Annotated in this window: 143 protein-coding genes, 1 pseudogene and 1 riboswitch; of the genes and pseudogenes, 65 read left to right on the forward strand and 79 right to left on the reverse strand. The window is 51.6% G+C overall.

Going from position 1 to position 166013, the window contains the following annotated elements:
* Positions 1-122: 122 nt before the first annotated feature.
* On the reverse strand, positions 123-1637 hold the full coding sequence (gene dgt, locus DXU84_RS09945; RefSeq protein WP_013576928.1) for a dGTPase: 1515 nt from the start codon (positions 1635-1637) through the stop codon (positions 123-125).
* Between the two features lie 183 nt (positions 1638-1820).
* Between dgt and mtnN the strand changes: the two genes are divergently transcribed.
* The 3 genes from mtnN to DXU84_RS09960 all read left to right on the forward strand — a co-directional run bounded on the left by mtnN (position 1821) and on the right by DXU84_RS09960 (position 3908).
* Positions 1821-2525: a 5'-methylthioadenosine/S-adenosylhomocysteine nucleosidase gene (gene mtnN / locus DXU84_RS09950; RefSeq protein ID WP_013576929.1), complete on the forward strand. Its 705-nt coding sequence runs from the start codon at positions 1821-1823 to the stop codon at positions 2523-2525.
* Positions 2525-3337: a vitamin B12 ABC transporter substrate-binding protein BtuF gene (gene btuF, locus DXU84_RS09955; protein ID WP_131638344.1), complete on the forward strand. Its 813-nt coding sequence runs from the start codon at positions 2525-2527 to the stop codon at positions 3335-3337. Before mtnN ends, btuF begins: the two co-directional genes overlap by 1 nt.
* A 325-nt stretch (positions 3338-3662) precedes the next feature.
* Entirely contained in the window at positions 3663-3908 is a 246-nt protein-coding gene (locus DXU84_RS09960; protein WP_015690401.1) for a hypothetical protein, read from the forward strand.
* Between the two features lie 107 nt (positions 3909-4015).
* On the opposite strand, the gene erpA is transcribed toward DXU84_RS09960, so the two are convergent.
* Together erpA and clcA are read right to left on the reverse strand one after the other, a co-directional pair.
* Positions 4016-4375: an iron-sulfur cluster insertion protein ErpA gene (erpA, locus tag DXU84_RS09965; protein ID WP_013576932.1), complete on the reverse strand. Its 360-nt coding sequence runs from the start codon at positions 4373-4375 to the stop codon at positions 4016-4018.
* 88 nt (positions 4376-4463) lie between these two features.
* The gene (gene clcA, locus DXU84_RS09970) at positions 4464-5927 is read right to left on the reverse strand and encodes a H(+)/Cl(-) exchange transporter ClcA (RefSeq protein WP_013576933.1); all 1464 of its coding nucleotides are present in this window, start codon (positions 5925-5927) and stop codon (positions 4464-4466) included.
* A gap of 186 nt (positions 5928-6113) precedes the next feature.
* Here clcA and hemL point away from each other — a divergent pair, with 186 nt between their 5' ends.
* Together hemL and DXU84_RS09980 are read left to right on the forward strand one after the other, a co-directional pair.
* Positions 6114-7394 (forward strand): glutamate-1-semialdehyde 2,1-aminomutase, encoded by a 1281-nt coding sequence (gene hemL, locus DXU84_RS09975; protein ID WP_013576934.1) that lies wholly within the window; start codon positions 6114-6116, stop codon positions 7392-7394.
* Positions 7395-7536: 142 nt separating this feature from the next.
* Positions 7537-10335: an autotransporter outer membrane beta-barrel domain-containing protein gene (locus DXU84_RS09980; RefSeq protein ID WP_153375579.1), complete on the forward strand. Its 2799-nt coding sequence runs from the start codon at positions 7537-7539 to the stop codon at positions 10333-10335.
* Between the two features lie 47 nt (positions 10336-10382).
* On the opposite strand, the gene fhuB is transcribed toward DXU84_RS09980, so the two are convergent.
* From fhuB to hrpB, 6 genes are all read right to left on the reverse strand, one after another.
* Entirely contained in the window at positions 10383-12371 is a 1989-nt protein-coding gene (gene fhuB / locus DXU84_RS09985; RefSeq protein ID WP_153375581.1) for a Fe(3+)-hydroxamate ABC transporter permease FhuB, read from the reverse strand.
* Positions 12368-13270 (reverse strand): Fe(3+)-hydroxamate ABC transporter substrate-binding protein FhuD, encoded by a 903-nt coding sequence (fhuD, locus tag DXU84_RS09990; protein WP_153375583.1) that lies wholly within the window; start codon positions 13268-13270, stop codon positions 12368-12370. Before fhuD ends, fhuB begins: the two co-directional genes overlap by 4 nt.
* Position 13271: 1 nt before the next feature.
* Complete coding sequence (fhuC, locus tag DXU84_RS09995) at positions 13272-14084, reverse strand: Fe3+-hydroxamate ABC transporter ATP-binding protein FhuC (RefSeq protein ID WP_153375585.1); 813 nt, start codon at positions 14082-14084, stop codon at positions 13272-13274.
* A 95-nt stretch (positions 14085-14179) separates the two neighbouring features.
* The gene (fhuA, locus tag DXU84_RS10000; RefSeq protein ID WP_126125134.1) at positions 14180-16402 is read right to left on the reverse strand and encodes a ferrichrome porin FhuA; all 2223 of its coding nucleotides are present in this window, start codon (positions 16400-16402) and stop codon (positions 14180-14182) included.
* A gap of 296 nt (positions 16403-16698) precedes the next feature.
* Complete coding sequence (gene mrcB / locus DXU84_RS10005) at positions 16699-19332, reverse strand: bifunctional glycosyl transferase/transpeptidase (protein ID WP_112197469.1); 2634 nt, start codon at positions 19330-19332, stop codon at positions 16699-16701.
* A 190-nt stretch (positions 19333-19522) separates the two neighbouring features.
* Positions 19523-21967: an ATP-dependent helicase HrpB gene (gene hrpB / locus DXU84_RS10010; RefSeq protein ID WP_153375658.1), complete on the reverse strand. Its 2445-nt coding sequence runs from the start codon at positions 21965-21967 to the stop codon at positions 19523-19525.
* 96 nt (positions 21968-22063) lie between these two features.
* On the opposite strand from hrpB, the gene thpR reads away from it, so the two are divergent.
* From thpR to folK, 6 genes are all read left to right on the forward strand, one after another.
* Positions 22064-22606 (forward strand): RNA 2',3'-cyclic phosphodiesterase, encoded by a 543-nt coding sequence (thpR, locus tag DXU84_RS10015; RefSeq protein ID WP_153375587.1) that lies wholly within the window; start codon positions 22064-22066, stop codon positions 22604-22606.
* Positions 22607-22654: 48 nt separating this feature from the next.
* Positions 22655-23389: a DNA/RNA nuclease SfsA gene (sfsA, locus tag DXU84_RS10020; RefSeq protein WP_013576942.1), complete on the forward strand. Its 735-nt coding sequence runs from the start codon at positions 22655-22657 to the stop codon at positions 23387-23389.
* A gap of 230 nt (positions 23390-23619) precedes the next feature.
* Entirely contained in the window at positions 23620-24075 is a 456-nt protein-coding gene (gene dksA, locus DXU84_RS10025) for an RNA polymerase-binding protein DksA (protein ID WP_013576943.1), read from the forward strand.
* Between the two features lie 62 nt (positions 24076-24137).
* Positions 24138-25013, forward strand: coding sequence for a tRNA glutamyl-Q(34) synthetase GluQRS (gluQRS, locus tag DXU84_RS10030; RefSeq protein WP_013576944.1), 876 nt, complete (start codon positions 24138-24140; stop codon positions 25011-25013).
* A 513-nt stretch (positions 25014-25526) separates the two neighbouring features.
* A complete protein-coding gene (pcnB, locus tag DXU84_RS10035) occupies positions 25527-26852 on the forward strand; it encodes a polynucleotide adenylyltransferase PcnB (protein WP_037033568.1) in 1326 nt (441 codons plus the stop codon).
* Positions 26849-27328, forward strand: a complete 480-nt coding sequence (gene folK / locus DXU84_RS10040) for a 2-amino-4-hydroxy-6-hydroxymethyldihydropteridine diphosphokinase (RefSeq protein ID WP_037033383.1) — start codon at positions 26849-26851, stop codon at positions 27326-27328. The genes pcnB and folK overlap by 4 nt, the downstream gene beginning before the upstream one ends.
* Positions 27329-27333: 5 nt before the next feature.
* Here folK and qseC read toward each other — a convergent pair whose 3' ends face one another.
* Positions 27334-28692, reverse strand: coding sequence for a quorum sensing histidine kinase QseC (gene qseC, locus DXU84_RS10045; RefSeq protein WP_153375660.1), 1359 nt, complete (start codon positions 28690-28692; stop codon positions 27334-27336).
* Between the two features lie 23 nt (positions 28693-28715).
* Positions 28716-29402, reverse strand: a complete 687-nt coding sequence (qseB, locus tag DXU84_RS10050; RefSeq protein WP_112150943.1) for a quorum sensing response regulator transcription factor QseB — start codon at positions 29400-29402, stop codon at positions 28716-28718.
* A gap of 158 nt (positions 29403-29560) precedes the next feature.
* Between qseB and panB the strand changes: the two genes are divergently transcribed.
* The 3 genes from panB (at position 29561) to panD (ending at position 31713) form a co-directional block, all read left to right on the forward strand.
* Entirely contained in the window at positions 29561-30355 is a 795-nt protein-coding gene (gene panB / locus DXU84_RS10055) for a 3-methyl-2-oxobutanoate hydroxymethyltransferase (protein WP_013576949.1), read from the forward strand.
* Between the two features lie 14 nt (positions 30356-30369).
* Complete coding sequence (panC, locus tag DXU84_RS10060) at positions 30370-31224, forward strand: pantoate--beta-alanine ligase (protein WP_370461762.1); 855 nt, start codon at positions 30370-30372, stop codon at positions 31222-31224.
* 108 nt (positions 31225-31332) lie between these two features.
* Positions 31333-31713, forward strand: coding sequence for an aspartate 1-decarboxylase (gene panD, locus DXU84_RS10065; RefSeq protein ID WP_013576951.1), 381 nt, complete (start codon positions 31333-31335; stop codon positions 31711-31713).
* Positions 31714-31856: 143 nt separating this feature from the next.
* On the opposite strand, the gene DXU84_RS10070 is transcribed toward panD, so the two are convergent.
* Positions 31857-32627 carry an ABC transporter permease gene (locus DXU84_RS10070; RefSeq protein WP_013576952.1) on the reverse strand — a complete coding sequence of 257 codons (771 nt, stop codon included), beginning with the start codon at positions 32625-32627 and terminating at the stop codon, positions 31857-31859.
* Positions 32627-33550 (reverse strand): ABC transporter ATP-binding protein, encoded by a 924-nt coding sequence (locus DXU84_RS10075; protein WP_013576953.1) that lies wholly within the window; start codon positions 33548-33550, stop codon positions 32627-32629. Before DXU84_RS10075 ends, DXU84_RS10070 begins: the two co-directional genes overlap by 1 nt.
* A gap of 135 nt (positions 33551-33685) precedes the next feature.
* Here DXU84_RS10075 and can point away from each other — a divergent pair, with 135 nt between their 5' ends.
* The gene (gene can / locus DXU84_RS10080) at positions 33686-34342 is read left to right on the forward strand and encodes a carbonate dehydratase (protein ID WP_013576954.1); all 657 of its coding nucleotides are present in this window, start codon (positions 33686-33688) and stop codon (positions 34340-34342) included.
* Between the two features lie 148 nt (positions 34343-34490).
* On the opposite strand, the gene DXU84_RS10085 is transcribed toward can, so the two are convergent.
* Together DXU84_RS10085 and DXU84_RS10090 are read right to left on the reverse strand one after the other, a co-directional pair.
* Entirely contained in the window at positions 34491-35498 is a 1008-nt protein-coding gene (locus DXU84_RS10085) for a tyrosine-type recombinase/integrase (RefSeq protein WP_120134967.1), read from the reverse strand.
* 75 nt (positions 35499-35573) lie between these two features.
* Positions 35574-35873, reverse strand: a complete 300-nt coding sequence (locus tag DXU84_RS10090; protein WP_112287003.1) for a helix-turn-helix transcriptional regulator — start codon at positions 35871-35873, stop codon at positions 35574-35576.
* Between the two features lie 108 nt (positions 35874-35981).
* Between DXU84_RS10090 and DXU84_RS10095 the strand changes: the two genes are divergently transcribed.
* Positions 35982-36254 (forward strand): Cox family DNA-binding protein, encoded by a 273-nt coding sequence (locus DXU84_RS10095; RefSeq protein ID WP_112286857.1) that lies wholly within the window; start codon positions 35982-35984, stop codon positions 36252-36254.
* Between the two features lie 36 nt (positions 36255-36290).
* The gene (locus tag DXU84_RS10100) at positions 36291-36626 is read left to right on the forward strand and encodes a hypothetical protein (protein ID WP_112286858.1); all 336 of its coding nucleotides are present in this window, start codon (positions 36291-36293) and stop codon (positions 36624-36626) included.
* Here the strand turns inward: DXU84_RS10100 and DXU84_RS10105 are convergent.
* Positions 36610-36798: a hypothetical protein gene (locus tag DXU84_RS10105; RefSeq protein ID WP_153375591.1), complete on the reverse strand. Its 189-nt coding sequence runs from the start codon at positions 36796-36798 to the stop codon at positions 36610-36612. The two genes, DXU84_RS10100 and DXU84_RS10105, sit on opposite strands and share 17 nt — an antisense overlap.
* Before the next feature lie 140 nt (positions 36799-36938).
* On the opposite strand from DXU84_RS10105, the gene DXU84_RS10110 reads away from it, so the two are divergent.
* The 7 genes from DXU84_RS10110 (at position 36939) to DXU84_RS10140 (ending at position 42574) form a co-directional block, all read left to right on the forward strand.
* Positions 36939-37103: a phage filamentation protein Fil family protein gene (locus DXU84_RS10110; RefSeq protein ID WP_112286860.1), complete on the forward strand. Its 165-nt coding sequence runs from the start codon at positions 36939-36941 to the stop codon at positions 37101-37103.
* A gap of 7 nt (positions 37104-37110) precedes the next feature.
* Positions 37111-37437 (forward strand): hypothetical protein, encoded by a 327-nt coding sequence (locus tag DXU84_RS10115; protein ID WP_223509138.1) that lies wholly within the window; start codon positions 37111-37113, stop codon positions 37435-37437.
* Between the two features lie 66 nt (positions 37438-37503).
* On the forward strand, positions 37504-37686 hold the full coding sequence (locus DXU84_RS10120) for a DUF2732 family protein (RefSeq protein ID WP_112286861.1): 183 nt from the start codon (positions 37504-37506) through the stop codon (positions 37684-37686).
* Entirely contained in the window at positions 37686-37910 is a 225-nt protein-coding gene (locus DXU84_RS10125) for a TraR/DksA family transcriptional regulator (RefSeq protein ID WP_153375593.1), read from the forward strand. The genes DXU84_RS10120 and DXU84_RS10125 overlap by 1 nt, the downstream gene beginning before the upstream one ends.
* A 79-nt stretch (positions 37911-37989) precedes the next feature.
* Positions 37990-39993 (forward strand): replication endonuclease, encoded by a 2004-nt coding sequence (locus DXU84_RS10130; RefSeq protein ID WP_228388989.1) that lies wholly within the window; start codon positions 37990-37992, stop codon positions 39991-39993.
* A 287-nt stretch (positions 39994-40280) separates the two neighbouring features.
* Entirely contained in the window at positions 40281-41723 is a 1443-nt protein-coding gene (locus tag DXU84_RS10135; RefSeq protein WP_153375595.1) for an AAA family ATPase, read from the forward strand.
* The gene (locus DXU84_RS10140) at positions 41723-42574 is read left to right on the forward strand and encodes a DUF4435 domain-containing protein (protein ID WP_153375597.1); all 852 of its coding nucleotides are present in this window, start codon (positions 41723-41725) and stop codon (positions 42572-42574) included. The genes DXU84_RS10135 and DXU84_RS10140 overlap by 1 nt, the downstream gene beginning before the upstream one ends.
* A gap of 303 nt (positions 42575-42877) precedes the next feature.
* On the opposite strand, the gene DXU84_RS24995 is transcribed toward DXU84_RS10140, so the two are convergent.
* The gene (locus DXU84_RS24995) at positions 42878-43078 is read right to left on the reverse strand and encodes a hypothetical protein (RefSeq protein ID WP_194286514.1); all 201 of its coding nucleotides are present in this window, start codon (positions 43076-43078) and stop codon (positions 42878-42880) included.
* 172 nt (positions 43079-43250) lie between these two features.
* Positions 43251-44807 (reverse strand): EAL domain-containing protein, encoded by a 1557-nt coding sequence (locus DXU84_RS10145; protein WP_153375599.1) that lies wholly within the window; start codon positions 44805-44807, stop codon positions 43251-43253.
* A gap of 585 nt (positions 44808-45392) precedes the next feature.
* Here DXU84_RS10145 and DXU84_RS10150 point away from each other — a divergent pair.
* Entirely contained in the window at positions 45393-45698 is a 306-nt protein-coding gene (locus DXU84_RS10150) for a hypothetical protein (RefSeq protein WP_153375601.1), read from the forward strand.
* A gap of 338 nt (positions 45699-46036) precedes the next feature.
* Here DXU84_RS10150 and DXU84_RS10155 read toward each other — a convergent pair whose 3' ends face one another.
* Both DXU84_RS10155 and DXU84_RS10160 read right to left on the reverse strand, forming a co-directional pair.
* Positions 46037-47068, reverse strand: a complete 1032-nt coding sequence (locus DXU84_RS10155) for a phage portal protein (protein WP_153375603.1) — start codon at positions 47066-47068, stop codon at positions 46037-46039.
* A gap of 2 nt (positions 47069-47070) precedes the next feature.
* Positions 47071-47817 (reverse strand): annotated as a pseudogene (locus DXU84_RS10160) (oxidoreductase); the annotation flags it as partial.
* Between DXU84_RS10160 and DXU84_RS10165 the strand changes: the two are divergent.
* Positions 47789-48955 carry a phage late control D family protein gene (locus tag DXU84_RS10165; protein WP_153375664.1) on the forward strand — a complete coding sequence of 389 codons (1167 nt, stop codon included), beginning with the start codon at positions 47789-47791 and terminating at the stop codon, positions 48953-48955. The pseudogene DXU84_RS10160 and the gene DXU84_RS10165 sit on opposite strands and share 29 nt — an antisense overlap.
* A gap of 31 nt (positions 48956-48986) precedes the next feature.
* Here the strand turns inward: DXU84_RS10165 and DXU84_RS10170 are convergent, their stop codons facing one another.
* The gene (locus tag DXU84_RS10170) at positions 48987-49235 is read right to left on the reverse strand and encodes a hypothetical protein (RefSeq protein ID WP_153375605.1); all 249 of its coding nucleotides are present in this window, start codon (positions 49233-49235) and stop codon (positions 48987-48989) included.
* A 161-nt stretch (positions 49236-49396) separates the two neighbouring features.
* On the opposite strand from DXU84_RS10170, the gene DXU84_RS10175 reads away from it, so the two are divergent.
* Positions 49397-49618 carry a DNA-binding transcriptional regulator gene (locus tag DXU84_RS10175; RefSeq protein WP_153375607.1) on the forward strand — a complete coding sequence of 74 codons (222 nt, stop codon included), beginning with the start codon at positions 49397-49399 and terminating at the stop codon, positions 49616-49618.
* A gap of 1669 nt (positions 49619-51287) precedes the next feature.
* Here DXU84_RS10175 and tssD read toward each other — a convergent pair.
* The 11 genes from tssD to cueO all read right to left on the reverse strand — a co-directional run bounded on the left by tssD (position 51288) and on the right by cueO (position 59723).
* Positions 51288-51779: a type VI secretion system tube protein TssD gene (tssD, locus tag DXU84_RS10185; RefSeq protein WP_013576956.1), complete on the reverse strand. Its 492-nt coding sequence runs from the start codon at positions 51777-51779 to the stop codon at positions 51288-51290.
* 1 nt (position 51780) lies between these two features.
* Positions 51781-52281, reverse strand: coding sequence for a hypothetical protein (locus DXU84_RS10190; protein WP_013576957.1), 501 nt, complete (start codon positions 52279-52281; stop codon positions 51781-51783).
* Positions 52278-52637, reverse strand: coding sequence for a tlde1 domain-containing protein (locus DXU84_RS10195; protein ID WP_013576958.1), 360 nt, complete (start codon positions 52635-52637; stop codon positions 52278-52280). The genes DXU84_RS10190 and DXU84_RS10195 overlap by 4 nt, the downstream gene beginning before the upstream one ends.
* Positions 52638-53048: 411 nt before the next feature.
* On the reverse strand, positions 53049-53585 hold the full coding sequence (hpt, locus tag DXU84_RS10200) for a hypoxanthine phosphoribosyltransferase (RefSeq protein WP_013576959.1): 537 nt from the start codon (positions 53583-53585) through the stop codon (positions 53049-53051).
* Positions 53586-53798: 213 nt separating this feature from the next.
* Positions 53799-54572, reverse strand: coding sequence for a DNA-binding transcriptional repressor (locus DXU84_RS10205; RefSeq protein ID WP_013576960.1), 774 nt, complete (start codon positions 54570-54572; stop codon positions 53799-53801).
* A gap of 79 nt (positions 54573-54651) precedes the next feature.
* Complete coding sequence (gene gutM / locus DXU84_RS10210) at positions 54652-55014, reverse strand: transcriptional regulator GutM (protein WP_013576961.1); 363 nt, start codon at positions 55012-55014, stop codon at positions 54652-54654.
* Between the two features lie 86 nt (positions 55015-55100).
* Positions 55101-55880, reverse strand: a complete 780-nt coding sequence (srlD, locus tag DXU84_RS10215) for a sorbitol-6-phosphate dehydrogenase (protein ID WP_013576962.1) — start codon at positions 55878-55880, stop codon at positions 55101-55103.
* Between the two features lie 22 nt (positions 55881-55902).
* A complete protein-coding gene (gene srlB, locus DXU84_RS10220) occupies positions 55903-56265 on the reverse strand; it encodes a PTS glucitol/sorbitol transporter subunit IIA (RefSeq protein ID WP_013576963.1) in 363 nt (120 codons plus the stop codon).
* A 9-nt stretch (positions 56266-56274) separates the two neighbouring features.
* Complete coding sequence (locus DXU84_RS10225; RefSeq protein ID WP_013576964.1) at positions 56275-57264, reverse strand: PTS glucitol/sorbitol transporter subunit IIB; 990 nt, start codon at positions 57262-57264, stop codon at positions 56275-56277.
* A 47-nt stretch (positions 57265-57311) separates the two neighbouring features.
* Positions 57312-57860, reverse strand: a complete 549-nt coding sequence (locus DXU84_RS10230) for a PTS glucitol/sorbitol transporter subunit IIC (RefSeq protein WP_013576965.1) — start codon at positions 57858-57860, stop codon at positions 57312-57314.
* A gap of 258 nt (positions 57861-58118) precedes the next feature.
* A complete protein-coding gene (cueO, locus tag DXU84_RS10235; RefSeq protein ID WP_153375609.1) occupies positions 58119-59723 on the reverse strand; it encodes a multicopper oxidase CueO in 1605 nt (534 codons plus the stop codon).
* A gap of 210 nt (positions 59724-59933) precedes the next feature.
* Between cueO and DXU84_RS10240 the strand changes: the two genes are divergently transcribed.
* The 5 genes from DXU84_RS10240 to yddG all read left to right on the forward strand — a co-directional run bounded on the left by DXU84_RS10240 (position 59934) and on the right by yddG (position 64494).
* Positions 59934-60281 (forward strand): YacC family pilotin-like protein, encoded by a 348-nt coding sequence (locus DXU84_RS10240; RefSeq protein WP_013576967.1) that lies wholly within the window; start codon positions 59934-59936, stop codon positions 60279-60281.
* A gap of 214 nt (positions 60282-60495) precedes the next feature.
* Positions 60496-61371, forward strand: a complete 876-nt coding sequence (speE, locus tag DXU84_RS10245; RefSeq protein ID WP_013576968.1) for a polyamine aminopropyltransferase — start codon at positions 60496-60498, stop codon at positions 61369-61371.
* A gap of 28 nt (positions 61372-61399) precedes the next feature.
* Positions 61400-62194, forward strand: coding sequence for an adenosylmethionine decarboxylase (gene speD / locus DXU84_RS10250; protein ID WP_013576969.1), 795 nt, complete (start codon positions 61400-61402; stop codon positions 62192-62194).
* A 430-nt stretch (positions 62195-62624) separates the two neighbouring features.
* A complete protein-coding gene (locus DXU84_RS10255) occupies positions 62625-63500 on the forward strand; it encodes a hypothetical protein (protein WP_131638356.1) in 876 nt (291 codons plus the stop codon).
* A 103-nt stretch (positions 63501-63603) separates the two neighbouring features.
* Positions 63604-64494, forward strand: a complete 891-nt coding sequence (gene yddG / locus DXU84_RS10260; protein ID WP_013576971.1) for an aromatic amino acid DMT transporter YddG — start codon at positions 63604-63606, stop codon at positions 64492-64494.
* On the opposite strand, the gene yacL is transcribed toward yddG, so the two are convergent.
* Both yacL and acnB read right to left on the reverse strand, forming a co-directional pair.
* Positions 64484-64849, reverse strand: coding sequence for a protein YacL (yacL, locus tag DXU84_RS10265; RefSeq protein WP_013576972.1), 366 nt, complete (start codon positions 64847-64849; stop codon positions 64484-64486). The genes yddG and yacL overlap by 11 nt on opposite strands.
* Positions 64850-64925: 76 nt before the next feature.
* Entirely contained in the window at positions 64926-67523 is a 2598-nt protein-coding gene (gene acnB / locus DXU84_RS10270) for a bifunctional aconitate hydratase 2/2-methylisocitrate dehydratase (RefSeq protein ID WP_013576973.1), read from the reverse strand.
* A 656-nt stretch (positions 67524-68179) separates the two neighbouring features.
* On the opposite strand from acnB, the gene DXU84_RS10275 reads away from it, so the two are divergent.
* Entirely contained in the window at positions 68180-68506 is a 327-nt protein-coding gene (locus tag DXU84_RS10275) for a hypothetical protein (protein ID WP_112150979.1), read from the forward strand.
* A 15-nt stretch (positions 68507-68521) separates the two neighbouring features.
* Positions 68522-69037 carry a hypothetical protein gene (locus tag DXU84_RS10280; protein ID WP_013576974.1) on the forward strand — a complete coding sequence of 172 codons (516 nt, stop codon included), beginning with the start codon at positions 68522-68524 and terminating at the stop codon, positions 69035-69037.
* A 105-nt stretch (positions 69038-69142) separates the two neighbouring features.
* Here the strand turns inward: DXU84_RS10280 and DXU84_RS10285 are convergent, their stop codons facing one another.
* The 8 genes from DXU84_RS10285 to DXU84_RS10320 form a co-directional block, all read right to left on the reverse strand.
* Complete coding sequence (locus tag DXU84_RS10285; RefSeq protein WP_228388992.1) at positions 69143-70126, reverse strand: fimbrial protein; 984 nt, start codon at positions 70124-70126, stop codon at positions 69143-69145.
* Between the two features lie 7 nt (positions 70127-70133).
* Positions 70134-72575, reverse strand: coding sequence for a fimbria/pilus outer membrane usher protein (locus tag DXU84_RS10290; RefSeq protein WP_158537030.1), 2442 nt, complete (start codon positions 72573-72575; stop codon positions 70134-70136).
* 80 nt (positions 72576-72655) lie between these two features.
* On the reverse strand, positions 72656-73297 hold the full coding sequence (locus DXU84_RS10295; protein ID WP_314520561.1) for a molecular chaperone: 642 nt from the start codon (positions 73295-73297) through the stop codon (positions 72656-72658).
* A gap of 166 nt (positions 73298-73463) precedes the next feature.
* Positions 73464-73988: a fimbrial protein gene (locus DXU84_RS10300; protein ID WP_153375613.1), complete on the reverse strand. Its 525-nt coding sequence runs from the start codon at positions 73986-73988 to the stop codon at positions 73464-73466.
* 262 nt (positions 73989-74250) lie between these two features.
* Entirely contained in the window at positions 74251-75306 is a 1056-nt protein-coding gene (locus DXU84_RS10305; protein WP_369794759.1) for an extracellular solute-binding protein, read from the reverse strand.
* Positions 75307-75363: 57 nt separating this feature from the next.
* Positions 75364-76200, reverse strand: a complete 837-nt coding sequence (locus DXU84_RS10310) for an ABC transporter permease (RefSeq protein WP_013576978.1) — start codon at positions 76198-76200, stop codon at positions 75364-75366.
* On the reverse strand, positions 76197-77060 hold the full coding sequence (locus DXU84_RS10315) for an ABC transporter permease (RefSeq protein WP_013576979.1): 864 nt from the start codon (positions 77058-77060) through the stop codon (positions 76197-76199). The genes DXU84_RS10310 and DXU84_RS10315 overlap by 4 nt, the downstream gene beginning before the upstream one ends.
* Positions 77047-78138 (reverse strand): ABC transporter ATP-binding protein, encoded by a 1092-nt coding sequence (locus DXU84_RS10320; protein WP_153375615.1) that lies wholly within the window; start codon positions 78136-78138, stop codon positions 77047-77049. The genes DXU84_RS10315 and DXU84_RS10320 overlap by 14 nt, the downstream gene beginning before the upstream one ends.
* 228 nt (positions 78139-78366) lie before the next feature.
* Here DXU84_RS10320 and DXU84_RS10325 point away from each other — a divergent pair, with 228 nt between their 5' ends.
* Together DXU84_RS10325 and DXU84_RS10330 are read left to right on the forward strand one after the other, a co-directional pair.
* The gene (locus tag DXU84_RS10325; RefSeq protein WP_015690456.1) at positions 78367-79197 is read left to right on the forward strand and encodes a glycerophosphodiester phosphodiesterase family protein; all 831 of its coding nucleotides are present in this window, start codon (positions 78367-78369) and stop codon (positions 79195-79197) included.
* Between the two features lie 22 nt (positions 79198-79219).
* Positions 79220-80332 (forward strand): ROK family transcriptional regulator, encoded by a 1113-nt coding sequence (locus DXU84_RS10330; protein ID WP_013576982.1) that lies wholly within the window; start codon positions 79220-79222, stop codon positions 80330-80332.
* Positions 80333-80356: 24 nt separating this feature from the next.
* Here the strand turns inward: DXU84_RS10330 and DXU84_RS10335 are convergent, their stop codons facing one another.
* The 5 genes from DXU84_RS10335 to pdhR form a co-directional block, all read right to left on the reverse strand.
* Positions 80357-82687, reverse strand: coding sequence for a glycerophosphodiester phosphodiesterase family protein (locus DXU84_RS10335; protein ID WP_153375617.1), 2331 nt, complete (start codon positions 82685-82687; stop codon positions 80357-80359).
* A 330-nt stretch (positions 82688-83017) separates the two neighbouring features.
* A complete protein-coding gene (gene lpdA / locus DXU84_RS10340) occupies positions 83018-84442 on the reverse strand; it encodes a dihydrolipoyl dehydrogenase (protein ID WP_013576983.1) in 1425 nt (474 codons plus the stop codon).
* 211 nt (positions 84443-84653) lie between these two features.
* Positions 84654-86549, reverse strand: coding sequence for a pyruvate dehydrogenase complex dihydrolipoyllysine-residue acetyltransferase (gene aceF, locus DXU84_RS10345; RefSeq protein WP_013576984.1), 1896 nt, complete (start codon positions 86547-86549; stop codon positions 84654-84656).
* 13 nt (positions 86550-86562) lie between these two features.
* Positions 86563-89226, reverse strand: a complete 2664-nt coding sequence (gene aceE, locus DXU84_RS10350) for a pyruvate dehydrogenase (acetyl-transferring), homodimeric type (protein ID WP_013576985.1) — start codon at positions 89224-89226, stop codon at positions 86563-86565.
* 163 nt (positions 89227-89389) lie between these two features.
* On the reverse strand, positions 89390-90160 hold the full coding sequence (gene pdhR / locus DXU84_RS10355; RefSeq protein WP_013576986.1) for a pyruvate dehydrogenase complex transcriptional repressor PdhR: 771 nt from the start codon (positions 90158-90160) through the stop codon (positions 89390-89392).
* A gap of 429 nt (positions 90161-90589) precedes the next feature.
* Here pdhR and aroP point away from each other — a divergent pair, with 429 nt between their 5' ends.
* The 3 genes from aroP (at position 90590) to DXU84_RS10370 (ending at position 94586) form a co-directional block, all read left to right on the forward strand.
* A complete protein-coding gene (aroP, locus tag DXU84_RS10360) occupies positions 90590-91960 on the forward strand; it encodes an aromatic amino acid transporter AroP (RefSeq protein WP_015690460.1) in 1371 nt (456 codons plus the stop codon).
* 216 nt (positions 91961-92176) lie between these two features.
* A complete protein-coding gene (locus DXU84_RS10365; protein ID WP_153375619.1) occupies positions 92177-93619 on the forward strand; it encodes a glycoside-pentoside-hexuronide (GPH):cation symporter in 1443 nt (480 codons plus the stop codon).
* Positions 93612-94586, forward strand: coding sequence for a family 43 glycosylhydrolase (locus DXU84_RS10370; RefSeq protein WP_153375621.1), 975 nt, complete (start codon positions 93612-93614; stop codon positions 94584-94586). The genes DXU84_RS10365 and DXU84_RS10370 overlap by 8 nt, the downstream gene beginning before the upstream one ends.
* A 71-nt stretch (positions 94587-94657) precedes the next feature.
* Here DXU84_RS10370 and ampE read toward each other — a convergent pair whose 3' ends face one another.
* Positions 94658-95512, reverse strand: coding sequence for a beta-lactamase regulator AmpE (ampE, locus tag DXU84_RS10375; RefSeq protein ID WP_112150985.1), 855 nt, complete (start codon positions 95510-95512; stop codon positions 94658-94660).
* A 59-nt stretch (positions 95513-95571) separates the two neighbouring features.
* The gene (gene ampD, locus DXU84_RS10380; protein WP_013576991.1) at positions 95572-96144 is read right to left on the reverse strand and encodes a 1,6-anhydro-N-acetylmuramyl-L-alanine amidase AmpD; all 573 of its coding nucleotides are present in this window, start codon (positions 96142-96144) and stop codon (positions 95572-95574) included.
* Between the two features lie 94 nt (positions 96145-96238).
* Between ampD and nadC the strand changes: the two genes are divergently transcribed.
* The 4 genes from nadC (at position 96239) to hofC (ending at position 100584) form a co-directional block, all read left to right on the forward strand.
* Entirely contained in the window at positions 96239-97132 is an 894-nt protein-coding gene (nadC, locus tag DXU84_RS10385) for a carboxylating nicotinate-nucleotide diphosphorylase (RefSeq protein ID WP_013576992.1), read from the forward strand.
* Positions 97133-97424: 292 nt separating this feature from the next.
* The gene (gene ppdD / locus DXU84_RS10390) at positions 97425-97871 is read left to right on the forward strand and encodes a prepilin peptidase-dependent pilin (RefSeq protein WP_112150986.1); all 447 of its coding nucleotides are present in this window, start codon (positions 97425-97427) and stop codon (positions 97869-97871) included.
* On the forward strand, positions 97871-99367 hold the full coding sequence (gene gspE / locus DXU84_RS10395; RefSeq protein ID WP_131638360.1) for a type II secretion system protein GspE: 1497 nt from the start codon (positions 97871-97873) through the stop codon (positions 99365-99367). The genes ppdD and gspE overlap by 1 nt, the downstream gene beginning before the upstream one ends.
* A complete protein-coding gene (gene hofC, locus DXU84_RS10400) occupies positions 99364-100584 on the forward strand; it encodes a protein transport protein HofC (protein ID WP_131638361.1) in 1221 nt (406 codons plus the stop codon). Before gspE ends, hofC begins: the two co-directional genes overlap by 4 nt.
* A 53-nt stretch (positions 100585-100637) precedes the next feature.
* Here hofC and DXU84_RS10405 read toward each other — a convergent pair whose 3' ends face one another.
* Entirely contained in the window at positions 100638-101681 is a 1044-nt protein-coding gene (locus DXU84_RS10405) for a GMP reductase (RefSeq protein WP_126125175.1), read from the reverse strand.
* A gap of 242 nt (positions 101682-101923) precedes the next feature.
* Between DXU84_RS10405 and coaE the strand changes: the two genes are divergently transcribed.
* The 3 genes from coaE to yacG are packed head-to-tail and all read left to right on the forward strand — an operon-like array spanning position 101924 to position 103505.
* A complete protein-coding gene (gene coaE / locus DXU84_RS10410; RefSeq protein ID WP_037033418.1) occupies positions 101924-102520 on the forward strand; it encodes a dephospho-CoA kinase in 597 nt (198 codons plus the stop codon).
* 25 nt (positions 102521-102545) lie between these two features.
* On the forward strand, positions 102546-103298 hold the full coding sequence (gene zapD / locus DXU84_RS10415) for a cell division protein ZapD (protein WP_112150989.1): 753 nt from the start codon (positions 102546-102548) through the stop codon (positions 103296-103298).
* Between the two features lie 9 nt (positions 103299-103307).
* Positions 103308-103505 (forward strand): DNA gyrase inhibitor YacG, encoded by a 198-nt coding sequence (gene yacG / locus DXU84_RS10420; protein WP_013576999.1) that lies wholly within the window; start codon positions 103308-103310, stop codon positions 103503-103505.
* Between the two features lie 69 nt (positions 103506-103574).
* Here the strand turns inward: yacG and mutT are convergent, their stop codons facing one another.
* The 3 genes from mutT to secM all read right to left on the reverse strand — a co-directional run bounded on the left by mutT (position 103575) and on the right by secM (position 107415).
* A complete protein-coding gene (gene mutT, locus DXU84_RS10425) occupies positions 103575-103976 on the reverse strand; it encodes an 8-oxo-dGTP diphosphatase MutT (protein ID WP_217217340.1) in 402 nt (133 codons plus the stop codon).
* A gap of 113 nt (positions 103977-104089) precedes the next feature.
* Positions 104090-106807: a preprotein translocase subunit SecA gene (gene secA, locus DXU84_RS10430; protein WP_013577001.1), complete on the reverse strand. Its 2718-nt coding sequence runs from the start codon at positions 106805-106807 to the stop codon at positions 104090-104092.
* An 80-nt stretch (positions 106808-106887) separates the two neighbouring features.
* The gene (secM, locus tag DXU84_RS10435; protein WP_037033422.1) at positions 106888-107415 is read right to left on the reverse strand and encodes a secA translation cis-regulator SecM; all 528 of its coding nucleotides are present in this window, start codon (positions 107413-107415) and stop codon (positions 106888-106890) included.
* 26 nt (positions 107416-107441) lie between these two features.
* On the opposite strand from secM, the gene DXU84_RS10440 reads away from it, so the two are divergent.
* Complete coding sequence (locus DXU84_RS10440; RefSeq protein ID WP_119262103.1) at positions 107442-107966, forward strand: DUF721 domain-containing protein; 525 nt, start codon at positions 107442-107444, stop codon at positions 107964-107966.
* Between the two features lie 15 nt (positions 107967-107981).
* On the opposite strand, the gene lpxC is transcribed toward DXU84_RS10440, so the two are convergent.
* The 21 genes from lpxC to leuO form a co-directional block, all read right to left on the reverse strand.
* Positions 107982-108899: a UDP-3-O-acyl-N-acetylglucosamine deacetylase gene (gene lpxC, locus DXU84_RS10445; protein ID WP_015690467.1), complete on the reverse strand. Its 918-nt coding sequence runs from the start codon at positions 108897-108899 to the stop codon at positions 107982-107984.
* Between the two features lie 99 nt (positions 108900-108998).
* A complete protein-coding gene (gene ftsZ / locus DXU84_RS10450; RefSeq protein WP_013577005.1) occupies positions 108999-110153 on the reverse strand; it encodes a cell division protein FtsZ in 1155 nt (384 codons plus the stop codon).
* A gap of 71 nt (positions 110154-110224) precedes the next feature.
* Positions 110225-111481, reverse strand: a complete 1257-nt coding sequence (gene ftsA / locus DXU84_RS10455) for a cell division protein FtsA (RefSeq protein ID WP_009634688.1) — start codon at positions 111479-111481, stop codon at positions 110225-110227.
* A complete protein-coding gene (gene ftsQ, locus DXU84_RS10460) occupies positions 111478-112314 on the reverse strand; it encodes a cell division protein FtsQ (RefSeq protein WP_013577006.1) in 837 nt (278 codons plus the stop codon). Before ftsQ ends, ftsA begins: the two co-directional genes overlap by 4 nt.
* Before the next feature lies 1 nt (position 112315).
* Positions 112316-113236 (reverse strand): D-alanine--D-alanine ligase, encoded by a 921-nt coding sequence (locus DXU84_RS10465; protein ID WP_153375623.1) that lies wholly within the window; start codon positions 113234-113236, stop codon positions 112316-112318.
* Positions 113229-114704: a UDP-N-acetylmuramate--L-alanine ligase gene (murC, locus tag DXU84_RS10470; RefSeq protein ID WP_015690468.1), complete on the reverse strand. Its 1476-nt coding sequence runs from the start codon at positions 114702-114704 to the stop codon at positions 113229-113231. The genes DXU84_RS10465 and murC overlap by 8 nt, the downstream gene beginning before the upstream one ends.
* 78 nt (positions 114705-114782) lie before the next feature.
* Positions 114783-115850 carry an undecaprenyldiphospho-muramoylpentapeptide beta-N-acetylglucosaminyltransferase gene (murG, locus tag DXU84_RS10475; RefSeq protein WP_112150991.1) on the reverse strand — a complete coding sequence of 356 codons (1068 nt, stop codon included), beginning with the start codon at positions 115848-115850 and terminating at the stop codon, positions 114783-114785.
* Positions 115847-117049: a cell division protein FtsW gene (gene ftsW / locus DXU84_RS10480; protein ID WP_013577010.1), complete on the reverse strand. Its 1203-nt coding sequence runs from the start codon at positions 117047-117049 to the stop codon at positions 115847-115849. The genes murG and ftsW overlap by 4 nt, the downstream gene beginning before the upstream one ends.
* Complete coding sequence (murD, locus tag DXU84_RS10485) at positions 117049-118365, reverse strand: UDP-N-acetylmuramoyl-L-alanine--D-glutamate ligase (protein WP_153375625.1); 1317 nt, start codon at positions 118363-118365, stop codon at positions 117049-117051. The genes ftsW and murD overlap by 1 nt, the downstream gene beginning before the upstream one ends.
* Before the next feature lie 2 nt (positions 118366-118367).
* Positions 118368-119450, reverse strand: coding sequence for a phospho-N-acetylmuramoyl-pentapeptide-transferase (gene mraY / locus DXU84_RS10490; RefSeq protein WP_013577012.1), 1083 nt, complete (start codon positions 119448-119450; stop codon positions 118368-118370).
* Complete coding sequence (gene murF, locus DXU84_RS10495; protein WP_119262106.1) at positions 119444-120805, reverse strand: UDP-N-acetylmuramoyl-tripeptide--D-alanyl-D-alanine ligase; 1362 nt, start codon at positions 120803-120805, stop codon at positions 119444-119446. The genes mraY and murF overlap by 7 nt, the downstream gene beginning before the upstream one ends.
* On the reverse strand, positions 120802-122289 hold the full coding sequence (gene murE, locus DXU84_RS10500) for a UDP-N-acetylmuramoyl-L-alanyl-D-glutamate--2,6-diaminopimelate ligase (protein WP_119262107.1): 1488 nt from the start codon (positions 122287-122289) through the stop codon (positions 120802-120804). Before murE ends, murF begins: the two co-directional genes overlap by 4 nt.
* Positions 122276-124039, reverse strand: coding sequence for a peptidoglycan glycosyltransferase FtsI (locus DXU84_RS10505; RefSeq protein WP_013577015.1), 1764 nt, complete (start codon positions 124037-124039; stop codon positions 122276-122278). Before DXU84_RS10505 ends, murE begins: the two co-directional genes overlap by 14 nt.
* A gap of 27 nt (positions 124040-124066) precedes the next feature.
* Entirely contained in the window at positions 124067-124387 is a 321-nt protein-coding gene (gene ftsL, locus DXU84_RS10510) for a cell division protein FtsL (RefSeq protein ID WP_013577016.1), read from the reverse strand.
* On the reverse strand, positions 124384-125325 hold the full coding sequence (gene rsmH, locus DXU84_RS10515; RefSeq protein ID WP_037033435.1) for a 16S rRNA (cytosine(1402)-N(4))-methyltransferase RsmH: 942 nt from the start codon (positions 125323-125325) through the stop codon (positions 124384-124386). Before rsmH ends, ftsL begins: the two co-directional genes overlap by 4 nt.
* A gap of 2 nt (positions 125326-125327) precedes the next feature.
* Positions 125328-125786, reverse strand: coding sequence for a division/cell wall cluster transcriptional repressor MraZ (mraZ, locus tag DXU84_RS10520; protein ID WP_013577018.1), 459 nt, complete (start codon positions 125784-125786; stop codon positions 125328-125330).
* Between the two features lie 708 nt (positions 125787-126494).
* Positions 126495-127499 carry a catabolite repressor/activator gene (cra, locus tag DXU84_RS10525; protein WP_013577019.1) on the reverse strand — a complete coding sequence of 335 codons (1005 nt, stop codon included), beginning with the start codon at positions 127497-127499 and terminating at the stop codon, positions 126495-126497.
* Positions 127500-127665: 166 nt separating this feature from the next.
* Complete coding sequence (ilvN, locus tag DXU84_RS10530) at positions 127666-128157, reverse strand: acetolactate synthase small subunit (protein ID WP_153375629.1); 492 nt, start codon at positions 128155-128157, stop codon at positions 127666-127668.
* A gap of 2 nt (positions 128158-128159) precedes the next feature.
* Positions 128160-129878 (reverse strand): acetolactate synthase 3 large subunit, encoded by a 1719-nt coding sequence (gene ilvI, locus DXU84_RS10535; protein WP_013577021.1) that lies wholly within the window; start codon positions 129876-129878, stop codon positions 128160-128162.
* A 427-nt stretch (positions 129879-130305) separates the two neighbouring features.
* Positions 130306-132102, reverse strand: coding sequence for a long-chain fatty acid--CoA ligase (locus DXU84_RS10540; RefSeq protein WP_153375632.1), 1797 nt, complete (start codon positions 132100-132102; stop codon positions 130306-130308).
* 289 nt (positions 132103-132391) lie between these two features.
* On the reverse strand, positions 132392-133339 hold the full coding sequence (gene leuO / locus DXU84_RS10545) for a transcriptional regulator LeuO (protein WP_121019702.1): 948 nt from the start codon (positions 133337-133339) through the stop codon (positions 132392-132394).
* Positions 133340-134078: 739 nt separating this feature from the next.
* Between leuO and leuA the strand changes: the two genes are divergently transcribed.
* Genes leuA through leuD form a run of 4 tightly spaced genes read left to right on the forward strand, consistent with a single transcriptional unit; the run spans position 134079 to position 138777 of the window.
* Positions 134079-135668 (forward strand): 2-isopropylmalate synthase, encoded by a 1590-nt coding sequence (leuA, locus tag DXU84_RS10555; RefSeq protein ID WP_013577024.1) that lies wholly within the window; start codon positions 134079-134081, stop codon positions 135666-135668.
* A gap of 2 nt (positions 135669-135670) precedes the next feature.
* Positions 135671-136762: a 3-isopropylmalate dehydrogenase gene (gene leuB / locus DXU84_RS10560; protein WP_013577025.1), complete on the forward strand. Its 1092-nt coding sequence runs from the start codon at positions 135671-135673 to the stop codon at positions 136760-136762.
* 1 nt (position 136763) lies between these two features.
* Positions 136764-138164, forward strand: coding sequence for a 3-isopropylmalate dehydratase large subunit (leuC, locus tag DXU84_RS10565; RefSeq protein ID WP_013577026.1), 1401 nt, complete (start codon positions 136764-136766; stop codon positions 138162-138164).
* A gap of 10 nt (positions 138165-138174) precedes the next feature.
* The gene (leuD, locus tag DXU84_RS10570; RefSeq protein ID WP_013577027.1) at positions 138175-138777 is read left to right on the forward strand and encodes a 3-isopropylmalate dehydratase small subunit; all 603 of its coding nucleotides are present in this window, start codon (positions 138175-138177) and stop codon (positions 138775-138777) included.
* Positions 138778-139060: 283 nt separating this feature from the next.
* Here leuD and DXU84_RS10575 read toward each other — a convergent pair whose 3' ends face one another.
* The 3 genes from DXU84_RS10575 to sgrT form a co-directional block, all read right to left on the reverse strand.
* Positions 139061-139753: a hypothetical protein gene (locus DXU84_RS10575; RefSeq protein WP_013577028.1), complete on the reverse strand. Its 693-nt coding sequence runs from the start codon at positions 139751-139753 to the stop codon at positions 139061-139063.
* Between the two features lie 227 nt (positions 139754-139980).
* Positions 139981-141144 carry an MFS transporter gene (locus DXU84_RS10580; RefSeq protein WP_037033441.1) on the reverse strand — a complete coding sequence of 388 codons (1164 nt, stop codon included), beginning with the start codon at positions 141142-141144 and terminating at the stop codon, positions 139981-139983.
* Between the two features lie 160 nt (positions 141145-141304).
* Positions 141305-141490 (reverse strand): glucose uptake inhibitor SgrT, encoded by a 186-nt coding sequence (gene sgrT / locus DXU84_RS10585; protein WP_037033442.1) that lies wholly within the window; start codon positions 141488-141490, stop codon positions 141305-141307.
* A 102-nt stretch (positions 141491-141592) separates the two neighbouring features.
* On the opposite strand from sgrT, the gene sgrR reads away from it, so the two are divergent.
* From sgrR to thiQ, 4 genes are all read left to right on the forward strand, one after another.
* Entirely contained in the window at positions 141593-143254 is a 1662-nt protein-coding gene (gene sgrR, locus DXU84_RS10590; protein ID WP_112197245.1) for an HTH-type transcriptional regulator SgrR, read from the forward strand.
* A gap of 40 nt (positions 143255-143294) precedes the next feature.
* A riboswitch (TPP riboswitch) is annotated at positions 143295-143424 on the forward strand.
* A gap of 43 nt (positions 143425-143467) precedes the next feature.
* Complete coding sequence (thiB, locus tag DXU84_RS10595) at positions 143468-144451, forward strand: thiamine ABC transporter substrate binding subunit (protein WP_013577032.1); 984 nt, start codon at positions 143468-143470, stop codon at positions 144449-144451.
* Positions 144427-146037, forward strand: coding sequence for a thiamine/thiamine pyrophosphate ABC transporter permease ThiP (thiP, locus tag DXU84_RS10600; RefSeq protein ID WP_015690472.1), 1611 nt, complete (start codon positions 144427-144429; stop codon positions 146035-146037). The genes thiB and thiP overlap by 25 nt, the downstream gene beginning before the upstream one ends.
* Complete coding sequence (gene thiQ / locus DXU84_RS10605; RefSeq protein ID WP_013577034.1) at positions 146021-146731, forward strand: thiamine ABC transporter ATP-binding protein ThiQ; 711 nt, start codon at positions 146021-146023, stop codon at positions 146729-146731. Before thiP ends, thiQ begins: the two co-directional genes overlap by 17 nt.
* On the opposite strand, the gene DXU84_RS10610 is transcribed toward thiQ, so the two are convergent.
* Positions 146721-147488 (reverse strand): DedA family protein, encoded by a 768-nt coding sequence (locus DXU84_RS10610; protein ID WP_112150996.1) that lies wholly within the window; start codon positions 147486-147488, stop codon positions 146721-146723. The two genes, thiQ and DXU84_RS10610, sit on opposite strands and share 11 nt — an antisense overlap.
* A gap of 238 nt (positions 147489-147726) precedes the next feature.
* On the opposite strand from DXU84_RS10610, the gene DXU84_RS10615 reads away from it, so the two are divergent.
* The 4 genes from DXU84_RS10615 to DXU84_RS10630 all read left to right on the forward strand — a co-directional run bounded on the left by DXU84_RS10615 (position 147727) and on the right by DXU84_RS10630 (position 157992).
* Positions 147727-150132 (forward strand): DNA polymerase II, encoded by a 2406-nt coding sequence (locus DXU84_RS10615; protein ID WP_276524758.1) that lies wholly within the window; start codon positions 147727-147729, stop codon positions 150130-150132.
* 211 nt (positions 150133-150343) lie between these two features.
* Positions 150344-153241 (forward strand): RNA polymerase-associated protein RapA, encoded by a 2898-nt coding sequence (gene rapA, locus DXU84_RS10620; RefSeq protein WP_013577037.1) that lies wholly within the window; start codon positions 150344-150346, stop codon positions 153239-153241.
* A gap of 66 nt (positions 153242-153307) precedes the next feature.
* Complete coding sequence (rluA, locus tag DXU84_RS10625; protein ID WP_015690474.1) at positions 153308-154009, forward strand: bifunctional tRNA pseudouridine(32) synthase/23S rRNA pseudouridine(746) synthase RluA; 702 nt, start codon at positions 153308-153310, stop codon at positions 154007-154009.
* Positions 154010-154215: 206 nt separating this feature from the next.
* Entirely contained in the window at positions 154216-157992 is a 3777-nt protein-coding gene (locus DXU84_RS10630) for a S6 family peptidase (protein WP_153375635.1), read from the forward strand.
* 68 nt (positions 157993-158060) lie between these two features.
* On the opposite strand, the gene djlA is transcribed toward DXU84_RS10630, so the two are convergent.
* Entirely contained in the window at positions 158061-158882 is an 822-nt protein-coding gene (djlA, locus tag DXU84_RS10635; protein ID WP_013577040.1) for a co-chaperone DjlA, read from the reverse strand.
* Between the two features lie 181 nt (positions 158883-159063).
* Between djlA and lptD the strand changes: the two genes are divergently transcribed.
* From lptD to apaH, 6 genes are all read left to right on the forward strand, one after another.
* Entirely contained in the window at positions 159064-161439 is a 2376-nt protein-coding gene (lptD, locus tag DXU84_RS10640) for an LPS assembly protein LptD (protein WP_013577041.1), read from the forward strand.
* A gap of 86 nt (positions 161440-161525) precedes the next feature.
* Positions 161526-162821: a peptidylprolyl isomerase SurA gene (surA, locus tag DXU84_RS10645; RefSeq protein WP_013577042.1), complete on the forward strand. Its 1296-nt coding sequence runs from the start codon at positions 161526-161528 to the stop codon at positions 162819-162821.
* Complete coding sequence (gene pdxA, locus DXU84_RS10650; protein WP_013577043.1) at positions 162811-163818, forward strand: 4-hydroxythreonine-4-phosphate dehydrogenase PdxA; 1008 nt, start codon at positions 162811-162813, stop codon at positions 163816-163818. Before surA ends, pdxA begins: the two co-directional genes overlap by 11 nt.
* Positions 163819-163823: 5 nt before the next feature.
* The gene (rsmA, locus tag DXU84_RS10655; protein ID WP_013577044.1) at positions 163824-164651 is read left to right on the forward strand and encodes a 16S rRNA (adenine(1518)-N(6)/adenine(1519)-N(6))-dimethyltransferase RsmA; all 828 of its coding nucleotides are present in this window, start codon (positions 163824-163826) and stop codon (positions 164649-164651) included.
* 4 nt (positions 164652-164655) lie between these two features.
* Positions 164656-165033 carry a Co2+/Mg2+ efflux protein ApaG gene (gene apaG / locus DXU84_RS10660; protein WP_013577045.1) on the forward strand — a complete coding sequence of 126 codons (378 nt, stop codon included), beginning with the start codon at positions 164656-164658 and terminating at the stop codon, positions 165031-165033.
* A gap of 5 nt (positions 165034-165038) precedes the next feature.
* Positions 165039-165893 carry a bis(5'-nucleosyl)-tetraphosphatase (symmetrical) ApaH gene (gene apaH / locus DXU84_RS10665; protein WP_013577046.1) on the forward strand — a complete coding sequence of 285 codons (855 nt, stop codon included), beginning with the start codon at positions 165039-165041 and terminating at the stop codon, positions 165891-165893.
* Positions 165894-166013 lie beyond the last annotated feature (120 nt).

Here is a 166013-nt window from a genome sequence, read left to right on the forward strand (position 1 = left end):
GAAGTTCATCAGGGTCGAAATGACAATGGTAAAAAATTATTGTCAGCATTTACAAATGGCGTTTTTTCAAACAGTTCCGTAAAGAAAATTAAAGAGAGTTCAATTTGTCTTTTTAAAACAAATTACTCAGCCGCCATGAGTCTTCTGTATTCATCGTATGCATAAAGGTCAGTCATTCCGCTGATATAATCCTGAATCATTCGCGCACGGTAATAAAACTCCTGCGCGGCATGTTCCGCGACCGGTAATCCTTCCAGCGCCGCCACGGCATTGTTGTAAGCCAGACGATGTTTGGCTGAAATCTTATGCAGCAGACGGGTTTCAATCGGATATTTCCTGTGCGTATCCTCCTGAACTAGCTGGTTAAAATCGGTCAATGGCATATCCAGCAACGGGCTATAAATATCAAGTAATCCGCTGATCACCCGATAGCCTTGTAATTCCAGCTCCTCCACTTCGTGATGATTGAATACCTGTTTGAAGGCCACCGCTTTATAAATCTCTAACAACCGGTTGGCCTGGCTGTCATCTTCCAGCAACGCATGATTAAAGGTGCCCTGATAAATATCTTCTATATTATCAATGAACCGGCGGGCAGCATGCGGCACCAGTTGTTTCACTGTCTGAACGCGCAGCTCCATAAAGAAGTAATCCACCGGATTACGGAACGTTTTCGCTTTATCCATTTTCTCGTAAGCAGTGCGAACCACTTTATCGAAGAAGTCATTTTTCTCTATCGCGCCCCACTCACGGCACAGATAATTATAAAGCTGTTCCACGCTGAAAATACTTTTCTCAACCGCATCTTCCAGATCGGCAATGCAGTAAGAAATATCATCGGCCGCTTCCATAATGTAGGTAAGCGGAAAGCGGTTAAATTCACCCAGCCCGAGTTCACTGCGCAGTTTTTTGATGAACGGCTCTTCCGCCAGATAAAAACCCGGTTTTTTCATCAGGTAATCATGTGAAGGAAGTTTAGTCATTGAATACGCAGGGCGGGTATATTTCAGAATGCAGGCGGTCTGGCTGTAAGTCAGATTGAGTTTCAGCAAGGTGAAGACCAGCCGGATGGCCTGCGCATTGCCTTCAAAATTAGACAGGTCGTAGCGGATTTTACTGCGCAGCTGGTTCAGTTCAGCATCGTCTGGCGTCAGGCGCAAACACGTCACCAGACAGGCATCCGTTTCCTGTGGTGTTTCGCCGCAACCGGCGGTGTCCATCCGCTTAGCAAACCAGTTGTTAATGGCGGATTCACCAAAATGGCCAAATGGCGGATTACCGATGTCGTGCATCAGGCACGCCATTTCTACCACGCTTTCAAAGGGATCGGTCACCTCGTCCAGCCCGTAAGCCTCAAGCTTGTTCTGCCTGCGCAAACGGTGGAGGATCTCTTTGGCGATGTGACGACCAACCTGCTGAACTTCAAGGGAATGGGTCAGACGACTGCGGACGGCAGCATTTTTCTCCAGCGGAAAAACCTGAGTCTTTTGTTGCAGACGGCGGATGGCAGCCGAGTTGATAATGCGCCCGCGATCGCTTTCGAACTGACGGACGACATCATAGTCATCGCGTGCCTCGATCGGGGCGCTGAAAGGACGCTGAAAATTGAATTTCGTTTTAAAATCGATCCCGGACATGATTTCCCACCTTTTCAGCCACTCACACATCAAACCGACGCGCTTTTTGCAGTAGCAACCTGCACCCCAAACGGATTATTTCTTACCTTTAGCCATGATAGACTATCGCACATTGTTTTCGTGATTAAACCGTCAATTCCGCACACGCTGCGGCTCATTCCAACCACATCTGCGAGTATTCATATGAAAGTAGGCATTATCGGTGCAATGGAGCAGGAAGTGACCCTGCTGCGCGACAAGATTATCAACCGTCAGACTATCGAACGCGCAGGCTGCGAAATCTATACTGGCCAGTTAAACGGTGTGGACGTGGCGCTGCTTAAATCCGGCATTGGTAAAGTGTCTGCCGCCATGGGCACCACATTGCTGCTGGAACATTGCCGTCCTGACGTGGTGATCAATACCGGTTCCGCAGGCGGGCTGGCGAAAACCCTGAAAGTCGGTGATATCGTCGTGTCTGATGAAGTGCGTTATCACGATGCTGACGTCACCGCGTTTGGCTATGAACCGGGCCAGATGGCCGGTTGCCCGCCTGCGTTCACTGCTGATCCGGCGCTGATTGAACTGGCAGAAAACTGTATCCGTGAACTCAACCTGAACGCCGTACGCGGTCTGGTTTGCAGTGGCGATGCGTTCATCAATGGCGCAGCGCCTCTGGCACGTATCCGCGCAACCTTCCCGAATGTTGCTGCTGTCGAAATGGAAGCCGCGGCTATCGGTCACGTTTGCCACCTGTTCGGTACCCCGTTCGTGGTCGTTCGCGCAATTTCTGATGTTGCTGATGGTGAATCCCACCTGAGCTTTGAAGAATTCCTGGTGGTTGCCGCACAGCAATCCACCCTGATGGTAGATGCGATGCTGACAGCGCTGGCGGCTGGCGAAGAATAATGATGCGCCGGTTCGGCCTCATACTGAGTTGCCTGCTGCTGCCTGTGGCAGCAACTGCGGCGCCGGCCCAACGGGTGATCAGTCTGGCACCCAATCTGACAGAACTGGCATTTGCCGCCGGTCTGGGCGATCAGGTAATCGGAGTTAGTGCTTACTCCGATTACCCGCCACAGGCCAGCAAGCTTGAGCAGGTGGCGAACTGGCAGGGAATCAACGTCGAACGTATTGTGACGCTGAAACCTGATGTAGTTCTCGCCTGGCGTGGCGGTAACCCGCAACGTCCGCTGGATCAGCTGATTTCGCTGGGTATCCACGTTATCTATCTTGATCCGCAAAATGCGGAACAGGTGGCACAAGCGCTGGAACAACTTGCGGCGTACAGCCCTTCTCCGGAAAGCGCAAAACGCGCCGCTGCTGATTTTCGCCAGCAATGGCAGGCGCTGAAGCTGAAATATCATCGCCAAAAGCCGGTTTCTGCCTTTATTCAGTTCGGCACCCAGCCGCTGTTTACTGCCGCCGCGACCACAATGCAAAGTGAAGTGCTTAACGTCTGTGGTGCAAAAAATATTTTCGCCGACAGTCGTGTGCCCTGGCCTCAGGTCAGCCGGGAACAGGTTTTAAGCCGTCATCCTCAGGTTATTGTTATATCGGGCGGAAAATCACAAAAACAGGTGATCGAGGATTACTGGCGTTCCATGCTCAGCGCGCAGGTTATCGCACTGGATCCTGACTGGTTCAGCCGCGCAGGGCCGCGTATTCTTCTTGCCGCACAACAACTTTGCCCGCAGCTTGCAGCCTTGCCTCAGGGGTGAATGCTTACTAACTATTTAGCCATGCCCCCGCGAAATACCGGCATGGCGCTTTTCCGAATTGTTGCTTTATTAACCGAAATCAATAATTCTGCCCTGTCATCTGGTAACATGTCCGGCGTAAAATCCTACGTACGTTGCCAGCCCTCGATTTAACATTATCTCTTTGTATTACAGACGAAATAATAAGAATAACGGCGCGATACACGATAAAAACGTGACTTATTTCCCGATCATAAGAAATCTGGATTAAAGGCCGTAAAATTTAGACCGATAACCTTTTCAGCCAGGCTGATTTTGTTGAACTACACCAGCAGGAATAACAATAATGAAAGCTCTTTTACTCAGTGCGCTGCTCGCACTGATCCCGCTGTCGGCTGTTGCGGGCATGGCGGGCGGTCAGATTGGCGTCAGCCTGACCATCCTGCCGGGTTGCAAGATTGATGCTGCGCGCACAGGCACTTCCGTCATCTGCGCCAGCCACACGATGATGCAACCGCATATCAGCGAAATCATGCTTAATGCCGTGCCGGGAATTAGCATCGGTTCGAAGCTGGTGACTGTCGAATGGTAACCCCCTTGTGAATGCTCACTTACCTGAGCACCCTGTTCACACCGACGGTTTCAACATAAAAAAAGCCCGTCTGCATAGCAAACGGGCTTTTTCTTTAAGACGGATATTTAGATACTAAAGGAAGAACCGCAACCGCATGTCGTTTTTGCATTCGGGTTGGTCACCACAAAACGTGAACCTTCCAGACCTTCGGTATAATCCACCGAACCGCCAACCAGATATTGCAGGCTCATCGGGTCAACCACCAGCGCCACACCGGCTTTTTCGATGGTCATGTCGCCGTCATTAATTTTGTCGTCAAAGGTGAAACCGTACTGGAAACCGCTGCAACCCCCACCGGTGATGTACACGCGCAGTTTCAGGTTCGGGTTTTCTTCGTCGGAAATCAGGTTTTTCACCTTACGCGCCGCGGCCTCAGTAAACTGTAACGGCAACGCGGTTGTTTCATTCAACAATGCTTCACTCATAATTTCTCACTCCCAATCCGCATTTGTTCAGGCCGCCGGATTGACTGTCTGAATAATATACTCATTATCTTATACCTGAGTTAATGCTTCAAGTATGGGCATTTTTGGCTGCGCTGTCCTGCTTATTGATGCCTTCAGCGGCGATCTCACCCTGCGCTTTTTCCGCGTTCTCACGTTCCTGCCTCTGTAAGGTGCGGGTCAATATGGCGGAATACAAGGGCTTACCCCCCAGAAATTGCGCCAGCAGGGTCGCGCCCAGACAGGTAATGATCATCGGTAAAATCAGCTGATAATTATCGGTCATCTCCAGTACCAGCACGATACCCGTCAGCGGTGCACGCACGCTGGCGGCAAATAACGCGCCCATCCCGGCGATGGCAAAGGTGGCAGGCTGAATACCATATTGCGGAAACCACGCCAGTGCGGCGGTACCGAATGCGGTGCCGAGCAAAGTGCCCAGCGCCAGCATCGGAGCGAAAATCCCGCCCGGTGCGCCGGAGGCAAAGCACAGCAGCGTAGTCACCACCCGGACAACAAAGATCACCAGCAACATCATCAGGCTGTATTTTCCTGCCGCCGCCAGCGGGATCAACGCAAATCCGCCACCGGTGACTTCCTGATGCACCAGCCCGAGCAGGCCGCAGAATCCGCCCAACATGCCGCCGATGATCAGGATTTTTCGCAGATTTCCGCCATGTACACGGGCAAACATATCCTGTGTGCGGAAAATCAGCGCATTGAAACTGACGCCGACCACACCAAAGACCATGCCCAGCACCAGATACAACCACAGCGTATTGAGCGGCGCACTCGCCAGCCTGCCGACTTCAATCACCGCGCCGTCGCCGTTAAAAATACGGAAAACGATACTCGACATGATCACGCCGATAAACACCGCTTTTATCGAGATCAGGCTGTAACGGAACTGCAGGCGCATCTCTTCGAGAATGAACAGGATACCGGCGAGCGGTGCGTTAAATGCCGCAGAAAGCCCGGCCGCCGCGCCGGTAGCCAGCAACGAATGCCGCGCCTCCGCGCTGCGCAGCCGGAAAATATCGACCATCATTTTCCCGACATTCGCGCCCATCTGCACGGTTGGCCCTTCCCTTCCCAGCACCATACCCGCACCCAGCGTGCCCATGCCGCCAAAGAATTTCACCGGGATCACCCGCCACCAGCGCACCGGCCGTAATTCCTCCAGTGCGCCTTCGATTTCAGGGATCCCCGAACCGCCCGCTTCAGGCGCATAACACCGGACCAGATAATAGCCGACCATCGCCAGCGCGGCAGAAAACACAAATGTCAGCGGCCACAGCAGGATCCAGTAATCATTGAAGACGCCCAGCCCGGCAAGCCGGACCGCCATCACCCAGTTCACTGCTTTCTCAAAAGCCACGCCGAGTAAGCCGGCAACCGTACCGACCACTGCGGCGACCAGCAAAATGGTGACCGGCGTTTTATCACGACGCAGTAAAAGGCGCAGGATTTCGCTGCGTTTGCGCGGGCCGCGCACGGGCGCATCCGCTAAAATTTCAGTGTCTGATTCATTCATCTCAGAAAGGGAAATATAAAAAATGTTATGGAAGATGGATGGATTTAATCATACAAATTGGCGTCCTGACAGGATCTGCAACAAAATGCCGCACGGTTAGCGGTTTGATAACGCCGCTCAGTTCACTAGAATGGGCGCATTAATCTTTCCGTGACATATTGAACCCAGCAATTCAGGAGCCGAATAATGAGTAAGTCAGAAAGTCTGTTCACGCAGGCGCAAGCGCTAATCCCGGGCGGTGTTAACTCGCCGGTACGTGCCTTCTCCGGCGTTGGCGGCGTCCCCTTATTCATCGCGCGCGCTGACGGCGCTTTCCTGTTTGATGCCGATGGTAAAGCCTACATTGACTACGTGGGTTCATGGGGACCGATGGTGCTTGGCCATAACAACGCCGAAATCCGCAATGCGGTGATTGAGGCGGCTGAGCGCGGCCTGAGCTTTGGTGCACCGACCGAGATGGAAGTGAAAATGGCCGAACTGGTGACCGGCCTGGTGCCTAGCATGGACATGGTGCGTATGGTGAACTCCGGCACCGAAGCGACGATGAGCGCGATCCGTCTGGCGCGTGGTTTCACCCATCGCGATAAAATCGTTAAATTCGAAGGCTGCTATCACGGCCACGCCGACTGCCTGCTGGTGAAAGCCGGTTCCGGCGCGCTGACCCTCGGCCAGCCGAACTCGCCGGGTGTCCCGGCTGATTTCGCCAAACATACGCTGACCTGTACCTATAACGATCTCGATTCCGTCCGTGCTGCATTCGAGCAATTCCCTGACGACATCGCCTGCATCATCGTGGAGCCGGTCGCAGGCAACATGAACTGCGTGCCGCCATTACCGGAATTCCTGCCGGGTCTGCGCGCAATTTGTGATGAATTTGGCGCACTGTTGATCATCGACGAAGTGATGACCGGTTTCCGCGTCGCACTGGGCGGTGCTCAGGAGTATTACGATGTGATGCCTGACCTGACCTGTCTGGGTAAAATCATCGGCGGCGGCATGCCGGTGGGCGCATTTGGCGGACGCCGCGACGTGATGGAAGCGCTGGCACCGACCGGTCCGGTTTATCAGGCAGGCACGCTTTCCGGTAACCCGATTGCCATGGCGGCCGGTATTGCCTGCCTGACGCAGGTCGCGCAACCGGGCGTACATCAGACCCTGACCGAACGCACCACCCAACTGGCCGAAGGCTTGCTGGACGCGGCGCAGAAAGAAAATATTCCGTTCGTGGTGAACCACGTCGGCGGCATGTTCGGGCTGTTCTTCACCGATGCAGAAACCGTGACCTGCTATCAGGACGTGATGAAATGCGACGTTGAGCGTTTCAAAAAGTTCTTCCATCTGATGCTGGAAGAAGGCGTTTACCTGGCCCCTTCCGCCTTCGAAGCAGGCTTTATGTCTCTCGCGCATACGCCGGAAGATATTCAGCGCACCATCGATGCCGCTCGTCGTTGTTTCGCTAAGCTGTAACTTTAAGTTTTAAAAATAACCAGGGGGAGATCTCCCCTGGTTAATATATTATTAAGTTCATTTAAAAAATTTTAAAAAATATAATTCCAGCCATTCATAATATTCATTCGTAAAATGAATACCATAAAGGAATTATATTTATATGGACTATAAAAAATATTTAATTTCTCCAACAACGGTTAATTTACCTGTTAACTCCAGGCTTTGCTTACTCAGCATCGCACTGTATACCGCACTTCCAATTTTCTTAACACAAAGTCTTTCTTCAGCGATGGCATCCTCACCGTCCGTACAATCGCCCCCCGCAGGAACAGGCCTGACAACGATGTCATACAATGGTACTAACGAATACTTCAGGCCTACCGAAAGCTATACCGACCTCACGGGTGCTGCGATAGTTGTTAACGGTGATGGGAATACGTTAGACATGCGCCCCTATGAAGAGGGCGTATTTCTCTACTCTACTGACGTAACAGGAAAGAGCGGGATTGTATTTAATGGAAACGATTCAACCCTGATTAATAATGTCGATATTACAGCGACCGGAACCGAACTCGGCGGTGTCGATGCGGCTGTAAATATGAAAGGCACCGGGGTAGTCAATAACTCGGGCAATATTGATTCTCAATCCGACGCTATTTATCTCGCGAAATTCTCAACCGTCAACAACCACGGCACAATAACCGCATCGAACCCTGACAGTACACGCACGGCTGTCTATTTTAATAGCGGAGGAGACTTTAACAACAGTGAAGTTGGTCAGGTAGAAAGCACAGGCTATGGCGTGGTTTTCAACGCCAAAACAGCCGGAGATCCGCAAAGCCAGCTGCTGAATTCAGGAATTATCACCGGCAGGGTAAATGGCGTTGTCGGCAGGGGAAATGCCGAAGGGGCAATTATCAATCAGGCCGGGGGAATAATAAGCTCTGAGCAGGGTTCAGGCATTGCAATTTCGGATACCGCAAGTTTCGACATTACTAATTACGGAACTATCACCGGACAAGAAGCCGCTATTCGTTTCTCAGGCACAGGCAGCAACTCACTGGCACTGAGTACCGGATCCATGCTCAATGGCGACGTTATCAGCAGCACCGCCGACACTAACACCCTGATGCTTTATGAAACGGGTACTGAAGATGCCAACTTTACCGGCTCTTCTGCCAGCACGGGGTTCAAAACACTGACGATGGATGGCAATGCCTGGACGCTGTCCGGTGATATCAATCTCACCGGCAGCGATGAATCCACATTGCTTGTTAACAGCGGCGTGCTGACCCTGAGCGGCAATGTCACCTCGGCAGGTAAGACCCTGATTAATAGCGGTGGAGGAATGTTGGTTGATACAACGGGTTCCCTGACGACACCAGAAATTAATATCGCGGAAAGTGCCTGGTTTGCTTCAACGGGTACGGTCACGGGCGACATTCATAACAGCGGTACCGTTATGGCCTATAACGCCCTGGCCGGCAATGAATCGGCAGCAGCAGGTACGACAACGTTACAAGGGAATATGAATAACGCCGGCACATTGTTGCTGGGCGGGGGGCAGACCGGAAATACCTATATCATTGCTGGCGACTATACAGGTGATAACGGCGCTGTTGTTATCAACAGTGAGCTTGGCGGCGATGAATCTCTTACCGATAAACTGGTGATTCAGGGTAATAGCTACGGGCAATCCTCCCTGACCGTCAATAATATCGGCGGAATGGGGTCGGAAACCCTGCAAGGTATGGAAGTGATCAGTGTCGGTGGCACTTCTGCCGGGCAGTTCTCGCTGGGAAATCGTGCGGTTGCCGGGGCTTATGAATACAATTTATTTCAAAATGAAAACGATGGGAGTTGGTATCTGATGTCAGCAGCAACGCCGGATCCGACACCCGCCCCAGACCCAACGCCTGAACCGGATCCTGTCCCTGATCCTGCTCCCGAACCGACTCCTGACCCAATTCCCGATCCGGTTCCGACCCCTGACCCAATTCCCGATCCGGTTCCGGTTCCTGAACCATCGCTTTATCGTCCTGAAACCGGCGCTTATCTCGGTAACCAGCTGGCGGCACAGCGTATGTTCACTTTGCAGTTGCATGACCGGGGCACCGCACAAAAGAGCAGCGATGAACGTGCATGGCTACTGATTCATAATGACGCCACCAGTCTCAATGCTGCGGACGGTGATTTGTCACTGGATACCAACATTACAACCCTGCAATTGGGAACCAGCCTCCTGACTGAGGATACAATACAGGGTGGCCAGTACCAGTTAGGTATTATGGCGGGTATAGGGGACAGCAGAACCAAATCTAATGCTGACGGTAGTCATTACAGAGCAACCGGTAAGGTCAACGGTTACAGCCTCGGCGCCTACGCCACCTGGTATCAGGATGCGAAATATCAGAAAGGCTGGTATGTCGACAGTTGGGCGCAATATGCCTGGTATGACAATAGCGTACAAGGCAACGGTCTGGACCCGGAAAACTACAGCAGCCAGGGTGTACAGGCTTCAGTGGAAACAGGATATCTGTTGGCTTTCGGCCAGTCCTCATCCCGTGAATGGACGGTTGAGCCTCAGGTGCAGGTCATCTATAACCGCTATGACAGTGAAAATCATACCGAAACCAATGGCAGCCGAATCGCTGGTGGCACTGACGATTCATTGCTAAGCCGGACTGGGGTTCGCTTATCAAACCGGAGTATCACGGATAACAATGCCCTGATCCCTTACGTTGAAGCGAATTGGGAAAACGGTCAGTACGTTGACTCCCTGAACTTTAACGGTGATGCCGTGAGTAATGATATGCCGGAAAATCGCTACGGGTTACGTGTCGGCCTGACCGGAAAAGCCGCTGAAAATATGCAGATTTGGGGACAGGCTGGCTCTTATATTGGCGAGAACGATTACACCAATTATCAGGCAGCCGTAGGCGTGAAAGTTAACTTTTAAGTCCACACTGACGATATTAAGGGCGCTCACCGGAGCGCCCTTTTTTGTTAATTCGCCTGCTTTCTCAGCAGATAAATAAAGTACGGCGCACCGATAAAGGTGGCGAGCAGACCAGCCGGGATCTGATCCGGGAAAATGATCATCCGTCCGCACCAGTCCGCAAAGACCATCAACAACCCGCCGAGAATACTGGCGACCATCCACTGCGGAACCGCCCGGCGAAAGCCCATCATGCGCGCCATATGGGGTGCCATCAGCCCGACAAAACTCAGCGGCCCGACAGTCAGCGTTGCCGCCGCAGTCATCACCGCCGCCAGCAGTAAAATCGCCAGGCGGGTAGGCGTCAGCGCCAGTCCGACTGATTTCGCGGTCACGCTCCCCAGCGGTAAAATATTTATCCAGCGGCGGCAGAATGGCACAAGAACCATCAGCACCCCGGCCAGAATCAGCGTTCGCCAGGCGGCTTCAGCGGATACGGAATAGGTTGAACCTGAAAGCCAGGTCAGCAGGCCACCCATTCGCGGATCGCCGCTCGCCAGCAGCAACGTCATCAGCGTGGTGAAAGCTGTACTGAGCGCGATACCGGTCAGTAACATACGTTCGGCCGAAAAACTTCGCAGCCCCGAGGCCACCATAATCACCAGCAACGTCAGCGCCGCACCCGCACTGCCCGCAGGCAGCAGCCAGACAAAGGCATCGCCCGGGACGATAAACATCATCACCACCACGCCGGTCGCCGCACCGGAACTGATCCCCAGCACTTCCGGGCTGGCCATCGCATTACCGGTCAGTTTTTGGATCAGCACACCGGATGACGCCAGCATAATACCCGCAGCCAGCGCCGCCATCACGCGCGGCAAACGCCACGGCAGCAGCGCCTGTAAATCTGCACCGGTGGACCAGCTCCAGCCAGTGGCATTGCGTCCGGCCATCAGTGCAACCATCAGCCCGAGTAACAGCACGGCGAGCGCCAGTGACATCCAGCGCACCAGATGCTGACGTTCAACCGGTACGTGATCGCCCTGATCCATTGGCGGCGGTGTCATGTTATTGCGTAAACGCGGCAGCAGCCATAACAGCAGCGGCGCGCCCACCAGCGCTGTCGCGGCACCGGTCGGAATCTCCATCCAAAATGTGGTGAGGGTTTGCATCACCTGATCGGTAAGCCAAAGCAGCAGCGCACCGATAACCGGCGCAATGATCAGCCGTGCAGCCAGACGACGTGCACCGAGCATTTTCGCCAGAAGCGGGGCAAACAGGCCGATAAAACCGATGATCCCGACCGCATTGACCAGTTGCGCACTCATTAAAATCGCCAGCGTCAGCACAGCAAGACGCGCCGCTGACAGGCCGAGGCCAAGATTTTTGGCGACGCCATCATCCAGCCCCAGGAGCGTCATCGGACGCTGCAACAAAAATGCCAGCAGCCAGACGATAATCACCCGCGGCAGCAGGAAGTTCGCGATATCCCAGTCCTGCTGGTTCAGCGCCCCGCTGCTCCACATGTACAGACTTTGCAGGTTCTGGTAGTTGAAGATGCCAATCAGGCCATTCACCGCTCCGCAATACAAGCCCAGCACCAGACCGGCGAGGATCAGCGTGACCGGTGACATGCGTTTGCCCCAGGCGATGCCGAACACCAGTGCACCAATCACCACCGCGCCAGCCATGGCGGCAAACTGCTGGGTGATCATCCCGCCCGGCAGTGCCCACAACGTGGCGACCGTCAGGCCGAGCTGCGCGCCTGCCGAAACACCCAGCGTCGCGGGCTCTGCCAGCGGATTACGTAATACCTGCTGGAACAGCAAACCAACCAGCCCCAGCCCGGCACCGGCCAGCAAGGCCACAGCGACGCGCGGCAGCAGGCTGTAATGGAAAAGCATCTGCTGGACATTATCGATATCAGGCTGCCACAACGCCCCGCGCCACTGTGCATAAGGCAGTTGCTGATTCAGGTTGTAGAGACTGAGCACACCGGCGGCCAGCGCCAGAAGTATAAGGAGAGTCAGCGAAACGCTGAGTGAACGGCGGTTCATACCGGTTTCCCCAGAGTGCTGGTGAGAATTTTACAGAAATTCATCGCGCTGAAGGTTGCACCGTAATACCAGACGGCGGGCACGATGCTGAACTGGTTCGCGCGCACAAACGGCATGGATTTCCACAGCGGCGTTTTTGCTACTGCCTCCATCATGTCGGCGTTGTCGTGTTCGAAACACAATACGCGGGCGTTTTTAATGCTGGTCAGGCGCTCGACGCCGACCGATACGCTGCCCCAGAAACTGCCTTCCCCGGCCCAGGCGTTGATCAGCCCGAGCTCACCCATCACTTCATGGAACATGCTGCCCATGCCAAACACCAGAACGTGGCGCGTATCAATAAAGGTGATTAACAGCAGCGGCTGCTGCGCGACCGGCTTCAGCTGTTCGCGGGTTTGCAACAGCGTGTCACGGTACAGCTGCAAATGCGTTTCGGCGCGATCCTGTAAACCGAGACGATCCGCCAGTTTATGCAGGGAACTGATGGCCAGATTGAGCGGTTTTGCCGAACCGTCATTGGCTTTGACACCCAGAACCGGCGCGATGGATTCGAGCTGACTGGTCGTCGGACCATAACCGGCGGTGATCAGCAGCAGCGAAGGTTTTAGCTGCTGGATAAGTTCCATATTGGGTTCGGTACGCTGACCGACATCAATCACGCCCGGTGCCAGCGGTGGTTCAACCACCCAGGTGTTGTAATTACGGATATCGGCAATCGCCAGCGGCATCACGCCGAGTGCGATCAGCAGTTCAGCCGGTAACCATTCGAGAGCAATAATGCGGCTGAGATCGGGACGCGATGCCGACAGCGCAGGCAACGAGGTCAGCAACGGAGAAAGCGCCATCATCTGCAACAGACGACGACGGGTGATTCCGGAAAAATTTGAAATATCAGACATATCAGTATACGAAGCTCACCGGCGCGCCACCCGCAGGATGCGGCAGAATACCCATCGGAATGCCATAAATCTGTTCCAGTACCTCGCCGCGCATCATCTCTTCCGGCGCGCCCTGGGCAATCATTTCACCACCGCGCAGCGCCATCAGTTGATCGCAATAGCGGGCAGCCATGTTCAGATCATGCAGCACGGCGATCACGGTTAAGCCCTTCTCACGGCTCAGACGCTGGATCAAGGCCAGCACATCTTTCTGATGGGCGATATCCAGCGCAGAAGTCGGTTCATCGAGCAGCAGGCAACGGCTGTCCTGCGCCACCATCATCGCCAGCCAGGCACGCTGACGTTCGCCGCCGGAGAGGCTGTCCACCAGACGCCGGGCGAACGGTTTGAGGCCGACCAGCGTAATGGCTTCTTCGACCTTTTCTTTATCCTGATGTTTGAAACGACCCAGTGCGCCGTGCCACGGATAGCGGCCAATCGCCACCAGTTCCTGCACGGTCATGCCTTCTGCGGCGGGGAGCTGCTGCGGCAAATAGGCAACCTGACGCGCAAAGGCTTTGCTGTCCCACTGCGCCAGCGGCGTGTCATTGAGGTAAATCGTTCCGGATGTCGCCGCCTGATGCCGCCCGAGCATTTTTAATAACGTCGACTTTCCTGACCCGTTGTGACCAATCAGGCCACACACTTTCCCCTGCGCAAAGGTCAGGGATAATGGCGCGAGAAGCGTGCGTCCCGGGACGCTGAAACTCACGTCCTGCAGGCGGAAGACGCTGTCTGGCAGCGGGGAAGACGGATGTACGTTGTTATCAGGCATAAGATTTTCTACGTCGACATCGGGTTGAGAACAGGAAACGGGCACGACCTGCGTGCCCGGATTTTAGTGCTTACATACTGACTATTCGAAGACTCTTAAAAACGGAAGGTTGCGGTGGCAACCACCTGACGCTCCGCGCCCCAGTAACAGGCGTAATCGCGGTAGCAGCTTGCCACATACTCGCGATCCAGCAGGTTATTGACGTTCACGCCAACGGAAGAGCCCGGCAGACCAAAGCGTGCGAGATCGTATTTGATCGTCGCATCAACCAGTGTGTAACCGGCAACATTAAAGGCTTCGTTAGTCTTATCGCCCGTCGTGTAGAAGCTGGAGGTTGAACCGAAGTAACGAACGCCGGAACCCACAGTCAGGCCGCTCAGTGCAGTTTCGTGGAAGGTGTAATCCGCCCACAGTGATGCCATGTTCGCAGGCACTTCAGCAGGACGCTTGCCTTCATAAGCAAGGTCGTGCGTGTACTTCGCATCGGTATAGGTGTAAGACGCCGTCATGTTGATGTTGGCGTTGAGTGCGGCTTTCGCTTCCAGTTCCAGACCACGGGAACGAATCTCACCTGACTGAACGCTGAAGGTATTCGTCTGATCGGTAGGATCGTTGGTCAGGTTTTTGGTTTTCGTCAGCTGATATACGGCTGCCGTCAGACTGATCGGACGATCGTTCGGAATGTATTTCACACCCGCTTCGTACTGTTTACCGATTGATGGATCAAACGGCTTCCCATCCTTGTTAGAACCCGCTGTCGGTTCAAAGGATTCGCTGTAGCTGAAGTACGGGGAGATACCGTTATCAAACAGGTAATTCAGACCGCCGCGCCAGGTGAACTGTTGGTCATTAATTTGCGTAGCGCTGTTGCTTGAACGGGTAAACGTCGAGCTTTTTGCGAAATCGTAACGACCGCCGACGGTCAGGATCCACTTGTTCCATTCCGCCTGATCCTGTGCGTACAGACCGGTTTGCTCCTGACGGTTGAGAACTTCATACGGGAAGTACAAGGACACATTACTGTTGCCGTACTGCGGGTTGCTCATGTTCAGATTACTGGCGGAACCATAATCGGCATCAATGTCGTTACGCATACGCATGTAATCCACACCCATCAGCAAGGTGTGATCGACATCTGCGGTGGCAAATTTAGCCTGCGCCTGGGTATCCACATCGAAGTTAGCCAGTTTCTCTTTTGACTGAACGTACGCGCGGCTCATCACGCCATTCCCGACATAACCGGTGCCGTAAACGCCTTTGTATTGGGTATCGAGTTTGGTGTAACGCAGGTTCTGACGCACGGTCCAGGTGTCGTTAAAGCCGTGTTCGAAGCTGTAACCGACCATTTTCTGGTTGCGGGACATCTTGTTGCTTTCTTCGCCTTCGTTGAAGTCGGTCGGCAACTTGTGTGCTTTTCCGTTGGCGTCGTAATACGGCACCACGGTGCCCTGACGCGGTAACCAGCCGTAGAAACCGGCATCCGGATCGTTCTGGAAGTTGCTCAGGAAAGTGAAGCTGGTTTTATCATCAGGACGCCAGGTGAAAGACGGCGCGATACCGTAGCGTTTCTCTTTCGCCATCTCCTGCTGAGTATCCTGGCTGTGCGCCACGCCGGTCAGACGGTAGGAATACACGCCCGCGTCGTCGATGGCGTCGCTGAAATCAAAGCCGGTCTGGTACAGGTTGTCGGTACCCATTTTGAACTGCACTTCTTTCAGCGGTTCAGTGGTCGGGCGTTTACTGACCATGCTGACTACGCCGCCCGGATTACTCTTACCGTACAGAACGGAAGACGGCCCGCGCAGCACTTCAACACGCTCGAGCATGTACGGATCCATCGACACTTCAGAATAGTTGTCACCCTGAAGTTTGATGCCATCGAGATACTGGTTGGTGTTCACCGATGTGAAACCGCGGATAGCGATCGCATCATAGGTGGAAGAACTGCCACGGCTGGCGAAAACGCCCGGCGTGTAGCCCAAGGCTTCTTTTACTGAAGCAGGCTGTTTCATGTCCATTTCTTCACGGGTCACCACGGAAATAGATTGTGGCGTTTTCACCAGTGGCGTGTCGGTTTTTGTGCCGGTCGCGCTGTGTTTTGCCGCGATAGTGGCCGCCGGCCCCCACGCAGATTCGGGTGCCGCTTCGGCCATTGCCGAGCTGGTCACGTTTATAGTGTCTTCTTTTGCCGGGGCTGTGGTGGCTGCACTCGCATAAAACGCGGCAGAGCCGAGCGCAGCGGCGAGGGTTAAAGCTAACGTCCGGCGCTTAAATGCACCTTTTTGGACTGAAGTTGAAAGCGAGCATTGAGAAGCCATTGCATAATCTCTGGAAGAGTAATGGGAATGTAAACGATAATTATTATTATGAACGTTGCATATTATGCTCAATGCTTACGCGGCTGCAAGCCTATTTAATGCATGGTTTTTCCGAATGAATAAAAAGTATCCTCATGTTAAACGTGGGTAAAAACGCTTATAAATTAAACGGGAATGAATGTGACTTGCTTGCTGGAAATGTGAAATGGGGTGGGTAAATTTGGATTAAGAATGACAAATAAAAAAGGGCGCAATTTTCATTGCGCCCTTTTTAGGTTTACGGAATCAATTAATTATCAGTTGCCTGAACCAAACATATCCTTGATCCAGCCCGCCACGCCGTTGCTGTCTTTCTTCTCATCCTGAGATTGTGGCTGTTGCTGCTGTCCGGATTGCTGCTGCTGTTGTTGCTGTTGCTGTTGCTGCTGGATCTGTTGTTGCTGTTGCTGAACAGCGCTCACAGAAGCCTGACACATGGCGTCCGGCGAATCAGTCCAGACCGGGATTGAACGCACCGCGCCACTGCCGCCCAGCAAGCCACCGCTGTTGCCACAGACAAAGTTACCGCTGCCATCAATATTCATCGTACTGATGCCTTCCGGCATTTGCAGATCCAGGGGCTGAGGTGTGCCGTTTTCCAGATACCGTCCGTAAAGCACCAGCGCACCGGTAGAACCCCACAGTTTGGACGGGCCGTTGTTGTCGCGGCCTACCCAGGTGATCGCTACCTGATTGCCATCGATACCGGCAAACCAGCTGTCACGCAGTTCGTTCGACGTACCGGTTTTCGCCGCCAGATGCAGTTTCGGGAACTTGTTCGCCAGTGCGCGCGAGGTCCCTTCCTGCACTACCTGCTGCATGGCATACAACGTCAGATACGCTGCCTGAGAAGGGATCACGCGCACAGCCTGCGGGAAGCTCTGATAGAGCACGGTGCCGTCTTCCGCAATCACTGAGCGTACCGCTGACAGTGGCGCTTTGTTGCCGCCACTGGCAATGGTCTGGTATTCCTGCGCAACTTCCATTGGCGTTAACGCAATCGCACCCAGCAACATTGATGGCGTCTGGTTCAGCGACTCTTTAGGGATCCCCAGATCAATCAGCGTTTTGGTGATGTTGTCGAGACCAACGGCCATCCCCAGATTGACTGTCGGGACGTTCATCGAGCGCGCCAGGGCATCCACCAACAGAACCTGACCGCGGAACTGATGGTCATCGTTTTTCGGCGACCATGTCTGACCATTTGCCAGTTTCAACGTCAGCGGCTGATCGGCAAGGATGGTATTGAGCCGGTATTTATCCGGCTGAGACAACGCGGTCAGATAGGTCGCCGGTTTCGCCAGCGAGCCGACCTGACGTCGCGCCTGCATCGCACGGTTGAAGCCCGCGAACTGCGTTTCCGCGCCGCCGACCATCGCCCGCACTTCACCGGTATAACGGTCAACCACCACCATCGCCGTCTCGATATCATTCAAACCGCTTTTCTTGCGCAGTAACGGAATGCCTTCCTCGACCGCTTTTTCCGCCGCATCCTGAGAAATCGGATCCAGCGTGGTGAAGATTTTCACCCCGGACATATCCTGAACTTTATCGCCCAGTTTAGCCTGCAGTTCCTGACGCACCATCTGCATAAACGCAGGCTGCGGCGAAATCACCCCGCCTTTCGGCTGCACGCCCAGCGGACGCGCGCTGAGCATGTCATACAGTTCCTGATCGATAACTTTCTGATCAACCAGCAAACGCAGCACCAGATTACGACGCTGCAAGGCCATTTGCGGATTACGCCACGGGTTATACAGCGAGGCACCTTTCACCATACCCACCAGCAATGCCTGCTGATCCAGACTCAGTTCGTTCACCGGACGGCCAAAGTAATACAGGCTTGCCAGCGGGAAACCGCGGATTTGATCAGAACCGCTCTGGCCGAGATACACTTCGTTCAGATACAGCTCAAGAATGCGGTCTTTGCTGTAATCTGCATCCAGCAGGATCGCCATCACCGCTTCACGCGCTTTACGGCTCAGCGAACGTTCGTTGGTCAGGAACAGGTTTTTCACCAACTGTTGCGTCAGCGTTGACCCCCCCTGCACCGCATGACCGGCGGTGAGGTTAGCCACCACGGCACGACCGATGGAATAGAAGTTGATACCGTCATGCTCATAGAAATGACGGTCTTCCGTGGCCAGCAGCGTATCGACCAGCAAATCAGGGAAGCCGGAACGTGGCACGAACAGACGCTGTTCACCGTTGGCGTTGGACGCCTGCAACATAGTGATCAGACGCGGATCGAGGCGGAACAGACCAAAATCACGCTGGTTATCCAGGTTTTTAATCTCGGAAAGACTGTTGCCGTCAAACATCAGGCGGGCGTTGACCTGCCCTTCTTTTCCTTCCGGAAAATCAAACGGACGGCGCAGCAAATCAATGTAATTCGCGTGAACCGTAAACTCGCCCGGACGGGTGATGCGCGTCACTTCGCGATACTGCGTGCCTTCCAGCAATCCGACCATTTCAGCTTTGCTGATTTGCATGTCCGGCTCAAGATTGACCTGACGGCCATACACCGCCGCAGGTAACTGCCAGACTTTGCCGCCATCGATGCGGTCATGAATTTGCTTGTTGAGATAAACCGCGTAAATCCCCAGCAAAATCAGGAAGACGACAAACAGTTTGACTAATAACCAGAACAGACGGCGCCTGGCGCTTTTCTTCCCGCCTTTGTTCGCTTTACGCGGCGGGGCTTTACGGCTCATGCGTGACTCCCGTTCTTCTTCGTAGTCATCATCATCCTCATACTCGTCATCGATTTCCTCTTCATATTCTTCGTAGTCGTCATCCCGGCGGCTACGGCGAACGGGACGAGCCCGCGCAGGCTTGCGCCCGGCAGGTTTACCTTTACGGCCAATCGGCTCGCGATCATCGCCAGACATCAGTCAATCTCCCAACGTGCTGCTGTGTTCGTCATAATGATTCTGCTTAGCTGAGTCATTTTCATTTTTGATTTCAAATGGATAGTCTATCTGGCCTGAAGTTCAGGCCGCAAGGCGCTTACTCTGTGCCCCGCTTTATGTTTCGCCCAGAAGAAATGTCTGAAAAATTGTTCTTTCCATGCACATTTCATCATGGCGCTGAAGACTTCTTGGTACGGCGCGTCGGCAATGCCTGCGCCGGATTGTCCGGCCACGGATGTTTCGGATAGCGCCCTTTCATTTCTTTCTGCACTTCGCGATAAGAACCCTGCCAGAATGCCGCCAGATCGGCGGTGATCTGCAACGGCCTCTGTGCCGGTGACAGCAGTTCCAGCACCACAGCAACACGCCCTTCCGCCAGTTGCGGGCTACGCTGCTCGCCGAACATCTCCTGCATTCTCACCGAGAGCGCCGGTGGCTGGTCTGCATGATAACGGATTGGCAGACGACTGCCAGTCGGCACGGTGTAATGAGTCGGCAACGCACTGTCCAGACGCTGACGCTGTTGCCAGTCAAGCAGCCTTAGCAAGGCATCATGTAAATCAACCTGCTGCAACGATTTCAGCGAACGAACACCCTGTAAAGAAGGCTGTAACCAGCGTTCCAGACCGTCGAGCAAAGCCTGATCGTCAACCGAAGGCCAGTCGGCTTCCGGCAACCATTTTGCGGCGCAAAGAAGCCGCACGCGCAATTGCTCCACGGCGACCGACCAGTTCAGCGCCTGCAAACCCTGCGTGCGGATCCAGTCGATCAGCGCCTGTTGCAGCTCTCCGTCGTCCGGCTTTGCCAGCGGATTGGCTTTCAGCACCAGACGCCCGATCTGCCAGCGGCGCCAGGCGCGCAGCGTGCCTTTTTCTTCATCCCATTCTACCGCCGTCTGTTCTTTGACGACATCCGGCAGGCGCGACGGAAGTTGCGAAATATCCAGCGTGATCGCCAGCAAAATACGGGCATCCGGGCTGTTGTTGCCCTGTAATAACTGCGGCGCGACCAGCCACGGTGCGCGGGTTAATCCGTCATCCTGCGGCAAGGACGCCCCCAGTCCGTTCGCCAGCAGATAACGGCCATCTTCGCCGCGACGCTGGGCAATACGATCGCTGAACGCCCGCGCCAGTAACCACGGCGCGAGCGAAGCATCAGGCTCACCGCTTTTCGCGCCGGTACGCTGCGCCAGTTGTTTTGCCCGCCGCTGCCAGTTTCCCTGCGGACGGCTGAACCAGTAATCCATATCCGGTAACCCGCCGCGTGGCGGTTCTTCAAGCATTGCCGCCAGCAGCGCCGACGTTGCCAGCGCATCGGGACTTTGTGCTGTGGCAGAAATCAGCATCGCCGCCAGCCGCGGCTCACAGCCAAGCCGGGCCATGCGTTGTCCGGCAGTGGTGAGTTTACCCTGCGCATCGGTTGCGCCAAGCTGCTGTAAAAGATTTTTTGCGGCAGACAGCGAAGCGGGGGGCGGCATATCCAGCCACTGAAGTTGCGCCGGATCCTGACAGCCCCACTGCAACAACTCGAGCCAGAAACTGCTCAGGTCACTTTGCAGAATTTCGGCTTCCGCCTGAGCACTGGCGCGTTCCGCCTGCTCTTTGCTGAAAAGATGCCAGCACAAGCCCGGCTCCAGACGACCTGCACGGCCCGCACGTTGGGTCATCGACGCCTGGCTGATACGTTGTGTTACCAGCCGCGTCAGGCCGCTGCGCGGGTCAAACTGCGCGCTGCGCTCCAGACCACTGTCGACCACCAGACGGATACCTTCGATGGTCAGACTGGTTTCAGCAATATTCGTCGCCAGCACCACTTTGCGGCGTCCGGCCGGTGAGGGCTGAATGGCTTTTTGCTGTTGTTCCAGCGACAGCGCACCGTACAACGGGCAGAGATCGACGTCGTCCGTCAGTCTGCCGGTCAGCAAATTCTGTACACGGGTGATTTCCGCCACACCGGGTAAAAACAGCAGCATCGAGCCGTGATTTTCACTCATCAGACGGCTGACTACCCGCGCCACGCCTTCATCCAGCCGTTCGTGTGTCGCGAGAGAAAGATACTGCCTGTCGACCGGAAAACTGCGGCCTGCGGATTCAATCACTGGCGCATCCGGCAGTAAAGAAGACAGGCGCAGGTTGTCGAGCGTGGCCGACATAATCAGAATTTTTAAATCATCGCGCAGCGCATTCTGCACATCGAGCAACAATGCCAGCGCCAGATCGGCCTGCAAACTGCGCTCATGGAATTCATCGAGGATCACCATCGACACGCCGGTCAGTTCGGGATCAGCCTGTACCATGCGGGTCAGAATGCCTTGGGTCACCACTTCAAGACGGGTCGCCGCGCTGGTTTTGCTTTCTGCACGCATGCGATACCCCACTGTCTGCCCCGGCGTTTCGTTCAGTTGCTGCGCCAGACGGAAAGCGACGTTTTTCGCCGCCAGACGGCGCGGTTCAAGCAGCAGGATCTTACCCGGCAGGTTGGCCTGTTTCAGCAACTGCAACGGCAGCCAGGTGGATTTACCGGCACCGGTTGGCGCAAGCAACAGCACCTGCTGAGCCTGTTGCAGTGCAGCTAAAAGCGGTTCGAGTACGGCGCTGACCGGCAAAGAAGACAATGAATGCTCCATGAGAGTTAACTTTAAACGGCGGGCATTGTAGCATTTAGCCCCACATCCGGCATGTTGCCGTGATTTGTCTTCACAGGAATCTCTATGTCTGCCGAACGCCGCCTGTTTTTCGCCTTATCGCTGCCCGCAAAAATGCAAAAGCAGGTGATTAAGTGGCGCGCGGACCACTTCCCGGCGGACACTGGCCGCCCCGTCACAGCCGCTAATCTGCATATTACGCTGGCGTTTCTCGGTGAAGTCAGCGCCCTCAAAGAGGCCGCGCTGACCCGCGTCGCCGGGCGCATTCAGGGACAGAGATTCAGCGTAGTACTGGATGATATTGGCCACTGGCCGGGCTCCGGCGTGGTATGGATTGGCACAAAACGCGCGCCCAATGCCTTGTTGCAACTGGCGTCCGTATTGCGATCTCACGCTGCGCGCAACGGTTGTCATCAGAGTACACTGCCGTTTCATCCGCATGTGTCGCTGTACCGCAATGCGACCCGTCCGGTCGCGGTTCCTCCGGCCACACCTGGCTGGCAACTGGACGCCACAGAATTCAGTTTGTACGAATCCCTGTTTGAGCGGGGGCGCACCCGTTATCACTGCCTGCAAACCTGGCCGCTGGGCGATACGCAGGCAACCTGATCTCTTTTAGCCCTCTTTTTAACAAGAACATTTCACACGGAAACTTTCATGCACTTCGAGCCTGCGCTTCAATCGGCTACGCTGATCAAACGTTACAAACGGTTTCTCGCTGACGTGATTACGCCGGACGGCACGGAACTGACCTTGCACTGCGCCAACACCGGCGCGATGACCGGTTGCGCGACTCCCGGCGACACCGTCTGGTATTCCACCTCGGACAATCTCAAACGTAAATATCCACACAGCTGGGAACTGACCGAAACCCAACAAAAACACTGGATTTGCGTCAATACGCTGCGGGCCAATCAACTGGTCCGTGAGGCAATCAATGAACAGCAAATACCGGAATTATCCGGTTACAGTAAATTAACAACAGAAGTAAAATACGGCGCCGAAAACAGCCGTATAGACTTGATGTTACAGGCAGAAAATCAACCGGACTGCTATATTGAAGTGAAGTCTGTCACGTTGCTGCAGGAGGGGTTGGGATTCTTCCCCGACGCAGTCACACTGCGCGGTCAGAAGCATTTACGCGAGTTACAGTCGATGGCAGAGCAGGGGCAGCGGGCGGTACTTTTCTTCGCTGTTTTACATTCAGGTATTGAAAGCGTATCCGCTGCACACCATATTGATCCGCGTTATACCGATTTACTGAAGTATGTCCAAAACAAGGGTGTCGAAGTGATGTGCTACAGTGCTGAACTTTCTGCTGAGGGTATGCGCCTCACAAAAAGGTTACCGCTGCTGGCAATATCAGCCAGTGAACATAAAGAGTTCGGATAACCCTGTAATAACCTGTCGGCGGCATAAAAAACAGGTCGCGAATACGCTTTTCCTCACAGGCTTGTCAAGCACCTGCGATGAATAATTGCCAACCTCGTTGCCTTCTGTTATTTATAGCGGCCTGATTTTTTCCCCCGTTGGGGATCGAAATGTTCGAAGCCTGTACGTTGCGGCTATGCCGGAACGGGAAAAGTGGATGAACATAGTGCGTGTTATGTAGGAGAAGCATCATGCAAGAAGGCCAAACCCGTAAGACGTCGTCCTTGAGCATTCTCGCTATCGCTGGGGTGCAGCCGTATCAAGAGAAGCCGGGCGAAGAGTATATGAACGACGCTCAGCTGGCTCACTTCAAAAAGATTCTTGAAGCATGGCGCAATCAGCTCAGGGATGAAGTCGATCGTACCGTTTCACACATGCAGGATGAAGCCGCAAACTTCCCTGATCCGGTAGACCGTGCCGCTCAGGAAGAAGAATTCAGCCTCGAACTGCGTAACCGTGACCGTGAACGTAAGCTGATCAAAAAGATTGAAAAAACACTGAAAAAAGTGGAAGACGAGGATTTCGGCTATTGCGATTCCTGTGGTGTTGAGATTGGCATCCGCCGTCTTGAAGCCCGTCCTACCGCTGATTTGTGTATCGACTGTAAGACTCTGGCAGAAATCCGCGAAAAGCAGATGGCTGGCTAAGTCCCCGGGTTCCACGCGGTGCGTCATGCACCGCGTTCCCTTTTAACGCTGTCCCCATTCGTATGCCGCAAGAACAACACTACACAGGCCGTTTCGCCCCCTCACCTTCCGGTGACCTTCATTTTGGTTCCCTGATCGCCGCTCTCGGCAGTTATCTGCATGCCCGCTCACAAAACGGTATCTGGTTAGTGCGCATTGACGATATCGATCCGCCGCGTGAAATCCCCGGTTCTGCTGACCGTATCCTGAGAACGCTGGAGCGTTACGGGCTGGAATGGGATGGCGATGTGCTCTGGCAGTCAAAACGTCACGGCGCTTACCGCGACGTGCTGGACTGGCTGTATCAGCAGCAAAAAAGTTATTACTGCACCTGTACCCGCCAGCGTATTGCGCAAATCGGTGGCACCTATGACGGCCACTGCCGCAGCCTGCAACTCAGCCCGGAAAATGCGGCCATACGTCTGCATCAGACGTTGCCGGTGTACGGTTTTGACGATGATTTTCAGGGGCATTTACAGGCCAGTCCTAAACTGGCCGAAGAAGATTTTATTATCCGTCGCCGCGACGGGCTGTTTGCCTATAATCTGGCAGTAGTGATCGATGACCATTTTCAGGGCGTGAATCACATTGTGCGCGGCGCGGATCTGATTGAACCGACCGTGCGCCAGATTTCGCTGTACCGGCATCTGGGTTATCCGCAGCCGGGATATCTGCATTTGCCACTGGCCGTCAATGAAGAAGGCAACAAGCTTTCCAAGCAGAATCACGCGCCGGCGCTGCCCGCAGGCGATCCGCGACCGGTTATCATTAAGGCGCTGAAATTTTTAGGGCAAACGTTGCCGGAAAACTGGCAGGATTACACTTTGCCTTTATTATTACGCTGGGCGACAACGCACTGGACACCATCAGCGATACCGCGTCAGAGCGCTAATGCATAGCAGATGTGACTTCGGCATTCTCAAAGCGCCTGTCGTGAGCTATGATTAGCCGCTGTTTTTGCGTCACGTCAATTTTTTCAGTCACTATCGAGGTGTACCATTTTTACCCGAGTAGCCAATTTTTGCCGTAAGGTGCTAGTTCGTGAAGATAAAGTCGTTCGTGAAGAAAAGGCTGTTCATGACGAAGCCGCGCTTCATGGAGAACCTAATCGCGAGGAGAATTCCCGTCGTGATCCGTCTCCTGTGGCCGAAGGCAATGTGAAGGCAAACAATCCTGAACGTCGTGAAAATCGCGGCCGTCGGGAAGACAACGCGAACAGAGGCGAACGCCGCAATAACAACAGCCGCCGCTCTTCTTCATCTTATCCGCCGCGTGGTGAACGCAGCGATAACCGTGGTGATCGTAATAACGAGCCGCGCGCCGACCGCAACGTACAGCGCGCTCCGCGCCCTTCTGTCGAACATGTACAGAAACCGCGCCCCTCATTCGATTACGCCGGTGAAACCCGTGCGATGACCATTATTCCCCGCGATGAGCACAATATTTCTCGTCGTGATATCAGCGAAAACGCCCTGAAAGTGTTGTACCGCCTGAACAAGTCTGGCTTTGAAGCCTTCCTGGTCGGCGGCGGTGTGCGTGATTTGCTGCTGGATAAAAAACCAAAAGATTTCGACATCACCACCAACGCAACGCCGGATCAGGTACGCAAGCTGTTCCGTAACTGCCGTCTGGTTGGTCGTCGTTTTCGTCTGGCTCACGTGATGTTTGGGCCGGAAATCATCGAAGTGGCGACGTTCCGCGGTCACCATGAACAGCACGAAGAAACCGAAGATAAAAACGTATCCCAGCAGGCTGTGAACGGCATGCTGCTGCGCGACAACATTTTCGGCACCATTGAAGACGACGCCCAGCGCCGTGACTTCACCATTAACAGCCTGTATTACGGCGTTGCGGACTTCACCGTACGTGATTACACCGGCGGTCTGCGTGACCTGGAAAACGGCATCATCCGTCTGATCGGTGATCCTGAAACCCGTTATCGTGAAGATCCGGTGCGTATGCTGCGCGCAGTACGTTTCGCTGCCAAACTGGACATGAAAATCAGCCCGGAAACGGCCGAACCGATCCCACGTCTGGCGACGCTGTTACAGGAAATCCCGCCAGCGCGTCTGTTCGAAGAATCCCTGAAGCTGTTGCAGGCCGGTTACGGTTACGAGACGTATAAAAAGCTTTGTGAATACCAGCTGTTCCAGCCGTTGTTCCCGCTGATTGCCCGCCAGTTTACTGAGCAAGGCGACAGCCCGATGGAACACATTCTGATTCAGGTGCTGAAAAATACCGACCACCGTCTGCATAACGATCAGCGCGTCAATCCGGCGTTCCTGTTCGCCGCTATGCTGTGGTATCCGGTGATCGAGCATGCACAGAAGCTGGCGCAGGAAGGCGGTCTGACCTATTACGACGCCTTCGCGCTGGCAATGAACGATGTGCTCGACGAGCAATGCCGTACGCTGGCCATTCCAAAACGTATTACCACGCTGGTACGTGATATCTGGGCGCTGCAACTGCGCCTGTCACGTCGTCAGGGCAAACGTGCGCACAAGCTGATGGAGCATCCTAAGTTCCGCGCGGCGTATGATTTACTGGTACTGCGCGCTGAAGTCGAACAGCACCGCGAATTGCAGAGTCTGGCGCAGTGGTGGGGCGAGTTCCAGGAAGCGACACCGGCATCGCAGAAAAGCATGCTCGGTACGCTGGGTGACGACGCTGTACCTGCACGCCGTGCACGTACCCGCCGTCCGCGTAAACGGGCGCCGCGCAAGGATGGCGGTCAATGATCCGCGTTTACCTGGCTCTGGGCAGTAATCTTGCCCGTCCGCTTGACCAGGTAAACTGTGCGCTGGAGGCGCTGGCACATTTGCCGCGCACCCGCTTTGTGGCCGCATCCCCGTTTTACCGCAGTAAACCGCTGGGACCACAGGATCAACCTGATTATCTGAATGCTGTGGTGGCGCTCGATACGCTACTGCCGCCGGAAGAGTTGCTCGATTGCACACAAGGGATCGAGCAAAATCAGGGACGCGTTCGCAAAGCCGAACGCTGGGGGCCGCGGACGTTAGATCTTGATATGCTGATTTATGGCGATCAGGTGATCAACACCGAGCGTTTAACGGTGCCGCATTACGACATGAAAAACCGCGAATTCATGCTGTATCCGCTGGCCGATCTGGCACCAGAACTGGTGTTCCCTGACGGCGAAACCTTGCAAACTCTGCTCGCCCGCGTGCCGCTTAACGGTCTGACCCAATGGTAAGTCGCTCAGCGACTTATCCGCACTTCCAGCCCACCTTCTGCTCTATTTTGATAAACCACGTTCAGATGATGTAACTGCGCGATCCTTTGTACGATCGAAATCCCCAATCCGCTGCCCGTTTGTTCCTGTCCTGGTGGCCGGTAAAAACGCTCACCGAGCCTTGCCAGATGTTCATTGCTGATGCCCGGCCCCTGATCTTCAACCGTCATTCCCCACGGTTTCAGTCGCACCGTCACGCAGGTTCCGGCCGGAGAATAACGGATCGCGTTATCCAGCAGATTGCGCACCATCAGCGAAAGCAGCAGCGACTGACCACGCATTTCAGGCGGAACGCCCTGCTGTTCAAAACGTAATTCGATACCTTTGCCGTGCGCGCGGTAATCCTGTTCCGCCAGACTTTGAGTGACCAGCGAAGGCCAGTCGATACGTTCCAGCTCTTCAGGCGTGGAAAAACTTTCCAGCCGAGAAAGTGTCAGCAGTTGATCCACCAGCCGCGTAGCGCGATCGATACTGATCGTCAGATTTTCCAGCGCATGGTCGCGCATTTCAGCGTCATCGCCGGAAAGCTGTACGACTTCGGTTTGCACACGTAAAGCCGCCAGCGGACTGCGCAGCTCGTGAGCGGCATCAGATGTAAACCGCCGTTCACGCACCAGCATCTCACTCGTGCGGTCAAACAGAGAATTGAGCGCATTTGCCAGCGGCAACACCTCACCGGGTAACTGATGAGTCTCGATGGGCGCGGCATCTTCCGGCGAGCGCTGACGCAAGCCTTCCGCCACGCGGCGCAGCGGCCGCAGTTCAAGCGTCACCATCACAATCAGCGCCAGTAACAAAATGGGCAACGAAGCCAGCCACGGCGTCAGCTGGCCACTCACCAGGCTCCAGGCCATATCATTGCGGTAATCCTGTTCCTGCCCGACCGCGACGCGATATTGTCCGTCCGGCGAAGTCAGCCAGACCATACGCCAGACATCGCTGTCCCCTCTCAGCTCGACATCGTTAAACCCCTGCGTGTCACCGTCAAAACGGATGCGTTTGCCGTTCTCGCCATCATTGAGCAGCATCTGCCCGTGACGATTGAAGATGGCAAACGTCAGCGCGTCGTCATCGGTATGGCCGCGTGAGCCCTTGCGGACCATTTTTTTAGTGTCCGGCAGCTCAGTGTCTTTTTGCAGATTGAGCCGGTCGCCTAAGCCGGTGGCAGCCAGACGTTTGGCGAACAGCATCTGCTGGGTATCGAAAACTTCGTTGATATGTTTGCGGGTCTGATGCCACGCCACACCGCTGGCAATCAGCCAGGTCAGCAGCGCCAGCAGGGAAAAAAGCAGGATAAGGCGCAGGCGCAGACTCAGATTGTTCAGCTTTTGCAGTTTCTTCAGCCGCCTCACGATTCCCCTCCTTCACCCGGTTTTATCTCATCCCCGAGCGTGTACCCCACGCCATGCACGGTGCGAATAAAGCCTTTGCCAAGTTTACTGCGCAGATGGTGAATATGGACTTCCACCGCGTTACTGCTGACCTCATCTTCCCAGCTGTAGAGCTTTTCCTGAATAAGCGTACGCGCCAGCACACGACCTTTGTTGCGAAGAAACAACTCCAGCACAGTCACTTCACGCGGGGTCAGCGTCACGGCTTCTCCGCTGAGCGTCACACTGCGGGCTGCGGGATCAAATTCCACTGCGCCATGGGTGACCTTCGGCGTTATCACGCCGTGGCGACGGCGGATCAGCGCCTGCAACCGTGCTGCGACTTCCACCAGCGCAAACGGCTTACACAGATAATCATCGGCACCGGCCTGCAACCCGCCGACGCGCTGCTCCAGCGCATCGCGCGCGGTGAGGATAAGCACTGGCGTATCCCGGCCAGCCTTTCGCCATTCACGCAAAAGCTGCATACCATCCATACCCGGCAGGCTTAAATCGAGGATCACCGCATCGTACGGCGCACTGTCAAGCGCGGCCTTGCCGGTCAGCCCGTCGGTAAACCAGTCGAGCGTAAAACCCAGTTTCGCCAGCCCGGCTTTGATGCCGTCGCCAATCATCTTGTCGTCTTCAATCAATAGAATTCGCATGGTTCCCTCCGTTTTTGCCATTATAGCCGAGGCTTCTTAATCACTTCTTAAGACACAGATCATCCTGCCCGTTATCAAACAAGCTGTCTGACTTTCGGCTCATACAGTAGAATACTGGCATCGTATTCATCCGATGAATTATTCAAAGGAACGTGTTCATGAAACCAACCACGCTGAGCCAGCTTCGCCAATGGAAGCAGGAAAAACATAAATTTGCGACCATTACCGCGTATGACGCCAGTTTTGCGCAGCTGTTTGCGGAACAAGGGATCAGCGTCATGCTGATTGGCGATTCTCTGGGCATGGTCGTTCAGGGTCAGGATTCCACCCTGCCAGTGACGGTAGAAGAGATTGCTTACCATACGCGTTGTGTGCGTCGCGGCGCACCTCACGCGTTATTGCTCGCTGACCTGCCGTTCATGAGTTACGCCACGCCGGAGCAGGCGTTTGAAAGCGCCGCCGTGCTGATGCGCGCGGGTGGCAATATGGTCAAACTCGAAGGCGGAAGCTGGCTGTGTGATACGGTCAGAATGCTGACCGAACGCGCAGTGCCGGTGTGTGGCCATCTGGGGCTGACGCCACAGTCGGTGAATATTTTCGGCGGCTACAAAGTTCAGGGTCGCGATGAAGTGGCCGCCAATCAGCTGATCAAAGATGCGATGATGCTCGAAGAAGCGGGTGCGCAACTGCTGGTGCTGGAATGTGTGCCGGTCGATCTGGCACGCCGCGTCACCGAAGAACTCAGTATTCCGGTTATCGGCATCGGCGCAGGCAATGTGACCGACGGCCAGATTCTGGTGATGCACGACGCATTCGGCATTACCGGGGGCCATACGCCAAAATTCGCCAAAGACTTCCTCAGCGAAGCAGGCGATATTCGTGGCGCGGTGCGTTTGTATGTTGATCAGGTCGCGCAAGGCGTGTATCCGGGTGAAGAACATTCCTTTAAATAATCGGGAGAAGGCTGGTGTTGATAATTGACAACGTGGCGCTGCTGCGTCGCGAAATCCGGGATTTTCGTAAGAATAACAAACGTATCGCGCTGGTGCCGACCATGGGCAATCTGCACGAAGGCCATATGACGCTGGTGGAAGAAGCCAAAGCCCGCGGCGATGTGGTCGTGGTGAGTATTTTCGTCAACCCGATGCAGTTCGAGCGCCCGGATGACCTCGAGCGTTATCCGCGCACCTTGCAGGAAGACTGCGAGAAGCTGAACAAACGCGGCGTGGATCTGGTTTTTGCACCGTCACCGGCAGAAGTCTATCCGAAAGGTCTGGCGATCCAAACACAGGTTGATGTGCCAGTGATTTCCACCATTCTGGAAGGTGCGAGCCGTCCGGGACATTTCCGTGGCGTCTCCACCATCGTCAGCAAACTGTTCAATCTGGTGCAGCCGCAGGTGGCCTGTTTCGGGCAAAAAGACTTCCAGCAACTGGCGCTGCTGCGCACCATGGTGGAAGACATGGGCTACGATATTGAGATAGTGGGCGTGCCAATTGTGCGCGCTAAAGACGGTCTGGCACTGAGTTCACGCAACGGCTATCTGACTGCCGAGGAACGTAAACTCGCACCCCAGCTTAACAAAATCATGAATGCGCTGGCTGAACGGCTGAGCCAGGGCGAGCGCCATGTCGATGAAATGTTGCAGGAAACCGCGCAGCAACTTCGCGAAGCGGGTTTCACGCCGGACGAACTGTTTATCCGTGATGCGAAAACCTTGCAGGAGTTGTCCGTCGACAGCACATCTGCGGTGATCCTGATGGCGGCCTGGCTGGGTAAAGCCAGACTGATTGATAATCAGGAGGTTGATCTGACGCAGTAGACAGCGCAGGTCAAATCGGCAACTATGTTGGCCGCCGGAAAACATCAGTATTTGGCTATGTCAGCCCGGCGGGTTCCCAGACTATTTACGCACGAAGGGTCACACGCAATGGTACGTACAATGCTGCAAGGCAAACTGCACCGGGTTCACGTAACTCAGGCAGATTTGCATTACGAAGGCTCCTGCGCCATCGATCAGGACTTTCTCGATGCCTCAGGCATTCTGGAATACGAAGCAATTGATATTTATAACGTTGATAACGGTCAGCGTTTCTCGACATACGCCATCGCGGCAGAACGCGGTTCGCGTATTATTTCAGTCAACGGCGCGGCAGCGCGTTGTGCCTGTGTCGGCGATCTGCTGATCATCTGTTCTTACGTGCAGATGTCAGATGAACAAGCCCGCCAGCACAAACCGAAAGTGGCCTATTTCGAAGGTGAAAACCAACTGAAACGCACCGCCAAAGCCGTGCCGGTTCAGGTGGCTTGATAAAACGCCTTCCCCTGCGAAGGGGAAGGATGGGAGGGGGTTTTAAATACAAAGCAATGAGTTAAAGCACACTTCGAATTTAGTTTTTGACCTTGATACCCCACCCCAGCCCTCCCCTTCGCAGGGGAGGGAGCACAAAAAAATCAACTTCTCAGACCACGCCCGCGCTCGATCAAGTACCACGCCAGCCAATAAAACACCGCGATAAATGCCACCAGCACGCTCATGGTAAACACCAGCGGCACGTCAGAAATCCCCAGGAAACCGTAACGGAAACCGCTGATCATGTAGACGATCGGGTTCAGCTTAGAGATCGCCTGCCAGATTGGCGGCAACAGGGAAAGCGAGTAAAACACGCCACCCAGATAGGTCAGCGGGGTCAGCACAAATGTCGGGATCAGGCTGATGTCATCAAACGTTGTTGCAAACACGGCGTTCAGCAGACCGCCCAGAGAAAACAGGATCGCGGTCAGTAACAGTGTCAGCGCAATGATCCACCAGGAATGGATCACCAGCGGCACGAAGAACAACGAGATCGCCGTGACCAGGATCCCCACGCAGATCCCGCGCGCCACGCCGCCGCCGACATAACCGGCAATAACGACATGCGTCGGCACCGGAGCCACCAGCAGTTCTTCAATATTGCGCTGGAATTTGGCGCTGAAGAACGACGAGGCCACGTTGGCGTAGGAGTTAGTGATCACCGCCATCATGATAAGCCCCGGCACGATAAACTGCATGTAGGTGAAACCGTGCATGTTGCCAATCTGTGCGCCGATCAGATTACCAAAGATGATGAAATATAAGGTCATGGTGATGACCGGCGGAACCAGCGTTTGGATCCAGATGCGACCAAACCGGTTGATCTCTTTCAGCCAGATACTTTTGAGTGCCACCCAATACAATTGCGACATTATTTCTTTTCCTCGCTGCCGTTCACCAGCGTGACAAACAGCTCTTCCAGACGGTTCGCCTTGTTACGCATACTCAATACCTGCACGCCCTGCTTGCTCAGCTGGCTGAACAGGGAATTCAGTCCCTGCTCGCGCATGACTTCCACTTCCAGCGTTGACGTATCCGTCAGCTTACTGCGATAACCTTCCAGCACCGGCAGCGGACTTTTCGCGCCTAAATCCAGAATGAAAGTTTCAGATTTAAGCTTCGAGAGCAGTTCCTTCATGCTGGTGTTTTCCACCAACTGACCGCCCTGAATAATACCGATGTTACGGCACAGCATTTCCGCTTCTTCCAGATAGTGCGTGGTCAGAATGATGGTCGTGCCCTGTGCGTTCAGCTCTTTCAGGAAACCCCACATTGAGCGACGTAATTCGATATCCACACCCGCCGTTGGCTCATCGAGGATCAGCAATTTTGGCTCGTGCATCAGCGCACGGGCGATCATCAGACGACGCTTCATCCCGCCGGACAGCATGCGCGAACGCTCGTTGCGTTTGCCCCAGAGATCCAACTGCGTCAGATATTTTTCAGCACGTTGCAATGCCAGCGGACGTGGCACGCCGTAATAACCGGCCTGATTAACCACCACCTGCATGACGGTTTCAAACGGGTTGAAGTTAAATTCCTGCGGCACCAGCCCGAGCTGACGTTTAGCGTTGACGATATCTTTATCGATGTCATAGCCAAACACCTGCACTTTGCCGGCGGTTTTGTTGACCAGTGAACTGATGATGCCAATGGTGGTGGATTTACCCGCACCGTTTGGCCCAAGCAGGGCATAAAAATCGCCAGCTTCGACGCGCAGATCGATTCCACGCAAAGCCTGTACACCACCGGCGTAAGTTTTGGTTAACTTTTCCAGTTCCAATGCATAATTCATAAAGGGAGCGTACCTTCTTGTGAAAACCCTGTTGTAAGAATGAGTAAACGGAGATGCCGAATCAGTTTGAAAAGTCGGGGCATTGCCCTATATTACTCCATCGCAGTCAGCTCGTAACACAGGCTATTAACATCAATGAATGACATAGAAAGACTCATCAGCAATAACGCAGCCTGGTCCAAAACCATGATTGATGAAGATCCTGGTTTCTTTGAGCGGCTTTCCCAATCTCAAAAACCCCGCTTTCTGTGGATTGGCTGTTCTGACAGCCGTGTTCCCGCCGAGCGCCTGACAGGGCTTGAGCCAGGCGAACTGTTCGTTCACCGTAACGTTGCCAACCTGGTCATCCACACCGACCTTAACTGCCTGTCCGTTGTGCAATATGCTATCGACGTGCTGGAAGTCGAACACGTGATTATCTGCGGTCACTACGGCTGTGGCGGTGTGCAGTCGGCGGTTGAAAACCCTGAACTGGGTTTGATTAATAACTGGTTGTTGCATATCCGGGACATCTGGTACAAACACAGTTCCCTGCTGGGCGAACTGTCGCCAGAGAAGCGCCTCGATAAGTTATGTGAACTGAACGTGGTTGAGCAAGTTTACAACCTCGGCCACTCCACCGTGATGCAATCGGCCTGGAAACGCGGCCAGAAAGTCACGCTGCACGGCTGGGTTTACGGCATTCTGGACGGACGTCTGCGCAACCTAGAAGTTGATGCCACCAGCCGCGAAACACTGGAACAGCGCTACCGTCAGGGCGTCTCCGCCTTGCTGAACGGCGACCCGCAATAACAAGCCGCTCTACTCTACAGAAATTCAAAAAACAAAAGGCACAAAAATGTGCCTTTTTTACCATTTATTTTTCCTGCACTTACAACGCGAACACTATAAATCAATGAGTTATAAATACTGTAAGCAGCTGTAAGACCTACAAAGATGCTTAGGTGTGGACACTATGTGGACACTCCAGCCCCGCTTTTCCCCTCAGTGGATTAAAGGAAATTGCGTCCTGCAGGAAGTCCGGAGCGAAGTGAGCATAGACCATTGTCTGGTTGATATTCGCGTGTCCGAGAATTCTTTGCAGGGTGATTATGTTCCCGCCGTTCATCATGAAATGTGTGGCAAACGTATGTCGCAGCACATGCAATGATTGCCCTTTCGGTAAGTCTGGCTTCACCGATTTCAATAGCAGCCGGAAGGTCAAGTAATCGGCATCAGGAAAAAGTAATCCAGACTTCTGATTTTTGACTGCCTTACATACCTCATCTGAGATCGGGACTGTTCTGGGTTTGCCATTTTTGGTATTGAGAAAAGTCACTCGGTTATTAATGACGTTCTCAACCTTCAAACTGCTTATTTCTCCCCAGCGGCCTCCTGTACTCAGGCTCAGGATCGCAATCCTCTTATTGTCCCCTTCCAAAACAGACAGCAACTCCTCAATTTCATCAGCAGACATAAAAGTCATGGATGATAGCTGCCCTTTTAGCAACGTTACGCCATGCAACGGATTTTCAGCGTGGAATAAACCTGCTTCGTTCAGGTAAGTAAACAGACCACTCAGCAACATCAAATTGCGGTTTACCGTCGTTGCCTTAACGCCCTTCGCCAATCTCAAAGACTTAAATTTTGTAATAGCCAGGCTATCAATTTGGAAAGAACAAGGGTCATCCATCAGGTTGCAGATGAATTCCAGTTTGGCTTTATCGAGCTTGCCGTGTTTCACGTTCTGCCCGTGATAGAGCCACCACAGTTCTATCAGCTCGGATAACGGCCGCTTGTCTGCCGGTTTAGATAGCCATTCTTTGTCGTGATAATTAACCGCTACATATTTTTCGTAGGCGGCTGCTTCATGTTTCTTGTCGAACCTACGCCGGAAGCGCTTTCCGTTGCGCCCCTGCGGTCTGATGTCCACTTCATAACGACCATCATCGAGCTTCTTAATCGACATATTGAAGCCCTCCGGAATCGTGGGTACTGCAAAGACTCTGTGATTCTATAAAACGTAAAAAGTCGAAATGTAGCGTTAACCAGTCTTTTTGTCGGAGTGGGACGACGTTGTTTCGTCCTGCCCAAAGTGTGCGAGAACCGGCGCGATCTGTCCGGCTTCAGGGGAAATTTGATCAGTCATGAACCACATTGTGTATTTTGTGAACTTAGGTTGATTCAGAAGTTTCATCGTCATTTCTAAGCTCATGCCTTTCGTTCCATTTTCATAGCTCGAAAGTGTCGCATATTTAATTCCAGTTAACTCACTGAAATCCTTACGAGTAAGCCTCTCCGACTCACGGATGAGCTTGATTTTCTCCGATACCTCTATTGACATAATTATACCATCGTCAAATAATGTGACCATTGTAAGGCAGAAATTTGCCACCATTGGCAATTAAAAGCAGTTATAGGCAATTAATTACACTATCGGAGAGATTAGCAGATGGGCAAACAAATCGTAAGTGTGTCGGATGTCCTGCCGTATTCGGAATTTGCTAAGGCAATTGGTAAAACGCCCGCAGCAGTAAAAGGGATGATTGAAGCTGGCAAGCTCCCAATTGTCGAAATGCGTAACCCTGAAAATCCTACAGCACGTGCGGAAAACTGGGTTTATCTCCCTGCCTGGAACGCAGGTATGAAGTTGGCGTTTGAAAAGCGTCCAAAAGAGATTCGCGACGGCTGGCTAATGTGGCTTGGCTTGGGCGAGCCGAAGTAATACTTCGTTAGATTGATATTTAAGTTGGAGGAAAGCATGGCTAAAAATATTGGTTCCACAATTCAGGACAGTTTACTTTTTTTAGATTTTCAAGATGTAAATAAAGGAAGGACATTCGTCCTTTTAACTTCAATTATATCTATTCAACGAAATGGCGAAGGTGCTCTTATCACCTTAGATTCGGGACTGGAGATTTCAGTTCATTTAAGTGTCACAGCAGTAATGAGCACAATTGCATATGCCGTTAAGAATTGCCGCAGATCTCACCCCGAAGTAGCAGACACGATTCCTGCAATGTTTATTTTTGCCTTATCTGAGGAAGATAAGGCCAGTCTAGACCGGCCTATGGAAGCTATTAGATACGCTCGATAAAGCTTTTTAAATGCGGTTCTATTGGGAATTTTTGATCAATTAGATGATCAATTTCATTCACAAGACCTTTGAGTTCAGATCCTAAAGCACTCGCCCCATCGGGGGTTTCGATGGATTTTAACAGTTTTACTAAATCTGTCAGTTGAGCGCGAACCTTGGCTTCTCTACTCATAAATGTCTCCTTTTGTAATGTGTTTAAACCTGAGTCATCTCGCGAAAGGTAATCAGGCTGAACAACTTTACCATATGAATCATGGTGAAAGAGTGCATGTTTCCATTTCAGGCACTCGAGCCAACATAGGACAGGTGAAGATGAGTATCTCAGTTGCACCACTGCTGAAAAGACAAAGCCCTTCCCGCAGTTTTGGACATGGCTGGATTGAGCTACCAGGTGGCAAACGCTGGAATCCAGCTAAACCGCAAATGTATTCAACCGGTTCGATCCGGAAGCCCTTCTACAAACGCTTCTTTGGTTGAGGTGTCTATGCAATCGCAAACATTGAGCTATTCGGAAAGTATCCCGAAGGAAAAAAGAGAGGCATGTTTTCAGCATATTATCGGGATCCGAAAAATGCTGACCAGCCAGAAAAATATTGCGCAGGAAACGTTTGATGAAAGTACGCCGACCATGCGCAAATTGATCTGCTTCCATGCTGGATTAAAAAGTCGTCATATCAATATGCGTTTCTTTGAATTGGCGCACAGTGAAAGAATAAAGGTCATTGAAGCACTTAACTCACTCATTGAGTTTGGTAACGCGCTTCCGGCCTTTATTAGTGAAACCGACTCAGTTCTCAACATAGAACATTAATACATCTGAAATTTAATTGGCGTTCAACCCGCCGGGCATTCTTTTGCCTAAAAACAGGATTGGATAATGGAAGAAATCATAAATGAAGCTCGTTCTGACGAACGTTTAAATCGTGCAGCCGTATTCGCTGCACGTCTTGAGGCTATCGCATGTTTCATCATCAAGCAGGCAATGACCGGCACTGAAGCCGCCGAAGCTTTACGCGTTGAGGCTACCCGCATCCAAAACGAAGCGGGAGAATTTCATTAATGGCTGATGTTATTGATGCTGCCCAAGAACGAGCGGACCTGATCTTAGAGTCACAAATTCAAGCTGCCCGCATAAGCACTACGGGCGCTTCCTCCATGTATTGCCTCGACTGTGACCGCCCTATTCCTGAAGAACGCCGCGCAGCTCTGCCTGGCGTTGATCTGTGTGTCTATTGCAAGGAAATCAGTGAGCTAAACGCTAAGCATTACCGAGAGAGTAAATGATTTTGTTCTCGATGGCATTGCTCATTCTGGCTGGCATCAATGCTGGCTATCTGATCATTGATATCAAAGACGGTTTGTAATGCAGAACAATCGCTTTACTTCTCAGACTGAAACGCCCGATGTTTGGGCGTTCCCCTGGAATAAACCCCTAGCCCCAATCGTCCCCCAAGAAAGGCCGAGACCGCTTACTCGTGATGAATACGATCAGGGGCAAGCGGTTTTAATCAAAGTAAAAAATCTCTCTAAAGACCTGCAAGAAATTTTCACTGGCCGCCATAAGTACCTGCTCAAAACTCAGGGCATTCACGCAGCCAATAAATATCTGGTTTATACCCTTGGACGCAGCATCCTGCCGCGTGTCGATGCAGTTAATAAAGCCCATGCAATGAATATCAATGCCACCATGAAATTCATCTCAGAGGCCGATGTTTATCACCAGTTACCAGGCATGAGCGACAAGCCACTGCGTCGTTTCACACATAGCATTGCCGGACAGTTGAAGAGTATTTATGAAGACCGTTGCGATCAGCTGTTGGCTGAAAATGGTGGAGATTACGCAGTACTTCTTCAGTCTGATACGCAGTGCGCTCTGTATCGTGATATTGCAGGAATGTCTCGTGCCTTCAACGTCAGCCCTATGTATTGGACAAAATTCACTAAAGGCAAGCTTGATGCAACGTCTGCCATCGCTGGCATGTCTCGGCTGGTAAATCCCGATTGGTGGTTAAGTCAGTTGAAAGGCCAGCGTACCCGCTGGCGTGAGTCATTGCTGATCGCAATCGGCAAGGTTAACCGTGACGCGTCTCCCTATGCTAGTAAGCAGGCTATCCGTGAAGTTCGTTCCCGCCGACTGTCGAATCTGGACTATCTAAAAAGCCGCGACCTGGAGAATGTCGAAACCGGCGAGCGTATCAGTTTGATCGATAAAGTCATGGCGAGTATTTCAAACCCTGAAATCCGCCGCATGGAGCTGATGAGCACTATCGCCGGCACCGAAAAATATGCTGCCGCGAATGGTGACGTCGGGATGTTTCTGACCATCACCACCCCTTCTAAATTTCACCCGACCCGCATGGTTGGTAAAGGTGACAACAAGCGCGTTCAGCGAAATCACTCCTGGGACAAAGAGGCCTATACGCCTAAAGATGCACAGCGTTATCTTTGCGGGATCTGGAGCAAAATGCGCACCGCGTTCAAAGACAGTGGCCTGTCCGTTTATGGTATGCGTGTAGTAGAGCCTCACCACGACGCGACTCCGCACTGGCACATGATGTTATTCACCAAGCCTGCCATGCGTAAGTCGGTGATCGATATCATGCGCAAATACGCCATGAAAGAAGACGGTGACGAGCGCGGCGCAGCAAAGAACCGCTTTGACTGTAAGCACCTGAACCGAGGCGGTGCTGCTGGCTACATCGCTAAATACATCGCGAAGAATATCGACGGTTACGCACTGGAAGGCGAACGCGACCACGAGACCGGCGAGCTTCTGACGGATTCCGCTGCTGCTGTTACTGCCTGGGCTGCAACATGGCGTATCCCTCAATTCCATCCCATCGGCCTGCCTACTATGGGTTCATACCGTGAGTGCCGCCGCATCCGTTCCATCAGTTTGACTGAAACCTTTGACGAAGAAGTGGAAGCCGTTCGTGCTGCTGCTGATGCCGGTGACTTTATGGCGTACATGACTGCCCAGGGCGGCGCTAATGTACCGCGTGACGATCAGACGGTGCGCGTAGCACGTCGCGTTGCCAATGAGCTGAACGCCTACGATGAAGAAGTGAAAAAAGTTGTGGGCATTTTCGCGCCCCACCTCGGCGAATCACATGTATATGAAACGCGCACCACTGAATGGCGCATCGTTGCTTCTGCCGTTGATTCTGAGGTTTTGACCGCAAAAAGCGCCTCCGGCGCGCCTCGGAGTCCTGTCAATAACTGTGGGTTGGGGGAAGAGATGCAAAGTATATTCGGAACTCTTAGTAGTCGTACTGACTGTTTGATAGCGCCAGACTGCCGTAAACTAGCGATAACCGAATTAACAACCATGCCCTTAGATCGAGGTCATGAGGTCATAAGAGAATGAAGATACTTAAATAAATTATTCTGTGAAAATTGGGAGTGATGGGTAAGACATTCTATAATTTTTTGCAGAATTAGGGGGATTATCAAAGTCTATGAAATTAACCTAGACTGCTTACATATCAGCCATAAACTTGTTGAGAGTGATCATTCCATAGTTTTTTTGAAAATTTAGTTGCTTTGTACCGTAAAAATATACTATACAATATGAAAAACACAATAAATATTAATGCATTAACAATAGTTTGAAAAATCACATGCTTATCAACTATAAAAACTATAGGACTTAAAATGGAAAATTATTTACGCAGAGTTACTATTGATGGACTTTTTCAAAACGGAAATAACTACACTATTGATTTTATTGAAGGTGCAAACTGTATATATGGCAACAATGGCACTGGTAAAACCTCTATTATTAACCTCATAGTAAGTTGTTTAAACTGTGATTTAAATAAACTTAGATCAATACCATTTGAGAAAGTTATTTTATATTTAGCAAAGACGGGGCAAGTAAGACAAAGAAAATTCATGCAAGTTGTAAAAACACCTCATAGCATCATTGAAGGGAAATTTACACCTGGATTTTTTACTTTGAGTACTTCTAACAACCCAGAACCAATTATAATACCTTTTGGCCCATTAAGTGGTTCACAATCTCTCGAAGATACTGATACTGAATTCGTAACTCAATTGGAAATATTTAAGAATAACATTGAGTCTGAGATAACCCTGACGCACGTGCCCCTTCTGCGCATGCATGATAGTGAAATCTTCAGTGAAAATGGTCATGATGAATTCTTACAAATGGCTTTAAGAAAGAGAAGAATAAACCAAAAGCAAATATCTGAAATCATAGATCCAAGTTATCGCGTGATATCTTCAATTCAATCTCAATTTACTGAGGAGGTTAATGTAAGAAGAAAGGAAATAACTGCTTCCTTAGAGACTCTAAAATCAAAAATAATAGAAAAGGTCATGATAGATCAGAAACTCTTAACTCAATCCAAAAAGGCACTTCAGTCAGTATCAAAGGTAATGTCAAGTCCTGATAACACATTAGATGCGAGTAGCTATTTTAAAAAATTAAAAGATGCAAAAATTGACGTACCTGAAGAAAAAGTTATGGAACACTTTCAATTATGGAGTGAACTTGGTTCTAAGTGTAGAGATGAGTGGAAAGAATTAAACAGAATCACTGAAGCCTCTCGAAAAGAAAATAAATCGTTTCAGGACAACGAGGCAAGTCGAAAGGCCCATGAGAAATTTAATAACACCTATATGACATTGTTCTCTATAACAAACATATATGATAGATTTTTATCAATAGTGGAGGATGTCGAAGTAATGCAGATCCAGAAAAACGAAATATGGAAAATGTTTACGGATTATGAAAATGAAGTAAACATGTATTTTTCCCCTTCAAAAAAATTCAATTTAAATGAGGATGGAGAATTCAGACTGAAGGCAAAAAATAGGCCAATACGATTACAGGATCTATCATCAGGTGAAAAACATATTATAACAATTTTAGGCCGAGCCACGTTATCAAAAGCTAACGGTGCCGTGTTTGTAGCCGACGAACCAGAACTTTCACTTCATTTAGACTGGCAAAGAAAGATATTAGGCTCTATAAAAAAACTATCACCTCTATCACAGATCATTGTAGCCACTCATTCACCATCCATTTTCACCAAGGGAGCTAATCTTATCAACCTGGAGGATTGTCGCTAATGCCAACCATTCCTGTTTATGATATCGAAGAAAATTTGCGTAGGGTTGACATGCAGAGGAGGATAAAATTTATTATCGTGGAGGGAAAAGATGATGTTCCTATATATGAGAGTTTAGTCAGTTCAGCAATTGAAGGTATTGAGTTTGACGTAATCTATTCAGGCGGCAAACCTAGAATTAAAAAATTCCTTGAAGATAACCAGGAATTGGTGAATTGCATTGTTATTGTGGATAGGGATTTTGACCTCATTGATATTGAATCAGAACGGCTTGTTTTTTTAGAAAGATACTCCATTGAAAACTTTTACTTTTGTGAAGATGTGATTAAATCCGTTATTGCAATGAGTCTTAAAATGAAAAAAAATGACGCACTAGAAATAGTCGACCTTCATGCTTTCATTGAATACAGCACACCTTTATTATTGAGACTATTTTACGCAATTCATTATTATCAAAGAGTTGTTGTTGCTGAACTTAATATGCAAGGTCTACCATCTCCGGGTTGGAGTGATACGTTCATTTGCATGAATGATTCTTGGAAGGTGTGCCCAGATAAGATAGAAGAGCTAATACATAATTTGTATCAAAATGGATATAATGAGCAACTTGCGAAGGAATATTATGAGACACAGTATATTTCATCAGGTAATATCCTCGCTGACTTCCCTGGTAAAATGTTGAAAGTCGCCTTACAACGCTACCTTAAAGATAGTGTAATTAGAATAAACCCAAAATTTGGAAGTAAGTTCAGCAATACTGATACTACGTGCACACTATTAATGTCAAACTTGCATCACTCATCGACTCTCAAAACCAACTTACAACCTGTATTCAATTTTTTATCGGCATGACCCTCACTAACAACAAACAGGGTCTAAGTTAAAATAATTAGACCTTGTAACAAAATAGGTGTTATTGTCAAAAATATATTTTTCGTATAAGAATCAGAATTAAATATAACAACAACTATGAATTATTGAAAAATACTTATTTTTAACACATTCAATGTTAACATTTACTCCATTCTTGATTACTTACCTTGCCAAGACACTCTGCATGGACTACTTGCATGATTCCGCATGTTTTTAAAACGGGTCAAAAGGCCTGCACCGCCCGCTGACTCTGCTTTAAACGTTTTCTGTCATGCATTAAAATCAGTCAGTCAGGTATGACGCGGGCAGGCGGGTAACATTGCGCGCGCCAAGGTTCAGGATACCAAATCGACACACAGATGCGGTTCCAGACAGATACATTCTGGACATAAAGAGCGCCGCGCATATTGGCATGTAGCGACAACCAATCGGGATGGCAATATCAACAGTGTAAGCGCCCTGACGACGCATTTGCTTTATCATTTAATGGTCCTCTCTGCTCATCATGTGGGTTTACTTTCAGGTATGAGAACCCACAGGAAACAACATGCCGGGTGGAGCGGACAATCTAAATAGCGAATTGAAGTCTTATATCATTGGCGCTGACAGTGCAGTCAATGATCTTCAAGTACTGTGGTTAACGTATGATCACCCTTTAACCCGAGAGGACGGCACTGAGTTCGCTTAAAGGAACGGCTTTTGCGAAATACCATCCCTGAGCACAGCACTCAGGTACATTTTCCTTAAGGAACTGATACTGCATTTCAGTTTCCACTCCTTCAAAGACCACTATTTTAGGAATGTTTTTAAACATTTCTATCAAACCAGGAAGAATGTGTTTGTTAATGGATTCAGTCCCTATCGAGTCAGTTAATGATTTATCTATTTTAATTTCATCCACATCGAGTAATGAAAGCCAGTTCAGATTTGAATAACCGGTTCCGAAATCGTCAAGTGCAAACCTGATACCGGTGCCCTTAAAAAAATCCATAGAACGCTTGATATCATCTGTTCCGGAACTTTGTCTCTCTGTAATTTCAAGAATAATAGAATCGCCCGCAATGTTTTCTTTTCTTAAAGTGCTCAGTAATTTTTCACGGAATTCATCAGAACAGATATCAGCACAACTAACATTGATGCTTAAAGTGATATCGTTGTTCAGCAATATTGGCGCACATTCCCTGATGGCATGCTCAACCACATACAGACTAATCTTGTTTATTAAGCCATTTCTTTCCGCTAGAGGAATAAATACATCAGGACTGATATATCCTATTTGAGCATCCGTCCAGCGTAAAAGAGCCTCTACCCCTAGTATATTCCTGTCTTTAACTTTGTATATAGGTTGATAGACGAAATGTAACTCCCGATTTAGAATTGCATTTTCCAGACGAGAAAGTAATGACTTTTTATGTAATAAATTGTTAATATACAGGGTGCCAATCAAAAAACCGATAATAAAGGATATACTAAATAAAAAAACCAGAATATAAATGTTATTTTTAAAGAAGAGAGAGAATGAGGTTCCTGTAATAACACAGATCTCATTCATACTGTTGCAGGCATGCTCAGTAAAGTACAACAAAGAATGAGATTTATTATGCTCTATCGACTCCAGTAATTGCGTTTTTTTTCCAATCATGAAAAAATGATTGTCATGTTTAAAATCACCTATGACGGCATCGAAATCCATTTTATTGGCTTCCTCCCAGAAACGCTGGAAGGCAAAAGGAGAGACCGTTATGGCGAAGTTATTGGTGTAAAGAACATCTGCGGTAATGTTCTCTTCTATCAGGGCATCAAATACCCAAGTATAGCTCCCCCGATTAACCTTCTTTCTGAACATGTTTAAAGAAATAGGTGAATTCAGTTTTCCCCAGAGGGCCGAACAGATAATTTTCTCATCATGGACATAGGCGATATCCTTGATCAGGGGGTAAGGCCAGAGGCGTTTTCGTAATGCATTCAGATACTGGTCACTGCATGGCTCATAGACTGCGAACTCCTGTCGAAGTCCGTCAATCAGTTTCACCTGCTCGAGCAGACTGTCACTGCGAGCCAGAATTAAATTAGCATAATTTTCCATCTTTTCATGGATATAGTAATAATAAACCCCTAGTCCTGTGCAGTACAGGACGCCGAATGTTAACACTATTGAAAGCGTGTAGATACCGAGCCTGTGGTGGATAATTTTCAGTATTTGTAGTGGCATTGTTGAAGTATTCCCCTGCCATTATATTTATCCGGCGTGAACGCTTTGCATAGTATTGAGCATACTCCAGCCATCGCATTGTGACATGAGAGGTAAATAGCAGTTTCCGTGGTTATCGGCCGTACGGTCCGAGACCGTATCAGTAATGTATATCCTCTCCCTCTTCCGGCGAAACCAGTGACCTGCTCTACGGTAAATTGACATTCCACAATGTTAGGTCATCTATTCGCTGTGAGTTCAACCGATGTTAAAACGTTCTCCGGGTGACTCATAGCGGCCGTCTTACGCTTCGGCCTGGCCTTTGTGTCAAAGCGGACATTGATTTTATTATGCAATAAAATCTCGAAGCTTTCAGTAAAGATCACATACTAGTGAAGGTAGTTCCTTACAATCCCCTCACATTGCTGATATCACTGATGCATTACTCAATGAGTGGCAGGTCATGCCTCGTTTGTAAGGGTACCGAAAACTTGCCACAGTAAATTGTGAATAACTCTTAAATGTGGTTTTTTGCATAAAATTTTCAAACGCCATGCTTTACGTTTATTATGAAATTCCCCGGTGGTTAAAGTGAGGCATGATGATATGAAACAATTAAGAATTTACACATTGAAAGATAAAACAAGTGCTGATAATTACTTCATAAACTACTGGCCAAAGCACATGGTCAGTTTACCCAAGTTTGGTATATATGTTAATGATGTATATGTAGGCGGAAATGAACAATCAAATCAAGTTATAGCTGTCGTAACATTACCTGATGGATGCGATGTTAAGCTTTTAAATGAGGAATATATGAAAAGTCACGACTTCCATGAAGATATGTCAGGATTTAATATATCAGATATTATACGGGTTGATGAAATCTGCATTAGCAAATCTCTTTTTTAATTATCAAATGCAAGTAGATTACTGTTTAAATTAAACGCATAAAGAATCTTTTCAAGAAAATTGAAAACATTTCTCTTCCTATAAGATTACATACTGTGTAACAGGATTGATAAGATTATTTCGCGAGTATCTGTGATTGATTCCCCCGCCTCTCTCATCGCATCTGGAGTATTCACCAGATGCGATGAGCCTGAGAAGTAACTCTACTTGCCCGAATTAAATTAAAAGCTATATTCACTGGTTAGGCCAGCTTTCATAATGTCTGCTTTCGCTCATAGCGGGCTGCTAGAACAGTAATAATAGATAATTTGCCCCCCGTATTACGGGATTTAACAGCCCTAATCCGGCATTAGTTCATAAGAAATAAACGTGATCACCTCTTCACCAAGCCACGCATTCAACTCTTTAAATCTTTCCTGCAAAGGTGTCAGTTCATTCCGGACAAACACCTGCGAGGCTTTCACTGAATCACCAAACCCCCCGTTGTTCTCCGGAATAATGCCCATCATCTGAGGCGGAACGCGGTGCGCGCAAAGCAAATCGTTCTGGCTGGCTTTCTTGATATTAAAAAAATCGTCTTTGGTTGCGACTTCACTTAACGGCAGAATCTTGATCCCGTCCGGTTTGCCGTTTGGCGCGTACATGAACAGGTTGCGGAAGTTGCCCAGCCCTTTCGTGTCCCGCATGGCTTTACGCATCTGCTCGATGTCGGAGCTGCTTTGTGCCGCGTCGGTCATGTAGAGGATGTATCCGGCGTGCGCGCCGTTCTGGTAATACTTGCGACGGAACAGCGTCGCTGCCTCATTCAGCCAGGCAGAATTCAGGGCGCTGAGATATTCCGGCAGGCCGTACAGCTCCTGATTAATGTCCGGCTCAATCAGATGAAACACGCTACCGGCTTCAAACTGGTGTGCGTCCTTCCACTGCTGCACAAACCAGTAAGTATCCGGCTCGACTCCGCGCCGCGCATATTTGGCGGGCACGGTTTTCATCACCACGGCGTCGCCGAGCTGGTTGCGGATCACTTCTAAAAACGCATTCCCGAATACCAGATAATCCAGGGCAAAGCGGCTGAATTCCTGCTGTGATAACAGCGGATGCGGGACATAGGTCGAGGCCAGAATATTACGCTTAACGTACAACGACGAACTGTGATGAACCGCCGCCCGCAGCGTGCGAGCCAGTCCGTCAAAGCTGACCGGCGGCTCGTACCACTGGCCGTTACCCGTGCATTCGATGTAATCCAGGATTTCACGGCGGTCTAATACCGGCGTCGGGTCGCCAAAGCTGAACGCCTCCGCGCCGCTGGTCTGCTGCGCCGTTGCTGTCACTGCTGTTTGTGCCGCCTTGCGGAATTTGCGCTTACTCATAATTAATAAAACTCCAGGATGTTAGGGCTTTGGCCGCCGTTCGCGGCGGTCAGGGGTTCGTTAAGCAGTGCGTGCATGATTGCCCAGGCGACATCGGCGTGGCTGGCTTCCTCACTGCGACTGGCTTCGTAGGTGGAACGGCTGCCGCTGGCGGTCATGGTTTTGCGGATCGCCATGAATGACGAGGTGATGTCTTTATGGTTGGTGTCATATTCCAGGCGTCCGGACGTGATGGTGTCTTTGGCTTTCAGTACCATTTTCGTTTTGGTTTCGGGGCTATACCTGATTTCCATCGCGGCGGGGAAGAACTGCCGGACAAGCTGGAAAACACCCTGGCCGATGCCGGTGGCATCCACGCCGATATATTCCACGCAGTAGCGTTTTGTGAGTTCTTCAATACTTTTCGCCTGGGCGGCAAAATCCATACCCTTCCATTGATGGCGTTCCAGTACGCGGAATTTGCCGCCGTCCACCAGCGGCGGAGCCACCACCGCGCAACCTGCGCTGTCGCCGGTGTGCGACGGGTCGTAACCAATCCAGACGGCGCGATAACCAAACGGACGCACGGCGAACGGGCTGAAATCCTGCCATTCCTCCGCACTTTCCACCATGCAGCGCTGTAGTTCGGCGAACGGGAATACCGAAGTCTGGTCGTCTACAAACTCACACATGAACAGGTTGCGGAAATCCTCCGCGCTGTTCTCCTGTTTCAGCGTGTCGATGTTGAACAGGTTGCAGCCACCGGCTAACGGCGCGCAGATTGCGCCGGACTACAGGGTTCAACTTGCCGGTTCAGATATCACCGCCGATATCAGCAGGCGGCTGATTTCGCTGTCGCTGACCGACAACCGCGGCTTTGAGGCTGACCAGCTTGATATTGCGCTGAACGACGCAGACGGCCTGATGCAGATGCCCCCGCGCGGCGCGGTGCTGAGCATTTTTCTGGGGTGGAAGGGGCAGGCGCTTATCCATAAGGGAGAATTCACCGTGGATGAGGTGGAGCATCGCGGTGCGCCGGATACGCTGACGCTGCGCGCCCGCAGTGCGGACTATCGCGGCAGCCTGAATTCCCGCCGCGATCACTCCTATCACGACACGACGCTGGAGGCGATTGTCTCCACCGTGGCGGCGCGCAACAACCTCCAGCCTGCTGTCGCGGATGCGTTTAAAGGGGTGAAGGTATCGCATATCGACCAGACGCAGGAAAACGATGCCGCATTCATTACCCGTCTGGCCGAGCTGAACGGCGGGGTTGTCGCCATCAAGGCTGGAAAGCTGCTGTTTATCAAACCCGGCGCTGCCGTGACCGCCAGCGGCAAGCCGATACCGAAAACGACGCTGACCCGCAGCGACGGCGACGGGCACACGTTTACTCTTGCTGACCGTGATGCCTATACCGGCGTGTCAGCCACCTGGCTGCACACCAAAGACCCGAAACCGAAAAAGGTGAAGGTGCAGCGGAAGAAAAAAGAACAGCATTTGCGCGCCCTGCAACATCCGGCAGCCAAAAAGACCACCGCGAAGGCACAGAAAACGCCGGAGGCGAAAGAAGGGGAATATCTGGCGGGTAGTGATGAAAACGTGTTTGCACTGACGACGGTCTACGCCACGCAAAAGGCCGCCATGCGCGCAGCCCAGGCGAAGTGGGACAAACTCCAGCGCGGTGTCGCCGAGTTCTCGATCTCCCTGGCTCGCGGACGGGCGGATTTATTCCCTGAGACGCCGGTGGCGGTGTCGGGCTTTAAATCCGTGATCGACGCGCAGCCCTGGCTAATCAGCAAGGTGACACACAACCTGGACGGCAGCGGATTTGTGACGATGTTGAATCTGGAGGTGTTACTGTCGGATGTCAGCTATGAGGCGACGGAAAATCATGACGCTGAGTAAGGAAAAATGTGTATGTACCGAAATGAAGGGATTAGGTTAATCCCATTGCTGCAGCCCATTCCGCCACCTGATTGCGGGAAGTAAAGACAAGTCGTTCAGGTGCATTGGGATTGCCGCTGTAAGCGACATAAACCAGACAAGGAAAGCTGCTCGGCATCATACGCTGTAGCTCTTGTTCTAGTTCGTCCTGGCTCATTGCAGATGATGGGCTATCATCATATTCCAAAAACTCGTCAGTCATCCAGGTCCGGTAGTCGAATTCATTCTGCAGTAGTTTCATTTCTTCTCCTTGATTATTCAAAATAACATAGCAGACATTCAGTGAGTGTGCTGTGTATCCTTTTCAAAGGATGAGTGTAAATCACTGTAATATCGGATGTATGTTTTTGCGGATAACATACAATGATTGCATCTGATTAAAATGATTACATGGTGATTATTATGATGCACTGCCCGAAATGCCAGCACGCCGCCCACGCCCGTTCAAGCCGTTACCTGAGCCTCAATACCAAAGAACGCTATCACCAGTGTCAGAACATTAACTGCAGTTGTACGTTTAAGACCCATGAGTCGATCGCTGACATCATTGTTGAGCCTGGGACGGTTCATGCGGTGCTATTGCATCCAGACAAAAACAGTCAGCAGTCCTTCCAGATTCACTAAAGAAGAAGCCCCGAAAACGGGGCTTCTTCTGTCGATGTGGTCAATGTGTGGACACTGAAATGAAAAAATCCATTTAATTCATGTAATTAACATCTTTTTCAAAGGCACAAAAATGTGCCTTTTTTAGTGCCTTTTTATTACTCAGCGCCGTTCAACAGTATCTGAACCTGTCAGTCCGATGTTCTCAATTGTCGACGGAGATATAAGCACGCACCAGAATAGCGCATCGTTGCTTCTGCCCCTGACCCGGAGGTTTTGACCGCAAAAAGCCTCTCCGGCGCGCCCCGGCGTTCTGCCAATAACTGCAGGTTGATTAAAAGCTCAGTCACGGAGAATCGACGCCTGTCGGTGTTCAACGCAGGGAGAGGAGATTAGTATCACTTGTATCTGTCCAGAAAATCTAATCATAAACAAAGCCCTGAGTAAGTATTACGAAACAAAAATGAGTTTAAATGACACCGGATGCCAGACAAGCGACCAAATAATGTGTAAATAAGAACAATGTCTTGTTCTCTCAGCACATGGGGAGTCAGAAACATTAGCGTATGAGCTTTTTCCAATTCCTGGCCTGTTCTTTTCGCTACCCCTGCCGATTTTTATTTCAGCCGCATCAAGAAGCAGTCAGCAAGGTATTCAATAAAAATTCATATGGCATGCTTACTAGGAAATGTCTTAGCCATAATTTATATTATAAAACCCATCCCCTGTTCAGATAAGGGTTGTATATAGAAATTCAAAATAAGAACAATCTTGGTAAAAGGAGTCATTACTAAAAACTAACAGAACCCCCACATATTCACTTACGGTTTGCAAGAAAAATCCCCTTGCTAATTTCAAAAGAAATTATGTAAAGTACACTCGAGATAAAGAGTAGTAATTAAGATAATAAAATCAAATAAATAACATTAAGCAAGAATTCATACACAGCAAAAGTCAGTCCGAGAGGTTTACGTGAAAAGTAATCATGTTGATGAGCATGCTACATGCGGATTCTGTGATAGTAAATTAAAGGAAAACAGTACCCTATGTCCTTATTGTGGTGCTGAAATAATCATGGCCTATATTGACAGACCTACGAGGAAGTTAATTTTATATTTGCGGATCATCTTGATTTTTATTTCAGCTCTTTTAATCCTGTTACTCTACCAAAACTATAACTTTGTTAATCTATCTGTCATTTTAGCGATACCTTTATTCTTACTTTCCTGGGTTATGCCATGGTTATTTTTCAGAATAAAAAATAAGGATAACTATATTTGGAGGAAAAAGAACCCGCTGATTTAGTTTAAAATATTTTTTTGTAATATAAGGCACTGAGGTTATAGCACTATGATTTAGTTACCTCCTCTTTCTACCCTCTTACTTTATTCAACCAGGCAACATTTTTGCAGACGCAGAGGTCGCTTTGAGCCTGAAATCGTAACGACGGTAAATGAGGAGGTTACTTGAAGTTATTTTCCTGGGAAAACCGCTGCATTCCAACCCCGGCTTTATGGAGGAGTACTGCATGCAGTACCCGCAAGGATTTTTTACATCGAAGGATAATGTCGATGTGGTCAATGCATGGATACTGAAATAAAAACCATTTAATTCATGTCATTAATATCGTTCCCTGAGACAAAGAATAGGTGTTTTTTAGCGAGATTTTACGTCGTCATCTGCGTACTAACTATACCGTCGCCCTTTCGTTCCAGGCATCAGTGTGTTGAATATTTCCATCAAGATAAAGCCAGGTAATTTTCTGATAACGAAATTCTACGATTTCCATATGATTAAATTTTTCTTTTGCGGGATCTTTGATATCGAACATCACGGGCATTAGGTTAACGACTTTCACGTTTTCCAGCAGAATAGTAAAATACTCCGCCTCTTGTCCTGCATCGTTGATCCGATAATATTTCAGTTCTACGCGCTTCAGCGCTTGCCCCATAGAAAGGGCTTTATAGAGATAAGGTGAAGACGAATCGATTTCTTTTTCTATCAGAAATGGGAGATGCCGGCGGGTGCCGGTGAATTTACCGTTATGGTTATCGGTCGGAATATGTACACTGTGATGCAGCCCTAACACTTCCACGCTGTATTCACGGCCTTGAATGTCAATACCTCCCTTAATAATATTACCGCTATCATCATACAAAAACATATAAACAGGAATGCCCATATTAGTTATCCTCAACAAATCCGTTTGATTGACCAATAGTCTTAACAATAGTATCGATACACGCTTTGCTGTTCGAAACCTTATAAAGAGCCTGAATAGCATTAACGATATATTGATTAAATTCCGGTTCTTTGATGCTATAAAAGGGTAAAGCGCATACGTTATCGGTACTGAAGGGTAAAACCTCGCCTTTAAGAAGGGAGAGCACACCCGCTGGGTTATGTGGAATGGCCGTGGCAGCTGCAGTAGCAAGAGACTCCGCCGAATCAGCATCACTACCGGGCGCTAATAATGCGGCCACGTCCAGCCAGTTTTGTTCACCACTGCCTATTTTAGTCAGCACATACTGCCATTGGGATTCATCATCTTTGTATAAATCAGCGATAACTGCCTGAGCCCCCCGATTTTTTATCTGCTGAGTTAACTGCATGGAAGTTATTTGCATCGTGGCGACTGCCGAAAATGAAAACGTTAATAAAAAAGACAGTAAAATTTTCATCATCTGACCACCAGAATCGTGTCACCGCTATTCATGATTTGTTCGCGATTACGTACGCCATCAATAATGATGCAACCATTCGATGCATTGCGTCCGCCACTCCTTGAACCGCCATGGATTCTGAACAGGTCTCGCCCATACGTATTAGTCCCCAAAATAGGTTCCAAAATAATGGTGACAGGCGTAACAGTATTATGCGCTCCTGTTATACGATAATAACCTTTTGGGATTGGACCCTGGCTGCTCACAGACTCCATAGCTGGATTATTTATTCCTGCACCATGTCCGCTATAGCCCTGTTGGAATAGTTGTCCGTTATGCTTCAATTCACCGCTGCTTTGATTATATTCCCACGTCATAATATCCATCCTTGTTTAGTTAATCATGGTGACTTTGTTTGAGACTTTATGAATCAATCATAGATATCATGAATATAAGCCATCGACATCACCCATGAAATAGTGTCATGCATCATTCATATTGATTTCGTTAATCTTCCTGAAGGTTTTCATTTTTTATAATTTCATCCCTGGTGAGTATTCTTTAGTTATTCGCTCAGTTAACAACTTGAACTTATACAAAACTATAATAATAAAAGCTATGATTAAAAATAACCTATACCTAAAAAGCATAATTTTCAATTTTATTTTTACCGGGCATACAACAGATAAGTTGAATAGATTATTTATTATTTGAAATGAATATAAAAAAACGGCCTCCAAATCTGAAGGCCGTTTTTAATTAACTGCTGTGCGGGGCGCAGCCGAACTTTACTCGTCCAGCATCACAACCTTACCAACATACGGCAGATGGCGATAACGCTGGGCGTAGTCGATGCCGTAGCCGACAACGAATTCGTCGGGGATCGGGAAACCGACGTATTCGACTTTTACGTCCACTTCGCGGCGCTCGGGTTTATCCAGCAGGGTACAAATGGCCAGAGATTTCGGGCCACGCAGTTGCAGGATTTCACGCACTTTGCTCAGCGTATTGCCGGAGTCGATAATGTCTTCGACGATCAGCACATCTTTACCGCGAATGTCTTCGTCGAGATCTTTGAGAATCTTAACGTCGCGGGTGGTAGACATGCCGTTGCCATAACTGGAGGCAGTCATGAAATCCACTTCGTGCGGCACGTCCACGGCGCGACACAGGTCAGCCATAAACATGAAAGAACCGCGCAGCAATCCAACCAGCACCATTTCGCTGCCGCTGTCGCGGTAGTGTTCGGTGATTTCACGGCCCAACTCGGCAATTCGGGTTTTGACTTCCTCTTCGGAAATCATGACGTCAACACGATGTTTCATATAAAGACTAACCACCTGATTTAAGAATACTTATCGCTGTTTTTCAGAAAAACAGCGACCATATAGTGGAAAGGATTATATCAAAGAACCCGCCGATGAGTAACGCTGGTGTCAGCTTCCTGTGTAACCGGGTCAGCTAAACTTAATCATTAGATACCGCGATATTTTTTATCCCAAAAGCACCATTTTTCAGATACGTAATTGAGTAATGCGTCACTCGTCGTCTTCCCCGACCAGAATAATGCGGATCCCCAATTTTTCGATGGCATCGCGGTATTGGCTGCTAAGCCCGCTGTCGGTGATCAGCGTATCGACCTTGCCTAAGTGGCACACCACATTCGGGCTTTTGCGGCCAAATTTTGACGAATCCACCAGCAGGAAAATACGCTCAGCCGCTTTACACATCGCCTGACTGACGCCGTGAACTTCGTTGAATGTGGTAACACCGCCGTCGAGATCGACGCCATCTGCGCCGATAAACAGCTTGTCGAAATTGAATTTATCAAACGCGCTTTCGGCCAGACTGCCGTGGAAGGAGGAGGATTTTTTGCGATAGGTGCCGCCCGGCATCAGGATAGTCTGGTCATTATCCAGTTCCACCAGCGCATTGACGATATGCAGGCTGTTGGTCATGACGGTGATGTTATTAAACTGACTGAGGAAAGGCACCATCTGCATCACGGTGCTGCCCGCATCAAAAATCAGCGAGTCGCCGTCCTGAATTTCCTGAATAGCTGCGCGGGCAATGCGCAATTTTTTTCCGGTATTAATGTGGGTTTTACGGTCGATAGGCTGGTCGCCTTCTTCACGGCTGAGCACCACACCGCCGTAAGTGCGGATTACTGCACCCTCTTCTTCCAGCAGGGTGAGATCTTTGCGGATAGTGGTGCCGGTTGTGGCGAAATGCGCGGCGAGATCGTCCACCGCCGTCTTTCCAAATTGCTGTAAATGCTCCAGTATCGCCGCCTGCCGTTGCTTAGGTTTCATCACGATTTTCGCTCAAATTTTAAGATAAATTCACAGCCATCATTCTTTTTGAAAGATAATAGCTTTTAAAGTGAAAATATCATGATTTCGGTTCAATCGCTAATGATAGTGCAGTTTGAATATTCGGATCTTTCGGGAAGATCACACCTGTCATCAATTGTTCCCGGCTCATGCCATTAAGCGACGTTACCGGCCGGGGGCGGGCGAAAATCGTCAGGCCGCGCAGTAAAAAGCCGTCACAGACTTTTTCCTGTTTATCGAAAGCCAGCGCCAGTACCACTCTCGGTTTGAAACGTCCGCCGGAACGCCCGACGCCCACATTTCCCTGTAAACACAATCTGTCGAATGCCCGGTTAAAGCGCTGTAACTGCCACCAGCCGAGCGCGATTTGTGCCACCCAGGCCAGCACCGCACAGAATATTAATGCCGCAGTCGGGGTCATTATTTTCTCCTTAACATGATTTTGTTAATAACATGATTTTGTTAATAACAGAATAATCCGCCCCTGCATAACAGAGGCGGAGCACATCAGAACATCACCTGACCGCCGGTGATATTGATCGACTGACCGGTACAATACGAGGCTTTATCGCTGGCATAAAACAGCAGCATATCCAGCACATCCTGATAGTCGCACCCGCGTTTCAGCGGCACTTTATCGATGTAATACTGCTCGACTTCATCGGCCTGAATGCCCAGTTTTTTGGCGTATTGCGGTAATAATGACTGGAACATCGGCGATTTGAGTAAATTGCCCAGCATCAGCGAATGCACGGTAATACCGTACTCTGCCAGATCCAGCGCCAGAGACTGTGTCAGCCCCACGCCGCCGAATTTGGCCGCGCTGTAACCGGCATTATGTTTGCTGCCCACTTTGCCGGATTTGGAGTTGATCTGAATAATGCGTCCCGGAATACGGTCGCGGATCATCAGGCGCGAAAACTCACGGGCGCAAAGGAAATATCCCACCAGATTGACCTGCAACGACAGATCAAAGTCGTTGAGGGCAAAATCCGTGATTGGCGATGCCTTCGCCATCCCTGCGCTGTATACCAGTAAACTGACCCTGCCGAACGTCTGATCCACCGCTTTCGCCAGTTGTTCTACGCTGGCTTCATTGGTGGCATCGACTGCAAATCCGAACGCCCTTTCCTCGCCAAACTGCCGGTTAATCTGCTCTGCCACCGATGCGGCATTCTTCTCATTCAAATCCGCCACCGCCACGCGATAGCCGGATTCAGCCAGCCCCTGACAGAGAAATGCGCCCAGCGTCTGCCCCCCGCCGATCACGACTGCAACCTGTTCCATAACTGACTCCTGACTCTGATAGTTAATCGATAAATTTCAATACGCTGCCCAGCGGAATATCGTCGGGCGTGGTGCCTTTTACATGTACGCTGCCGGGAAACTCAGCCTCGGCACTGCCGTCAAAACGCAGGGTGATATGCCCCAGCTCGCGCAGATTTTGCATCGCCACCTCTCCCACGGCGGTCACCGGATAACGCACATCAGCCAGTTCCATATACGCGCCACGATGCAATTCCCCTTCCATTTTCCCGGGCTGGTGAATGAAGCAATAATCCTGAATATCCGCTGGTGCCCCTTCACGGAAGGTGATCAGCATCTGGTCGGTTAAGGCTTCACGGGCGAAATCGCCGATTTGCGTAATAGTGGTTTGATAAATGGTTTGCACAGTGACTCCTTACTGGTAAATGAAAGCGGAAGCGGCCCAGGCGATAAGTACCGTCGGTGCGCCGGTCAGAAAACGGCTGACCAGCACCGAAGGCACGCCGACGCGCACGGTGTCCTGTTTGGCTTCGGCGAGCGAAAGTCCGACAGGAATGAAATCGCACGCCGCCTGAGCGTTGATGGCGAAAAGTGCAGGCAGCGCCAGATGTGGCGGGATATTGCCCAGCCCGATCTGCACCCCCACCAGCACGCCGATAACCTGCGCGATCACCGCGCCCGGGCCGAGGAAAGGAGAAAGCAACGGGAAGGAACAGATCAGCGCCAGCATCACCAACCCGACGGGGCTTTTCGCCAACGGCGTCAGCCCGTGCGCCACCAGATCACCCAGCCCGGAGGCCATAATGATGCCGATCAGCGCCGCCACGAACGCCATAAATGGCAGGATGGTTTTGAGCACGGTGTCGATGGTGTCGCGCCCGGCCTGGAATAAAACGGCTACGCCGGAGCCCATCCCCATCCCGACTTTCGCCAGCAGGCCGTCGCTTTGTTCGGTAATTTTTTTAGTGGTGTCGTAGTCGCGTCCTGCCGCAGCCGGTGCGGGTTTAGCCGCTGCGCTTACCGGCTCAGCCGCCTCTGCGCTTTCCAGCACGATGTCATGCTCACGGACACCGGAAACATAAATGTCTTCGGTAATAAACTGCGCCAGCGGGCCTGATTTGCCGGTCGAATGGATATTAACCGTCGGGATGCGTCGCTTTGGGTAGATGCCGCAGCGCAGCGTGCCGCCACAGTCGATTACCGCCACACCGATTTCCTCTGCCGGTGGCTCACCTTCTTTAAAACCGTCTACCGTTTCCCAGCCGGTCAGTTCTGCCAGCTTGTCGACAATCGCCGGGCGGGTGCCCGCCGTGATATACATCACTTTTTTGCCGGGTACCGCCTCAATCAGCAACGGACCACCCCAGCCACCTTCACCCCGGTTAATGCGAATCGTAACGCTCATTTTCTGCTCCGCTTTTTAGAATTTGACCTGATTAGAATTGAACCTGATTACAACTGAACCTCACGATCAAGCTGAATGCCCATCTTGCGTTCAAAGATGCGGGTGGTGAGATCCGTTACCCAGCCGCGGAAGAAGTTAGTCACCATACCGACCAGGAAATAACTGACGGCCAGCGGCCCGAGCGGTAATCCCAGCGTGGTCAGTCCGCTGGCAACGCCGAGATACACAAACAGTTCGCCGGGGTTAATATGCGGGAAGAGTCCGTTCATGGAATGGCAGCTGTAGGAGCCTGCGGCGTAATAGCTGGGTTTGTAGATTTCAGGCATAAAACGCCCGAGGCTGAGGGTCATCGGATTGCAGAAAACAAAGGTGCCAATCACCGGTAACAGCAGATAACGTGAAACCGGATTTCCGGCACAACGCTGCGCCAGACGTTCGATCCGCCGCTGTCCGACAAACACGATCAGCGCGTTCATGACGACCAGCAAACTAATTAAGAGAGGCAGAATGCCGGTGACCATGCCGACAAACACCTCTCCCCCTTTTTGAAACAGGCCGATAAACCACTCGGCACCGTGCGTTATTACATCGATCATCATCTTCTCCTGTAGGGATACGTGGGTTTAAGCTTTCATGTTTTGTTACTCCACGCTGAAAATATAATCATATTGAATTTATATTAATTATATATTGATCACATTTTGAAAGTTTAATCTTTCAAATTGAAAGATAGATGTTCGAAGGAGTAGCACAGGCAAAGAAAGAAACGGGAGGGAAGGGAAAGAGGCGGGCCGGAGGATCGCCCCCGGCCGCTGATTTTTAAGAAATTACAGAAAGGAAAGCAGTAAACCGGATCACGCGGATACCGTAAAGCCGAGCATCATGCCGGTGTCTTCGTGTTCCAGCAGATGACAGTGCGCCATGTAAGCATGTTGTTTATCCGCCAGATGATTAAAGCGCACCAGCACTTCGCTGCGGGCGCCTTCAACGCGCACGATGTCCTTCCAGCCCTGACGATGGGGCGCGACCGGCTGACCGTTTTCAGAAAGAATACGGAACTGTGTGCCGTGGATATGGAAAGGATGCAGCATCATGTCGCCTTCGCCCGAAAGGGTCCATTTCTCATACTGGCCTTGTTTCACATCGAAAGCGGGCAGGTTCATGTCGTAGGCTTTGCCGTTAATTTTGTTGCCCTGCATGAAATCATAACCACCGGACGATTGACTCATGTCCATTCCTGCCATACCGCCATGACCGTCGTGACCGGAACCGGACATACCCGGCATTGCGGCCATCCCGCCCCCGCCGTGATCCATGCTCATGCCGGCCATCGCCTTGTGGCCATAACGTTTCATCAGCGCCGCCATACCCTGCTGATCAAGCTGCGGATCCATCATCAGTTGCAGCCAGCGGGTCGGCAGATTATCCACTGACACCAGCGCCGGAAGCGGCAACAGCGTGTCCGGCAATGAACTGCCGCTTTGGGTCAGCGTCGGCTGAATGCGTAACACCGGCAACGGTTTGTCGAACGGTGCCAGCGTCATGCCCATTTGCTTCACCGGCAGCGTGACCAGATCAAAGGCTTTGCCATCGCTGCAATCAATCAGCACTTCAAAACGCTCGCCCATCAGCAGCGGCAAATCGCTGACTTTCACCGGCTCAGGCAGGAAACCGCCGTCACTGGCGATGACATACATCGGCCGCTGATCGCTGGTGGCGATGTGCAGCGAACGTGCATTACAGCCATTGAGTAAACGAAAACGTACCCAGCCACGGGAAATTCCGTGCTGCGGATACACCGCGCCGTTGGTCAGCATGTGTTGCCCGAACCAGCCGACGGCGGCGGTCATGACGTCCATCTGATAATCGATTTTACCGGCGTCGTTCAGGCGCTTATCCTGCAAAATGACCGGAATATCATCCACGCCCCAGCGTTTTGGGATCTGCAACAGATCACTGCTTTCATCTTCGATCAGCACCAGCCCGGCGAGCCCCATCGCCACCTGATAACCGCTGGTCTGATGCGGATGCGGGTGGAACCAGCAGGTCGATGCGGGTTGATCAAGTTGCAAACTGACTTTGCGATTCTGGCCGGGTTCGATTAATCCCTGCGGCCCGCCATCCACGTCACCGGGAATTTCCAGCCCGTGCCAGTGAACGGTGCTGGCCACATCCAGCCGGTTATTGATGGTGACGCTGACCGGTTTCCCACGACGGATACGCAACGCGGGGCCGAGAAGATTACCGTTTACGCCCCAGGTTTCAGTGTTCACGCCGGGCAGAAACTGGCTCTGCCCGCGCTGTAATGTGAGCGTAATGGCGCTGCGGATATCCGGTTCGAGCAATGCCGGGATGGGCAATGCCGGGCGGTCAGCGGCGAGCGCGAAGCGGCTCCAGCCGGGCAGCATACTGGCGGCGCCCATCAGGGTCGTCCACTTCACGAAATCGCGTCGGTTCATTTTTCGGTCCTTTTGAAGGGTGATAACCAGACAGATGGCGCAGGCGTGCCATAATAGTACGACAGCCTATTCCTTCCCCTAAGGGGAAGGTCAAGCGGTTCAGCGGTAAAAGAAATTTGGTGCCGCTCAGTGCAAATATGGTAACGTCCTTTTAACTGCCTGTGAGCCAAGTCCTTCTGACTTTCAATCTACAAGAACAAGAACACACCCATGAAAAAAACAACACTGTGTTTGTTATTACTGTCGCTGCTCGGTTTCTCCTCCGCCAGTCAGGCGCTGAGTGAATCAGAAGCGGAAGATCTGGCGGATCTGACGGCAGTCTTCGTTTATCTGAAAAATAACTGCGGTTACGAACAACTGCCGAACACCCAAATCAAACGGGCTATCGTGTTTTTCGCCCAGCAAAACCGCTGGGACCTGAGCAATTACAACAGCTTTAACATGCAGTCGATGGGCGAAGAAAGCTACCGTGATCTGAGTGGGATCGCCGTGCCTAAACCGACAAAATGTAAGTCTCTGGCCCGCGACTCGCTGAGTTTACTGGCCTACACCAACTGAATCCTGTCAGCCGTTTTTCAGCCGTGTGCTCCGTCATTCTGATGCCGGAGCCTGTTTGCTTTCCTCCCTGTCCCCCGATTTTTCGCACCACGCCTGCCTCGTCTACACTTAATCTACATTTACCTGTCTGAAATTCAACCGTGCATGGACAGGCAGAGTTAGCTATCATGTGCGCCCATTTTTATGGCTGCGATTGATCAGGAGAAACAACGACATGTCCCGGAACTCGTCATCCAAAGAAATATGGTATGAGACGCTGCACGCCCATTTTGGCCAGTACTTCAGCGTCGATAAAGAGTTATACCGAGAGAAAACCGATCATCAGGATCTGGTGATTTTCGAGAACGCGGCGCTGGGTCGCGTGATGGCGCTCGACGGCGTGGTGCAAACCACCGAGCGTGATGAATTCATTTACCACGAAATGCTGACCCACGTCCCGTTGTTCGCCCACGGCAGTGCCCGCAAGGTGCTGATCATTGGTGGCGGCGACGGCGCAATGCTGCGCGAAGTGTCTCGCCACAAAGGCGTGGAGTCGATCACGATGGTGGAAATTGATGCCGGCGTGGTGGAGTTTTGCCGCCAGTATCTGCCCAACCATAATGCCGGTTCTTATGACGATCCGCGTTTCAAACTGGTGATCGACGACGGCGTGAACTTCGTTAATCAGACCACTGAAACCTTCGACGTGATCATCTCCGACTGCACCGATCCCATCGGTCCCGGAGAAAGCCTGTTTACGTCGGCATTCTACGAAGGTTGTGCCCGTTGCCTCAATCCGGGCGGCATTTTCGTGGCACAAAATGGCGTGTGCTTCCTCCAGCAGGATGAAGCGGTGAACAGCCACACCAAACTGAGCCACTATTTCAGTGATGTCAGTTTCTATCAGGCCGCGATCCCGACCTATTACGGCGGCATCATGACCTTTGCCTGGGCGACCAACAGCCCGGAATATCGCCAGATTGACAGCAAAACCTTGCAGGCGCGTTTCGACGCCGCAGACATAACTTGCCGTTATTACAATCCGGCGATTCATCACGGCAGCTTTGCCCTGCCGCAATATTTACTGAATGCCCTGTCAGCCGCACGCTGATACAGCATCCATAAGGGGGTGAACTAAATTGCAAAAGCTGAAACTGCATGGCTTCAACAACCTGACCAAAAGCCTGAGTTTTTGTATCTACGATATCTGCTACGCCAAAACCGCAGACGATCGTGATGGCTACATTGCCTACATTGACAAAGAATATAACGCCAACCGTTTGACGGAAATTCTCACCGAAACCTGCTCCATTATCGGTGCCAATATCCTCAACGTGGCGCGACAGGATTACGAACCACAGGGCGCCAGCGTGACGATTTTAGTGAGCGAAGAGCCGATGGACCCGCGTGATGTCGATACCACCGAGCATCCGGGCCCGTTGCCGAATTCCGTGGTCGCGCATCTGGATAAAAGCCATATCTGTGTGCATACCTATCCGGAAAGCCATCCCGAAGGCGGGCTGTGTACCTTCCGCGCTGACATTGAAGTCTCGACCTGTGGCGTGATTTCGCCGCTGAAAGCGCTGAACTATCTGATTCATCAGCTTGAATCCGACATCGTCACCATCGATTACCGTGTCCGGGGTTTCACCCGCGACGTGAACGGCGTTAAACACTACATCGACCATTCCATCAATTCGATTCAGAACTTCATGTCGCAGGATATGAAAGCGCTGTACGACATGATGGACGTCAACGTGTATCAGGAAAACATCTTCCATACCAAGATGTTACTGAAAGAGTTCGATCTCAAACATTACTTGTTTAATGCCAAACCGGATGAACTGAGCGCGCAAGAGCGTAAAGAAATCACCGATTTGCTCTACAAGGAAATGCAGGAAATCTATTACGGTCGCAATCTGCCGTCAGTCTGATCAGAGCTGAATAAAGGAAAGGCCGGGCATTTTTGAAATGTCCGGCCTTTCTTTTGTATAGACAAATTCTGATATTGAATATTCCCCCGCCTGAAACTCAATAAGCATTACTTAAGTAAAATATATTTACATGGATGAATACCCGCTATACTCCTTAAGACAAATTAATATCAAAACAGTCATTAAATCTTTATTTAAGCTAAATTTAACGATGAAGGATCTGTTATTTAAGCCAAATTAAAGAAATAATATACAGATATTAAGTCAAACAAAATTGTTATATAACCAATAATTTAGCTTATGGCAGATCAAAAGATCGCTTTTTTACTAAAAACAGACAAATAACTTTAATTATCCCCCTCCTGACATTAGCATCCCCTTATTGCTTACTAAGCAACCAGCTCCATCCACCCGTAAGTAGAAATAAAACATGAAAATGATTAAATTAAAGACCGTATCCAGCTTGCTGGTCGCGAGTTCTTTATTGGTTTCCGGGGTTTCCCGGGCCGGGGAAAGTTTGTTGAGCAGCAATACCGAAGGGATGCGGCACTATGTGAGTTATGGTGCCGAATATTACAAGTGGGACGAATCCGTCAGTAATATGGACGGTAAATATGTTGCTGAACATGGCCCGCGCCTGCGCGTTAATTTCGGATCCAATAACTATCTCGATACCCAAAGCGGCTTATTAAAAGCCTGGGACATGAGCGTGATGTTCGGGATCGTCCGTTATAAAGGCAGTACGCTGGACGATCAGGCCAACGTGCCGAACGGCTCGCTGAAGGGCAAAACCTATTACACCGGCTACAGCGCGGACATGACCCGTGGCTACCGTTACCGGGCATCCGACAGTGTGTCTTTCGATATGAAAAGCGCTGTCGGCGGCCAGGCGTGGGTGCGAAATATCCGCTCTGACGATGTGTATATTGCCTCACAAAACACCACCCGGCAGTACACCGCCGTTGAAGTGTCTTTGCAGCCTTACGCCAAAGCGTCACTGGGGGCGAACTGGCAAATGACCGCAGATTCACGTCTGAGTCTGGAAGGCGGTGCGCTGTATCCGATTAAAACCTGGACGCACAGCAATCAGGGAGGGGTCTGGCTGGAGCCGAAATCCAGGCTTTCGCCATTTACCAGCCTGACCTGGAATATCAACAAAGATGTTTTTGTGAAAGCCAGTTATGTGCATCAGAAATACGGCAAGTCGGACGAGAAACAGGGTGATCTGAACGGACGCACCGTTGGCTATTATCAGCCCGCGACCACCACTTCCACCGTGGGTCTGGAAGCCGGTTTCTACTTCTGATGATTTCAGACAATAAGCGCCTCTCAAGCGGATTGTTCCGGTGTAAATAACCGGAACAATCGCTTATCTTAAAAGTCTCCTTTTCCAGAGGCTTACCTTTCTTATGGATCGTTTTGCAACACTGTCTGGCGTTCTCGCCATTTTATTGTGGAGCATGAGCGTGGCGCTCACCCGCAGTTTGTCCGAATCTCTGGGGCCTTTTGGTGCGGCCGCCTCTATTTATACTGTCAGCGGAATTTTAGTCTGGATGGTCGGCGGCAAACCGTCACTGCGTGGTGAATCTGCTGCATATCTGATCATCTGCGGTCTGCTGTTTATCTTTTATATGGTGGCATTTTCACTGGCGATCGGTCTGGCGCATACCCGTCAGCAAACGCTGGAACTCGGGCTGGTGAATTATCTCTGGCCCAGTCTGACGTTGCTGTTTGCGGTTCCGCTGCTGAAATTACGTGTCCGCTGGTGGATCTGGCCGGGCGCGGTGCTGGCATTTGCGGGAGTGCTGTGGGCAATCAGCGGCGGTCACGGGCTGGATATTCACCAGATGATGCGCAATGTGCGCGGCAACCCGGTGGCCTACGGTCTGGCACTGGGCGCGGCCGTGTCGTGGGCACTGTATTCCAATCTGGTCCGCGTATTGTGTAAAGGCAAAGGCGTGCTGCCGTTGTTTCTGCTGGCAACCGGCGGCGTATTGTGGGCGCTTTACTTCACGTATTCCTCCAGTCGTATCAGCCTGACATTACCTGCCATTCTCGAATTACTGGCGATGGGCGCGGTGACCGCAGTGTCGTATCAGTGCTGGGATATTGCGATGAAAAAAGGCAATGCGACGCTGGTGGCCGCGCTGTCATATTTCACGCCGCTGTCATCGATTCTGATTGCCGGATTGTGGCTGCATACGTTGCCGGGCGCCAGTTTCTGGCCGGGCGTGCTGATGGTGGTCGGCGGTTCGCTGCTGTGCTGGACCGCCTCGCGGGGCAAGTCACTCAGCGGTTAGTCATCACGAAAGAACGGTATTTGGCGAGGACTTGCAAAAAGTCCTCGACGCCGCAAAACGCCAGACTCTCCTCGTCGTAATAACTCATCCCTTCTTCAATCTCATCGCCGTCGAAATCCAGCTGATTGGCACGGATCATCACTTCATCGTCGGCTAACAGCAGCGTGTATTCATGGCCGGCCATCTGCGTCTGGCGTTCGCTGCCCTTCAGATCGCTCAATGCCGCTTCGACGTTATCGAGCACGCTCAGGTCGCCCTTCACTTCTTCATTCAGCCAGTGACCAAGCACTTCATGGCCCATTGAAAAACGCACTTTGACCTCACCGGTGATGTCGCGCAAAAAATCGTAATCCATGGTGCAGTCCTCTGAAAAAATCACAATAAAAAAGGGAGCCGAAGCTCCCTTTCAACACTGGCGCAAATATAGCGACTTAGACTGCGGTTTGGAAGATCACGCCGTCAGCTTTATCGGTATATTCACTCAGCTTGTCGAAGTTCAGATAACGGTAAGTATCCACTGCGGTCTTATCCACTTCCGCCATATAACCCAGATATTCTTCCGGCGTTGGCAGACGGCCCAGCAGGGAGGCGATCGCCGCCAGTTCCGCCGAAGCCAGATAGACGTTAGCGCCGTTGCCCAGACGGTTCGGGAAGTTACGGGTAGAGGTGGAAACGACGGTAGAGCCGTCCGCCACACGCGCCTGGTTACCCATGCACAGTGAACAGCCCGGAATCTCAACACGCGCACCGCTCTTACCAAAGACGCTGTAATAGCCCTCTTCCGTCAGCTGAGCCGCATCCATTTTGGTCGGTGGCGCAACCCACAAGCGGGTTGGCAACGCGCCTTTATGGCTGTCGAGCAGTTTACCCGCCGCACGGAAGTGACCGATGTTGGTCATGCACGAACCGATAAAGACTTCATCGATTTTGCTGTTCTGTACGGAAGACAGCAGACGCGCATCATCCGGATCGTTTGGCGCACAAAGAATTGGCTCTTTGATCTCGGCCAGATCGATTTCGATCACTGCCGCGTATTCAGCATCCGCATCGGCTTCGAGCAGGGTCGGATTCGCCAGCCACTCTTCCATGCCTTTGATACGACGCTCGATGGTACGACGATCGCCGTAACCTTCAGAGATCATCCACTTCAGCAGAACGATGTTAGAGCTGAGGTATTCTTTGATCGGCGCCTGATCCAGTTTGATCGTACAACCTGCCGCTGAACGTTCTGCGGACGCATCCGCCAGTTCAAACGCCTGTTCGACTTTCAGTTCCGGCAAGCCTTCGATTTCCAGAATACGGCCAGAGAAGAGGTTTTTCTTGCCCTTCTTCTCGACGGTCAGATGACCTTCTTTGATCGCGTAGTAAGGGATCGCATGCACCAGGTCACGCAAAGTGATGCCCGGTTGCATTTTGCCTTTGAAACGCACCAGAACGGATTCCGGCATATCAAGAGGCATCACGCCGGTCGCTGCCGCAAAGGCCACCAGACCGGAACCCGCTGGGAACGAAATCCCGATCGGGAAACGGGTATGGGAGTCACCGCCGGTGCCGACAGTGTCCGGCAGCAGCATACGGTTCAGCCAGGAGTGAATGATGCCATCGCCAGGGCGCAGTGAAACACCGCCACGGTTCATGATGAAATCAGGCAGCGTATGGTGGGTGGTCACGTCAACCGGCTTAGGATAAGCAGCGGTATGACAGAATGACTGCATCACCAGATCGGCAGAGAAGCCCAGACACGCGAGGTCTTTCAGTTCATCACGGGTCATCGGACCGGTGGTGTCCTGAGAACCCACGGACGTCATTTTGGGTTCACAATATTCGTTCGGACGAACACCGGCAACGCCACAGGCGCGCCCCACCATTTTCTGCGCCAGCGAGAAACCTTTGTTGCTTGCAGCAACAGGTTTCGCAATGCGGAACACTTCGCTCTGCGGCAATTTCAGGGATTCACGGGCTTTGGTAGTTAAACCACGGCCGATGATCAATGGAATACGGCCGCCTGCGCGCACTTCGTCGAGCAGGACATCAGTTTTCAGTTCGAAAGTCGCGAGCACTTCGTCGGTTTCGTGATTCCGCACTTCACCTTTATACGGATAGATGTCGATAACATCGCCCATATTCAGGTTGGACACGTCCACTTCGATCGGTAAGGCACCGGCATCTTCCATGGTGTTGAAGAAGATTGGCGCGATTTTACCGCCGAGCACCACACCGCCGCCGCGTTTGTTTGGCACATGAGGAATGTCATCACCCATGAACCACAGCACGGAGTTAGTGGCCGATTTACGCGAAGAACCGGTACCGACAACGTCACCCACGTAAGCCAGCGGGAAACCTTTTTTGTTCAGTTCTTCGATTTGTTTGATCGGACCGACGCTGCCCGGTTGATCCGGATGAATGCCTTCGCGTTCATTTTTCAGCATTGCCAGCGCATGCAGAGGAATATCTGGACGGGACCAGGCATCCGGAGCTGGTGACAAATCATCGGTATTGGTTTCACCAGTCACTTTAAACACAGTGACGGTGATTTTCTCAGCCAGTTGCGGACGTGACAGATACCATTCGGCATCCGCCCATGACTGGAGGATTTTTTTCGCGTGTTCGTTGCCCGCGTGTGCTTTTTCTTCCACATCGTAGAAGTTATCAAACATCAGCAGCGTGTGAGACAGCGCTTTCGCGGCAATGGGTGCCAGCGTTTCGTTATCCAGTGCATCGATCAGCGGGTGAATGTTATAACCGCCCTGCATGGTGCCCAGCAGTTCAACGGCTTTTTCAGGAGTGACCAACGGAGAGGTAGTTTCGCCTTTGGCGACTGCAGCCAGGAATCCGGCTTTAACATAGGCGGCTTCGTCGACGCCCGGTGGAACACGGTTAATCAGCAGGTCTAACAGAGTGTCTTCTTCGCCTTGTGGCGGATTCTTCAGGGACTCAACCAACGCTGCCATCTGTGAAGCATCAAGTGGCTTAGGGACGATGCCCTCTGCAGCACGCTCGGCTACGTGCTTACGGTATTCTTCTAGCACGACTTTCTCCTCGCTCTCATTGTCATTTATTATGCCTGGCTTCCATCATCAGCCTCGCGTCATGCCTGTAGGGACAGGGGAATTCAAACGGTCTGATGACTCGGGGACACTGCGGGTATGATTGTTTCTTTGTCGGTTTACGACACATCCTGAACCTGAGCACAGTGCCCTTTAGCGCCCGGGCAGCATAGCAGGATTTTGCCCGCTTGTTAATTCGTTCACATAAAAGCAACATTAAATCTTTGCTGAATCGTTGAGCACAGACGGATCGGCTGTTCATCCCAATTCGCCTTCTAGATCATCACAACAACCCTGATCACACAAGGGAATAAACGGTGGGAAATGCAGAAAAAAGACACAAAAAAACCGCCCCAAAGGACAGCCGGTTTGTATCTTCGAAGTGCTGGCAGGTCAGTGCTTCCTGAACAGAAAGTGAGTGAAAAGCAATCTTATAACCCCCGGACTCATCTTGGGATCGCAAAACACAACATTGGCAGGAAATACTTATTGCTCGGGAAAACAACTTCGCTATATGTTTTTGAATATTGATTTATTACTGATTACTCAGGAAGAAAATTACCGGTTTATTTAATGCACCAAATTTATGATGGCAGTTTAACTATTGATATTTAATATGAAAGTTAAGGAGTGTTGAAATGATGGGATGCAATGGTAATGTGGCATTTGGAAATGAAAGCCGGAAAACTATTCAAGTTATAAGGAAACAATTTGAACTGTACAATTTAGGAAGATACTTGCTCACATCGGGCGTTATGTATTCTATTTTTGTTAAAAACGGAGCATTAGCAAGCAGTTATTATATAAACCAAACAGACTTTGTCAGTTTCTTTCATTCAGCAGAAGCATTTGACCAATATGCGAAAAACCAAATTTACCTTTCAATAAACAGACAACTGATATTTTCGACAACGCATGGTACAGAACATGCCTTCTGGAAATGCATGGAAAAAACGTTTAAATAACAGGGATCGTTAAAAATGAAAAAAAACCTTCTGATGCTTATGCTCACGATGACATTCTCTTGCTTTGCGCATATCAATGAAGACATCGAATATAGCCGTGATAAGTATCTTTTAGCCTACAATAATCTCAACACTAAACTGGAGGAATGTATGGCAGAAATGAAATCCCGGCCTTTTATTACTTCAGCCGATATAGCAGATTATGACAAAAGAACGGTAAGCATCGCCGTTTTATACCTTGGCACCGCTCAAATCGATCAATGTGCCGGGAATGAACATCATCAGTTTATGATCAGGGCATTTGACTACTACGATGCACTAACAGAAGTTAGCGTCTACAGCCAACAAGTTAAAACACTTCATAATGATCTTTTTGCTCTTTTACCTGCCGGAAATATACGGTTAGAAAGAGAATATGAGAGCTTTCCCTTAAAAACCAGGACTGAGTTAGAAGCACGCTTAAAAAATAAAAACCTCAGATCCTACCCCTCATTCCAAAGCAGCCCGCAGTATGATTTTGATGATAAATAGCCGGAAACCGACACTCAGTGCGGACACGCCGGGAGGTTATCGTACATATCTGGCTGTTTTATCAGAACAAACTTCACTTCATGTCGTCTGCAAAGGCGACCTTTCTCAATAATAAATCATCGTAAACGTGGCCGTGCCATTCGCACTCCCGCTGCTGAGTGTTTGCCCGTTGAGATAGTAGCGGGCAAAAAAGGGAATACTCAGGCTTCCTTCGCTGGCCGAAGGGGTGATTGCCCATTGTTGTCCGAGGCTCACAGGCGAGGTATCGCCTTTCAGGATCTGAATTCCCACTCCGGATGCCTGCCCTTCCGCACCATTGCTGATTTTGATCACACCGGCGACCAGCGAATCGTCAGCAGTGCCATCGATACGGATATTCACATTCGCCCCGGCATCACAATTGAGTTCGATGCTAAATGGGACATCGGGCGTGACGCCGCCAGCGGAGGCACTGGAAAAAAGCCCCGGCCAGACCGTGCCCAGAGAAACATTAATGGTGTTATTCAGCACATCGCAGCTTTCCGTTCTGATATTGATATTGCCTGTGTAGGAGAGCGTGTTGGCTCCCCCGCCCCCGAGGCCGGATTTGCCATACACCCCCAGCCCGAAACGGGTCTGGCTTTGCGCCAGTGCCGTATCCGAAATGTCATTGGCGGTTTTGACTAACGATAACGTGACAGCTATCTGATAGCTGAGACTGCTGTCCAGGTTACCCAGCGATGTGTTGCGCGTATCGCAGCCTACACCACCGCCAACCACACGTTGTCCGCTGGAGTTAGTCAGGGCAATACCGATGCCCTCGACACCGGTAGAGTAAACGCCGGGGAAACCCGCGATTTCTGTACCGTTTCCGTAGTAACAGGCGATGATCGGGTCGCCGGAGAGTTCGTTGCTGCCGTTTGTACCGCAAGTACCGCTGATGCTGAAAGTATGCTGACTTCCGGGAATATCCGCCCCAACAGGCAAAGAGGATGTTACCGCAACCGAACTTAAATCCCAGGACTGCGGCATTACCGGTGCGGTAGAACAGGCTGCCCATAATTTGCCAGAAAATAGGGTCAGACAAACCAGCAGTATCATCATTTTCATAAATACCTCATCGACATACGCTGCTGGCCTGAGAGACCGCCGCTTTTTGCGCACCAGATAATGTAAACGGTGCTTCGCACTGTCCCCCTTGCCATGTCACTCTGACTGCGCCCTGATCCGACAAGCCACTGAGATACACCTGCCCCTGGTCGCCGACGATGGCGCGGTTTCGTTCGTCGCCCACCACAAACGCCTCTGCGCCGAAGGGCACAGGCTGCCCGTTATAGGTAAGGTTGAGCAATAATCTGCTACCGGCCCGCGTGGTAAAGGACGCCATAACCACGGCACCGGCAGTGGGAACAACGGAAAGGATGTTGTCGTCAATATCGACGTTTTCGTCCAGTGATGTGGTATCCAGCGCCACACGGGTTCGCTTGTACGGGCTGAGATAATTCACCACCGCGTAGCCGCGCCAGTCGGTATACACGCCGGTATTATTTTGCAATTTCACGCCCGCCGCCCCCGGGGCGCGGACAATGGCAATGGCAGAGAGATCGCTGGCAAGAGGCTGCGCGAAAGTGACACCGAAGGGATGGCCCACAATGGCGCCCTGCCATCCGTAATTGACCTGATGAGTGTCCTGATTGTAGTTGTAGCCCCCGCTGAGCTGCGCGGCGCTGCCCAGATAATTCAGGCTGGCGCTACCGCTGTTTCCCTGCCCGTGAGTGCCATAACCTTCACTGACGGCATAAGAGAGGTTGTTATCCTCAAGCAGCATGCCGTTGATACCGGTCTGATAAAGCGTCCGCCCGTGACTGGCGCTGTTCACGTTAGCCGTGGCCCAGGCGTTTGACAGCCAGCGACCCAGGGGGATACTGACATTAAAGGCGATCTGTTTATCGCTCTCAGTGCCGTAAGTACGGTTATCCGATACCGATAAGGCGTAATCGATACTGGCAATATTGACGTTGTAACTGATCCCCAGACTGCGCTGATTAATTTGCGACTGTCGGTAGTTTTGCTGATACCACGAAAGCGAAAGCGATCCCCACTGCCCGTTGTTGATCATCTGGGTCAGGTTAAGGCGATACTGTTCCCGTGGCTGACCATAGTAATTTCCGTTGCTTTCGTCCTCACGCCAGTTACTGGCATCACTGAAATGATAAAAATCCCCGGCAAAGCGGATCCCTGCCAGCGACAGCGTTGAGCCTGTTGCAGTCACACTTTTGGCATATTGCAGCCGGTATGCCTGACCGCGTTCTGTGTGATTGTCCGTCAGTTCGCTGCTGGCCAGCGTGGTATCAAATGACAAGGATCCCCAATCCCCGACCATACTGCCGATACCGGCATTCGCCGCTTTATAGTTCTGCGCCAGCTGACTGCCGCCAAACAGCGTCACGCCATAACCCAGACCATAAATCAGTGATCCCTGAAGAAATTCAGGTTCATCACCCCCGGACTGATAGGTGCGGTATTTCCCCAGTGTCAGGGCATATTTCAACCGGCCTTCGCGCTGCATGATCGGGATAGCAGAAAATGTCTGGGTAAAATGTCGCTCTTCGCCATTACTTTCCCTGACCGTTATCTCCAGATCCCCGGAAGCGGAAGTCGGGTATAAGTCGTCGATGCTGAAAGCGCCGGGCGGCACATAGGTCTGGTAGATCACCATGCCGTTTTGCTTAATCGTCACCTGCGCGTTGCTTCGGGCAATACCGCGGATCACGGGGGCGAAGCCGCGTAAGCTGTCAGGCAACATATTGTCATCGGAAGACAACTGCACGCCGCGAAAGGTAAAACTGTCAAAAATATCCGCAGGTGTCGTGCTTTCTCCCGCGATAAATTGCCCTTTGAGCACCGGCACATCGCGCTGGAGAAAGCTGTACGCCGAATCCCAGTCCTGCTGCGATTGCCCGTCAATGTTGCGGCTGTAACGCCAGGTGCTGTAGTTGCGCAGCCGCCAGCCGCCCCAGTTGGCACCACTTCTCAGGCTCAGAAACTGGCTCTGATCACTGCCGCCTGAATTTTGCCAGGTACGGGCACCGCTGAGGTTGTAATTAAGCAGTAAGGCCGGCGTTCCCTCATCCCATAACTCCGGGCTGACCGCGCCCCTTGCCAGCGTGTCGAGCAATCCCTGAGGGATGGTGATCAGGAGTTTCTGGCGGGAAAAGTCAAACTGGCTCACAACACCGGGCATCAGCGGCGTGAAATCCTCAACCGGCTTTTGTACAGGCCAGTCGCGTAATGCCGGAATGCTGCGGGTTCTGAGTCCCAGATTTTGCCATTGTGCCGGAGTAAAAAGCGGGGAGAGTGTCAGATCCCTCAAGGCGATAAACGTCACATCCTGCCGCCCTTTCGGCACATTGTTCACCAGCACATCCACGCGGTAAACACCCGGCGTCTGCCCGCCAGCCCGGGAAAATTGCGATATATCCACCGGCGCGCCCGGATGTTCTATTTCCAGTGCCTGAACGTTAAAACGGTCATCCGCGCGTGTTTCAGATGTTCCCAAAGCGATTCCCGCCAGAAGCCATGACCGCAAAAGGGAAGATGAAAGATGCGTAACGACATGATTTTTATTCATAACATGCCTCAGCGCATCCGGTTTTTTTCCACTGAACTGGTACCGCCATAATCATTGACGACCTGCCAGCTGACCTCGCCAGTGACCGCTCCCTGAGGCCAGGGATAACGGGCTTCCCCAAAGGGCGGAACCATGGTGTTACCTGTCGCCACACGGTTGCTGCCAAGGTTTAACCTGAAAAATGTGAAGTAATAAGGTGTCGGATTGGTCACCCGCAGCGTTGAGTCCTGACGGGAGAACTGCAACTGCCGCCAGGCGTTTTGCGCGGCGGGGGCGAGCAACGCTGCGGGCCGGTAAAAAAGCTTCAGGCGCGTCTTCACCACGATTTGCAATAAACCGGCGGGGGCATTTTCAGGCAAACGGGGGATGGATTTGATATTCAGCCAGAACAGGGATTCGCGATCTTCAGGCAGCACGCCGCCTGTACGGATAATTCGCAGACTGTTATCTTGACCGGCATTCAGCCGAAATAAAGGGGGAGTCACGATAAAAGGCGCAGGAACGGAGGATTTTTGTGTCCCGTCAGGTCCGTTATTATCCACCCATGACTGGATCAGAAAGGGCTCTGACTGTGCACCCTGATTACTGACGGTCAGCGAGGTTTCTTTTTTATTACCCGGATATATCACCCGCGTGGCTTCTGTAATCACACCCGCATAAACCGGAGGCACAGAAAAGAGAACAAATAACATCCCTGATAAAATAATAAAAAGACGCCGCATATATTCCTCTCATATTTCCGTCAATAAAAAAAGACATCCGCGTCTGAAGCTCTGGCATCCCTGCCAGTTTAAAGAGATTATTTGTTGATTATTATTATTGATAATTAATGGTGAACTGAGAGGTCCCATTTGCTGCGCCTTCGCCTACGGTTGCCCCGGTACTTTTGTAGCGGGCGATAAAGTTCATATCCACCCCTTCGGCGGTCGCATCAATGGGATAAAAACGTGAGGCCGTGTAAAGAGGAATTGGTGTCCCCTGACTATCCGCAATTTCAATGCCTATACCGGTTGCGCCACCGCTAACTTCCAGCAGCTGATTATCCACTGCATCGGCGGTACCATCAAATTTGACGGCCGCAGCGGTGAAGGTTGTCGGGCAGTTGGTGAGTGAAATCGTGAACGCGGTCGGCGAAGAAGTATCACCGGCTGCCGTAAATGAGGTCGCGGCGACAGTGCCTAAATCCACATTAATGGAGGCATTACTTCCGCCATTCACATCACATGTCGTGGCAACAATTTGTCCGATGAAATTAATGGTGCCATCGGCTGCCTGTACGACGGTCTGACTGAAACACAACACACTGCCGAGAAGTAAAATAAAAGAATTACGCTTATTCATGGAATAATACCTGAGATTAAAATTAAATAAATCCCACCAGATTCATTTATCAAAGCTGGCGATATACATTCACTTTAAACAAGCAGGTATATTTGAGGTAATCACATCCCCTCACATTATTTTATCGATAACATTGAGCTGAAGAAAATAAATGAATGAGGATGTAATGAGATAAATGAGAACAGGCACAGTGTTTGCCACGGGTGAAAAAAGGCAAAAAAACCGGAAATGAGAAATATTTCCGGTTTCAGACATGGACGACTTATTGCATAGAAACCTGGCGCACAAACTCTTTTCTGAGCTGCATGCTGTATTCCTTGCCGTAAAACTGCGTGGCAATGTCTGGCTGCACCACGTCTGTTTTCACTTGTTTGTTCATCGGCACCGCGCCGAAAGCGACATTCAACGCACGCTGGGTTTCAGCTTGCGTTAACCAGTTCAGGAACACCGCCGACGCCGCCGGATGTGTGCTGTTTGCGGCAATAGCCGCAATATTGCCCCCTCCCGGCATACCAAAAGCCGGAATATAAAATTTCAGGCGACCGGTAATCGCCCCGGATTTTTGCAAACCTGCCAGATGATCTTCCCAGGCGGGTACCAGCAATAATTCGCCATCATTCAGACGGGTCAGGCTATCCGCACCCGATGCGGTCTGGGTGATTTTTTCTTTATTACCGACGAACCATTCCCAACCCTTTTTCCAGTTTTTAATAATGTCAGGATCGACTTGCGTGGCATCGGCATCAAATGTGCCTGAGGAGAGGGTGACCACGCGCTGAATAAAGGCTTCGCCTGCCCCGCCGTTATTCGGATCGTTGTAACCAAACTTCTTCGGATTCGCATCGATAAAGTGTTGTAAATCATCGAGTGATTGCGGCAAAGGTTGATTGCCCATCTGTTGCGGATCGTAGGCCATACCGGTTTGGTTGCCCCAAAAGGCAACCGCATATCCTTCGGTATTCACGCTTTGCAACTGATGCACCGCATCCCCGTAACCCGGCAGCCAGTCTACCTGCGCCAGGGCATTTGCTTTACGGATGATCGGTAATTGCGCCACCGACAAGGCCACGACGTCCATTTTGCCTTTCTCGCGGCGAGCTTCCGCCAGCAGTTTATTCATGTTGCCATCAATCGACCCTTCCGGAATACGCACTTTAATTCCGTACTGTTTCTCAAAATCAGCAACGAAACTGCGCCATTGCGGTTGTAAATACCAGACGTTGAAGGTGACTGAGCCTTCTTTTTTGGCCTGTGCGACGACAAGATCCCAATCTTGTTGCGCCAGTGGCGTGGCGGTCGCTGCCCCGCTCAATAACATGCCACTGAGAAATAAAACCGTGCCTGTTTTCATGTTGAATGACTCCCTTATCAAGGATCACGCCTTGCCGGTTGACTGTGACAGATAATTCCCTTTCAACAGCTTCTCAATAATGACCATCAGGACTACGTTCGGGATCACCAGGATCATTGAGACTACCGCCGCATCCGGGCGCACAAAGGAATAGCCGAGAAAAGAATAAAGAATGGTCGGCACGGTAATAAAATCTGGCGCGCCAAGAACGTATGAAATGCTGAACTCTTCTAAACTGCGCACCAGACAAAAAATCAGCGCGGCCAGGAAACTGGGCTTGAGCATCGGTAAAAAAGCATTGCAGAACGTTCCCCAATGGCTGGCACCGAGATCGCGACTGGCATCAATTAAATCCTGCGGCACCGCTTTAAACCCTGCGGACATAATGCGGATCGAGTAAGGCAGTGTCAGCACAGTGTGCCCTAACACGATGCTGATAAACGGGTTGCTGATATTCAGATTCATCAGCATGGCGCTGAAGAAAATCCCGATGATCATACCTGGCATGACCAGTGGGATCAGCGTGAGCATTTCCGCAACGGCTTTGCCCCGAAAAGTCATGCGCCCAAACGCATAAGCGGTGGGTAACGACAGCAGTAAACTCAGCATCGCCACGGCGGGCGCAATGGTGTAGCTGTTAAAGAGGGCTTCTGACAGCGAAGTTTGCTGCCACACCTGTATCCAGCGGTTAATCGACAACACTTGCGGGAATAAGTCCGGGTAGCTCCACGGGTGTTGCGGGTCAACCAGCGACCATAAGATAGCCATTGAAAATGGCAGTCCAAGCCAGACCAGATTGACCAGAATAAAGAACAACAGTGAAATCGTGACGATCAGGCGTCCATTCGCCGTGCGGTTCATTTGACCTCTCCTTTGCGGGTGGCGAGCGGTGTCAGGAGGATGGCGATAAGCAAGGTACCCAATGCTGCCGTCAGCATGATAATCACGGCAATAACCGCAGAGTTATTCCATTCGCCGTATTCCATGGCCGTGGCCTGCATCAGGCGAGCCAGCGAGTAGGTATTGCGCGGACCAGCGACGGAGAAGAAGGCAAAGTCGCCCAGCGCACCGATAAAAATAAGGATCAGGGACACTTGCACTGCGGGTAACGTCAGGGGAAAGATAACGTCCCGAAAACAGCGCCAGCGGCTGGCACCCAGGTTACTCGCCGCGTCCAGTACATCGGTACGGATTGCGTTAACTGAGCCACCGACCAGAATCAGCGCGAACGGCAGATTCTTCCAGATTTGTAAGATAACGACGCCCCAGCCAAAGTCATCGTTCTGCATACGCAGCGGTTGATCAATAACGCCCAGCGCCAGCAATAGCTCATTGATCACGCCGTGATAAGCAATAATATTGATGAACAGAAATGCTGCCACGAGGCCGGGAATAAACATCGGCGCACGCAAAACAGCAACGATACCTTCTTTCGCCACCAGCGGCTGACGGAGCCACAACGCCAGCGGGTAAGAGAGCAGCACCGCACCGAAAGCCCCCAATATTGAGACTTTAACCGAATAGATCAGCGCGCTGTGCAACACCGGATCTTGTAATACGTTTTGCCAGTATTCGAGCGAAAACTGGCTGTCGCCGGAAAGATTGAAATAGCCGATGCTTTGTACCAGCACCACGTAAAAGGTCGATCCCATCAGCAACACAATGGTGCCTAGTCCACTGATCATCAGCAGCCAGGCGGTCAGCTCATTACGCCATTTCATCGTGCCCCTCCACTACTGGCTCGAGGAAGTGAATCGCATCCTCGGGTAAACGGAAGCAAACCCGCGCCCCGCTTTCGGCCTGCGGTTTTTTGACCAGTTGCAGACGTACCGACAATTTACCGTCATCGTTATCGCCCCATGCTTCGGTCAGGTTGCCCATAAACGCCATTTTGCGCAGCGTGAGGAAGAAATGGTTATCGCCGGTTTGTGGCTGCGGCACAAAGCGCGCATCTTCAGGCCGCCAGCAGATATAGCAATGCTCAGCGAGCGGAGGACGCGGAGAACGTACGTAAAACTCACCTAACTGGCAACGAACCCGATAAAAACCAGGCTGTTCCGCAGGAGTGATGTGGGCGATATCGATATTGGCTGCACCAATAAAATCAGCGACGAAACGGTTAGCAGGACGGTAATAAATCTCTTCTGGCGGCCCAATTTGCTCCACGTTGCCCGCATTGAGCACCACGATCTTATCGGACATGGTCAACGCTTCGGCCTGATCATGGGTGACATAAATGGACGTGAGTTGATATTGCCGCTGTAACTCTTTGATTTCAAAACGCACACTTTCACGCAGTTTCGCATCCAGATTGGACAGCGGCTCGTCAAACAACACCACATCCGGACGCGTGACCATCGCTCTGGCCAGTGCCACGCGTTGCTGCTGCCCGCCAGAAAGTTGCACCGGCATTTTCAGGTGCTGATCCTGCAAGCCAACCTGCTTCAACGCCTCCGCCAGCCGCAGTTGCTGCTCGGCAAGAGGTAAGCGTTTTTGCTTCAAACCAAAACAGATGTTATGCACCACATTCAGGTGCGGAAACAGCGCGTACGACTGAAAACACATTGCCGTGTTGCGCTTTTCCGGCGGCAAATTATTAACGGATTGCCCGTTAATCAGAATGCGTCCGCTGTCTGGCTGATGAAACCCGCCGATCATTTTGAGCAGCGTGGTTTTGCCACAGCCGCTCGGGCCAAGCAGGGTGACAAATTCACCTTCCTCGGCGGTGAAGGAGATCTCGCGGGCGGCGTAAAACGCGCCAAATTGCTTTGTAACCTGTTCCAGTGAAAGCGTCGACATAGTGTACAAATCCTGTGTTAATACTCCGGCAATTAAATTTACACACTAAATATAAAATTTATGTGACAAAGATCCTCAAAATCAAAACCAAGCCATAAAAACACAAAAACTAATTATTTATCATAATGTTGAATAATAAAAATAATCACTATAATTATTTTATTTCCATAATTAAATTTAAAGAGTAAATTTAATGGCCATATGTTCACACCATAAAAGGAACAGGCAATGGCGTTTAACTTTCATCAGGCCGCACAAGGCATCGTGCTGGCAAACAGTCACCGCGGCTACTCCAGCCGTTATCCGGAAAACACTCTGCCCGCGTTTATCGGGGCAAAAGAGGCAGGGACTCATTGCATTGAGTTAGATATTCATCTGACCGCAGATAATCATCTGGTGGTCACACACGATCACCGCATTGATCGCGTGTCGACCGGCACAGGTTTTGTCGAGCAAATGACGCTCGCGCAGTTACGGCAATTTGATTTCGGCGTTAAATACCATGCGCAATTTGCGGGCACGCCGATCCCTTTATTGCAGGATATTCTGCGTTGGGCGGTAGAGAATGGCATGGGCCTGATCGTGGAAGTGAAGCAACGTCGTCGACATGACGAATTTGTGTATCATCTGGTTGCCTTGTTGCAGTCAATGCCAGAGGCGCTGTCACATATTCAGTTGCTGGGGTTTAATCATGTGTTGATTAACCGCGTCAAAGCCCTGATCCCAGATTTAGCATTGCAGGTCGTGACGCTGGAGCGTTACAACAATCAACTGGCCGCCGTGCAGCATTCCCATGCCAGTTGCGTCTGTTTTGAATATGAGTTCGCCCATGTTGACGATCTTCGGGCCTATAAACAGGCGGGACTGGGGGTACGCATGTACCTGCATGAAGTGAAAAATGGCATGACACCACTGGAGCAGTACCAGCACAAATTCGGGTATGATAGTCGCCCCGAGATCATGGGCTGGCTGCGTGAAGGTCTGATCGATATGCTCAGCCATGATGATCTTCCGTACCTGCAGGCGCTGATTGAAGAAGCGGGACTGCGCTGGGCCTGATAACAAAAACGATAGCCATATTATGAATGTAAAACCTGACCGTCTGGAACTGCGTCCTACCCAACGTTTGCTGCTGGAGCTGATTCGTCGCCATGCACCGGTGACACGCGCCGAACTGGCGCGCTATTCAAATCTCACTGCAGGGGCAATCACCCAACAATGCCGGGAGCTTTTATTTTCGGGTCTGGTTATCGAAGGCGAACGCAATATGGGGCAGCGCGGACAACCGTCGCTGCCCCTGCGGCTCAATCCTGGCGGCGCGTGTGCGGTCGGGCTGGCTTTCAGCCCTGGCTTTATCGACATGACGCTGGTCGATCTCAGTGGCCGCAAACTGTTCAGTATTTCTGAGCCTCATCAGGAAAATCAGCCGCTTGCCACCACACTAAAACAGATTAAAAACCTGGTGGAGCAGACGTTAAAAAAACGCCAGCTTAAACATGCGCGCATCCTCGGCATGGGGTATGCCGTGCCGGGTTTTCTCAAGCCCGATGGCAAAAAGCGTCACTGTGTGGCCTGGCTTTCAAGCTGGCGCGATGTCGACCTGCAACAGGCGTTTGAGGACAATTTGCCCTGGCCGACATGGGTTGAAAACAACGCCAATGCCTCGGCGATTGGCGAGCTGTATTCAGGTACGTGGAATTCCTATCGTGACATAACCTTTATCGATCTCGGCTACGGGATCGGTGCCGGGATTATCGCCGATGGCAAACTCCTGCGCGGCGGGTTTCTGAATGCCGGTGAAGTCGGTATGGCATTTCCCGGCGATAAACCGCGTCCATCCTATAAAGATCTGGTCGCGACGCTCACACAAGCAGGGTTAAGCGAAGCGCAACTACCGGCACTCACCGCAGAACAGCATCCCTTGCTGGAAGTCTGGTTTTCACGCTGTTGCGATCAGGTCGAGCAGAGCATCATGGGATGTCTGCAATGGCTGGATCCACAGTTGATTATTTTAGGGGGTGCCATGCCAAAAACCATCACCGAAAGGCTGACTGAGGTTTTAACGCAAAGGCTCGATGCCAGGCTTGATCCAGACCGCCCGAAAGTCCGGCTGGCGAACTCCCCGATGGGTGCCGAAAGCGCCTCGTGGGGCGCGGCGATGATCCCGTTGTATCAGGTGATTAATCAGGCATAGCGCACTATGCCTGACGACCGCGTGTTATATTGCTGTGCCGAATGACCAGTAATAAGGATCCGATAGCGTTGACGGTTTATCGACGTAGACATAGCCATAGGAATAGGCGTAATACAGTTTGCCCGAGTATGCCCAACCCAGGCTCATATGATGGGCATCAATTAGCGAAAACCAATCCTCACTGCCGCTTTTAGGTTGCATCTCCCACAATGTATTCTCCGAGGTGCAATCCTTTTTCCAGCCAACATAATCCCACGAATGGTTGCTCAACGCTGAGCGCAAGCATTGCTCCTTATTATATGCGGGTGAAATACGTACCCGTCCATCGGGTTGTCGTTTAACTGACATCCATGCGTAATAGCCGGCTCGCATCACCGCAATAGGTGGGTCGGGACGATAGGTCCATGCATAGGAATCATTGTTATTATAGAGAGCATAAGCATCTTTCTCGGAAGCCAGACTCTTGCCTTCCATGACTGCACTACCCAATTGCCAGGACAGAATCGATTGCATATAAAAAGAAGGTGTCCAGACATGTGGCGTTAATTTTCTATCAAGCACTCCAGTGCCAGAAAAATAAGTATTAATTGAATCCGTGTCGTCAGCCGTAATGACATTTGCGCCGATATCCCGCAGCCAGACGAGGTTCATGCGATAATCATTTTTTTCTGCCGCTATTGTTGACGGACTGAGCTTATCCAGCACGCGGTAACAGCATGATGAGTCGTTATTATAAAATGCTTCTCTGACCGAGATATCCTGCGGGATATTTTTGTCATAGACCGTTTCGGTGTAGAAATTTAAATTTTTCCATAACATGTAATCTGGTACGGGTGAGAATATCTCCAGCGCTTTCCCTGCCCCTTTAATTACCGCCACCATTTCAGCCACCGTACCACTCACCGTATTTGATAACTGGAAATTGGCTGGCGCGTCATAGCTGCCCTGTTCATTTTGTTTGGTGCTCACTTCCTCAAAATCGGCGGAATCTTTAATTAACACAGAGACCATCGGGGCCAGTGTCGCTGGCGCGTTTGCCCATGCGCGAACGGCACAAACCGCCTTGCTATCGGAGATCCCGGCAGGACAGGCAAAGGTGGTGTCAGGCAAGTCATTTATTTTACTGGCATCATTAGGTGTAATCACCGGATCGATCATGATGGTGACCCCCGCCGGGATACCGGCGTTAATCAGTGCATTATTCCAAAGGTCTGGCGAGGGATATTCCGCCATATTCACTTTCATAATGATCCGCTGTAACAGGTTGCTGCCCGAATACGTAACCGATTTATTATACAGGGCCAGTGCAGTGGGCATGATGACGGAAGATGACTTGGTTTCGAGATAAATGAGTGACTGGCCATTATAGGCAATGTAATCATCTATCAGTTGATTGACCGTCGGTACCGTATACGTTGTCGGTTGTCGCGTGGCAACATTGACGAGGTACTTTTGCTGCAATTCTGCCAGTGTCAAACTACTCAGCGCCACATTCGGCCCGGAGTTCGCGATAGGATCATAAGTTGGCTCAAGCATCTTACCGATGTTGAGATCATGAAACACAACCAGTTCACCGTCTGACGTCGCGCGGACGTCCGTTTCCACGTTAGCGCGGCAACGATCATAGGACAGATGAAAAGCACCGAGGCTGTTTTCTGGCTGCGTGTCATTAAAATCCCCTCGATGCTGGGCCGTGACTATTTGGTTATTCTTCGCAAGGTTGTTTTGTAATTCATTCAACAATGTCGCCGACGTTGGACATTCCGTGGCATTCTTCCTTAATTCAGCGACAAACTGCACCGTTTCAACCGTTGCCTTCCCTTGCGCATCATCACCATCCGTACCGGAAAGTTTGAAATTGCCGTGTTCCTGTATCGGGATATTTTGAATCGCGATGGTATCTTCCCGCGGCTGGTAATCTGAATTCATAAAGAAAGCCAGGTCAAAATAATAAGGCTCATCACTTTTCAAACACGATTTTTCATCGTCATCGCCAACATCATAGAGAAACGTCCAGTCTTTACTCGGGGGAACATAGCCCCCCATTTCCGGGCATTTTTTGCTATACATTTTTACCGCATAAAATATGCCGGGAATAGACGTGCCATAAAGTTGCACGTTTTTACCATTTATGGCGGTAAAAATATCTAATGATCCCTGATATCCGGCAACACTGCCTGAAAAAGCTTGCCCATCCTGACCTGCATTACAGGTTGAATGAATCTCGGTTGAAGGAATATATTGCGTACTGGTTTGCGTGGTGAGTTGCTTAAAACCATTGGCAGGCGGTGCTTCATCAGTAATTACAATCGTATCGCTGTAGGTGATATTTACGTTTGATTGTGAGGTAAACATACATTCGGTTGCGGCCTTAGCCGACGGACATAATGACAATAAACATAATACGCTGAGCGTAGTCCTTAACTTAACGTCCATTGTTGCTCCATTTATATATCTAATGTAATTAAAACAATTAACCCCCTCCGTTTTAACATTGAATTTAAAATAAAATGCTACCAAGCTCACGAATAAAGCAATCAGACACCAAATATTAAACAATCAACGCATTAAACATATTCAATTTATATTTATCATTAACAACCTATTTGATATATAAATAACTAGCACCTAATATCAGGCAAAAAAAAACGCCTCCGGAGAGGCGTTTATCAGCAAAGGAGAAAATTACTTTTTCTTCGCTTTCGGGTTTGGCAGGTCGGTAATGCTGCCTTCGTAGATTTCTGCTGCCAGACCCACGGACTCGTGCAGAGTCGGGTGAGCATGGATGGTCAGCGCGATATCTTCTGCATCACAACCCATTTCGATCGCCAGACCGATTTCGCCCAGCAGCTCGCCGCCGTTGGTGCCGACAATCGCACCACCGATAACACGGTGAGATTCTTTGTCGAAGATCAGTTTGGTCATGCCGTCTGCGCAGTCGGAAGCGATAGCACGGCCGGAAGCTGCCCACGGGAAGGTGGCGGTTTCGTAGCTGATGCCTTTTTCTTTCGCTTCTTTCTCAGTCAGACCCACCCAGGCAACTTCTGGCTCAGTGTAGGCAATGGATGGAATGACTTTCGGATCGAAGTAGTGTTTCTTGCCGGAGATAACTTCGGCAGCCACGTGGCCTTCGTGAACACCTTTGTGCGCCAGCATTGGCTGACCGACGATATCGCCGATAGCAAAGATGTGTGGCACGTTGGTGCGCATTTGTTTGTCGACGTGGATGAAACCACGGTCGTCCACTTCAATGCCTGCAGCGCCCGCTTCCAGCAGTTTACCGTTAGGCACACGACCGATAGCCACCAGCACGGCGTCATAACGCTGTGGTTCAGCAGGGGCTTTTTTGCCTTCCATCGTGACGTAAATGCCATCTTCTTTGGCTTCTACGGCTGTCACTTTGGTTTCCAGCATCAGATTGAATTGCTTGCTGATTTTCTTGGTGAAGACTTTCACCACGTCTTTATCAGCCGCAGGGATCACCTGATCAAACATTTCTACCACGTCAATCTGAGAACCCAGCGCGTGATAAACGGTGCCCATTTCCAGACCGATAATGCCGCCGCCCATGACCAGCAGACGCTCAGGGACGCTTTTCAGCTCCAGTGCATCAGTAGAATCCCAGACACGCGGGTCATCATGTGGAATGAATGGCAGTTTGATTGGACGGGAACCCGCCGCAATGATCGCATTGTCGAAAGTGATGGTCGTCGGACCATTTTCGCCTTCAACAACCAGAGTATTCGCGCCAGTAAATTTGCCCAAGCCGTTAACGACTTTGACTTTACGGCCTTTCGCCATACCGGACAGACCGCCGGTCAGCTGGTTGATGACTTTTTCTTTCCAGACGCGGACTTTATCGATGTCCGTTTTCGGCTCACCGAAAACAATACCGTGTTCAGCCAGTGCTTTTGCCTCAGAGATCACTTTCGCGACGTGCAGCAGAGCTTTAGAAGGGATACAGCCAACGTTCAGACACACGCCGCCAAGCGTGGAATAACGTTCAACCAGAACAGTTTCAAGACCTAAATCAGCGCAACGGAAAGCAGCAGAATAGCCCGCAGGACCCGCCCCAAGTACCACGACCTGAGTTTTAATTTCAGTACTCATCATGACCTCTTAATTTATGTCCGGCGGGTCTGACGTCATTTTATATCGTAACGCCCATCATCCACCGGGTCGTTCTATCCGCCCGCAGTTTACAAAATTGTTAACAAATTTGAAACAACAAACGGCATCCGATTTGTGCTTTGCCCTGGAAAATCTCAAACAGCATGAAGAGATTATCAGAAAAAAGCCGGCCGTCTGGCCGGCTTTTCACTTACATCACCAGGCGGCGAATGTCTGACAACACGTTGTTGATGATGGTGATGAAGCGCGCACCATCGGCACCGTCAATGACACGGTGGTCGAAGGAGAGCGACATTGGCATCATCAGACGCGGTGTGAACTCTTTGCCGTTCCAGACTGGCTCAATGGCAGACTTGGAAACACCGAGGATAGCCACTTCCGGCGCATTAACGATTGGCGCGAAGTGGGTCGTCCCGATACCCCCGAGGCTGGAGATAGTGAAGCAACCGCCCTGCATTTCGCCAGCAGTCAGCTTACCGTCACGGGCTTTCTTGGAGATAGCCATCAGCTCACGGGACAACTCGGCGATGCCTTTCTTGTTCACGTCTTTGAAGACCGGAACAACCAGACCGTTTGGCGTATCAACCGCCACACCGATGTTGATGTATTTTTTCAGCGTCAGTTTCTGACCATCTTCGGACAGGGAACTGTTGAAGCGTGGCATCTGCTCAAGGGCAGCGGCAACGGCTTTCATGATGAAGACCACCGGGGTGAATTTCACGTCCAGTTTGCGTTTAGCGGCTTCATCGTTCTGCTGTTTACGGAACGCTTCCAGCTCAGTGATATCAGTTTTGTCGAAGTGCGTAACGTGCGGGATCATCACCCAGTTACGGCTCAGGTTCGCACCAGAGATTTTCTGGATACGGCCCAGTTCAACTTCTTCAATCTCACCGAACTTGCTGAAGTCCACTTTCGGCCAAGGCAACATGCCCGGCAGACCGCCACCCGTTGCTGCTGCCGGCGCGGCTTCAGCACGTTTGACCGCGTCTTTCACGTAAGTCTGTACGTCTTCACGCAGGATGCGACCTTTACGGCCAGTGCCTTTGACTTTCGCCAGGTTAACGCCGAATTCACGGGCCAGACGACGGATAACCGGCGTGGCGTGAACGTAAGCATCGTTCTCTGCGAATTCGCCTTTGCTTTCTGCTTTAACAGCAGGAGCAGCGGCTTTTTGTTCCTGTTTCGCCGGGGCAGCCGCTTCTTCTTTCTTAGCCGCCGGAGCAGCAGGCGCAGCGCCTTCTACTTCGAAGACCATGATCAGAGAGCCGGTGCTGACTTTGTCGCCCGCAGCAATTTTGATTTCTTTCACGGTACCCGCGAACGGAGCCGGGACTTCCATTGAGGCTTTGTCGCCTTCAACGGTAATCAGTGACTGTTCTGCACTGATTTTGTCGCCCACTTTCACCATGATTTCAGTGACTTCAACTTCGTCGCCACCGATATCAGGCACGTTCACTTCTTTGCTGCCGGACTGAGCCGCAGCCGCAGGTGCCGCGTCTGATTGGGTTTCTGCTGCTGCGGCAGGTGCGGCTGCACCAGAACCTGCCACTTCGAAGACCATGATCAGGGAACCGGTGCTGACTTTGTCGCCCGCAGCGATTTTGATTTCTTTCACTTTGCCCGCGAACGGCGCAGGGACTTCCATAGAGGCTTTGTCGCCTTCTACGGTGATCAGCGATTGTTCCGCTTCTACTGTATCGCCCACTTTCACCATGATTTCAGTGACTTCAACTTCGTCGCCACCGATATCAGGTACGTTCACTTCTTTGCTTTCGCTGGAAGCAGGTGCGGCAGCAGCAGGTTTCTCTTCTGCTTTGGCTTCCTGTTTCGCAGGTGCTGCATCAGCAGCACCGTCAGCGGCGTCAAAGATCATGATCAGTTTGCCGGTTTCGACGGTATCGCCGACCGCAACTTTAATTTCTTTGACCACGCCAGCTTGTGGAGAAGGCACTTCCATAGAAGCTTTATCGCCTTCTACGGTGATCAGCGATTGTTCTGCTTCAACTTTATCGCCCACCTTCACCATAATTTCGGTGACTTCCACTGCATCTGCACCGATGTCCGGTACGTTAATTTCAATAGCCATCTGTCTTTACCTCTTATGCCAGACGCGGGTTAACTTTTTCTGGATTGATATCGAATTTCTTAATGGCTTCAGCCACTACAGACGTTTCGATTTCGCCGCGTTTAGCCAATTCACCCAGCGCAGCAACCACAACGTAAGACGCATCCACTTCGAAGTGGTGACGCAGGTTTTCGCGGCTGTCTGAACGACCGAAGCCATCCGTACCCAGTACGCGATAATCGCTGGCCGGAACGTATGTACGAACCTGTTCAGCAAACAGTTTCATGTAGTCAGTAGACGCCACCGCTGGCGCGTCGCTCATCACCTGGGCGATGTACGGAACGCGTGGGGTTTCAGTCGGGTGCAGCATGTTCCAGCGCTCACAGTCCTGACCATCGCGGGCCAGTTCAGTGAAGGAGGTCACGCTGTAAACGTCAGAACCTACGCCGTAGTCTTTGGACAAGATCTCTGCCGCTTCACGTACGTGACGCAGGATGGAACCGGAGCCCAGCAACTGCACTTTCCCTTTGCTGCCTTCCAGCGTATCCAGCTTGTAGATACCCTTACGGATGCCTTCTTCCGCGCCTTCCGGCATGGCTGGCATGTGGTAGTTTTCGTTCAGCGTGGTGATGTAGTAATAAATGTTTTCCTGCGCTTCACCGTACATACGCACCAGACCGTCATGCATGATGACAGCCACTTCGTACGCGTAAGACGGGTCGTAAGAAATACAGTTAGGGATAGTCAGAGACTGAATATGGCTGTGACCATCTTCGTGCTGCAGACCTTCGCCGTTCAGGGTAGTACGACCTGACGTACCACCGATCAGGAAGCCACGCGCCTGTTGGTCACCCGCTGCCCAGCACAGGTCGCCGATACGCTGGAAACCGAACATGGAGTAGTAGATGTAGAACGGGATCATTGGCAGATCGTTGGTGCTGTAAGACGTTGCTGCGGCCAGCCATGAAGATGCGGCACCCAGTTCGTTGATACCTTCCTGCAGGATCTGACCTTTCTCGTCTTCTTTATAGTAAGCAACCTGCTCACGGTCCTGCGGGGTGTACTGCTGGCCGTTCGGGCTGTAAATACCAATCTGACGGAACAGACCTTCCATACCGAATGTACGCGCTTCATCGGCGATGATCGGCACCAGACGGTCTTTAATGGAGTCGTTTTTCAGCATCACGTTCAGTGCACGGACGAAAGCGATAGTGGTAGAGATCTCTTTCTTCTGCTCTTCCAGCAGTTGTGAGAAGTCTTCCAGTTTCGGCATTTCCAGCTTCTGCGTGAAGTTTGGCAGACGGGTCGGCAGGTAGCCTTTCAGCGCAGCGCGACGTTCGTGCAGGTATTTGTATTCTGCAGAGTCTTTTTCCAGCGTGATGTACGGCAGTTTTTCCAGATTTTCATCGGTTACTGGCACGCTAAAACGATCACGGATATAGCGCACGCCATCCATGTTCATTTTCTTCACCTGGTGAGCAATGTTTTTACCTTCGGCAGCGTCGCCCATGCCATAACCTTTAATGGTATGCGCAAGGATAACGGTCGGCTGACCTTTGGTGTTCTGTGCTTTGTTCAGTGCAGCGAAGACTTTCTTCGGATCATGACCGCCACGGTTCAGCGCCCAGATTTCGTCGTCGGTCATATCTTTGACCAGAGCGGCGGTTTCAGGGTATTTGCCGAAGAAGTGGTCACGAACGTATTTACCATCGCGGGACTTGAAGGTCTGGTAGTCGCCATCCACGGTTTCGTTCATCAGCTGGATCAGTTTACCGCTGGTGTCTTTACGCAGCAGTTCATCCCAGCGGTTGCCCCAGATCACTTTGATCACGTTCCAGCCAGCACCTGCAAAGATGCCGTCGAGTTCGTTGATGATTTTGCCGTTACCGGTTACCGGGCCATCAAGACGCTGCAGGTTACAGTTGATGATGAAGCACAGGTTGTCCAGTTTCTCACGGGTCGCGATGGTGATCGCCCCTTTGGATTCTGGTTCGTCCATTTCACCGTCGCCCAGGAATGCGTAAACGCGCTGTGCGGAGGTGTCTTTCAGACCACGGTGTTCCAGATATTTCAGGAACTTGGCCTGATAGATGGCACCGATCGGGCCCAGACCCATGGATACGGTCGGGAACTGCCAGAATTCAGGCATCAGTTTAGGGTGCGGATAAGACGACAGACCTTTGCCGTGAACTTCCTGACGGAAATTGTTCATCTGGTCTTCAGTCAGACGGCCTTCAAGGAAAGCACGTGCGTACACGCCCGGAGAGATGTGGCCCTGGAAGTACACCAGATCGCCGCCGTCTTTTTCGTTGCGCGCACGGAAGAAGTGGTTGAAGCACACTTCGTACACGGTCGCAGAAGACTGGAAGGAAGCCATGTGGCCGCCGAGTTCCAGGTCTTTCTTGGACGCACGCAGAACGGTCATGATGGCGTTCCAGCGGATAGCAGTACGAATGTTACGTTCCAGCTCCAGGTTACCCGGGTATTCAGGTTCGTCTTCAACAGCGATGGTATTGACGTAGTTACGGCTGGCTGCGCCAGCAGCGACGCTTACGCCGCCCTTGCGCGCTTCACTGAGAACCTGATCGATCAGGAACTGTGCACGCTCAACACCTTCTTCACGGATGACCGATTCGATCGCTTGTAGCCAGTCGCGAGTTTCGATCGGATCCACGTCATTATTTACACGTTCTGACATGGTGCTTTTCCTTATCTGTCTCTAATACGTTGGTTTATCTGGAGCCTGTCTTCCTGCGCTCTTTCTAAAACGCGCTTCGCCGCTAAGAGAACGCACGAAGACAGGCCCGTCATGTAGTTGCCGTGAGCCCTCAAATGAAGGCTCTAAAAATTAACCCTGATGGTTAACTTTCATCTTTTCGTTGCTGGAGCCGTCGTAAAGACCGATCCCGCCGGGTGTGTTCCCTGCTGAGATCCAGCAAAACTTCTTCAATGAACGCCAGGTGACGGTGAGATGCGGCACGCGCTATTTCTGGTTCCCGTGCAACAATCGCCTCGAAAATACTGGCGCGGTGGTTGCTTACCGTCGCCAGCATTTCCCGGCGTGAGTAAAGCAATTCAAAGTTCTGTCGAACATTCTTCTCGAGCATCGGCCCCATACAGCGAACCAGATGCAGCAGCACCACATTATGGGCTGCTTCTGTTACAGCGACCTGATACTGCATAACCGCGTCGGCTTCTGCGTCCAGATCTCCGCTGTCTTGTGCGGTCTGAATGACCACGTGACAATCGCGAATGCGCTGCAGATCTTCCTCTGTGCCACGAAGCGCCGCGTAATACGCAGCGATACCTTCAAGGGCGTGTCGTGTTTCAAGGAGATCGAATTGTGATTCAGGATGGTCGGCCAGTAACTCAGCCAGCGGATCACTCACGCTTTGCCACAGGTTACTTTGTACGAAAGTACCACCACCCTGACGGCGCAGGAGTAGCCCCTTCCCTTCCAGGCTTTGGATTGCCTCTCTGAGAGAAGGTCGCGATACATCAAACTGTTTGGCAAGTTCGCGCTCTGGCGGAAGCTTTTCCCCGGGTCTCAAGGTGCCTTCGAGGATCAGAAACTCAAGTTGCTGCTCGATCACATCGGATAACTTAGGCTGTCGGATTTTGCTGTAAGCCATATATGTGCGGTTCTCTGCGAGTAGCGACTCTGTTAAGTTGCCGGAGTCAATTGGTAATACCAATTTAAAAAACGTGGCCGTAAAGTAACAAAGTATTCACCTTGTGTCCATATGGCTACCCAGTAAATGCGTCGACCCCGCACATTTTAACAAATTTTTATCATTTATCTTTTTTACCCGGCCTCAGATCACATTTTATGGATCCTGAACAAATTTACAGTCAATTTGGCTATTTGTTATGCAGATGATGCATAAACCCCGTGCAAACTTTTCCGCATAACATTATTCTTGCCCGAACGGTAGATGATCCTGATTTTTAGGCACAATCCAGCCGTAAATAATTAGATACAAAAAGTGTAATTATCGCCTTACATTCTCTCTAACACACAGAATGTTATGGGTTTTGCCCCAATGACAGAGGACAGGTAAATGGTTGATCAACAACAAGGCGATGAGCTGAAGCGCGGTCTCAAAAACCGGCATATCCAGTTGATTGCATTAGGTGGGGCCGTCGGTACAGGGCTGTTTCTGGGCAGTGCTTCCGTCATTCAGTCCGCAGGGCCGGGGATTATTCTCGGTTATGCCATTGCGGGTTTTATCGCATTCTTAATTATGCGTCAGTTGGGTGAAATGGTGGTTGAAGAACCGGTTGCCGGTTCATTCAGTCATTTTGCCTATAAATACTGGGGCGGATTTGCGGGTTTTGCTTCCGGCTGGAATTACTGGGTGCTGTACGTTCTGGTCGCGATGGCCGAACTGACTGCCGTCGGTAAATATATTCAATTCTGGTGGCCGGAAATCCCGACATGGGCTTCTGCTGCGGTTTTCTTCGTGCTGATCAACGCTATCAACCTGACTAACGTTAAAGTGTTTGGCGAGATGGAGTTCTGGTTTGCGATCATCAAAGTGGTTGCCGTGGTGGCGATGATTCTGTTCGGTGGCTGGCTGCTGTTCAGCGACACGGCAGGCCCTCAGGCAACAGTTCGCAACCTGTGGGAGCAAGGCGGTTTCCTGCCTCATGGCATGACCGGGCTGGTGATGATGATGGCGATCATCATGTTCTCTTTCGGTGGCCTGGAACTGGTCGGGATTACTGCTGCTGAAGCGGATAATCCGGAAACCAGCATTCCTAAAGCAACCAATCAGGTTATCTACCGTATTCTGATTTTCTATGTGGGCTCACTTGCCGTCCTGCTTTCCCTGATGCCATGGACCCGTGTCGGGCCGGATACCAGCCCGTTTGTGCTGATCTTCCATGACCTGGGTGATGCACTGGTAGCGAATGCTCTGAACGTGGTGATCCTGACGGCAGCGCTGTCGGTTTATAACAGCTGTGTTTACTGCAACAGCCGCATGTTGTTTGGTCTGGCTCAGCAAGGCAACGCGCCTAAAGCATTGCTCAACGTCGACAAGCGCGGCGTGCCGGTGGCTTCTATCCTCGTTTCTGCTGCCACCACAGCGCTGTGTGTTCTGATTAACTACCTGATGCCGGGTGAAGCGTTTGGTCTGCTGATGGCTCTGGTGGTGTCTGCACTGGTGATCAACTGGGCGATGATCAGCCTGGCGCACATCAAATTCCGTCAGGCGAAACGTCGTGAAGGCGTGGAACCTAAGTTCAAAGCGCTGCTGTATCCGCTGGGTAACTACATCTGCCTGCTGTTTATGGCGGCAATTCTGGTGATCATGGCTATCACCCCGGGCATGGCGATCTCCGTATGGCTGATCCCGGTGTGGCTGGTAGTTCTGGCCATCGGTTACTGGGTCAAAAATCAGCAAAGCGGGAAATCCGTTAACGCTTAAGTATTCGTTTTAAAATTGAAACGAAAAAGCGCCCCGGTTAAGTGAAGACTTACCGGGGCGCTTTGTTAGGTACGTCACATTTCCTCCCGTATGACCAAAATGTCCATCTTCATGACTCTTACCTCCTGACCCCTCTTCCCTTCTCCGGCCAATACTCAGGGCTAACAAACAGTTTTTTAACAAAATCCTTTTATCCACAATCCGGAGAGAACATCCATGAAGGAAGGCGCACTGTCGTTCAAAGAGAAAGTGGCGTACGGAATGGGGGATGCGGGCTGCAATATGATTGGCGGCGCCATCATGCTGTTTCTTAATTATTTTTACACAGATATCTTCGGTTTAGCCCCGGCACTGGTTGGCGTATTGCTGCTATCAGTGCGTGTTATCGACGCCGTCACCGACCCGATTATGGGCGCGATTGCTGACCGTACCACCACCCGCTGGGGACGATTCCGCCCGTATTTGTTATGGGTTTCGGTGCCATACGTACTGTTCAGTGTGCTGATGTTCACCACACCAGAATGGAGTTACAACAGCAAAGTTATCTATGCGTTTGTAACCTACTTCCTGATGTCCCTGACTTACACCGCCATCAACATCCCCTACTGCTCGCTGGGCGGCGTCATTACTGCCGATCCGCATGAGCGTGTTGCCTGCCAGTCTTACCGCTTCTTTATGGTAGGGATCGCGACGCTGATCCTGTCTTCCACCTTACTGCCGATGGCCGACTTTTTCGGTGGCGCAGACAAAGCCAAGGGCTATCAGATGTCGATGGGGGTGATGGCAATCATCGCGCTGTTCATGTTCCTGTTCTGCTTCAGCTCGGTAAAAGAACGTATTCAGCCTGCGGTACCGTCAAAACATGCCTTAAAATCTGACCTGAAAGATGTGTGGAAAAACGACCAGTGGGTACGCATCCTGCTGCTGACGTTCTGCAACGTGTGCCCGGGCTTTATCCGTATGGCAGCCACTATGTATTACGTCACCTGGGTAATGGAAAAATCCACATCCTTTGCCAGCATGTTTATCAGCCTCGGCGTGGTGGGCATGATGATCGGCAGTGCACTGGCAAAACCGCTGACCGATAAATACTGCAAACTGAAAGTGTTCTTCTGGGCCAATATCATCCTGACCATTTTCTCCTGCGGATTCTATTTCCTCGACCCGCACGCCACCACGCTTATTCTGGTAGCGTACTTCATCCTCAACATCATGCACCAGCTCCCTTCCCCGCTGCACTGGTCGCTGATGGCCGACGTTGACGATTACGGCGAATGGAAAACCGGCAAACGTGTTACCGGCATCAGCTTCTCCGGTAACCTGTTCTTCCTGAAATGCGGACTGGCGGTAGCGGGCGCGATGGTCGGCTTCCTGCTCTCCGCGTATGGCTACAATGCCAGCGCAACGCAGCAAAGCGACCATGCCATCAACGGCATCATGTTGTTGTTCACCGTCATTCCTGGCGTGGGCTACCTCATCACTGCCGGTGTTGTACGCTTACTGAAAGTTGATCGCGAAACCATGCGTACCATTCAGACAGATCTGGAGATTCGCCGCCGTAATTACCGCGAGCTGAATGAATATCACGACGAGAAAAATGCACAGGACGCAGAAGCACTCAGCGTCCCACTGGCCAGCAAGGAGCTGAAACATGAGTAATTATCCCAACCCGCTGATTGAGCAACGTGCAGATCCGCATATCTGGCTGCACAACGACGGAAACTATTACTTTATCGCATCAGTGCCTGAATATGACCGGCTGGAGATCCGCCGCTCGCCAACGCTGACAGGGCTTGCCGACGCGCCAGCCACCATTGTCTGGCATAAACCTGATACCGGCCCGATGAGCGCACTTATCTGGGCACCGGAGTTGCATTTTATCGACGGACAATGGGTGATCTATTACGCGGCCGCCCCCTCACAGGAGATTGTTGACGGCTTATTCCAGCACAGAATGTATGCGCTGGTGTGTGAAGAGGCGGATCCGCTCACAGGGAAATGGCAGGAGAAAGGCCGGATCCAGACGCCGATCGACAGCTTCTCGCTCGATGCCACGCACTTTGAGCATCAGGGCAAAAGCTATTATCTGTGGGCGCAGAAAGACCCGGAAATTCGCGGAAACTCCAATTTGTATCTGGCCGAAATGGAAAACCCGTGGACGCTGAAATCACCGCCCGTCATGCTCAGCAAGCCGGAGCTGGACTGGGAAATCATCGGTTTTTGGGTTAATGAGGGACCGGCGGTGATCAAACACGGTGATAAAATTTTCATCACCTATTCCGCCAGCGCCACCGACGAAAATTACTGTATCGGCCTCCTCACTGCAGACATCAACAGCAATCTGATGGATCCGGTGAACTGGCATAAATCCCAGCGTCCGGTATTCACCACGCAGGCCCAGAACCGGCAGTTCGGGCCGGGACATAACAGCTTCACTCGCAACGAACAGGGCGCAGACGTGCTGGTATATCATGCCCGAAACTACACTGAAATTGAGGGTGATCCGCTGTACGACCCGAACCGGCATACGCGCATTAAAACCTTCCGCTGGGACGAGAATGGCATGCCCGATTTCGGAGAACCCGCCGCCGATAACCGTCCGCTGACGTTACAAAAACAGCACTGACAAAAAGCAAAAAGCCCGGACACTAAAAATGTACCGGGCTTTTTTATGCAATATCGGATGATAAAAGAGAATTAAATCAAGGTGCCGTAAATCGTCAGCAGCGCTACAACCACCAGGATTATCATCGTCACTTTACGCGCGAGGCTCACAGCAGCGCGAGGTGTCTGTACCGGATCGGTATGCGGATCGCGCGCCAGAGAGAACTGCGCCAGCCGCGTTAATACATGGTATTGCGAAGAGTGAATATCGCCCAGCGAAGCAAACCAGGCCGGTAAGGCTTTCTCGCCATGACCAAGCAATGCATAAGCCACGCCGGCCAGACGAACAGGGATCCAGTCGAGAATATGTAACAGGGCATCCACGCCGGACTGCGAACGTTTCAACGGCGGCATATGGCGCGCCAGCCAGGTCTGGTAACCGCGCAATACGGCATAACCGCCCAGCGCTATCGGTCCGTAAGGCCCACAAACCACGAACCAGAACAACGGCCCGAGATAGTAACGGTAGTTAATCCAAAGCAGCGCATTTTGCAGCTCTCTCAGCCGGGCTTCTTCGCTGCAATCTGTCGGCAACCCGTGGATCAAGGCCAGCTCTTCTGCCATTTCCTTACAGGCATCAGCATCGCCCTGACGGGCGGACTTAAGGTAGGCACGGTAATGCTTGCGTTTGATGCCAGCGCCAATACACAGCAGACATAAAATCACCCACAAAATCAGGGTTGGCACCCCGAAGAAGATCCCCTGCACTGCGCGCAATACTGCCCAGATGATCACCATCCAGACAATCGTAATGACCAGCGTTTTAGCCAGAGAAGCCTGCCGGCCACGGCGGAAAATCACCTCAAACCGATGATCCAACTGCCAGTGTTCACCCAGTTTGAACAAGCGTTCCCAAGCCAGCACCAGGAGCAAAGTAAATAACGTCATCGATTGTCACTCTCTCTCAACACATCACACCCGTAAAAACGAAACCGAAAACCGGTTAATTACAGGTCAGAAAGGTCATTCTGCCCTACCGGCAGCGCTAACAGCTTGCGATAAAATGCCCAGTCGAATTCAGGGCCGGGATCGGTCTTACGCCCGGGAGCAATATCACTGTGTCCGGTAATCGCTTCAAGACTAATGGGATAATGCTTCATTAACAACTCAGTAACGGCAACCAGGTTGCGATATTGCGCATCAGTAAAAGGCTCAAAATCCGTCCCTTCCAGCTCAATACCAATCGAAAAATCATTACAGCGCTCACGCCCCCGCCAGCTGGATACACCCGCATGCCAGGCGCGTTTATCAAAGGGCACATATTGCACAATCTCGCCATCACGACGAATTAAACAATGCGCAGCAACGCGTAAGTGGCTGATTCCTTCAAAATAAGGATCATCCTGCGGATTCAGCGTACCGGTAAACAATTGATCAATATAAGGACCGCCGAATTTTCCAGGCGGCAAACTGATGTTATGGATCACCAGCAATGAGGGAATTTCATCTTCAGGACGGAGATCAAAATGAGGGGAAACGACCTGCCGGGCTTCTGTTATCCAGCCTTGTTTTAAGTGCATCAAAGACCTCAATGATGTGCTCAGGTGGTACTTATCACAGCAACAGGGTAGCATGTTTTTTTGTCCTTCTTATCCGCCATTTCGGAGTATTTGTATGTCTACCCGCAGCTACAGCCGTGAAAGTCGCCGCGCACAGTTACTCGAACGTATCCAGAATGATATTCCTTCTCTTGTTACTCAGGCTCTCGGTGAGGATCTTGGGGGCGAAGCCAATGCCAACAATGACTTAACTGCTCAACTGTTGCCGCAAGACAAAAATGCTAACGCCACCATCATTACCCGCGAAGCCGGTATTTTCTGCGGCCAGCGCTGGCTGGACGAAGTCTTTCTCCAACTGGCAGGCGATAAAATCACCGTCAAATGGCATGTCAAAGACGGCGACCACGTTTCTGAAAACCAGACCTTATGTGAACTCTCAGGCTCCGCACGCATGCTGCTGACCGGTGAGCGTACCGCTCTTAACTTCGTGCAAACCCTGTCCGGTGTGGCAACCGAAGTGAATCACTATGTGAAAATCCTTGAGGGCACAAAAACTCAGTTGCTCGATACCCGGAAAACCTTGCCTGGCCTGCGTACGGCACTGAAATATGCCGTGTTATGCGGTGGCGGAAGCAATCACCGCCTTGGTCTTGCCGATGCATTTCTGATTAAAGAAAACCACATCATTGCCTGTGGCTCGATAAAAGCCGCCGTAGAACGCGCCTTATGGATCCACGCCGACGTGCCCGTCGAGGTAGAAGTCGAATCCATGGATGAACTTCAGCAGGCGCTGGATGCGGGTGCTGACATTATCATGCTGGATAACTTCACTGTGCCGATGATGCGCGAAGGCGTTGCCCTCACCGCAGGTCGTGCGCTACTTGAAGTCTCCGGTAACGTGACGGAAAAAACGCTCCGCGAATTCGCGGAAACCGGCGTGGATTACATTTCTGTCGGCGCGCTGACCAAGCATGTCAGGGCCATGGATCTTTCCATGCGCTTCAGCTAATCGCTGCGCTGTTGCCCCCTGAGTTCCTTTCGAGGGGCAACACGAATTCTTGCGATCTATTTCATCTTGCCGCACTACCCTCGCATTCACCCTTTCTGAACACCACCCCCTTTTTCATTTCATCTTTATTGTTGCGAGACATCGCACATATGTTTTTCCTGCCTTGCTGGCATACATATTTATCCTGGCAGATGTCATGGAAAAGCCAGCAATAGCGCTGGAGTCAGGCTTTTTCTCCGTTTAGTTTGCTGCCTGAGAAACAACCACGCAGTCTTACGAAACGGAGAACGCCATGAAACGGCAACAAGGATTTACCCTCATTGAACTGATGGTAGTGATCGCGATTATTGCGATCCTGAGTGCCATCGGCATACCCGCTTACCAGAGTTATATCCAGAAAGCAGCCATGACTGACATGCTGCAAATTATGGTGCCCTACAAAACCGGCGTCGAACTGTGCGTCATCGATACGGGGGCGCTGACGAATTGCAGCGCCGGCAGTCAGGGAATTCCGGCGGCAGCTACCAGTCGTTATGTCAGCCAGATTCAGGTTAATGCGGGCGTAATTTCACTGACAGGTCAGCAGGCACTGGACGGTCTCAGCGTTGTGATGACACCGGTCCGGGATAATCAGGCGGGCGGTATCACATGGAGCAGAATCTGCACCAATGCCAGTAATACTTCGATGGTTGAAGCTTGCGAAAGCGTTTTTCGGTTTGACACCACAGGAGCGCCATAATGAGTGATATGCCACGGCGCCCCGAGTCTCCGCCCGATAATGATCGCCTGCAAAGCGAAGCGTCACTTGAAGCACTGTGTCAGCGCTATAAAGCCGTTGTATTGCATCGCGACAACCAGACTCTTCATGTTGCATGCCATGAAACAGAAGCAGACACGGATGCCTTAAGTAATGTACTGCGCTTTACCACTGGCTTAAAAGTGCAGCTTGAACGCTGGCCACAAACGCGGCTTGAACAAGTCATGGAGCAAGGAAATTCAGAAATAAAGAAAAAAACGGCCGCAGACGAATCGTGGTCATCCGCGCAAAGCGATGAAAACAATGAACTGAATAATCAGAGTGATGCGCCGGTCATTAATTCTCTCAATCAGATACTCAGGCAGGCCATCACCCGCAGGGCTTCAGATATACACTTTGAGCCGTACGAGCACAGTTTCCGGGTTCGTATGCGAATTGACGGAGTATTGCAGGAAGTCCCCGGACCTGAATTTTCGATGGCAGCGGGCGTGTGCGCACGACTAAAGATTATGGGGCAGTTGAATGTCGCTGAGCGACGGTTACCCCAAGATGGCCAGCTCTCAGTCATGCTGCAAAATCAGAGATATTCCATGAGAGTATCTTCTCTGCCGACCTTACACGGCGAAAAGATCGTGCTGCGCATTCTGCATATGACTCAGCAGGATCTCTCTATGCCTCAACTGGGCTTCACACCACGGGATCTGGACTATTTCAAAGCTGCGCTTAAACATCCACAAGGGCTAATTCTGGTCACCGGCCCGACAGGCAGCGGAAAAACGGTCACGCTTTACAGTGGTCTTCGTCATCTTAATGCCATCTCCCGCAATATTTGCAGCGTGGAAGACCCGATTGAGATCCCGGTCAGTGGCATCAATCAGACCCAGATTAACAGCAAAACAGACCTCAGTTTTGCCAGTGTCCTGCGTGCGTTATTACGTCAGGATCCTGATGTGATTATGGTCGGAGAGATCCGCGATAAAGAAACGGCCGAAATCGCGGTAAAAGCCGCTCAGACCGGACATCTGGTGCTCTCAACACTGCATACCAATTCCACTTGCGAAACACTGACCCGCCTGCAACAGATGGGGATTGAAGGTTTTCATATTGCTGCCAGCTTGCGTCTGGTTATTGCCCAGCGGCTGGTACGAAAACTCTGCCCGCATTGCCGTAAACCGCATGTATCACTGGTCGAAAAAGGTGCTGATGGCAGCAGCGGACACATGCAGTTGTGGCTACCTGCAGGATGCCATCAATGCTTTTCGGGCTATTACGGACGCACCGGTATTTATGAAACGCTGAACATAACACCCGGTTTACAACAGGCGCTGGTGGCAGAGGCAAGTGTCAATGAGTTGAGTAAGATTGCCCGCGAACAAGGGCAAAAAACGTTGCAGGAAGCCGGTATGGCGCTGGTCGAACAAGGGATCACCTCACTTGAAGAACTTTATCGTGTTACCGGTGAAGGCGCGGATACATGAAAACTGACGGCGGCGCACCTCAGTCCTGGCGGTTATATCACTGGCAGGCTATCGACACTCTGGGAAGCCTTCAGCAAGATCACTGCATTGAGGTGGGTAAGGACGGCATTTACCAGCAGCTTTTTGCTGCTGGATTGCAACCGCTGAAAATCAGAATGAAGCAGCGATTGGGACGACGTTTCTGGAAAAATCAGGAACGTGTTGCATTCGTCAGGCAACTTGCAACGCTGCTACAAGCCGGGCTACCGCTGGTCAATAGCCTGACGTTGCTGGCCAACGAGCACCCGAAACCCGCGTGGCATTGTGTACTGTCAAATGTTGCGAAAGGCGTTCGCGAAGGAAAACCGCTGTCGGTAACACTGAATCATTATCCCGATGTATTTCCTGATATTTACAGACAGATAATTTCTATTGGTGAGCTAACGGGACAACTGGACAAATGCTGCCTGCAACTGGCGACTCAGCAGGAACAACAGGCTGAATTAAGAAGCAAAGTAAAAAAGGCGTTGCGGTATCCGCTGATTGTTAGCGTTATCGCTATCGTGGTCACTCTGCTGATGCTGACTTTAGTATTGCCTGAGTTTGCCAAAATCTATGCTTCCTTTGATGCCGAACTCCCCTGGTTTACACGCATGCTGGTCATTGCTTCTGATGCCCTCATCAGCATCGGCCCCTGGCTGGTGGGTACTTTTTCGTTTTGTTGTTTCGGCTATCTGCAGAAGTTGCACCCGCTTAAGCACTGGCAACTGCGTGAGCAGATGTTACTGCTCAGGTTACCTCTGACGTCACGACTGGTGACAGACAGTTGCCTCAGCCAGATATTTCAAACGCTGGCAATGACACAACAGGCGGGCATGACGTTAATTGCCGGGCTGGCAGCAGCGTCTGCATCAATGTCCAATCTGCATTTTCAGGCCGCACTGAACCAGATACGTGAGCAAATCATGCAAGGAACACCGTTACACAAAGCTTTTGTACAGTCGCCACTGTTCCCGACCTTATGTCATCAGCTGATAAAAATCGGTGAAGAATCAGGGTCTCTGGACGAGTTACTGCTGAAACTCGCATATCTGCATCATGACAAAGCTAACTCGCTGGCAGAAACGTTGTCACAAACGATTGAGCCGGTACTCATGGCCGTAATGGGGGTGATTGTCGGTGGGCTGGTGATTGCGATGTATCTGCCAATTTTCCAGCTAGGTTCGGTTATGGGATAAATCAAAGAGGAAAAAGCGGCGAAAAATGTTTCGCCGCCATTATGGTCATATCCTTACTTACTGCCGAACAGACGGTTTTCCTGTTCCGCAACGCGGATGAAGGTTGTACGTTTGGTCAGTTCTTTCAGGCGCTCTGCACCGACGTAAGTACAGGCAGAACGCAGCCCACCGAGAATGTCACGCACGGTGTTTTCAACCGGACCGCGCAGAGGCAATTTGACTGTTTTACCTTCCGCTGCGCGGTATTCAGCAACACCGCCGACGTGGCGTTTCATCGCAGATTCTGAACTCATACCGTAGAAAAGCATGAATTTTTCGCCATTCTCTTCAACGACCGTGCCTTCACACTCGTCATGCGCAGCCAGCATCCCGCCAAGCATAACGAAATCAGCACCGCCGCCGAACGCTTTTGCCACGTCACCCGGAACAGCACAGCCGCCATCGCTGACAATCTGTCCGCCCAGACCGTGAGCAGCATCAGCACATTCGATAACAGCAGAAAGCTGCGGATATCCCACGCCGGTTTTTACGCGAGTCGTACATACCGATCCCGGGCCGATGCCGACTTTTACAATATCCGCGCCAGAAAGAATAAGTTCTTCCACCATTTCACCGGTCACCACGTTGCCTGCACAAATGACTTTATCGGGGCAAGCTTCGCGTACACGTTGCAGGAAACCCACAAAGTGCTCGGAATAACCATTAGCGACATCCAGGCAAACAAACTTCAGCAGAGGCGACAAAGCAAGAATTTGCAGGGTTTTAACGAAATCAGCTTCTGACGTCCCGGTCGATACCATGATATTACGCAGCACGGATTCATCGGAGGAAGTCACGAATGCCTGCCACTGTTCTACGGTGTAATGTTTGTGCACGGCCGTAAGCAAACCAAAAGACGCCAGTACGGTCGCCATACGGAATGTGCCGACGGTATCCATGTTCGCAGCAATAATCGGGGTGCCGGACCAGTTAAAACCTGAGTGTTTGAATGTGAATGTGCGCTCCAGTTCAACTTCGGAACGACTTTTGAGAGTGGAACGCTTAGGGCGGATGAGTACGTCTTTAAAACCTAACTTTAAATCTTCTTCAATGCGCATGGCGGGTTAGTCCTGGTTTGGCGACGGGTCGCTAGGGTGCACGAAAAATTTTTACACACCCTTTCCAGTGGTTTTATCATACACAGGAAAATGACAACGGCAAGATGGCTTTTACAACCTTCATCACAGACTTTTGATTGTGCAGATTAATAATTTTTCGCATCAAAACCGAGAACACCACGGCTTGCACTTACTCATAATCTCTTTATCATTTACCTAACTAATTTTATCAGAGCACCAGCATGAGCTATATCGTTGCATTGACCGGGGGTATCGGTAGTGGCAAAAGTACCGTTTCCGAAAGCTTCGCCCGTCATGGCGTAAGCATTGTCGATGCAGATGTGATTGCCCGCCAGGTCGTTGCTCCAGGTGAGCCAGCGCTGGAAGAATTAAGACAGCGATTTGGTGAAAGCATTATTTCCACTGATGGCTCACTGAACCGCCCGGCCCTTCGGGCGCGGATTTTTAGCAATCCTGATGAAAAAGAATGGGTTAATAAATTATTACACCCCATTATTCATGCCAGAACACAACGTTTGATTGCTGAGGCGCAGACGCCGTACGTGCTCTGGGTCGTACCGCTGCTGATTGAAAATGGATTACAGACGCAAGCAAATCGCGTTCTGGTGGTGGATGTTGAGCCACATATTCAACTTTCCCGGACGATGTCGCGCGATGGCATCAGCCGCCAGCAGGCTGAAAGTATTATTGCTGCACAGGTCAGTCGTGAAAAACGTCTGGCCTGTGCGGATGACATTATTGATAACAGCGGTGATCCGAAATTAATTGAACCGCGTGTTGCCCAACTACATCACCGCTATTTGCAACTTGCGGTGTGAGTAAACAGACAGGATATTGCCAAGCATGACTGATGTAGCTGCAACCGTTCTCTTTGAACATCCACTGAATGAGAAAATGCGCACCTGGCTTCGCATCGAATTTTTGTTGCAACAGATGCATTCCAACGCACAACTCACTGATATTGCTTCTGCTCTGCTATTTTTTCGCACCACTTCAGATTTACTGGATGTACTGGAACGTGGTGAAGTCCGTACCGATTTACTGAAAGAGCTTGAGCGCCAGCAGCAAAAATTGTCTCAATGGAAAGATGTCCCGGGCGTTGATTTAGCAAGGATCGAGGGGCTGCGCGCTGAGCTTAAGCAATGTGCATCTGTGTTAATGAAAGCACCACGCATAGGGCAAGCGCTGAAGGAAGATCGCCTGATGGCCCTGGTTCGCCAGCGTCTGAGTATCCCCGGCGGGTGTTGCAGCTTTGATTTGCCGACACTGCATATCTGGCTGCATCTGGCACAATCACAACGTGATCGTGAAGTGCAAAACTGGCTCGAAACACTGGCTCCGCTGAATAATTCGCTCATGATGGTACTGGATCTGATCCGCCAGTCAGGCGCGTTTCGCAATCAAATCAGTCTGAATGGTTTTTTCCAGGACAACGCTGAAGGCGCAGATCTGTTACGATTGCGACTCTCGATGGAAAATCAGCTTTACCCGCAAGTATCCGGGCATAAAACCCGTTATGCCATTCGCTTTTTACCCCTCGACAGCGAACATGGCGTGGTTCCCGCGCGACTGAATTTTGAACTTGCCTGCTGCTAGGAGTTGCAAATGGACCCTGAAATCATTGAAGTAAATTGCCCGACCTGTCAGAAAATCGTGGTTTGGGGTGAACAAAGCCCTTACCGCCCTTTTTGTTCCAAGCGTTGCCAGCTTATTGATCTCGGCGAATGGGCCGATGAAGAGAAACGCATCCCAAGTAAGGGTGACGTGAATGATCTGGACGACTGGAGTGAAGAAGAGATTTAATCCAGACAACGGGTATAGAAAAAGGGGCTTCGGTCCCTTTTTCTATATGCCATCAAATTCTACACGTAATCAGTACTGATTGTTTTTGAGGGCTGTAACAACCACTTCGTTGGCGGGAGGGAATTCCTCCTCTTTCAAATCGGCCTGCGCAACCCAGCGCTTCGGCTGCCCTTCTTTGCCATACGGCTCGCCCTGCCAGTCTTCCACCAGGAAAAAATAGAGTGTAATGATGCGATCCGGGAATTGGTGCTCCAATGTTTTCAGCAGCACAGGAGATTTAGCATCAATGCCGACCTCTTCCTGTAATTCGCGAATAACAGCCTGTTCAGGTGTTTCACCCGCTTCAATCTTACCGCCCGGAAACTCCCAGAACCCCGCCATATGTGATGATGCATCGCGTTGAGTGATAAAGATTTCTTTGCTGGCATTCCGGATAATGCCCGCTGCGATATTAAGTTGTTTAAGCGCCACAGTTTCCACCTATCCGCTGACTGCAATGACTGTCTTTATGGGGACTTTTAGACAAAAATAAAGGCGGCAATTACGCCGCCTTCAAGATTAACACGATGACTTAGCCGGAGATCTTACTTTTGCAGACGGCCATGGCATTGTTTGTATTTTTTACCAGAACCGCACGGGCAGAGATCATTACGACCCACTTTGCGATCACCAGAAGAAGCAAGACGTGCAGCTTCGGCTACTTCGATTTCTTGCTGATCCTGATGGCTAAGCTGCTGCTGACGAGCCAGACGTTCAGCTTCTTCACGACGCTGAATTTCCATCGCTTCCACTTCTTCAGGCATACGAACCTGAACTTTGCTTAGTACGCTGACCACTTCATATTTCAGAGATTCCAGCATGGCAGCAAACATCGCGAAGGATTCGCGTTTGTATTCCTGCTTAGGATCCTTTTGAGCGTAACCACGTAAATGGATGCCCTGACGCAGGTAATCCATTGCCGCCAGATGTTCTTTCCACAGAGAATCCAGCGTTTGCAACATCACGCCTTTCTCAAAATTGCGCATCATTTCAGCGCCAACCACTTCTTCTTTACGGGCGTAAGATTCTTTCGCGATTTCCATGATACGTTCGCGCAGGGTTTCTTCATGCAATTCCGGCTCTTTGTCCAGCCATTCTGCAATCGGCATTTCCAGCTCGAAGTCTTTTTTCAGACGTTCTTCCAAACCCTGTACATCCCACATTTCTTCCAGAGACTGTGGCGGAATGTAGCTGTCGATGGTCGCTTTGAACACGTCTTCACGGATGCTGGCGATGGTTTCGCTCACATCAGACACGTCCAGCAATTCGTTACGCTGGCTGTAGATCGCACGACGCTGATCGCTTGCCACATCATCGTATTCCAGCAGTTGCTTACGGATATCGAAGTTACGGCTTTCGACTTTACGCTGCGCATTGGCAATCGCTTTGGTCACCCATGGATGCTCAATCGCTTCGCCCGGTTTCATACCCAGTTTACGCATCATGCTTGATACACGGTCAGAGGCGAAAATACGCATCAGTGCATCTTCCATAGACAGGTAGAAGCGGGATGAACCGGCATCACCCTGACGACCCGCACGGCCGCGCAGCTGGTTATCAATACGACGGGATTCATGACGCTCGGTACCAATAATATGCAAACCGCCGGAAGCCAGAACCGCGTCGTGGCGAATCTGCCAGGCAGCTTTGATTTCTGCAATTTTCTCATCGGTGGCTTCTTCACCCAGGTTTTCAACTTCAACCTGCCAGCTGCCGCCCAGCACGATATCGGTACCACGACCCGCCATGTTAGTAGCGATGGTCACTGCGCTTGGCTGGCCTGCCTGCGCGACGATATCCGCTTCTTTAGCGTGGAATTTGGCGTTCAGAACGCTGTGCGCAATGCCTGCTTTGGTCAGTTCGTTAGAAACAACTTCTGATTTTTCGATGGAAATAGTACCGACCAGAACCGGCTGGCCTTTGGCAGTACACTGACGGATATCTTCGATAATCGCGCCAATCTTTTCCATTTCAGTCATGTACACCAGGTCGGCCATATCTTTACGCACCATAGGGCGGTTAGTTGGCACAACAATGGTATCCAGCTTGTAGATAGAGCTGAATTCGAACGCTTCGGTGTCCGCAGTACCGGTCATGCCGGCCAGTTTTTCGTACAAACGGAAGTAGTTCTGGAAAGTAATGGAGGCCAGTGTCTGGTTTTCGTTCTGAATGTCCACGCCTTCTTTCGCTTCAACCGCCTGATGCAGACCGTCTGACCAGCGACGACCTTGCATGGTACGACCGGTGTGTTCGTCAACGATGATAACTTCGCCGTCTTTGACGATGTAATCGACATCGCGGGTGAACAGGACGTGTGCGCGCAGTGCTGCGGTCACGTGATGCATCAGCATGATGTTAGTCGGGGAATACAGGGATTCACCTTCTTCCATAATACCGGCTTCAACCAACAATTCCTCGATCAGGACCAGACCACGTTCAGTCAGGTGAACCTGACGTGATTTCTCATCAACAGAGAAGTGACCTTCCCCCTGGAAGGAATCGGAATCTTCTTTTTCCTGGCGGATCAGTTTAGGGATCAGTTTATCCACACGGGTATACATTTCTGAGCTGTCTTCGGCCGGGCCGGAGATAATCAGCGGAGTACGTGCTTCATCGATCAGGATGGAGTCAACCTCATCCACCAGCGCGTAGTGAAGTTTACGTTGCACGCGTTCTTCAGGGCTGAATGCCATGTTGTCACGCAGATAGTCAAAACCGTATTCGTTGTTTGTGCCGTAAGTGATATCAGCAGCGTAAGCAGCACGTTTAGCCGGAGAAGGCATGCCTGGCAAGTTAATTCCGATGCTCAAGCCAAGGAATTCAAACAGCGGACGGTTATTTTCGGCGTCACGCTGTGCCAGGTAATCGTTGACAGTGACGACGTGAACGCCCTTTCCGCTCAATGCGTTCAGGTAAGCGGGCAGGGTTGCAGTTAACGTTTTACCTTCACCGGTACGCATTTCTGCGATGCAACGCTCGTTCAGTACCATACCGCCGAGTAACTGCACGTCAAAGTGACGCATCCCGAAGACACGTTTACTGGATTCACGCACCACAGCAAAAGCTTCCGGGATCAGGTTTTCCAGCACTTCACCTTTCGCCAGACGCTCACGGAACTCATTGGTTTTCGCCTGCAGTTGCTCATCAGTCAGTTTTTGGATTTCAGGTTCCATGCGGTTGATCAGGTCAACCACTTTACGCATGCGGCGCAATGTGCGGTCGTTACGGCTACCAAAAACTTTGGTCAATAATTTGATTAACATAGTGCTTAATATCTCTTGGAGGCCACCAAATGCAGCCAATAATTTGTTGATTTATAAATAGAGTTTAGAATTACAGTCTGTTAAATCAGAGAGAACGGGCCGGCACGAATGCCTTGCACCTGTGCTAACCACAGGCCGGTTTGATGCGATGAAGCAAGAGGGAGGAATGGCTGTTGCGTCTGACGGATGATAACCGGAGGTTTTGGCTCATGGGTCAGTAAAGCATTAAGGGTAACCAGCAACGCGAGTTGCTGAACATGCAACGGCTCAGCGGCCTGCATTTCTGCTTCCGGCTGCGCTACGGTGTAAACCACCTGCGGGGCCAAAGCAAAAGAAAGATGACGGATGACCGTGCGTAATGCATGCTGTTGCCAGTAATCAACACCAAAAGCCGGGCGGCGATTCGCCTGGAGTAACGCAAGATTACTCAGCCCTGTACTGGCGATGTTAAGACGATTTAGACTTGAGGACGTATTAGGAACCGCTGGCAGTTCCGTTTGCGACAGGCTCGTGGACACGCCAAGGCTTGCCGCGACCATCCCCAACAGGAGATGCGGCCAAAAATACCTTCTGCCAAATTGTCGCCAACGATTTAGAATGCCAATCACAAGTTTACAATCCGCCGGAGCCCATCATGCGCGATAGTCGCCCACAATTATTAGATATCCTGTTCGATGATGCCTCTTCGACTGAACAAAGCCCGCTGCGTATTGTTCAACAGCGTGCTGCGGCGTTATTGAAACTCAACCGCGCAGTGAAAGGTCTGTTACCGACGCCCATGCAACCATGGTGTCGTGTCGGTAATTATCGACAGGGAGTTTTAGTACTTGAAATAGCTAATGCCAGCTGGATGATGCGATTACGCTATGAACAACCCGCATTACTCTCTGCACTTCGAGCGCAAATTCTACCATCATTGTCATCAATCGACATCAGGATTAATCCTTCGCTCATGGCGAAAATGGAAAATGCTTCGCAGATCGCGATTAAAAATAAAGCGATCGCTGCAGAATCTATGCCCGTCAGGCATTTAAGCGCGCAGAGTGCAGAAGAATTAAGGGGACTTGCGAGCCGTAGCCCAGAGAAACTCAGAAAGGCTTTAGAACGACTGGCTGGCCTGGCCGGAGAGAGTGCCAAATCAACCAGTCGTAATAAGTAATACCAAAAGTACCGATTACGCCAATACTGTAGACGGTGCTTTAAAAGCCAGTGGCATTTCAGCTTCATCCTGGAATGTGACTAATTCCCAGGCTTCCTGCTTAGCCAGTACCGCTTGCAATAACTTGTTGTTCAACGCGTGACCCGATTTGTATGCGGTAAACGCACCAATGATGTTATGGCCACACATGAACAAGTCACCGATAGCATCCAGCATTTTGTGACGAACGAATTCATCTTCAAAACGCAAGCCATCTTCGTTAAGCACGCGATAATCATCCACAACAATTGCGCAATCAAAGCTGCCACCCAGGCACAAACCGCGTGACTGCAGGTACTCGATATCACGCATAAAACCAAAAGTACGTGCGCGGCTGATTTGGCGAACAAATGCTTCTGCGGAGAAGTTCATTTTGTAGCGCTGTGAGCTGGAATCAATCGCCGGGTGATTGAAGTCGATAGTGAAGTCCAGAGAGAAACCATTAAATGGTTTGAACTCAGCCCACTTATCACCGTCTTCAACACGCACGGTATCTTTGATGCGCAAGAATTTCTTCGCGCTGTTCAGCTCTTCAATCCCTGCATCCATCAACAGATAGACGAAAGGTGCAGCACTGCCGTCCATAATCGGCACTTCAGGCGCATCGACTTCGATAACGATATTATCGATGCCCAGGCCAGCTAATGCCGCATTAAGGTGCTCTACCGTAGAAATACGTACGTCATGCTCATTAACCAGGCAAGTACAGAGCATGGTATCACGCACGGATTTTGCATCTGCCGGGAAATCAACCGGTGGATTCAAGTCAGTGCGACGATAGATGACCCCGGTATTTGCCGGTGCAGGACGCAGAGTCAGGGTGACTTTCTTGCCGGTATGCAAACCGACGCCCGTCGCCTGAACGATACGTTTTAATGTACGTTGTTTGATCATCGTTTTTATCTCGCAATGTTTATCCATCCAACCGACCTAAGCATACCTTAAGGTCGGCGGGACAGTTTAGCACAAAGAGCGGAGATCCTACAATTCGGACTAGTCTGCCTGCTTACGCAGGAAGGCCGGGATGTCCAGATAGTCGGGCTCTTTATTAGATTGCGCGCTTTGATCATTCACCACTTTCGCCGCGGGTTTCGTTTCCTGCGGCAACGGAGACATCCCGTGCTGCTGGTAACGATGATCCATGACTGGCTGGCTGGCCGGTTTGTTGGTCACCAGAGTGATCTCAGGACGTTTGTCCATGCCGATACCCGTTGCAACAACGGTCACACGCAATTCGTCGTTCATTTCCGGATCAAGAGACGTACCGATAACGACGGTTGCGTTGTCTGATGCGAAAGCACGAATGGTGTTACCCACGGTTTCGAACTCATCCAGACGCAGGTCGAAGCCCGCAGTAATGTTGACCAGAACGCCGCGCGCGCCGGACAAATCGATGTCTTCCAGCAGCGGGCTGGAAATCGCCATTTCAGCGGCTTCTTCAGCACGGTCTTCGCCACATGCCACACCGGAGCCCATCATGGCATAACCCATTTCGGACATAACTGTGCGCACGTCAGCGAAGTCGACGTTCATCAGACCTGGACGGGTGATCAGTTCAGCGATACCCTGCACCGCACCTTTCAGCACGTCGTTGGCCGCACCGAAGGCGTCCAGCAGAGAGATACCACGGCCCAGAACTTTTAAAAGCTTGTCGTTCGGGATAGTGATCAGGGAGTCCACATGTTTGGACAATTCAGCAATACCCTGCTCCGCGAATGCCATGCGCTTTTTGCCTTCGAAGTTGAAAGGCTTAGTCACAACAGCAACGGTCAGAATACCTAAATCTTTTGCTACTTCAGCAACCACTGGCGCTGCACCGGTCCCGGTACCGCCACCCATGCCCGCTGCGATAAAGACCATGTCAGCACCTTCAAGCGCAGCGCGCAGGGCTTCACGATCTTCTTCTGCAGAATTGCGACCCACTTCCGGGTTCGCACCAGCTCCCAGACCTTTGGTAATACCGCTACCGATCTGAATCGTCTGGCCTACTGCCGTTTTACGTAACGCCTGAGCGTCTGTGTTAACGGCAAAGAATTCAACACCTTCGATGCGCTCACGCACCATGTGTTCGACAGCATTACCGCCGCCACCACCGACGCCGATGACTTTAATCACCGCGTCATTGGTCAGTTCCATAGGTTCAAACATAGTTTCTCTCCGTTTTGTGCCTGTCGCGTCGGGATCAAAAACCTTAACAGCATGATCCCGTTGTTAAAACATTAGAACTCTTTTCTCAGCCAGCTGTTGATTCGTTTGAACCAGTTGCCCACTGAGGCACGTTTTTCTACTTCGGCCTCACCGCTCAGGTGAGACTCCTTCCCGTAGTGCAGCAGCCCTACAGCCGTTGAGTAGTAAGGTTCCTGCGCATAATCCGTCAGCCCGGTGATGTTCAGGGGTTGCCCGATACGCACCTGGGTATGGAATACCCGCTGCGCACAAGCTGCCAGACCATCAATTTGTGCTGCACCGCCTGTCAGAACAATGCCGGCGGCCAGATGATGTTTTACGCCTTGCTGACGTAACTGCTCCTGCAATTGCAAAATTTCATCGTTCACTAAATTCAGCAATTCTGTGTAACGAGGCTCGATAACTTCAGCCAGTGTCTGACGCTGCAGACTGCGTGGTGGACGCCCACCGACGCTCGGCACTTCGACGTTTTCGTCTTTGCCGACAATTGAACCTAATGCACAACCGTGGCGAACCTTGATCGCTTCGGCATCGGTCGGTGGCGTTCCAAACGCATAAGCGATGTCGCTGGTGACCACATTCCCTGCATAAGGGATTACCTTAGTATGACGTAGTGCGCCGCCGGTATAAACCGCGATATCCATGGTTCCACCACCAATATCAACGACACAAACACCTAATTCACGTTCATCTTCCGTCAGAACGGCATAACTGGCTGCCAGACCGGCAAAAATAAGCTGGTCGACTTTTAAGCCACAGCGTTCTACCGCTTTCACAATGTTCTTCGCCATATCGTTATGGCAGGTAATCAGGTGAACTTTAGCCTGCATACGCACGCCGGAAAGTCCGACCGGGTTTTTAATCCCTTCCTGATAATCAATGGCATATTCCTGAGGGATCACATGCAGAACCCGATGCTCATCACGTACGCGTACCGACTTAGCGGTATGCACCACGTTCTCTACATCTTCCTGCGTGACTTCCTCTTCTGAAATAGGAACCATCCCTATTTCATTCTGACAACTGATATGTTTACCAGACAAAGCAAGGTAAACAGAGGAAATTTGGCAATCCGCCATCAATTCAGCCTGATCGATGGCGCGCTGTACGCATTTCACCACCGATTCCAGGTCATTCACGCCACCCTTGTCCATGCCACGGGATGGGCAACTGCCCACGCCAATAATATTGACCATGCCATCGGGCAGAACTTCCCCCACCAATGCGGCGACCTTTGCCGTACCGATCTCCAGCCCAACTACCAGTTTTCTGTCCGTCGACTTGATCATTGTTGTTTAGCCTGTGCCTGATTCTGTTGCTGATTACTGTTTTGCTGGTCAATAAACTCTGGTGCCCAACCTACTGACGCACCGCTGTCATAACGTAAATCGACATAAGTGATGCGTTTTTTATCGGCTTCAGCCTGTTGCTGGAATCGCGGGTAAAGCTCGATAAAACGTTGTAAACGCCCCATCCGGTCATCTCTCCCCAATTCCAGCCGGACGTCATTATCCAGAGTTAACTGCCACGAGTGACGTGCACTCATTGCCACTGCTTTCAACGTGAACTTGCCGGCGGCCAGCGCCTGACTCATCGTTTGAAAGCCCTGCAAAACATCCTGTTCGCTGCCTTCCGGACCGTAAAGCAACGGCATTTTTTGTTTGACCACACGCTCGGCGGGTATGCTGAAAGATTTGCCATCGGCATCAACCATATGCAGATCATTCCAGTGTGCGACCGGCACATACTCCACGAGATGTATCTTCAGTTCATTCGGCCATTGCTTACGTACGCTGACCTGTTTTATCCAGGGTAAACGCTCAATCTGCTGCTGAATGACGTTCACATCCTGCGTCATGAACGTTCCCGGTGCCCCTAAGGACAGAATCGCCTGACGAATATCATCGTTGGTCGTGTAATGCCGCTCCCCGGTGACAACTAACTGGGACAACGGCAATCGGTTTGCATCCTGCATCCAGCCGACAACGGCCCACGCACTCCATAAAATCGTTCCTACCACCAACAGCAGAAACACGATCCCTGCCAGCTGGCCACCGTTACTGCGACGGCCGTTGCTCTCGGCCGTCTCACGCTCTCGGGTATTCAGGGCGGCTTGAGACATATCAGTCTGCCAGTTCCAGAATACGGAAAACGAGTTGCGGGAAACTCAACCCGGCGTGTTTAGCCGCCATCGGCACCAGACTGTGGCTGGTCATTCCCGGCGACGTATTCACTTCCAGTAAGTTGAAGTTGCCGTCACCGCCCTGCATGACGTCGACACGTCCCCAGCCACTGCAATCGAGCGCCTGATAAGCCTGCAAAGCCAGTGAAGTCAACTGCTGCTCCTGCGCTTCGCTTAAACCGCTCGGGCAAAAATATTGTGTTTCATCAGACAGATATTTTGCCTGATAGTCATAAAACGTACCGGCTGGCTGGATGCGAATCGAGGGCATCACCTGGTTGCCCACGATAGCCACGGTATATTCCGGGCCACTCAGCCATTTTTCGATCAGTACGTTATCGTCATGCCTGAAGCCTTCCTGCAGGGCGGGTAACAACTCTTTTTCCGTTGTCACTTTGCTCATCCCGACGCTGGAACCTTCACGGCTTGGTTTGACGATCACCGGCAGGCCTAATTCAGCGATTTTTGCCGCCAGAGCGCCCTGCCCTGCTTCCTCAATTTGTGAACGATGCAGTGCGACAAACGGCGTGACCGGTAACCCTAAAGCCTGCCACACCAGTTTGGTGCGGAACTTGTCCATAGTGAGCGCCGACGCCATCACGCCGCTGCCGGTATAAGGCAAACCGATTTGCTCCAGCAACCCCTGCAACGTTCCATCTTCGCCACCGCGACCGTGAAGTGCGATAAAGACTTTGCTGTACCCTTCTTCTTTGAGAAGCGCCACATTAAACGTTTTGGTATCGATGCCGTGGGCATCAACACCGGATTCGCGTAAACCAGCCAGCACTGCGGCGCCTGACTGTAATGACACATCGCGTTCTGCGGAAGTACCACCCAACAATACCGCTACTTTCTCAGACATGATGTTCTTCACCTTTCTTTACTGGTTGCAGCTTTTGATCTGCCAATTTACGGGCCACTCTGCCGACATTACCGGCGCCCTGAACCAGAACTAAATCGTCGCCTTCGAGGATTTGCGCCAGACTTTCCGGCACCGCCTCAATATCAGAAACCAAAATCGGATCAAGCTTGCCGCGTGCGCGAATAGTGCGGCACAACGAGCGGCTGTCTGCGCCAGGGATCGGCGCTTCACCGGCCGGATACACATCCAGCATGATCAGCACATCAACCTGCGAAAGCACATTTGCGAAATCGTCGTACAGATCGCGAGTACGGGTATAACGGTGCGGCTGGAAGATCATCACCAGGCGCTTGTTTGCCCAGCCCGCACGCGCGGCTTTGATCGTCGCATCCACTTCTGTCGGATGGTGGCCGTAGTCATCGACCAGCATCGCGCTACCTGTTTTACCGTTCACATTTTCCAGCGCGTATTCGCCCAGAAAATCGAAACGACGGCCGGTACCCTGAAAACCTGCCAGCGCGCGCAAAATAGCATCGTCGCTGATATTTTCGTCCGTCGCGACGGCAACTGCGGCCGCGGCGTTCAGCGCATTGTGACGACCCGGCGCATTGAGCGTAACGCTTATCAGCGGCAAGTCCTGACGGCGCAGCGTAAAGTGACCTTGCGCGCCCACCTGACGGTAATTTTCGATAATCACATCGGCGTCTTCGCTGAAACCGTACGTCGTCATATGACGTCCTACGCGTGGGATCAGCTCACGGATAACCGGATCATCAATACACATCACTGCGCGCCCGTAGAACGGCAGGTTGTGCAGGAAATTGATGAACGTCTGCTTCAGGATTTCAAAGTCACCCTGATACGTGTCCATGTGATCCGCTTCAATGTTGGTCACGATGGCCACCATCGGTTGCAGATGCAGGAAAGACGCGTCGCTTTCGTCTGCTTCAGCGATCAGAAAGCGGCTTGACCCCAGACGCGCATGCGTACCTGCCGCTTTCACCAGTCCACCGTTTACAAAGGTCGGGTCTAGTCCGGCCTCGGCATAAATACTGGTCACCATCGCCGTGGTCGTTGTTTTACCGTGCGTACCTGCCACGGCAATACCGTGGCGAAAACGCATCAGTTCAGCGAGCATTTCTGCACGGCGGATCACCGGAATACGGGCTTCACGCGCCGCAACAATTTCCGGGTTATCGGATGAAATAGCGGTGGAAACTACCACCACACTGGCATCCAGCACGTTCTCCGGGCGGTGATTGAAATAAATCGTCGCGCCCAGCGCGGTCAGTTGCTGAGTCACCGCGTTAGGTGCTAAATCAGAACCGCTGATCTGATAGCCTTCATTGGCCAACACTTCGGCGATACCACCCATGCCGGCACCACCGATGCCAACAAAGTGAATGTGCCGGACACGATGCATCTCGGGCACGAAGGTACGCAGTTTCGCCAATTGTTGTGTATTCACGTTTTTATTCACTATTTCAGGTTACTGATTAATCCGTTTCTTACGGCTGGGACCCCACACTGCGTGGCCCGTTCATTTTCATTTTTTGCTTGCGGCAACCACTTCAGCGGCTACACGCGCTGTCGCATCGGGGATGGCGGCGGCACGTGCTGCCATCGCCATTTCCATCAGATGGGTTCTGTCCCATCCGGCCATCAGATCAGCGACGGCGGCGGCACTAAAATCTTTCTGTTCGATAATCTTCGCGGCACCGGCTTTTTCCAGCGGCAGCGCATTCCAGTACTGTTGACGGTCTTTATGCTGGAAAGGCACAAAAATCGCGGGTAAACCTGCGGCGGCAATTTCACTGACCGTTAACGCACCGGAGCGGCAAACCACCACATCGGCCCAGGCATAAGCCTCTGCCATGTCATCAATGAATTCGGTCACTTTATGCTGCGTCTGACCGGCTTTTTCATAAGCCTGATTCACTGACGCCAGAGCACCTTTACCGACCTGGTGCCACAACGTAATCTTATCGCCCATCAGCGCTGCCACTTCCGGCATGCTCTGATTAAGGACTCGCGCGCCCTGACTGCCACCAATCACTAATACGCGGATTGGACCTTCGCGGCCGGCCAGTCGGGTTGCCGGTAATTCCAGCGCCAGCACGTCAGTACGCACCGGATTGCCAACAACGTCAGCATTTGGAAATGCCCCCGGAAACGCCTGCAATACTTTTTTGGCAATGTGCGACAACCCTTTATTGGTCATGCCGGCAATGCCATTTTGTTCGTGTAACACCACCGGAATACCCAGTGACCAGGCAGCCAGGCCTCCGGGACCGGACACATATCCGCCCATGCCCAATACCACATCAGGCTGGAAGCGCTTCATGATGGCCTTCGCCTGACGCCACGCATGATATATGCGAACCGGTGCCGTTAGTTGCGCTTTAAGACCTTTCCCACGCAATCCGGCAATTTTAATGAAATCAATCTCGATACCATGTTTTGGAACCAAATCCGCTTCCATTCGGTCTGCTGTACCCAGCCAGCGAACTTCCCAACCTTGCGCGATAAGATGATGGGCTACTGCCAGTCCCGGGAAAACATGTCCCCCGGTACCACCTGCCATCACCATTAAACGCCGGGTATTGCCACTCATCGGGCACTCCTTACAAACGCCTGGGCTTTTGCCAGCCGCGTTTCAAAATCCACTCGCAGCAATAACACGATTGCCGTCGACATAATTAACAGGCTCGACCCACCGTAACTGATGAGCGGCAATGTCAGGCCTTTAGTTGGCAACATGCCCGCCGCAGCCCCGACGTTAACCAACGCCTGGAAGCTAAACCACACGCCAATTGAACAGGCTAAAAACCCTGAAAAACGCTGGTCGGTCTCTAACGCGCGACGCCCGATGGACATGGCGCGAAAAGCGACGAAGAATACCATTAACAGGGCGAGAACCACACCGAAATACCCCAATTCCTCGCCTAAAATGGAGAAGATAAAGTCGGTGTGTGCTTCAGGTAAATACTCCAGTTTCTGGACTGAATTACCTAAACCTTGTCCCCAGAATTCGCCACGACCAAATGCCATCAGTGACTGAGTTAACTGGTAGCCACTACCAAACGGATCCGCCCACGGATTCCAGAACGATGTCACACGGCGCATACGGTATGGCTCGGCAAGAACCAGCAGTACCACTGCGAATACGCCCGAACCGATAATGGCCAGGAACTGCCACATTTTTGCCCCTGCCAGGAATAACATCGCCAGCGTGGTGATGAACAGTACAACCACCGTACCAAGGTCCGGCTGAGCCAACAGCAATACTGCCAGCACGACCATCACACCCATCGGTTTGCAGAAGCCCCAAAAGTTACTGCGCACTTCATCCACTTTTCGCACCAGATAGCTGGCGAGGTAGCAGAACAGTGACAACTTGGAGAACTCTGCCGGCTGAATACGCAGCGGCCCGAGAGAAATCCAGCGAGATGCCCCGTTAACCGAGCTGCCCACCACCAGCACCACCAGCAACATGATGACCGACAGCAGCAGCAGGACATTGCTGTACTTCTGCCAGACCGCCATCGGCACACGCAATGTCACCAGTGATAAACCAAAGGCCAGACCGAGATAAATAGCATCACGTTTAGCAAACAAAAACGGATCGTCTGCCAGACGCTGACCAATCGGCATCGACGCTGATGTCACCATCACGAAGCCGACGATAGCCAGCCCGAAGGTCAGCCACAGCAAAGTCCGGTCATACAACACCAGTGTGACGGACTCGCTTTCTTTGGCGCCCATCACCCAATCATTAAATTTGCCGACGAGGCTCAGCCCGGGTATCCGCATCAACCCAACTCCTTCGCCAGCGCGGTAAAGATATCGCCGCGTTGTTCAAAACTGCGGAACTGATCCAGGCTGGCGCAGGCTGGCGACAGTAAAACCATATCGCCGGAAACCACACGCGTGCTGATATCACGCATCGCCTGTTCCATCGTTTCAAACAAGTAAGAAACGTCAGGGCGCAAATCCGCCAGCTCTGCGCCATCACGGCCAAAGCAGTAAATACGCAGATTGTCGCCCTGCAAATAACGCGTCAGTGGCGAGAAATCAGCAGATTTACCGTCCCCGCCTAATAACAGATGCAGCGTGCCTTCGACGTGCAGACCGTTCAATGCGGCTTCGGTACTGCCGACATTGGTCGCTTTAGAGTCGTTAATCCAGCGAACGCCGTTATGTTGCCATGCCACCTGAAAACGATGAGCCAGACCGGTAAAGGTCGTCAGGGCTTTCAGGCTGGACGCATGAGGAATACCGACTGCATCCGCCAGCGCCAGCGCCGCCAGGGCATTGGTGTAGTTATGGCGTCCTGTCAGTGGCATCTCACGGGTATTCAGGACTTTCTCGCCACGCACACGTAACCAGATATCATCCTGCTGACGGGTCAGATGGTAATCACCCACATCAACACCAAAACTCACGCAGCGTTTATCCGCGCCACGTACCGGCATGGTCAGCGCATCGTCGGCATTGACGACGCATAATGCTGCGTTCTCATAAACTTTCAGTTTGGCTGCACGGTATTGCTGCAAACCAAACGGATAGCGGTCCATGTGGTCTTCAGTTACGTTGAGAATGGTCGCCGCCGCCGCGTGAAGACTGTGTGTGGTTTCAAGCTGGAAGCTGGAAAGCTCAAGCACAAACAGATCGTATTCGTGATCCAGCATGGTCAGCACAGGCAAACCGATATTGCCGCCCACGCCCACGCGCCATCCGGCCGCTTTCGCCATCTCGCCGACCAGCGTGGTGACAGTGCTTTTACCGTTCGAACCGGTGATAGCCACAATTGGGGTTTGCGTTTCGCGGCAGAACAATTCGATATCGCCAATGATTTCCACGCCAGCCTCTGCAGCTGCGCTCAGTGCTGGCGTTGCCAGCGCAACACCCGGACTTGAAATGATCAAATCAGCGTCCAGCAGCCAGTCTTCATTGAGTGAACCGAGATGACACTCAATGTTATCCGCCAGTTTATCGAGTCCTGGCGGGCTGACGCGGGTATCAATGACACGCGGCGTGACGCCACGTGCAACAAAGAAATCAACACAAGACAGGCCGGTAAGACCCAGCCCGATGATGACCACTTTTTTACCCTGATAGTCAGCCATAATTACCGTACCTTCAGCGTCGCCAGGCCAATCAGCACCAGCATCAGCGAAATAATCCAGAAGCGCACAATAACGCGCGGTTCCGGCCAGCCTTTAAGTTCGTAGTGATGATGGATAGGCGCCATACGGAAAATGCGCTGCCCACGTAACTTAAAGGACCCAACTTGTAAGATTACCGACAGGGTTTCGACAACAAACACACCGCCCATAATCACCAGCAAAAACTCCTGACGCAGCAGCACAGCGATAGTGCCCAGCGCGCCACCCAGCGCCAGAGAACCGACATCGCCCATGAAAACTTGTGCCGGATAGGTGTTGAACCACAGGAACCCAAGCCCGGCACCGACAATTGCGGTACACACGATCACCAGTTCACCTGCATGACGCAGATAAGGGATGTGCAGGTAGCTGGCGAAATTCATGTTACCGGTCGCCCATGCCACCAGCGCAAAGCCCGCCGCGACGAAAACCGTTGGCATAATCGCCAGCCCGTCCAGACCATCCGTCAGATTGACGGCGTTACTGGTACCGACAATCACAAAGTAGCTCAGCAGGATGTACATCAAACCCAGCTGCGGCATGATGTCTTTAAAGAACGGCACCACCAGCTCGGTCGCTGGCGTGTCTTTACCAATGGCATACATCGTGAAAGCGGCGGCCAGCGCAATGACTGACTGCCAGAAGTATTTCCAGCGGGCGATCAGCCCCTTGGTGTCTTTACGCACGACTTTGCGATAGTCATCGATAAAGCCCACCACACCGTAACCCAGCAATACGAACAGCACACACCACACGTACGGATTGGACGGATAGGCCCACATCAATACGGAAATCGTGATAGACGCCAGAATCATCAGGCCGCCCATCGTTGGTGTACCACGTTTACTGAAATGTGATTCCGGGCCGTCGTTACGGACAATCTGGCCGAAAGACATTTTCTGCAGACGGGCAATCATGCGAGGCCCAATCCACAGCGACAGGAACAAAGCGGTCAGCAGGCTGACAATGGCGCGAAACGTCAGATAAGAAAAGACGTTGAAGCCGGAATAATATTTGACCAAATGTTCGGCCAGCCAAACTAACATGTTGCATTCTCCTGTAACGCGCGTACTACCTGCTCCATTGCGGCACTACGTGAACCTTTAATCAAAACGGTAATTACCGCATGTTCAGACAGTAAGCTCGTTAAACGGGCCGTCAGGGCTGCCTTATCTTCCAGATGTTCACCACACCCGCTGACATCACTGATGATGCGGCTGTCATGACCAATGCTGAATACTTTGTCGATACCGGCGTCGCGGATAGCTTCACCGACCTGACGATGGCAATGTTCGCTTTCAGCGCCCAGTTCAGCCATATCGCCCACTGCCATCACGCGGTAGCCCGGCATTTCCGCCAGCACCTGTGCGGCAGCGGTCATTGAACCCACATTCGCGTTGTAGCTGTCATCAAGCAAGGTTTTGCCCTCGCTGATAACGATCGGGAATAAGCGCCCTTTCACGGATTGCAGCGTCGCCAGCCCGGCGCGCACGTTCTCCGGCGATGCACCGACAGACATTGCCAGCGCAGCCGCAGCGAGTGCGTTAGCGATATTGTGACGACCCGGAACCGGCAGCGAGACATCAATGCTGCCCTGAGGAGAATGCAGAGTGAACGTGGTATTCAGCGGGCTGATGTTGACATCAGTGGCACTGAAATCGATGCCTTCACCGAAAGTGGGAGAGAAACGCCAGACGGTTTTACCGTTCAGCTTATGCTGCCAGTTCGCCCAATCGTTGTTATCCGCATTGATCACGGCAATGCCGTTTTCCGGCAGCCCATCGAAAATCTCGCCTTTCGCACGAGCCACGCCTGCGAGGGAACCGAAACCCTCCAGATGTGCGGCGGACAAGTTATTCACCAGCGCCGTTTCAGGTCGTGCCAGGGCAGTGGTGTAGGCGATTTCACCCGCATGATTCGCACCCATTTCGATGACAGCAAAATCATGTTCTGCCGTTAAGCGCAGCAACGTCAGAGGAACGCCAATGTCGTTATTGAAGTTGCCTGCGGTATACAGCACATTGCCGCACTCGCGCAAAATCGCCGCGGTCATCTCTTTCACAGACGTCTTGCCGGAAGAACCGGTCAGGCCGACGACACGCGCCGGAACCTGCTGACGCACCCAGCCGCCCAGTTGCCCGAGCGCAATACGGGTGTCAGCAACCACTAACTGAGGAACATCTACCGGTAAGCGCTTACTTACCAGTAAAGCCCCTGAACCGGCTTTTACGGCATCAGCGGCAAAGTCGTGGGCATCGAATTTTTCGCCTTTCAGGGCGACAAACAAACAGCCTTCAGTGATCTGACGGGTGTCCGTCGTCACGCTGTCAATTTGAGTATCAGTGCCGATGAGCTCAGCGTTGAGCGCATCAGCCAGCGTTTGCAGGGAAACACGGATCATGCGATCACCCCCAGCAAACGTGCAACCGTCACACGGTCGGAATAGTCGAGACGCTGGTTTCCGACGAGCTGGTAATCCTCATGCCCTTTACCGGCAATCAACACAACGTCGTCTTCTTTCGCCTGCATGATCGCGCTGGTGACTGCTTCTGCGCGGCCATGGATTTCCTGCACACGTCCTGCATCAAGCAGACCGGCAAGGATATCTGCAACGATAGCGCGAGGCTCTTCGCTGCGAGGATTATCATCGGTAACAATCACGCGGTCAGCGTATTGCTCAGCAATAGCGCCCATCAGCGGACGCTTGCCTTTATCGCGATCTCCACCGCAACCAAAAACGCACCACAACGTGCCACGACAATGTAGCCGCGCTGCCGCCAGCGCTTTTTCCAGTGCGTCAGGAGTGTGCGCATAATCAACCACCGCCGTAGGTTTACCCGGCGCATTGAAAACTTCCATACGGCCACAAACCGGTTGCAGCTGAGAGGCGGTCACCAGTAATTGCGCCAGCGGATAATCCAGAGAAAGCAGCGTGGCCAGCGCAACCAGCAGATTGCTGACGTTGAAGGCCCCCATCAGGCGGCTCTCCAGCTTGCCTTCACCCCAGCTTGAATCGATGTTTACGGTGGCACCGTTATCGTGATAATTCACGCTACGTGCCACCAGCCAGCGGCCACTCCAGCCTGCCGGAATTTTGTCTTCCATGCTGACCGCAATCGCATTTGGCGTTTTCGCCAGCCAGCGTGCACCGACTTCATCGTCAGCATTGATAATTTTTTGACCGACCTGATGTGAGGCGAAAAGCTGCCATTTGGCATCTTCATAGCTTTGCATATCACCGTGGTAATCAAGGTGATCACGGCTCAGGTTGGTAAATGCGGCAGCGGCAAACGGCAGTGCGGCAACACGGTGCTGAACCAGCCCGTGTGAAGAAACTTCCATTGCGGCAAAGGTTGCACCCAGTTTCACCAGGTCAGCCAGAATGTGCTGAACCTGTACGGCAGAACCGGTGGTGTTTTCCGCTGGTATCACGTTATCCAGCAGGCCATTGCCCACAGTGCCCATCACGGCACTGGTTTCGCCCAGCAACTGGCTCCATTGCGCCAGCAGTTGCGTGGTCGTGGTTTTGCCGTTGGTGCCAGTTACGCCAACCAGACGTAATTCTTTGCCCGGTTGCTGGTAAAAACGTCCCGCCAGCTCTGACAGCAGAATATTGAGATCCTCAAGATAAACCACCGGTACGCCATGCATCTGGCAGACCGTTCCGTGCTGTTGCTCACCCTTTGCCTCGGCCACAACGGCGGCGACGCCCTGGGCAATTGCCTGGGGAATAAAACGACGCCCGTCACTGGTATGGCCTGAAACCGCGACAAACAGATCGCCGGCAGCCGCAACGCGGCTGTCCAGAATCATGTCTTTTAGCGCTACCGCCGGGGCATCACTCACCCAGGGCGCTAAGATGTCGCGCAAATTACGATCTGCCACCTGAAGCCTCTTTTTGATTATTCACTATGTCTGCGTTTTCATCGGCAGTCAGCGCATCCGGTTCAACGTTCATGGTGCGCAATACGCCGCCCATGATGGCGCCAAACACCGGTGCGGAAACGGCCCCACCGTAATATTTCCCTGCCTGTGGATCGTTGATAACCACCACAAGGGCAAATCTTGGATTGCTTGCTGGCGCAACGCCGGCGGTATAGGCAATGTATTTGTTAACGTACTTCCCATCCGGGCCGACTTTTTTTGCGGTACCGGTTTTAATCGCAATGCGATAGCCCTTGATTGCCGCTTTCACGCCACCGCCGCCAGGCAGTGCCACGCTTTCCATCATATGCACAACGGTACGTACCAGCGGTTCAGGGAAGACGCGCTCGCCGGAAACCGGCGGATCAACTCGTGTGATCGACAATGGGCGATAAACGCCCATGCTGCCGATTGTTGCGTAGACTCGCGCTAGCTGGAGAGGTGTCACCATTAGCCCGTAGCCGAAAGAGAAGGTGGCCCTCTCTATGTCAGACCACCGTTGTTTTTTAGGGTATAAGCCACTGCTTTCTCCGACCAGCCCCAAATTGGTCGGTTTTCCCAATCCGAATCGCGAGTAAGTATCTACCAGCTCAGCGGATGGCATCGATAACGCCAGTCGTGAAACACCGACGTTACTCGACTTCTGCAAGATACCCGTAACGGAAAGCTCCGCGTAACGGGCCACATCTTTAATCTCATGACCGTTAATCCGGTACGGCAAAGTATTCAGTACGCTGTTCTCGCGCACCACACCGTTTTTCAATGCCGTCATCACCACCATCGGTTTCACTGTGGAACCCGGTTCGAAGATGTCGGTGATGGCACGGTTACGCATCACGTCTTTTGGCGTATCCGGCATGTTGTTCGGGTTGTAGGACGGGCTGTTAGCCATCGCCAGCACTTCACCGGTTTGCACATCGACCAGCACCGCAGTGCCCGACTCCGCTTTGTTGAATGCCACGGCGTTGTTAAGCTCGCGGTAAACCAGCGCCTGCAAACGCTCATCGATGCTGAGCGCCAGATTGTGTGCCGCCTGGCTGTCTACAGTAGAAATATCCTCGATGACGCGCCCGAAGCGGTCTTTACGAATGGTACGTTCACCCGGTTTACCGGTCAGCCAGCGGTCAAAACTCTTCTCGACGCCTTCAATACCTTCGCCGTCGATATTGGTGACGCCAATAACATGCGACGTCACCTGCCCGGCCGGGTAATAGCGGCGGGATTCCTGACGCAGGGAAATCCCCGGCAGTTTGAGTTTACGGATATATTCGCCGACCGCAGGATTGACCTGACGCGCCAGATACACGAAGCGCCCATTTGGATTGGCAGTAATGCGGGACGAAAGTTGGGCAAGAGGCATATTCAGTGCATCGGCCAGCGCTTTCCATTTGGTATCGGAGGTGATACCGCCGCGATCGCTAATTTCTTTTGGGTCAGCCCAGATGGCATTAACCGGTACACTGACCGCCAGCGGGCGACCAGAGCGATCGGTAATCATGCCACGGGAGGTTGGAATGGTTTGTACGCGAAGGGAACGCAGGTCACCTTCCTTCACCAGCTTATCCGGATTAATCACCTGCAGATACGCCACACGCAACATCAGGCCAACCAATGCCAGCAGGATACAAGCGCACAACAACGCAAAACGCCAGCTGATAAAGCTGGCTTGATTTTCGGGACGCTTTAACTTCGCGGTGCGTGTTGCTTTCATTCGCTGCCTGTATTCTCCGTGCGCATTTTAAGGCTGAACCACAATAATTTCTTGAGATGGATCAACGTGTTGCATTTGCAATTTCTCCGTTGCGATGCGTTCTACCCGGCTGTGATCACCGAGGGCGTTCTCTTCAAGGATCAGGTTGCGCCATTCAATGTCCAGCGCATCCCTTTCCAGGACTAATTGTTCACGCTGAGCCGTCAGCAAACGCGTACGGTGAGCGGTAGTGACCACTAAAATTGCACTGACCAAAACGGCGATCATCAGAATTAACGGGATCTTGCCGTTGCGAAGGATATCGCTGGCGATCACTCCCACTAATCCGTGGCGTTCGTTGCCTATCACGCTGTTGTTCTCTCAGCAAAACGCAGAACAGAACTGCGTGCCCGCGGGTTCTCTGCCACTTCGGCTTCAGAGGGCATCATTTTCCCGACTGATTTCAGAGAACGTCCGCCAAGTTCCGCGATTTGCGCTTCCGTCATCGGGATACCGGCTGGCACCTGCGCGCCACGGCTATGCTGACGGATGAAGCGTTTCACAATCCGGTCTTCCAGAGAGTGGAAGCTGATCACGGATAAACGTCCTTCAGGTGCCAAAATTTCCAGTGCGCCATCCAGCGCACGTTCAATCTCTTCCAGCTCACTGTTGATGTAGATACGGATCGCCTGGAAGCTGCGCGTGGCCGGATGCTTGTGCTTCTCACGCACTGGCGAGGCATTAGCGATCAGATCCGCCAGCTCTTTAGTCCGGGTCATCGGCAATTCGCGGTTACGCTCAACGATCGCGCGTGCAATGCGTTTGGCAAAACGCTCTTCACCAAAAGTTTTCAACACCCAGGCAATATCTTCGGCTTCAGCTTTCATCAGCCATTCAGCTGCTGAATAACCACGGGTAGGATCCATACGCATATCCAGAGGCCCGTCACGCATAAATGAGAATCCACGTTCAGGATCATCAAGCTGAGGAGAAGAAACGCCTAAATCCAGCAGTACGCCGTCGATCTTGCCTTCGAGACCCCGATCCCGCACATAGTCGGCCAGATCAGAAAAAGGTCCGTGAACGATAGAGAAACGCGGATCATCAATAGATTCTGCGGCTTTGATCGCCTGTGGATCACGGTCAATCGCCAGCAAGCGTCCGTCCGGCCCAAGCTGGGACAGAATCAGACGTGAATGGCCACCACGGCCAAAAGTTCCGTCTATGTAAATGCCGTCCTGTCGAATGTTGAGGCCGTTAACGGCTTCATCCAGCAAAACGGAAGTGTGTTTGTAGTTTTCAACCATGCTTATAATGACAAGTCCTGTAATCGGTCAGAAAGTGGCTCCTGAGACGATTGTTCAGCGTCGATGTCTTCCTTAACTTGTTGATACCAGGTCTGTTCATCCCACAATTCAAACTTATTGAACTGCCCAACCAGCATCACTTCTTTTGCGAGCCCGGCATGCTGACGCAATGTTGTTGCAATCAGCAGACGCCCGGCGTTATCCATCTGACATTCACTGGCATGCCCCAGTAAAAGGCGCTGAATACGGCGCTCAATGGGGTTCATACTCGACAGACGGGACAATTTTTGTTCGATAACTTCCCACTCAGGGAGGGGGTAAAGGAGGAGACATGGGTGATGGAGGTCTATGGTGCACACCATTTGACCTTGCGATTCTTCGCTCAGTAAATCCCGATAACGGGTGGGTACGGCAAGTCGCCCTTTACTGTCGAGGTTAACCATCGTCGCGCCACGAAACATGACCGCTCTACCCCTCTGTGACCCTTTTCACCACTTTCCCCCACAAATTCCCACAGAAAAGAGTTTACGGATGGTTTTAAAACCTTGTCAAGCCAGAGCGGAGACGGTTTGGCAATATTTACGCAGCCACACAAATGCTTAGCGCAATGTGATGAGGTTTTTTAGAGGGGGTATAGAAAATAACGTCATGATTAGTTGAAGAAATTTCGGAGGGTTAATAATTTCGTTTAAAAAAAAGCCAAACTGAACATTATTTAACTATTTATATTCTTCTGCTATCCAACTCTCATTTCCTGACCGTTTTGCCTTAACAAAAATCATTTTCAATTTTTTTCTGGCTGTCACGTCTAAATCAACATCATTTTACATGCCAACCCGCATGGCATAAGCCTTCGGGCAGATTTAAAAGCCATCAGTACCGCAGCAAACTCACACCGCTGGAATTTAAGCGGGGAATTCTACAGCACTTTTGCGGCGAGCATTAACGTATTTTAGAAATTGATTGGAAGGTTTATATCAGCGGAAGGAAAGCAAAAACATTTGTTAATAATTCAGCAGTCTGGGAATGCTCCTAAATTGCCCATTAAAGTCATATGGGAATTCTCGTATTTTGATTATCAGAAACGGCAACGCAAATTACCGGAATGTTTTAACGCGATTCAGCAACGGTGAAAAAGACGGGCAGTCAGGTGAATACCCGTCCGGGGTTTATTTGCGGCTCAGGCGACCACGGCGGAACAAATTACGGCGGATACGGGTCAGCCCTGCTTTCGGCTTCTTCGGCTCATCCAGACAGGCCAGAACCAGCTCCAGTACACGTTCAGCCACATCGCGGTGACGCTGCGCCACGGCCAGAACCGGGCATTCGAGGAAATCGAGCAGCTCGTTATCGCCGAATGTGGCAATAGCGAGATTGACCGGTAAACGCCCTTCCATTTTCAGCGTAACGTCCATCACACCCTGTAACAGCTGGAATGACGTCGTAAATAACGCCTGCGGCATCGGGTGCGTTTTTAGCCATTCGGCAAACACTATGGCCGCTGATTCACGATCATAAGCATTGGCATAAAGGTATTCCGGCTGGCGTGGATCTTCAGCCCATGCCTGGCGGAATCCCTGCTCGCGCAGAAAACTCACGGAAAGCTCAGGCAGCGCGCCGAGATACAATACCGATTCAGCAGGAAAGGTGCGCAACTCCTGCGCCAGCATCAGTGCGTCATCCTGATCGGCACCCACAACACTGATGAAGTGTTCGGGATCCAGAGCGCGATCAAGCGCAATGATCGGGAAATCATCGTTGGCCCAGCGCTGATAGAAAGGATGTTCCGGCGGCAATGACGTGGAGATAATGATCGCATCTACCTGACGTTGCAGCAGATGTTCGATGCAGCGCATTTCGTTGTCAGGCTGATCTTCTGAACAGGCGATTAGCAGTTGATAACCCCGCTGACGGGCCTGACGCTCGAGGAAGTTGGCGATTTTGGTGTAACTGGTATTTTCCAGATCGGGGATCACCAGGCCAATAGAACGGGTGCGACCGGCGCGTAAACCCGCTGCCACCGCATTCGGGTGATAGTTATGTTCCTTCACGACAGCCATAACTTTTTCGACTGTCTTATCGCTGACACGATACTGTTTCGCTTTGCCATTAATCACATAACTGGCCGTTGTACGCGAAACGCCCGCTAACCTCGCGATCTCATCCAGCTTCACTGAGAAACCCCTTAATAAAGATAATGCTTTATCTAACCGCAGAAGCCTCTGCCGGGCAAGGTGTTTTACCGAATCGCTTCACCTGTCTCGCAAAAAATAAAGCCCAACTCAAGAGCCGGGCTTTTAAATATCAGATAAGTTTCACATCTTGCTGATTATTTACGCTTTAGCGCATGATTTTGTCGCCACGGGAGACACCCACTACGCCGGAGCGCGCAACTTCGACGATTTCAGCCACATCACGGATAATGGCTAAAAACGCGTCCAGTTTGTCACTGGTACCCGCCAGCTGAACGGTGTAAAGCGTTGCTGTGACATCCACAATCTGACCGCGGAAAATCTCGGTAGAGCGTTTAACTTCTTCCCGGCCATAACCGGAAGCCTGCACCTTCACCAGCATGATTTCACGCTCAACGTGAGCACCCTGCACCAGCTCAGTGACTCGTAATACGTCTACCAGCTTATGCAGCTGTTTTTCGATTTGCTCGAGCACCTTGGCATCACCCACGGTCTGAATCGTCATGCGCGACAAGGTAGGATCATCCGTCGGTGCAACGGTCAGGCTTTCAATGTTATAGCCACGCTGAGAGAACAGGCCAACCACGCGGGACAACGCGCCCGATTCGTTTTCCAGTAATACTGATAAAATCCGGCGCATGATCAGGTCCTCTCCGTTTTGCTTAACCACATTTCGTCCATCGCACCGCCACGGATGTGCATAGGGTAAACGTGTTCTGTTTCATCCACGCTGATATCAACAAATACCAGACGATTTTTCTGTTCCAGCGCCAGCGCCAGCTTGCTTTCTAGCTCATCCGGCGTGCGGATAGCAATACCCACATGCCCGTAAGCTTCCGCCAGTTTCACGAAATCAGGCAGCGATTGCATGTAAGACTGAGAATGACGGCCGGAGTAAATCATGTCCTGCCACTGCTTCACCATGCCCAGATAGCCATTGTTCAGGTTCACGACGATCACTGGCAAATCGTATTGCAGCGCGGTCGACAGCTCCTGAATGTTCATCTGGATACTGCCGTCACCGGTCACACAAATTACCGTCTCATCCGGCAGGCCAAGTTTCACACCCAGCGCAGCAGGCAGGCCAAAGCCCATCGTGCCGAGGCCACCGGAGTTGATCCAGCGACGCGGTTTATCGAACTTATAATACAATGCGGCAAACATCTGATGCTGCCCGACGTCCGACGTAACATAGGCATCGCCTTTGGTCAGACGGTGCAGCGTTTCGATAACCGCCTGTGGCTTGATGGTACCGGTATTTTTGTCGTAGCTCAGGCACTCACGCCCGCGCCAGTTCTCAATATTTTGCCACCAGTCGCGCAGCGCATCGAATTCCTGCTTTTCGTCGCTTTGTGCCAGCAATTCCAGCATCTGAATCAGCGTCTGCTTCGCATCACCCACAATCGGAATATCCGCATTCACGGTTTTGGAAATGGACGTCGGGTCGATATCAATGTGCATAACCGTCGCATTCGGGCAGTACTTCGCCAGATTATTGGTGGTACGGTCGTCGAAACGCACACCTACACCGAAGATTAAATCCGCGTTGTGCATCGCCATATTGGCTTCGTAAGTACCGTGCATGCCGAGCATACCAAGGCTCTGGCGATGGGTACCGGGAAATGCGCCCAACCCCATCAGGGAACTGGTGACGGGCAGATTCAGTTTCTCCGCCAGTTGCAGCAGTTCAGCATCACACTCAGAATTAATCGCACCGCCACCGACGTACAGCACCGGTTTCTTCGCCGCCAGTAAAGTCTGGACTGCGCGCTTGATTTGCCCGCGATGGCCTTGCACCGTCGGGTTATAGGAGCGCATCGCAACCTGATCAGGATAGGCGTAAGGCAGTTTAATCTGCGGGTTCACCACATCTTTTGGCAGGTCGACAACCACCGGGCCAGGACGGCCGGTAGAGGCAAGATAAAACGCTTTTTTCAGCACAGTCGGAATATCTTCCGCACGTTTTACCAGAAAACTGTGTTTCACCACCGGGCGGGAAATCCCCACCATGTCGCATTCCTGGAATGCGTCATAACCGATGAGTGAACTGTGTACCTGGCCGGATAGCACCACTAGCGGAATGGAATCCATATAAGCCGTGGCAATGCCGGTGATCGCATTGGTTGCGCCGGGACCGGAAGTCACCAGCACGACGCCCACGTCACCCGTGGCACGCGCATAACCGTCAGCCATATGAACAGCACCCTGTTCATGTCTCACCAGCACATGATCTATCCCACCGACCGTATGCAGGGCATCATAGATATCCAACACCGCACCGCCGGGATAACCGAATACGTGCTTAACGCCCTGGTCGATTAACGACCGGACGACCATCTCGGCTCCTGACAACATCTCCATGGTTTTGCCTCCAGGCTTTTTGCTTCTTTTATAGGATGACTTGTGTTTCAGCTAGCTGTTCTATCAGCAGCAATTTAAAGATAAATTGCTGAATTTTAGGACTTTCTATCGGGCTCACAAAACCCTGCTGTTCTTATTGGCGTTCAAGAATCTAACTCAGTACCTTAGCGTCAGAACCGGAGTCAGGCAAACGCCAAAAATTCTGCACAGGCATGATTTTATCGCCTCGCACTGCCTTCATTCTCCCGCTCGGGACAAAACACTGCCTGTGAGCACTAACCAGTCAGAAATATCAGGAAGGCTGGAAAAATTACAGTATTAAATTATGTCCATAGCGGACCTGAAACTAAAACGAGGGAAGGAAACCGGCGAAGTGACATACGCCGGTGATTCAGAAAGGAAAGTGATGAAACGGGCAGATGAAGCATTACTCCTGATAAAGCTGATCGATTTCCTTCTGATAACGGCTGAAAATATTTTTGCGGCGCAGTTTAAGGGTCGGGGTCAGTTCACCCGCTTCCATCGTGAAAGGTTTGGTCAGCAACACAAACTTTTTCACCTGCTCAAAACCGGCAAGATCATGCTGAATCTCGCGTAGCTGGTGGGCAAACAGCGAGAGGATCTGCTCGTTTTTCACCAGTCCGGCGCGATTGAAATAATCAATACGGTGCGCCTGGGCATAGACGTTCAGCACATCAAAATCAGGCACGATCAGCGCAGAAACAAAGTGCCTTTCATCGGCGATGACTGCCGCCTGCTCGATATAACGATCCTGCACCAGCGTGCCTTCGATACGCTGCGGAGCAATGTATTTTCCGCCCGACGTTTTCATCAGATCTTTGAGTCGTTCGGTAATAAACACATTCCCTTGTGCATCCATTTTCCCGGCATCACCGGTTTTAAACCAGCCGTCGGCAGTGAAACTGGCCGCCGTCTCTTCCGGTTTATTGAAGTAACCCCGCAGGAGTGTTGGGCCGCAAACCTGAATCTCATTCTCCTCGCCGATCCGCACTTCAATCTCTGGTAACGCCGTTCCGACAGAACCAAAGCGGAAATCATTTTCTTCCCAGCAGGTCACCGTCGCGCACGTTTCCGTCAGGCCGTAGCCGTATTTGATTTTCAGACCGAGTGATTCGAAAAACAGAATGACATTGTCGTCCAGACTTGCACCGGCGGCAGGCAGAAAACGCAGATTGCCACCCAGCAAATCACGCAGCTTTTTTAGCACCAGTTTATCGGCGAGAAAATGCGCAGGCACCAGCCAGAACGGATAACGTTCGCCACGGCGCTCGATCAAAAACTTCTCTTTGCCCTGCCCGACGGCCCAGTGGAAAAGCCGCTTTTTGAGGGTTCCTGCGCGAGAGACTTTGTCGTGGATCGCGCTGAACACTTTTTCATAGAAGCGCGGTACCGCACACATTACTGTCGGTTTAATGGCCTGCAAAGCATCACGCACCAGATCAGTTTCGCGCAGGAAGACGTTTTGCGCACCGCAATGCATCACGAAGAAACTCCACGCGCGTTCAAAAACGTGCGCCAGCGGCAGAAAACAAAGGGAAACATCATGCTCCGAAATGCTCAGACGCCTTTCATGCTGCATCAGTTGCGTCGCCATGCTGCGGTAATCCAGCATCACGCCTTTTGCTTCTCCGGTAGTGCCCGAGGTATAGATAAGCGTGAACAGATCACTCAGGTCACGGGCATTCACCCGCACTTCACGCTCAGCAGCTAAAGCAGCATCCCGGGGAACAACGCCTGAAACATGCCGGGCAATGGGTACGCCACGTAAATCGACATCATTGTCCAGCACCAGTATGTGTTTCAGCTGCGGGCAGAGATCACGCACAGCCACCGCCGCGTCATATTGTTTCTGACCGACGACAAACAAAATACGGACATCCGCATCATTGAGTACATATGCAGACTGCGCGGGTGTATTGGTGGCATAAACCGGCACGGTGACAGCACGCAATTGCAGGATCGCAAGATCTGCTGTCGCCCAGGCCATCGAATTATTCCCGCAAATGGCGATCCGTTCCTGAACGCCCACTTGCTCCTGCAATAACACGTCGGATAAGGCATCCACTTTCTCGCCCAGCTCACGCCAGGTCAGGGCAGATTCTGCCGCTGGCGACCACTCGCGAAATGCAGTCTGTTCAGCGCGGGCAACGACTTGCTGACGAAAACGGGAAATCAGATGGTAATTATTTAAGGTTGGATTCATTGAGCGTTTATACCGGCGTCCAGCGTAGTCAGTAAAAGGAGGGAGCTGACTGCATTGCTCTGTTACAAAGATTTAACGCAGTCTACCGACAAAGATTGCAAGGCGAAATGAAATTGTAGGAGCTGCAGCAGGGTTTTGGAAATATAACGCGGAATTTCTAAGACAAAAAAAACCTGCAGGACTCTAACGAGGAGAAAAAAACCTGCAGGATAAAAAACTATCTGATAAAGAACAGGCAGCCGCTTTCGCTGCGATCACCTCTGCCAAAAAAGTCGTAATGACTGACTGATTACAGAGAAACAACACACTGGCTCAATAATGTTTTCATCCACATATTACCTTTGTCTTTGCTGGATGATTCGTGCCAGGAAAGATAACAAGTCAGCGTATTTTTCATCCACGGCAGTGGAATGACGGATAAATTAAGTATCCCTGCATTTGCCTGTGCCAGCCAGCGCGGCACCAGTGCAACCATCTCGGATTTGGAGACAATTTCCATAACGCTGAACAGATCGGTTCCTTGATAGGAAATCAGCGAAACTAACTCAGAGTCGTCGTAATAAGGTGAACTGAAAGAATAGAAGCGGTCCATCATCATGACAGCATGTTTTTCTTTCAGATACTTTTCATCAGACATATGCGGACTGATACGGGGATGATTTTGCGCCGCGACCAGAACCAGCTCATCATTAAATAAGGCATGATTGCAAAAATCAGCACGCTCAAATTTACGATAACTGATCACAAATTCTATATTCTGGTAACGCAGCTGATGTTCAATATCATCGTTAACAATCGTTTGCAGTTTAACACTGACACCCGGCGATAATTCTTCGGCGGCATTCAGCACCAGGCTGGTGAAGCGTTTATCGAGCGGGCTGCAAATAGCGACATTAAACTGGCGTGTGCTGAGATAAGGGTCAAAACCTGCCCCCGGCAGTTCGTTCATCACCAGTTGCAAAGCCTGTCTGATCGGGCCAAACAGTTGACGTGCGCGCATCGTCGGTTGGATCCCGCGCCCGAAACGCACAAACAAGTCATCATTAAACATCACTTTCAAACGGGCAACGGCATTACTGACCGCTGGCTGGGACATCCCCAACATATTGGCTGCACGTGTAATATTTTGTAATTGCATGACGGCATCAAAAACCGTTAATAAATTTAAATCAACATTGCGAAGGTGCGTTTCTGCCTCAGCGGTTTTAGGTTGTATTTCTGTATCGGCGTCAGACATGATATCCCTCATAATAGACATTCGAATCCAAATAAAATGATTATCTTCAATAATCTATTTCGTAAAGCGCAGCATTGAGATGGTATTGGGGAACATAAATATTGGCAGAGAAAACGCAGCAAATTCTCATCAATTTATTTTCAGAAAAATATGAATTTTTGTTTCCAATAATCAGAAACAGAAATACAAATTTTATTTCCCACAAAGAAACTGATGATATCAAACAGCAAAATATTTCCGTAAACAACATTCTAAAAATGAATAATAAGTTAAGCCATACTAAATCATTTTTAATTCACTGTATTAAATAGAGTATTTATCCAGGTGCCCCCGGGCGGGTGCATTTTTTTTGTTCTTATTTTTCCGCCCCCCTTTAAAACCTTCATCCCGAGTACCTCCGCGACGCCAGTGTTTTATGCTAAATGAGATTCAATATCATTTTGGCGATTTTCTGGAATTTCCACACAGTGAAGGTTGACATACCGCACACATTCCCGTATCACTTTAGTCACTGTTTGAACGATATCCGTTCTGACCACCCGATGATGAGAAGCTGAAACACATGTTCATGATGACCCGTCTCCTAGGCCTACTACTCAACGCAGAATATTTGCGCGGTAAGCCAGTGGGCGAAAATCAGAACTGATTCAACTTCCACAGACAATAAACCCGCGCCGATGCGCGGGTTTTTTTTTATCTCCCGCAGGGCGCGAAAGTAAAAGCAGACAAGGAATAACCCATGAGCGAGCAAGTCATTATTTTCGATACCACGCTGCGTGACGGTGAACAGGCGTTACAAGCCAGCCTGAGTGTTAAAGAGAAGATTCAAATTGCAATGGCGCTGGAAAGAATGGGCGTTGACGTGATGGAAGTCGGCTTCCCGGTCTCCTCTCCCGGCGATTTCGAGTCCGTACAAACTATCGCACGCCAGATTAAAAATAGCCGTGTTTGCGGTCTGGCCCGCTGTGTGGACGGTGACATCGACGCCGCTGCCGAAGCATTACGCGTCGCAGAAGCTTTCCGTATCCACGTCTTCCTGGCCACTTCTACCCTGCACATTGAATCCAAACTGAAGCGCTCGTTTGATCAGGTGCTGGAAATGGCCACGCATTCCGTGAAACGCGCCCGTAATTACACTGACGACGTCGAATTCTCCTGCGAAGATGCCGGCCGTACCCCGCTGGATAATCTGTGCCGCGTGGTCGAAGCTGCAATCAAAGCCGGGGCGACCACCATCAACATTCCTGACACCGTGGGTTACACGACGCCGGTTCAGTTCGGTGGAATCATCACCAATTTGTATGAGCGTGTTCCAAACATTGATAAAGCGATTATTTCCGTTCACTGCCACGATGATCTGGGCATGGCTGTCGGTAACTCCATCGCCGCGATACAGGCCGGTGCGCGCCAGGTTGAAGGCACATTGAACGGTATCGGTGAACGCGCCGGTAACACTGCGCTGGAAGAAGTGATCATGGCGATCCGCACCCGCAGCGACTACATGAACGTTCACACCAACATTAATCACAAAGAAATCTACCGCACCAGCCAGATTGTCAGCCAGATAACCAACATGCCGATCCCGGGCAACAAAGCCATTGTCGGCTCTAACGCCTTCGCACACTCCTCCGGGATCCATCAGGACGGCGTGCTGAAAAACCGTGAAAACTACGAAATCATGACCCCGGAATCCATCGGTCTGAATCAGGTTCAGTTGAACCTGACTTCCCGTTCCGGTCGTGCTGCCGTTAAGCATCGCATGGAAGAAATGGGCTACAAAGAAGCTGATTACAATCTGGATCATCTGTATGCCGCGTTCCTGAAGCTGGCCGACAAAAAAGGTCAGGTTTTCGACTACGATTTAGAAGCACTGGTCTTCATTAACAAGCAGCAGGAAGAACCTGAATTCTATCGTCTGGATAACTTCAGCGTGCAGTCCGGCTCAAAAATTACCGCCACTGCGTCAGTCAATCTGGCCTGTGGCGAAGAAATCATTACCGAAGCCGCTACCGGCAACGGTCCGGTAGATGCCGTGTATCAGGCTATCAACCGCATCACCGGTTATCAGATTGAACTGGTGAAATACCAGCTGAGCGCCAAAGGTCAGGGCCGCGATGCTCTGGGTCAGGTTGACGTGGTCGTCTCCTTCAATGGCCGCCGCTTCCACGGTGTCGGGCTGGCGACAGACATTGTCGAATCCTCCGCAAAAGCGATGGTACACGTACTGAATAACATCTGGCGCAGCAAACAAGTTGAGATCGAAAAACAACGTTTGCAGCAGACAGGTCAGCAACACAACAACATTCAAAATAATCAGGAAACGGTGTGAACATGAGCAAGACCCATCATATTGCCGTCTTACCCGGAGACGGAATTGGCCCGGAAGTCATGGCCCAGGCATATAAAGTTCTGGACGCAGTACGTCAGCGTTTTGGCCTGAAGATCACCACCAGCGAATACGATGTGGGTGGCGCAGCCATCGACAAACATGGCAGCCCGTTGCCGCCAGCGACCGTTGCCGGTTGTGAACAAGCTGATGCGATTCTTTTCGGCTCCGTGGGTGGCCCGAAATGGGAACATCTGCCCCCAAACGATCAGCCTGAGCGTGGCGCATTATTGCCACTGCGCAAACATTTCAAGTTGTTTAGTAATCTGCGCCCTGCCCGCCTGTATCAGGGGCTGGAAGAGTTTTGTCCGTTGCGTGCCGATATCGCCGCAAAAGGCTTCGACATTCTGTGTGTTCGTGAACTGACGGGCGGTATTTACTTCGGTCAGCCTAAAGGTCGCGAAGGTCAGGGCATGCACGAGAAAGCATTTGATACCGAAGTGTATTACCGTTTTGAGATTGAACGCATCGCCCGCATCGCCTTTGAATCAGCGCGCAAACGCCGCAGCAAAGTGACCTCCATCGATAAAGCGAACGTGTTGCAGACTTCCATTATGTGGCGTGAAGTGGTTAACGAAATCGCTAAAGATTACCCGGATGTCAGCCTGAGCCACATGTACATCGATAACGCGACCATGCAGCTGATTAAAGATCCGTCGCAGTTTGACGTGTTGCTGTGTTCAAACTTATTCGGCGACATCCTGTCGGACGAATGCGCGATGATCACCGGTTCGATGGGGATGTTGCCTTCTGCCAGCATGAACGAGCAGGCGTTTGGTCTGTTCGAGCCTGCGGGGGGGTCAGCCCCGGATATCGCCGGTAAAAACATTGCCAACCCGATTGCACAAATTTTGTCCGCCGCACTGTTACTGCGTTACAGTCTGGGTGCTGATGATGCAGCCAATGCTATCGAGCAGGCGGTTAATAAAGCACTGGAAGCAGGCCACCGCACCGGCGATTTAGCTAACGGTCAGCAGGCGCTGGGTACCAATGAAATGGGCGATATCATTGCCCGCTTTGTGAAAGAAGGGGCATAACATGGCCAAAACTCTATATCAGAAATTGTTTGATGCGCATGTGGTTTACGAAGCGCAAAACGAAACGCCATTGTTATACATTGACCGCCATCTGGTTCACGAAGTGACCTCTCCGCAGGCGTTTGACGGCTTGCGTGCGATGGGCCGCCAGGTTCGCCAGCCAGGTAAAACCTTTGCGACCATGGATCACAACGTGTCCACGCAAACTAAAGACATCAATGCGAGCGGCGAAATGGCGCGCATCCAGATGCAGGAATTAATCAAGAACTGTGCTGAATTCGGCGTGCAGTTGTATGACCTGAATCACCCGTATCAGGGCATCGTTCACGTTATCGGCCCTGAACAGGGCATGACGTTGCCGGGAATGACGATTGTCTGCGGTGATTCCCATACCGCCACGCACGGCGCGTTTGGCTCACTGGCATTCGGTATCGGGACTTCGGAAGTTGAACACGTTCTGGCGACACAAACCCTGAAACAGGGTCGCGCTAAAACCATGAAAATTGAAGTGACCGGCGAAGCTCCTGTCGGTATCACAGCGAAAGATATCGTTCTGGCGATTATCGGGAAAACCGGCAGCGCAGGCGGCACCGGTCACGTGGTGGAATTCTGCGGTAAAGCGATTGAAGCGTTAAGCATGGAAGGTCGTATGACCCTGTGCAACATGGCGATCGAAATGGGGGCGAAAGCCGGTCTGGTTGCACCGGATGAAACTACGTTTGCTTATCTGAAGGGCCGTCAGTTTGCGCCGAAAGATCAGAACTGGGACGCGGCGGTCGAATACTGGAAAACCCTGAAAACCGAAGATGGGGCGAAGTTCGACAGCGTTGTTACGCTGGATGCGTCTGAAATCGCACCACAGGTCACCTGGGGTACCAACCCGGGTCAGGTGATGGCCGTGAATCAGACCATCCCGGACCCGGCATCCTTTGCCGATCCGGTAGAACGTGCCTCAGCGGAAAAAGCGCTGGCGTATATGGATTTGCAGCCGGGCATTAAACTGACCGACGTGGCGATTGATAAAGTGTTCATCGGCTCCTGCACCAATTCCCGTATCGAAGATTTACGCGCTGCGGCAGCGGTGGCCAAAGGCCGTAAAGTGGCGAACGGCGTACAGGCCATTGTGGTACCGGGATCCGGCCCGGTAAAAGCGCAGGCGGAAGAAGAAGGGCTGGATAAGATCTTCATCGAAGCGGGCTTTGAATGGCGTCTGCCAGGCTGCTCTATGTGTCTGGCGATGAACAATGACCGTCTGGAACCGGGCGAACGTTGCGCGTCTACCAGCAACCGTAACTTCGAAGGCCGTCAGGGTCGTGGCGGTCGCACGCATCTGGTCAGCCCGGCAATGGCGGCAGCGGCGGCGGTCACCGGCCGTTTCGCTGATATCCGTGAACTGAACTGAGGAAAACACCATGGCTAAATTTACCCAACACATCGGTCTGGTGGTTCCGCTGGATGCAGCTAACGTCGATACCGATGCCATCATTCCAAAACAGTTTTTACAGAAAGTCACCCGTACCGGTTTTGGCCAGCATCTGTTTAATGACTGGCGTTTTCTGGACGATGCCGGTCAGGTGCCAAATCCTGATTTCGTGCTGAACAAACCGCGCTACAAAGGCGCGAGCATTTTGCTGGCACGCGAAAACTTTGGCTGCGGTTCTTCCCGCGAACATGCGCCATGGGCACTGACCGATTACGGTTTCCATGCTGTGATCGCGCCAAGCTTTGCCGATATCTTTTACGGTAACTCATTCAACAACCAGTTGCTGCCAATCACGCTGAGCGACGCCGAAGTGGATGAACTGTTTGAGCTGGTGAAAGCTAACGAAGGCATTCAGTTCGAAGTGGATCTGGAAGCGCAGACTGTTAAAGCGGGCGATAAAAGCTATCCGTTTGTCATCGACAGCTTCCGTCGTCACTGCATGATCAACGGTCTGGACAGCATCGGTCTGACCTTGCAGCACGAAGAAAATATCTCCGGCTACGAGAAGAATCAGCCTGCGTTTATGCAATGATCATTATCTGTAAACGATGAAGAAGGCGGGCCCAGCCCCGCTTTCTTCATCAGCCTTCAGGCATCCCCGAAAGCCTCTGCAAAGTTACCCCTGCATAGTCATCCTGTCTTCAGTTTCTTTGTCACGATTATTTCACTTACAGCGATGGGATCCTGGTACTTGCCTGATAAAAAATCGACTGAACCATAATTTTTTTCGATGGAAATAACATTAATCATATTCAAAACACTTCTAATATTTTTACTCAACAACGGCGAATGCACAAATATCGGCCACCATTTAATTAGCTTTTCTTAGAAACTATAAACTCCATTAATGGAACAGCCTCTCTATATACTTTTTTAATATATTTAGTAATATCTAACATAGGATAAGAAGAGGATGTTTTAAATAATCCTAAATTGGGATCGAGAAAAAAACATTCCGAAGCACTGTAGCGAAACGCCGCAACGGCATGATAGCCAACCTCACCCGGTACCTCAGAAAACCGGAAAGCAATGATCGCTCCGGTGAGAGGGTGAGCCTGACCAAAACTGTTTACCCCGTTAAATAACATGAAATCATTACGTGTTATCAGACGATACTGTAAACCGGGAACGCCAGTTATTCTTTCCTTTTCTGCCTGACGGAAATTTTTATAATTAACAAAGACCTGATGGCGTCCTGTCTGACGTTTCGGATCCTGCTGACTCTCCTTGCAGCTCCTCAGATAGCTCTCGTGCCGCCGGTATGAACGTTCAAGCAATAGCCTCAGCTTCGCAGTATCAGAGGGGATTAAGGCTTTCTTGTCAGGTGTCAGTGGCGTGGAGAACCAACCGGAAAGCCAGCCGGAAAACCAGCCCCCCCTTTGTTGTACCGGCCTTTCTTTTAATATATCGCCCAGCCACGTCAGGCATAACCCAATACAGCAGCCCTCAGATTTTTTCTCATCAATAAATGAATTATATGTTTTCCTGATAAGTACAACTGGAATCATATTTAATACCCTGCATTAGAATTTTAAGAAAGACGATATTATAGAAAATACTTTTCATTAGCCATACAGGTAAAGAGGATGCGAAGTACTTAAAACATTAATCTTTGCAGGATAAAAACAGATATTTCAAAATTATTAAGACGTTGCCGGAACAAGCAAAAAACGGAATATATTATTCAGTTGAATAGGTTAAAGAGCGAATAAATCGCTCATTAACCTTACGTCATTTAAACATCTTTGACTTTATACATCAGCCCGAGCGCCACCACCGCCAGCACAGTTGCTGCCCAGTAGACCGGATAATGGCCGAAGTTTTCCACGATAAAGCCCTGCAGCAACCCCGCGCAAATCACACCGGTGGAAATGCTGTTGGTGAATAGCGTAGTCGCTGAACCTGCCCTTCCCGGCATCAGATCCTGAAAATACAGCATGCCGATCCCCGCCACGATGCCGATGAAAATCGCATTGAACAGTTGCAGGATCATCAGCGCCGCCTTGAACTGAAACGCCACCAGTCCGGCATAGAAAATCACACCACTCGCCACGGCATACAGCATCAGCTTGCGTTTGCCGGTACGTTTCACCAGATACCCGGCCAGCAACATGGCAGGAATTTCCAGCCCGGCCGCCGTCCCCATCAGCAAGCCTGCCAGCCCTTCCGGCAGGCCCAAATCGCTGGTGATGTACAGCGGCATATCAATGACATACATGATATTGCAGGTCCACATCAGCAAAGAAGAAAAGAACAGCAGACGAACATCTTTGTTACGCCAGGCGCTGGCATGCACTACTTTTTCGTCCACTGGCAGTTCAAGGCGTGGTACTGAGGGCAGGAAAAACAGGATCATCAGTATGCTGCCGACAAACACCGCTGCCGCACTCAGGTACATTGGCGTAAAGCCGTAGTTCAACGCCACCATGAACGACAGCGGCGGGCCAAGCACCCAGGCCAGCGAGAGCATCGCACGCATCATCGAGCTGAACATCACCACTTCACTGGCGGAGCGATCCGCATGTTCCCGCGCCAGTGCAAAGAGCTGGGGCATCGACGCGTTACCTATCGCTGCCAGCAACACACCGACAGTGATCAGCACCAGATAATCGCGGCTGAAGGCAAAGACCAGACTGTTGCCGATCGCCATCAGGCAGCAGAACATCAGCAATTTCCGCCGGTCGCCTTTGTTATCGGAACGGTTAGCCAGCAGAAAGCTGATCGCGATCCCCGCGATGGCGTTAACGGTATAAAAGAAGCCGACCCACAATGGCCGGACTTTCACTTCATTGGTCAGAAACAGACTCAGCGTCGGCGCCTGTAATGCACCCGCCACGCCGCACAGCAAGGAGACCACCAGAAAGGTGACATAAATACGATTAAAACGAGGTTTTGACATGACGTCGTCCCTGAGAAATGAATGCAGATAAAGCAAGACAGACAGTGTAGCGAAGTTTCAGTCGGTTCTGGAAAATGAGCATAAAAAAACCAGTGAGTTTCCTCACTGGCTGGTGACAATACACCATTACTCAGAAAATCGAATTTAGTCAGACCTGAAGTCACAGTCGCCGGCGGTATTGCTCGTCGTCCATCGTTTCCATATCCCACTGCGTGAGACGGGACAGAATATCCAGACGGTACTGCACCGGAACCCAGGACAGCCAGTCTGCATGATTTTTAGAGGCGTTTTTTTTGATGGCTTCAAAATAACGCTGATAGAAACGGGCGTTCAGACTGCGTTTCATGATGATCTCCGGTTGTTCACAACAGGCTTTCGTTGAGAAACAGTATCGGCGTAATATGAGGAAAGATAAATTGATGAAGATCGGCCACGGAGTTCCTCTTTTATGTCCTCATCCCGTTTGCAACAACAGTTCATCCGCTTATGGCAAAGCTGTCACGGTGAAGAAACTGAAACGACATTACAGGCACTGTCAGAAGTCCTGAACTGTTCACGCAGACACATGCGCTCGTTGCTCAGCACCATGCAGGGACAGGGCTGGCTGACGTGGGATGCAGAGGCCGGACGCGGCAAACGATCCACGCTGAAATTTTTGTATACCGGGCTGGCACTCCAGCAACAGCGCGCTGAAGAGCTGCTGGAACAGGACAGCATTGATCAGCTGGTACAACTGGTCGGCGACAAAACCCTGGTGCGTCAGATGCTGCTGTCCCAGCTCGGGCGCAGCTTCCGTCAGGGCAAACATATTCTGCGCGTACTGTATTATCGCCCGCTGATGAATCTGCTGCCCGGCACCATGTTGCGCCGTTCAGAAACCCACATTGCCAGACAAATCTTTAGCGGCCTGACACGCATAAATGAGGAAAATGGGGAAGCAGAAGGCGATTTAGCTCATCACTGGCAGGAAGTTTCGCCGCTGCACTGGCGGTTTTATCTGCGCCCCGCCATTCATTTTCATCATGGTCGCGAACTCGAGATGGCAGATATTATCGCCACGTTTATTCGCCTGAAAACGCATCCGCTGTTCAGCAACCTGAAATCAGTCACGACGCCCACGGCAAATGTCATAGATATCCACCTGAATGAACCCGACCGCTGGCTGCCGTGGTTATTTGGCAATATCCACGCGATGATCCTGCCGCAGGAATGGCAGTCACTGCCTGATTTTGCCCGCCATCCGGTCGGCACCGGCCCTTACGCCGTGGTGCGTAATCTGAAAACACAGCTGCGCATCCGCGCCTTTGACGATTATTTTGGCTTCCGGGCACTGATCGACGAGGTGAATATCTGGGTATTACCGGAACTGAGTGAAGAGCTGGTGCATTCCGGCGTACAGCTTCAGGCCGATGAATCAGGCAAAAGCGAGCTGGAAAGTCGCCTTGAAGAAGGCTGCTATTTCCTGTTATTTGACCAGCGTTCGCCGGTCGGACAATCAGAAGAAACACGCCAGTGGTTGTGCGATTTACTCAATCCCATCGCCTTACTGAATAATGCCGAACCGATTTACCAGCGCTACTGGTCTCCGGCGTATGGCCTGCTGCCACGCTGGCATCACAAAGCGCCCCGGCCACGTCCGCCCAAACCGCAAAACCTGACGCAGGTAACGCTGACATTTTACGGCGAGCATTCCGAACATCAGGCGATCTGCAACGCCCTGCGCCCGTTGCTGGCGGAAGAAGGTATCGAACTGATTATTCAGATAGTGGATTACGCAGTCTGGCACCGCGGCGATGCCAAAAGTGATCTGTGGCTCGGCAGTGCCAACTTCACCCTGCCGCTGGAGTTTTCACTGTTCGCGCATTTCTACGAATTGCCGCTGGCAAAGCATTGCTTTAGCGAAGAGATGAACGACGATGCCGCCCTGTGGCACGCCGGGAATTTATCGATGGCGAAATGGAGCCAGAAACAGACGGTCAGCCATCAGATCCATCCCCTGTTCCATCACTGGCTGGTGCTACAGGGGCAACGCAGTATGCGCGGTGTGCGTATGAACACCCTCGGCTGGTTCGACTTTAAATCCGCCTGGTTTGCCCCACCGGACAGTTAATCGGACTATCGCATCGCGCCGTTAATCTCTAGAATGACATCCGTTCTCAACGGGGTGCCCGACTTGTTAAAGCTGCGATGTAAACGCCGTGAGCAAGTTTGGCTGAGATTTGAAACCCGTCGAACCTGATCCGGTTAATCCCGGCGGAGGGATTTGAGACTGCGCGATGCTTACTCAAAATCCTTTGCCCTTTCATTTTTTTGGAGCGCAAAGTTGAAAAAATTACTGTCCTGCCTGCTGTTACTTTCTGCACCTGCATTTGCGTCAAAACCTGTTTTGACGGTTTATACCTACGATTCTTTCTCTGCTGACTGGGGCCCCGGTCCCGCCATTAAAAAAGCCTTTGAAGCCCAATGCGGCTGCGAACTGAAATACGTGGCGCTGGAAGATGGCGTGTCTTTGCTCAACCGTCTGCGGATGGAAGGTAAAAACAGCAAAGCCGACATCGTGCTGGGGCTGGATAACAACCTGTTGCAGGCCGCTGAACAAACCGGTTTATTCGCCAAAGCACCGAAAACCAACGCCAGACTGACGGTGCCAGGCGGCTGGAATGACAGCACTTTCGTGCCTTACGATTACGGTTATTTCGCCTTCGTCTACGACAAAAATAAACTGAAGAATCCGCCAAAAAGCCTCGATGAGCTGATCAACAGCGACCAGAAATGGAAAGTGATTTATGAGGATCCACGCACCAGTACACCGGGTCTGGGCCTGATGCTGTGGATGCAAAAAGTCTACGGCGATAAAGCGCCGCAAGCGTGGGAAAAACTGGCGAAGAAAACTGTCACCGTCACTAAAGGCTGGAGCGAGGCTTACGGTTTATTCCTCAAAGGTGAAAGCGACCTGGTGCTGAGCTACACCACCTCTCCGGCATACCATATTGTCGAAGAGAAGAAAGATAACTACGCCGCAGCCGATTTTACCGAAGGGCATTACATGCAGGTCGAAGTGGCGGGCCAGCTGGCAAACAGCAAGCAACCGAAACTTGCTGAACAGTTCATGAAGTTCGTCACCACGGAAGATTTCCAGAAAGTGATCCCGACCGGCAACTGGATGTATCCGGTGGTGAATACCCCGCTGCCTGACGCTTTTAAACAACTGACGATTCCGGCCAAATCTCTGCAATACAGCGCACAGGATGTCGCTACTCATCGTTCACAATGGATCCAGGCATGGCAGAACGCCGTCAGCCATTGATCCCTCGCTGGCTGTTGCCGGGCGTCATCGCGTCACTGGCTATGTTGCTGGTGGCAGTACTGGCCTTAGGCTCTCTGTGGCGTCATGCGCCACAGATAAGCGGCGCATCGCTCTGGCACGATCCTTATCTCTGGCATGTGATCTGCTTTACTTTCTGGCAGGCGCTGCTTTCAGCGCTTTGCTCGGTGCTGCCCGCAATTTTGCTGGCACGCACCTTGTTCCGCCGCCGTTTCCCCGGCCGTCAGCTGTTATTACGTTTATGTGCGATGACGCTGGTCTTGCCGGTTTTGGTGGCGGTGTTTGGCATTCTCAGTGTCTACGGAAGACAGGGCTGGCTGGCGCAAATTTGCGGCTGGCTGGGCATGGATTACCGTTTCTCGCCGTATGGTTTACAGGGCATTTTGCTGGCGCACGTCTTTTTCAATCTGCCGCTGGCAGCGCGGCTCTTAGTGCAGGCACTGGAAAATATCGCCGTTGAGCAGCGCCAGCTCGCCGCACAACTCGGCATGAATATCTGGCAGCAATTCCGCTTTGTGGAATGGCCTGCCATTCGCCGGCAGATATTCCCCGCCGCCGCCTTAATCTTTATGCTGTGTTTCGCCAGCTTCGCCACGGTGCTTTCACTGGGTGGCGGTCCGCAGGCGACGACCATTGAACTCGCCATTTATCAGGCGCTAAGTTACGACTACGATTTAAGCCGCGCCGCCACGCTGGCCCTGATCCAGCTGTTTTGTTGCCTGGCGCTGGTGTTGCTCAGTCAGAAACTCAGTCAGGCGTTGCCGGTGGGCCAAACGCATTCTCAGCGCTGGCGTAATCCTGACGATTCCTGGTTGCGGCGCATCGCCGATGCCGTACTGATTGGCCTGGCGTTGTTGCTGATCCTGCCGCCGTTACTCGCCGTCATTACCGATGGCATAAACCGGGCAGCGGTCGGTGTTTTGCAACAACCCGCGCTCTGGCAGGCATTATGGACATCCGTGCGTATCGCGCTCGGCAGCGGATTATTGTGTGTGCTGCTGACCATGATGCTGCTGTGGAGCAGCCGCGAACTGCGGTTACGCAAGAGAAATAGCTGGGCGCAGGCGATGGATCTGAGCGGCATGCTGATCCTCGCGATGCCGGGTATTGTGCTGGCGACCGGTTTCTTCCTGTTGCTCGGCGATACCACCGGTTTACCACAATCGCCGTGGCCGCTGGTGATCCTCACGAATGCGCTGATGGCCGTACCTTATGCATTAAAAGTGCTGGATAACCCGATGCGCGACGTGGCAGAACGCTACACGCTGCTGTGTCTTTCGCTGGATATGCATGGCTGGCAGCGGCTGCGCCGGGTTGAACTCAGCGCACTGAAACGCCCGATTGCACAGGCACTGGCTTTCGCCTGTGTACTTTCGCTGGGGGATTTCGGTGTGATTGCCTTGTTCGGCAACGAGAATTTCCGCACCCTGCCGTTTTATCTGTATCAGCAGATTGGTTCCTACCGCAGCCAGGACGGCGCGGTGACGGCGCTGTTATTACTGCTGCTATGCTTCCTGTTATTCACCCTGATTGAGAAACTGCCGGGCCGCCATGCTGACGCTGAATAAACTGACGTATTTGTACGAACATCTGCCGATGCGCTTCGATTTACAGATCGACGCCGGTGAACGTGTGGCAATCCTCGGCCCGAGCGGCGCCGGGAAAAGTACCCTGCTGAGTCTGGTCGCCGGTTTTCTGGCACCGGTCAGCGGGCAGATCCTGCTCAACGGCGCAGATCACAGCGTGACGCCACCGGCAAAACGTCCGGTGTCGATGTTGTTTCAGGAAAATAATCTGTTCTCGCATCTGACGGTGCGTCAGAACATGGGGCTGGGATTGCATCCGGGGCTGAAACTTACCGCGCAGCAGAAGCAGGAACTGGAAGAAATTGCCCGACAGGTCGGGCTGACTGAATGTCTGGACCGGCTGCCATCGCAACTTTCCGGTGGCCAGCGTCAGCGTGTCGCGCTCGCCCGTTGCCTGCTGCGCAGTCAGCCGGTTTTATTGCTCGATGAGCCCTTTTCAGCACTCGATCCGGCACTGCGCAGTGAGATGCTGACGTTGCTGGATAAGGTATGTGAGCAACGCCATCTCACGCTGCTGATGGTGTCGCACAATCTGGATGATGCGGCACGGATCGCGCCGCGCACGTTGCTGATCGTCGATGGCCGGATTTTTTACGACGGGCCGACGCAGGCACTGACCGACGGCAGTGCGCCGCAGGCCAGCGTGTTGGGGATAATGCCGGGGATCAGCGGGTGATCACTTGCCACAGCAAATGACCATAAACCGGCATCATCGGCTGTTCGCTTAACATCACCAGACTCACTGCGGTTGCGACCAGACTTAGCACACAGACGATGCGCAGACGCGCTAAGGGCAACCATTTTGTCATCGCATCAGGTGAAGCTTTGCCCGAACGGAACCAGCGCCACAGCAACCAGGCACTCAGCCAGATCAGCACCACGGCGGCAAACAGCATCCATTTGAAGACCGAGCTGTTGTGACTGGCCGGAATATCAATGGCCACGCCCGCCAGAATGCCCGGCAGGAAATACACCGGTGGCCAGGTGATGCAGCCAATAATATTCGGCGGTGCAAATTTGTAAGGCGGAAGGTTCAGCATACCGGCAACCATCGGCACCAGCGGGCGTGTTGGTCCGATGAAACGCCCGATAATCACCGTCGCAAAACTATGGCGATCCAGCGCATAACCGGTTTTATCCAGTAATAACTGGTAACGTTTGAGGAAGCGCCAGCGATGCAGCGGCTCCTTGAAACCGCGGCCAATGAAATACGAGGCCCAGTCGCCGAAGAAACATCCCAGCCCCGCCGCCAGCCAGGCTTCGTACAACCCCACCTGACCGCTGCCGATCAACGTCCCGAGCGTCGCCATCATGACGGTACCCGGCAGGATCAGGCCCACCAGCGCCAGCGACTCGAAGAAAGCCACCACCGCGACGATAATTAATGCCAAGCCCACCGACTGAGCGACCAGATGTTGTAGATAGGCTTCCATATCTTCCCAGAATTCAGTTGCGCCAATTGCGCAGATAAATGAGACAAGTGTGAGTTTTCTGCATTCTCATTGTAGTAAATACATCAATCGGCTGAATTGTCAGCGCATGAACTATCACAGTCAACCGGGTAATTGTATGCGTATTTGGCAGAAACCTGAGCCATAGACAAAGACTGTATAAATAACCATACTCTGTTCTGATTCCTTATCTGTTCATCTTTACCGTTCCGAGGCGCTTATCACTTCCACCTTTGTCCGTCCCGCTTCTGCTGCCACTGACACCCCGCCGCGTCAGGGATTTGTGCTGACCCGCCACTGGCGCGACGCGCCGCGCGGTACCGAGGTGGAATTGTGGCTGGCGACCGACGAAGGTCCGCAGAAAGTGCGCCTGCCTTTACAGGAATCGGTGGCGTTTATTCCGGCCGAACAACGCGCGGCGGCGGAGCGCATTCTCATTGATGAAAAAAATATCAGTCTGCGTCCGTTGCCGTTGCAGGATTTCCATTCCCGCGCCGTTCTTGGGCTTTACTGCCCGCAACACCGGCAGTTAATGCGGATTGAAAAATTGCTGAAAGAAAATGGCGTCAGTGTTTTCGAAGCGGATATCCGCCCGCCGGAACGCTTCCTGATGGAACGCTATATCACCGCACCGGTGTGGTTCAGCGGTAAACCGGGGCCGGACAAGCTGCTGATGGACACCAAAATGAAACCGGCGGAGGACTACCGCCCGCCGCTGAAACTGTGTTCTCTGGATATCGAAACCAGCGGCAACGGCGAGTTGTACTGCATCGGGCTGGAAGGCTGCGGGCAGCGCCACGTGTATATGCTCGGCCCGCCGAACGGCGATCCTAATGCTCAATTTGATTTCAACATGGTTTACGTCGACAGCCGCCCGCAGTTGCTGGAAAAACTCAATGAGTGGCTGGAAATCTATGATCCCGACGCCATTATCGGCTGGAGCGTAGTGCAGTTTGACCTGCGGGTTTTACAAAAACACGCTGACCGCTACAAAATCCCGCTGAAATTCGGGCGCGGCGGCGGTGAACTGGAATGGCGTGAACACGGTTTCAAACAGGGGCACTTTTTTGCTGCCGCTGCGGGTCGTCTGATCATCGACGGCATTGAAGCACTGAAATCGGCGTTCTGGAACTTCAACTCGTTCAGCCTGGAATTCGTCTCGCAAAGTTTATTAGGCGAAGGCAAAGCCAGCGATAATCCTTATCAGCGGCTGGCCGAAATCGAACAACGTTTTCGGGAAGATAAACCGGCGCTGGCACGCTATAACCTGAAAGACTGCGAACTGGTGACGCGTATTTTTGCCAAAACTGAACTGATGCCGTTTTTGCTGGAACGCGCCTCGGTCACCGGTCTGGCCGTGGATCGCAGCGGCGGTTCAGTGGCGGCCTTTACCCATCTTTATTTACCGCGCATGCACCGCGCCGGTTACGTCGCGCCCAATATGGGCGAATTGCAGGGCGAAATGAGTCCCGGCGGTTTTGTGATGGATTCGCGTCCCGGTTTGTACGATTCGGTGCTGGTGCTCGATTATAAAAGTCTGTACCCGTCGATTATCCGCACCTTCCTGATCGACCCGGTCGGACTGGTTGCCGGGCTGCAACAACCGGACGATGAACATTCGGTGCCGGGTTATCGCAACGCCCGCTTCTCGCGGGAAACACATTGCCTGCCGGAAATTGTCCGCCAGATCTGGATGGGGCGCGAAGAAGCCAAGAAGCAGAAAAACAAACCGCTCTCGCAGGCACTGAAAATCATCATGAACGCGTTTTACGGTGTGCTCGGTTCGAGCGGCTGCCGCTTCTTTGATCCGCGTCTGGCTTCTTCTATTACCCTGCGCGGGCACGACATTATGCGTCAGACCCGCGAACTGATTGAAGCCGAAGGTTATCAGGTGATTTACGGTGACACTGATTCCACCTTTGTCTGGCTGAATAAAGCCCATTCGCAGGAAGACGCCGACGTTATCGGCCGCCATCTTGTGGAGCGGGTTAATGCCTGGTGGAAAGCCCATCTGCAACAGGAATACGGGCTGGAAAGCGCACTCGAGCTGGAATTCGAAACCCATTATCAGCGTTTCCTGATGCCGACCATTCGTGGCTCGGAAACCGGCAGCAAAAAGCGCTATGCCGGGCTGGTGAATGACGCCGACGGTGAGCACATCGTTTATAAAGGGCTGGAAACTGTACGCACCGACTGGACGAAGCTGGCGCAGGAATTTCAGCAGGAGCTGTATCAACGCATATTCCACCGCCAGCCATATCAGGATTACGTGCGCGAATATGTCGCACGCACGCTCAGTGGCGAGTTTGATGACAAACTGGTGTACCGCAAACGCCTGCGGCGCAAACTGAGTGATTATGAAAAAAACGTGCCGCCGCATGTTCGCGCCGCGCGGCTGGCCGATGACTATAACGCGCTGCATGGCCGGGCAAAACAGTATCAGAATGGTGGCTGGATAAGCTACGTGATGACCACTTCCGGCCCGGAGCCGCTGGAAAACCGTCAGTCACCTGTCGATTACGATCACTACATCGAGCGTCAGCTCGAGCCGGTCGCCGATGGCATTTTACCTTTCCTTCACGATGACTTTGCTACACTGATTACAGGTCAGATGGGCTTATTTTAAACAAAAGAAGGCGCAGCTCTTGTGATTCACAGGTGACGAAACGCTTACCTTCCATTACCATAGCGCCCTTTCCCATTTCTGAATCATCCTCACACAGTGAATTACTCCGCGCCTCCGGGCGGGGAAAGAAAACTATTGCCCGTGAAACCTCTCGGGCTGAACAAGCATTGCGCAGTCGCCGTATACAGAGCACACAACACAGAGAGAAATTATGCCGTTTACATTAGGTCAACGCTGGATAAGCGATACGGAAAGCGAATTAGGATTAGGAACCGTAGTCGCGCTGGATGTGCGCATGGTCACCCTGCTTTTCCCCGCCACCGGTGAAAACCGTTTGTATGCCCGAAATGATTCCCCGATCACCCGCGTGATGTTCAACCCCGGTGATACCATCAGCTGTCACGAAGGCTGGCAGTTGCAGGTCGAAGAAGTTGTTGAAGACAAAGGTCTGTTGACCTATATCGGCACCCGTCTGGACACAGAAGAAACCGGCGTTGCCATGCGCGAAGTGCTGCTCGACAGCAAACTGACCTTCAGCAAACCGCAGGATCGTCTGTTCGCCGGTCAGATTGACCGTATGGACCGTTTTGCCCTGCGTTTCCGCGCCCGTAAATATCAGCGTGAACAGTTCCGTCTGGAATTCGGCGGTCTGCGCGGTATGCGTGCCAGCCTGATCCCACATCAGTTGCACATCGCTTATGAAGTCGGTCAGCGCCATGCGCCGCGCGTTTTACTCGCCGATGAAGTGGGTCTGGGCAAAACTATCGAAGCGGGCATGATTATTCATCAGCAACTGTTGTCCGGCCGTGCCGAACGCATACTGATCGTGGTGCCAGAAACCCTGCAACACCAGTGGCTGGTAGAAATGCTGCGCCGCTTCAATCTGCGCTTCTCTTTGTTTGACGACGATCGCTACGCTGAATCCATCCACGAAGCAACGAACCCGTTTGAAACTGAACAACTGGTGATCTGTTCCCTTGATTTCGTGCGCCGCAATAAATCCCGTCTCGAGCAGTTATCCGATGCGGCCTGGGATATGCTGGTGGTCGACGAGGCCCACCATCTGGTGTGGAGCGAAGACGCGCCGAGCCGCGAATATCAGGTTATCGAACAGCTTTCCCAGCAAATCCCGAGTGTTCTGCTGCTGACCGCTACGCCGGAGCAACTGGGCCAGGAAAGCCACTTTGCGCGTCTGCGTCTGCTGGATCCGGACCGTTTCCACGATTACGAAGAATTCATCGAAGAACAACAGCAATATCAGCCGGTGGCTGATGCCGTGACCCTGTTACTCAACAAAGAACCGCTGACGCCGGAAGCGCTGGCGTTGCTGGGTGAAAGTGTCGGCAATGCCGATACCGATGCGCTGCTGACCGCCGCCAATAAAGGCGACGAAGCCGCAGCGAAACAGCTGGTTTCCATGCTGATGGACCGTCACGGTACCAGCCGCGTACTCTTCCGTAACACCCGTAATGGCGTGAAAGGTTTCCCTGAACGTCATCTGCATGCAGTGAAACTGCCGCTGCCGACGCAGTATCAGACCGCGATAAAAGTCTCGGGCATTATGGGCGCGAAGAAAACCGCCGAAGCCCGTGCGCACGACATGCTGTATCCGGAACAGATTTATCAGGAATTTGAAGGCGAGAACGCCACCTGGTGGAACTTTGATCCGCGCGTCGAATGGCTGCTCGGTTATCTGACCGCCAACCGCGACGAAAAAGTACTGGTGATCTGCGCTAAAGCCGCCACTGCATTGCAACTGGAACAGGTTCTGCGGGAGCGTGAAGCGATCCGTGCTGCTGTGTTCCACGAAGGTTTGTCGATCATCGAACGTGACCGCGCCGCCGCTTACTTTGCTTCCCAGGAAGAAGGCGCGCAGGTTCTGCTGTGTTCTGAAATCGGCTCCGAAGGCCGTAACTTCCAGTTTGCCAGCAAGATGGTGATGTTCGACCTGCCGTTCAACCCGGATCTGCTGGAACAGCGTATCGGGCGTCTGGATCGTATCGGCCAGCAAAACAATATCGACATCATGGTGCCATACCTCGAGCAGACCGCGCAGTCGGTACTGGTTCGCTGGTTCCATGAAGGTCTGGACGCATTCGAACATACCTGTCCGACTGGCCGCACCATTTACGACAGCGCTTATGAGCAACTGATTGCGTTCCTGGCGGCACCTGCCGCGCAGGAAGGTCTGGACGAGTTCATTCTTACATGTCGCGCCGAACATGACGCGCTGAAAGAGAAGCTGGAAAATGGCCGTGACCGCCTGCTGGAGATGCATTCCAACGGTGGCGAACGGGCTCAACAGCTGGCGAAGGAAATCGGCGAGCAGGATAACGACGTTAACCTGGTCAACTTTGCGCTGAACCTGTTCGATATCGTCGGCATCAATCAGGAAGATCGCAGCGATAACCTGATCGTCCTGACACCGTCTGATCACATGCTGGTGCCGGATTTCCCGGGTCTGCCGGAAGACGGTTGCACCGTGACCTTCGATCGTGAACAGGCGCTCTCGCGTGAAGATGCACAGTTTATCAGCTGGGAACATCCGATCGTGCGTAACGGCCTGGATCTGATCCTTTCCGGTGATACCGGCAGTTGTGCGGTATCGATCCTGAAAAACAAAGCGCTGCCGGTCGGTACCTTGCTGGCGGAACTGGTTTACGTGGTGGAATGTCAGGCGCCGAAGCATCTGCAACTGACCCGTTTCCTGCCACCGACACCGGTGCGTATGCTGATGGATCGTAAAGGCACCAATCTGGCGGCTCAGGTTGAATTTGAGAGTTTTAACCGTCAGCTGAATGCCATCAACCGTCACAACTCCAGTAAACTGGTGAATGCCGTGCAGCAGGATGTTCACGCCATGCTGCAACAGGCAGAAGCGGAAATTGCCGATCAGGCGCGCGCCCTGATTGAAGCAGCGAAAGTGGAAGCTGACGAGCAACTGACCAAAGAACTGGATCGTCTGAAAGCGCTGAAAGAAGTGAACCCGAACATTCGCGATGACGAACTGGAATCGGTAGACTCTAACCGTAAGCAGGTGCTGGCGAATCTGAACGATGCCAGCTGGCGTCTGGATGCGATCCGCCTGGTGGTGGTCAGCCATCAGTAAGCCCGACGGGATGCAGCCGGTCTGCATCCCTTATTTATTTCAACCTGAATGCAGACTGAAACCGCTATGAGCGAACATCAACCGACTATCCCTGAACCGTCGAAAACCCGGCCGCTGGAGAATTACAATCCGCCGACCGATCCCTGGTTACAGGTGATTTTTCAGGATGAACACATCATGGTGGTCAATAAGCCGAGCGGGCTGCTTTCCGTGCCGGGCAAGCTTGCCGAGCATCAGGACAGCCTGATGACGCGTATTCAGCAGGAATTTCCTGAGGCTGAGTCCGTCCATCGTCTGGATATGTCCACCAGCGGCGTGATCGTGGTGGCGCTGACTAAAGACGCTGAGCGTGAACTTAAACGCCAGTTCCGCGAACGCGAAACCAAGAAAGTGTATATCGCGCGGGTCTGGGGACGGGTTGAAGAAGATTACGGCATTATCGATTTGCCGCTGATTTGCGATTATCCTAACCGGCCGAAACAGAAGGTCTGTCACGAGACCGGCAAGAAAGCGCTGACGCAGTATGAAGTGATGTCATGGGATGATGACGGCACAACGCGGGTGAAACTGCGGCCGATTACCGGACGTTCGCACCAGTTGCGCGTGCACCTTCTGGCGCTCGGGCATCCGATTCTGGGCGATAAATTCTATGCCCATCCGCAGGCGCTGGCAGCGGCCGGTCGTTTGCAACTGCACGCACAGGAATTATCGTTTTATCATCCGATAACCGATGCGCCGCTGGTATTTAACTGCGAGCCGGATTTTTAACCATTCAAATAATACATTTTTCTTCAATCACTATTAAGTAATATGTATTACATTACCATCGTGTTGTTTTATCAGAATTTACCTTGCCAAAAAATATAATATCGGCTTCCTCACCTATTCCCTTCCCTGTTAATTCGCCCCGCACGCCTGATAACATCCCGCCCTATTTATTCAAATTTAATTATTCACCCTTCAGGGAAGACGACATGAAATGGAAACCAAAGCTGCTCAGCAGCCTGATTGCATTGGCGCTTTTTGATGCCGATGCCGGTATCATGCGTGAAGATGTTGCGGTTCAGGACTACCGCGACTTCGCAGAGAATCTGGGCAAATACACCGTCGGTGAAGAAAACATCGAAGTCTTTAAGATGGATGGTACGTCCGCAGGCATCCTGAATTTCCCTATGCCCGATTTCGGCGCAATTAACAGCTTAGGTTTTGCGACAGTCATCGCCCCCTCTTATGTCGTCAGCGTTGCTCACAATGGCGGTTATACCGCTGTCGATTTCGGTAATAAAGCAAAATATAAAACTTCCTATAAATTAATTAACCGAAATATTGACCCTCAATATCTCACCTGGAATAAAGATTTCCATGTTCCACGTTTAAATAAAGTCGTGACCGATGCCGCGCCGGTACCCACCGTGGATACTCAGGATGTGCGTAAGAACCGAGAACGCTATGTTTATTTCGCGCGAGCCGGTGCCGGAACACAATATCAGGTCGACCCCGTCACTAAAAAACCCGTTTATATTACCGGCGCTTACGAATGGAAAAGCGGCGGCACCGTGGTCAACCCAATCTTTGAACCGTCAAGATTACGCTGGGTTAACTACGGGCCGCCTGATGCACGTGCTCAGCCATTCAGTTCAGCGATACAAGCAGGCGACAGCGGAAGTCCGTTGTATGTTTATGATAACGTAGATAAAGAATGGAAAATCTTCGGTGTTTCCCCATGGGGAGGCACAGGAAAAACAGGATATGAATACACCAGTTATACGCTGGATATGCAGCTCAATTTTATGAACAAAGTGATTGCTGCTAATACCGATCCTGATGTGACCGACGTGGCAGCAGATGGCGATATTCATTGGACTGCGGCCAATATTACGCAAGGCGAAAACAGCTGGCAGTGGCACGGTGTTGATAAGCAACTCCCTTCGCAGGCCAGCAATGAAGAACTCGATGCCTCAAAAGATCTGCGCTTTGCCGGTGATGGCGGCCTGATCGTACTTGATAGCGCCGTCAATCATGGTGCCGCAAAACTGCAATTCTCGAACGATTACCGGGTAGTGTCGGCTGAAGGTGCGAACAGCACCTGGGTGGGCGGCGGGATCGAAGTCGATGCGGATAAAACCGTTGACTGGGAAGTGAACGGTTTAGCCGGAGATACTTTACATAAAATCGGCGAAGGTACGCTGTACGTCAATGCCGTGGGGAATAATGGCGGCGCGCTGAATGTCGGCGACGGGCTGGTGGTGTTAGCCCAGCAGGCCAATGAAGCCGGGGAGCAAAAAGCCTTCTCCAAAGTCACCATTGTCAGCGGTCGACCGACCGTGCAGATCGGCGGCGAAAACCAGATTACCGGCAGCGACATTTACTTTGGTTATCGCGGCGGCAATCTTGATCTCAATGGCTATGACATGGCTTTCAGCAGCATCAATCACAGTGATTCCGGTGCGGCCATTATTAACGGCAATGCAGACCAGCTCAGCACCCTGACGCTGAACAACAGCAGTAACCAGACCTTCGTCGGCCATCTCGGCAGTCAGGAAACGGCGTCGAATTTAAACGTCGATTATGCAGCGGACTCTTCCGCAGGCTTCTGGGAACTGGCGGGCGGTGCTGACCTGAATCAGCTCTCCGTGCAAAATGGCATTCTGAGACTGGCGGGTCGCCCGACTCCGCACGCCGGTAATGTAGTGTTCAGTGACGACTGGATTGATGAAACCTATACGATAAACAATGTGGATGTGGCCAGCCGTGCCACCCTGCGCGTTAACGAGCACGCCACACTGGATGCCAACGTGAAGCTCAACGAGCTGGCAAACATGATGCTGAACAGTAAATCGCATCTGAGCGGCAAGGTGGAACTGGCTTCCGGCAGTATGATTTCTGTTGATCAGACAGACAGTAAAACCACCAGCACCGACGGCAATAATGACGTGGTGATTGACGCCACTATTTCCGGTAACGGAACCCTGAAGAAAATGGCGCCGGGCGCGCTGTACATCAACAGCGAGAATACGTTCACCGGTGCCACCAATATTTACAGCGGCGCGCTGATCCTCAACGGCTCCCTTGCGTCCACCGTCACGATGGAGAAAAACACGGTGCTGGCCGGTAACAACACCGTCGCCGATCTGATCCTGAAAGATGATGTGCAGCTTCTGCCACACTGGCCAGCCGAAAACGAAAGCGAGAGCGATACATTTGTCGCGGCCACGCAAACCGTTAACGGCACAATGGCGGCGGGCAGCAATAATCTGCTCAGCCTGCGCACGCATTTCGATCCGGCTTTCACACAAACCGACAAGCTGCTGATCAACGGCGACATGGTTTCCTCTGCACCGGTGAGTGTTCAAGTCACACCGTCAGGGGCGGGTTTCTTCACCGATACGGATAATGATGGCGCAGCGGATAATCAGGAAGGCGTGTCGCTGATCCAGGTGGCCGGTAAGGCAACCAAAGACAGCTTCAGACTGGCGGGGGAATACGTGGCGCGCGGCGCTTACGCCTATAACCTGTATGCCTTCGCACCGGGCCGCAGCTCTGAAGAACAGCGTGAAGTGGCAGGCAGCGGCGATCAGTTCTGGGATTACCGTCTGCAAAACAACATGCTGACCGAAGGCGACAATACGGTACCGGTCGATAACACGCCGGTTCCGCCAGAACCGACGCCGGATGATGAAGACGATGGCGAGGACGACGATACACCGGTTCCTGAACCAACGCCGGATGAAGGTGATGACACGCCGGTCCCGCCGGCACCGACGCCAGATGACGATGATAGCGGAAAAAATACGCGTCCGGCCGTTACGCCGCAGGTGCCTTCTTATCTGTCTTTACCTTCCGCCCTGCTGAGCTACAACAGTCGCGTGAGTGAAACCTTCCGCAATCAGGTTCTGGCACAGGATGATAAGAAACAGAATCTCTTCTTCCAGTATCTCAACGGAGAAGACAACTATCATTCAGCACTCGGCTTTATGGATTATGGCTACGACTACACGCAGAAAGAAGAAGGCTGGCTATTGGGTGCCAAAGTGATGCAACTGGGTAACGACACCCACTCGCTGGCACTCAGCCTTGGCCTTTCCAGCGCTAATCTGGATGTCACGCCGGATGCCGCCGACGGCAACAGCAAAACGCAATACACCACCTGGGGACTCTCTTCACTGCTGTCGTATCAGTATGTCAGCGGTTTAACGGTGGATGTAGCTTCGGACGTCGCCATCTATGACGGCAATGTATCGACTGACCTACGCGGCAGTGACGTGGCGGATATCAGTGCGACCTCCTTCGGTGGCTCTGTGGATGTGGGATATAAAATCCAGGCGGGCAATCATGTGCTGACACCATTAGTTGGATTTGGTATTCAGCGCCTGCAAGTCGATGATTTTACGGATATTGATAATACGAAGGTTCATTATGACGATATCACCCGTCAGACTGCCCGCTTAGGGATGCGTTACCGCTACGACTGGGATACCGCAAATGCTGGTAAATGGGCGATTACGGCGAATACATTGTTCATTACAGATCTCAGAGACGATGCGTCAGTGGACATCGGAGTCACCTACAGCGACGTCAGCAACAGCTTCCACAGCGGTGCTGCAGGCAGTTCCGGGATGCTAGACCTGGGGATTATCAGCAATCCGATGCCGAATGTGTCACTGAATACCGGTGTACAGTATCAGCACAGGCTGGAAGATGAAGGGGTAGATTATTGGCAGGCTGTGGCAGGGGTGACGTTTAAGTTCTGACACCTGACACAAGGCTGTGTCCCACAAAGCAAAAGGCGCTCTGAAAGAGCGCCTTTTTAATGATGACGTTATTTAAAGCCTTTTTCACGTTTGATCAGGTCATACGCCGCCTGAATCGCCTGTGCTTTTTCCTTCGCCATTTCCATCATTTCAGGCGGTAAACCTTTCGCCACCAGTTTGTCAGGATGATGCTCGCCCATCAGTTTGCGGTAGGCACGTTTAATGGTCGTTGCGTCGTCGGTGGCATTCACGCCCAGCACTTTGCAGGCATCTGCCAGCGTCGGGCCTTGCTGCGTCTGGTGATAACCGCCGCCATACGAGCGCCCCCCCTGCTGGTGACCGCCAAACTGCTGGCCGCCTTCCATCATGCGCAGGAACTGATCGAACTGCATCCGTGAAATCCCAAGCTCTTCAGCAATCACGTACAACACTTCGCGTTCATTGGGATGCAATGAACCGTCGGCGTACGCGGCCTGGATCTGGATTTCCAGAAAAGTCCGTATCAGGTCAAAACGACCAAAACACGCAGTGCGCAGTTCGCGCATTTTCTCACGCAAGGGATAGTCAGCTTCTTTCCCGTCGCGAAAAGCGCGTTGTGCGGCTTCGCGCTGCTCGCCGTGCAACTGCATACGTTCCATGTAAAGACTGGCGATCTGAATATCCGCCTCGGTAACTCTGCCTTTTGATTTAGTCAGATTTCCCATCACCTCAAACGTGGTGCGGAAAAAGATGGTTTGACGTGTCTGCTGATCGGCAAAATACCCTCTGCGTTTCGCTGAACGCGCGGTATCAAACATATGCCCTATCAGCAGCCCTGCTACAATTCCCCAGAAGCCTAAACCGGACCATAAGCCCAGGATAAGTCCGAGCAGTTTTCCCCAATACTGCATATACTCCTCAATTCGCCATGCCGTCGCTTAAAAATTGCTTTATCATAACCGGCATTTATCGTTGTGCCTAACGGCAGCAACGTAACAGGTGGGATTTAACACTAGCGCAACCATGATGAGTGAGATAGTCTCTGACCGTTTGCCGGCATGATGCCTCTGATGACGGAACACCATTTTACGTATGAAAAACAGACGTCTGAAAACACGCTTACCGACAATGCTGGCCGCCACAATCTGGTCAGTATTGTACAGTCACGGCGCAATGGCCGATCTCGCAGCACAATGTATGCTCGGCGTTCCGACCTATGACAAACCTTTGGTGCAGGGTGATCCTAATTCACTGCCTGTGACCATCAACGCCGATAAGGCGACCGGCAATTATCCTGACAGTGCGCTGTTTAGCGGCAACGTTAACGTTGTTCAGGGCAACAGCACACTGGATGCTGATCAGGTTCAGCTTAATCAAATCGCCAATCCCAATCAGCCGACCCCGACCCGAACCGCTACTGCGACCGGCAACGTGCGTTATAACGATAACCAAATCAAGCTGAATGGCCCGAAAGGCTTTGCGAACCTGACCACCAAAGATACTGATGTTCAGGATGGCGACTACCAGATGGTCGGCCGTCAGGGACGTGGTCAGGCTGACAAAATGAAGCAGCGTGACAACAACCGTTACACCATCATGGATAACGGTACATTTACCACCTGTCTGCCTGGCGATAACAGCTGGAGCGTCGTCGGTTCCGAAGTGATTCAGGATCGTCAGGAAGAAGTGGCTGAAATCTGGAATGCCCGCTTCCATATCGGTCCGGTGCCGGTGTTCTACAGCCCGTACATGCAGTTGCCGATTGGCAATAAGCGTCGTTCCGGTTTCCTTATCCCTAATGCTAACTACAGCAGCAATAATGGCGTTGGTGTCACCGTTCCTTACTACTGGAACATTGCGCCAAACTACGATGCCACGATTACACCCAATTACATGAGCAACCGTGGTCTGCAACTGCAAAATGAATTCCGCTACCTGACCGTTGCCGGTGCGGGTCTGATGGAATTCGATTATCTGGGTAACGATAAGAAAATCGATCAGCAGTATGTCGAAGATGAAAACCGTACCAGCGATAAAACCAAGCGCTGGATGTATTACTGGCGTCATGCCGGTGTATACGATCAGGTTTGGCGCTTCAACGTCGACTATACCAAGGTCAGTGACCCTTATTACTTCACCGATTTCGATTCGAAATACGGTTCCAGTACTGACGGCTATTCCACGCAGAAATTCAGCGTAGGTTACGCGAACCAAAACTGGGATGTCACACTGGCCAGTAAGCAGTTCCAGGTGTTCTCAGATTTCGGGAACGCCAACGCTTACCGTGCACAGCCACAGCTGGATATTAACTATTACAAAAATGATGTGGGCCCGTTTGACCTGCATCTGTACGGTCAGGCGGTGAAATTCACCAGCGTAAACCCTGACAACCCGGAAGCCGTGCGTACACACTTCGAACCGACTATCAGCCTGCCACTCAGTAATGGCTGGGGAAGTCTGGATAACGAAGTGAAGCTGATGACAACCCACTATCAGCAGGATATTCCGGACGCGTATTACGATAGCAATCCGAACACCAAACTGCGTTCATCCGTGAACCGTACGATGCCTGAGTTTAAAAGCGACGGCAAAATGGTGTTCGACCGCACGATGGACTGGAACAGTGACTACACCCAGACCCTCGAACCGCGCGTGCAGTACCTGTATATCCCTTACCGCAATCAGAGCTCGATCAATACCTATGACTCGACGCTGTTACAGTCCGACTACACCGGCCTGTTCCGCGATAAAAGCTACAGTGGTCTGGACCGTATTGCCTCTGCAAACCAGGTGGCGAGCGGTTTAACGACCCGTATCTATGACGAAAATCTGGAAGAGCGCTTTAATGCCTCTGCCGGTCAGATTTATTACTTCCAGCCGCCACGCACCGGTGACGTTGATAGCGTCCTGGATAAAAATGATGATACGGGCAGCCTGGTGTGGGCCGGTGACAGCTACTACAAAATCAACAATTTCTGGGGTATCCGTGGCGGCGTGCAGTATGACACCCGTCTGGATGCGCTGGCTTTAGGCGATGCCGTGCTTGAGTACCGCGCAGACTCAGAAAGAATGATTCAGCTGAGTTACCGTTACGCCAGCCCGGAATATATTCAGGCAACGTTACCTAACGTTACCAACCCGGGTTATCAGGACGGTATTTCGCAGGTTGGCGGCATCGCCAGTTGGCCGATTGCTGACCGTTGGGCAATCGTGGGGGCGTATTATTACGACACCAAAGCACAGCAGCCAGCCGATCAGCTTATTGGTTTGCAATACAACACATGCTGCTGGGCTATCAATGTTGGTTATGAACGTAAGATCACCAGCTACGATACGGTTAAGTCAGAAAGTAAATATGACAATAAGATTGGTTTCAATATTGAACTTAGAGGCCTGGGTAACAATCAAACCCTCGGAACGAAAGAAATGTTGGCCAGCGGCATACTGCCTTATCAACGCGCTTTCTAAGCCCGAAACACGATTCATTTCGTGAAGACACGACGAATTCAGTGAACTTGAAACCCGCGCTTGCGGATTAGACAAATGGAAAAAGTATGAAGAACTGGAGAACACTTCTCCTCGGCGTGACGCTTTGTGCCAGCACTGCGTTTGCTGCCCCTCAGGAAGTTGATAAAGTTGCCGCCGTCGTTAACAACGGCGTGGTATTGCAAAGTGACGTTGATAGCTTGTTTAATTCTGTAAAACAGCAGGCACAGCAGGCTAAACAGCAGTTGCCGGATGATGCGACTCTGCGTCACCAGATCCTCGACCGTTTGATCATGGATCAGATCCAGTTACAAATGGCGACCCGAATGGGCATCACGCCAACCGATCAGGACGTGGATAAAGCCATTGCAGGTATTGCACAGCAAAACAACATTTCTGTTGATCAACTGCGCAGCCGTCTGGCTTATGACGGAATGAACTACAGCACTTACCGTACGCAGATTCGCAAGGAAATGATCATCAGCGAAGTACGTAACAGTGAAGTGCGTCGCCGTGTCACCATACTGCCTCAGGAAGTGGATCAGCTTGCCAAACAGGTTGCGGCGCAAAACGGCAGCGGTGCTGAATTCAACCTCAGCCATATTCTGTTGCCACTGCCAGAAAACCCAACTCAGGATCAGGTTGATTCTGCAGAACAGCTGGCGAAGAAAATTGTTGCTGATCTGAACAATGGTGCGGACTTTGGCAAACTGGCTATCACCTACTCGGCTGATTCCCAGGCACTGAAAGGCGGCAACATGGGCTGGGGCAAATTGCAGGAACTGCCTTCCCTGTTTGCTCAGGCGTTAAGCACCGCTCAGAAAGGCCAGGTCATTGGCCCGATTCGTTCTGGTGTTGGTTTCCACATTCTGAAAGTGAACGATATCCGTGGCGACAATAAAACGGTTTCTGTCACCGAGGTTCACGCCCGTCATATCCTGCTGAAACCTTCTGTCGTAATGACGGATGCGCAGGCGCGTGCGAAGCTGGAACAGGTTGCGGCTGATATTAAGAGCGGTAAAGCCACATTCGCTGATGAAGCCAAACAGCTTTCTCAGGATCCTGGCTCTGCTAATCAGGGCGGCGATTTAGGTTGGGCGTCACCAGACATGTACGATCCTGCGTTCCGTGATGCGTTGATGAACCTGAAAAAAGGTGAAATCAGTGCACCGGTTCACTCTTCGTTTGGCTGGCACTTGATCCAACTTATCGACACCCGTCAGGTTGATAAAACAGATGCGGCACAGAAAGAACGTGCTTACCGCATGCTGTTCAACCGCAAATTTGCGGAAGAAGCCCAGACGTGGATGCAGGAACAACGTGCTGAAGCGTATGTGAAAATTATGGATGGGAATGGAAAATAATACTTCCGTGACAAAATCTGTGGTCATTACCCCCGGCGAACCGGCCGGGGTTGGGCCGGATCTGGTACTGGCGCTGGCTCAGCAGGCATGGCCTGTTGAGTTAGTGGTCTGTGTCGATCCGGCCTTACTGCTTGAACGTGCTGAGAAACTCGGCCTGAATATCCGCTTACGCGATTATCAGAGCGCGCGTCCGCCAGAGCCTCAGGCTGCGGGCACATTGACCGTTTTGCCTGTTAAACTCGCCGTCCCGGTGACCGCAGGTAAACTTGATGTGGCTAATGCGCCCTACGTGGTGGAAACGCTGGCACGTGCCTGCGACGGTGCTATCAGCGGTGAATTCGCTGCACTGATCACCGGCCCGGTTCAAAAAAGCATTATCAACGATGCCGGAATTCCCTTCATCGGCCATACCGAATTCTTCGCTGACCGCAGCCATTGCGACCGTGTTGTGATGATGCTGGCAACCGAAGAGTTGCGCGTTGCGCTGGCGACCACGCATTTGCCTTTGCTGGCGGTGCCGGGTGCAATTACCCGCGAATGCCTGCATGAAGTCATCACCATTTTGCATCATGATCTGAAAACCAAATTTGGTATTACCGAGCCGCAAATTTATGTGTGTGGCCTGAATCCACATGCCGGCGAAGGTGGCCACATGGGGCACGAAGAGATCGACATTATCATTCCTGCCCTGGACGAACTGCGCCAGCAAGGGATGAATCTCATCGGCCCGCTGCCCGCTGATACGTTATTCCAGCCTAAATATCTGCAACATGCCGATGCTGTTTTATCGATGTATCACGATCAGGGCCTTCCGGTGCTAAAATATCAGGGATTTGGTCGCGCAGTGAATATCACACTCGGCCTGCCTTTTATCCGGACTTCCGTTGATCACGGTACCGCCCTTGAACTCGCCGCCACCGGCACCGCCGATGCGGGCAGTTTCAAGACAGCAATAAATCTCGCCATTCACATGGCAAATAACAGCAACGATAAATAACAACAATGAATAGTAGAGTCCACCAAGGTCACTTTGCCCGTAAACGTTTTGGGCAAAACTTCTTAACCGATCAGTTTGTTATCGATAGCATCGTGTCGGCCATTCACCCTATGCCGGGCGAGGCCGTCGTTGAAATCGGTCCGGGTCTGGCGGCGTTAACTGAGCCTGTTGCTTCGCGCCTGGACAGCATGACGGTCATCGAACTCGACCGTGATCTGGCAACACGTCTGGAAAATAACCCTAAGTTTCAGGGCAAACTCCGGGTCATCCAGTCTGATGCGATGAAAATCAATTTCGGCGAACTGTCTGAAGAGCTCGGTCAGCCGCTGCGTGTCTTTGGTAACCTGCCGTACAACATTTCTACGCCGCTGATGTTCCATTTGTTCACTTATACCAACGCCATCAAAGACATGCATTTTATGTTGCAGAAGGAAGTGGTAAACCGTCTGGTTGCAGGCCCGAACAGCAAAGCGTATGGTCGTTTAACGGTGATGGCGCAATATTATTGCAACGTGATCCCGGTTCTGGAAGTTCCACCAGAATCCTTCACACCGGCGCCTAAAGTGGAATCCGCTGTGGTACGTTTAGTGCCGCATGAAGTGATCCCGTATCCGGTGCCTGATATTCGCATTCTGAGCCGTCTGACAACGGATGCTTTCAACCAGCGTCGTAAAACAGTGCGCAACAGCCTCGGCCACCTGTTCACTCCTGAACAAATGACCGAACTGGGTTTAGATCTCAGCATGCGTGCTGAAAATATTTCTGTAGAGCAATTCTGTAAACTGGCTAACTGGTTGTCCACACGACCTAAAACCCCGGAACTTCAGGAGTAGCGTTATGCTTAATTCGCCCCGCGTTTGTGTTCAGGTGCAAAGTATCTACGTTGAGTCACAGTCGATACCCGAAGAAGAACGTTTTGTCTTCGCTTACACCATCACCATCCGCAATCTGGGGCGTTTTAATGTGCAACTGCTTCGCCGTTACTGGCTGATAACCAACAGTAACGGTCGCCAGACTGAAGTCCAGGGTGAAGGGGTCATCGGTGAACAACCGCTGATCCTGCCAGGCAATGAATTTTACTATACCAGCGGCGCTATTTTAGAAACGCCACTGGGCACGATGGAAGGCCATTATGAAATGGTCGCACAAGACGGTGAAACCTTCCGTGTGCCTGTTCCGGTCTTCCGCCTCGCCATCCCTACGCTGATAAATTAATCCTCATGTCGACATATCTTATTGGTGATGTTCACGGCTGCATCGATGAACTCAAGGCGCTATTGGCGCAGGTGGATTTTAATCCGCAAAACGATGTCCTGTGGCTGACGGGTGATTTAGTCGCCCGCGGTCCGTCCTCGCTCGAAGTGCTGCGTTTTGTCAGCGGTTTGGGGGATTGTGTCCGGATGGTGCTCGGTAACCACGATCTGCATCTGCTGGCGGTTTACGCGGGGATCAGTTTCAACAAACCGAAAGACCGCATCACGCCCTTGCTTGAAGCCGAAGACGCTGACGAACTGATCAACTGGTTGCGCCGCCAGCCGGTACTGCAGGTTGATGAAGATCTGAAGCTGGTCATGGCCCACGCAGGGATCACGCCGCAATGGGATCTCGACACCGCTCAAATGTGCGCCCGTGAAGTGGAAGCCGTCCTGAGCAGCGATACTTATCCGCTGTTTCTGGATGCGATGTATGGCGATATGCCGAACAACTGGCATCCTGAACTGACGGGTCTGGCGCGTTTGCGTTTCAGCACCAATGCTTTCACCCGCATGCGTTATTGCTTCCCGAACGGACAACTGGATATGATCTGCAAAGATATCCCGGAAAACGCGCCGAAGCCGCTGAAACCCTGGTTTGATATTCCGGGGCCTTTACAGGAAGCAGGCTACAGTATTGCGTTCGGACACTGGGCATCACTGGAAGGGAAAGGCACGCCGGAAGGCATTTATGCGCTGGATACCGGCTGCTGCTGGGGCGGTGACCTGACCATGCTGCGCTGGGAAGACAAAACCTACTTCGCCCAGCCTTCAAACCGCCAGAGCGAAAAACAGCACTCTGAAATCCCGAAAGCCGTTTGATCAAACAGCGGACATTCAGACAGCAAAAAGGCACCTGCAAAGGGTAATGCCGGTCACTTAAGGTGACCGGCATTGTTTTTTAAGGGATATTTCGACCTTTTTTCTCTCACTTCCCTGACA

Source organism: Rahnella sp. RcJ3, assembly GCF_009498575.1.
GTDB lineage: Bacteria > Pseudomonadota > Gammaproteobacteria > Enterobacterales > Enterobacteriaceae > Rahnella > Rahnella aceris.

Coding starts and splice junctions, on each gene's coding strand:
- dgt (WP_013576928.1), bottom strand. CDS start 1,637: ATGTCCGGGATCGATTTTAAAACGAAATTCAATTTTCAGCGTCCTTTC.
- mtnN (WP_013576929.1), top strand. CDS start 1,821: ATGAAAGTAGGCATTATCGGTGCAATGGAGCAGGAAGTGACCCTGCTG.
- btuF (WP_131638344.1), top strand. CDS start 2,525: ATGATGCGCCGGTTCGGCCTCATACTGAGTTGCCTGCTGCTGCCTGTG.
- DXU84_RS09960 (WP_015690401.1), top strand. CDS start 3,663: ATGAAAGCTCTTTTACTCAGTGCGCTGCTCGCACTGATCCCGCTGTCG.
- erpA (WP_013576932.1), bottom strand. CDS start 4,375: ATGAGTGAAGCATTGTTGAATGAAACAACCGCGTTGCCGTTACAGTTT.
- clcA (WP_013576933.1), bottom strand. CDS start 5,927: ATGAATGAATCAGACACTGAAATTTTAGCGGATGCGCCCGTGCGCGGC.
- hemL (WP_013576934.1), top strand. CDS start 6,114: ATGAGTAAGTCAGAAAGTCTGTTCACGCAGGCGCAAGCGCTAATCCCG.
- DXU84_RS09980 (WP_153375579.1), top strand. CDS start 7,537: ATGGACTATAAAAAATATTTAATTTCTCCAACAACGGTTAATTTACCT.
- fhuB (WP_153375581.1), bottom strand. CDS start 12,371: ATGAACCGCCGTTCACTCAGCGTTTCGCTGACTCTCCTTATACTTCTG.
- fhuD (WP_153375583.1), bottom strand. CDS start 13,270: ATGTCTGATATTTCAAATTTTTCCGGAATCACCCGTCGTCGTCTGTTG.
- fhuC (WP_153375585.1), bottom strand. CDS start 14,084: ATGCCTGATAACAACGTACATCCGTCTTCCCCGCTGCCAGACAGCGTC.
- fhuA (WP_126125134.1), bottom strand. CDS start 16,402: ATGGCTTCTCAATGCTCGCTTTCAACTTCAGTCCAAAAAGGTGCATTT.
- mrcB (WP_112197469.1), bottom strand. CDS start 19,332: ATGTCTGGCGATGATCGCGAGCCGATTGGCCGTAAAGGTAAACCTGCC.
- thpR (WP_153375587.1), top strand. CDS start 22,064: ATGTCTGCCGAACGCCGCCTGTTTTTCGCCTTATCGCTGCCCGCAAAA.
- sfsA (WP_013576942.1), top strand. CDS start 22,655: ATGCACTTCGAGCCTGCGCTTCAATCGGCTACGCTGATCAAACGTTAC.
- dksA (WP_013576943.1), top strand. CDS start 23,620: ATGCAAGAAGGCCAAACCCGTAAGACGTCGTCCTTGAGCATTCTCGCT.
- gluQRS (WP_013576944.1), top strand. CDS start 24,138: ATGCCGCAAGAACAACACTACACAGGCCGTTTCGCCCCCTCACCTTCC.
- pcnB (WP_037033568.1), top strand. CDS start 25,527: ATGACCATTATTCCCCGCGATGAGCACAATATTTCTCGTCGTGATATC.
- folK (WP_037033383.1), top strand. CDS start 26,849: ATGATCCGCGTTTACCTGGCTCTGGGCAGTAATCTTGCCCGTCCGCTT.
- qseB (WP_112150943.1), bottom strand. CDS start 29,402: ATGCGAATTCTATTGATTGAAGACGACAAGATGATTGGCGACGGCATC.
- panB (WP_013576949.1), top strand. CDS start 29,561: ATGAAACCAACCACGCTGAGCCAGCTTCGCCAATGGAAGCAGGAAAAA.
- panD (WP_013576951.1), top strand. CDS start 31,333: ATGGTACGTACAATGCTGCAAGGCAAACTGCACCGGGTTCACGTAACT.
- DXU84_RS10070 (WP_013576952.1), bottom strand. CDS start 32,627: ATGTCGCAATTGTATTGGGTGGCACTCAAAAGTATCTGGCTGAAAGAG.
- DXU84_RS10075 (WP_013576953.1), bottom strand. CDS start 33,550: ATGAATTATGCATTGGAACTGGAAAAGTTAACCAAAACTTACGCCGGT.
- can (WP_013576954.1), top strand. CDS start 33,686: ATGAATGACATAGAAAGACTCATCAGCAATAACGCAGCCTGGTCCAAA.
- DXU84_RS10085 (WP_120134967.1), bottom strand. CDS start 35,498: ATGTCGATTAAGAAGCTCGATGATGGTCGTTATGAAGTGGACATCAGA.
- DXU84_RS10090 (WP_112287003.1), bottom strand. CDS start 35,873: ATGTCAATAGAGGTATCGGAGAAAATCAAGCTCATCCGTGAGTCGGAG.
- DXU84_RS10095 (WP_112286857.1), top strand. CDS start 35,982: ATGGGCAAACAAATCGTAAGTGTGTCGGATGTCCTGCCGTATTCGGAA.
- DXU84_RS10100 (WP_112286858.1), top strand. CDS start 36,291: ATGGCTAAAAATATTGGTTCCACAATTCAGGACAGTTTACTTTTTTTA.
- DXU84_RS10105 (WP_153375591.1), bottom strand. CDS start 36,798: ATGAGTAGAGAAGCCAAGGTTCGCGCTCAACTGACAGATTTAGTAAAA.
- DXU84_RS10110 (WP_112286860.1), top strand. CDS start 36,939: ATGAGTATCTCAGTTGCACCACTGCTGAAAAGACAAAGCCCTTCCCGC.
- DXU84_RS10115 (WP_223509138.1), top strand. CDS start 37,111: ATGCAATCGCAAACATTGAGCTATTCGGAAAGTATCCCGAAGGAAAAA.
- DXU84_RS10120 (WP_112286861.1), top strand. CDS start 37,504: ATGGAAGAAATCATAAATGAAGCTCGTTCTGACGAACGTTTAAATCGT.
- DXU84_RS10125 (WP_153375593.1), top strand. CDS start 37,686: ATGGCTGATGTTATTGATGCTGCCCAAGAACGAGCGGACCTGATCTTA.
- DXU84_RS10130 (WP_228388989.1), top strand. CDS start 37,990: ATGCAGAACAATCGCTTTACTTCTCAGACTGAAACGCCCGATGTTTGG.
- DXU84_RS10135 (WP_153375595.1), top strand. CDS start 40,281: ATGGAAAATTATTTACGCAGAGTTACTATTGATGGACTTTTTCAAAAC.
- DXU84_RS10140 (WP_153375597.1), top strand. CDS start 41,723: ATGCCAACCATTCCTGTTTATGATATCGAAGAAAATTTGCGTAGGGTT.
- DXU84_RS24995 (WP_194286514.1), bottom strand. CDS start 43,078: ATGATAAAGCAAATGCGTCGTCAGGGCGCTTACACTGTTGATATTGCC.
- DXU84_RS10145 (WP_153375599.1), bottom strand. CDS start 44,807: ATGCCACTACAAATACTGAAAATTATCCACCACAGGCTCGGTATCTAC.
- DXU84_RS10150 (WP_153375601.1), top strand. CDS start 45,393: ATGAAACAATTAAGAATTTACACATTGAAAGATAAAACAAGTGCTGAT.
- DXU84_RS10155 (WP_153375603.1), bottom strand. CDS start 47,068: ATGAGTAAGCGCAAATTCCGCAAGGCGGCACAAACAGCAGTGACAGCA.
- DXU84_RS10165 (WP_153375664.1), top strand. CDS start 47,789: ATGTTGAACAGGTTGCAGCCACCGGCTAACGGCGCGCAGATTGCGCCG.
- DXU84_RS10170 (WP_153375605.1), bottom strand. CDS start 49,235: ATGAAACTACTGCAGAATGAATTCGACTACCGGACCTGGATGACTGAC.
- DXU84_RS10175 (WP_153375607.1), top strand. CDS start 49,397: ATGATGCACTGCCCGAAATGCCAGCACGCCGCCCACGCCCGTTCAAGC.
- tssD (WP_013576956.1), bottom strand. CDS start 51,779: ATGGGCATTCCTGTTTATATGTTTTTGTATGATGATAGCGGTAATATT.
- DXU84_RS10190 (WP_013576957.1), bottom strand. CDS start 52,281: ATGATGAAAATTTTACTGTCTTTTTTATTAACGTTTTCATTTTCGGCA.
- DXU84_RS10195 (WP_013576958.1), bottom strand. CDS start 52,637: ATGACGTGGGAATATAATCAAAGCAGCGGTGAATTGAAGCATAACGGA.
- hpt (WP_013576959.1), bottom strand. CDS start 53,585: ATGAAACATCGTGTTGACGTCATGATTTCCGAAGAGGAAGTCAAAACC.
- DXU84_RS10205 (WP_013576960.1), bottom strand. CDS start 54,572: ATGAAACCTAAGCAACGGCAGGCGGCGATACTGGAGCATTTACAGCAA.
- gutM (WP_013576961.1), bottom strand. CDS start 55,014: ATGACCCCGACTGCGGCATTAATATTCTGTGCGGTGCTGGCCTGGGTG.
- srlD (WP_013576962.1), bottom strand. CDS start 55,880: ATGGAACAGGTTGCAGTCGTGATCGGCGGGGGGCAGACGCTGGGCGCA.
- DXU84_RS10225 (WP_013576964.1), bottom strand. CDS start 57,264: ATGAGCGTTACGATTCGCATTAACCGGGGTGAAGGTGGCTGGGGTGGT.
- DXU84_RS10230 (WP_013576965.1), bottom strand. CDS start 57,860: ATGATCGATGTAATAACGCACGGTGCCGAGTGGTTTATCGGCCTGTTT.
- cueO (WP_153375609.1), bottom strand. CDS start 59,723: ATGAACCGACGCGATTTCGTGAAGTGGACGACCCTGATGGGCGCCGCC.
- DXU84_RS10240 (WP_013576967.1), top strand. CDS start 59,934: ATGAAAAAAACAACACTGTGTTTGTTATTACTGTCGCTGCTCGGTTTC.
- speE (WP_013576968.1), top strand. CDS start 60,496: ATGTCCCGGAACTCGTCATCCAAAGAAATATGGTATGAGACGCTGCAC.
- DXU84_RS10255 (WP_131638356.1), top strand. CDS start 62,625: ATGAAAATGATTAAATTAAAGACCGTATCCAGCTTGCTGGTCGCGAGT.
- yddG (WP_013576971.1), top strand. CDS start 63,604: ATGGATCGTTTTGCAACACTGTCTGGCGTTCTCGCCATTTTATTGTGG.
- yacL (WP_013576972.1), bottom strand. CDS start 64,849: ATGGATTACGATTTTTTGCGCGACATCACCGGTGAGGTCAAAGTGCGT.
- DXU84_RS10275 (WP_112150979.1), top strand. CDS start 68,180: ATGATGGGATGCAATGGTAATGTGGCATTTGGAAATGAAAGCCGGAAA.
- DXU84_RS10280 (WP_013576974.1), top strand. CDS start 68,522: ATGAAAAAAAACCTTCTGATGCTTATGCTCACGATGACATTCTCTTGC.
- DXU84_RS10285 (WP_228388992.1), bottom strand. CDS start 70,126: ATGAAAATGATGATACTGCTGGTTTGTCTGACCCTATTTTCTGGCAAA.
- DXU84_RS10300 (WP_153375613.1), bottom strand. CDS start 73,988: ATGAATAAGCGTAATTCTTTTATTTTACTTCTCGGCAGTGTGTTGTGT.
- DXU84_RS10305 (WP_369794759.1), bottom strand. CDS start 75,306: ATGTTATTGAGCGGGGCAGCGACCGCCACGCCACTGGCGCAACAAGAT.
- DXU84_RS10310 (WP_013576978.1), bottom strand. CDS start 76,200: ATGAACCGCACGGCGAATGGACGCCTGATCGTCACGATTTCACTGTTG.
- DXU84_RS10315 (WP_013576979.1), bottom strand. CDS start 77,060: ATGAAATGGCGTAATGAGCTGACCGCCTGGCTGCTGATGATCAGTGGA.
- DXU84_RS10320 (WP_153375615.1), bottom strand. CDS start 78,138: ATGTCGACGCTTTCACTGGAACAGGTTACAAAGCAATTTGGCGCGTTT.
- DXU84_RS10325 (WP_015690456.1), top strand. CDS start 78,367: ATGGCGTTTAACTTTCATCAGGCCGCACAAGGCATCGTGCTGGCAAAC.
- DXU84_RS10330 (WP_013576982.1), top strand. CDS start 79,220: ATGAATGTAAAACCTGACCGTCTGGAACTGCGTCCTACCCAACGTTTG.
- DXU84_RS10335 (WP_153375617.1), bottom strand. CDS start 82,687: ATGTTTACCTCACAATCAAACGTAAATATCACCTACAGCGATACGATT.
- lpdA (WP_013576983.1), bottom strand. CDS start 84,442: ATGAGTACTGAAATTAAAACTCAGGTCGTGGTACTTGGGGCGGGTCCT.
- aceF (WP_013576984.1), bottom strand. CDS start 86,549: ATGGCTATTGAAATTAACGTACCGGACATCGGTGCAGATGCAGTGGAA.
- aceE (WP_013576985.1), bottom strand. CDS start 89,226: ATGTCAGAACGTGTAAATAATGACGTGGATCCGATCGAAACTCGCGAC.
- pdhR (WP_013576986.1), bottom strand. CDS start 90,160: ATGGCTTACAGCAAAATCCGACAGCCTAAGTTATCCGATGTGATCGAG.
- aroP (WP_015690460.1), top strand. CDS start 90,590: ATGGTTGATCAACAACAAGGCGATGAGCTGAAGCGCGGTCTCAAAAAC.
- DXU84_RS10365 (WP_153375619.1), top strand. CDS start 92,177: ATGAAGGAAGGCGCACTGTCGTTCAAAGAGAAAGTGGCGTACGGAATG.
- DXU84_RS10370 (WP_153375621.1), top strand. CDS start 93,612: ATGAGTAATTATCCCAACCCGCTGATTGAGCAACGTGCAGATCCGCAT.
- ampE (WP_112150985.1), bottom strand. CDS start 95,512: ATGACGTTATTTACTTTGCTCCTGGTGCTGGCTTGGGAACGCTTGTTC.
- ampD (WP_013576991.1), bottom strand. CDS start 96,144: ATGCACTTAAAACAAGGCTGGATAACAGAAGCCCGGCAGGTCGTTTCC.
- nadC (WP_013576992.1), top strand. CDS start 96,239: ATGTCTACCCGCAGCTACAGCCGTGAAAGTCGCCGCGCACAGTTACTC.
- ppdD (WP_112150986.1), top strand. CDS start 97,425: ATGAAACGGCAACAAGGATTTACCCTCATTGAACTGATGGTAGTGATC.
- gspE (WP_131638360.1), top strand. CDS start 97,871: ATGAGTGATATGCCACGGCGCCCCGAGTCTCCGCCCGATAATGATCGC.
- hofC (WP_131638361.1), top strand. CDS start 99,364: ATGAAAACTGACGGCGGCGCACCTCAGTCCTGGCGGTTATATCACTGG.
- DXU84_RS10405 (WP_126125175.1), bottom strand. CDS start 101,681: ATGCGCATTGAAGAAGATTTAAAGTTAGGTTTTAAAGACGTACTCATC.
- coaE (WP_037033418.1), top strand. CDS start 101,924: ATGAGCTATATCGTTGCATTGACCGGGGGTATCGGTAGTGGCAAAAGT.
- zapD (WP_112150989.1), top strand. CDS start 102,546: ATGACTGATGTAGCTGCAACCGTTCTCTTTGAACATCCACTGAATGAG.
- yacG (WP_013576999.1), top strand. CDS start 103,308: ATGGACCCTGAAATCATTGAAGTAAATTGCCCGACCTGTCAGAAAATC.
- secA (WP_013577001.1), bottom strand. CDS start 106,807: ATGTTAATCAAATTATTGACCAAAGTTTTTGGTAGCCGTAACGACCGC.
- DXU84_RS10440 (WP_119262103.1), top strand. CDS start 107,442: ATGCGCGATAGTCGCCCACAATTATTAGATATCCTGTTCGATGATGCC.
- lpxC (WP_015690467.1), bottom strand. CDS start 108,899: ATGATCAAACAACGTACATTAAAACGTATCGTTCAGGCGACGGGCGTC.
- ftsZ (WP_013577005.1), bottom strand. CDS start 110,153: ATGTTTGAACCTATGGAACTGACCAATGACGCGGTGATTAAAGTCATC.
- ftsA (WP_009634688.1), bottom strand. CDS start 111,481: ATGATCAAGTCGACGGACAGAAAACTGGTAGTTGGGCTGGAGATCGGT.
- ftsQ (WP_013577006.1), bottom strand. CDS start 112,314: ATGTCTCAAGCCGCCCTGAATACCCGAGAGCGTGAGACGGCCGAGAGC.
- DXU84_RS10465 (WP_153375623.1), bottom strand. CDS start 113,236: ATGTCTGAGAAAGTAGCGGTATTGTTGGGTGGTACTTCCGCAGAACGC.
- murG (WP_112150991.1), bottom strand. CDS start 115,850: ATGAGTGGCAATACCCGGCGTTTAATGGTGATGGCAGGTGGTACCGGG.
- ftsW (WP_013577010.1), bottom strand. CDS start 117,049: ATGCGGATACCCGGGCTGAGCCTCGTCGGCAAATTTAATGATTGGGTG.
- murD (WP_153375625.1), bottom strand. CDS start 118,365: ATGGCTGACTATCAGGGTAAAAAAGTGGTCATCATCGGGCTGGGTCTT.
- mraY (WP_013577012.1), bottom strand. CDS start 119,450: ATGTTAGTTTGGCTGGCCGAACATTTGGTCAAATATTATTCCGGCTTC.
- murF (WP_119262106.1), bottom strand. CDS start 120,805: ATGATCCGTGTTTCCCTGCAAACGCTGGCTGATGCGCTCAACGCTGAG.
- DXU84_RS10505 (WP_013577015.1), bottom strand. CDS start 124,039: ATGAAAGCAACACGCACCGCGAAGTTAAAGCGTCCCGAAAATCAAGCC.
- rsmH (WP_037033435.1), bottom strand. CDS start 125,325: ATGGTTGAAAACTACAAACACACTTCCGTTTTGCTGGATGAAGCCGTT.
- mraZ (WP_013577018.1), bottom strand. CDS start 125,786: ATGTTTCGTGGCGCGACGATGGTTAACCTCGACAGTAAAGGGCGACTT.
- ilvN (WP_153375629.1), bottom strand. CDS start 128,157: ATGCGCCGGATTTTATCAGTATTACTGGAAAACGAATCGGGCGCGTTG.
- ilvI (WP_013577021.1), bottom strand. CDS start 129,878: ATGGAGATGTTGTCAGGAGCCGAGATGGTCGTCCGGTCGTTAATCGAC.
- DXU84_RS10540 (WP_153375632.1), bottom strand. CDS start 132,102: ATGAATCCAACCTTAAATAATTACCATCTGATTTCCCGTTTTCGTCAG.
- leuO (WP_121019702.1), bottom strand. CDS start 133,339: ATGTCTGACGCCGATACAGAAATACAACCTAAAACCGCTGAGGCAGAA.
- leuA (WP_013577024.1), top strand. CDS start 134,079: ATGAGCGAGCAAGTCATTATTTTCGATACCACGCTGCGTGACGGTGAA.
- leuB (WP_013577025.1), top strand. CDS start 135,671: ATGAGCAAGACCCATCATATTGCCGTCTTACCCGGAGACGGAATTGGC.
- leuC (WP_013577026.1), top strand. CDS start 136,764: ATGGCCAAAACTCTATATCAGAAATTGTTTGATGCGCATGTGGTTTAC.
- leuD (WP_013577027.1), top strand. CDS start 138,175: ATGGCTAAATTTACCCAACACATCGGTCTGGTGGTTCCGCTGGATGCA.
- DXU84_RS10575 (WP_013577028.1), bottom strand. CDS start 139,753: ATGATTCCAGTTGTACTTATCAGGAAAACATATAATTCATTTATTGAT.
- DXU84_RS10580 (WP_037033441.1), bottom strand. CDS start 141,144: ATGTCAAAACCTCGTTTTAATCGTATTTATGTCACCTTTCTGGTGGTC.
- sgrT (WP_037033442.1), bottom strand. CDS start 141,490: ATGAAACGCAGTCTGAACGCCCGTTTCTATCAGCGTTATTTTGAAGCC.
- sgrR (WP_112197245.1), top strand. CDS start 141,593: ATGTCCTCATCCCGTTTGCAACAACAGTTCATCCGCTTATGGCAAAGC.
- thiP (WP_015690472.1), top strand. CDS start 144,427: ATGGCAGAACGCCGTCAGCCATTGATCCCTCGCTGGCTGTTGCCGGGC.
- thiQ (WP_013577034.1), top strand. CDS start 146,021: ATGCTGACGCTGAATAAACTGACGTATTTGTACGAACATCTGCCGATG.
- DXU84_RS10610 (WP_112150996.1), bottom strand. CDS start 147,488: ATGGAAGCCTATCTACAACATCTGGTCGCTCAGTCGGTGGGCTTGGCA.
- rapA (WP_013577037.1), top strand. CDS start 150,344: ATGCCGTTTACATTAGGTCAACGCTGGATAAGCGATACGGAAAGCGAA.
- rluA (WP_015690474.1), top strand. CDS start 153,308: ATGAGCGAACATCAACCGACTATCCCTGAACCGTCGAAAACCCGGCCG.
- DXU84_RS10630 (WP_153375635.1), top strand. CDS start 154,216: ATGAAATGGAAACCAAAGCTGCTCAGCAGCCTGATTGCATTGGCGCTT.
- djlA (WP_013577040.1), bottom strand. CDS start 158,882: ATGCAGTATTGGGGAAAACTGCTCGGACTTATCCTGGGCTTATGGTCC.
- lptD (WP_013577041.1), top strand. CDS start 159,064: ATGAAAAACAGACGTCTGAAAACACGCTTACCGACAATGCTGGCCGCC.
- surA (WP_013577042.1), top strand. CDS start 161,526: ATGAAGAACTGGAGAACACTTCTCCTCGGCGTGACGCTTTGTGCCAGC.
- pdxA (WP_013577043.1), top strand. CDS start 162,811: ATGGAAAATAATACTTCCGTGACAAAATCTGTGGTCATTACCCCCGGC.
- rsmA (WP_013577044.1), top strand. CDS start 163,824: ATGAATAGTAGAGTCCACCAAGGTCACTTTGCCCGTAAACGTTTTGGG.
- apaG (WP_013577045.1), top strand. CDS start 164,656: ATGCTTAATTCGCCCCGCGTTTGTGTTCAGGTGCAAAGTATCTACGTT.
- apaH (WP_013577046.1), top strand. CDS start 165,039: ATGTCGACATATCTTATTGGTGATGTTCACGGCTGCATCGATGAACTC.